Here is a 230,686-nt window from a genome sequence, read left to right on the forward strand (position 1 = left end):
TTCCCCGGTCCCGCCTGGAGATGCTGGAGGGCCACGGGCACTGGGTCAACCGGCAGTCGCCCGAGCGGGTCAACGCGCTGGTGCGCGACTTCCTCACCGGGCCGGGGGTCTGACCGGACCGGGGCCTGACCGGGCCGGAAACCTGACCGGACCGGCCGCGCCAACGCCCGTTCCGCGCGGTACGCCTGCCAGCCCGCGTACTCCCGGCCCCGGGGCGGCGGCGCGGGCGCCCGAAACGCCCCCGCCGCCGGACCCCGCCGGGGCCCGCCGGAGCGCCGTGTCCGGCTACGGGGCGGCCGGGCCCCCGGCGGACGACGCGGTGGTGGGAGCGCGCCGGGGAAGGCCCGCTCCCCGGACGTCACCCGCGGACGGCGGCCGCGACGATGTCCTCGACCTGGCCCACGATCGCCGCGCGGTTCCGCTCGAACTCGGGGTCGGTGACGCCGTCACCGGGACCGAAGTCCAGGACCGGGGTGTGCACGTGACCGGCGGGGATGTCCAGGCCGGTGGCGTCGCGCAGCAGGGTGTTGCGGTAGGCGATCTCGTTGGAGAGGTAGTCGCCCCCGCCTCCGGCCCGCGCCTCGGAGCCGGGGGTGGGCCCGTCCACGCGCACCACCGGTTCGGTCCCGCCCTCGGGGATCTCGGTCACCGTGGTGTTGTCGACCACGGGGAACGGCGCGCCGCTGGTCTCCTCGACGATCGCGGGGTGGTCGAGGGAGGAGTCCGACCACTGCGGCTGCGGGGTGACGGTGGGGACGCCGTCGGGGACGGGGACCATCTCCTCCGTGCCGACCGACTCGTTGTCCGCGGCGCCACCGCGCCAGGCGCCGTTGTGGGCTTCGAGGTCGAACTGGCCCGGTCGGCCCTGGCTGACGGTGATGACCGTGTCGGCCGGCCGGTCGCCGGTGTAGTGCGGCAGGAGGGCCTCCTCGACCATGCCGTCGGTGAAGTCGCGCCAGCGCACCGGGAAGAGCATGGTCTCCACGACCGCGACCCCGGCTTCGGTCTCGATCACGGCCCCGTCCAGGGCGAGGGCGGCCGCGCCGGAGGGGTTGGCCTGGCGGATGTCGTTGTCGAGGCGGAAGGGGTCGAACCCGGTCACGACGACGTGGAGGGCCTCGGGCTCCCCGGGGACCTCGGCGAAGTCGGTGTCGTCGTGGCCGCGGGAGCGGCGGTCCATGTCGGCCACGAGCCCGGCGCGGTCGGCCTCGCTCAGCTCGAAGTCCGGCTGCCAGCGGTTGAGGGCCGAGGTCATGGCGAGCCGGGCCCAGTAGACCGGGCGGTCGTCCCCGGCGCTCAGGCTCCCCTGGACCCTCGCGTCGCCCTGGACCCGGTCCACCGCCTCGCGCCAGAGCGCGTCGCCGTGGCGTTCGACAACAGCGCCCGCCTCCTCCAGGCCGGACGCCGCGCACAGTTCCCGCGTGAAGCGGTCCACGGTCATGACGAACCCGGATCTGCGCAGGATCTCCTGCGGGACCTCCTCGGTGACCCGAGCCTCCTCGACGGTGGCGCCGTCCCGGCTGAGGCAGCCGGTCACCCGCTCGGCCTGGGCCGGGGCGCCCAGGGCGAGGACGGGGGCCGCGATGAGCGCCGACGCCGCGATACGGGGGATGGTCTGGTGGATGCGCACGCTGGCTTCACTCCGTAGTTCGATGTGTTCGACGAGAGGGGGGAAGTAGGAGGTTCCCTGTTTCACAGGAGTCACACCGCTCCCACACCTCGAACAGGACCCGTCGGCGTCGCCTGCTGCGTCCGTGCGCGGGTCGGGGCAGGTCGGAGCGGTCGGGCCGGGGCACGCGCGGGGCGCCGGTCCGGGCGGCTGGAACGCCCGTTCACGCCCACGGTCAGCGGGGCGGGCCGGGGCATGGCGGCGGCCCGACGTCCGCGGAGCGGACGAAGGAGCGGGCTACTCCAGGAGCAGGTCCGTCGCCTTCTTCTGCCGGGAGTAGGAGAGCGCCGTTGCCAGCTCGTCCATGGCCAGCCGGACCCGCTCCAGCACCGCCGGATCGCGGAACTCACCACGGGAGTCCACCCGGCCGGGAGCCCCGGAGACCGTGACCGAGTCGACCAGGACGCTCCCCATCAGGGTCAGCGTGGGAATCAGCGCGAGGTGGCCGCGCATACCGCCCGCCTGTCCCGGTGAGGCGCTCATGAGGAGGGTCGGCTTGCCCGTGAGCCCTCCTGAGCCGACCAGCCAGTCCATGGCGTTCTTGGCGGCTCCGGAGGGGCCGTGCGCGTACTCGGGGGTCGCGATGATCACGCCTTCGGCCCGGTCGGCGCAGGACCGGAACCTCGTGACGACCTCCGGCAGGTCATCGTCGTCGTCCAGGTCGGGGTTGAACAGGGGGAGGCGTCCGGCCAGGTCACCGCCGACCACGGAGACGTCGGGGTTGCTGCGGCCCGCCAGGCGCAGCAGTGCTGCGTTGTGGGAGTTCCGGCGCAGGCTGCCGCAGATACCCAGTACCGACCACATCATCGCTCCCCGGATCCGAAGTCCTCAGCACCGTACCCCCCGAAGCCCCGGCGTGTTCGCGGAAGCCACCGCGAACGGCGGACCGCAGATCCGGTCCTCCCCCGCCGTCCCGGGCCGGTCGCGCGTCTCAGCCGTGCGGTGCCGTGGCGCGGATACCGGCGAGGACCACGGCGACGATGCGCTCGGCGTCCGCGCGGGTGAACGCGCGCAGGCCGCGGTTGAGGATGAGGTGCACCGGGCCGGAGATCATCTCGCCGAGGAAGGCGCTGTCGACCGGGGGCAGCTCACCCCGTTCGACCGCGGTGTCCACCCGGCGCCGCATGACGGCCACGCGCTGGTCGAGGATCCTGGACAGCGCCTGCCGGACGGTGGGGCTCTGGTGGGCGGGCTGGATGGCCTGTTCGAGCGTCCGGCCGAAAGGCGTCTCCAGGCCGCCGGCGAGGCCCATCAGGAAGTCCGCCAGGTCCCGGTGGAGGTCACCGGTGTCGGCGACCGACGCGAGGTTCTCGGCGTAGCTCAGCATGGCGTCGACGACCAGCTCCTCGCGGTCGGGCCAGTTGCGGTAGACGCTGGTCTTGTGCACACCGGCGCGCTCGGCGACCTCCTCGTAGCGAAAGCCCACGACGCCGTCGCGCGCGACGAGCTCGGCGGTCGCGGTGAGTACCCGCGCCCGCACCCGCGCGTTGCGGCCGCCGGGGCGCCGTGCGGGCGACCGGTCAGCGGTCCCGTCGGCCATCTCCACGCCCACCTCCCGTTCTCTGCTCGGGTGCCGATTGTGGCCAGGCGCGGCATTGCGGTGCAAGCCGACCGCCGGTAGGCTCCCTTAAAGCAACAAATAGTTGCTTTAGTTGTCAGGTGCCGCGACCGCGACCCTTGCGCCGACCGCGCTGCCGCGCACCCCTCCCCTGCTCCGGAGCGCCGCCACCGATCCGACCGGCACGTCCGCCCAGACCCACCTGGAGCACACCCCGTGAACATCCTCGTCTCCGGAGCCGGTATCGCCGGCCTCGCCGCCGCGCGTGAACTCGGCACCCGCGGCCACGACGTCACCGTCGTCGAGTACGACCGCCGCCTCCGCCTCGCGGGCACACCCATCGACATCCGCGGTGACGCGGTCCGGACCGTGGAGAGGATGGGTCTGCTCGCCGAGATCCAGGAGCGGCGGCTGCGGATGACCGAGTCCACCTGGTTCGTCGACGGCGACGGCGAACCGGTGGGCCGCATCCCCATCGCCCAGATCAGCGACTCCGACGACGACATCGAGATCCTCCGCGAAGACCTCGTGCGCGTCCTCGCCGACGCGCTCCCGGGCACCGCGGCGATCCGTTTCGGCGACTCGATCGCGGCGCTGACCGACGGCGGCGACGGTGTCGGAGTGCGCTTCGCCTCCGGCCGCACCGGGCGGTACGACCTCGTACTCGGTGCCGACGGCCAGCACTCCGCGGTGCGCAGGCTGGTGTTCGGGCCCGAGGAGGACTACCTCCGCCACCTCGGTGTCTACATCGCGCTCGCCGCCCTGCCCGGCGGGGCCCGGTCCGAGGGCGTCAACTCGATACACAACGTCCCCGGTCGGATGGCGGGCACCTTCTGGTACAAGGACAGGGCCGTCGCGGTCTTCCAGTTCCGCTCGGAACCGCTCGACTACGACCGCCACGACCTGGACGCCCAGAAGAAGATCGTCGTCGACGCCTTCGCCGGGCACCGGTCGTGGAGGATCCCGGAACTGCTCGACGCGGTCCGCGCCGACCCCGGCTTCTTCTTCGACTCCGCGAGCCAGATCCACCTGCCCTCCTGGCACCGCGGCCGCGTCGCCCTCGTCGGCGACGCCGGGTACAGCCCGGCCTTCCTCTCCGGCCGGGGCACCTCACTCGCGCTCACCGGCGCGCACATCCTCGCCGAGGAACTCGACCGGTGCGGCGGCGACCACACCGCCGCGTTCGAGCGGTACGAGGTCCGGCAGCGCCCCTACGTCACCTTCGCCCAGGCCAGCGTCGACCGCGGCCGCGACCGCGTACTGCCGACCAGCTGGGCCGCCATCGCCGCCCGCGACGAGGCCCTGCGGGCGGCGGACACCGGCACGCGCTGAACCCCGACGCGAGGAGTTCTCGACCCCTGACGCGCCGGAGAGGCGCGCTGGAGAGGATAGATGTGAAGGACACGCCGGAAGAGTCCGCTGCCGACACCCCGGAGCACCGATGGAGCGGGCGACTCGTGCTCTGGGTCGCCGTTCTCATCCTCGCCAACGTCCTGGCCGACGTGGCCATCGCCTCCCCCCTGCTGGTCCTGCCCCAACTGCTGGAGCACTTCGACACCGACCAGGCCGCGTGGCTGAACGCGAGCGCGATGCTGGCCGGGGCCATCTGGTCGCCGCTGCTCGCGAAGAGCTCCGACGTCTTCGGCAAGCGGCGGCTGCTCGTCGTCACGCTGGTGACCGCGTGCGCGGGCGCGCTGGTCTGCCTCGCCGCCCCCAACGTCTGGATCTTCCTGGTGGGGCGCTTCCTCCAGGGGGCCGCCCTGGCCGCGATCTTCATCACGGTGGCCCTCACACGCCAGATCTGCGCCCCGCGGGTGGCCATGCCCGTGATCGGGCTCGTGACGTCGGGCTCGGCGATCGTCGGGATCGTCGAACCGTTCCTGATGGTGCCGGTCATCGACCTGTTCGGCTACCGCAGCGTGTTCGTCGTGGCGGCGCTGCTCGCCGCGGTGGCCGCGCTCTGCGTGCGTTCCCTCATCCCGGAGTCGCCGGTCCGCGGCACCGGCCGGATCGACGTGGGCGGGGCGCTCCTGCTGGGCGGCGGCCTCGGCTCCGTGCTCGCCTACGTCAGCCTCGGCGGAGACGCCGGGTGGCTGTCCGCGGGCATGGTCGTGCTGCTGGCGGCCGGTGTCGCCGCGTTGGCCGGTTGGGCGGTCCTGGCCCTGCGGGTCACCGAACCCATCATCGACATCCGGGCCCTCAGCCGACCGGTCCTGCTGACGCTGCTGGCCCTGGTCCTGGCCGCGGGCTCCTTCCGGAGCATGCTCCAACTGACGAGCATCGTCGCCCAGGTGCCCCCCGAGCTGGGGCTCGGCTACGGGTTGGGTGACGGAGGGGCGGTGGCGGTCCTGCTCGCCGCGCCCTCGCTCGGCATCATGGTCGGCGGCACCCTCGCCGGATGGGTCGCGGGACGGTTCGGTGCCGCACGGCCCCTCCTCGCCGCCATCGCCGTCGGTGCGGCGGCGACCCTCATGATGCTGGTCGGCGTGTCGGTCCTGCCGCTGGCGATCGCCTGCGGGGTCCTGGTCGGCATGGCCGCCGGCGCGATCTCGACCTCCGGCTACAACCTGGCGACCAGCCTGGTACCGCCGGAACGGCAGGGCACGATCTCCGGCCTGGTGTCGGTCGTGTTCGCCCTCGGCTCGGTCGTCTTCAGCTTCGCCGGAGGCGAACTCCTCAAGGCCACACACGTCCCCGGGGCCGTGGCCGACGGCGCCCCGGTGAGCACGGCGACCGGCGTGTACCTCTACGTCCTGACGGCCGGAGTGCTCTTCGTCCTCGCCGCGGTGCCCGCGGGCATGGTGGTGCGCGGCGGGCGCGCGGCGCCCGCGCCGGTCACGGCCGGGGCGCCGTCGTAGTGTTCGGGCGCCCTGCCCGGCCCCCGGGTGGCCGGGGACCGGGCGGGGCCGGGCAGGGCCGTACCGGTGCGGGCGGGCCGACTCGCCGCCCCCACAGGGGCCCGACCGTCCCGGGTCGTGGCACGGGAGCGGCTGTCAGCCGAGGCCGTCGGGAACGATGCCGAGTTTTTCCGCGATGCGGGCGAGGGCCTTCAGGTCGGTCGTGTTGAGCGGGTCGAGGACGGTGCTGCGCACGGAGCGCAGGTGCGTGGGCGCCGCCGAGCGCACGAGGTCGAGGCCGACGTCGGTGAGTTCGGCGAGGGTGTAGCGGCCGTCGTCCGGGTCGGGCGTCCGTACGACCCAGCCGCGCTGTTCACAGCGTTTGACGACGTTGGACAGACGGGAGAGCGAACCACTGGCGAGAAAGGCGAGCTCCCCCATCCGCAGCCTGCGCCCCGGGGCCTCGGAGAGGTGGCTGAGCGCGAGGTACTCGAACAGGGTGAGGCCGTTCTCCTGCCGCAGCGGTGACTCCAGCTTGCCGGGCAGCAGCAGGACGAGGGAGACCAGGCCCGTCCACGCCGCCTTCTCCTGCTCGTCGAGCCATCGCGGTTCCTCGTCGCCCCCGTACTCGTGTGTGCCGCTCACGGACTCTCCCGTGCCGCTCATGGACCCCCGCCCTTCCAGCGAATCCGCCATCACTTGACGCTTGAAGTCATTACTTGCTACTGTCACTTTACGCTTGAAGTCATCGAGGGGGAAATCCGCCCCCGTGAAAAGGAAGAGGGAGCACCATGAGCACCGTCACCTTCGGCATCGCTCCGGGCTACGGCGAGAAGCTGCACGCGGCCCTCGGCTACAGCGGGGCCGTCCGCGTCGGCGACCGGGTCGAGATCTCCGGCCAGGCCGGGGTGGACGACGACCTGGCCGTCCCCGACTCACTGGAGGAGGAGATCATCCGGGCCTTCGACAACGTGGAGGGCACCCTCGCCACGGTCGGCGCGACCTGGAAGGACGTCATCCACGTCAACTCGTACCACAAGGTCGCGCCGGGAGACGAGGTCATCGGCGACGACCACAACAGGGTCATGGCCGAACAGTTCCGCCGCCGCCTCGGCGGCCGTGCGCCGATCTGGACCGAGACCGGCGTCACCGTCCTCGGCCTCGCCGCGATGCGCGTGGAGATCCGCGTCACCGCCATCGTCGGCTCCGGGGACTGAACCACCACTGTTCCGTGGCGGTTTCATCGCAGGCCGGCGGGGCACGGACCAGCTCCGGCACGTACCGGCTGCGGTGGTGACGACCAGGTGAGTGGTCTGGGTGGCCTTCCGGCCGCTCGGGAAGCAGGACCGCGAATCGGCCCCAGAGCGGCTCGGCCAGCCATGATGGAAGCACGGGCACAGGCCTCCTCGGTGATCACGGAGTGCCGGCGACTCCATGATCGACGGGACCCGTGCCCGCTCGGCTGCCCGCCTTCCCGACCACTCGAGAACACGCGCGCCGGCAACGGCTGAAGAGCTCCCTTCACCGGGCCTCTGCGCGCGGATGGCGAGAACTCGGGCGCTCAGATGCTGTTGGCGATGCGCTCGTGGTCCCGTTCGCCCTCGCGGGTCTGGATACCAGCGGCGAGCAGCTTGTGGGCGAGCTCGGTGACCTCATCGCCGAACGCAGCGGCCAGGCCCTCGTTCTCAACGGCGTAGGCCGCACGCGGAATCGGCCGCGCGACCGCGTCGACCGCGGCCTTCGTCATGGGGATCACCTCCGCCCGGAGGCCGGCGATCCGTCGGGCGAGGGTGTCCACGAAGGGATCGAGTTCCGCGGCGGGCAGGGCACGGTTGATCAGGCCGTACCGTTCCGCGAGTTCCGCGCCCACGAGCTCGGCGCCGAGGATGAGCTCCAGCGCGCGGGCCCTTCCCGCCAGTCGCGTCATGTTCACCGTGCCACCGCCTCCGGGGAGGATCCCCATCAAGGACTCCGGCTGCCCCTGACCCGACTTGCCGATCGCCGCGAACCGCATGTCCAGGTACATGAAGAACTCGTTGCCCGCGCCGCGCGCGAAGCCCGCGAGTTTGCCGATGGTGACCTGCGGCAGCGAGCGGACCTCCTCGCTCATCGCCTGGAGGATGTTCAGGCCTTCCGGGACGGTCGAGCCCGGTGCGGCGGCGACCGCGGCGCGAGTGGCCGCAGGCAGCGCGTCAGGGTCGGTGAGGTAGGCCATGTCACCGTGCGCGACGAAGAACTCCGGGTCAGCGCTCTCGAAGACGATGACGCGGACGTCGGCGTCATCCCGCACACGCGCGACGAACGCCCGGAGTGACGACAGGAGGACCGCGTCCATCAGGTTGAGCGGCGGGTGATCGATTCTCACCGTCGCGACCCCGTCCAAGACGTCGATCGTCAGGGCGGGAAGGTCCTCGTAGCTCATGAGGTGGCTCCATGTACGCGTGTAAGGGACGGGCTGCGACCAGGCCGCCAGTGGGGGACCGCGTCGCGAGTCCCAGTGTCGAGGATGACACTGGGTGTCAGACTAGAAACCTGGAATCAAAGAAGCAAGCGAGTGTGTCGGAGTACACTCGTCCCCATGAGCGCAGCGCCAAGCGGTACCCGTGAGATCAGCCGCCACGCGGTGCGAGCAGAGCTGGCTCGCGTCGCGTTCAACCGCTTCTGCCTCACCGGCTTCGACCAGGTCACCTTCACCGACCTCGCCGAAGCCGCCGGGGTGTCGCGGAGCACCTTCCTGCGCTACTTCGGCACCAAGGAGGACGTGGTCCTGTTCGTCTTCGACCCTGTCGGCGGCGTCATCGCCGACGCACTCGATGCCGAACGGGCCGACCAGAACGACTGGAGCAGGTTGCGCAACGCCCTGGAGTCAGCCGTGAGGTTCCTCGTGCGCGACGTCCGGGAGCTTGTGACGATCCTCGGCCTCATCGAGCAGACCCCGGCCCTGTGTGCGCGCCTCCGCGAGAAGCAGGCCGCATGGCGACCAGAGATCGTCGCCCGACTGCAGAAGACGACCCCCTCGGCCGACAGGTCATCGGTCGTCGCCGAAGTGCGCGTGGCGGCGGCGCTCGAAGTCCTGTGGATCGTCCTCGGACAGTGGAGCGCGAGCGACGGCCGAGAGGACCTCGGCAAACTGCTGGACACCGCGTTCGCCGCCTTCTCGGCCCCGGCACGTCGGCAGACGGACACTCCGTCGTAAAGGGCCGAAGCGGCGGCTTTCCCGGCGGTGCCGAAGCAGCCGAAAGGAGTGATCGACCCGGCGGCAGTGATCGCGTCGCCGGAGTCCAGCCCGGGCTGCGGGTGCAGGAGTGGGGTGCCGACCCGGCCGAAGCCGCCGGAGTCGTCCACGCGGTGCGTGCTCTGGGGCCGTTCCCGCCCGCGCGGGTCGCCTGCTTGGGAGAATCGGTGGCCGCGGCCCTGGCCGTCCTCGGACGCGGCGTGCGCTGGTGCCACGGCGTGATCGCCGACCCGTCCGTCCGCACGCCTGGATCGAGGCGGCGGGGCGCCCGGTGGCCGAACCCGACGGCACACCGATGGTGTCGTTCCCGGGAAGCATCCCAAGAGGTGGAGGCACGGTCGGGGCCGGAGAGCGCACATGGAGCGACCAGACGACCCCGGGCACACGAAAACCCCGGGGCGAGAACCTCGAAAATAGCCTCTGAACCGGGGTTATGTGGGCAGGCCCCAGGGGCTCGAACCCTGGACCCACGGATCGGAAGCCCGCGGGTGCGTGTGCGGAACACCCGGTACGCGGGGGGTTCGTTCCGACCCATCCGGGCAGCGGCGTCGGCGTGGGCGTGGGCGAGCATCCGCGACTTGGAGAACCAGCCCGACGGGGCCCCAGAGCATCCTGCTCCGGGGCCCCGTCGTGGTCGGGTCAGCGGCGCGGTCGGCGTGCCGCGGCACCACGGTGCCGCCGCTCCCGCGGGCCCCCGGCAGGCACGGCGACCGGTACGCCCGAGGGCTCACGCGCTCCGGTCACCCTGGTCAGCTCCGCGTCCTGGGCGTCCACCCGCGCGGTGTGCGCGTCGATCCGGGCCCGGCTCATCAGCCGGGTCATGTCGCGCCGCTGGCTGGGCAGCACGAGCGTGACCACGCTGCCCGTCTCGCCCGCGCGCGCGGTGCGCCCGCCCCGGTGCAGGTAGTCCTTGTGGTCCGTGGGCGGGTCGATGTTGACCACCAGGTCCAGCCCGTCCACGTGGATGCCGCGCGCGGCGACGTTGGTGGCGACCAGCGCGGTCACCGCGCCCCTCTTGAACTGGTCGAGGGTGCGGGTGCGCTGGGGCTGGGACCGGCCGCCGTGCAGCGGCGCGGCGAGGACCCCGTTGGCCAGCAGGTGCTCGGCCATCCGGTCCACGGCGCGCTTGGTGTCCAGGAACATGATCACCCGACCGTCGCGGGCCGCGATCCGGGTCACGACGTCCTGCTTGTCGGCGTGCGACACGTGCATGACGTGGTGCTCCATGGTGGAGACCGCGCCCTCGGACAGGTCGACCGAGTGGACCACCGGGTCGTTCAGGAACCGGCGGACCAACGTGTCGACGTTGCGGTCCAGGGTGGCCGAGAACAGCATGCGTCGACCATCGGCCGGAACCTGCTGGAGGATCGCGGTGACCTGCGGCATGAAGCCCATGTCGGTCATCTGGTCGGCCTCGTCCAGGACGGTGACGTCCACCTGGTCCAGGACGCAGTCGCCGCGCTCCATCAGGTCGCGCAGGCGGCCCGGGGTGGCCACGACCAGCTCCACGCCCTGACGCAGGGCGCGGGACTGGCGGCTGATGGGCATGCCGCCCACCACGGTCGTCGTGCGCACCCCCACCGACCGCGCGTAGGGCGCCAGCGCGTCGGCCACCTGTTGGGCCAGCTCACGGGTGGGTGCGAGCACCACGGCCAGGGGGTGCCGGGGCTCGGCCTTGCGCCCGTCGAGCTGGGCGAGCAGCGCCAGCCCGAAGGCCAGGGTCTTGCCCGAACCGGTCCGGCTGCGGCCCAGGACGTCGCGTCCGGCCAGGGAGTTCGGCAGGGTGGCCGCCTGGATCTCGGACGGGACCGTCAGCCCCTGCCGGGCCAGGGTCCGCTTCAACGGTGCGGGCATGTCCAGCGCCTCGAAGGACTCCACCGGCGGGAGCGCTGGGGTGACGGTGACCGGGAGGGCGAACTCCCCGGAAGGGCCGCCGGACCGGGGGCGCCCTGGCGTGCGGGGGCGCTGTCGGCCGTATCCCCGGGAGGGACGGCCGCGGCTGGTGTCGGTGCGGTGCGGATAACTCATGTGAGGCCTTTCGCCAGCGGCGTTCGCCGGGCGGGAGGCCTTTCGGCCTCGCAGGGGGAAACCGGAGTACGCCGGATAAGCAATGCGGGTGTCCGCGCTCACCCGGAGGACTCCGGGGCGCGGTGGACGCCGGTGCCGTTCGGTGAGCGACGGCTGGAAAACCCGGCGGAGAAAAAGGAAAAGCGGCAGGGGCCCAGCGCCCTGAGGGCGGGCCCCTGCCGCAGGAGGAGCGTCAGCTCCCCTAGACCAGGGTGATGTTCTCAGCCTGGGGACCCTTGGCCCCCGCGACGGCGTCGAACTGCACGGACTGGCCCTCGGCCAGCTCGCGGTAGCCCGTGGCCTGGATGTTCGAGTAGTGGGCGAAGACGTCGGGGCCGCCGCCGTCCTGCTCGATGAAGCCGAAGCCCTTTTCGCCGTTGAACCACTTGACCGTACCGGTCGCCATAGGGATACCTCTCGTTCGGAGTATGAAGAAAACCGCAGATGACGATTTTCCCGTCACCGCGGTGATCACCCGAAGAGATGGAGTCCATCGGGGTTCACGACTGCAACTTCTTAGAACCTACCACACAGGAATCCCCCTGTCCCGAAAAAGCGGTGTGCCGCAGGACACCGGAATGCGTAGTGCAGGGGTTAGAGGAAATGTGTTGTGACCGAAGTATTTTTTCTAGGCCGGGAAAAACTCAGATCCGGTTTTCGGGGAATCCCCGGACCACCCCGCTCGACCCGGCGCCGGGCGGCCGCCCGTGGGGCACGGGCGCTGGACCCGGGCCACGGGAACCCCGCCCGTCCCGGCGTTTCCGCGCACGCTTCCCCCCGTCCGCCGACCGTCCTCCGGTCGCTTTGCCGTCGCACGGGGCTGGGTGATGCCGCGGCCGTTGGACCACCGCGCGGGCATGGAGCCCTCGACGTCGAAGACGATGTCGCCGAACCACGCCGCCCCCGCGCGGAGTGGGCTCCTGGCCGCGCAGACGCTCGGACAGGCGGCGCCAGGCCGTCGTCCGGTGCCGCGTGTCCTCCCCCGCCACCGCAGCCCTCAACAAAAGGCCCGGACCACCACCGGTTCACGGGCGGCCGCCTCCCATGTGCCGGACCAGGGCCGACACGAAGAGGAACCGATGTCATGAGACGGCGCATCGGTGTGTCCCGTGTTCGCGAGGACCGGATTCGTGGACTCTGAGACCACATGACCGCGAAAAGGCATCGTGGGACCTCACCCGTAGCGGGCCACGGCCAGGTCCGCCCGTTTCCCCGCGATTACCACCGCGCCCCTCTTCACCCTCAGCGTCCGTCGCGATGCCGGTTCGGTCGGAGCGACGCCGCCGACCCGCGGATCGGCCTTCACGCACCGCGCACAGCTGCTTCAGTCGGTGGTGTTCGCCGCGCCGTATCTGGCCTCCATCATCAGTACGGCCTCGTCCACGACGCGTGCCATCGATGCGTCGTCAGGTGACCAGTTGACGAGCAGCATCCGGGGCCAGAAGACGTAGTTGGAGATCATCCCGAGGAACTGGGTCGCCGCCAGTTCCGTGTCGTCCAGCTTGGCCGTGCCCAGGGCGTTCTCGGTGTCGAGATAGCGGCGTACCGAGTCGAAGTAGGGCATCTTGCCGCGCTCGAAGTGGGTCTCGCCCAACTCGGGGAAGCGCGGTAGTTCGGCGATGACGATGCGGAAGAGGGCCGCCATGCCGGGCCGGGCGAGGAGGGTGACGTACCGGCGGCCGATCGCCGTCAGGCCCGCCCGCAGGTCGCCCGTCGGCGGGCGGAGGTCCGCCTCGTCCTCAACCGTCCAGGACTCCGTCACGATCGCGTCGAACAGCGCCGCCTTGGTCGGGAACTGCTTGAACAGAGTCGCCTTCGACACCCCGGCCGCCTCGGCGATCTTGGCCAGTGAGGTGCCGGCGTACCCGGCGTCGAGGAACAGCCGGGTGGCGGCCTTGATGATGGCCGCCCGCTTCTGCTCGGCGACGCGCCGGTGGTAGGGCGAGGGCTCCGTCGTCATGGGCACCACTCTACGCGAGGCGAGCCACTTGACTCACCACCCTCCATGTACGTAGCTTTGGCGAGGCGAGTCACTCGACTCACCATTGTTCCGCAGGGAGGACCGCGTCATGGGGCGCTTCGACAAGCAGACCGTTCTCGTCACCGGTGGCACTGGCGGACAGGGGGCCAGCCACGTTCGGGCCTACCACGAGGAGGGGGCGAACGTCGTCATCGCCGCGCTCTCCGAAGGGCCTGGCAGGGAGCTCGCCGCTGAACTCGGCGAGCGGGCGCTGTCCATCCGCCTGGACGTCACCGACGAGGACGCCTGGGCGGCGGCGGTCACCGAGACCGAACGCCGGTTCGGTCCGATCTCGGTCCTGGTCAACAACGCTGGCGTGCAGAACCCCGCGGTGCCGATCGAGGCCACCGAACGGCGGGTCTGGGACCGCATACTCGACGTCAACCTCACCGGCACGTTTCTCGGCACCAAGACCGTGACCCCGTCACTGCGCCGCAACGGCGGCGGAGTGATCGTCAACATCGCCTCCACGATGGCCCACACCGGCACCTCGCTCTACGCGCCGTACGTCGCCAGCAAGTGGGCGTTGCGCGGGCTCACCAGGACCGCCGCGCTGGAGCTGGGTCGAGACGGCATCCGAGTCAACTCCATCCACCCCGGCGTCATCTCCACCCCGTTGGTCAACGAACCGATCGGCGGCCAGCCGCCCATCGCCGACTTCTACTCGCCCGAGCCGTACGCCGTCCCCCGGATGGGATCCCCGGCCGACATCACCGCACTCCTCCTCTACCTGACCTCGGCCGACGCCTCGTTCGTCACGGGCTCGGAGTTCGTCGCGGACGGCGGGCTCCTGCTCGGCCCCGCCCTGCAACCCGCCACGGCGGCAGCCTGACCGGATCGCCAGCCGTCCTGGACGTCCCCGCCGCCTCACCGGCGCCACGGCGGGGCGCACACGCCCAGGACGTGGAGGAGGAGGTCCGGTGAGGTTTCTGCGGGGCCCGGTGGCATGCGGGTGACGGGGTGGGGACGTTGTTCGCGCCCGCGGTGACGGGGCGCGGCCGGGTGTTCCCCTGTTCCGGGGACACGGTGGTGGTGTCCGCGGGACCGTTCCCCGGATCACCGCCCGTCCCGGGGCGGCGTTGGGAGGCGAGCTGGGGCGTGCAGGAGCTCCCGATGGGGTTCACCGAGTTCCCCAGGGTTGCGTTCTCCCGGATGATCGTCGCTTCTGGAGCGCTGCTCGTGGTCCTCACGAACGCGCGGATCGGACCACGTCGCTCTCGCATGAACCGTATGGTCCGCCTCGTGCAGTCCGCCTCAAAGTTCGGCCGTCGTCCTGCCACCACGGCCGAAGCCGCCGAAGTCGTCCACGCGGTGCGGCGGCTCGGCCTGTTCTCGCCCGTGCGAGTCGCCTGCTTGGAAGAATCGGTGGCCGCGGCACTGGCCCTGGCCGTCCTCGGACGCGGCGTGCGCTGGTGCCACGGCGTGATCGCCGACCCCATTCGTCTGCACGCCTGGATCGAGGCGGAGGGGCACCCGGTGGCCGAGCCCGACAGCACACGGCGGTGCACGGCACTGCTGACCATCCCGACCGTGGAGGAGACCACGTGAGCGACCCCCTGATCTGGCTGCGCGGCGACAAAGCCGGAATCGGCCCGCTGCGCGCCGACCTCGTGGAGGCGTACTGGAAGTGGGAGCAGTCGATCCCCACCATCGTCGGCTACAACCGGCAGACCCCGCAGCCGTTGGAGTCCACGCGGGAGATTCTCGTGGAGGGCTACGGTCGCGCCTCGGATAGGGAGCTGCGGTTCACCGTCTACGACCTGACCGGCGAGAGTCCGTGCCCGGTTGGCCTGGCCCAGGTGTACATCGACCAGATGCGGCGCAACGGCGAGTACGTGGTGGCCCTGGGCGAGTCCCGGGGCAGGGGTGTGGGCACCGAGGCCACTCGGCTGGTGCTGGACTACGCCTTCCACGTGACCAACCTGAAGTGCGTGTACCTGACCGTCATCGAGCCCAACGCCGGGGCGATCCGCGCCTACGAGAAGGCGGGGTTCAAGCGGCAGGGGATGCGGCGCAACTCCAACCAGTGGCTGGGCGAGACCGTCAATGAGGTGCTGATGGACGCCATCCCCGAGGAGTTCGAGGGTCCCTCACTCGTCAAGGCCCAGTTCCGGATGTGAACCTCCGGTGCCCGCCGAGCACGGTGGGCACCAGAGGTCAGCCCGTGTGCAGGCCGCCGAGGAAGCGAGCCCACGCGCCCGGGGTGAAGTCCAGTGGATCCAGGTGGCGGCCTGCGGAACTCGACGCCCTGATCGAGCTGGTCAGCGTCTGGCGCAGCTAAGGAGACACGGCCCGCGCCCCCTCACCTGGGAAGACAGAACGAGGGATCATGCGTCCGCGGGTGCGGGCCGTGACCAGCGGATTTCGGGCCGACCGAGGAGACAGGGACCGGCCTGAGGGGGTTCGGACGGGCTGTTGCTCCGGTGTGCTCCGTCGAGGTGGAGGCACGGCCGAGGCTGGAGAGCACACACAGAGCAGCCAGACGGCCCCAGACGCACGAAAACCCCAAGGCGAGGACTCCGAAAATAGCCTCTGAACTGGGGTTTTGCGGGTAGGCCCCCAGGGGCTCGAACCCTGAACCCACGGATTAAAAGTCCGCGTGCGTGCGGTCAAAATGCTCCGGTATGTGACGGTTCGTTCCGACCCATCCGGGAGGCCGTGTCCCGGTGCGTGCCACTGGAGACCGCCCCGTGCCACGGTGTCCCAAAACAGCGGAGCAATCACCGAGCATTTCCTACGGTCAGCGAGGCACGGATCAAATCCGTTGGTGACTCGAAGAGGTCGAGCGAGTACCTGGGCCAAGCTCGGTCCAACCCCGATTGCCGGTGTGGTCGGACGGCGGGACAGCCGTGGGACACGACTTGCTGACCACGTACTTCGGCGCGATCTGCCGTGTCGGTGCATGGAGGTGACGCGTGCGAACCCTAGTGAAGGAGAACGGTCGGTTCAGACGGACGAGGAGCACACGCACGTGTAGACCGTATGAATCGGCACAGGACACCACCACGGCCAACGCGAGCCCGACCGTGAGCGCTGGTATCCCATCGCGGTAGCTTCAGGGCATGGACGGGACCGAGGACGACCGTGGCCGCTGGGTGGTGCACGGTGAGCGCACCCTGTACGACAACCCGTGGGTGAAGCTGGGCAAGGCCGACATCACCACACCCTCAGGCACCAGGTTCGATCACCACACCGTGACTCTGCCCTCGGCCGCGGTGATCGCGATCCTGGACCAGGCCGAGGAACACGTTCTGATGAGCTACCGGCACCGGTTCGTGCCCGACGTGTGGGGGTGGGAGCTGCCCGGGGGACTCCTGGACCCCGACGAGACGCCGGAGCGGACCGCTGTCCGGGAGGCGTTGGAGGAGACCGGGCACCGGGTGGGTTCGGTGGAGCATGTGGCCACGTTCGAGCCGATGATCGGCACGGTCCGCAGCCCCCATCACGTCTTCGTCGGACGTGACGCCGAACTGGTCGCGGACCCGACCGAGTTCGACGAGGGCGTCTATGAGTGGGTGCCCCTGACCAAGGTCCGCGGCCTGATCGCGGAGGGGCAGGTGCAGAGTTCGGGCACTCTCATCGCCCTACTCCACCTGCTCGCCTCCTGACAGCGCCCCGGGTTCCAGTAGCCGGGCCAGTCGAGCACGTTGGCGGATCGAACCGGAACGCTTGGACAACTCGGCGGCGCACCGTGCCTGGCTGCGGGCCTGAGCCAGGTCGCCGTGGGCGGCGTAGGCCATGGCCAGGTCGGTGCGCAGGCCCGCCTCAGCGCGTCCCAGTCCCAGGGACGCGATATCTTCCAACGCCCGGGTGAGGTCCTCGATCGCCTCGGGCTCACCCAGACGCGCCAGGCAGTGGCCCCGCCAGCGCAACAGGTGGGTCTGGTCCAGCATGAGGAACGGAAGCGCGGGGTCGTCCGAGTGTGGGGGAAGCAGAGCGAAGGCCCGTTCCAAGGCCCTCTGGGTCTCCACTCCCTGCCCCAGGGAGGCGTGCACTTCTCCTTCGGCGGCCCACAGCCACGAGCGCAGCAGCACGGGCAGGGAACCGTATCCGTTGGTGTGTACGGCTCTGAGTACGGTGAGTGCCTCCTGTCCCCGGTCGCTGTCCAGGAGCACGTAGATCTGTTCGGCACTCACGTGGGCCAGGACGACTGGGTCTGCGCTCTCGCGGGCCGCTGCCTTGGCGATCTCGTAGTAACGCCAGGAGGTGGCAACCTGTCCCGCGTCGAGGGCCTGCCATCCGGTCAGGGACGCTGCCTCGGCCAAGGCCCTGGCCAGACCGCGCCGCAGGGTTCCCGGGATCGAGTGGTGTAAGAGCTCGTCCATCTGCTGGACATGGGCCTGGCTCTGCGCCAGGAGGTAGTGGGCGCCCAGTTTGCGGTCGATCAGGCGCAGGTTCTGCGTCTGCTCCTCGAACAAGCGGATGAGGGCTTGGTCGATGGAGGCGATCTCCAGGCGCTCCTGCACCTGGTCATCGAGAAGTGATGAACTCAGTGCGTCCGAAAGGACGGTGGCATCACCGGCAACGGACTTCTCCGTGTTCACGAGCGGTTGTCGGGGTGCCAGCCCGAGGAGGACTCGTGAGGGGCCGGGCATGTCGAGCCCGTCGGCTATCCGCTCGATCAACCGCAGTGAACTGACCGTGCGCCTGCCGCTCAGGATCTCGCTCACCCGCCCCTGGGCGATGCCGGTCGCTGACGCGATCCGTGTCTGGCTCGCCCCGTGGGCCTGGGCCAGCCGGAGCAGGCCGGCGATGTCGCGCTCACGCAGAATCCGCTGTGTCTCCTGACGTTCCCAGGCCCATGCCGGGATGGTGATCTGTTCCCAGGAACGACCAGGCATGAATTCCCTTCGGCCGACGCGGACTCGGCCCCGATTATCTCCAAGGGGGATATCCATCAGGAATGGGAGGAGCGGTACCCGCAACGGAATCGTCGCCTGTGACGCCCCCTTCCCGCTCCATCGCGAGCGCCGTCACAGGAGCCTTTGCATGGATGTTCCCCCGACCCCCGAGCCCGTGCCGACCTACATCGGCACTGACACCACCCTGCGAGTGAAAATCCTCGACGCCTGCGGTATGACCTGCATCTTCTGCCACAACGAGGGCACCCCTGTCGTGGTCGACAACCGCAACCGCGGCCCCGGACCTTTCGCCACCTCCGGTACCTCGGGGCGGATGTCGATCTACGCAGCCATCAACGGAGCCGCCTTCCTGCCCGCCACCATCGCGCCCGATGAGGACTTCGCCCATGCCCTGCGGCAGCTACGCCAGAACATGGGGTTCGCCGAACTCCACCTCACCGGAGGAGAACCCACACTCCATCCGCGCCTGCCCGAGCTGATTCGCCTCGCCACAGCCCAGGGCTACCGGGTGTGCATGACCTCCAACGGCGAGAACGGGGCCCGGCAGATCCCCGCCTGCGCCGGGGCGGGGCTCGACCGCGTCAACTTCTCCGTCTTCGGCACCACACCCGAAGAACTCGCCCAGGTCCAGCACGCCCGCTTCCGTGACCCGGCCAGGGCAGCCGCCAAGATCGAAGCCCTGCACGCCTCCATCCAGGCCTGCGTCGACCACGGGGTCCGGGCCAGCGCCAACATCGTCGTCCTCGACCACACGCACATCGACCGCGTCCACCGGCTTCTGGACACCTACGCGCCTGAGCTGTCCGTGCGCCTGCTCAACTCCCTCGACCACGGCCAGGAGTCCATCGACGCCATCCACGAGCTCCTGGCCCAACGCGGTGCCGTCGCCGAGGCCCACCACCTCACGGCCGGGGCCTCCGGAGCGCGCACCGCTTACCGCATCGACGGCGGGCAACGCCGTATCCACGTCAAGTGGATCCGCCCGGTACGCCTGCCTACCACCTGCCAGGGGTGCCGGTTCAACAATGACACCGACTGCCAGGAAGGCTTTTACGGCCTGCGCCTGTACCGCGACCGCCACGGGCGCTACCTGGTGGGTGTGTGCCTGCAACGCATGGACCTGTGTCAGCCGATCGAGGACTTCCTTCGCTCCCCCGTCAAGGACGAGATCCTCCATTTTCGCCAGACCGACCGTGACAGGCTGGAAGCCGCCTGCCGCACCCCCGTTCCCTCTCCCACCACGACACACAACACGGAAGGAAACCCGACGCTATGAGCGTGATCGAGTACGAGGCCAAGGTCCTGGACATCGACGTCGACCAGGTGACCCAGCGCATCCTCGACAAGGGCGGCACGGACCTGGGCGAGGCGCTTCAGCGCCGCTACGTCTACGACATCGAACCCGGCGACGCCTCCCGCTGGGTACGCCTGCGCGACACCGGCAGTCAGGTCACGCTGACGGTCAAGGAGATCGACTCCGACGCCATCGGCGGCACTCGCGAGACCGAGACCGAGGTCGGCGACTTCACCACCGCCAACGCGCTGCTGGGCAAGCTCGGCTACACACCCAAGGCCTACCAGGAGAACCGCCGCCACAGCTTCACCCTGGACGGCGCCCAACTGGAGATCGACTCCTGGCCGCGCATCCCCGCCTACCTGGAGATCGAGGCCGACAGCCCCGCCGAGGTGGTGCGCGTCGCGGCCCTGCTCGGCTACGCCGAAGCGGACCTGACGGGCGAGAACACCACCAAGGTCTACGCCCGCTACGGCATCGACCTGACCACCATTCCTGACCTGCGCTTCGACACGGAGTGAGTTCACGGCTGTGGTGTGTCCTCGCTCCACACGGCGCGGGCGCACCACAGCGAGCGGGAAACGAGGTGGGCTGCGAACCCTCACGGTTTCGTATCGGGAGCTGCTACTTGCAACTGTCGGCTTGGGCCAGGGAGATGACGAAGGCTCCCCAGGCAGCCGAGGTGAAGGTGAGCTGGCCCCGCGAGCGGTTCTGGGTGTCGCGCACGTCCGCGCCAGCGGTGTGCTCTCGGACCTCGACGCACTCGTTGGTTCCACCGCTGTAACTGCTCTTGTGCCAGTCACTCATCGTCGATCACCTTCATCTCGTCGTAGATGGCCTGCAGTGTCTCCTGCGGGCCCCGGGAGGCCCCCTGCAGAGCAGTGAACACCATACGGCTCCGGCTGATATCGGCCGATCCCGAGATGATGCGACCCTCCTCCGCGGATTCCATGTACACCACCTCGGGTTCGTCCGCGGTGGTGATGATGCGCCTGGGCCCTGACGTTCCCGGATGTCGTGGAGCCCGGACCGGAAGCATCTGAACGGTGATGCGTTCACGCTCGATCTGCTGGGCCACGTACGCCAGTTGATCGCGTTGCACCTGGGGAGAACCGTAGCGGCGCCAGAGCACGCTCTGGTCGATGATCAACCAGATCACCGGAGAGGCGGCTTCAGCCATGCGCTTGGCACGGTCGCTCCTCTCCTTGGCCAGGGAGAGAACCTGCTCCTGGGAAAGCCACGGTGCCCCATACCGGATGAGCGCGTAGGAGTAGTCCTGGGTCTGGAGATAACCGGGAAACACCAGGGGCTGGTACTCGAAGAGGGCGTCAGCGGCGTGGGTGCGCTTGGTGACCTCGTGCAGCCACACCTGTCGGCCCGAGCCCGTCAGCTCCTCCCAGAACCTCTCCAACCTCCCATCGCTCTCCAGGATCTCGTCCAGGAGCTTGCGCAGCCACGGCCGTGCCGTCGCCCGGCCGTTCTCGATGTCGGAAACGTGCGAGTCACTGATCGTCGTGCCGCGCTGGCTGACCCGCCGCGCCAGTGCTTTCTGGGTGAGTTCGGTTTCCCCGCGCAGCCTGCGCAATTCGTGCCCGAAGGCCTTGAGGGCACGTTCGTCTGTGTGCATGAGGCCATGTGACCACAGAGCGACTCAGCCCATGGGGCATTCCACAGAATTCCAGAGGCCCATGGAAGATTCGGGAACTCTCCGTCCGGCCTTCCCGGGGTGAACGCCCTGACCACATCCTTTTGCTGCGCTCTCACGTACAGCGACTACGGCCACGGCGAAAGGACCCGGTGGAAATCCATGACCCCGGCTCAGACTTCTCCCTCTCTCGACCTGCCCAGGCGCATCCGCCACACCGACCCCGACACCAGCGGCCTGATCTGCGGGCCGGATCCCCACCACGTGCGGGCCGCCCGCCGGTGGGCGATGCAGGCCACCAGGACCACACCCAGCGCGGCCCACCCGCTGCTGGTGTCCCTGGCTGAGCTGCACGCCAACGCCCTGCGTCACACCGCCTCGGGCCTCCCGGGCGGTCGGGTGCGGATCGAGATCCAGCGGCGCCCGCGCCTGTTCCTGCTCCGTGTCACCGACGACGGCCCCAAACCGGGCGCGCAGGCCACCGTGCCCGTCGCGCCTGCCGCATTCGATGCAGGGGAGAGCGAAATCGTGCTGGCCGAAGGTGGATACGGCCTGGCGCTGGTGGACGCCATGGCCCTGCACTGGGACTTCTCCACAAGCGCGAGAGGGCCGTTGACGGTTCGTGCCGCTTTCGACCGTTCCGGTCGGTCCCGCCTACCGATGTGACTCGAACGCGGTGATGTTTCCCGGCGGCAGGTGTTGAAGAACCTCGCTTGTCCAAGCGAACATCGACCAGCCCAGCAGAAGCGGCACCGTTTTTCGCAGGAAAAGGGCTTTTTGTGCCCTTTATGTGGTGTGGGTGGGAAGCGCAGTTTCGGGTGACATACGACCCCGGAGCCGACGACACCGGCCCGCTCCGCACAGGAACGACAGAAGACATGGAGGCGCCCCGGCCCGGTGTTCGCACCACCAGGCCAGGGCTGAATCCCCACCTGAAGCAACCAGGAGGAGATCGTGGAGAAGCCTAGCGGTCGGCACCGCAAACCCGTCCGAGGATGGGCGCAGCAGGTGCGGTGGCTGTTCGGCGCGGTACTGGCCGCGCTGCTGTGCAGCTCAGTGGACGCGCGCCAGGAACGACGCCCACTGCCCTCACCTCGCAGCAGCAGCACACGAGAGCAGATGAGTCCCCTACCGCGTGTCAGGAACGCTGCGCCTGGATCGCGGGGGCCACAGTCGGGAAGCGCTCCGGCCCCAGCACAGCCCACACGCCCGATTTCGGGGCCGGTGCGGGTACCGCGCCCTCGCCGCCCACATCCTTCCGAGCACGGCTGGTGCGTCGATGACGACGGGGTGCGGGGAGTGCGCCCCTACCTGTTCCACCACCCGGGCGGAGTACCCGACCGCAAGGAGCGGGTCGCGGTCGTGAAGGAGCCGGGGGAGTTCGATGAGCTGGCCGCTGCGGTGAGGACCTGGCTGAACGTCCGCCGCTGAGCAACCCGCTTTCGCCTCGGGGCGGCGCCACGCACGTGGCGCCGCCCCACGCGCGTTGGTGGGGGGTGGTGCGTCCACTGAACCTGTTCTGAACCCGAAGTGAACCCCCTCCCGGGGGCTGAACCCGGGAAAAAGTTCTCCCCCCGGGTGTCGCATTCGCGCTTGCACGGTCTTCATCAGGGAGTTCAAAGCACCAGACCGCGACCGTCCCGGGAGGGCATGCGTGAGCGACTACACCAAGACACTGATCCACCTCGCGCCCCGAATCACCAGCCGCGACCGCCAGATCCTGGCCGGACTCTGGGAACACCGAGTGATGACCACCCACCACCTGCACCGCATCTACTTCCCCGACGCCGGACCACGCCGCGCCCGCTCACGCCTGCTCACCCTGTACCGCTACGGGGTCCTCAACCGCTTCCGCCGCCACGCCCACGACCGCAACGCCCCCGACCACTGGGTCCTGACCCCCACCGGCGCCGTCCTGCTCGCCCTGCACCAGGGCAAGGAACCCGACGCGCTGAAGTTCCGCGCCGACCGCGCCCTGGCCGTGGCCCACTCACCCCAGCTGGACCACATGCTGGGCCTGGCCCAGACCCGGGTCGACTTCCTGGACAGCGCCCGCCAGTGCGGCGCCCAGGTGGAGCAGTGGCTCGGTGAACGCGAGTGCGAACGCCGCTACGGCTACGACGTGCGCCCCGACGCCCAGGTGAGGTGGCACCAGGGAGGGGTTCGTCTGACGGCGTTCCTGGAGTACGACACCGGCTCCGAGTCCCTGACCCAGCTCAAGAACAAGATGCGCGGCTACAAACGCCTGACCCGCTACCGCACCCCCGCCGCGGTGGTGCTGTTCGCCCTCCACTCCACCGAGCGCGAGAAGAACACGGCACAGAAGCTGGCCGGGGACTGCACCGACCGCGTCGGGGTGTACCTGACCACCCACCAGCAACTGGCGACCCCGGGAGCGGGCGCACGGATCTGGCGATCGGCCACCCACCCCCGCATCGTCTCCCTGCACGAGATCGCTGACCTCTATCGCACGGTCGAGGAGACCGAGTGGTGAGCCCCAAAAGCGCGGTGAACCTCCGGGCCAACGGCTGGGCCGGTGACAGGGCCAATGCCTACTCCACCCGGCCATCCGTGTGGGGGTCCGGCCTTGGGTGGACCACCCCTGAGAACAGTCACAGTGCAGGTCGGCCGGGCTTTGGGGTGGTCCACCGGCCGCCCCGGCTGTCTACCCAAGGAGGTAGTCCTCTTCACGTGGGGCGGGCGGCGCCCCGTGGTGTGCGGGAACGCGAACGCCCCCGCACACCCTCAACGCCAAGCCACCACCCACCACAGCGGCCCCGTCTCCTCTGCTCTTCCTCTGCCGGAAGCTCTTGTCCCTCTGTTGCTTCTGGTCTTGCCTGTACTGCTCGGTGGTGGCGCAGCGGCGCGGTCAAGATCGCCCAGCAGGCCCAGGAGGACGGCGGCGTGCCTGCTCTTCTCACACGACCCTCGTGCGATGGCGCGGACCAGCTTCGCACCCGGTCGGGCGAGTGGAGGCGGCGCTGCGGGGGCGCGACCTCATGGACACAGTTTCGGAGCCGATGTCGCATCCGCGGTGGCGGGTGTCTTCTTCGGGGTTCATCAGGGCGAGAACACCCATCGCACGGGGCCAGGGCAGATGCCGTGCGGTGGGGTCCTGGGCGGATCGTGACCGATCACGGAAGGGCGGACATGGGGGACATGCGACGACGGGCGCCGTTGGGAAGCCGGGGGCCGTTGGTGGGCGACGTGGCGGCCCGAACCCGGGGCTCGCGCCCCACGGGCGGTGGTGGTGCGTCGGGCGCGGACGGGCCGCCTGACGGCCCCACAGGGGGCAGCGTCACCCGTACCACCGGGTGCGTCGCCGGGGCGAAGCCGATGGGACTGACAGGGGTCTCCTGTGCTCCTGAACGTGAAAACGGCATACCGCCCGAAACGGGTGGGCGAACAAATGGGGAGCGTGAAACCGCTGGGAGATTCATCGAATCCGCTTGCACTACTCGGCGAGGTCGAGCGTGGATGCATGGTGCCCCGCCACACGCGGGGCCGCGCACCGTATCCGCGCAGGTCAGAGATGGTGAGGAGGTGAACAAGGTGGACATGAGCTCTTCGCCCGTGCTGGGTGAGGTGAGCCGGTTGCCGCTGGTGCTGGACCCGGTCACCGCCGGACACCTTCTCCGGATGGGCCGCTCAACGGTCTACCGCCACCTTCAGGAGGGCACGTTCCCCGCGCCCGCCTATCGAGCGGGGCGATCGTGGTACATCCCGGCCGCGGGAGTGCTCCGCCACCTCGGGGTCGACCTCACCGCCCTGTCGGGGTGCTGTGGGTGCGGTGCGCGTCGCGACGAACACCAGGAGGCCGACGTTGGCCGCTCGTGAAGGAACCACGTTCAAACGCTGCGGATGCCGCGACCCCAGGACCAACAAGCTCCTGGGCACCACGTGCCCACTGCTGCGCCGCCGCACCGGGGCCTGGAGCTCCACCCACGGCCGGTGGGGCTACCAGGTCGAACTTCCGCCCACCATCGACGGGAAGCGACGCCAAGCCCGCCGTATCGGACTCACCAGCCAGGAGGACGCCCTGGAAGCACTCCAGCACATCCGCTCCCTGCTCGACCTCGCCGAAGACGACACCGAAACACTCCTACAGATCGCCGACGTCATCCAGGGCTCCATCAAAGCCCGCGCTCCCCTACCGAACCTGCGCGAGGTGCAGCGGCGCATCAGCGTCGGGGTGGACGTACGCACCGAGGTACCCACCCTTGAGCAGTGGCTACAGGAATGGTTGCGAGACAAGCCCGGCCTGACGGAGAACACCCGACGTTCCTACGCCGGCCACATCCGCAACCACCTCATTCCGCACTTGGGCAAGGTCCGGGTGGACAAACTCCAGTCCCGTCACGTGGAGGCGATGTTCACCGCGATCGAGGAGGCCAACACTCACATCCTGGAATGCCGCGAGGCCGACGACGCGACCGTGCGGGCCTCGGTGAAGGGCAAACGGGTGGTGTCGCTGACCACCAAGCACCGCATCCGCGCGACCTTGCGCAGCGCCCTGTCCGACGCGGTGCGCCGCCCTGACCTTCCGGTCACCGTCAACGCTGCCTCCCACGCCCGCCTGCCCACCTGTCCTCGTAAGAAGCCGCTGGTGTGGACACCGGACCGGGTGAGGCAGTGGGAGAAGGATGGCACCGTGCCCGGGGAGGTGATGATCTGGACTCCGGAGCAGACCACGCGTTTCCTGGCCCACGCCCGCAAGTACACCTGGCTGTATGCGCTGTTCCACCTGATCGCGGTCAAAGGGCTGCGGCGCGGTGAGGCGGTCGGGTTGCCCTGGGCCACCACCCGCCTGACCGACGCCGAGATCGACATCCGTACCCAGATCGTCCAACTGGGCTGGGAGACCCGCACCTGCACACCCAAGAGCGTGGCTGGGGAGCGCACCATCACCCTGGACGCCGACACCGTCCGCATCCTGCGCGTCTGGCGGCGCCACCAGTTGGAGGCCAAACTCGCCGCAGGCCCGCAGTGGAAGGACACCGGGCTGGTGTTCACCCGCCAGGACGGCACCGCCTGGCACCCGGCCCAGGCCACCGACTGGTTCGCCCGCATCGCCCACGCGGCGGGCCTGCCGCCGATCAGCCTGCACGGGCTGCGCCACGGGGCCGCGTCGATGAGCCTGGCCGCTGGGGTGGATGTCAAGGTGGTCTCGGCCGAACTCGGCCACGCCACCACCCACTTCACCCAGGACACCTACCAGACCGTGTTCCCCGACGTGGCCAAGGCCGCCGCTGAGGCCACCGCGGCCATGCTCAAACCCGCCACCAGCAGGGCGTAGACACCAGCACACCACCGGCCCCCGCTCGGGCCAGCGGCACCATCGCCCGAGCGGGGGCCTTGCTGTGTGCCGAACCAAAAAGGCGCCGTCGAAGCGAGGCGGTGTTGGTGTGCTCGGTGGTGGCTCCGCTGTCACCACCGAGCCTTCCCGGGTGGGGGTGTGGGTGTATCCGGGCGGTGGGCAGCCTCGGGTTCTGGTGGGGTGTACCAGCCACCGAGAACCCGTATGGCTACGGTAGAGTTGGCTCCGGCGACGACTAGGACCACGCTCCGAGTCGTATCGCGGGCCTCTAGCTCAATTGGCAGAGCAACGGACTTTTAATCCGTGGGTTCAGGGTTCGAGCCCCTGGGGGCCTACCCTTTCCCACCTAGGCGTTCCTTTTCTGCAAGGGACGCCCTTCGTCGTTCCCGGGGGCTTGGGAGCCCGTAGGGAGCCCGGGAGTGCGGGGAGTGCCCCTGACAGCGCGCCGACGCGGCACCACAGCGGCCGACGCTTCGGCCGCGCGCTTGTCCTTGATCGTCGCGACCGGATTGTGCCACGGCTCTCCGGCGGCGCACCGCCCGCAGGCTGATAGTTAACGTATCGTGAGTGTTAAGGAAGGGCCACTCCAGCTCACGAAGTCGCGTTTAGGAACCGCCTCTGTGGGCTGCGCGTCAAGAAGGACTAGACGTCACAGGAAGCTTTCGCTCACCACGCCGACATTGACCGCACGTAGATCAGCGGCCTCGGGCAAGACGTGCGCCCCGCCCCTCGATGCCGTCGCCAAGGCCGCCCAGGGGCTCGGCGTGCGACCCGCTGAGCTGCTCCGGGCCATCGAGTAACATCGGCATGTGACTCAACGTGTCGTGCAACGCGTGCGTTGCGTTGTGCGTTAAGCTATCTCCATGACTTCCCCTAGTGGCCCAAACTCCGTGGATGGGCTGATCGACAGCAAAGGCCTAGCGTTGAGACTCGGAGTCTCCCCTGCGACGGTTCGCTCGTGGCGCAGTCGGCGTGTCCCGTGGCTCCCGGAACCGGTTGGTCGGCTCGACGGCCTCGTCTGGCGCGAGCAAGACGTCCGCGACATCGAATCGCTCATGCCCGTGAGTCCTGGACGGCCTACGGGCTCCCGACACACGCCGCGCACGGACCGCCTGATACAGGTGACCGAGCGCCGAGCACGAGGTGCGTATTACACGCCTGGGGACGCGGCTCATTTCATGGCGAAGTGGCTCGTTCGGCACGAGGACGAGACATATCTAGAACCAAGTCTTGGCGACGGTGTGTTCATTGACGCCGTGAATGACGTGATCGCAGCAGCCAACATGAAGCGTCCTCAGTGGATCGCTGCGGAATTGGATGAGGCCACGGCAGTCGACGCCATCCGACGGGGACTGGTTACGACTGATGAGATCCGGATCGGCGATTTCCTAGAACTGCCTACGGAGCCCGTAGATGGCGTAATCGCCAACCCTCCGTACGTCCGCCTCCGACATCTGGATGATCACTCGCGGCAACAAGCACTGAATGCCGCGCGCGAGTACCTCGGCGCACCGATGGCCCCGAGCGGTAGCATCTGGATGCCATTCGTCCTCAAGATGGTCGCTTCGATCAGGCTTGGCGGCCGGCTCGCTGTTGTGCTGCCGCTCGACTTCACCTACGTGGCCTACGCGCTCCCGCTTTGGGAACATCTTGCAAATTCCTTCACGTCTCTTCGCGTCGTACGAAGCCGAAAAAGGGTTTTTACAGACATCAACCAGGACGTGCTGATCCTGCTCGCCGACGGTCGCGGCGGGACAACAGACCATGTCACTTATACCGCATACGAGACCGTGAACGACATGGTGAGCGGAAGTGACAGTTCCGGTGGCGAAGTTAGCATCCATTCGATCGTCGCGGGCCAGCGCAGCTTCCAGCGCGCGCTTCTCCCAGACGGGCTCGAGGAACTGCTCAGCGAAGGCGCCTCGGCTGGCTGGACAGTACCAGCGTCAGAACTGATGACCTTTCGGATCGGGTACGTATCTGGGAACAAAAAGTACTTTCACCCGAGCGAAGAAACCGTCGGAAAGTACCACCTTCCTGACACGAGCCTTCAACGGTCTCTGATCAATGCGCGCAAACTCCGCGGGCAGGGACTCAGGACCTCGGGAATCGACGACACCCTCGCGGATCACTTGTGGCTCCCGGGCGACGAACTGACCTCAGGCGAGAAGCGGTACGTGCGCCACGGTGAGCAGATGGAGGTCTCTAAGGGCTATAAGGCGAGCCTTCGATCACCGTGGTACCGCGTGCCTGGCGTCAATGTGCCGGACGCTATCCTCACAGTGTTCAGTGAGCAGCCGCTCGTACTCGTGAACGACGCGTCGTGGGTGACCTCGAACAGTTTCCTCTGTGCTTACGCAAGGGGGGGCATCACCGCCGAACGATTCGCAATATCCTGGTACAACCCGCTGACCCTACTGAGCATCGGGCTGGAGGTCCACTCGCTCGGCGGTGGCGTCGTCGTCATGGTCCCGAACGAAGCGTCGCGCGTCGCAGTGCTCCACCCGGACAAGGCCTTGGGAGGAGCAGATCGGATCGACAGCGCCCTCCGAAGCGGCAGCATTGCCGACGCGTACGCCGCTGGCGCGGAAAACCTGCGCAAAGTTTTTGGTGAGGACGGAGTAGGTCTGATTCAGCAAGGCATCGAAGCGCTCTCTCACTGGCGAGCTAGATGAATAGATCGAGCCAGATGTTGCGACGCTTGTAGGTATCGACCACCCGATCAACGAAAGTCTCGATAGACAGGTCGGTATCAGGGCTCGCAGTCTTGACGATGTCGTCCCGTAGAAGTGCAGGACTCTTCTTGAAGTCAACGACCATATATGCGAATTCATCGTAGATTCCGCTCACGGTCCGGTAGAGTTTGTCATCCCGGCCTGCTATCGCTCGATACATCTTCGCGTACCGTGTGTGATCGGGTACGATCACTTCGGTCCGTGCTGGCTTAGTCTTCGTCGCCTTGCGCTCTTCCACGAAACTATAGGGGTGTAGGTACGCGTAGCTATGGACTGTCATCGGGTATCGTTCTTGGAGGCTAACTGCTTCCCCGACGATGTCCTGATAGTAGGTCAGGACGTTTTTGCCCACTGAGCTCATCTGGCTGCGCACACCGACGAGCACAAGCGGCCCGCTCTGCGGGTGAACCACCGCGACATCGACATCCTTGGACTTGTGAGAGCCGAGGATCTTTGCCTCTTCGATCACCTTGATGCCCATCTTCACCGCTTCGGGGTGAAGTCTAGCTTTGAGCTGATCGGCAATGTATCCATGCAAAGTCTTGATGAAGTGCTGACCTCGAACGGCACTCACGGGGTCCGCAGCGTAGAGATTGTGCATCTTCACGAGCGTGTCAGACAGGGTCGAAGGTTGAGCAGCTGTAGCGTCTTGGGGGGCATCGAGCGAGTCATCGGTCATACGACACAGCCTACTAGGGGCTCTCGCCGGCACACAGACGAGGCAAGGCCATCCATCTACGCCAGGCACCATGAAAGTTACTTTGTGTGCTGCCAAGATAATTCTGAGGGTGCACGAGGCGTACGAAATCACTCGCCGTTCCACCGTTGCATCGTCCGTGAGACCTCGGGGCACCTCAGTTCGCGGGCAGGGCAGGTACTGGCAGTAGAGCCCACCCGCCCCACCATGCAATCAGCCAAGAGGTGGAGGCACCGGCGAGGCTGAAGAGCGCACATGGAGCGAAACCGAGATGGAATGGGCGCCCGGATTGTCCAGTGCACCGGCGCTGACCTGCGGGTTCATCGCGGGCAAGCGGTGTGATCACGCTTATTAAAAGTCCGTTGCTCTGCCAATTGAGCTAGAGGCCCGCGATACGACTCGGAGCGTGGTCCTGGCCGTCGCCGGAGCCAACTCTACCGCAGCCATACGGGCTCTGGACGGCCGGTACACCCCGCAGGGCAAGGGTTCACCCGTTGATCGGGCGGCCCCGGGCCGACGGGTTCCCTCGTCGGAACCTCACGGTGCCGCGGAGCACACCCGCGCGATGATGACGCCATGTTCACCATCGCAGAGGCCGCCCGGCGGTGAGGGCGCCTCCTAGCACGCGGCTCCGTCCTCGGCGGCGGACGCGGTGTCCAGTCCGGCCAGCGTGCCCGCGCCACCGTCCTCACCGGAGGGGGAACCGGAGTCGGCGAGCCCGCCCCAGTCCTGCGCCACCATCACCAGTTCGAGCTCCTCACCCAAACCGGCGTCCTCCTCCAGCCGGGCGTTGGCGAGCACCGAAGCCAGCTCCTCGGCGTGCGCCCGCTGGCCGGGACCGTGGTAGACCGTGGTGACGGCGGGAACGCCTGCGGCGGGGTCGCCGACGCCGGTGACGTCGAACCCGCGTTCCGCGAGGAGCGATCCGACCTGACCCGCCAGGCCGGTCACGCCCGTGCCGTTGACCACCCGCACGGACACGTCCGCGGGCTCCACGGAGGTTTCCTCCGTACCGGCGGCCCCTTCCGTCTCCGTGGCCCCCTCTCCACCGGCGTCGTCCTCCTCCCCGGGCAGCACCTCTCCTGCGGCCACCGCAGCGAAGAGCTCACTGGCTTCGGGTTCCTCGGGTGCCACCTTGTACTCGTGGGTCAGGGAGTCCACGACCGGCACCATGACCATGGTGACGCGGCTCAGGTCGACCTCGCGCATGGCGATGGCCAGTTCCGCCATCTTGTCCACCGTGAACCCGTCGTCGGTCACCATGCTGTCGGTGACCGAGTTCAGGAAGTCGTAGAGGGTGGTGGGGCTGGACAGGGTCTCACCGCTGGTGACCTTGCGCAGGATGGCGCCGATCAAGCGCTGTTGGCTCTGGATGCGCCCCATGTCGTCCTTGAACTCGGTGCTGTCGCGGGAACGGGCCAGTCCGAGCGCGTCCTCGCCGCCGAGGGTCTGTACTCCCGCGTCCAGTTCCAGGTGGGCCTTGGGATCGCTGACCGGTTCGGGAATGCACAGTTCGACGCCGCCGAGTGTGTCCACGATGTTCTCGAACCCGGCGAAGTCCACCATCACCATGTGGTCCAGACGGATGTCCGTGGTCTTCTCCACGGTGTTGCCCAGGCAGTCCAGACCGCCGTAGGTGGCGGCGTGGTTGAGCTGCTGTGGTCCGCCGGGCCATCCGGAGGAGCCGTCCACCGGTTCGCACGGGGGGATGTCCACGATCAGGTCGCGCGGCAGGTTGACCATGGTCACGGCGCCCCTGTCCACGTTGACGTTGACGACGACCAGGACGTCGGGGCGCCTGCCCCGCGACTCGTTGTCCCCGCCGAGCAGCAGGATGTTGTGGACCCCCTCCACCTGGTCGGGGCGATCACCCCAGGCGTCGGTGTCTACCTGCTCGGTCTCGATGGCCAGGGCGTCGCGGTAGCCCGCGTAGGCGGTGAGGCTGCCCGCGATGAGCAGGCCGGTCGCTCCGCACGCCACCCATTGGCCGAGGGACATCCTGCTGTTCCCGGACCTGACCGGAAACGCTCTTCTGGAAACCACGGGGGACCCGGAATTCTTTATGGACGAGGTCGGGTCCGGCCAGCGGGGCGGGAGCGCTGTGGGAGCGACGGCGCGAACCCGACGACCGGACCATACCGGAGATCTGGATGACGCGCATAAGACATGGTCAAGGGAAATTCGGCCGGTGGACTCCCCGGGCGGCCACCGCCCCAGGCGGAGCGCACGGGACCCGGATCCCTTGCGCGGAGGGGCATAAGCGAGACTGCTGAGCCCACGCCTGGCGGAGCGGGACACCGCTCCGGAGGCAGGAGAAGCGCGTCCTCCGGCTTTTCTTTCCGCTTTCCAGGGGGTCTTCGCACGGATATCCATAACCGCCCCCCGGGTTTCACTCCCCCGAAAAGGATATCCCGGTTCAGGACGGGTTCTTCGCCATCACGGGATTTCCCGAATCGGCCGCATGAGGTCCTGCGCGGATCCGACTCGGCGCGCACCGTGGCCCGGAGCCGCCGGGCCCCGCTCCGACGCGGAGTCACCGTCGCCCCCGGCTGGCGGTGTAGTCCTCCAGCAGGGCCTCCCCGCGCCCGTTTCCACCGAACATCCGGCCTTGACTGGATTCGGGACGGGGCGAAGAATGCCCGCCCGGAGCGGCGGAGGTAGTACGCCCTACGGCGGGAGATGAGACATGACGGGCAACGGTTGGGACGTCATCGTGGTGGGCGCGGGATCGGCGGGCGCGGCGCTCGCGACCCGCACGGCCGAGAAGGGCGGGCGGGTCCTCCTGCTGGAGGCCCGGCCCCGATCCACCGGGCGCCGCGGCAGCGGTGGGGGGCGGTCGACGCCGCGCTGCGCGGCTCCGCCCTGGCCGCCGGGTTCTCGTGGGCCCCCGACGTCAACGCCCCGGGTGCGACGGGGGCCTCGCCCTGTCCGATCAACTCGCGTGACGGGCGTCGGTCAACGACGCCTACCCGGAGGCGGCCAGGAAGCTGGACAACCTCACCGTCCGCGGAGACGCGCTGGTGGACCGGGTCGTCTTCGACGGAGACCGGGCCGTGGGGGTCCGGTACGTCGCCGGGGGCGGCGCGGTGGCCGAGCAGGCCGACACGGCGGTGCTCAGCGCGGGCGTCGTCCACTCCCCCGCGATCCTGATGCGCTCGGGTGCGGGCCCGGCCGACCACCTGCGCTCCCTCGGCGTCGATGTGCGCCAGGACCTCCCCGGGGGGCTGGGCATGCGGGACCACCCGAGGGCGACGCTGACGCTCCCGCTGACCGGGGAAGCGTCCGTGAAGTCCCCGCACGACCGGCACACCGACGTCTGTGTCCGCTGGACCAGCGGTACCGACTCCCCGGTCGACGACATGATGTTCATCGCCATGAACCAGAACGTGCTGGCCATGGCCTCCGCCTCCACCGACGCCGTCGAAGCGCCTCCGTCTCCGGGGCGCGGTGACATCCTCTTCCCGGCGGGCCGTTCCGGGCCGCCGGGATCAGGCCGGCGGGCAGCCCGAACCGTCGGCGCAGGGAACCTCGCCGGGCCCGGCGCCCTCCTCCGGGCGCCGCCGCTCCAGCAGGACGGTGTCGCGCCAGACCCCGTGGTGGCGGGCGACGCGCTCGCGCACGCCCACGGTGCGGTAGCCCGCCTGGTGGTGCAGGGCCAGGCTGGCGCGGTTCTCGGGGAAGACCGAGGTCTGGAGCGTCCACAGTCCGGCGGCGTCGGCCTCGGTGACCTGCCGGTACAGCAGGGCCTTGCCCACGCCCCGGCCGCGCGCGTCCTCGGCGACGTAGACCGAGGTCTCGGCCACCCCGGCGTAGACCTCGCGGGCGGAGACGGGCGAGGCGGCGGCCCAGCCGACGACGCGGCCGTCCGACTCGGCCACCCAGCTGTGCCCCGGGATCCACTTGTTCTTCAGGTCCTCGACCGCGGGGGTCTCGGTCTCGAAGGTGGCGTGGCCGCTGGCGATGCCCTGGGCGTAGATCTCCCGGACCGCCTCCAGGTCGGCGTCGGCCATGGCGCGGGTGGTGACGTCGGCGGGCAGGTCGGTGGGGCAGCACGGGCGGGCGTTGAGCATGCCCATCACCGCGTCGGCGGCGTGCGGCAGGCCGGTGCAGCAGGCGGGGTTGACGGCGACCCGGGTGGAGGTGCCCACCTTGGTGAGGGTCACGAACCCGACGTCGGCGAGCTTGCGCAGGTGGTGGGAGACGGTGGGCTGGCGGACCTCCACCATCTCGGCGAGCTGGCCCACGCTGACCGAGCCGGGGGTGGTGGCGATGGCGTGCAGGAGCCGGACACGCATGGGTTCGGCCAGGCAGGCGAACCAGGCGGCGTAGGTCTCGGCGTCAGCGGCGGGGAGGAGGCCGCCTTCGCGCTCGGGCGTCGTCACAGTCATGGCACCCATTATCGACGAAGATCTATGGTTGCGTCCATCGACTTCCATCGATAGAGTCCCGTTCCATAGACGCCAGTCAATGAAAGAGGAGGGCGTCATGGACGCACAACGTCCGGTCGTGGTGATCGGAGCCGGTCCGGTGGGACTCGCGGCCGCGGCGGAGCTGGTCGCGCGCGACCTGCCGGTCCTGGTCCTGGAGAAGGGCGATCGAGCCGGTGCCGCCGTGTCCGAATGGGGCCACGTGCGCCTGTTCTCGATGTGGCGCGACCTGGTCGGCCCGGCCGCGGAGAAGCTGCTCGCCGGCACCGGTTGGCGGCGCCCGGACGACGCGGGCTACCCCACCGGCCGCGAGTGGGTCGAGGCCTACCTCGCTCCCCTGGCCGGGGCCCTGGGCGGGCGGGTCCGCTTCGGCGCCGAGGTGACCGGCGTGAGCCGCCTGGGCCGGGACCGGGTCGTGGACGCCGGACGCGGGGAGCAGCCCTTCACCGTGCGCCTGCGCACCGACCGGGGCGAGGAGCGGATCCTGGCCCGCGCGGTGGTCGACGCCTCCGGCACCTGGGGCGCGCCCAACCCGGTGGGCGGCGACGGGCTGCCCGCGCTGGGCGAGTCGACGGCCGCCGAGCACGTCTCGTACCGCGTTCCCGACACCGCCGGCCCAGCCGGACGGGCCCGGTACGCGGGTCGGACCACGGCCGTGGTCGGCAAGGGGCACTCGGCGCTGACCGCCCTGGTCGGCCTGGCCACGCTGGCTGAGCAGGAGCCCGGCACCGAGGCGGTGTGGGTGCTGCGGCGCGGTGAGATCGGTGACGCCTTCGGCGGCGGGGCGGCCGACCAGCTGGCCGCGCGCGGCGCGCTCGGCCAGCGCGCCAAGGCCGCGGTGGAGGCCGGGCGCATCCGGGTGGTCACCGGGTTCCGTACCGCCGAGGTCCGCACGGAGCAGGACGGACGCCTCGTGCTGACCGACGAGGAGGGCCGTGAGCTGGAGCCCGTGGACGAGGTGGTCGCCCTCACCGGGTTCCGCCCCGACCTGTCCTTCCTGTCCGAGATCCGTCTGGGCTTGGACAGCGCCCTCCAGGCGCCGGTGGAGCTCGCCCCGCTCATCGACCCCAACGTGCACTCCTGCGGCACTGTCTACCCCCATGGGGCGGCCGAGCTCTCCCACCCGGAGGAGGGGTTCTTCCTGGCCGGGATGAAGTCCTACGGGCGTGCCCCGACGTTCCTGGCCCTGACCGGCTACGAGCAGGTCCGCAGCATCGCCGCCCACCTGGCCGGAGACCACGAGGCCGCCGCCCGGGTGGAGCTGGTCCTGCCCGAGACGGGGGTGTGCAGCGGCGGAGGCCTGTCCGAGGAGCCGGAGGCGGCGGCCGAGAGCGGCGGCTGCTGCGGACCCGCACCCGAGACCGCGCGGGAGTCCGCGGCGCAGGAGGGCAGCCGCGGCGGCCTGACCGTCTCGAAGGCGCCGCTGCTCTCCGTCGGCGACGACCGCACCGTGCCCGCCGAGAGAACGGCTCCGTCCGCCGGAAGCGGCTGCTGCTCCACATCGGTTCAGCAGGTCGAGCTGGGTGAGCCGGACCGGGTCTCGTGACACCTGTGTCCGGTCGGGTCTCCGGCGCGCCCGCACCCACGGTGGTCGGTGCGCGCCGGGGCCTGGCGGTCCTGTGCGTCACCGTCACCACCGGCTACGGGGTGCTGTTCTACGCCTTCCCCGTCCTGGCGCCGAGCATCACCGCCGACACCGGGTGGCCCCTGACCACGGTGACCGCGCTGTTCTCCGCTTCCCAGGTCATGGCAGGGCTGGTCGGCATCCCGGTGGGGCGCTGGCTCCAGGCCCGGGGCCCGCGCCCGGCGATGACGGCTGCTGCCCTGGCCGCGGCTCCCGCCGTGGCGGCCCTCGCCCTGGCCCCGAACCTGTGGGGCTTCGCCGCCGCCTGGCTGGTGGCCGGAGCGGCGATGGCCGGACTGTTCTACCCTCCGGCCTTCGCCGCCCTGACCCACTGGTACGGAAGGGCGAAGGTCCGGGCCCTGACCGCACTGACCCTGGCCGCCGGTCTGGCCAGCACCGTCTTCGCTCCCCTGACCGCGCTCCTGGAAGGAGTCTGGGGGTGGCGGGTCGCCTACCTGGTGCTCGCGGCCGTGCTCCTGGTCGTGGTGGTGCCCCTGCACGCCTTCGCCCTGCCGCGGGGCTGGGTCGCCGACGGCGCCGGGCAGCAGAGGGACCGAGGGCGGAGCGCGCGTGCGGTGGTGCGCGGTCGGGTGTTCTGGGCTCTGACGACGGCTCTGACCCTGGGCTCCTTCACCGTCTACGCGGTCGTGGTCAACATCGTCCCCCTGCTGGAGGAACAGGGCTTCGGCACGACGGAAGCCGCCTGGGCCCTGGGGGTGGGCGGTGTGGGGCAGGTGCTCGGCCGCCTGGTCTACGCACCCCTGGAACGGTGGACCGGCCCGGTGCTGCGCGCCGTGGCCGTGCTGGGCGCGTGTTCGGTGACCACCCTCCTCCTGGCCCTGGTGCCGGGACCCCTGGGACCGGTCCTGGCCGTCGCGGTGCTGGCGGGCATGGCGCGCGGCATCCTCACCCTCCTCCAGGCCACCGCTGTGTCCGACCGGTGGGGAACGGAGCACTACGCCACCCTGAACGGCGTCATGCACACCCCGCTCATGCTGGCCGTCGCGTTCGCTCCCTGGGCGGGTGCCGCCCTGGCCGGACCCCTGGGCGGCTATCCGGCGGCGTTCGCGGCGCTGGGAGCCCTGGCGGCGCTCGGCGCGCTGACCGCCCTGGCCACCCGCACCGGTCGGGTTCCCACCCCTTCCCGAACCTCCCCACCGGGGACGGGCCCGCACGCGTCGACAGCCCCTACCTCCGCTCCGGAGCGAAGCGCCTGCGCCAGGCCAGCGACACGTACACCAGGGCGATGAGCACGGGCACCTCGATCAGCGGGCCCACCACCCCGGCCAGGGCCTGGCCCGAGGTGACGCCGAAGGTCGCGATCGCGACCGCGATGGCCAGTTCGAAGTTGTTGCCCGCCGCCGTGAAGGCCAGCGTCGCGGTGCGGTCGTAGTCCATCCCGACCGCCTTGCCGAAGGCGAAGGTGCCGAACCACATGAGGGCGAAGTAGGCCAGCAGCGGCACCGCGATGCGCGCCACGTCCAGCGGTTGGCTGGTGATCCGGTCCCCCTGGAGGGCGAACAGCAGCACGATGGTGAACAGCAGCCCGTACAGCGCCCACGGACCGATCCGGGGCAGGAAGGCCGACTCGTAGCGCTCGCGGCCCATCCTCCGCTCGCCGATCCGGCGGGTGAGGAACCCCGCCGCGAGGGGGATCCCGAGGAAGACCACCACGTTGAGCGCGATGAGCCAGGGGGAGGCGTCCAGGCCGCCGGTGTCCAGGCCCAGCCACCCGGGCAGCAGATCCAGGTAGAACCAGCCCAGCAGGCCGAAGACCAGCACCTGGAAGACCGAGTTCAGCGCGACCAGCACGGCGGCGGCCTCGCGGTCGCCGCAGGCCAGGTCGTTCCAGATGATGACCATCGCGATGCAGCGCGCCAGGCCGACGATGATCAGGCCGGTGCGGTACTCGGGCAGGTCGGCCAGGAAGATCCAGGCCAGCGCGAACATCACCGCGGGGCCGATGAGCCAGTTGATCACCAGGGAGGAGACCAGCAGGCGGGTGTCGCGGGTGACGGTGTCCAGCCGGTCGTAGCGGACCTTGGCCAGCACCGGGTACATCATGACCAGCAGGCCGAGCGCGATGGGCAGGGAGATCCCGCCGACCTCCATGGCGGCCAGAAGGCCGTTCAGCCCCGGGACCAGGCGCCCCAGACCCAGGCCGACGGCCATGGCGAGCAGGATCCACACCGCGAGGAAGCGGTCGAGGAACGACAGTTTCGCGACGACGGACCCGCCCGTACCGCTGGTGGTCTTGTCGGTCGAGGCCATCAGCAGGGCCTCCTGTTCGCGGCGGCGCCGCTGGTACGGGCGGTGGCGGCGAGCCCGGCCAGGGCCCCGGAGAGGTCCTCGATCCGGTCCGGACACAGCCGGTAGTAGGTGAACCGGCCGCAGGGCTCGGTCTCCACCACCCCCGCCTCGCGCAGGATCCGCAGGTGGTTGGACAGGTTGGTCTGGCGCGCCCCGGTCTCCTCGACCAGGTGCGTCGTACACAGGGTCTCCCGGGCGAGCAGGGTCACGATCCGCAGCCGGAGCGGATCTCCCAGCGCCCTCATGAGGTCAGTATCGACTGATATCAGCATACGCTGATATTATCCTGTCGGTTGTCGCCGACAAGCCCGTCGGACGCCCTCCCCTTTTCCCGAGAACCCGTTTTTCCCGGGGAACGCGGTCTGCGTCCGTTCCGGCCCCCTTCCGTCCCCGCACGGACCCGAATCCCCTCCGGCCGCGCGGGGTCCGGTTCCCGGCGGCGCCCGTCCACCACCGAAACGAAGCAGAGGCGAGTGACCGTGACCAGTTCCGACAAGCCGTCCGTCCTGTTCGTGTGCGTCCACAACGCGGGCCGCTCCCAGATGGCCGCCGCCTGGCTGTCCCACCTGGCCGGGGACCGCGTGGAGGTCCGCTCCGCCGGGTCCGCGCCCGCCGACGCGCTCAACCCCGCCGTGGTCGAGGCCATGGCCGAGGTCGGCGTGGACATCACCGACCAGCACCCCAAGATCCTCACCACCGAGGCCGTCGAGGCCTCCGACGTGTGCGTGACCATGGGCTGCGGCGACACCTGCCCCGTCTTCCCCGGCAAGCGCTACCTGGACTGGACCCTGCCCGACCCCGCCGGCCAGGGCGTGGCCGCCGTCCGCCCCATCCGCGACGAGATCAAGAAGCGCGTCGAGGAACTGATCGCGGAGCTCTCCCCGGGCGCGCGGCCGTAGGGTCGTTCGGCGCCCCTGGCCGCCGCGGTCCGGAACCCCCTCGGGCGCGCGGCGGCAGGACGTGCCCGCGCCGGGCGCTCCTGGAGGGCCGCCCGACGCCCTCTCCGCAACTCCCGCCGGGCGATCACGAGGCACGTCCGCATCGCGCAATGAGGCGCGCACGTGAACTGCGCCCAACGGCGATCGGTCCGAAGGTCAAAGGCTTGACCGTGTTCCCGGGCCGCGCCCGGAGAGGTCGCCGTGTCCGCCGCCCGTGATTTCCCGCGGGGAAGGCGCATTCCACCGATCGCCCTCCCGAACCGTCCGCGGACCGGGAAACCCCCTGCGCGGTTCCCTCTCCGGCGCACGGGGCGGCCGCCGACCGGACGGCCCCGTGCTCCCTGCGCACGCGTGTTCGCACCCTCCCGGCAGCGAAGGCGGGACGGCATCGCCTCGGCCCCCGGCGATGCCACGCCGACCCGGAGACCTCAGTAAGCTTCGTGGGCCACCCCCTTTTCCCCGAGCGCGCCCCCGCCGTGCCCTGTCCACCGTCGCCGTGTCCCGCCGAGGGAGGCGACCGAAGCAGCTGGAGCAGACTCTGCCGTGTCCCTCTTCGAAGCAGTCATCCTTGGCCTCGTCCAGGGACTGACCGAGTTCCTACCGATCTCCTCCAGCGGACACCTGCGCGTGGTGTCGGCCTTCTTCGGCTGGCCCGACCCCGGCGCCGCGTTCACCGCCGTCAGCCAGATCGGCACCGAGCTGGCCGTGGTGATCTACTTCCGCCAAAGGGTCTGGGCGATCCTGTCCACGTGGACCAGGTCGCTGTTCAACCGCGAACTGCGCGGCGACATCAACGCGCGCATGGGCTGGTACGTCATCCTCGGCTCCATCCCCATCGTGGTCCTGGGCCTGCTCCTGGAGGAGCAGATCGACAGCGTCTTCCGCGACCTGCGCCTGATCGCGCTGAACCTCATCATCTTCGGCGTGATCCTCGGCATCGTCGACCGGTACTCGCGCAAGCACCGCACCCTGGAGGACCTCAACGTCTCCCGGGGCATGACCTTCGGTCTGTTCCAGGCGCTCGCCCTCGTCCCGGGCGTCTCCCGGTCGGGCGGCACCGTCACCGGCGGGATGCTGCTCGGCTTCAAGCGCGCGGACGCGGCCGAGTACGCCTTCCTGCTGGCGCTGCCCGCCGTCTTCGGCTCGGGCCTGTACAAGCTGACCGACATCGGTGAGAACGAGTACGCCGGATGGGGCGCCACCATCGTGGGAACGCTCATCGCGGGCGTCGTCGGCTTCATCGTCATCGCCTGGCTGATGCGCTTCATCTCCACGCACAGCTTCATGCCGTTCGTCTACTACCGCGTGGGCCTGGGCATCCTCATCCTGGCCCTGGTGAGCTGGGGCGCGCTCGACCCGCAGGGCGGCGCGGGCGCGCAGCCCGCCGAGAGCGAGATCGTCAGCGAGCAGGAGACTCCGGGGGAGGAGTCCGAACCCGAACCCGAACCCGAGACCGGCACCGAGGCCGACGCCGGGACCGGCCCCTCCTCCGAGACGGCCACGGAACCGTCCGAGGAGCCCTCCGAGCAGGCCGTCCCGACCGTCGATCCGGTCACCGGCTGGGAGATCGACCCCGAGGTGGGCCTGCCCCGCAACCCCCAGACCGGGCTCTACCACGACTCGGGCCTGGGCATGGACGTGGACTACGACCCGGTCACCGGCCTGGCCACCAACCCGGTGACCGGTGAGACCTACGACCCCAAGGCGGCCGGCTAGGGGTTCCCGCCCCCGAAGGCCCGGGCACACGGCGGAAGCAGGCCTCCGCGCCGGGGCCCGCCGCCCGGGGACACGGTGCTCCGGCACCCGAAGACACAGCAGGGGACCGGCGGACGTCCGCCGGTCCCCTTCGTCATCCGCCGAGGCCCTGAACGGCGGTGTCCAGCCGCCGCGCGAGGGCCTCGGTCTCCTCCGGCCCCGGACGCGCGCCGCCGCGCTCCTCCAGCAGGTCCGAGCGGCCGATCACGCGCAGCGCCCCCGCGTAGCGCGGACCGTCGAGGTCGGCCTCCTCGACGACGTCGGCCCGGCCCTCGTGGACGACCAGCACCGGGTCGCCGCTCTCCGTGCTCAGCAGCCGAGCCACGTGCTCGGCGCGGACGATCTCCACCGCCGCCTCCTCGTGCTCCTCGTGGGACGCCTGTCATCCCCGCCTGCCCCGAAACGGCCTCGGTGAACACGGAGGCCGCCCGGCGCTCCCCCGGTCGGCGCCTCCGGCGCGTCGGCCGCCCCTCCCCCGGGCGGAGCGCGGCTCGCCCGCACCCCGAGGGCGCGTGGGGCGCGGCGCCCTGCGCCGGGAGTGCGGAACCGAGCACGGGGCCGGACCCGGAACTCGGCGCGCCGCGTAAATCGCAGTCCCCGCGCATATCATCATCGGGTGAACAACGGCTGACACCGGTCCGCTGTGTGGACCCGCGCACCGCGAACTGGAGTTGTCCAACCGCGTTCTCCCGCGCAATTACCGGGATATTTCTCCCCGGAACCCGCTTCGACCAGGGGATACGTTCAGGTCCACACTCCCCGGGGACGGTGCGCGGACGCCGAGCGCGCCGGGAGGGCCTACCGAAATGGGACTTCGGTCACGAGTTCGATCCAGGAAAAACCGATGTGAAGCACAACACGGGAGCTTCCCACAAAACCGCAGGTCACAGAGCCGATACTGTCTCCGACCTGGGGCGCGCCGAGGCAGGCGCGATGCCGTTGGGGCCCATGTGCACTAAAGTTTCCTTGTTATGGGGCATTCAGTGAGAAGTCCGTCATCGGGGGACATAATCCGATCGGCCCGGGAGGGTAATCCCGAGCTCACCAGGGCGCTCTCCGCGTACCTGGGGGTCGAGCTCGCCCCCCGGGAGTTCACCCTCGCGGACGGGACCCGGGTCGGGGTCGACTGCGCCGACGACGGCCAGCCGACCGTCCTCGCCCAGTTCTCACCCCTGCACGGGCCGATGAAGTCGGCCCAGCGCAACAAGGTCATCGCGGACGCCTTCAAGCTGGCCTGGCTGCGGGACCAGCACTTCCCGGACGCACGTCCGCTCGTGGTGCTGGGCGAGCCCCTCGCCAAGCTCTTCGGGCGCGGCGCGTGGCTGCCCGTGGCCTTCGCCTCGCACCAGATCACGGTCGCCCTCGTTGACGACCGTCTCAGGATTCGGGCGCTCGATATCAGTATGTGATCAACACTTCATAACGCGTTAATCAGCAATCCCTAACGTTTGACACGTCAAGATTCCCGCGGGCCGTCGCCATGCTTGCTTCCACCCGCTCTCCATCGAAGGTCCTCGGGCACCCATGCCCGAAGACAGCCATCTGGAGGGTGTCCCATGGGCCTTCCCCATGCGGTCGTCGTCGCAAGCACTGTCGTCATGGCAAGCACTCCCGGCCCGCACACCGCCGCGTCCCCCAGCGGCTCCGCCACGCGCTCCGCGGCGCTCCCGCCGCGCCTCGCACCCCACTCCGGCCCCGTGCCGCCCGGTCCCCTCCTCGGTCGATGACGCCACACCCCTGTGACCTGCGCGCCCGTTTTCGCCCCTCCAGCACCCATTCACCGCCAGGACACGTTGTGCAATCATCCGATCACACATCCCGAGGAGAAGGTATGGCACGTCCAGCACGGCCGGAGACGGGCCCGCGGCCCGCGGCCCGGCGCACCGAACACACGTACCGAAGGCGAGACGCCGCGTGAGCGACGACCGTATCGAAGTACGCGGGCTCAGCAAGACCTACGAGGGCGGTGACCCGCACCGGCCCGCGCTCGACCGTATCGACCTGGACATCCCCCGCGGCGAGTTCGTCAGCCTCATCGGCCCCAGCGGCTGCGGCAAGTCCACCCTGCTGCGGGTGATCGCCGGCCTGGAGGGCCACGACAGCGGTGACGTCACCGTCTTCGGCTCCACGCCCAAGCGCATGTGCGAGGCCAAGGCCGTGGGCCTGGTCCCGCAGACCCCCGCCCTGCTGCCGTGGCTGAACGTGCGGCGCAACATCTCCCTGCCCTCGCGGGTCAACCGCCGGGCAGGCAGGGGCAGCGAGGACCCGGACCAGCTGCTGCGCATGGTCGGTCTGGACGACTCCGCCCGCAAGTACCCCCACGAGCTGTCCGGCGGCATGCAGCAGCGCGTGGCGATCGCCCGCGCCTTCGGACTGCGGCCCGACCTGCTCCTGATGGACGAGCCCTTCTCCGCGCTGGACGAGTTCACGCGCGAGGCGCTCCAGCTCCAACTCCTGAACATGTGGGAGCGCATGTCCACGACGGTCGTGTTCGTCACCCACTCGGTGCGCGAGGCGGTCACGCTCTCCGACCGCATCGTCGTGATGTCGGCCCGGCCCGGCCGGGTGCACGAGGTGCTGCCCGTCGACCTGCCCCGCCCCCGCGACAAGGCCGTGGTGACCGGACCGCACATGCACGACCTGGAGGACCGGGTCCGCGCGTCCCTCCAGTCCGCCTGGGAGGCCGGAGCCGCCCCCGACGACCTCGTTCCGCTGTGAGAGGAGGAGAGACCATGGCCACCAGCACACCCGTCCGGCCCCGCCCCGAGGGCGAGGCCTCCCCGAAGCGCGGTGCCGCGCGCCGGCGCCGCTTCGGCCCCAGGCTCAGCGTGTGGCTGCCCACCGCCGTGGCGGTGGTGATCGTCGGCTTCGCCTGGTCGGCGACCGCCGAGGACCAGCCCTACCTCCTGCCTCCGCTGACGGAGGTCGGGGGGATCCTGGTCGAGGACCCGCTGCTGTTCGTGCACAACGCCTGGGCCACCCTCAGCATCGCCCTGACGGGCGTGGCCTTCGGCGCGGGCACCGCGTTCGTCCTGGCCCTGCTGATGTCGGAGATCCCGCTGCTGCGGCGCGCGATCATGCCGCTCGCCGTCGTCCTGAACGTGACCCCGGTCATCGCGATCGCCCCCGCCCTGGTGGTGGCGTTCGGCTTCGGCATGACCCCCAAGGTCATCGTCACCGCGATCATCACGTTCTTCCCCGTGCTCATCAACGTGACCACGGGACTGCGGTCGGTCTCCCGGCCCGTCCTGCACGTCTTCTCCACCCTGCACGCCTCCCGCCTGGAGGTGCTGCTCCGGCTGCGTATCCCCAGCAGCCTCCCCTACACCCTCGCCGCTCTGCGGGTGGTGTTCCCCCTGTCCATCGTGGGCGCCGTGGTCGCGGAGTTCGTCGCCGCCGGATCCTCAAGCGGGCTCGGCACGATGATCCGCAACTCGGCCGCGACCGCCCGGTTGGAGTACGTCTACGCGGCCGTCGCCTGTCTGGCCGTCATGGGCGTGCTGATGCTCGCACTCATCACCGTCCTCGAACGCAGACTGCTGTTCTGGCACGAGTCCCAGCAGCGCACCACCTCCTAAGGAACCCCCAATGACCAATCCGCCCCACCGCCCCAGTCCCCGGCGCCGACGCTCCCTCGCGGCGGCCGCCGCGGCATCGGTCCTCCTCCTCACCGCCGCGTGCAGCGGAGGGGAGTCGGCCGAGGAGGACCCCCAGGTCGCCACCGTCATCGACGAGGAGCGCTGCCAGACCAACCGCGACGCCGGTACGGTCACCTACATCACCGGTTACCAGTACCAGGCCTCGGTGAGCATCCTGGAGGCCATCGCCGCGGACGCCCTCGGCTACTTCGAGGCCGTCTGCCTGGACGTGGAGATCCAGCCCGGCAGCGGTGACACCATCGGCAACTCCCAGCTCGTGTCGGCCGGCACCGCCCACTTCACCTCCCTGGGCAACGAGGCCGAGGTCCTCCAGGCCAACGACGCCGGACACGAGGTCATCGGCGTCTCCACCTACGGGCACGTCCCGATCGCCAGCCTGCTCACCGGCACCGGCATCGAGGAGCTCAAGGACCTGGAGGGCGCCACCCTCGGCCACAAGGGCATGCTCCCCGCGCCGCTGGAGGCGATGCTCGTCGCCGACGGCGTGGACATGGACTCCATCGACATCGTCGAGGTCGGCTACGACCCCAGCGTGCTGCCGCGCGACCAGGTGCAGGCGCTCACCGCGTTCCGCTCCAACGAGCCCTTCCTCCTGTCCGACATGGGCGAGGAGTACAACGAGTGGCTCCCCGAGAACTACGGGGTCGTGGGCTCGTTCGGCGTGATGGCCACCAACCCCACGTGGGCCGAGGAGAACCCGACGGTCGTCGAGGACTACCTGCGCGCGATCGCCAAGGCCTTCGAGTACTGCCAGGAGAACGGCGAGGAGTGCGTCGGCTACGCCGCCGAGCTGGCCGAGGCCGGATACGACACCGAGCACAACCTGCGGATCTGGAACTCCGAGCAGGAGCTGGTGACGGCCTCCACGCCCGACGACTCCACCCCGGGCTACATCGACCTGAGCCTGACCGAGGCCGAGGGCCAGACCCTCGTCGACAACGGCCAGCTGGAGGAGCTGCCCGACGTGGAGCCCCTGTTCGACCCCCGCTACCTGGAGGCCGTGCACGTGGCGACCGAGGTGTCCTGGCCGTCCGAGTAGGACCGGGCACAGCCCACACAGCAGGACCGCGCGGACCGGCGCCGCGCACCGAGCGCCTAGAGCGCCTGGGCGCGGCGCACAGACCGCGCTGCGCACGGGCGACCGCAGTGAGCGGCGCCCGAGAAGGAATGAGGAGCCAAGGATGGCAGCAGAAGGCGGGCCGCAGGCCGCCGAAACCGAGTACGGCATCTTCCTGCCCATCGGCAACGGGGGGTGGATCGTCTCGGAGACCGCACCGCACCCCGAGGCGACGTACGAGTACAACAAGAAGGCCGCGGTCCTCGCCGACGCCTACGGACTCGACTTCGTCATGTCCATGGGCAAGTGGCGCGGCTACGACGGCGCGACCGACCACTGGGGGCGCACCCTGGAGTCGATCACGATGATGTCGGGGCTCGCGGAGGCCACCGAGCACGTCAAGGTGTGGGCGACCGTCCACACGAACCTGTTCCACCCGGCCCTCGCCGCCAAGATGTACACCACCCTCCAGGACATCAGCGGCGGACGCGCCGGGATGAACATCGTGGTGGGCTCCTACGTGGACGAGTTCGCCCAGATGGGCCTGTGGCGCGAGGACATCGGCCACGGTGACCGCTACCGGTACACCGAGGAGTGGACCAGCGTCCTCAAGCGGCTGTGGACCGAGGACTCGGTCACCCACGACGGCGAGTTCTTCAAGCTCGACGACTGCCGCTCGCGGCCGCACCCCACTCCGTCGCCGACCCTGATCAGCGCGGGCCGCTCCGACACGGGCCTGAACTTCCAGGCGCGCCACTGCGACGGCTCGTTCCTGACCGCGGAGGACCTGCCCGGCCTGCGCGACGCCAGCCGCGACGTCAAGGAGCGCGCCCAGAAGGAGGGGCGCAGCATCAAGACGTACTCGATGCTGACCGTCGTCATGGACGACACCGACGCCGCGGCCGAGGAGCGGCGGCTGGAGTACGGGCGCGGCGCGGACATCGACGCGCTGGTCAACATGAAGCGGTCCTGGGGCCTGCCCCTGGACAAGGCCCTGTCGCTGACCTCCGAGCGGCCCGAGGACGAGGCGTTCCAGACGCCGTTCGTGACCGGGTCCCCGGAGACGGTGGCCGGACGCATCCGCGAGATCGTGGAGTACGCCGAGCTCGACGGTCTGATGCTGATCTTCCCGGACTACCACGCCGACCTCGCGGCGTTCGGTGAGAAGGTCATGCCGCTGCTGCGCCCCGCCGGGGGAACGGCCGCGGAACAGGGCTGAGGCCCTCCGCCGCGGACGCCCGCGGCGGTCGACGCGCGGTCGCTGCGGTGCGAGACGCCCCCGCTCGGGGTTTCGCACCGTGGTGACCTGGGGCCGCGGCGCCCCTCCGGACGCCGCGCCCGGCCCGGCCACGCTCCCCCCGCGACGATTGGGCTCCCCTCCGACCGGGTAGGCGCCCCCAGTGTCCTCGCAGGTCGGGCGGTTCGCCCCCGGTGACCGGGGCGGAGACGCCCGGCCCTCGCACGAGTCGGAGGGACTGACGATGAGCGTCAAGCGTGGCATCGAGGGGCTACAGGACGTCCTGGGGGAAGTGGACTTCCCGGCGGACAAGGACCGGATCGTGACGCACGCCCTGGACGCGGGCGCCGACGAGGAACTGCTCAGCGCCCTGCGGGCGATGCCGCCCGCCCAGTACAACGAGGCCAACGAGGTGCTGCGCTCGGTGCCCCTGCCCCGCTCCGAGACGGACTCGCACACCGAGTCCGCCCGCGCGCAGCTGCGCAGGGAGCACACGAAGCCCGGCATGGCCGAGTCGATGAAGGAGAGCCGCCCGGTCAACCCCATCGAGGAGGAGCTGGGCGAGAACCGCAAGTCCTGAAGCCCCGAGCCGTGGTCCCGGTGCCCTGACGGGTCCCGGGACCGTTTCGTGCGCTGGCCGTCGTCCCACCCGGGGAGGCCGCCGGGAAGGGCTGACGCACGCCCTCTCCGGACGCCCGGTGTGAGGGGGCGGCGTCGGCCGTCCCCCCTTACCGGTCTCCCCCGTCCCGGAACGGACACCCTGCCCCTGGGCTGGACATTCATCCCATCTTCCGCGAGCATGGGCGAGGCGCGCGCCCGCGCCTAGGTGTGCCGGGAAGACTGGTCGGCGAGTCCCTGTCAGTCGTACGCCCGGAAAGTTGCACATGAGCATCGACCCGATTCTGCGCTCTGAGCGCCACGGCCCGCTCTCACGGTTGGCCGACACCCTGCGCAGCGACAGCGTCGGCGGCTTTCTGCTGATCGGCGCCGCGGTCCTGGCTCTCGTCTGGATCAACTCGCCCTTCGGCGAGGTCTACGAGAACCTGCGTGCGATCACCTTCGGGCCCGAGTCGCTGCACCTGAACCTGTCCCTGGAGACCTGGGCGGCCGACGGCCTCCTGGCGGTCTTCTTCTTCGTCGTCGGCAACGAGCTCAAGCAGGAGTTCGTCCACGGGGAGCTGCGCGACCCCCGGCGGGCCATGCTGCCGATCGTCGCGGCGGTCTGCGGCATGGTCGTGCCCGCCGCCATCTACGCCGCGATCAACTTCACCTCGCCCGACACCCTCCACGGGTGGGGCATCCCGATGGCGACCGACATCGCGTTCGCCCTCGCGATCCTCGCGGTGATCGGCCGGGGGCTGCCGCCCGCGCTGCGGACCTTCCTGCTGACGCTGGCGATCGTGGACGACCTCGGCGCGATCATCGTCATCGCGGTCTTCTACACGTCCGGCATCAACTTCGTCTCCCTGCTGGCCGCCGCCGCGGGCCTGGCGGTCTTCTGGTACCTCCAGCGCGGCAAGGGGCTGGCCGCCAAGCTCAACGCGTCTGTGGTGCCCAACTGGCTGGTCTACGTGCCCCTGGCCCTGGTGATCTGGGTCCTGGTCCACGAGAGCGGCGTGCACGCGACCATCGCGGGTGTGGCCATGGGTCTGCTGATGCGCACCAACAAGCTTCCCGGTGAGCACCACGACCCGAGCCACGGCGTGGAGCAGCTGCTGCGCCCCTGGTCCGCTGGCCTGGCCCTGCCGATCTTCGCCTTCTTCTCTGCGGGCGTGGTCTTCGACGGCTTCGGCGAGGTCCTCACCGACACGGCGGCGCTGGGCATCATCGCCGGGCTCATCCTCGGCAAGGTGATCGGCATCGCGGGCGGCGCGTGGGTGACCACCAAGGTGACCAGGGCCGAGCTCAACCCCAGCCTGAAGTGGATCGACATCGTCGGCATGTCCCAGCTGGCCGGTATCGGGTTCACCGTGTCGCTGCTGATCAGCGAGCTGACGTTCGCCGACGACCCGGGGCACCTGGCCCACGCCAAGACGGGCGTGCTGGTGGCCTCCGCCGTCGCGACCCTGCTGGCCGCGGTGATCCTGGGCGCGAGGTCGAGGCACTACCGGAAGCTGGAGCGCCAGAGCACGGCGGGCGCGGACTCCGAGTAGGAACACGGCGGCGGCCCGTCTCCCCCGAGCGGGGAGGCGGGCCGCCGCCGTGTGCGGGGCCTCGCGGCAGGGTCCGCCCTCCACCGCGGGGCGGGCCGCCGCGGCGACGGAAAACGGGCGGCCCCCGGAACCACAGGGGGCCGCCCGCGACGTGTACTCCTAGAGACTGACTCCCAGGAACCAGGTCACCACGGTGTACATCGTGGCCAGGATCAGGAACAGCGCGGTGAGGTTGAGCCACACACCGCCGCGCATCATCTGGCCGATCCGCACGTGGCCGGAACCGAAGACGATCGCGTTCGGCGGTGTGGCCACCGGGAGCATGAAGGCCATCGTCGCCGCCAGGGCCACCGGGATCACCAGGGACAGGATGTCGATCTGCATGCCCACCGCGACGCCGCCGAGGATGGGCAGGAAGGTGGCCGCGGTGGCGGTGTTGCTGGTGAGCTCCGTCAGGAAGAGGACCAGTCCGGCCGCGACCAGGATCAGCACCCAGGTGGGCACGCCCTCCAGGACGGCGACCTGACCGCCGATCCAGGTGCTCAGGCCGGAGGCGGTGAACTGCCCCGAGATGGCCAGGCCGCCGCCGAAGAGGAGCAGGACGCCCCACGGCAGCTGCACGGCGGTCTCCCAGTCCAGCAGGCGGGTTCCGCGCCCGACCGGGATCAGGAACAGCAGGACCGCCACGGTCATCGCGATCCCGGCGTCGCTGACGCTGGACAGCCACGGCAGGAAGTTGTCGGCCAGGACCGGGACGAAGATCCAGGAGAGCGCCGCGAAGGCGAAGACCGCGAGCACGAGCTTCTCGCCGCGCGCCATCGGGCCCATCTCGGCGAGCTCGGAGCGGATGAGGTCCTGGGCGCCCTTCACCTTCTTGACCTGCGGCGGGAAGACCTTGATCAGCACGAACCAGGCGATGAGCAGGAAGACGGCGGCCAGCGGCAGGCCGACCAGCATCCACTCGCCGAAGCCGATGTGGATGTCGTGGGCGTCGGCGAGGTAGCCGACCATCAGCACGTTGGGCGGCGTGCCGATGATGGTGGCCACCGAGCCGATGGAGGACGAGTAGGCGATGCCGAGCATGAGCGCGGTGGCGAAGTTCGCGTCGGTCCTGCCGTCGCGGAACTGGGTGATCAGCGCGACCACCGACAGGCCCACGGGGAGCATCATCACGGCGGTGGCGGTGTTGGACACCCACATCGTGATGAACCCGGTGGCGAGCATGAAGCCGCCGACCAGCCCCGCGGTGTTGGAGCCGACCTTGGAGACGATGACCAGGGCGATCCGCTTGTGCAGGTTCCACTTCTGCATCGCCAGGGCGAGCATGAAGCCGCCCATGAACAGGAAGATGGTGTCCGACCCGTAGGACGAGGCGACGTCCCCGACGGGGGTGCCCTCCAGCAGGACGGGGAAGAGCACCAGCGGCAGCAGCGAGGCGACGGGGATCGGGATCGCCTCGGTGGCCCACCAGATGGCGATGAACGCGGTCACCGCGGCGACCGCGCGGCCGTTGGCCGACAGGACCGTCTCGCCGTCCTCGCCGTCGATGACGGGCATCGGCATGTCCGGCATGAGGAAGTAGACCAGGAGCCCGACCAGCGGGCCCGCGATCAGACCGATGACGCGCGAGGGTGGAGCACCCCTGGCAACTCTGCCGTCCTGGGTGGGGGATGCGGTGTCGGGCACGTCGACACCCTTCTCGGACGCCATGGAATCCTCCTGTTGTGGATCACCGGGAAGTGACACTGGCCTTACCGTCGGGTTTCTCCCCGATTACCCTGCATTGATACAGCGATGGTGTGCGTCTCTCCCCCGCGTGCCCAAGGTCTCATCGAAGATTTGAGATTCCTCTGACATTTCGGAACCGTGGGTCGGCGCCCTGGTACAAGCGGTGATCATGCGCGAGGGGTGGCCTGTGGGGTCCGAACCACGGCCCTCCCCTGGCCTAAGCTGCGGATATGCATGGACCGAACCGGCGCACCGCCCTGAGGGGGGCCGCGGGCGCGCTCGCCGCGGGCGCGCTGGGCGGTTGCGCGTGGCGCGAGCCCTCCCCCGCTCCGGCGTCGCTCGTCGTGGCCACGGGTCCGGCGGGGGCCGTCTACCGGGAGATCGGCGCGGAGATCGCGGCCCTGCTGGACGTCCGGCTCCCCGAGATCCGGGTGGAGACCGTCGAGACCGGCGCCTCGCACGACAACCTGCTGCTCATCGAGTCGGGCGAAGCCCATCTGGGCCTGACCAGCCTCGACGCGGTCCTGGCCGACGAGGAGGCCGACGCCGGCCCCTTCCGCGCGATCGGGCGCCTCTACGACAGCTTCCTGCACCTCATGGTCCTGGACGCCTCCCCCGTGCGCTCCCTGTCCGACCTGGAGGGCCGCCGCGTCTCGGTGGGCGCGGTCAACTCCGGCACCGAGTTCACCGTGGCGCAGGCCGTCGAGGAGACCGGGCTGGCCATGGAGGCGGTGCGCCTGGACCAGGCGGCCTCCGCCGACGCCCTGGGGCGCGGGGAGATCGACGCGATGTTCTCCCTGACCGGGCTTCCCACGCCCGCGGTCGCCGACCTGGCCCGGGCGCACGTGACGCGCCTGGTCGACCTCGGGGACGTCGCGTCCGCCATGGCCGAGGCCCACCCCGAGAGGTACTTCCCGGCCACCATCCCGGCGACCACCTACGAGGGCGTGCCCGCCTGCCCCACCCTGTCCATCCCCAACCTGCTGCTGTGCGCGGCCGACCTGTCGGACGACCTGGCCTACGTCGTCGCCGACACCGTCTACACCGGCGCCCCGCGGATCGCCGAATCCCGCCCCGAGGCGGCGCAGATCAACGTGCGCACCGGCATCTCGACCGGCGTGGTCCCCCTCCACCCCGGCGCCGCGCGCTGGTACCGGGACAACAAGCCCTCCTGAGGCCCGCCCCGCCGGGGGCTCAGTCCGCGGACGGCAGCGTGAGGGTCACGCCGAAGCCCGGCCGCTCGCCGGGCAGGCCCTCGCCCAGCGCCAGTTCCCCTCCGGCCTCGCGGACCAGGTCGGAGACGATCGCCAGCCCCATACCGGTGCCCTCGGTGTTCTGTTGGCGGGACGAGCGCCAGAAGCGGTCCAGGGCGGCGCCGCGCTCCTCCTCCGGGAGCCCCTCCCCGTCGTCGAGCACGCTGATCCGCGCGGGGTCGCCGGCCGAGCCCCGCACCTGCACCCGGGTCCCCCCGGACAGGCGCAGGGCGTTGCTCACCAGTTCGTCGAGGATGCTGCCCAGGCCCCCGGCCGGGGCGCAGACCCGCAACCCGGCGGGGACATGCACGGTCACCGTGATACCCCGGGCCTGGCCCAAGGCGCGCCAGCGCTCGACCCGGGTCTCCAGCAGCTCGGGGACGTCCACGGCCTCGGTGCCGGTGACGCTCTCCAGGCGCGTCGCGGCCAGCAGGGAGTTGAGCATCCGGTGCATGAGCGTGGTCTCGTCCACGGCCACGGCGTGCGCCTCCCGGGCCTCCTCCGAGCTGAGGTAGGGCGCGAGGTTCTCCACCGCCAGGCGCAGGCTCGCCAGGGGGTTGCGCAGCTGGTGGGAGGCGTCGGAGACGAAGGAGCGCTGACGCTCCAGGGCTCTGCGCACCACGTCGACCATCGTGTTGAAGGACTCGGTGAGGCGGCGCAGCTCCGGAGGTCCCTGCTCGGCGTCCACCCGCACGTCCAGGTCCCCCGAGGCGACGGCGGTGGTCGCGGCGTCGAGTCGGCCGATGGGGCGCAGGACCCAGCGCGACAGCGGCAGCGAGGCCGCCACCAGGAGCGCCAGGGGCACCAGGCTGAGCAGGGCGAGCCATCCCCAGGAGCCGAGGATGTCGGCGCCGAGCCGGTCGGTGGGGGCGACGACGATGACCGCCCCCGTCACCTCGCTGTCGCGGCCGATGGGCTCGGCGACCACGAGGGGGTCGGGCTCCCAGGGCCAGACGGTGGTCGGCGGGGCCGGGCGCTCCCCGGCCAGGGCGATGGTGAGGGCCTCCGGCGCGGCCAGTTCCGCGAGCACGTCGCGTTGGTGAGCCGTGCTGCCGGACCCGGCGATGATCTCTCCGTCGGGGGCCACCACGACCACCGGGATGCCGTAGAGCGCCTCGTAACGGGCCATCTCCTGGAGGAGCGCCTCCGTGCGGTCGGCCTCCAGGGCGGTGCGGGCCAGGGCGGCGAAGCGGCCCGCGTCCCCGAGGCGGTCGACGTAGACCTGCTGGGTCAGCTGCTGGGCGATGACCGCCCCCAGGGGGATGACCGCCGAGGCGACCAGGACGAACGCGGCGGGGAGCAGGATGGTGAGCAGTCTGCGGAGCACGGGTTCAGGACCGGTCGAGGAGGTAGCCGACACCGCGCACGGTGCGGATCTGCACGGCCCGGCCGAGCTTGCCCCGCAGTGAGCCGATGTGGGTGTCCAGGGTCCGGGAGGAGGTCTCCCAGGCCGTGCCCCACACCTGGTCGAGGATCTGGTCGCGGGCGACCACCGACGGGGAGCGGGAGGCCAGGAGGGCGAGCAGGTCGAACTCCTTGCGGGTCAGCTGGAGTTCGGCGCCGCCGACGCTGGCCGCGCGGGAGCCCGGGTCCACGGTGAGCTCACCGATCCTGACCTCGGGCTCCTCCTCCGCGGCCTCGGCCCGCGCGGCGCGGGTGCGGCGCAGGACCGCGTCGATGCGGGCGAGGAGTTCGGCGACGCCGAAGGGCTTGACCACGTAGTCGTCGGCACCGGCCCGCAGGCCGCGCACACGGTCGCGCTCCTCGCTGCGGGCCGTGACGGCGATGATCGCGGTCTGCGGGCGGTCGCGGAGCTTGCGGAGCAGGTCGATGCCGTCGGCGTCGGGGAGGCCGAGGTCGAGGAGGACGACGTCGGCGGGCGGGGCGCTCAGGGCCCGTTCGGCGGTGGCGACCCTCTGGACGTCGAAGGACGCCGCCCGCAGGGCGGTCACCAGTCCGCGGGCGACCCGGTCGTCGTCCTCGACCACGAGAATGCGCATGTCCAGCATGTTAGGCAGTGTTCGCCCCGGTCACGGCACACCGCAGGGGCGCTCCCCGGCACCGGACGCTGCTCCCGGCCCCGCGGGACGGGTCCGCCGCCCGCCGGCGGCGCGGCACGGAGTTCCGTGCGGGCGGGCCCGGCCGCCATTTCCGCGGTCATACGCGGTCATAACACCGAAGACGGAATTTCGTCCGCACCGGGGCACCCGCTTCCCCCGAAGCACACGGGGCGACCGCGAAGCGGACCGCCCCGGGCACAACATCCTGACCCCGTGCCGCAACGGAAACGAAAAGGGATCGGAGTCACGGGCCGCCGACACCCGCCCTTTTCCCGCACGCGCTTTTCGGCGGACCGGGGAGGGGGTAATCGCCCCTTCGCCCCGCGGCCTCTCTCCGGCCGCTGTTCCCGGGCCCTTCCCTGGAGACGACCGCTCCCGCCCCCGGGCGGATTCGAGCCCGCGAAGCCCGCGGGCACGGGCTTTGCGCGCGCTGTCCCGGGAAGGGCCCGCGGCTGCACCGCCCCGGCGGGCACAGCGCGGACCCGGCGCCCGCGAAACCGAAGTGGAACCGCTTCCCGGCATATCATTCGCGTCTTTTTTCCGAGCCATCCGGAGAACGGCCGCGCCCGGACAACATGAACACCACTCCAGTGGGCATGTACAAGTCGGCGCCTGTGACCAACCGAATACATAACTGAACCGGAGTCGGACCCGATCGCACTTTCAGAACTGCTCGGGAAACAGGAGCGACCAATGGTGGAACTGAGAGAATCGAGGCCGCCGCGTGCGTAGCGTCAACCAGCGGGGACAGAGCGGACGGGAGTGCCCGTGAGAGGGCTGGGACACGAACCCGGTCGGTGGCGGAAGTCGAGCTACAGCGGTGGCGGCAACGGCGACTGCGTCGAGGCCGTCCTGGGCGCGCCGCGGACGGTCGGCCTGCGCGACTCCACTCACCCCGACCGCGCGGCGCTCGCCCTGCCCGCGCACCAGTGGGTCGCGCTGCTCCGGCTCACCGGGCGCCGCTGAACGCCGCGGTCGGTCCGGGGAGCGCGCCCCGGACCGCGACCGGTCACATCTGGGCGAGGTAGATGTCGGCGTCCCCCCGCACTGTCCTGCGGAGGCTGAGCGTGGCGGGGTGGTCCGACCCCATCACCTCGCGGTAGCCGTCCTCCACGGCGACGAACTCGGCCTCGACGTCCTCGCCCTGGGCCCTGCGGTCCACGAGCAGGTTGCGGCGGGCCAGCAGGGCCAGCGGATGCGAGGCCCCCAGCGCCTCCTCGCAGCCGCGCAGCGCCTCCTCGTCCCGTTCCCGGGCACCGGCCACGTCGCCCATGAGGAAGTGGTCGTTGGCCAGGTTCACCAGGCAGGCCAGGGTGCTGGGGTGATGGGCGCCGAGCCGGTCCAGGAACAGCTCCAGGGAGCGCTCGTCCAACTGGCGGGCCTCGGCCGCCCTGCCCAGGCGGCGCAGGATGATCGCCCGGTTGACGTCGGCCGCGCCCACGTAGGGGTGGCGCTCGCCCAGGAGCTTGACGTAGCGCTCCCCCGTGGTCTGGGCCAGCTCCAGCGCCTCGTCGTGCTGGTTGACCGCGCTCAGGGACATGGAGTGCACCAGAGCGGCGTACATGGTCTCGTTGTCGTCCACGCCGTGCTTGACCCGGAAGCGCTGCCAGGCGCGCTCCGACAGGGCGAGCGCCTCCCGGTGGTGGCCGACGCGCCGGCGCATGACGGCCAGCGTCCGCTGGTTGCGCAGGACGCGGTTGTCGTCCTCCCCGATCAGGCCGATGGCACGCTCGACCTGGTGGGCCTGGATCTCCTCGGCCTCCCGGTAGCGGCCCTTCTCCATCAGGGCCTCGGCGTAGCCGTTGTTGGTGCCCAGGGTGCGCGGGTGGTCCGGGCCGAAGACGGCCTCCAGCCGGGCCAGCGTGTCGCGGTACTGGTCGGCGGCCGACTCCGGGTCGCCGCTGAGCAGGAGGTTGAAGGCGCGGAAGTGGGCGGTGACCAGGGTGTGCGGGTCGTCCTCGCCGAAGAGGCGCACCCGGCGGTGGTAGGCGTCGGCCGCGGCCGTCAGCGAGTCGCGGAACCGGCCCAGGAAGCGCAGGGTGCGGATGTACTCGATCTCCGCCTCCAGGGTCTCGGAGTCCCCGGGGTCCTGCGTCTCGCGCAGGGTGCCCAGGGTGGCCTCGCACAGCGCGAGGGCCTGCTCCAGGTACCCCTGCCCGCGCATCGCCGTGGAGATCTGGATCGCCATGCCCAGGGTGGAGGGGTGGTTCTCGCCCAGTTGCAGGCGCCACCACTCGTGGGCGGTCTCGCCCAGGCGGCGGGCCTCGTCGAACTCCTGGCGCAGCACGGCGACCCGGCACATCTGCACCACCAGGTTGCGCGCCCAGGGGTCGGTGCAGTTCCACAGTTCGGAGGCCCACACGTGCGGCAGCAGCTCGGTGTAGCGCTCGGAGGCGTCCACGGCCACCACCTGGAGGTCGTTGCGGCCCAGCAGCTGGTGGGCGCAGTGGCGCATCTCCTCGCGCTCCTCGTCGCTCATCGGCGCTTGGACGGCGCGCTGCACCAGCCGGTGCAGGGAGACCGTGTTGCGCTGGTGGTCGATGTGGGCGAGGCTGTTGCGCCCGATGTCGCGGATCGCCATGCCGAGCCTGGCCGGGTCCTCCAGGGCGCCGCGCAGCTCCGCGGGGCCCTCGATGCCCCGGGCGAAGTTGAACAGCGTCCGGGGGATGGGCGCCGTCGACATGAAGGAGCAGAGCTGGAGCAGCTGGAGCGCCGCCGGGTTGGTGGTGGCCAGCCGGTCCAGGGACACGTTCCAGGCGGCGGCGACGGCCACCGGGTAGGCGCTGTCCACCGGGCGCAGGAGGTCGAGCATCTCCTGGCTCTTCTCGGCGAACTGGCGCAGGTACTCCTCGGTGGCCATCCCGCTCTCGTGCAGCCACACGGCGGCCTGGTTGAGGGCCAGGGGCAGGTCGCCCAGCTCGTGCGCCAGCTGGTCGGCCTCCTCGGTGGTCAGCGACGCGGGTCCGCGCCGTTTCAGCAGCTCGATGCTCTCCGCCCGGTCGAACTCGCGGACGGAGAGGTAGGCGTCGCCGCCCCGCACCGTCCAGCTGGAGTCCCGAGAAGTGATGATCACGTGGCCCTCGCCCCCGACAGGAAGATACTGATCCAGTTCGGACCGGGCCTGCGCGTTGTCGAAGACGAGGAGCCAGCGCGGATAGTCCACGCCCTGGCGCAGTGCCTCCAGGACGTTCTCCAGGACGTGTCCGCTGCCCGCGCCCGCGCTGTCCAGCCTGAGCCTGGACGCGAGGACGGAGAAGCTCTCCCGCAGCTGGTTGCTGTGGGCCGCGGGGATCCAGCAGATGAGGTCGTAGTCGGACGCGTACCGGTACAGGTACTCCTTGGCGAGCTCGGTCTTGCCGACCCCCGACATCCCGTTGAGGGCGGTGATGACCTGGCGCCGCCCCTTCAGGAGCTGTCCCCTCAGCGCGGAGAGGAGTTCCTCCCGGCCGGTGAAGGCGCTGTTGCGGCGCGGAACCTGGACCCAGACCGCGTTGAGCGGTCGGCCACTCATGGACGATCGGGACGTACGGCCGCTGGACTGGCCGCCAGATTCTTGCATCATATCCTCATTTGACAGTTTTGTGGCCATATGAGTTTCTTTCCCCGACCGTTCAGAAAAGGGTGCTCTGCTCCGCGCCTTCCAGCCGTTGTTCCCGCCCACACGCGCAGATCCGGAAACCTTCGGTAATACTAGACCAGTGGGCGACGGCGTAGCCGCCTCATGCGTTTCTTCCGCACCGCGGGTCGCACCCGTCCCGGAGATATCGGCGTATTCCCTGATGGGTACGGCATAACGTCGGGTAAGGGCCGCGCTCTCCACCGCGGGCAGCATGGAATTCGCCCAGTGGTGGGACAGCCGCGTCCTTTTCGGGAAATCGTCCTGCCCGCCCCGCAGCATCAGGCGCAGGGCGTCGAACCAGGGGTCCACCCAGCGCAGGCGCTCCGCCGCCAGGCCCAGCACCCGGCGGATGTCGGAGACACGGCCGCCCAGTGACAGCAGGGCCCGTCGGACCCCCGGACGGAAGTCCCACCCGACCGGACCGTCCTCCTCCCCCCGGCCGCCGCCCCCGTGCACCAGCCCGCTGAAGAAGACCTCCGTCAGCTCCGAGGGCGTGGTGCGGCCGAGCACGTCCTCGCAGACCGCCTCCACCAGACGCGGGTCCAGCGGCACGGCGGCCAGGGCCACCGCCAGGTCGAACGCCTCGGGGCTGGCCAGCTGCCGGAAGCGCCGCGCCTCCCGTTCGGCGTCGAAGGCGGGTTCCCTGGCGTCCGGGGCCCCGGCCGGGTCGGGGCCCTCTCCCGCGGGGAACCGCGCGGTGTGCGCCCACAGGCGTCCGGGCCCCCTCCCCATCGCGAAGACCGCCCAGTCGCGGATCGTCCGGGGGTCCAGCGTCAGCACCGGCACGAGCACCCCCGGCTCGCGCTTGTCCTCCTCCGGGTCGGTGAGCGTGCGCTCCCGCGCGTACCGGGTGTTCGCGGCGCAGGGACCGGCTGCCCGGGGCGCGGCCAGCTCCATGGGGGCGGTGGCGATGGCACCGCGCCGCCACAGGAGGGGCTGGAGCAGGTGGAGGATCGCGACCGCGCCGCGGTCCGCGGCCGCGGCGACCCAGTCCTGGAAGCCGCGGTCGCGCCAGGCGCCGCCGAGCCCGTCGGTGAGGAACAGGACCACGTGCGCGCGGCCGCCGCCGAGGCGGCCGGGGCGTCCGTGGCCGTCGCGCAGCCTGGGGACGCCGGGGCGCGCGGAGTCGAAGTACAGGGAGACGACCTCGCGGAAGATCCCGCCGGAGCGCGCGAGCCGGACGAACTCGGCGGCCAGGCCGCGCTGGAAGGCCATGGTGACGCCGTCGTCGACGAGGAGGGTCAGGTTCACCGCCCGTTCCCGGCGCGCGCACGGCCGCGGCACCACCGGGACGCCGACGCCCTCGCGCTCGTCCTCGGACCAGTGGAGGCTGTCCAGGAGCGAGCGCGCGTAGTTGCGCGCGGTGCCCTCCTGGTCGACGCCGTCCGGCCGACCACGGGGTTCGGTGAGGTGGAAGGGCCCCAGAGCGGCGACCAGTTCCTGGCGCCGTTCCAGGACCGGCTGCACGAACCCGTGGGGCTCCGTCGGCGGCCTTCCCTCCCCCGGCTCCCGACGCGGCCACGGGGGCGTCCCCTCACAGCCGTGCGGCGGGGCCGGGGCCCGCCCACGGGACACGCGTCCGGCGGCGGAACCGCCCCCGCCGGCGGCCGTCCCGCCGCCGGGGAACCCCGGGAGCCGGACGGCCCCTGTGTCCGTGCCGGGCGCAGGGGAGGACCGCCGCCCGGTCCCCGGCGCGTCCGTCCCCGTCCCGGCCTCCCGCGGGGGCGGACCGGAACCGGCGGCCTCCCCGGGCTGCGGACCGTCAGCGGGCGGCTCCGAGAAGATCGGGCGTTCGCGGCGCGCGGCCTCGGCACGCGCCTGGAGGGCCGCCAGGTGGAGCGCGTCCGCCCACTCGGTGGGGGTGAGGCCACCAGAGGAGCCGCCCGACCGGTCGCCGGAGCCCCGGGGGCGGTCGTCCCCCGGCTGGTGCGCGGGGCTCATCCCGGGGTTTCCGTGAGGCGGTGCCAGAGCAGGTCGGAGAGGTGGCGGACCTGCTCGGGCCCCGGCTCGCCCTGTCCCATGGCGCCGACCAGGTGCACGGCGTTGAGCAGCTGGTCCACGGCGAGTCCGTGGCCGTCGGCGCTCCTGCGCAGGAACTCGGTGACCAGGGTCCGCGTGCCGGTGGGCGGGTCGCCGTCGAAGTGCCCGGCCACGGCGGCCACCAGCTCGTCCTCGTCCGGCAGCCCCATCCGGACCGGGATGCAGCGGCGCAGGAAGGCGGGCGGCAGGTCCCGGTCGTCGTTGCAGGTCACCACCGTGACGGGGAAGGCCGAGCACAGGACCTCGCCGCGTTCGACCGCCGCCGTGCGGCCGGGGTCGTCGGTGGCCACCCGGATCCTCCCGGCCACGTTGGCCAGTCGGCCCAGCTCGGGGACGGTGTAGCCGCCGTTCTCGAACAGGTCGAGCAGGTCGCCGGGCAGGTCGAAGTCGCCCAGGTCGAAGTCGTCGACCAGGAGCACGCGGGGCAGCCGGGTGGGCAGGAAGGCGGTGCCCAGGGGGCCCAGGGTGAGGTAGCGGCCGATCGACTCGGCGCTGCTGCGCAGGTGGGCGTCGGCCTCAGTGCCGTCGGCGCTCGCGTAGCGGCGGTCCCGGGCGCCCAGGGCCCGGTTGCGGGCGTTCTCCAGGTTGAGGTCGTGGATCTGGGTGAGGGGGTCGTAGGCGTACAGGCCGTCGCGCACGGTGCTGCGGCTGGTGACGGCCCAGCGCAGGACGCGGCCCAGGCCCAGCTCGCGGGAGATCTGGTGGGCGAGACTGGACTTGCCGATCCCGGGCGGGCCCACCAGCAGCAGGGGGCGGCGCAGGCAGATGGCCGCGTTGACCTTGTCCAGCAGCTGGCGGCGGTGCGGCCCCAGGGGAATGGGGAAGTTCCAGGGTCTGACGGGACCCAGGTGGCGCTCGCTCTCGGCGGCGGGGCTCTCGGCCCGCGGCCCCGGGTCGTAGAACGGGGGGTCCGCGCCGGTTTCGGCGGGGTCCGGCCCGCCGCCGTAGGTGCGCCACCGGGGAGGCGGGGGGAGCTGGGCGGCGAGGTCCAGGTGCGGGCGGGGCTGACCTGTGCCGTGGAAGATCCACCACTCCGGCGCGGAGCTGGTCGATCCGGGTTCGGCTGGTGTGGTCATGGCAGGCCCTTCGAGCCGCGCCCAAGGGGGGCTGTCGGATGCTGTGGGGGTGTCATCGGTCTGGGAGCGGGCAGAACCGGAAGGGTGTCGTGGTAGAAGACGGCGACCTCGAAGCTTTCTTCGATGTACCCGGTATCGTCCGGGGAAACGCATCCGGAACGCGATTGGTGGAGCGCCTTGGGAAGCGCTCGTATTCTTTCGGGTGGCACCATTACCTCCCGCCCCACCTTCCCCAGATTGAGCCACGGACTTGCTCCAGGGCCATTGTCGGCGGAACGCCAGATCACGACCGGAACCCCGATCATGAGCGCCGACCAGACCGACATGTGGCATTCATCCAGATGGGAGGGAACGGAGAGGGCCACGATCCTGTCGTCCTGGAGCCTTTCGACCAGGGGTTCGCGGTAGGTCCGTCCGCCCCTGCGCCTCCTCTGCCCGGCCTCGTGCGCGGTGTCCAGGTGCAGGACCTCGCACGCGCTCGCGAGCCCCTCCCAGCGGCGGGCGCAGGTACGCCGGGCCTGCGCGGTGTCGCCGCGCGCGGGGTCCACCAGCTCCTCCGCCCGGTAGACCACCTGGGCCCGCGCGCCGAGCCTGCGGTCGCCCTCACCGGCCTCCTGCCAGTGCTCGGCCTCCAGACGGCGGAGCAGGTCCAGCCGTGCGACCAGCTCGACCCGCACACCCTCGTGGTACCCCGTGCGGTGGTCCACCTCCAGCAGGGTGAGCAGGCCGCCGACGTGGGCGCCGATGCGCTCGGCCTCCATGTGCGGGGTGTGGCCGTGGCCGCAGAAGTCCGGGGCCCTGCCCCGTCTCTCGCTGAGCACCGTCCAGTACTCGACGTCGTAGCGGTCCCGGCTCCGGCCCTGGGTGACGTGCACGACGAGCCGGGCCGGCGCGCGCGTGCCGGGCGGCGCGGCCGTGCCCTCGCGCCGCCCGCCGCCCCAGAGCAGGAGCAGGTCGGCGCAGTCGCGCAGCGGGACGGCGCAGGGCAGCAGGGCGCAGAAGACCCGCAGCGGGAGTTCGGCGCCCTCGGGCACGGTCATCTCGGCCAGGTCCACGAGCCGGTCCCAGGCCGTGTGCGGCGGCGCCTCGGCCGGGGCGAGCTGGTCGGTCCGGGCGGTCTCGAAGGCCTCCGCGACCAGGTCCGGGGAGTGCTCCGCCAGCTCCCGGCGGACGAGGGCGACGTCGGCGTCGGTGGTTCCCTCGGGCAGGAGGCGGTACAGCTGCTCCCACTCCTCGGCGTGGACCAGCGGCTCCGCCGCCCGGGCCGCCGCGAGCGAGCTGCGGCCGCGCTCCTCCAGGTAGAGGATCCAGCGCACGAGGCAGCCCAGGCGCACCTGCTCCCGGCACAGGCCTACCAGGTGGCGGGCGAACTCCACCGGCGAGCCCTCCAGGCGCAGGTTGCGGCGGACCCGTGTCGGCAGCTGGTAGGCCAGCTGCTCGCGCGCGTCCGGGAGGAGGACGCACCGGAGCGCGCACAGGGCGTCGACCAGGTCCTCCACACCGCCGTCGGCCGGGAACGGCCGTCCGGCGCCCTCCGGGAGGAGTCGTCCGCCGGGAGGGAGCGGTCCGCCCTCCGATGGCGGACGCCCTCCGATCGGGGCCTGGCCCCCCGCGGTGGCCGTCGTCTCGCTCACCCGGGCGGGCTCCCCAGGAGCGGGGCCGCGGCCTCGCGGACCCGGAGCATCCCCGCGCTCCCGTCCTCCCTCGCGTCGAGGAGGGCGAGCACCTCGTCGAGGATTCCGTACTCACCGTGGGCGAGGGCGACCAGCTGCGCGGTGAAGGAGAGCAGGTCCTGGTCGGCGCGGAGCCTGCGGCGCAGGCGGGGGTCGAGCGCGACGTACAGGTCCAGGCGCAGGTCGGGCAGGAGCAGCGTGCGCAGATCGGTCATCGCCCTGGCGGTACGCGTGAGCGCCTCCCGTTCGCCGTTCGCCGCCGCGCCCGCGGCGGCCCGCTCGGTCGGCCACACCCGGGGGATCGCCTCCATCGGAATCATCCAGCCCGCCCTGCCGCTGCCGGTCGCCTCGCAGAGCAGACCGAGGAGGGCGTTCCCCCTCTCCTCTCGGACGCCGCTGCCGCTGAAGCCGGGCAGGACGGTGAACCCCGCGCGGGAGTCGACGTCGATCTGGACGTAGCCGAAGCGGCTGCCCCCGGTACCGGTGGCCCGGCCGGTCACCCACAGGCCGGTCTCGGCGCGGGGGAAGCCGAGGACGCGGACCCGGTCGCCGACGCGGTACCGGGCGGGGACGGCGGGAGGGATCGGGGCGGGCCGGTCCAGGCGCAGCACCGCCGCGTCCCAGGGCGCGGCCTCCTCCCACCACCAGCCGTCGGCGACGACCGTGGCGGCGGCCTCCCAGTCCGGGAGGCCGCGCGGGGCGTCCAGGCGTACGGCGGCGCCGGGCCCGGCGGGGACGCCGGACCCGGCGAGGGCCTCGCGGACGACGTGCGCGCAGGTGATCGCGTATCCGGATGCGACCAGTACCGCGGCGCCGTGCAGGGCCGTGCCGCCGCGGTCGGTGACGCGCAACTGCCAGTCGGGGGCGAGGGGGCGGGGGGCCAGGTGAGACACGGCGCTCCCGTTCGGCGGGCGGGGCACACGGGACGGGCCCGAACGCGCGGTCCCGCTCAGTGTTTCGGGTGCACCGAATTCTACCTGTCGTTCATGAAAATGTGTTGCCGTGAAGGAGAGCGAAAGATTTGAGTGTTTTTCGTGAGAGATAGGTGGATTTAGATAAACAAGTTAATAAAAGGGGGTTATGTGCGGTACGCGGGCCGTCCGCCTCCGGCGACGGACGGCCCGGACGCGCTGGTCAGGAGGCCGGTACCGGTTCAGGGGTCCGACGGCGGGGGCGACCCCACGGCATGAGGCGGTCCACGGAGAGGCGGCCGCCCGTGAACCCGAGGGCCAGGGCGACGGCGCCGAGGACGAGCACGAACTCGAAGCCGCCGACCAGCGGGTCGCCGACGTGGGCGAAGAAGTAGGCACCGGCCATCATGAAGGCCAGGAGGATCCCGGCCAGGGGCAGGGCGAACCCGACGATGAGGGCCAGCCCGGCGCCCACCTCGATGCTCGCCCCCAGGAGGGCGGCGAACTGCGGGAAGGGGATCCCCATGGACGCGAAGCCCTGGGCGGTGCCGTCGAGGTCGGACATCTTCGGCCAACCGTGCGCGATGAAGACGACGCCGACCACGACTCTGGCGAGCAGCGCGACGACGTCCCCCACGCGGGACATGAGCGGATTCTCGGTCATAGCGGTTCCTGTTCCTGTGAGCGGGTAACCCAGGAGGAGGTCGTGGCCTCGCACCGTTGCTTGAGACTACAACCTTTTCCTGGGAAAGCAGATGATAGTACGCATCCACCCGGACACATAGAGTGCCAATGAGGGATATTTCTCCCCCTCGGCGTCCGCCCTGGTGAGAGCCGACAACAGAACGCGGCTCAGTCCCGGCGCACCGTACCGGTCGGCCCCGTGTACCGCGGCTCCTCGCCCCCGGGGTCGAGCACGCCGAGCATGGACTCCGCGATCCCCCGCAGCTGCTTGACCTGATCGCCGGTGAGCGCGTCGAAGAGCACGCGCCGGACCTCGTGCACGTGGCCCGGCGCCGCCTCGCGCAGCACGGACGCCCCCTCCGGGGTGAGCTCGGCCAGGGTGGTGCGCCGGTCCCCCGGGCGCTTGGACCTGCGGACCAGGCCGTCCCCCTCCAGGCGGGCGACCGCGTGCGAGAGGCGGCTGGGCGAGGAGCGCAGCCTCCTGGCCAGGTCGGTCATCGTCATCACGCGTTCGGGCGCCTCGGACAGCTTCACCAGGATCTGGTAGTAGGCGTGGGACATGCCGGAGTCCTGTCTGAGCTGCCGGTCCAGCGCCCCGTCCAGCAGGTGGACGGCGGCCAGGAAGGCCCGCCACGTCTGCTGTTCGTCCTCGTCGAGCCACCGCGTCTCGGCCATCGGGCCCGTGCCCCCAGGGGTAACTTGAGAGTTCAAATGTGTTCTGGTCAAATATCCATCTTCCAGGCATAGGAGAGCGGCCGCGGCACAGCGGCCGCGGCGCGTCCCGACCCCGTGCCTCAGCCGCGGGGCGCCGCCGCCGGCGGGCGACACCGGGTGGGCCCGCCAGCCGGCCGACCGGTCCGGCGGCCCCGCCCGCCCGAGTGCGGTCCTCCGGTGTCGGCGCACTCGAAGGACGCTCCGTCCACCGTCGGCGCCACGGCGGACGGGGTCCCTCTGACCTACGGCTCCTGGGGTTTCCCGCAACGCTACTACGGAGTCACATACGCCGCCCCGGGTGCGCGCCGCCCTCGTTCGAGGCCCCCGCGGCCGCCGCCGCACGCCCGCGCGGCGCCGCGCGCGTCGGTACCGCCTGGGACACTCTCCCCCATGACGGACACACGCGATCCCGCGGACGCGCGCACGGTCGAGGAGCTGGTGGCCTCGGCGGGCGGAGCCGAGTACCTGTGCTTCTGGGGCCACCAGCCGCCCGCCTCCGGAGGCGTGTCGGCGAGCTGCCTGTCGCAGTGGTGGCCCGCCGACTTCACGGTGGAGGGGGTCGGCTACCGCACCGCGGAGCACTACATGATGGCCGCCAAGGCCCGCCTGTTCGGTGACGCCGAGGCGGAGGAGCGGATCCTCGCGGCGGGTCACCCCCGGGACGCCAAGGTGATCGGCCGCCGGGTGCGCGGCTTCGACGAGCGCGAGTGGGAGGCGGCCCGCTTCGGGATCGTGGTCGAGGGCGGCCTCGGCAAGTTCGGCCAGAACCCGGAGCCGCGCGAGTTCCTGCTCGGCACCGGCGGACGGGTGCTGGTGGAGGCCAGCCCCCGCGACCGGGTGTGGGGCATCGGACTGGGCGCCGAGAACGACGACGCGCGGGTCCCCGAGCGCTGGCGGGGCCTCAACCTGCTGGGGTTCGCCCTGATGGAGACCCGGGCCCGCCTGGCCGCGGCCCCGTAACGCCAGGTCCGTTTTCCGCCGGACCGGCGCGGGCGGAGTCGGCATGATCGAACCCATGAACGAACAGAACCTGATGGACAGGGTCGCGCTCGTCACGGGCGGGAGCCGCGGAATCGGCGCCGCCGTCGCGCTGCGGTTGGCCCGTGCGGGCGCCGCCGTCGCCCTCACCTACGAGCGCGACGAGGATGCCGCCGCCCGCGTGGTCGGCCAGATCGAGGCCATGGGGCGCAAGGCGCTGGCCGTACGCGCGGACAGCGCGGACGCCGGGGCGGTGGTCGGGGCCGTGGAGAGCGCGGTGGAGGCGTTCGGCCGCCTGGACGTGCTGGTCAACAACGCGGCCCTGTTCCCCTTCGGCCCCTACGAAGACGTCACCGTGGACCAAGTTGACCGGGTCCTGGCCGTGAACGTCCGCGCCCCCTTCCTGGCCGCCCAAGCGGCGCTGCGCCACATGGGCGAGGACGGGCGCGTCATCACCGTGGGCAGCAACGTGGCCGAGCGGACCCCCTTCGGCGGGCTCGCCCTGTACTCCATGAGCAAGTCCGCTCTGGCCGGTATGACCCGTGGCCTGGCCCGTGACCTGGGCGCGCGAGGTGTCACCGTGGTCCAGGTCAACCCCGGCCCCGTCGACACCGACGCCAACCCGGGCGACGGACCGAACGCCGACGGCATCCGGTCCCTCGTGCCGCTGGGGCGTTTCGGCCGTCCCGAGGAGGTGGCCGAGACCGTCGCCCACCTGGCCGGTCCGGGCGGCCGGTTCGTCACGGGCACGGTGGTGAGCGTGGACGGGGGGATCAGCGCCTGAACCCGGGTCGGGGCGCGCCGGAGCCGCGCGCCCCGGCCCTCGGCTCCCGTGGTCCCCCGTTGGTGCGCCAAAAAAAGACGTATCGTGCGTGGCGTGTAGTTATCAGGTGCTTTTTCCGAATCGCCTCCCGCGATCACCGTCGGATCACCCGGATTTCATCCGCCGTATCCACGGTTACGGCTCCGGTGTGCTCACGACAGGAGTAGAGTCCACAACGCGGACAGCATGGTGCTTCCGGCACCCGCACCCGTTCCCCGGAGCACTCCGGGTCTCGGCGTTCCCGCCGCCACCCGTCAGACGCTCGCGCGGCCCGACCACGTACGCCCGCCGCACGCTCCGGGAGACCGGTTCACCCACGCGCACCCGCCGGTGCCGCGCGCGGTCCGGGAACGCACCGTCCTTCTTCCATCCAGGACGAACCACACTCCAGGGACTTCCCATGGCCTATTACCGCATCCAGTTGCGCGACGGCTCCAACCACACGCTCCAGGCGGTGCGCATGCGCACCGACGCACGCAGCCTCTACCTGGAGGAGCGCACCGCCGGGGCGTGGACCGAGGTGTTCTCGAACCCGATCACGGAGGTGGAGCGCGTCCAGCGCCGCTTCACCGAGAACGACGGCACGTGGACCTGGCTGAGCGAGCGCCTGCCCGCCCCCGTCGGCGGCGTCCGCGCCTGGTGAGGCCGCACCGGGCGGCGGGCGTGGGGGGCCGGAGTCACGGCCCCCCGGCCTCCTGTCGTACTCCTCTTGGACCGGGTCCCCTCTTGCTCGGCGTTCGTTGAGCAGGGGGCGCGGGGAAAGCTGGATACCGTGGACGACGGGTCCGCGACCCCCCGCACGGGCCCCGGAGTACCCGACGGGGTGCAGGAAGTGGAGAGACCAGGATGAGCGAGACGACCCCGGCGCCGGACACCCGCGCCTCCTCCGGCTCCGAGGCGCCAGCGCCGCGGAGGCGGGTGAACCGGCGCGAGCAGATCCTGCGCACGGCGGCCGACGTGTTCGCCTCGCGGGGCTTCCACAACACCTCGCTGGCCGACATCGCGGCGACGCTCAACATCACCCCGGCGGGGGTCCTGCACCACTTCGGCTCCAAGACCGACCTGCTCACCGCGGTCCTGGAGCTGCGCGACGACACCGACCCGGCTCCGGAGGGCAGCCGGATGCTGGACCACCTGGTGGCGACCGCCGAGCGCAACGCCGAGCGGCCGGGGACCACGCAGCTGTACGCGGTGCTGTCGGCGGAGAGCGCCACCGACGAGCACCCGGCGCAGGACTGGTTCCGGGACCGCTACACGGTGTTGCGCGGGGAGATCGCGGACGCCGTGCTGGACCGGCTGGAACCGGGGCCCCGGAAGGCCGCGGACACGCCGGGGCCGGACGGGCACACCCCGGCGGAGGCCGCGGCGTCGGCGGTCATCGCCGCGATGGACGGGCTCCAGGTGCAGTGGCTGCTGGACCCGGGCGCGGTGGACATGGCCGCCGTCACCGAGCTGGTGATCGACTCCGTGGTGGCCCGGCTGTCCCGGCAGGGCTGACCGGGCGGGCGCCCGGCGCGGGCTGGTCGCCTCCCGTGGAGACCTCGGAACGCCGGAGGGGGCGCCGGGAACCGTGCGGTTCCCGGCGCCCCCTCCGGCGTTGGGCGGGCGGTTACTGCTCGCCGTGGACGGAGCCGGGGGTGCCCGAACCGTCGGTCACCTGCGGCTCGCCGGTCGCGCTCTCGGCCAGCCACTCGTCCCAGGACATCTGCCAGAAGCCCCAGCCGTTGTTCCACTCCAGCTCGCGGTCGGTGCCGGTGGTCTCCAGGACGTCGCCCATGAGGGTGTTCTCGAAGATCCAGCGGGCGTCGTCCATGCGCAGGTTCGTGCAGCCGTTGGAGGTGTTGGCGCTGCCGATGTTGCCGTTGTAGGAGGCCTCGTGCAGGAACTCGCCGCTGTCGCTGGTGCGGACCGCGTACTGCACGTCCACGTTGTAGGCGCCGGGGGTGCCCTCGGGGATGCCCACGGTGGAGGAGTCCATGGTCATCTGCTCGTAGCGCTGCATGAGCACGTGGGTGCCGGAGGTCGTGGTGTCGAAGCGGCGGCTGGCCTTGCCGTTGCTCACCTCGATGGTGCGGTCGTGCTCACCGTCGATGTTGACGACCAGCTCGTGGTCGGGCACGTGCATGGTCATGATCAGCTCGCGGCCGATCTCGAAGTCGATGCGGTGGTTCTCCACGCCGTAGACGCCCTCGGAGGCCTCGACGCCCGCGAGGTGCAGGTCGACGCTCACGGACTGGTGGGGCTCCCAGTACGCCTCGGGCCGGAACACGGCCATCGTGTCGGTCTCCCAGTTCCAGGCGCCCTGGACGCCCTGCTCGGAGATGACCTCCATGGAGTTCTCGACCTGCGCCTTGTTGGTCACCGGCAGGTCGAAGTTGATGACGATCGGCATGCCCACGCCGACGGTGTCACCGGAGACGGGCCAGTTGGAGGCCAGTTCCAGGCGCTGCCCGGCGACCGCCTCCAGGGTGGTGAACTCCTGGACGACCTCGGTCTCCTCACCGGCGTCGTTCTCGGCGGTCGCGGTGACCACGACCTCCGCGCCGGGGCGCAGGTTCCAGTCGCTGACCCACTCGGTCGCGTCACCGTTGAGGGTGCCGGTCACGGCGTAGAGGTCGGCGTCCTGCGCCTCGCCCTCGCCCTCCGCCGCGGCCTCGGTGGCGACGACCTGCTCCACCTGGACGTCCGTGATGACACCGCTCTCCGCGGTGACCCGGATGGGGGAGTTGGGCGCGACCTCCTCGGCACCGTTCTCGGGAGTGATCACCAGTTCCGCGGGATCGGCGCTGGCCGCGTCGGTACCGCCGCCCTGGGTTTCGGCCTCACCCGACGTGCAGGCCGTGGCGGCCAGCGCCAGCGCTGCCAGTCCGATACCGAAACGACGCGCCACCGCCGGAGGTGTCTTGCCCGTCACGTCTGGTTACCTCCATGTCATGCCTGAAACGCCATCCACGCAAGTAAGACGCACACCCACCGAAAAGGTTCTGAAATCTCATGCATCGGTATAGAGCGGTTATCTGGGGCGTGGGACGTGGGGGACGCCGGAACCGAAGACGATACACCCCGGGGGTACACCTCGATTCCCTACGGGTATGAGGTTACGGCCACCCATAACTCGCCTTGGACACCGGGTGGGCCCTGCACCTAGAATCTTGTCCGAACGCTCAGGTTTCTTCTCCGCAGAAACCTGGTCAAACGCCCAGTTTTCGGTCGGGAGGAACGCCGTGCCGTGGCTCTGGCTGGCCGGAGCGATCATCGCCGAGGTGATCGCCACCACCTCGCTCAAGCTCTCCGAGGGCTTCAGCCGACCGCTGCCCTCGGTCGTCGTGGTGGTCGGTTACGTCGGGGCCTTCCTCATGCTCAGCCAGTCCCTCACCCGGGGCATCAACCTCGGCGTGGCCTACGGCGTGTGGGCGGCCGTGGGCATCGCGCTGGTCGCGGTGATCGGCACACTGCTCTTCGGCGAGTCGCTCACCTGGGTCCAGATCGGCGGGATCGCGCTGATCATCGCGGGGGTCATGGCCCTGGAACTGGGCGGGCGGCACTGAACGGCCACGACACGGCGGCCGTCGGCGAGGGCATCGCCGACGGGCGCAGACGCAAGGGCGAGCGGCGCCGCCGACTGCTCCTGGACGCCACCATGCGCGTCATCGAACGCGACGGCGTGGCGGCGGTCAGCCAGCGGCGCGTGGCCGCCGAGGCCGGGGTGCCGCCCAGCACCGTCACCTACTACCACGCGACCGTCGACGACCTGCTCGTGGACACCCTGACCCGGGTCAACGACACCTACGTGGCCGCGCTGGCCGCCGTGCCCGAGGACGCGGACGCGGCCCTGCGCGCCCTCGCCGGGATGATCGCGGTGGGCTCGGGCCCCGAACGGGCCCAGGTGATGGCCGAGTGCGAACTGTTCCTGCTCGCCGCCCGCCGCCCGGCCCTGCGCCCGCAGATCGAGCGCTGGAACCGGGCCGTGGACGCCTTCCTCGCGCCCTACCTCCCCCGCCCGGAGGACCGCGCGGGCGTGGGCGCCGCCGTCGACGGCCTGTTCGTACGGGCCTGCGCCGACCCGGAGCTGACGGCCGAGGACGTGTACCGCACGCTCAGCCGCCTGGTGTCGCGCGTGCCGCGTAGCGCGCGGGAGGGGTCCCCAGAACGGCGGTGAACTCCCTGGTCAGGTGGGACTGGTCGCTGAACCCGAGTTCGGCGGCCAGGCTCCCCCAGTCGGGCGCCGCGCCCTTCCTGGCCCGCTCGGCGGCCTCGTAGAGCCGGTACCTGCGGATCACCGCCTTGGGGCTCAGGCCGACGTGGTCGGCGAAGCGGCGCTGGAGCAGCCGCACGCCCATCCCCTCGCGCCGGGCGAGCCCGGACACGTTGACCACCGAGGGGTCGGCGGCCACCCGCTCCACGACGTCGCGGGTGTCCTCAGCCGGGTGACGGTCCGCGGGGAGCAACCCGGCCAGGGCACGGTCGACCGCGGCCACGAGGTCGAGGGGACCGCAGGTCAACGCGCCGTCGAGGGCCCGGCTCCCGCCGAAGGCTCCATGCGCACCGGGAATCGCGTCGGCGCCGAGGACCCCGTCCGCACCGAGGGCCCCGAACACCTCCGACGCGGGGAGACCGGCGTCCACGATCGTGTTCATGGGCCTGCCGAGGAACGGACGGAACCCCGCGGGCCGGAACATCACCCCGAGCGCCCAGCCCTCGCCCTCCAGGCGGCGCTCGGTCACCTCGGTGGTCGGGCCGTGCACCGTCGCGGTCCCACCGGTGAACACCAGGTTCACGACGGGGTGGGCCAGGACCCGCTGGGTGTGCGGCTCGCGGCCGGTCAGGTTCCACGAGGCCAGCCAGTAGCGGTCCACGAAGCGGGCCACCCGCTCCGAGGGCGCGTGTCGGTCCAGGCGGAACCGGGTCAGCCCGGCGGCCGGGTCGAGGATGCCGCGTGCGTCCCCCTCCACCCCCACGGAGTACGGTCTCACGGCTCCAGGGTAGCCCTCCGCCTCCGAACACCCGTGCGGTTCGTCGTGTTTGTTCAAGACGGCACCCGGTCGAGGGGGCGAGGATGGCCGACACCGAGACAGACCCGAGGGGAAGACGATCATGAGCGACATCTCCGAGCGCTACGCCCGCCTGTCCGAGGACTTCGCCGGGACGGTGGCGGCCGTCCCCGCCGACCGCTGGTCGTCGGCGTCCCCCTGCGAGGGGTGGGACGCGCGCGACGTGGTCCGCCACGTCGTGGACACCCAGGGCATGTTCCTCGGCCTGGTCGGCCGCGAACTGGGCGACATCCCCTCCGTGGACGAGGACCCCCGCGCCGCCTGGGACGCCGCCCGAGCGGTGGTCCAGGCCGACCTGGACGACCCGCGGCGCGCGAACACCGAATTCGACGGGTTCTTCGGCCGCACCACCTTCGCCGAGGCGGTGGACCGGTTCCTCAGCTTCGACCTCGTGGTGCACCGCTGGGACCTGGCCCGGGCCGCCGGCCTGGACGAGCGCCTGGACCCCGGCGACGTCCGGTGGGCGCACGAGGCCACCGCCCCCTTCGGGGAGCAGCTGCGCGGGAACAACGTCTGCGGGCCCGAGCTCGCCCCGCCCGAGGGCGCCGACGCCCAGACCCGGTTCCTGGCCTTCGTCGGCCGCCGCGCCTGGTAGCGGCCCGGGGCTCCCCCGCCCCGGGGACCGGCGCGGGCCCGCCCCGGGGAGGTGGCCGGGCCGGGCCGCCCCGGGCGACCCGGCCCGGGGGCGGCACACGAGCAGGGACGGGAACCGGGCGATTCTCCCGCTGGAGCGGGACACGATCGGAACGCTCTCCTTCCGGGACCCCGCGCGGGCGGAGTAGGCGGTCAGGGGGTGCGACGCGGATCGTGTGACGCGGGGAGGCGGCGCCGTCCACTCCCCAGATGCCACCTTCGGAGCCGAAGCGGCGGAGTCCGTCCACACCTGTGGAAAACCCGGAGGGCCACGGGGGCTCCCCGCGGCCCTCCGGCCGGGTTCCCGCGCCTCACGCGCGGAGGCCGTCGAGCGCGACCGCGCCGCCCGCGCGTTGCGCGCGTCCTGTACCTCAGCCGCTGACGGCACGGCCGGGCGGCGACTCGCCGCCCGGCCGTGCCGTCAGCAGGTCAGCGGATCAGCAGGTCAGCTCCCAGGAGCACTCCAGCTCACCGCCGGGCTCGCTCGGCGCGCTCTGGGACCGGACGCTCACGGGCGTCTGGTGGCCCAGGTACTCGGCCAGCCGGACGGCGATCGCGTCCTGCACCGGCGTGGGGGCCGGGCCGCCGTAGCCGTTGTTGACGACGCTGAACGCCAGCCCGTCGCCGCCGTCCTGCCCGGCCACGTATCCGGACAGCGCGCTGATGCCCGTCATGGTGCCGGTCTTGGCGGAGACGACGCCCGCGGCCGCGGTGCCGCCCATGCGGAACCGCAGGGTCCCCCCGGTGAACGGGTCGCTCTCGCCCGCCAGCGGCAGCGAGTCCGCCCAGATCCCGTGCCAGGACGCGTCGCGCGTGCTCACGAGCAGGTCCACGACCGTGTCGGAGGTGACCAGGTTGCCCCGGGACAGGCCCGAGCCGTCGTTGAGGACGAGGTCGGAGGTGTCCACCCCCAGCCCGGCCAGGGACCGCTCGACACCGGTCAGCCCGGCGTCCCAGCTCCCCTCGCCCGCGACCTCCTGGCCGATGCTCTTGACGAGCATCTCGGCGTGGCCGTTGTTGCTGAACTTCATGAAGGGGACGAGGATCTCCGCCAGCTCGGGGGACTCGTGGTCGGCCACCAGCCGGGCGCCGTGGCGTCCCCGACCGGGCGCCTCGCCGAACTCCACGCCGCCCTCGACGGTGACGCCGTGCCGCTCCAGCGCCTGCGCGAAGAGGTGCCCGGCCAGGCCCGCGGGCTCGTCCACCGTGCGCAGGGCGGTCACGGGGGCGGCGTCGGCCGGGATCGTGCCGGTCACCGTGATGGTGTTGGTCCCCACGGGCCGGTCGACGACCACGCTGCTGGTGCCGCCCGGAGGGCCGGTCACGGCCTGGTTGTCGAGTTCGGCGTAGCCCTCGGCGGCGCCCAGGTCCACGGTGGCGGGCGCGCCCGCCGCGCCGGGGGTGACCACGACCTCGGTCACGCCGGTGTCGTAGCGCTCCCCGTGGGCGACGGTGAGGGCCGAGATCTGCGCGGAGTAGGCGTAGGGCTCGTCCTCGGGCCACCAGTCGTCCACGAGGCGCTGGGAGTCGAACCAGGTGTCGTCGGCGAGGACGTCGCCCCGCACGGTCCTGACCCCGGAGGCGGCCACCTCGGCGGCCAGCGCGTCCAGGTCCTGCTCGGACAGGGTGGGGTCGCCGCCGCCCACCAGGTACAGGTCCTCCACGGAGCGCCGCTGCCTGTGGCCCTCGGCCACGACCTCGGTGGAGAAGGTGTGGTCGGCGCCCAGGACGTCCAGGGCGGCCGCCGCGGTGAACAGCTTCATGTTGGACGCGGGCACCAGCTGCTCCCCGCTGTCGCGCGAGTACAGCACCGCGCCGGTGGCGGGGTCGGTGACGGTCACCCCGGACACCCCTCCCTCCAGGGACGGGTCCGCCAGGAGGGCGTCGATGTCCGCGCGCAGGTCCGTCAGGCGCTCCTCGGCGGCCGCCGGATCGGCGTGGGCCGGGAGCGCGCCCAGCGGCGCCGCGACGAGCACGGGGACGGCCGCGAGGGCCGCGGTCCAGGAGGCGCGTCGCCGGACCGGGGCACGGCGCCCCCCGACCGGGGGTTCACTGGAAGCGGTGGGGGTTCTCAACGGTGTGTCTCCTAGCGGTCACGGACACCAAGGGGCACCGCACCCTAACCCGCTGCGGATCCCCGGCACCAGCACCCCGGGCGCGGGTCGGACACGTGCGGGGCGCGTGGGAACACCTAAGCCCCAGGTGACACATGTGCGCCCAAATCCACTACGGACAAAATCGTCTGGTTTCGGTCTCCTTCGCGGGCGCGGCGAGGGATCGCGGCACCCGACGGCGGTGTGGGACCGGCCCCGGAGCGAACCCCCGGCACCGGGCCCCCTCCGACAGGTGCGGCGAGAACGGCGAACGGGCCGGTACCGGGGGCGCACTCCCCCGGCACCGGCCCGTCACGGCCGCCGCGCCCGGATCACCCGGGCGGCGCTCCGGTCAGAACAGTTCCCTGGCCCGCGAGTAGTGGCAGGCGTCCAGGTGGCCCGCCCCCCGGTCCATCAGTTCCGGCGGCTCCTCCACGCACTTGGCGCGCTCGCTCTCCGACAGCTCGTTCGCGAACTTCGGGCACCGGGTCCGGAACCGGCAGCCCGAGGGCGGGTCGGCGGGGCTGGGCACGTCGCCGGTCACGACGATCCGCTCCCGGGTCCGCTCCTTGACCGGGTCCGGCAGGGGGATCGCCGAGATCAGCGCCTGCGTGTACGGGTGGGAGGGCGCCCCGAACAGCTCCGCCGTCGTCCCCGTCTCCACGATCTTGCCGAGGTACATCACGGCCACCCGGTCGGCGATGTGCTTGACCACCGACAGGTCGTGCGAGACGAACAGGTACGACAGGCCCAGGTCGTCCTGGAGGTCCTCCAGCAGGTTGATCACACCCGCCTGGATGGACACGTCCAGCGCCGAGACCGGCTCGTCCAGGATGAGCACCTTGGGGTTGAGCGCCAGCGCGCGGGCGATGCCGATGCGCTGGCGCTGGCCGCCCGAGAACTCGTGCGGGTAGCGCGATCCGTGCTCGGCGTTGAGCCCCACCAGGTCCAGCAGCTCCCTGACCCGCTTCCTGGCGGTGCCGTTGCCCTGGCCGTGGATCCGCAGCGGCTCGGCGATGATGTCCGAGACCGTCATGCGCGGGTCCAGGGAGGCGAACGGGTCCTGGAAGACCAGCTGGAGGTCGCGGCGCAGAGGCCGCATCTGCCGCGGGGACAGCGTGTGCAGCGGCTGCCCCATGTAGCTGACCTCGCCCGAGGTCTGCTTGATCAGCTGGAGCATGAGGCGGGCGGTGGTGGACTTGCCGCACCCGGACTCGCCGACCAGGGCGAGGGTCTCGTGCTCGCGCAGCTCCAGGGAGACCCCGGAGACCGCCTGCACCTCGCCGATCCTGCGCCGCAGGAGGCCCTTGGAGCGGATGGGGAAGTTCTTGACCAGGTCCTTGACGGTCAGGATGGCCTCACGGGGCTCCCCGTCCGCGGGGGCGGCGGTCTCCGCGCCGATCTGGGCGCGCGCCTCCTGCGCCTGCTTCTCGGCCTCCTCGACCTCCGTGACGGTGTCGGCCTCCACCGCCGTCCCCCGGAACAGGTCGGCGGGGGCGGCGCCCCCCAGTTCCTCGCTGAAGTGGCAGGCCGCCGTGTGCGCGGAGGTGTCCGTTGCCGGCACGCGCACCCTCTCCCCGTCCCCGCCGACCGCGAGCAGGAGGGGCTCCTGTTCGCGGCACAGGTCCCGGGCCATCGGGCAGCGCGGCGAGAACGCGCACCCCGTGGGCAGGGAGAGCAGGGAGGGCGGGGTGCCCACGATGGGGGTGAGCCTCTCGTGGCGGTCCTCGTCCAGGCGGGGCAGCGACCCCAGCAGACCGAGGGCGTAGGGCATCCGCGGGCGGTAGAAGACCTCCTCCACGGGGCCCATCTCCACGAGGCGGCCGCCGTACATCACGCCGATCCTGTCGACGTGCCCGGCCACCACGCCGAGGTCGTGGGTGATCAGCACCAGGGCGGCGCCGGTCTCCTTCCGGGCCGCCTCCAGCGCCTCCAGGACCTGGGCCTGGACGGTCACGTCCAGGGCCGTGGTCGGCTCGTCGGCGATGATGACGTCCGGCTCGTTGGCCATCGCGATGGCGATCACCACGCGCTGGCGCATGCCGCCCGACAGCTCGTGCGGGTACTGCTTGATCCGCTGTTCCGGGCTGGGGATCCCCACCAGCTCCAGCAGCTCCAGCGCCCGGGCCATCGCCGCCTTCTTGCCCACCTTGCGGTGGGCCAGGACGGCCTCGGCGATCTGGTAGCCGACGGTGTAGACGGGGTTCAGCGAGGTCAGCGGGTCCTGGAAGATCATCGCGATCTTGTTGCCGCGGACCTTGCTGATCTGCGCGTCCTTGAGGCCGATGACCTCCTGGCCCAGCACCTTGGCCGAGCCCTCGACGCGGGCGTTCTTGGGCAGCAGCCCCATGATCGCCATCGAGGTCACGGACTTGCCCGATCCGGACTCGCCCACGATCCCCAGCGCCTCGCCCCGGCGCAGGACGTAGGACACCTCGCGCACGGCGGGCAGCGGCCCGTCGTCGGAGGGGAAGGTGACGCTGAGGTCGCTGACCTCCAGGACCACGTCGCCGGTTCCGGCCGGGGCGGTCCCCTCGTTGCTCATCTGGTCAGTCGTGGTCATCGCCGCACCATGGTCTGTCGTGGGTCGAGGGCGTCGCGCAGCCCGTCGCCGATGAAGTTGATCGTCAGGCAGATCACCAGCAGCAGCAGGCCCGGCGGGTAGAACAGCCAGGGCCTGGTGGAGACGGCCGTGCGCGCGTCGCTGATCATCTGGCCGAGCGAGATGTCGGGGGGCTGGATGCCGAACTGGAGGAAGGACATGCCCGCCTCCAGCAGGATCGCCACCGCGATCAGCAGCGTGGCCGCGACGATGATCGGCCCGGCCGCGTTGGGCAGCAGGTGGCGGACGATGATCCACCCGGGCGAGGCCCCCGCGGCCTTGGCCGCCTCCACGAACTCCTGCTCGCGCAGGGACAGGACCACGCTGCGCACCACGCGGGCGATCTGCGCCCACGAGAAGAAGCCGATGATGAGGGCCACCGCGTACCAGGTGGTCCCGGCGCGGGCGTTGCCCGCGATCGCGGCGACCATCACCAGCAGGGGCACGATCATGAACACGTCGGCCACGCGCATCATGAGCGCGTCGATCCGGCCGCCGTAGTAACCGGCCGTGGCGCCCCACAGGGAGCCGATGACGGTGCCCATGACCGACACCGTGAACGCCACCTTGAGCGTCTGCTGGGCGCCGCGCATGAGCTGGCCCAGGACGTCGTGCCCGGCGGTGGTGGTGCCCAGCGGGTGGTCCGCGTTGGGCGGCACGCTCGGCGGGATCTCCAGGTGGACGGTGTGGTCCCATCTCCAGAGGAGCGGACCCACGAAGGCGGCCAGGACGACGACCGCCAGGACGACCAGGCTGATCATGGCGGCCCGGTGGCGCAGGAACCGGGACAGGATCATCTGGAACTGGGTGCGTTCGGCACCTCCGACGCTCTCGGCGTCGGCGCTCCGCGGCGCCCGGGGCGCCCTCTTCTCACTCATAGCGAATCCTCGGGTCGAGCACGCCGTACAGGAGGTCGGCGATGAGGTTGGCCACGATGACCATGACACCGCTGAGCAGCAGCCACGCCATCAGCGCGTACGAGTCGTTCTTCTCGACCGCGGTGATGAAGAACTCGCCCAGGCCGCGCCACTGGAAGACCCGTTCGGTCAGGACCGCGCCGTCGATGATCCCGGCGATGCCGACGGCGACCACCGTGGTCAGCGGGATGAGGGCCGTGCGCAGCGCGTGGCGCCGGATGACGACGCGGTTGGGCAGGCCCTTGGCGCGTGCCAGACGGACGTAGTCGCTGTTGAGCACCTCGAGCATGGAGGTCCGCTGGTACCGGCTCCACGAGGCGAAGCTGGTCAGCATCAGCACGATCGTGGGCAGGGTCATGTAGGCGAAGGCGTTGGTGACGCGCCCCCAGAAGTCCTCGCCCTGTGCCTGGTAGACGCCGTCGCCGATCGTGGCGAGGACCTGGTCGCCCACGAGTTCGTTGAAGCCGACCCCGGCCTGCTGCATGATGCCCGCGAACCAGAAGACGGGCATGGACAGGGCCAGGAAGCCGACGAACGTGAGCGTGTAGTCGAGCTTGGAGTACTGGCGCATGGCGCTGACGACGCCGGCCAGGACCGCCAGGCCCAGAGCGAAGACCATGGACGCGCCCACCAGGCGCAGGGTGGTGCCCAGCCGCTCGGCGATGTTGGCGCCGATGTCGTAGCTGTTGCTCTGCGTGGAGGGGCCGAACTCGCCCTGGAGGAGTCCGATGTCCCCGTTGCCGCCGATGCCGGTGACCCAGAGCCAGTAGCGCTCGGGCATGGACCGGTCGAGGTAGAGCCGCTCCTCCTGGAGTTGGATGACCGAGGGGTCGGGGGGCGGCTGCTGCATCCTGAGCTCTGTCAGGGGATCACCGGAGACGTCGATCAGGACGAAGGTGAGCACGGACGCGAGGATCAGGATGGGTATCGCGCCCAGGACGCGCCGCACCGTGTAAACGAGCATGAGTGTGATCCTTCAGGGGTGGACGAGGACCGGCCCGGGCCCGGGAGGTTCTCCCGGGCCCGGGCCACGGGCCTTGTGCCGCGAACTACTCGGCGAGGTCCCACTCACCGATGTTGTAGGTGGCGCGGTAGCTGGACTGGAGGTTGTCCTCGACGTTGGCGAGCCTGTCGTTCACGAAGAAGTAGTTGGGCTCGGCCACGATCGGCAGGACGTAGGCGTCCGGGACCACGGCGGTCACGGCGGCGTTGGCGTGCTCGGCCGCCTCGTCCAGGTTGGCGGCCGTCGCGGTGGCCTCGGCGTGCTCGTCCACCTCGTCGTTGGCGTAGCCGCCGAAGTTGCTGGTGCTCTCGGAGTGCCAGAACTGCTCGGGGCTGGAGGCGAAGTACGGGCTGCCGCTCCAGCCGAACTGGACGATGTCGTAGTCCTGCTCGGCCAGCATCGTGCCCAGGTCGTCGGTCATCTCGATGGTGGTCTCGATGCCGATCTCGGCGAGCTGGGCCTGGATCAGCTGCACGGAGTTGTTGCGGATGACGGTGTCGGTGCTGCGCAGGCGGAACGGGCCCACCTGCTCGCCGTCGAGCATGAGGGTGTCCCCGTCGAGCTCGTAACCGGCCTCCTCCAGGATCTCGGTGGCGGCCTCGACGTCGCCGCTGCCCTGCCCGGACTCGGAGATGAGGTCCTCGAAGTACTCGCTGTCGCTGCCGAAGATGTGGTTGTTCTTCAGCTCGTACTCGGGGTATCCGGCCTCGAAGTTGCGGCTGGCGATCTGGTCGCGGTTGATCGCGGTGAACACGGCCCTGCGGAGCTCGACGTCCGAGAGCCACTCGTTCTCGGTGTTGATGTCGATGTGCTCCCAGATGTTGCCCTCGCCGATGGTGAGCGTGGCGGTCTCCATACCCTGGAGCTGGGTGATGATGTCCTCGCTGTACTGCGCGGGGTTGGCGCCGTCGATCTCGCCGTTCTGGAAGGCGGGGATGAAGGTGCCCTCGTCGGTGTTGTACGGCATGATGATGCGGTCGAGCGCGGGCTGCGTCTCACCGAACCACTCGGGGTTGGGCTCCTTGACGACCTGGTTCTCCAGGTCGCCGTCCACGATCTGGTAGGGGCCGCCGGACCACTCGGGGCGCGTCTCGTGCAGCCAGGCGTAGTACTCGCCGAGCTGCGCGGGGTCGTCGACGTCCCAGTTGTTCTCCTCCGCCAGGTGCGCCGGGTAGAAGCCGCCGCCCACGCTGTGCGCGTCGAACATGCCCATCCACTCGGGGTTGGACAGACCCTCCTTGAGGGTGAAGGTCGCGGTCTTGCCGTCGACCTCGACCTCCTCGACCATGTCGGAGCCGGTGGTGCCGCGGGAGTCGCAGGTGTCGCAGTAGCCCTCGGTGGGGGACGCCGACATCATCATGGTGACCCGCAGGTCCTCGCCGGTCATCGGCGTGCCGTCGCTCCACACCGCGTCCTCGGCGAGGGTGAAGCTGAACTGGAACGGACCCTCGTCGAGGTTGTCGTTGATGAGGGTGGGCTCCTCGGCGAGGACGTCCATGTTGTACTCGTACGTCGCGTCGGGCTGGTACTGCCCGGTGAAGGGCACGACGCCGGAGAGTGCCTGGATGACGTAGACGCTGCCTCCGGCGCTACTGATGGCTCCCCAGGCGGCGGGAAGGCTGTTGATCACCCATGTGACCTCCTTCTCCTGCTCGCCTTCGCCACCACCGCCGCCGCCGCAGGCGGTCAGCACCATCAAAGCGGAGGTGCCCGCCGCGGCGAGCGCGAGCGTCTTCCTTCGTTTGTGCATCAGTTACACCCTTGATCACTAATACGAGCCGAACCTCGGGGTTGTGTGGTTCGCACACGCCCCGCAGAACTAGGCGATTAGTCGATCAGAAGACCATTGAGCGAAATGTCTGTATAGCCCTACTGCTGGATTCGTGACCCATCCGCAACCGGTTCGCGCCCATCGCACCGAGCCGCCGACACAAAGTTCATACCCCACCCAGACGCGAGGGTCACCGCAGGTCAGAGCCCAAACCCAGGAGAACGCCCCCTCTCTCCGGATTCGGACAAGCCAGAAATACATTGCGGGCTAGTTACGCCGGCGAACAACGGTTAAGGTAAAGTAAACGACGTTTAACTACCCGGACGTCCCGAATGACTACACAGAGGAAAACGGACAAAAGTCCCCAAAGCGCACATATAATCCCGAATGCTCGCGACGGTGCTGCGTTCGCCCCCACGGCGACTCCCACAGGAAACAGAACACGACAAACATAGGATGACGTGATGTTAACCGGACACGAGCGCCACAACCTCTCAGGCAGGCGCAGACCACACCAGGAAGGTACGGAAATCCACAGCTCCGGTTGTCCGAAACCACCGTCCACGCGCCGTCGGAGCCGATAGGGTTTTGAGCGGCGATTGCCGTCATCCCACCCGCGGTGCCCACTGAGAGAGGCTTGTGCCGTGTCCGAAACAGTTCGCCTGGTCTGCCCCGTAGGCCGCAAGCACCTGGAGCTGTGGGGCGGCTACGGTCTGGTGGCTCTCGGCGCCCTGGCGATCGCGGTCGACGTCTCGCACTGGGCCAACATCACCCTCGGCGTCCTCCTGGCCCTCATGGGCGCCGCCCTGGCCGCGCACGGCCACATGATCAAGGCGCCCGTCCTGGAGGTCTCCGACGGCGAGTTCCGCTACCAGCGGGGCCGCTACATCGTGCGCGTGCCCTTCCACGACATCGGCTCCTACTACGTGCTGCCGGGCCGCATCCGCTCCCTGGGGCTGTACGACAACGCCGGGCGCCCCAAGCGCTTCCCCTCGCTCCAGAGCCGCCGCACCTCGCGCGCCTACCTTCCGCTGACCGGGATGACCAGCCCGGCCCGGGTCGAGTCGTTCATGGCGATGGCGGGCATCCCGCCGCGCGGGCGCTCCCTGACCTCCTGAGCGCGGCGGCCGCTCCCTCGGGACGCGCCCCGCCCCTCCCGAGGACCGCCCCTCCTCCCCGCCGGGGACCGAGACCCCCTCCTCCGCGCGGAGCGGCACCACGCGCGCCGACCCGCCGCGACATATCCCGACACTTCGGGCAATTACCCACCACGCCCCGTACGGACATACCGCCGCAAGGCCGTGTCCTCTACTCTCGATGGGGTGAAGCAGTCCAGAATCACCGCCATCCTGACCGTAGCGGGGATGCTCGCGGCCATGTGGGTCTTCGAGATCCTCGACAGCTTCGTGCTCCTCGGAAGGCTCGACCAGCAGTACGGTCTGCGCGCCTGGGACCTCCAGGGGCCCTGGACCGTGTTCACCGCGCCGTTCATGCACGGGAACCTGGAACACCTCATCGGCAACTCGCTGCCGTTCCTCGTGCTGGGCTCGCTCGTCGCGTTCAGCGGACTGGGGCGGTTCCTGCTCACCACGCTGATCATCATCCTGGTCAGCGGTGTGGGCGTGTGGCTGTTCAGCTCACCGTTCTCCCTCACCGTGGGCGCCAGCGGCCTGGTCTTCGGTTACTTCGGCTACACGGTCCTGCGCGGGATCGTCGAGCGCAAGACCATCGACATCGTCATCATGATCTGCGTGATCCTCTTCTACGGGACGATGATCTGGGGGGTCCTGCCCCAGTACCCCGGCGTCTCGTGGCAGGCGCACCTCTTCGGGTTCGTCGGCGGCATGCTCGCGGCCTACCTGCTGCCCAGGCGGGAGCGCCGCAGGCAGCTCGACCAGGGCTACGGAGGCGCCCAGGGCGGCTACTACGCCCCCTGACGGCGCGTCCGGGGGCCGCGTGCGTGCGGCCCCCGGGAACGCGGACGGGCCGCCCCCTCGGGGCGGCCCGTTCTCGTGTGCGCGGTACCGGAGCGCTCTCCGGGGCCGGTGCGCGTGCGGGGGAACCGCCCCGCGCCCCTAGAACTCCAGGCCCTCGGCCTCATCGCCCAGGGTGCGCTCCAGGAACTCGGGGTTCTCCGAGAGCCAGACGCGGGCGCCCGCCTCCGGGTCGTCCTTGTACCCGCCGTCCTCGGACACGGTCAGGACCTCCAGGCTGGCCAGCTCGTCGTCGCTGAGCTCGAAGCTCTCCAGCCAGCCGGTGAGCTCGGGGTACTCCTCGCCGAAACCGTCACGGCCGACGGCGTGGATGGTCTCCGCGTCGCCCATCAGGCCCTCGGGGTCCTCCAGGTCCTTCAGGTCGTACTGGGCGTAGGCCGGGTGGGGACGCCACAGGGTCACCACGATGGGCTCCTCCTCGGTGATCGCCGAGTCCAGCTCGGCGAGCATCGCGGCGGTGGAGGAGGTGACCAGCTCGAAGTCCTCGTCCAGGCCGTAGCCCGGCATGGCCTCCTCCTGGGTGACCCGGGTCAGCCCGGCGCCCGGGTCGATGCCCACGATCCGGCCGCCCAGCTCGTCGGCGTGGTCGGTCAGGTCGGGGATGCTGTTGACGTCCTCCATGTAGGAGGGCACGGTGATGGTCAGCTTGGCGTTGTCGTACCAGGCGCCGAGGTCCTCCAGCTGGTCCCCGTAGTCCTCCCAGTAGTCGGCGTGCGTCACCGGCAGCCACGTGTCGAGGAACAGGTCGACGTCGCCGTTGGCCGCGCCCTGGTACATCGGGGCGACGTCCACGTCGGTGATCGTGACGTCGTAGCCCTTCTCCTCCAGGATGGCCTGCCACATGTGCGTGACGGCGATGCCCTCCTCCCAGGCGATCAGCGCGATGTTGATCTCCTTGGCGTCCTCGCCGCCGCCCTCCTCCGGGCCGGTCAGGCTCTCACCGCCCCCGCCGCCGCAGGCGGTCAGGAGGAGCGCGGCGCTCATGCCGGCGGCGGAGAGGGCCGTCATGCGCTTACGGCTGTACATCGTGGGGTTCCTTCCCTCGGGGAATTCGGTGTGCGGGTCTGGACGGGACGGGGCGGGCACGCCGCTCAGGCGGCCGACCCGGCCGCGCGCGGGCTGTTGCGGGTGACGGCCGCGGTCAGGCGGTCGAGGAAGATCGCCAGGATGACCACGGCGATACCGGCCTCGAAACCGAGGGCGCCGTCGTTGCGGGTGATGCCCTGGTAGACCTCGCTGCCCAGGCCGCCCGCGCCGACCATGCCCGCGATGACGACCATCGACAGTCCGAGCATGATGACCTGGTTGACCCCGGCCATGATGGTGGGCAGGGCCAGCGGCAGCTGGATGCCGGTGAGGACCTTGGTCGGGGAGGCGCCGAAGGACTCGCCCGCCTCCACCAGCTCCTTGTCGATCTGGCGGATGCCCAGCTCGGTCAGGCGGACGCCGGGCGGCATCGCGAACACGATGGTGGCGACCACGCCGGGGACGGCGCCGATGGAGAAGAAGAAGATCGCCGGGATCAGGTACACGAACGCGGGCAGCGTCTGCATCAGGTCCAGGACCGGCTTGACGATCTTGCTGACCAGGTCGTTGTAGGCGGCCAGGATGCCGATCGGGATCGCGATGACCACGGCGATGGCGCTGGCCACGAGGACGAGGCCGAGCGTGTCCATGGCGTTGGTCCACTGGCCGACCGAGGCCACCAGGGTGAGGGCGATCAGGCCGAACAGGCCCATGCGCCACCCGGCCACCGAGAGCGCCAGAAGGCTCAGCAGCAGGATCATCAGCAGCGCCCCGGGCCGGGTCACCAGCATCGGGAGCACGAGCCAGCCGAGCAGGACCAGCACGAGCCAGCCGCCCGCGACGACGCCGGTGCGCACCCGGGTGCCCCTGTCGAGCACGCCCAGGACGGTGACGGCGACCAGGAAGACCAGCGAGATGCAGAAGTAGGCGTCCACGTACTGCTGGTCGAACAGGTTCATCGCCCACAGGAAGAGCTGCGGCGGCAGGCTGTTGACGATGGTGTTGCCGAGCGCGAACTGCGCGTGCAGCACGTAGAGCAGCGAGACCGCGGCGACGATCACCACCAGCGGCAGCCGCCGGCGGCGCAGCAGCGGAACGGCGATGATCACGGCGGCCACGAAGGCGAGCTGCCCGGCGGCCGGTTCGGTGAAGAAGCCGGACAGGGCGCTCACGGCCCAGCGGATGAACTCGCCGACGGCGTCGAAGAAGAGGCCGAAGGTGCTCTTGAGCCAGGCGTTGAGGGCCTCGAAGCCGTCCCCGATGGGCAGGGACGGCGGAAAGTCAACGGGTGTCACGGGGTCTCCTTCCCGCCCGCGAGCGCGGCCAGTACGGAGTTGCGGGTCACCGTGCCGAGCACGGTGCCGTCCTCGTCGACCACGCGGAGGCGGTCGGAGGCGGCCGCGCTGGCGTACAGGTCGGCGACCAGGGTGTCGGCGCCGACCTGGGGCGCCGAGGAGTCGGCCGCGGGGGCGCTCGGATCGAGCACCGACGCGGCGGTGAGCACGCGGGTGCGGTCGACGTCCTCGATGAAGCGCTCGACGTAGTCGTTGGCGGGCGCGCTGAGGATCTCCTGCGCGCTGCCGATCTGGGCGACGCGACCGTCCCGCAGCACGCAGATCCGGTCGCCGAGGCGCATGGCCTCGTTGAGGTCGTGCGTGATGAAGACGATGGTCTTGCCCAGGCTCTTCTGGAGTTCCAGGAGCTGGGTCTGCATGTCCCGCCGGATGAGCGGGTCGAGGGCGCTGAACGCCTCGTCCATGAGGATGATGTCGGTGTCGGCGGCCAGTGCCCTGGCCAGGCCCACACGCTGCTGCATGCCTCCGGAGAGCTGGTGCGGGAGCTTGTCCTCCCAGCCGCCGAGCCCCACGAGTTCGAGGGTCTCCCCCGCCCTGCGGCTGCGCTCGGCGCGGGACAGGCCCCGCAGCTCCAGGCCGTAGGCGGCGTTCTCCAGGACCGTGCGGTGCGGCAGGAGCGCGAAGTGCTGGAAGACCATGCTGATCTTCTCGCCCCGCAGCTTCAGGAGGCTCTTCCTGCTGAGCGCGGTGATGTCCACGCCGTCGACCTCGACCGTCCCCGCGGTGGGTTCCAGGAGGCCGTTGAGCATCCGGATCAGGGTGGACTTCCCCGATCCGGACAGGCCCATGACGACGAAGATCTCGCCCGGTTCGACCTCGAAGGACACGTCGATGACGGCGGCCGTCACGTCGAGGTCGGCGATGGTGTCCCGGTGGCTGCCGTCCGAGAGCCGCTCGACGGCGGCTCTGGACTGTCTGCCGAACACCTTGTACAAGTGGTCTGCGCGTACTGCTGGCACGGTCTCCTCTAGAGGGCTGTCCCGGCCGCGAGGCGTACCGGGGCAACACTCCCGCCCCATCGCCGACCCGCGGTTCTCACAGGTAGTCGGCCTGCGCGGAGCCCTCTTGCGCGCCCCCTCATCAGGGCGGAACCGCTACCTGGTTCACGTCGGGGCGCAACCTTACCGAGGTGTGTACGTACAGTTCAGGCGCTAAGTAACCACCAAATAACATGTTTAAACGTCATAAAAACCGTCCGCCGACCTGTGGCAGCGGATGCCGGAGCCCCGGAAGGCTCCTTTGTGATTTACACCACACACGGAAAAATAGTGACCTTAGTCACATACTAGTGACAGGGGGATCAAACGACAGTCCGTGTCCGTTCAGGACCGTACCGTAAACAAAACGTCCTGTCTGCCCCCGGTCCCGGCTAGACGCTCTCCGGGCTGATCGGGGTGCGGATGAAGTTCTGGTGGGACCTGGACGGCGTCGGTCCCCGCTGCCCCTGGTAACGCGATCCGTAGCCCGCGGAGCCGTAGGGGTGCTCGGCCGGGGAGGACAGGCGGAACATGCACAGCTGACCGATCTTCATGCCCGGGTAGAGCTTGATCGGCAGGGTGGCCACGTTGGACAGCTCCAGCGTGACGTGCCCGGAGAAGCCCGGGTCGATGAACCCGGCCGTGGAGTGGGTGAGCAGTCCCAGGCGCCCCAGCGAGCTCTTGCCCTCCAGGCGGCTCGCGATGTCGTCCGGGAGGCTGACGACCTCGTAGGTGGACGCGAGCACGAACTCGCCCGGGTGCAGGACGAACGCGTCCTCGCCGTCGGTCTCGACCAGCCGGGTGAGGTCCGGTTGCTCGGCCGAGGGGTCGATGTGCGGGTACTTGTGGTTCTCGAACACCCGGAAGAAGCGGTCCAGCCGGACGTCGATGCTGGAGGGTTGGACGAGGCCGGGGTCGAAGGGGTCGATCCTGACCCGCCCGGCGTCGATTTCGGACCTGATATCGCGATCGGAGAGCAGCACGGTCCGAACCTACCGCCTGGGGCAACGCAGCGTAGCGGCGCTCCCCGCCCGGGTGGCGGTCCGCGCCGAGTTGCCCACCCGCCCCGGAGTTGGGCTAGGATGGCATCCGTTGCCAGCCGGGTTCTTCCGGCGGTGCCGCGCGGATGTAGTTCAATGGTAGAACTTCAGCTTCCCAAGCTGATAACGCGGGTTCGATTCCCGTCATCCGCTCCAGACACACAGACGGCCAGGTCGTTCGGGGTTTTCCGAACACCTGGCCGAACTGCTTTCCGGGGGTTGGTCCCGACCGCCGTGCCACACACGTGCCACACGCGCGGACGCCGACCTCAGCGACGGGCACCTGTGGAGGACGGTTCCTCGCCGTCGTCCTCGGCCCGGTTCGCCCTCAGCTCCTCGGCCACCCTCTCCCCCAGCCGGTCCGCGATCTCGCGTTCGCGTTCGTCGCGCGCGTGGAGGTAGACCATCGCGGCGCGGGAACTGGAGTGCCCCATGCGCTTCATCAGCTCCCGCACGGAGGCACCGGCCTCGGCCGCGTAGGTGTTGCCCGTGTGCCGAAGGTCGTGGATGTGGACGTCCTCCAGACCCACGGCCTCGCAGGCGTCCGCCCAGTACTTCGAGAAGTTGCCCCTGCGGAGCTGGTTGCCGCGTACGCCGACGAACACGAACCCGTCCTGTCCGGGCGCCGAGTACTCGTCCAGGTGGCGGCGCAGGTCCGGAACGACCAGTTCGGGAAGGGACACCGTCCGGTGGCCCGCCCGGGACTTGGGCTTGCCCTTGTAGAGCCCTCCCACGTCCGAGACCGTCTCGCGCACCCGCACCGTCCGGGCGTCCAGGTCCAGGTGTCGGCGGCGCAGGCCCGCCAGTTCCCCCCATCGCAGACTGCCGAACGTCGCCAGCAGCACCAGAGCCCGGTACCGCGGTTTGATCGCCTCGGCCAGCTCGAAGACCTCGGCCACCGACAGCACCGGGCGTTCCTCGGTCTCCTCGAGGCCCGCGCCGTCGATCTGGCAGGGGTTCTCCCGGATCAGCCTGTCCTTGACGGCGGTGTTCAGTACCGCCCGCATGAGCCGGTACGCCTTGGGGACCTGGGCCTTCCCCCGCTTGCGCCTGAGTCGGGAGGAGCGCCAGCGGCGGATATCGGCCTCCTTGATCTCGCTCAGGAGCATGGTGCCGAACGTCGGGGCCAGGTGGAGGCGGAGCAGGTCCTCATAGGTGCGGCGGGTCTTGCGTGTCAGGTCGCGGTGCTCGATCCACTCGGCCGCGTACTCACCGAAGGGCAGGGCACCGGCCTCGGGGGCGAACCAGTCCCCCTGTGCGATCTCCGCTTCCTTGAGCGTCAGCCAGCGCTGTGCCGCCTTCTTGGTCGCGAACGTGGTCGGCGCCGGTCGCATACGGCCGTCAGGGCTGCGGTAGCGGACCTGGAAGCGCCCCGAGGACAGGGGACGGATGTTGCCGAAGGCCCGCGTCTTCCTGCCCGGCATCAGGCCGCCCCACGCATGCGCAGGCTGACCGGCTCGACGGTTCCGGCGGTGATGAACTCGTCCAGCGCCGATTCCGGGATACGCACGTGGCGACCGACCTTGACGAAGGTGATGCGCCGTTCCTCGATCAGGCGACGGGGGTAGCGCTCGGAGGTGTTGAGGCGTTCGGCCGCCTGCGCGACGGTCAGGAGACGGCCGGTCGGACGGGTCTTCTTGCTGGTCATCAGGCGGCCCTTTCCGTTGCCGAGGGGACGGGGGTTCGAGCGGCGTCGAGTTGGGCGCGGCGTTTGAGGGCTTCGCCCACCGCGCGCAGGAGGCGTTGCTCCCGTGGGGCCACGTCGGGGTCGGTGGGTTTGGCCAGTTCCCATGCGAAGGAGTCCGAGGAGATCGAGGCCAGCGCCGGGGGACGAGGGTTGTCCTTGTCGCCCTGGTCCTCGTTGGTGGGGTCGACGCCGAGGGCGTTGAGGACCCAGGCGAGCCGATCGGCCTTGTGGTCGGCGAGGGTCTTGCCGGACCACTTGCGGGAGACCAGGACGCGGCGTCCGGCGTAGCCCAGGTGTTCGCGGCGGTGGGCTTTGGAGCGGCAGAAGCCGGGGCGCAGGCCCGGTTTGGCGTCGTCGGGTTGGATGCCGTAGCGCAGCCAGTTGGAGCAGCGGGGCGAGCACGGCTCGAACCGGAGAGCGTCCAACAGGTGGTCCACGTGCTGTTCCTGTCGGGTGGTCTGAACCTGGTGGCAGTCGGCGATGTCCTTGGTCAGGTACTTGGCCAGGTAGCGCACACACCGGGACGCGTCCTCGGACCCGGCCACGACCCCTTTGGCGTCGACCTGTCGGCCGAACCGCACCACGTGAAAGGGTTCGGCGTCCGGGTCAGTGTCCAAGGCGTCCAGGGCCTCGTCCCAGGTGGGCAGGACTTCCCCGGTGGTGGGGTCGAGGTAGGTGTCGTTGTCCTCGTCCCACACAGGCAGGTGGTCACCGTCGAAGACGACGCGGTCGGCGTTGGGCCACCACACCTGGTGGTAGGTCGCGGCGGCGATCTGGCGCAGCTCGGCCCGGGGGATGGTGCCGCGTGTGGCCATGTGCAGGTGCGGGGCCAGCCGGCGTTGGGGTTCCACGGCCGCGAAGTACTGGACATCGAACCCCGCGACCCGTCTCAGGTTCTGCACGAAGCGATCCACCAGCTTGGAGAAGTGCAGGGTGTCCCGGGCGGCCCGCCGGTAGTCGTACGTGGTCGGGTCGACGGGGGTGCCGTCCGAGCGCACCCGCCCGTAGGAGTCCAGGGTCAGGGTGATGAACAGCGAGGGCCGGAACACCTTGCCCGAGGCCGGATCGGTGAAGGCCCTCCCGACCGTCTTCCTCGTCATGGGTCGCTTGGGCAGGTCGGGCACGTCCTGACGGCGCTTGGTCGAGCGCACCCGACGCGACCCCGACGAGGACGAGGAGTCGCCGGAGCGGGTCACCGAACCTCGAAGGCCGGATGCGGTGATCTCCTCGTCCAGGTCCGCGATCGCCGCATCCAGCGCCGAGAGCTGTTGGGGGTCAGCGGCCCCGGTGGCGGCGAGGTAGTCACGTTCGGCGGTGACCATCGCACGCTGTTCCACCCAACCGCGTTGTTCCTCGGACGGCGGATCAGGCTCCACCACGGGTTCGGTGGCCAGGTGCCAGCCCTCTTCACACTGGGAGCGGCGAAGGCTGCGCTTCCTCTTGGCGCAGGCCGGACACCGCGATTCCAGGGTGGACCCGCACGGAACGTCGATCACCTCAGTGGCACCGGTGGTGATGTCGGTGCGTCGAAGGGACACGGGGCGGATGCATACGCCGTGGTCGGCGGCGATCTGTTCGGCCACCTCCCGGGCCAAGGGTTGCGCGAGGCGTTCGGCTCGGGTGGACTTACCGGTAGGCGTCGGCATCAGGTCCTCACCTGAACTCGTCCGACGCGTCCTGAATGCCCACGCTCTAGGCTTTGTCCATGCTGCGCCGCATGCTGTACCCCCGGAACCTGCTGTGGGCTGTCCAATGCCTCGCGACGTTCACACTGATCGTCAACGGGCATCTCGGATGGGCGACGGCCTGCGCGGTGGTTTCCGTGGCAGCTCTGTGGACGTGGGATCTGCTTCGAGCACGCAAGAACAGCCATCAGGCCACCTCCGAACCCGAGGAGGAACCGGCCCCGTAACCCTCGGCCATGGCGGTGATGTCGGTGTCGGAGACGTAGGCGGCCCGGACGCGGACCGGGGAGGGGGAGCCTTCCAGACGGACGTAGGCCACCCCGGGAAGAGCAGGGTCGATCAGGTGGGCTTCCGCACCGCGTTCCCTCGCACCTTCGCCGAGGACCATGTCCACCTGGGACGCCTCGTCCAACCTCAGCGCGACCTTGTCCGGGAACAGGTTGCGCAGGTTCATGACCTCCTTGCGCGGGTCCTGCAACGCCGCCAAGACCGCGAAGCCGACCGAGCGGCCCTGTGAGGTCAGAGTGGCGATCGCGTTCTCCGCGCGGCGGCGCACGTCCCGGTCGGGGTGGTAGGCGGTCAAGAACGCCACCTCATCGAGCAGCACAACCACGAAGGGGTCATCGACCGTGGCCACGTGCGAGCGCTGTTTGCCCGCGTAGCGTTCGGCCCGCTCCTGCATCTGCGCTACTGCCTTTTCGAGCAGGACCACCGCGGATTCGCCCGTGTCCGCGTAGCGGGTGAACAGGTCGCGGCCGTAGGCCAGTTCCATGCGTTTGGGGTCGATCGCCCACACCTGCGCGATGCCGTCCGCCAGGGCGGGGAGCATGGCGCGGACGGTGGACCAGATCACCGAGCCCTTGCCGGCCCCGGTCACCCCGACCACGAGCACGTGGGTTCCGTGCAGGCGCAGCAGCCACGGCGAGCCGTCTTCCCGCTGTCCGACCGGAAGCGCGTCCAAGTCCGGGAGCTCAGGCACGGGCAGGGCGTCCAGGGGTTCGGCCAAGGTGTCGCGTCGGGGAAACTCCAAGGTGATGTCCCGGGGTCCGTTGACGACCACGCGGCAGGAGGGGGCGGCGAACCCGTGGGCCAGTTCGGTGACGCGGTGTTCGAAGTCGGCCGGGGAGGTTCCGGCGACCAGGGAGACGCGGACGTAGTCGGCCCAGGAGTTGCACCGCACGCGGCGGATGCGAGGCAGGTAGCGGCGTTCCTGGTAGGACTCGGCCAGCCCGGAGATCACCAACACCGGCTGCCAATGCCGCTTGTACACGAACAGGTGCCGCCACCAGGCGAGCAGGCGGAGCGTGACGCAGGCGCGGTAGGAGTCCGGCCAGGTCCGCCACCACACCAGGGACACCACGGCAGCAGCACCCCACAGGCAGGCGAGACCGGGCCAGTCCAACCACCACCAGGCCCCGGCAGAGGCTGCCAGGCAGGCGACCATGACGGGGAACCGGAACGGCAGGGTGACAAGGAAGCGGACCAGCCGCCAGATCCACGAGGCCAGCACGACAATCCCGGGAGTTTCCACGATCGGGGTCGTCCACCGCACCCCCTGCGCCGGGGTGGGCAGGGTCGGGGAGGACTGAGCGGAACCGATCTTGGGTTGGCGCATCATCGCTGGCCACCCCGCTTCTCGTTCTCGATCTGGGCCAGGAGCCGGTCACGGTCGGAGCGGGCACGGGCGGCGAAGGTCGCGGCGGTGGGGTTCTCCTCCCGGTCCGCGATCGTGGCGAACACCCGGGCCTTGAAGTCGAAGAACTCCGCACGCTCAGCGTCGGTGGCAGGCGGGGGGTTGGTCGCGTCCAGCAGCAGACGGACCAGTTCCGGGCCGCTCAACCCGGACAGGTCACGGGGGTAATCGGACATACTTGGAGACACCTCTTCTGAGATTTCGCAGTCGCAGGAGGGATTCAGGGGCGGCCGAGGTGTTGGCGCACCAGGCCGCCCCGCTTACATGGGGGTCAGGCGGCGTCCTTGGCCGCAGGAGCGCGACGACCGCCAGCGGCACCGCCGGGAGCCTTCACGCCCCGGGCGCGCAGCGAGTAGGCCACCCGGGGGCGGCGGCCGGAGTCGTCCACGTAGGGCATGACCGCCATGGACTCGAACTCGATCGGCCGGAACGGCAGCCCCGGGACCTCATCGGGCAGGGTCGGGCACACCTCAGCGGCGACCTTGACCTTCACGCTCTTGGCCTTGCCCCGTGCCTCGGGGTCGGCGTCGATCACGTCCACCGCCCACAGCGGAAACCCCGAGTCCTTGTCGAGCTGGGGACGCTTGGTCTCGAAGTCAGTGATCGCCTCCACCCCCAGCGCGAACGCACCGTGGGGGAACACCGTCCCGAACGCGACGGGCAACGCACCCTGAATAGCCATAGTGCAGTCCTCTTCTCGTTGTTCGTCCTGTTCACGACCCTCGGCACGACCGACAAGCGATCTCCTAAGCCGAGAATCGATACATGTATAGCATGTATCGAAACTAGCGACCAGCGGTAGCCGCACGCTCCTGTTCGTCGTTGACGTGTCCGCCGCCGCTCTCGGGTGGCGGCGAGGGTTCCACCATCCCTGGCAGGGGCGGGACGGGATCACTACATGGCTGGACGTGTTCAGGACGTCTCGATAATGTGAGCGCGTCCCCAGACATCCAGCGAACCCCCGAGGTACATGCCGAACGAGAGGTTGCGAGCCGCGCTGCTCCAGCGCGGGGCCACCCCGGCCGATCTGGCCGAGGAGATCGGCGTGGACGCCAAGAGCGTGGAGCGCTGGATCACCCAGGGGCGCACCCCCTACCGCCGTCACCGCTTCGCGGCAGCGGCCTATCTCGGCGTGGAGGAGACCTACCTCTGGCCCAAGGCCCTGTCCCCCGAGCAGAGCCAGGCCGCCTCGCAGAGCGAGATCGTGGAGATCTACCCGCATCGGTGGAGCGTGCCGACCGAGTTGTGGCGCCGCGTTTTCGAGAGTGCGCAGCAGGAGATCTCGATCCTGGTCTTCAGCGGGTTCTTCCTGGCCGATGACCCGAGCATGATCAAGCTGCTGGCGGACAAGGCCAAGGCCGGGGTCCGCGTGCGTGTGCTGTTGGGGGACCCCGACAGCGAGGCGGTTGCCCAGCGCGGCCGGGACGAGGGCTTGAACGAGCTGTTCGCCGCGAAGATCCGCAACGTCATCGTGCTGTACCGGTCGTTGCGCCAGGTGCCGGGAGTGGAGTTCCGTCTCCACGGGACGACGCTGTACAACTCGATCTACCGCGCCGATGACCAGTTGATCGTGAACACGCACGTGTACGGCGCGATGGCCTCGGAGGCCCCCGTCTTCCACCTGCGCAAGATCCCGGGCGGGACCCTGGTCGGCACCTACCTGGAGAGCTACGAGAGGGTATGGGCACAAGCATCCCCTCTTGAGTGACCCAGGAACCCCGATCATGTTCGAGATGTTCACCGACCCCGCGAAGTACGTGGTCGTGCACGCCCAGGAAGAAGCAACCAGGTTCAATCACAAGCGCATCGGCCCTGAGCACATCATGCTCGGGCTGCTGGGGGAAGGCGAAGGTGTCGCCGCTCGCGCTTTGCAGGGGTTGGGGGTCGGCTATGAGGCGGCTTTGGCCGAAGCTCTCAAGGTCACCAAGCCGAGGAAGTGGGGCTCAAGCGGATACGTGCCCTTCTCCTCCGAGACCCGCAAAGCCTTGGAGCAGTCCCTCTACGCGGCTCTGCGGTTCCAGCACAACTTCCTCGACACCGAGCACCTGCTTCTCGGACTGATGCACAAGGATCGGGGAACGGTCCCCACCATGCTGCGAGGTCTCGGCGTGCCCCCCGAGTCAGTGCGTGAGCAGGTCGAGAAGATCATGTCCGGTCTGGACAGACACATCCGGGAGTAGACGCATGGGCAAGCGGATTGACTACTACGACGACCCCGAGGCCCCGGCCGCGAACAGCCTCGTCCCGTCGGTGAACGTGTTCGTGGTCAACCACCGCGACGAAGTGTTGATGATCCGCCGCACCGACAACGACAACTGGGCCGTGCCCGGGGGCGCGGTGGACCTGGGCGAGTCCGTCCCCCAGGCCGCGGTTCGCGAGACGCTGGAAGAGACCGGCGTGACGTGCGAGATCACCGGGGTCGTGGGCATCTACAGCGACCCGAAGCACATCATCTACTACACCAGCGACGGCGAGGCCCGGCAGGAGTTCTCGTTGGTGTTCACCGCCAGGCCGCTGGCGGGTGAGCCAACCCCGAGCGACGAGTCCAAGGAAGTCGTCTGGGTGTCCAAGTCCGAGTTGGCCGGATACCGGATGGATCGGTCCATGCGCATGCGCGTGGACCAGTTCCTCAGCGGAGGCCCCACCCACATCGGGTGAGCGGTCAGCAGACCTCGGCCAGGCGGCGTTCCACGGCCCGCACCGAGGCCGTCAGCAGCGGCGAGGAACGGGTGATGGAGCGGTGGACCAGGTCCTCGGGGGCGTAGCGCTCCAGGATCTCCGACAGCCGTCGTTCCACGGGCAGGTGTGTCCCGTCCGGGCCGGTGGTCATGTCCGAGTAGGTGAGCGCGTCCAGCAGGTCGTCCGGCGGGGCGTCGAACTCGTCCTTGAGCGGAGCGAGCAGGCCCCGTTCCTCGGCTTCCACCACGGCGCAGGAGTGGTAGGCCACCAGGGAGACCAGGGCTTCGTCAGCCTTCTGGGCCTCGCGCAGGTACCGGGCTCCGTCGAGGGGGTGGAAGCCCGTGGTCGCCAGGTCCGGGGAGTACCCGATGTCGTGCAGCCAGGCGGAGGCTTCCACCAGATCGGCATGTGCGCCGAGCACGCCTCGGAGGGACCGCGCCTGTTCGGCTACCCCCTGGGAGTGCGCCCAGCGTCGGGGAAGCGGCTGTTCGAGCAGTTCTCGCGCGAGATCCCGCGCCCAGTGAACATGTCCCACATGTACCAGGCTAACCCGCGGTCGTTTCGGCCCCTTTGACGAACCGGCCCTTGCCGTGGACGGCGACGACGAGCCCCGTCCCCTCCAGCTCCGAGAGGGCCTGACGGGCCGTCCCGCGCGACACCGAGTACTGGCGGACCAACGCGGCCTCACTAGGCAGGGCGTCACCGGGAGCGAGGTCCCCGCTGGTGATGCGCTCCCGCAGCTCGGCGGCGATGCGGCGGTACTGAGCAGGAGGTGTTCCGTCCGCAGGTGCGCTCTCGCGCTCCTCGGTGGTGCACACAACACGGCCGGTCCCCGGAAGAGCCTTGACCAGTCGCTCGGCTTCCAGTTCGGCCAGGGCGCGGCGCACGGTGGTACGGGAGACGTTGAACTCCTGACGCAAGGCTGCCTCGGAGGGGAGCGCGTCACCCGGGGTGAGGTTCCCCGCAGTGATCCGCGAACGCAGGGCCTCCGCGATCTGGTGGTACGTCCCCCATGGGGTGCGCGGACTCAAGCGGGTTCCTCCGAAGCGAGCTGGCGAGTCGAACGACGAGTTTTGAAAGGTTGTAAAACTCAGTATGGATTGAGAAACGTATGGACGCCCGTCGGTGCCGACCCGACCCGAAGGCCTTCCCCCTTCGATCGGCACCAGACGGACGCCCCAACCGCAGAGCCGCAGAACCGGCCTACGGTCGGCCTTTACCCCTGCGGTTAGCCAGTTTCGGCACGTGACTCGGTTGCGCGGAGGCGCTCGCTAGACAGCTCGGAGTTGCCGATCCCCGGAGGCGGATACTCCAACTGGTGGACGAAGACCTCCACGTCCTCCTCGATCAGCGTTGGTGCGTGCGTGATCTGCTGTCGAGTGGCGGTAGCAATCCACAGGCCCCCATGGCGGCGGATCGACCACTGCTGCGCGTAGTGGCGTTGCAGAACACGGAGGAGCGTGTTCGGGACATCCCCGGTACTCATGCGGCGTCAGCCTCCAACCGGGAGATCTCCAGGAGCAATTCCAGACCGAGCTGGGACCGGTCGGGCAGCTCCACCGGACGATGCCTCGTGCCGTCCACGACGTAGGGACGGACCAGTCTCGCCAGCGGCGCAACAGGATGCGCCGGAGGTGGCGGAGTGAATGGGAGTCTCGCGCACGGCGAAGGCTTGGCGGCCCGGAGCCGTGTGGGTCCGCGTGTCCGAAGGTGTGGGATCAGGTTCCGCATGGTCACCCCTGATGGGTTCGGGTGAGACTCACGGCGAGACGGCGGGAAGCGCCGGAGTCCTCTTACATGCGGAAACGATGCTCTGCGTGAGCGGACATGTGTACCACGTATCGGACAACTTGAGGGACGTCTAGGGACGTCTTCTGTTATCGTCGGTTCCCCGCACCCCGGAGGGCACCGACGTGAACGCTGCACTGCGCAAGGCACTGGCCGCGTCCCGACTCACCGAGATCGACGTGGCTGCACACCTCGGCGTAGACCCCAAGACCGTTCGCCGCTGGCTCTCCGGCCAGCGGCCCTACCCCCGCCACCGCTGGGCACTGGCTGATCTCCTCCAGACCGAGGAAGACGCCCTCTGGCCTCCAAAAAGCCAGGAAGACGAAGCACACGCACCCGAGTCAGAGCACGTCCAACGTGTCTACGCACACCGCTGGCAGATACCCCGGGAAACGTGGTGGGATCTGTTCAACGAAGCAGAACAGGAGATCGGCATCCTGGTCTACAGCGGCCTGTTCATCGCCGACGACACGGGCATGTTGGAACTTCTGGGAGCACGCGCACGAGACGGGGTGAACGTCCGCATCCTCTTGGGGGACCCCGATTCTCAACCAGTGAAACGACGCGGGCAAGAGGAAAGGATCGGGGAAGCACTCGCCGCTAGAGCGAGCAATGCACTTCTGCTCTTCCGCACACTACTGAGAACAGATGAGGCGGAAATACGCATACATTCCACCACGCTCTACAATTCCATCTACCTCACAGAGAAGCGGGTGCTCGCCAACCATCACATCTACGGTCTTCCAGCTTCCCAGTCTCCGGTTTTCGAAATAGACAGCAGAATAAATTCCAGTTTTGCTGACGTCTACCTTCGAAGCTTTAATCTGATCTGGAAACAAGCGAAAACCATCTAGTCAAGATTCTCAAAGACAGGCCTCGGAGCAATCACCGACGTTCGCTTCTCGTTTATGTGCAACCATGGCGGAGCCGCAACAGAAAGCAGTTTGTGCTCGACTCCGATCAGGTTCTGCTGAGCTGCTTCATTTAGTGCATGTTCAATCTCCAAAACGCTTGCAGTAGGGTACTTTTCCAGCTGCAATTGAAGTCGCTGGCCTTTTGCCGTGGGCTTTAGATAGTATTCGGGCCTCTCATGCTTTCCCAATGTATAGATGGCCGCAGCAACAGACCAGTAGGCGTCATTAAAGAGACCCATGAAGCCGTTTGGATCCGGAAAAGCAACGATCCACATTCCATTCTTCTGATCGAATCGAACCCCCGGCTGAAGATTCGGAGCCTCCGGAACTATTCCAATTCTCAACCCCTTGCCCGGCTCGAGGAGTTTGTAGTTGCTTTTAATAGTCGTGGCTGCATACCGATAAGATTCGTCACTACCCAAGAAAAGATCCGTTTTCCAAACCTGCTTAATCCTATCCGAAAGACGCTCCTCCGCACTTTTTCCCTTAGCCGCCACCCTAACCCAAGGGCCAAACGCAAACGGCCTCCCACTTCCGTCTGGAAGAAGAACTGCCTCGTCTCCGGCCCCTTCCACTACGGCATCTAGAAAACCCAAGTACTTTGCCCTCTCATACCCAAAAAGCAAAGAGGAAGGGGAAGAATCTCTCTTGAAGACACGGGGAGAAGTTCGAGAAAGCGCATGCGAAAGCATCTCGCAAGTCCGGGGCTCTTGTCCAACAATAGCTTCATGCACGGCCCATTCAAATCCATCACCGCGCATCCCCTTGTCACGGTTTAGTCGAGCAACCTTGGCAAGCTGCCTCATCGTGACATCTTTGCGGTCGCAATTTAGATCCAGCAAGTCATCATTCGTCAACTGGTCCAACTGCGCCCTGAGGATAGATCGCGATACCGCATAAAGAGCTCTCCCATATTCATCGACTGGCTCTTTTTGCGCCAGGAATGTGACAGAGCTTCCCGATCTCTTATTTTTCGCGTTCATAAATTCCCTCCTGGGTTCGATGCCGAGTTAAGCTGTATGAGATCAAGGCGACGGCGCAAGCGCCGTCGCAGCGGCCTCCGGCCGCTGCTCGGGCTGCGGGCTGCCGCCCGGTCCCGAGCGCGGCCGACGACCGTACTACTTGGCATCATGACGCGGCCCGACGACGAACGGTTGCCGTTCAGTCGAAATCGGTTGATGACGTGCGCAGATCCCGAGGCACCCGGTAGCGGAATGCGACCGTCATGAGTGACGGTCACCAGCGCTACCGGGCACCTCGGCCCGATTCCGTGGTTGCTGCATGCGGTACATCCCGACTAGAGCTACGTGCCTCAGGTCAGGAGCTCCAGCCGGATAGTTTCCCCTACGAGCCGCCGCACCCGATGACCACTGCCTCAGCCCGCTGCCAAGGCCCCCAACCTCCTCGGGTCAGGTCGTTGACGTGCTCCTGAAGACGGCTGCCATCCCGGAGGAGGGCATCGCACTTAGGACAGAAACTGGGTCCATTCCCACTCCCCACGGGCCTGCCACCGCCCGGAGTGCACCGCAGCTTCGCGGGGACCGGCCGTTCGATCTGCACACACAAGTCAATGACCTGACGGGCGCCTCGGCAGTCCAGCCTGACCTTCACATACCTCGGGGACATAGTCCCTCCTCTTCCGAGCGCGGGCCGAAGCAACGCAGCTGCGACTCGTAGACCACTGCTCAGTACTTCTGGCACAGGGTCAACCGCTCTGTTCAGGACCGTACAGAACAGGTGTGACAATCTGTGCCTCGTTCACACAACAGGAGCAGATCTGTGCCACACACGTGCCACACGGGGCGGTCAACGGCGGGGAACCACGGGGAATCGCGGGGAGACGGGCCGCGTCAGCGCAGGCAGGAGAGTTGCGAGGTCAGCCCCCAGGAGCGTTCTCGGCTTCCCAAGCTGATAACGCGGGTTCGATTCCCGTCATCCGCTCCACGCAGCAGAAGGCCAGGTAGATCGGTGGAAACCGAACACCTGGCCTAACGCGTTTCTGGGGGTCCGTACAGGCCGCGTGCCCGCTACGTGCCCGATGCCCGGACCGCAGCACCCGCAGAGGGTGAGCTTTCGCCGTGGCTCGCACGGGTCCGGCGCAGCTCCTCGGCGGCCCTCTCCCCCAGCCGGTCCGCCAACTCCTGAGCGCGTTCGTCGCGCGCGTGGAGGTAGACCATCGCTGCCCGGGGACTGGAGTCACCGGAGCGAGCGACCAAAGCACCCTGTTCGAGCACCTCCCGTGGCGGCGGTTGCGCGAGACGTTCGTCCCGGTTGGTCTTGACGGTAGGCGTCGGCATCAGCCCACCCCCACAACCGCGGAGCGGGAGACCCCCACCCCATGCAGTCCGAACGACCGTCACTGCGGCCCCTGGTAGGGCTGATCGTCGTGTTCGCGTCACACGTCGTCCTGGTGGTGACGCCACCGTCCTTCGGCGGCAGACCGTACGGGATGACCGTCGCGTGGGCGATCATCGTGGTGTTCGCGGCCATGGTGTACCGGAAGCTGTGGGCCCGGTACCGCGCCGGTCAGGAGCGTTCTCCGTCCGAGGAGGAACTCGGGCCGTAGGCCCCCTACCCCGGAGTGGGTACGATGCCCTCCCAATCGTAGGAGGCAACGCGTATGGCACTGGTCCGCAAGGGTTCCCGCCGCATCACCGTGGACGGCACCGGCTACCGGTGGCGCGTACGGCGTCGGCCGACCTACGCACAGGCCCTCTGCGAGTCGCCCATGACCTTCGCCGTGGAACTGGCGGAGGAGCCGGGGCAGACCCTCGTGGTCGCCACCCGGCACCCGCACCCGGGATCCTGGCTGTCAGACGCCCCTCCCGTCCCCGTGACCCCGGGCGTCGTCTCCACCGCTATCCGAAACGCTCTCGCGCGGGGGTGGTCCCCGGCCTCCCCTGGATCGGCCCACCACGTGAAGCTCTAGGACCCGAACACCGCACCCGGCGCGGGCCCCGTCCAAAGGCGGCCCCTGCCGCGCGAAGCGGTTTCGCGCTGCAGGGGCCGTTTTCGGGTTCCGGGCACGCCCGCTCTCACGCCGGTGACGCGGCCCCGGACGGCGACGCGGCCGTGACGGCCGAACGCCGCCACGCCAGCGCCACCAGCCCGGCGGCCACACCCACGCACACGACCTGCCCCACCAGGCCGAAGGTGCTGTACCCGTGCACCCCGAACTGGATCATGAACCCCGCCCAGCAGTAGGTCGCCACGGCGCCCGCGACGGCGGCCAGGGGGTGGCGGACCGTCCAGCCCTCGCGGCCCGATCTGACGAGGAGCACCGCGCCCGCGGTGAGCGCCAGGACGGACATCACCGCGAGCGTGACCGCGGCGGGGACCAGCCCGTTCTCCTGGATGAGGATGAAGCCGCTGCCGCACACCAGTGCCACGGCCGCCAGGGCGAGGGGGTGGGGCACGCGGCCGTCCCGCGCGCGACCGGGTCGCAGGAGCAGTCCGCACACCACGCAGACCGCTACCAGGGCCAGCACCACGGCGACCTGCGCGGGAGAGGCGAAGAACCGGTAGGTGTAGTAGTTGCCGAACCCGAGCAGCGTGCCGCCCAGGAGGTAGACCACGACCACGGCCGCGGTGCCCGGCACCCGTAGCCAGGGCTCGCTGGCACGGGCGGGGAAGAGGAGTTCGACCAGCGCGATCGGCACCAGGATGCTCCACACGCTGTGGATGCCGACGACGTAGAACGACCACACCGGGCTGGTGCCGAGCGTGGGCATCCAGCCGTACTCCAGCAGCCCCAGCCCGAGGTACTCGCGGTTGAAGAGGGTGCCCAGCACGATGCCCTCCTCGATGAGGCCGTAGCCGACGGCCAGGGCCAGCATGGTGGGGTAGCCGCGCCCCAGTCGGCGGGCCACCTCGCGGATGAGCAGGGCGCCACCGCCGTACAGCAGGACGAGCGGGAGCAGCATGAAGGCCCACGTGGAGGGCTCGGGTGTGATGTTGCCCAGGAGGTACTCACCGACGAACGGGGAGAGCACCAGCAGGGTGAGGGGCGGGATCAGGCGCATGACGGCCTTTCACGTCGGTGAACAGGGCGGATGCCACCGAAGTTAGGAACCGGCAGCCGCCGCATCCAGTGCCGCGGGACCGATCGCGACGAACGGACCGCCCGGCGGGGCCGTTTCACGACGAAAGTCGCACCGGGCTCGACGCCTCAGCCGAACCACCGTGCGGCCATCAGGGCGAGCTGGGTGCGGTTGCCGCAGTCGAAGCGGCGCATCATCCGGGACACATGCCCCTTGATGGTGGCCTCGCTCAGATAGAGCTCACGGGCGATCCGCGCGTTGGAGGCGCCCGTGGTCAGCAGGCGCGCGATCTGGCCCTCGCGCTCCGACAGGGTCGGCGTCTCGGCCCTGTCGGGTTCGGGTGCCCGCTGTTCCCCCTCCGCTCCGGCGGGCGCCACGTCGATGCGCACGGTCAGCCGGGGTCCGGAGGCGGCGTCGGGCGCGTTGAGTCCCTGTAGTGCGACCGTGCGCAGGTCGCGTGCCTGTGCCGCGGTGGTCTCGTCGCGCGCGGCGGTCAACATGCCCTCCGCCCGCAGCGCCACCAGGAGGAGCGCCCGCCGTGCGTCCCCCGTGTCGCCCCCGGTGGGGGCCGGCGGGACGGCGGGGCGCGACAGCCTGTCCCGGCGCGCCTCGTCGAGCCGCTGGACGGTGGCCACCAGGGCGCCGCCCAGGACCGGAACGGACGAGGCGAGCAGGCTCGGCACCAGGGGGGCTCCGCCCCGCGCGGTGACGAACGCCGACACGGCCGCGGCCGCTGACAACAGCACCACACCGGTGGCCAGCTCGGTCATGCTCCGGGCCCGCCGCACCAGGTCGAGGGTGCCGAAGGCGAGCGCCAGGACGGCCCAGGGGACCGCGCCCAGCCGCAGCAGTTCGCGCAGGGTGGGTTCGAGGGCGATGCCCAGGGTCACGACCGCGACCACGCCGGGCATCACCGCGGAACGGCCGCCGAGCCGCCAGCCCAGCGCGGTGGCGCCCAGCTGCACGAGGGTCGAGGCCAGGACGACGGTGGCGGCGTGGGGCGCGATCAGCAGGCCCGCCGCCCCGCCGAGCAGGGCGGCGGCGGCCAGCACGAGGGCGGGCAGGCCGGTTTCCCATCGGCTAGGGGCGGTCACGGGTCCGATACTAGGGCGGGTCCGCGGCGGAACGCGGGGCCGTCCCCGCCTCCGCCGGGCGACGCCCCGGCAGCGCGACGCGGCGCGTCAAGGGGCCGTCCCCCGTCCCCGGCCCCCACCGCGCGGCGTTCCGCGAGCGCGAACGGGTCGGCGCCTCGGACGCGGCCTGCCCCGACCGCGCCCGAGGCGCCGGCCCCCGACGGTCCCCGCGCGGGACGCGTCCCGCGGCCGTCAGTCCTCGGCGCGCACGTCCACGGCCTCGCCCGCGGCGTCGAGGATGACGTCGTACTCCTGGCCGTCGGCGCCGCGCACCTCGGCCTCCCAGCCGTCCCAGCCGTCCTCGTCCTGGCGCTCGACGTCCACGGTGGTCGCGCCCTCGCCGACGGCGGCGGCGGCGTTGGCGGAGACCGTCTCGCGGTCGGCCGCGGCCTGCTCACCGGTGCTCTGCCAGGGGGCGGGGGCCCCGTCGGTGTCGCGGAAGGCCGTGCCGTTGACGGTGAACACGTCGGCGTCGTCGCGGTCCTCGCCCTCGTCGTCATCGTCGTCCTCGTAGCGCACGCCCAGGGTGACCTCGGTGCCCTCCAGGCCGCGCAGCTCGTCCAGGAGCGGCTCGACGGTGCCGTTGCCGTCGAAGTCCTCCAGTTCGGGGTTGGTCAGCAGCCACTCCTCCGGGCCGAAGTCGACCTCGACCCCGGACACGGACCAGTCGTCGACGTCGTCCCCGGCGCGCAGCTCGCCCACGAGCTGCTCCAGCCCGTCGACGGTCCGGGTCGAGGGCCCGCTCCGCTGGGACTGCTCGTTCCCGTCCGTCTCGGAGTCGGCCCCGGCGGTGACGCCGGTGAGCGCGATCGGGGCCACCTGCCGCTCGGGGTCGCCGGCGACCAGGTAGCCGACCGTGCCCACGGCCAGCAGCCCGGCGGCCGCGGCGGAGGAGAGGATGATGATGGTCTTGGTCTGCATCGAGGATCCCTTGCTCACATGCTCGAAGGTCTGTGTACCACCCAGCATGCGGCGGCGCGATGATGGCGGCATGAGGTCCACATGAGGGTCTTCTTCATGTTGCGCTCAGGGACGGTTCAGCGGCCTCCGCCACGGTGGGAGGCGGCACGGGGAAACGGGGAGGGGCACGGCCTTGGCGATTCTGGTGGTGGAGGACGAGGAGGGGATCGTCTCCTTCGTGCGGCGCGGGCTGGAGACGGCCGGATACCAGGTGCTCACCGCGGCCGACGGGATCGACGGGCTGACGATGGCCCTGTCGTCGGACGTCGACCTCGTCGTGCTGGACCTGGGGCTGCCGGGGATTCCGGGTGAGGAGGTGCTGCGGCGGCTGCGCGCGCGCCGCCCCTCGGTGCCGGTGATCGTGCTCACCGCCAAGGACGCCGTGAGCGACCGGGTCGCCAACCTCGACGCCGGGGCCGACGACTACATGGTCAAGCCGTTCAGCGTGAGCGAGCTGCTGGCCCGCGTGCGGGCCCGGCTGCGCGGCGGCGGCCAGGAACGCGGCGACGTGCTGGCCGCGGGCGGTGTGGTGCTCGACCTCGGGGCGCGCACCGCCTCGGTGGAGGGTCGCACCGTCAACCTGTCGGCGCGTGAGTTCGCGCTGCTGGAGGTGCTCATCCGCCATCCGACGCAGGTCTTCTCCCGGCCCCAGCTGCTGGACCGGGTCTGGGGCTACGACTTCGACGGCGCCTCCAACGTGGTGGAGGTCTACGTCAGCCAGCTGCGCCGCAAGCTCGGCGGCGAGCGCATCCAGACGGTCCGCGGCGCCGGGTACCGGCTCGGGGACGGCGCACGGTGAGCCTCACCGGCCGGGTGGTCCTGCGGTCGCTGCTGGTCATGGCCCTGGTCATCGGCGGCGTCGCCCTGCTCACCTACGAACTGGTGCGGGTGTCGGGCCTGGCCGACATCGACCACCTGCTGCGCCAGGAGTCGGCGCTGGTCGGCGACGCCCTCGACGGGCGGCTGCCCGCCGCCGCCGGGCTCGACGGCGTGGTCTCGGGCCCGGAGGCCGAGCGCGCCGCCCGCCAGGCGCTCGCCGTACGCCCCAGCGGAGCCCGCCACGTGACGCTGGTGACCGTCAACGACGTGCGGTTGCAGAGCACCGGGGGCCCCTCGCGCGTCGCGGGCCTCATGCGCGGCGGCGACGCCCCCGAGCCCGAACCCGGGACCCTGCGCACGCTCGACACCGACGCGGGCCCGCTCCGGGTGCTCGACACCCGGGTCGTGGACGACGCCGGTGACACCCTGGCCGTCGTCACCGTCGCCGCTCCGCTCGACTCCACCCGGGACGCGGCGGCCACCGTCCTGCTGTGGGCCGGTCTCGCCGGGGCGATCGGCGTGGTCGGCGGAGGGGTCGTGCTGTGGCTGGTCGTGCGGCGCACCCTGGGCCCCGTGCGGGAGGTGTCCGACGCCGCCAAGGCGATCTCGCCGGCCGACCTTGCCACCCGCGTCCCGGTGCCCGCCACCCGCGACGAGATCGCCGAACTGGCCACCGAGATCAACCAGATGCTGACCCGCATCGAGCAGGCCGACAGCAACCGGCGCCGGTACCTGGCCGCGATCTCCCACGAGGTGCGCACCCCCCTCTCCGTCGCCGAGGGGCACCTGGAACTGCTGGGCACCGCGGAGGCGGCGGTGGTGCGCGCCGAACTCGACCGCCTGCGCCGCGTGCTGGAGGACCTCATGGCGGTGGCCCGCGGCGGTGACGAGATGGACGTCCGCGTCGAGGCCGTGTTCCTGCCCGACCTGTTCCACGACGTGCGGGCCCGGCTCGACGCCCTGCCGCACGCCGACGCCGTCACCCTGGAGGAGCCGCCGCCGGACGTCCTGCTCGGCGACCAGTCACGCCTGGAGCAGTGCCTGGCCAACCTCACCGCCAACGCCGTCGACCACAACCCGCCCGGCACCCGCGCCACCGTGACCGCCCGCGGAGGCGAGGACACGATCACCCTCACCGTGGCCGACGACGGCCCGGGGATCAGCGCCGAGGTGCTCCCCCACGTGTTCGAACCGTTCGTCACCACGCGCACCACCGGGTCGGGGCGCACCTCGGGGCTCGGCCTGTCGGTCGTGCGCTCCCTGGTCGAGGCCCAGGGCGGTGGGGTGGGCATCGACAGCGGCCCCTCCGGCACCGTCGTCACGATCACCCTCCCGCGTGCCACGCCCTGACCGGTCTCGCACGGGGCCGGGACCGCGCGTCCGGCGACCCGGGGCGCGTTCGCCGTCCACACGGGCCCTCGGGTGGAATTCCCCTTCGCCGCGAACCCTTCACCGCGAGGGGCGAAAACAGGAAATCCCCCGGAAAGGAAGAGCGCTTTCCGGCGCGGACGCCCCCTCCGCTCCGGCGCGCGGGTCCCACTGGCGCACACCCCGTGGGGAGGCCGTAATCCCCACCTTCCGTGATAGTCTCGTAATATCGCCGCAACGCCCCTCACCTGCGCGTACGCCCGTCACGGGCACCTGACCCGACCGTGGCCAAGTTTTGGGCGGGCCTTGGGGGGCAGTGCGATATGGCAGGAGGTGCTCCGATGGAGACCGGAATAATTGTCATCATCGCCTTAGTGGTGGTGGTCGTCATCGCCGGAGGAATCGCGATCGCCGCGCGGTCCTCGATCCTTCCGGCCCGGCGCACCGCCCGGCTGAAGAAGCGTTTCGGCGCCGAGTACGACCGCGCCGTGGAGGTCCACGGCAACAGGACGGCCGCCGAAAACAACCTGTCCGAGAGGCTTCGCCGCCGCGACAACATGAGGCTCCGCGAGCTGAGCGACCAGCAGCGCGTGGCGCACACCGAGACGTGGGCCGCGGTGCAGCAGGAGTTCGTCGACGACCCCGTCCGCGCCGTCCGCGACGCCCGCGGACTGGTGGAGGCCATCATGGCGGACCGGGGCTACCCCGGCCCCGCGTCCGCGGCCGACAGTGAAGCGGCCTTCGACCAGCGCCTGGACGACCTGTCGGTGGACCACTCCGCCGCGGTCACCGGGTTCCGCCGCGCGCACGCCACCGGGCGCCCCGCCGAGGCGGGGCAGAGCGGCACCGAGCACCTGCGCGAGGAACTGGTGTCCTACCGCGATCTGGTGGAGTCCCTGCTGGGCGGCCTGCCGACGGCCGACGGCACGACGAACCGGAGCCCGGGCGCGGGGCGGACCGCTGTCGACCACACCGCTCCGGCCGCGGGCACGGAGCGCACCGCTGCGGAGCGGCCGCGCCGGGAGAGGGGACCGGAGGCGGGTCTGTGACCGGCCCCGGCGGCTTCGCCGCGAGGAACCGACGACACGAGGAGGCGGACATGGTGGAACGCGTACCCGGCCCCGGCACGAGCCGGGAGACCGAATCGGACCAGTACCGGGCGCGGACGCCCGGAACCGGGACCGGCCCCCGTACCGCGGAGCCGGTGACCGTCGACGCTGAGGTGAACGATCCCGGACGCGGGACCGGCCCCGCCGGACACGCCAGGCCTGGCGGACGCGGAACCGCGCCGGGCCGGGCGCCGGAGCAGCCGGGCGCCGGAGCGGACCGCCCGGACGCGGCGGACGGGCCCCGGGCGCGGGGCGCGAAGCTGGAACGCGTCCGGGAGCGCTGGAACGCGACGCAGGGCAAGTTCGTCGACGACCCCCACGGCGCCGTGCGCGAGGCCGACGCGCTGGCGGCGGAGGTCGCCGACGCCGTGGTCGCGGAGATCGAGGAGCGCCGCTCCGCGCTGCGCTCCGCGTGGAACGAGGGAGAGGGCACGGACACCGAGTCGCTCCGGGTGGCCCTGCGCGACTACCGCTCCTTCGTGGAGCACCTGGTCAACACCAACACCTGACGGCGTGCGGACGCCGCGAGCCGTTCCGGGAGGGGCCGCCCACCGCCGAGCGCGGGGGCGGCCCCTCCCGTCGCGCGTCCGCCACTCGCCCCCCTCGACGGGGACCCGTGCGCGGGCCCGCGTCCCCCGGCCGGAGCCCGGGCGGACCCCACCGGAAGCGGTCAGCGGCGGTCGGCTCATCCGGCGACGAGCTTGTCGACCGCCGCCTCGGCCTCGGCGAACAGCCTCCGGTAGTGGCGCTCCCTGGCCTCACCGGACAGGCCCTGGGCCTCGCTGTCGAACAGCGCGGCCGTGTGGACGTCGAAGACCCCGCAGTACTCCGAGATCCCCCGGCGCAGGGGTCCGTCGAGCATGTCGAGTACCAGGTCCGCGTTCTGCTCCCCCTCGGCCAGCCCCGCCAGGCCCAGCCACAGCATCCGCTTCCCCGCCATGGGGGACCTGCTGCGGCCGTACGTGAGGCCGTAGTTCCACACGCGGTCGATCCAGCCCTTGAGCAGGGCCGGCAGCCCGAACCACCACACGGGGAAGACGGGGACGATGAGTTCGGCGGCGTGGACGCGGAGGATGTGGGCGTGCACCTCGTCGGAGTAGACCTTGTCCCGGTTGCCGTAGTCGGGTTCGTCGGCCTCGCTGTTGCGGGGGTCGAACCCCTCGGCGTGCAGGTCGAGCAGGTCGACGCGGTACCCGGACGCCTCCAGGCGCGCCGCGGCACGTGCGGCCACGGCGGCGGTCAGGGAGTCCGGGCGGTGGTGGGCGACCACGACCAGCGCGGTGCGTGCGGTCGGCGTGAGGGGCTCGGAGGTCTCGGCGGCTGCGAAGGGCTCTCGGTTCATGGATCCAGTACAGACCAGCGGACGTGGACGTTCCATAACCGAAAAGCTGCGTTTCTTTGGCGTTCGTCTACACTCGCTCCCATGGACCCTTTGAGCGACATGCTCAGCGGCATCCGCTCCGCTGGAGCCTCCGTCAGCCAGGCCTCGCTGGAACCGCCCTGGACGATCCGCTTCACCGGCGGCGCGCCGCTGACCATGCTGACGGTGATCAGCGGCGGCGGTTCGGTGGTCATGTCCGACGGGACGGCCCTGGCGATCAGCGCGGGCGACACCGCGCTCGTGCGCGGCCCCGACCCCTTCCACCTCGCGGACAGCCCCGCCTCGCCGCGCCGTCCCCACCGGGACCAGGAGATCGACTGCCTCGACCCGGCCCCGGGGTGCGGGCCGGTCAGTGCTCACGCGGTCGGCCTTCCCCGGTTTGACGGCCTCCGGGACGGCGGCCCCGGCGGCGGACTCCCCGCCGGGCTCCCGAACGGCGGGACCCGGGACGGCGGCCTCGCCGACGGGGCTCCCGAGGGCGCCACCACCCTCCTCGTCGCCGCCTACCGGGCCACCCGGAGCCGCCACGAGCGGCTGCTGCGCACCCTGCCGCGCACGCTGGTCCTCACCGAGGACGCCGAGAGCGTCTTCTGGCTCGAAGCGGCGAGGGACGCCCTGTCCCGGCGGCACCTCCCGGGCGGCCAGGCCCTGGTCGACCGCGTCGTGGACATGGGGCTGGTGTGCAGCCTGGCCTGCTGGTTCGAGCAGGAGGGCGCCGACGCCCCCGCCTGGTACCGGGGGGCCGTGGACCCGGTGACCGGGCCCGCTCTGGAGGCCGTCCACCGGCGTCCGCACGAGCCCTGGACGGTGGGCGCGCTGGCCGCCCGGGCGGGCGTGTCGCGCGCGCTGTTCGCCAAGCGCTTCACCGAGGTCGTGGGCCAGTCGCCCCTGGGCTACCTGACCGAGTGGCGGATGTACACCGCCGAGGAGCTGCTGGCGGACCCCGACCTGAGCGTGGCGAAGGTGGCCGGGGCCGTGGGCTACGCCGACCCCTCCTCGTTCAGCACGGCCTTCAAACGGCTGAGGGGGCTGAGCCCGCGCGAGTTCCGCCTGCGGAACCTGCTGACCGGGACCGGCACCGCCCCTGGAACCGGCGCCGGGTCCAGCCCCTGATCCGGGCCCGGGCCGGAACCCGCTTCCGGTTCCGATCCGGAATCCGGACCGGCCCCGAGGACCCCGTCCGCCCCGGACGCCGCACCGGTCCCGGGACCACCCACGAACCGGGAAGCACACCCGAGCCAGGAGCCGCACCCGGCCCGGGGGCGCGACCGCTCCCCGGGCCGGACGGCCTCAGCCCCAGACGACGGGGAGCGCGGCCCGACCGCTCGCCACGATGGACGGGGCCTGCTCCACCTCCGCCCCCTCGGCCAGGCGCAGGTCCGGGAAGCGCGTGAAGAGCGCCTCCAGCGCGGTCACGCCCTCCAGCCGGGCCAGCCCCGCGCCCAGGCAGAAGTGCGGACCATGCGAGAAGGCCAGGTGCCCCCGCTGCTCCCTCCGCAGGTCGAAGGCGTGCGCGTCCTCGCCGTGGCGCCCGGGGTCGCGCCCCGCCGCGCCGAAGCCCATGAGCAGAGCCTCCCCCGCGGGCACGCGCGTGCCCGCCAGGGTGACGTCCTCGGCCGTGTAGCGCAGCGGCAGGTACTGGATGCTGGCGTCCCAGCGCAGGGTCTCCTCGACCGCGTCGGCCCAGGAGGCGCCGCCGGACCGCACCAGCTCCAGCTGGTCCCGGTGGGTGAGCAGCGCGTGCACGGCGTTGGTGATGAGGTTCATCGTGGTCTCGTAGCCCGCGCCGATCATGAGGATCAGCGTCCACACCAGTTCGGTGTGGGAGAGCCGCTCGTCGCCCTCGGCCCGCGCCTGGAGCAGCGCGCTGGTGAGGTCGTCGCCCGGCTCGCGGGACTTGCGCTCGGCCAGCTCCGCCAGGAAGGCCTGCATGTCGGCGTTGGTCTGTGCCGCCACCTCCGGGGTGGTGGTCGCGTCGAAGACCCGGTGCATCAGGGTGTGCAGGGTGCCGCGGTGCTCCGCCCCGACCCCGAAGAGCTCGGAGATGACCGTCATGGGCAGCGGCAGCGACAGCGCCGCCTTGAGGTCCACCGGTCCCGGCCCGGCGGCCGCGAGGCCGTCGAGCAGTTCGGCGGTGATCTCGGTGATCCTCGGGCGCAGCTCCTCCACCCGGCGCGGGGTGAACGCCTGCGAGACCAGGGTCCGCAGGCGCCGGTGGCGGTCGCCGTCCGCGGTGAGCATGTTGTCCGGGGCCACCCAGGAGATCAGCGGCCAGTCCATGGGGATCTCGCCCTGCGCCCACGCCCGCCAGTGCCGCGCCTCCTTGCGCACGCCGGGATGGGCGAGGGCCTCCATGATGACGTCGTGGCCGGTCAGCGCCCGAACAACCACGCCACCAGTGATCTCAACCTCGACGACGGGGCCGCGGTCGCGGAGTCCGGCTGTCTGTCGGTGGAGGTCGTAGGGGTGGAGGACGGGGATGTCTGCTGCCATGGCGGTGTTCCCTTCGGGGAGTCGGGCGGAAATTCCACGGGGAGTTCGGCCAGGGCCCGCGCGAACGGGGAGACGCGCCAGCGCGGGGCCGGATCGGTCACGCGCAGGCCGCGCAGGCGCCTGGTGAGGACCTCCACGCCGACCTGGGCCATGGCCTGGGCGAACCCGTGGGCCGGGCAGCGGTGCGGGCCGACCCCGAAGGCCAGGTGGGCGCGGGTGACGTGCTCGATGTCGGGTCCGTTCTCGGCCATCGCGCTGTGGGCCGCGGCGTAGCCGAGGAGGATGGGCTCGCCCTTGCGGATGACCCGCCCGCCGCTGATCTCGACGTCGCGCACCGGGTAGAGGACCGGGTAGTTGGTGATGGGCGGCTCGCGCCACAGGACCTGCTCGACCACCTCGTCGATCCCGACGAGGGCGCCGTTGAGGGCCCGGCTCACCTCGGGGTCGGTGAGGATCGTGTGCGTGGCGGCCGTGATGAGGTTGGCGGTCGGCTCGGCGCCGGCGCCGATGGTCACGACGAGCTGGTGCAGCATCTCCTCGTCGGTGAGCCCCGCCCGGTGCTGGAGCAGCCAGGTGGTGATGTCCTCGCCCGGCGACGCGTGCTTGTGCGAGATGGCGTCGGACAGGGCGCGCTCGTACTCGGCGTTGGCGCGCACGACGTCGTTGCCGTCCCACAGGTCCACGAGCGAGGTCAGGACGCGCTCGCCGATGTCGCGCGAGAAGCCGAACAGGTCGCAGAGCACCAGCAGCGGCAGCAGGCGGGCGTACTCGGACACCAGCTCCGCGCTGCCGCGTTCGACGAAGGCGTCGATGAGGCTGTCGGCGTGGCGGCGGGTGCTCTCGCCGACACGGCTCTCGGGCACTCGGCCCAGGGAGTCGACCACCGACCGCTTGAGGCGGGCGTGGGCGTCGTCGTCGGCGAAGAGCAGGTTGGGGCGGTAGGCCATCATCGCGGCCACGGGGGCGTCGTCGGGGACGCGCCCCTCGGACCAGTCGAGCCAGAGCCGGGAGTCGCGCCGGAAGGTGCGGCTGTCCCTGCACCAGGCCGTGATGAGGGCGTAGTCGGCGACCACCCAGGCGCTGATCCCTGGGGAGATCTCGGCGGGGAAGACGGAGCCGTGTTCCTCGGCCATCCGCGCGTAGACGTCGTGCGGGCCGGCGTGGAACTCGGGGGCGTGGAGTTCGGCGTAGGGGCAGCGGGAAGCCAACGTTTTCCTGTTCTACAGGGGGGTTCGAGAGCCGCGCCAGTCTAGTACCGCGACATGTCCGTTGTTCCTTCCGTCCCATCCGTTCCACCCCCGCGGAACGGAGGTGGCGCCCGCCCTCCTCCCGGAGTCCCGGAGGTGCCCGGTCAGCGGCGCGAGTTGTAGCATCGTGGCCGGATTCCTCCCCCCTCCAACCCGCTCCTCCGGTCCCGGCGAAGGCCGCGCGGCGGGGCTTCCTCGACACACACGGGAACGGACGTTCATGGACGCTGAAGACACCCAGGTCATGACCAGGACGGGTGAGTTCACCAGCACCACCCTGAGCTGGGAGACCTCGGTCCGGGGTCGGGTCGCGGCGGCGGTCGACCGCCTCTCCGGGCCGCTGTCCGACCTGCTAGAGCGCGACGCCAACGACGGCGACACCCGCATGCTCGTCGCCGACTTCTTCAGCGTCGGCCTGAACTTCAGCAAGTACCAGGACATGACCACCCAGTACCGGACCAGCGGGGACTCGATCGACTACGCGATCGTGCTGGACGGCAAGCTGTTCGCGCCGGTGGAGGTGCGCCGGGTGGGCCAGGAGCTCGACCAGCGCAACATCCAGATGTCCCGGCGCCTGGCCGTCGAGGAGGGCGCCGAGTGGGTGATCCTCACCAACGGCCGCCTCTGGAAGGTCTACCACCTGCGTCCCGACGCGGGCGGCGGCAGCCGGCCGGTGGAGGTCATCGACGTCGACCTCACCGACGCCGACGCCTACCAGCACAACATCGACGCCCTGTTCCACATCACCCGCGAGGCCGTCGACCGCGGTCGGCTGGACACCCTGCGCGGGTGGAAGGAGGCCGTCGAGGCGGCCCCCGTCGCCGAGGTGCTGCGCAGCGACGCCGTGGTGGAGGCGGTCCGCGCGCAGCTGCGCGCCGCCACGGGCCACCTGGGGCACACGGGCGACGCCGATGAAGTGCGCCGCGCCCTGGTCGAGGGGGTCATCGCACCGGGTCTGCTCAAGGACTGACGCCGGTGGCGGGCCCGGCTCCCCCGGGGGGCCGGGCCCGCCCGCGTTCACCCCGCCCCGCTGTTCACCGGCTTCACTCCGGACTGCTTTCGCCTCCTCCGCCGCCCGCTGGTTCGCGCGTTTGCCCCCATTGACAGCTGTGATACGCGACACAACAATGGTCATACTATTGGGAGCGCTCCCAGTGCTTCCGGCCGCTTACCCCCCAGCGGAAGGACCCCCCGTTGAGTCCGGCACGAAGAAACCGCGCGGCGGCGCTCGGCGCCGCAGCCGCGCTCGGCACGAGCCTCCTCGTCGCCTCCCCCGCCCAGGCCGACGACGAACCGGTCGAGCAGATCACCAACGGCGACTTCTCCGACGGCACCACCGGCTGGTGGGCGACCGAGGGGATCGACCTCGCCGTCAGCGAGGACGGAGCCCTGTGCGTCGCGGTCCCCGGCGGCACCAGCGACCCGTGGGACCAGATCGTCGGCCAGAACGACATCCCCCTCGTGGCGGGGGAGTCCTACTCCCTCACGTTCACCGCCTCCGGCGCCGACGGCCTGCCCGTCCGCGCGCTGGTCCAGGAGCCCGTCGACCCCTGGCGCACCGAACTGGACGAGCGCCCCGTGCTCACGCCGACGGCGACCGGGTACGAGTACGTCTTCACCGCGTCGGCCGAGATGGCCGACGCCCAGCTCGCCTTCCAGATCGGCGGGGCCGAGGAGGACTGGACGTTCTGCCTGGACGACGTGTCGCTGCTCGGCGGCGCCGAACCCCCGGTCCACGAACCCGACACCGGCCCGCGCGTCCGCGTCAACCAGGTCGGCTACCTCCCGCAGGGCCCCAAGAACGCCACCGTGGTCACCGACGCCGAGGAGGCCCTGCCCTGGCGGCTGGCCGACGCCGGGGGCGCGGTCGTGGCCGAGGGCGACACCGTGCCGTACGGCCTGGACGAGTCCTCCGGGCAGAACGTGCACACCGTCGACTTCAGCGGCTTCACCGGGACGGGCGAGGGCTACACCCTGACCGCCGACGGCGAGACCAGCCACCCCTTCGGCATCACCGCCGACCCCTACGCCGCCCTGGCCACGGACGCCCTGGACTTCTACTACACCCAGCGCAGCGGTGTCGAGATCCTCGACGAACTCGCCCCCGGGTACGGGCGCGAGGCCGGGCACGCGGGCGTGGAGCCCAACCAGGGCGACACCGACGTCACCTGCCACCCCTCCGCCCCGTGCGACTACTCGCTCGACGTGTCCGGCGGCTGGTACGACGCGGGCGACCACGGCAAGTACGTGGTGAACGGCGGCATCTCCGTCCACCAGCTGATGAGCGTCTACGAGCGCGCGCACACCGCGCCCACCGGCGACCCCGCCCGGGTCGCCGACTCCACCCTGTCCGTCCCCGAGCGGGACAACGGCGTGCCCGACGTCCTGGACGAGGCCCGCTGGGAGATGGAGTTCCTGCTGTCCATGCGGGTCCCCGAGGGCGAGGAACTCGCGGGGATGGCCCACCACAAGGTCCACGACGAGCGCTGGACCGGCCTGCCCCTGCTCCCCTCCGAGGACCCCCAACCCCGCTACCTGCACCCGCCGTCGACGGCGGCCACGCTGAACCTGGCCGCGACCGCCGCCCAGTGCTCCCGCGTGTTCGCCCCCTACGACGCCGACTTCGCCGCGACCTGCTTGGAGGCGGCCGAGACCGCCTGGGACGCCGCGGTGGCCGAACCCGAGCGCTACGCGACCGTCGGCGGCGAGGGCGGCGGCGCCTACGACGACGACAACGTGGCCGACGAGTTCTACTGGGCCGCCGCGGAGCTGTACCTGGCCACCGGGCACGGGGACTACGAGGAGGCGGTGGTCTCGTCCGAGCTGCACACCGCAGACGTGTTCACCTCCGCCGGGTTCGACTGGCGCTGGACCGCCCCCCTGGGCCGCCTCCAGCTCGCCACCGTGCCGAGCGGGCTCGACGGGCGCGACGAGGTCCGCGCCTCCGTCGTGGAGGGGGCCGAGCAGTACCTGGCCGACGTCTCGGAGCACCCCTACGGGCTGGCCTACGACCCCGAGGGCGGGGTCTTCGCCTGGGGCTCCAACAACCTCGTGCTCAACAACATGGTGGTGATGGCCAGCGCCTACGACATCGGCGGTGACACGCGCTTCCGCGACGCGGTCCTGGAGGGCATGGACTACGTCCTGGGACGCAACGCCCTCAACCAGTCGTACGTGACCGGGTACGGCGAGAACGACGCGGTCAACCAGCACAGCCGCTGGTACGCCCACCAACTCGACCCGCGCCTGCCCAACCCGCCCGAGGGCACCCTGTCCGGCGGGCCCAACTCCGACACCGGCACCTGGGACCCGGTCGCCCAGTCCAACCTGGACGGGTGCGCCCCCCAGTTCTGCTACATCGACCACATCGACTCGTGGGCGACCAACGAGCTGACCATCAACTGGAACTCCACGCTGGCCTGGGTGTCCGGGTTCGTCGCCGACCAGGGCGACGCCTCCCCGCCCGCCGGGTCCTCCTGCGAGGTGGACTACGTGGTCCACGGCGAGTGGCACGACCGCTTCAACACCCAGGTGACCGTCCGCAACACGGGCGAGGAGCCCGTGAACGGCTGGGAGCTGGTGTGGTCCTTCCCCGGCGGCCAGACCGTGGAGCGCCACTGGAGCAGCGCCCTGGAGCAGGCCGGGCACGCGGTGACCGCCGTGAACGCGGACTGGAACGGGACCATCGAGCCCGGCGACGAGGTGACGTTCGGCTTCATCGGCACCCTGGCGTCCGGGGCGAACGCCGTGCCCGCGAGGTTCGCCCTCAACGGTTCGGTCTGCAGCTGACCCGTGGGCGGGGCGACGACGGCGCGCCCGCCCACGCCGTAGGACCCCCTTGGAGGACGGGGCCCCTCAGGAGAGCGTGGGGCCCCGTCCGTATGTCCGGGGAGGGGAGGTCGGTTCGGCGCCGGCGGAAGGGGCGGCGTCCTGCGGTCAGCGCTGCCAGCGCGCCTGGCAGAAGCAGTAGGCGCCGTAGAGGGCCACGCCCAGGGCCACGGCCACCAGCGCCCAGGGCCCGGCCGGGGTCTGGGAGAAGGCCCGCAGTGCGCCGTCCAGCCCGACCGCCTGGTCCTTGTCGAAGGTGATCGCGGCCTGGAGGAAGAAGACGCCGACGGCGGCCAGGACCAGGCCCTGGGTGCCGATGCCGAGCACGCCGACGGTGACGACGGCCCTGCGCCGGCGCGGCGTGAGCGCGCCGAGCGCCAGCTCCTGCGTGAAGCGGCGGGTCACCGCCTTCCAGATCTGGTACAGGCCCACGGCGATCACGCCGCAGCCCACCGCGCCGACGGCGAACCTGCCGAAGGGCAGCGCCATGACCTGTGCCGTCAGCGCCTCCGACTGACTGTCCTGGGACTGAGGCGAGCCCTGTCCCAGCAGGAAGCCCGCGATGCTGGAGGCCAGCACCGCGTAGACCACCGCGCGGGCCCCGGAGGCGATGCGCTTGGTGGCCCTCTCCAGTCCCACGGCGGCGTAGACCGCCTGCCACACGGTGAGCCCCACCAGCCCCGCCGCCGCGACCCAGAGCAGCAGCATGCCGCCGGTGTTCTGGGCGACGAGCTGGAGGGCGCCGCTGTTGCTGGCCTCCTCGCCGCCGCTGTCGCCGAAGGCGATGCGCAGGGCGAGGTAGCCGATGATGAGGTAGAGCAGGCCCGTGGCGGCGAAGCCCACGCCCGCGAGCCTGCGCAGCCAGGTGCTGTGGGCCGCCTGGCGTCCCGCGCGTCGGCCCGCCGCCCGGGCGTCCTTCGCGGAGCGCCGCGCCTTACCTGGCAAGTCTGAGGAGGACATGTCCGGCCCGTGCCCGCGAGGAGTGCGCGAAAACGGATGTTTACCGTTAATACTCCCTTTTGTGCTGTTCAGCGACGTGGAATCCCTCCGGGACGCCCGTGCGGGACGACGGGTTGGCTCGCGGCGTTCCGGGCGCGCCGACACGAACGCGGAACGCCGGGACCCGGGAGAGACAGCGCGGAACAGCGCGGACCGGCCCGGGACGGCACGGACGCGGGGGCACGCCTGGAACGCCGGATCCCGCCCGGGCGCGCGGGCACGCACACCGGTGGGCGGGGCGGACGCAGCGCCTACTCCAGCGGCACCCGCAGGATCCTGTCGCCTCCCCCGGTCGGTTCCCCGACCCCGTCGAGGTTGCTGGTGGCCAGCCACAGCGCGTCGCCGCCGGGGGCGGTCACCACCGTGCGCAGGCGGCCGTACTCCCCCTGGTAGTGGTCCACGGGCTCGCCCACGCCGCCGTCACCGGCGAGCGGCACCTCCCACAGGCGTTCGCCGCGCAGCGCCGCGACCCACAGGGAACCGCCCGCGACCGCCGCGCCGCTGGGCGAGGCCTCCGCGGGCCTCCACGTCAGCAGGGGGTCGACGTACTCGTCGCCTCCCCCGGCGCCCTCCACCTCGGGCCAGCCGTAGTTGCCGCCCGGTTCGATCAGGTTGACCTCGTCGAACTCGTTCTGCCCGAACTCGGTGGCGTACAGGTTCCCCTCGTCGTCCCACGCCAGTCCCTGGACGTTGCGGTGGCCGTAGCTGTAGACCGGGTTGCCGAAGGGGTTGTCCGGCGCCGGGTCCCCGTCGGCGGTGATCCGCAGGATCTTGCCGCCCAGCGAGCCGGTGTCCTGGGACAGGCCCCGCTGGCCCGCGTCCCCGGTGCCGACGTACAGCAGGCCGTCGGGGCCGAACTCGATCCGGCCGCCGTTGTGGTACGAGGCGGAGGGGATGCCGTCGAGGACGACCCCGGTGTCCCCGAAGCCTCCGCCGTCGGGGTCGTACTCCAGTCGGATGATCCGGTTGTCGGAGGCCGCGGTGTGGTAGGCGTACACGTACGGTTCCCCGGGGAAGTCCGGGTCCACGGCCAGCCCCAGCAGACCGCCCTCACCGTTCGGCGCGGCCCCCTCGACGGTGCCGACGTCGGTGACCGAGCCGTCGGGGGACACGCGGACGACCTCCGCCGAGTCGCGCTGGGCGACCAGGGCCGAGCCGTCGGGGAGGAAGGCCAGCCCCCACGGCGCCTCCAGGCCCGCGGCGACCTCTTCGGGCCGGCCGGGGTCGGCACCGGCGCCGCCGTCACGTCCGCCCGGCTCCCGCTGGCCGTCCGTTCCGCCGGCCCCGTTCCCCTCCGCGCCGGTGGTCCCCCGGGCGCCGCACCCGGCGAGGAGGACGAGGGCGCCCAGGACGGCGGCGGTACGGAGCGCCGCGCTCGCGCGCGCTGAAGGTTCCATGCCGGTTCCCTTCCCCCCGGCACCGCCGTTGTCACCCCGCCGTAGCGCCCGGCATCCCCTCCTCGCTGTTCGCATGCCCCTCCCGCAACTCCTCGAACAGTCGCTCCAGGTCGGTGAGGAGTGCGCTGTGCACGGGCCAGCGTTCGGAGTCCCAGTCCTGGCTCATGCGCTCCCGCGCCCGGTCGATGCGCCGGAGCCCCTCCTCCAGGCAGGAGTCGAGGTCCGCGGAGACGGTGTCTCGCTCGGGTTCCCCGGCCTGGTGGACGGCGTCGAAGGCGTCCGCCGCCGCGTCCAGGAGCGGGGCGAACTCGCGGAGGAAGGCGTCGCTCGGCTCGGGGAAGCGCGACCGGCCTCCGCTGGAGGCACGGAGGGTGCGGATGAGGGACTGGAGGTGGCGCGCGGACCTGCCCAGGGCGAGGATCCAGCCGTAGTAGGCCTTCGGCGCCCTCTTCGGCGAGGGCCCGGTCAGGAGTCGCCGCGGGTTCAGGCGCGCCCGGTACTCCTGCTGGGAGACCGACTCCCGGGCGTTGCGCTCGGTGTTGTCGAACCCCTGCGCGACCCGCGTCCAGTAGCCGACGTCTCCGAGCCCCTCGCCGCCCCCGCGGAGCGCCTCGGCCATCTCCCGGCTGAGGTCGCGCAGACCGTCCGCGAAGTCGAAAACGGCGCTCTCGGCGTCGCGGAAGCGGACGGCGGGCGCGAAGACCGTGTTCGTCACGACCGCGGCCCCGGCCCCCACCAGCACCATGAGCAGCAGCGTTCCGAGGTCCACGGGGCTGCCCGCGGTACCCCCCGCGAGCGCGAACGACGCCACCACGGGTATCTGCTTGCCCTGGTCGCCGAAGACCGTGAACTGCCCCGCGACCATCGCGACGAGCACGGCCAGCGCGAAGAACCACACGTTGAGCCCGACGGTGAGCCCGGTCAGACCCGCGATCAGGGCGCCGAGGAAGACCGCGGGGACGTAGCGCAGGGACTGGAGCACCGACCCGTACACGCTGGGGCGCACCACCAGGAGGGCGGAGAAGGGGGCGAAGCCGACCTGGGCGGAGTCCACCATGAGCGCGCCCAGGGCCCAGGCTCCGGTGGAGGCGATGACGCACTTGGCGATGATGACCGCGGTCTCGCGCTCGTAGCCGCGCCGCTCGACGATCCGGCGCAGCACCTCGCGGGCGTTGGCCGCGGTGCGCCTCAACCGTTCGGCGACCACTCGGCCTCCGCCCCCCGGTCCCGTGCCGTCTGCCGCGCGAACCCCTCGACCAGGTCGGCGACCTGGTCGGGGGCGGCGGCGGTGAGCGCGTGGGGCTGTCCGGGCAGGGTCACGAGCCGTCCCCGGGGCAGTAGCCGGGCGGCCTCCCGCGCCCAGGGAGCGGGGCAGAGGGGGTCCCTGCCCCCGCGCAGGACCAGGGTCGGCTGCCCCACCCTCGGCAGGACGGTCTCGATCCGGTGCTCCCGGCTGGCCAGAAGGCTGCGGACGTCCCTGCGCACCCCCGCGTCCCAGTAGTCGGCGACGACGGAGCGGATCACCGAGAGGTCCTCGCGCACGGCGTCGCGCAGCAGGCGCGCGGCCAGTTCGGGCAGCGAGCGCGCCCCGGGGTCCGTCGTGGGCCCGGCCAGCACGAGCGACCCCACCTCGTCGGGCGCGCGCACCGCGGCCTCGGCGACCACCTGCGTTCCGAGGGAGAGCCCGAGCAGGCAGGGCCGCTCGATCCCGCGGACGCGGAGCCACGCGAGGAGGGAGTCCGCGAGTCCGGTGACCGTGGGCGCGTGGTCGGGTGCGGTGCTCGCGCCGAACCCCGGCAGGTCGACGGCCCAGGCGGGCGCCCTTCCCTCCAGGGCCCTGACCACGGGCAGCGTCTGGCGTGAGGAGATCCCCGCGCCGTGCACGCAGACCACCGGCGGTCCCTGTCCGGGTACGTGCCACCAGGCCATCGACGCGCGTCCGACCCCGTCCGTGCCCCTGCGGGCCTCCATGCCTACCCCCGAACGGCCTCCTCGGCTCCGGTCATGTGGTCGCCACAACTACCCAGGGCCCCCGCCTTCAACCCACTCCCCGTCGAGGCGTGTGGAGACGCCGCGGGGCGGTCAGGGAGGTACACGCAAGGGTGTGCGCGCGAAGGGAGCCAGGAGATGGGCAGGAAGTCGGATTCGCCTCCGAAGCACCCGTGGTTGAGGGGGGCCGTGCGGGGTGTCGCGGGTGCGATGGCCATGAGCGGTATGCGGCAGGTGGAGGTCGGCGCGGGGTTCGTGCAGCGCACACCGCCCGAGGCCGTCCTGGCGGAGGGCGTGCCCTCCCTGCTGGAGAGTGTCCCCCCGGAGCGGAGGAAGGCCGCGATCGAGCTGGCGCACTGGGGGTACGGGGCGGCGGCGGGTACCGTCTTCGCGCTGCTGCCGCGCCGGGTGAGGCGGTGGCGGCTGGCCGGTCCGGTCTTCGGGGTGGCGGTCTGGAGCGCGTACGAGCTGGCCGTCGCCCCCGCGCTCGGCCTCGCCCACGCACGCGGACACCGGCCCCGGGAGCGGTGGGCGTTCCTGTTCGACCACGTGGTCTTCGGGCTCATGGTCGGGGAGGCGCCCGAGAGCGTGGTGGCCGGAACCGGGGGCTCCGGGGACGACGCGCAGGAGGGGTGCTGCTGCGGGGGCCACGGGAGCGCCGGGGGCCGTGGGAACCACCGGGGGCACCGAGGGCGCGGGGGTCGCCGGAAGCACGGGGGACACGGGAACCACTGCGGTCACGGCGACCACGGACACCACGGGGACGACCACGACCCTGAGGTTCACGGCGACCGCGGGGAGCACGGCGGTCACGCGAAGCACGGCGACCGCGGGAAGCACGGGAGACGGGGAAAGCGCCACCGGTCCTGACGGCGGGGGGAGGGGGCGGGCGACCGGCCGGTCGCCCGCCCCCTCCCCCGCTGCGTGCTCTCCGGACTCCGGTCCGGAGTCGACGCCGACAAGGACGCGGCGGCGCTACTCCTGGGCCTTCTGGAGGCGCACGTACGCCAACTGGAGCCAGTCGGACACCGCCACGGCGCTGAACACCGCCCCGGTCCCCCGGGTCACGCCGGGCGCGAACACCAGGCCGAAGGCGTAGGCCGTGGCGATCCACTGCGCGGTGCAGAACGGGCAGGTGATCAGCTCGCCGACCGCCCGGCGGGCGCCCTGGCCGCGTACCTCCTCGGCCAGCTCGGCCGGGGCCGAGACCCCCTGGAAACGGGTGAAGAACGCCCGGAGCGGACTGGTGACCGCGTCCTTGGCCAGCATCCGGGACAGCTTGTGCGTGGTCAGCCCCATCAGCGCCAGGTCCCACGGCCCCACGCTCTCGGCCCTGCGCCTGCCCCGGAACCGGCGCGCGGCGAGCAGCCCGGCTCCCACCAGGGCCAGGTAACCCGAGGCCACGGCCGTGTACCCGAAGAGGGGCTGGTCGCTGTCGCCCCGGTAGGCCTCCGCCTCCTCCTGGATCGTCTCCTTGATGTCCCCGGTGGTGTCGTGGTCAGCCATCTGCTCCAGTCCTCCTTCGTCGTGTCGCGCCGCTCGACCTGTCGCGCACCCACGAGTGCAGCGCCTCCCCGTCCCCCGCCTGGTCGAGGTTGACCGCCGCCTCGATCAGCGCGAGGTGGGTGAAGGCCTGGGGGAAGTTGCCCAGCATGGTGCCGTCGGCGGCCATCTCCTCCGCGTGCAGGCCGAGCTCTCCCGAGCTCCCGCACAGTTCCTCGAACCTCCGCCGCGCCTCCTCGGTCCGCCCGGCGAGCACCAGGGCGGAGACCATGTCGAAGGAGCAGAGGAGGAAGGCGCCCTCCGGGGTGCCCAGTCCGTCGTCGGTCGTCTCGGGGTCGTACCTGTGGACGAGCCCGCCCTCCCCGCCCAGCTCCGCGTCCACCCGTTCCAGGGTCGCGAGCACGCGCGGGTCGGTCCCCTCCAGGAAGCCCAGGAGCGGGATCCGCAGCAGCGACCCGTCCACGTGGGACGAGCAGTAGGACTGCGTGAAGGTCCCGGCCTCCGCGTCGTAGCCCCGGTCCAGGACCTCCTGGCGCACGGCGTCCAGCTCCTCGCGCCACTTGTCCAGCGGCACGTCCCCGCCCGCCTTGCCGGACTCGGCGGCCAGCTGGATCCCGCGGTCCAGGCACACCCAGGCGTAGACCTTGGAACTCGTCCAGTGCCGCGGCCGCGACCGCACCTCCCACATGCCCTCGTCCGGCTCGCGCCAGATCCGGCACGCCGCGTCGACCACCGAGGAGAGCTGTTCGACGTCCCCGCGCCCGAGCCCGCCGGTGGCCTCCTCGTAGCACAGCGCGGCGTCGAGCACGTGCCCGTACACGTCCAGCTGGTGCTGTGAGTAGGCGTCGTTGCCGACGCGGACCGGTCTGGACCCGGCGTGTCCGGCGAGGTGGTCCAGGGTCTCCTCCTCAGGCGGCGGCTGTTCGTCGACCGCCTGCACCGGGGGGATCCAGTCGATCGGCTGGCCGCACATCCGCAGCAGGAAGCGCAGGTAGTGCCCCGCCTCCTCCGCGTGCCCGAGCCGCAGGAAGGCCAGGACGACGAGCGCGGCGTCGCGGTGCCAGACGTAGCGGTAGTCCCAGTTGCGCGGGCCTCCCGGCCACTCGGGCAGGGACGTGGTGGGCGCGGCGATCAGGGCGCCGCTCTCCTCGTGGAGCAGACCGCGCAGGGTGAGGGCGCTGCGGCGCACGTGCGTGGCGCCGACCCCGTCGTAGCCGGTCCGCCCGGACCACTCCCGCCAGGCGTCCAGGGTCTCCCTCAGCAGCGCGCGGCCCTCCCCCAGGCCGACGCGGCGCCCGCCCTCCAGGTAGTCCAGGGCGAACACGGCGGTGTCCCCCTCGGCCAGCTCCACGCGGTACTCCGGCACGCCGTCCCGTGCGAGCACGGGCCCGGGCGAACCCGACAGCATCGGTCCCGAGGCCTCGCGCAGGCCGCCGTCCACCCGTTCCCACACGGGTTCGGCACGCGCGAAGTCGGGCCTGGCGTCGAGCCGCGAACGCACGGACGTGCTCCCGGAGCGGCACTCGACGACCCGCAGGAGGAAACCCCGCCGGTACAGGCCCGCCCCGCCCTCCTCCGGCCTTCGCACCGCGAGCAGGTCGCGGACGGCCACCTCCGTGTCCGTGCCCCGCCAGAGCGTCTCCAGGACGAGCGTGTCGTCGACGTAGGCGCGTCCGGCCGGGCTCGCCCCCTCGACCTCCAGGGTCCACCCGCCTCCGCGCGGGTCCAGGATCCCCGAGACGAGGGCGGGCCCGTCGAACCGGGGAACGCACAGCCAGTCGACGGTGCCGTCGGGTGTGGTGAGCGCGGCGGTGTGGCAGTCCGAGAGGAAGCCGTGGTCGCCGATGCTCGCGGTGCCCTGTGCCATCCGCACCTCCGAGTCGTGTCGTGTTCCCGGGAACCCCTCATGTGCGACTGCCCCGGGGCGCCCCCGGCAAAACGACAGCTCAGAAGCTTGCCGCGGCACGCACATACCGGGCGGCGCTCCCGGGTAGCGGAGGGTGCGAAGGGCCGGAAGCGGCCGTGTCGACCCGTGTGGGGGTGGCCGAGGTGGCCGGGAGACCGAACGGCCGGATCGCGGTGGTCAGCGGAGCCAGCGCGGGCGTCGGAAGGGCGACCGCGCGCGAGTTCGCCCGGCGGGGGTACACCGTCGCGCTGCTCGCGCGGGGGCAGGCGGGGCTGGAGGCCGCCGCGGAGGAGGCCCGCGCCGAGGGCGTGGCCGCGCTGCCGCTGCGGGTGGACGTGAGCGACGCCGAGGCGGTGCGCGGGGCCCTGGCCCAGGTCGAGTCGGAGCTGGGACCGGTGGACGTGTGGGTGAACTGCGTGCTCGCCACGGTCATCTCGCCGTTCATGGAGGTGGAGCCGGAGGAGTACCGCCGGGTCACCGACGTCTGCTACCACGGCTACGTGTACGGCACCCGGGCCGCCCTGGAGCGCATGCTGCCCCGGGATCGGGGGGTGATCGTGCAGGTCGGGTCGGCCCTGGCCTACCGCGGCATCCCCCTACAGGCGGCGTACTGCGGTGCCAAGCACGCGATACGCGGGTTCACCGACTCCGTCCGCGCCGAGCTGATCCACCGCGGATCGGGCGTCCGGGTGACGGAGGTGCACCTGCCCGCGGTGAACACCCCGCAGTTCACCTGGACGCGCGCGCACCTGGACGGCCGCCGCCCGCGCCCCGTGGCCCCCGTGTACCAACCCGAGGTCGCGGCCCGGGCGATCGTCTGGGGTGCCGAGCACCCGAGGCGGCGCCGGTACTGGGTGGGGGTCTCGACGGTGGCCACCGTCCTGGGCCAGCGGTTCGCGCCGAGGGTGCTCGACTGGCAGCTGGGGCTCACCGGACGCAAGAGCCAGGTGCGCGACGCCCACCCGCCCGCACGCGACAACCTGTTCCGTCCCCTGGACGGCGAGCACGACTTCGGCGCGCACGGCGAGTTCGACGACGAGTCGCGCGAGTCCAGCCTGCTCCAGGAACTGAGTCAGCGGCGGAGCACCGTGGCCCTGCTGGGCGCCGCGGGGTTCGCGGTGGGGGCCGCGGGCTACGCGGTCGCACGGGGAGCGCACCGGCGGCCCTGAACAGCAACGAAGCCGAAACCGAGGGGGAAGAGCATGGCCGAGCACGATCCCGCCGTGGACGAGGCGTGGGAGGAGTTCCACGCGGTGGTGAACATGACCGGGGAGCAGCTGCGCGAGTGGCTGCTCACGAACGCCTCGGGCGAGGACGCCTTCCGCACCGAGCCGGGGCACACGGTGTCCCGGAGGGGCGAGGCGGTCGTGAACCTGCTGAACAAGCGCCGCGTGGACGTGACGGAGGCCGACGTCGAGCTGATGAGCGAGGTGACCGAGTACGTCCGCGGCCAGCTCGCGGACCCGCACCGCGAGGACGCGCGGTGGCGGCACCGGCTGATGTCGGTGGGACACGACCCGCTCAGCCCCGACTCGGCGCGCCCCGACGAGGAGGACCTCGCCGGGTAGCGGTCACCGTGAGGCCGGGGCGGGCGCGGGTGCCCGCCCCGGCGCGCGTCGGCGGCCGACCGCGAACCCGCCGGTCGGCCGCGGACGGGACCGCTCAGCGAAGGGACGGGCCGTGCGGTTCCGTTGTCCTCCTTCCGAGGGACCAGGCCGCGGCCGCCGCCAGGACGGCGAGTCCGCCCAGGGCCGGGCCCACGACGTGGAACGCGTCCGTGAACCGCTCGCCCTCCAGGCGTCCCCCGGTGAGCGAGGCCAGGAGTGCCCCGACCGCGGCGAGGGCGACCGTCTCCACGGTGATCCGGGAGGCGTTGAACACCCCGGCCGCGACACCCGTCCGCTCGGCGGGCACCGCGCCCATGGCCATTCCGTCCACGACGCCGTTGGTGAGGCCCACCCCGGCTCCGACCAGCAGGAACGGCAGGAGCAGCCGCCACGGTGTGGCGTCGGGGCCCAGAACGAGCAGCCCCGCGGCCCCGGCGGCGCACAGCAGCAGGGCGCCGACCACGACCGCGGTGTGGGGCAGCCGCGCGGCCAGTTCCGCGCCCGGGGCGGGCAGCAGCAGGGTGGGCAGCGTGAGCATCAGCAGCCACAGCCCGGCCTGACCGGCGCCCAGCCCCACCACGGCGATCAGGTACGAGGGCAGGTACACGAGCAGGGGTACGAGCACCGCCATGAACGCGGCGGCGGCCAGGGCGTGGGCGACGAACCGGCGGTTGGCCAGCAGGGCCAGGTCCACCAGGGGGTCGTCGGCCCGGCGTTCGACGAGCACGAAGGCGGCCGCCAGAACCGCGACCAGGGCCAGCCCCGCGAGCACCGTCGGCAGGCCCCGCGCGGGGCCCTCCACCAGGACGGCGATCGAGGCGAGCAGCGCCGAGGTGAACAGGACGGCGCCGAGCCGGTCCACGGGCCTGCCCGTGCCGCGCGCGGCGGGCAGCAGGGGCACGAGGAGGAGGACGAGCCCGGCCACGGCGGCAGGGGAGGCGAACGCGGCCCGCCAGCCGAGGTTCTCGACGAGCAGCCCGGCCACGGCCGGGCCGAAGGCGGTGCCAGCGCCCAGCACCGTGCCCAGCAGGCCGAAGGCCCGGGCCCGCGCGGGGCCCTCGAAGGCCGCGGCGATCATCGAGCTGCCGCCGGCGACCGCCGCCGCGGCGCCGACACCGCCCGCCGCGCGCAGCAGGTTCAGGGCGGCGACGTCCCGGACGAGCAGGCACAGCAGACCGCTGGCGCAGAACAGGGCGAGGCCGAAGGCGTAGACCCGGCGGCGGCCGACCGCGTCGGCGACCGACCCCGTGCACACGAGGAAGGCGGCGAAGCAGGCGTTGTAGGAGTTGACGACCCACTGGGCGGCGGTCAGCGAACCGCCGAGTTCGGCCTGGACGGCGGGCAGGGCCACCGAGGCGCCGGTGATGGCCAGCGGGAAGGTGAGCGTGGAGAGCAGGACGGCGAGGAGCAGTACCCCGCCGCGGTCGCGTGTGGACAAGAAGGGCTCCGTGGCACCGGAAGGCGGAGCCGGGCAGCACGCGGTGCCGCACCGGCGTGGTCGCTGATGCGGCGGGAGGACTCTGGGGTCGGCCGCCGCTAGGCGGCCACGTCATCCGATTCGGGCACGGACGGGAGCCTAGCCGGTTCCCGACGGTCCGGGCCAGCGGTTTTCCGCACCGACGAGGGGACCGGAAGGGCGCAGGCGAGGGAGCGTGGTCGCGTCGCCTGCGCCCGGACAGCCAGCCAGATCACGCGGCCGCCGGTACCCTGACCCGGATTCGCGCGGATTCTCCGCTGGAGTACGTCGGCGGGGACGGCCGACGCCGCCGATGAGGAGAAGGATCGTGTCCAATATCCATACGAACTCCCTGCGCGTCATCCCTCGGCCTGGCCGGAGGATCGGACGCAGCGAGGCCGAAGAGATCATCAGCCAGATACTCAACGAGCGCGGCTCCTACAACGTCCCGGTGACGGTTCGGCTAGCGGCCGACGGAAGCCTTCTCGACGTCCAGGCCGGATGCGGGAAGAACCCCGGCTTCTACGACTTCTGGAAGGACCATCGCTACCAGTACGCCTGCATGTGGGAGCGGTTCTTCCACGATGGCGGTTCACAGGACACCATCACGTGCTTCGGGCAGGAAGGACAGACCGAGTACAGCACGTTCTGGTACGGGTTCGACGAGGTCCGCGTTCTGGGAGCCGCCGAACACCTTCCCGACCTCGGTGTGCCGTTCGTCCACTGGAAACCGTTCGGTGACGGTGCCTGGCGTGCCGACGTCAGCGGCCGCTACCAGACCGGAAACGACCGGACCGACATCGAGAAGGCGGGACCGTGTTCGATGAAGGTCGAGTGGAACCCACCGGTCATGGACGTGGCTCCTGGCGGTCTCGCCACACCGACGACTCCCAGCCATTGGCACGCGGAAATCGTGAGGATGGAGCCAAGCGGGCTGCACGGCTTCGTGGAGCGTGGCCACCACGGCACCGCGAAGGAGTCGCGCGCGGAGTGCGTGGAACTCCTCTGGCGCGGACGGGTGGTGCACCGGACGCAGATGGAGTACGAAACCGACTTCGACGAGTACGCGTGGGAGCAACGCAGCGCCGACGACTGGGACAACTGCCTGGACCCGAACTACCTCGCGAGCATGCGGATGTACGGGCCAGAGAACATCTCACATTCTTCTCCGAGAGAATAACAACCAAGCGAGCAAGAACGAAAATGGCAATCAATCAGACACCGGAGGCATCACCGGGCTGTTAATTCCACCCCCCCAGGGGAGAAGTTCTTCAAAGTCGCAGGCAGCGATCGCAGGAAACCCAGAACTCCAGAGCGCCTTCAGAATGACAGCAACCTTCTCAATCAATCCTTCTTCCGACCCCCTTTCCTCACCATCAACACCTGCCAGCACTGGCCAGTATACGAAATCCGAACCCGCCCCCGCCCCCTCCGAGAAATCAGTGTTCCTACGAACGTCAATGACAAGGTCATCAAGGTACAAGGTGTTCCTCTCGAAGCTCCCGCCAAAGAGCATCGAGATCAACTCCTGCACGTCGGACTTGGTCGCCCCTCCGACGTATATCTCACAATACAAGTCGTCTGTCATATTTATCACGGAACCTCAATGAAAGGAGGATCGTCAAAGGGACCATTGCGCAAGATGATGGATATATCGACTTCCATTCCAAAGACTTCTTCCAACTGCCGATGCAGATCTCTAATGCCAGCCCTCCCAGAGGTTATTTTGCCTACTTCCAATGCGTGGAGCATTGTGCGCTCCTTGGCACTACCCGGGTTGGGGTTCCCCAATCGTTCCCGCAGCAGGCCGTGAAAAACTGAGGCATCGACCCGGACAGCAATGTCGATGTCAGAGTCAGGACGCGCAGTACCTCCAGCCCGACTTCCTTGGACGACAATGTCATCACTGAGGTGACTTACTCGATCTCTGATCAGCTCCGAAGCTTCAGCGAATACTTCTGAAGATATACCCTGCGGGGGGCCGGGGTTATAGTCTGCGGAGCGGTCGTCAGGGTCACGAGTGTTCGAGGTGTCATCGCTGGAGCGCGAAGATTCGTCGCTCGTACCGTCGTCGCCCTCGTCGGAAAAGTCACCCGCGTCGCCGCCGGTACCGGTGCGGTCGTCGGGCGGCTCGTCGCCCCCGCCGCCACCGCCACCGGCGGCGGGCTCGGGACGCTCCGCCTCCGGCTCCTCGCGCGGGCCGCCCGCGCCCTCCCGCTCGTCGCTCCGGTCGCTCTCGGCATCCTCGTCACGACGCGGGGGGCGCTGTTCGGGGTCGTCCCCGGCGCGGGGCGCGTCGGTGTCGCCGCGCTGGGACTCGCCCTCCGGACGCGGCGTCGGGTCCGGGGCACCGGGCCTCTCCCGGGGTCCTCCCGGTACGGTCGTGTCCTCCTCGTCGGAACGCCGCGGCGTGTCCTCGTCGCCCGGTCGGTTCTGCGGTGTGCCGCTGTCCCGGGGCTGCGGCGCGGGCGGGCTCTGCGAGGGCCGGTCCCCGCCGCCGTCGGGCACGGGGGTGGTCGGGGTGGAGGAGGGCGGACGGTACCGGTCGGGGTCCAGCAGTGAGTTGTTCAGCAAGGTGAGCGGGTTCTCGAAGCGCTCACCGGTGGGGCGCTGGCCCTCCCCGGCACCCGGCAGCGGACTGCTGGGCCAGCCCCGCGTCCCCGGTCCGCCCCGCGACGTGAAGTTGTCCGAGCCCGTGCCCGAACCCCCGCCGGAACCCGGGCCGGAGCCGTCGAACTCCGCGTCGCCCGAACCCCCGGGGGCGTCCATGGAGCTGACCACCCCCGCCCCGGCGATGATCTTGAGAGCCTTGAGGGGCAACCCGACGGTCATCAGCGCGGCGTTGGCGCCGATGGTGGTGTTGGAGTAGGCGACGCCGTCGTCCCGCGTTGACCAGGCGGTGTGCCCCTCCCAGATCTCGGTGAGGCTGCCCCAGGCGTTGCCGGTCCACCGGTCCCACCCGGCGCCCCAGCCCTCCTGGCCGCCCTCGCCCGGCTCCCACAACCACCCGTGTTCGTCGTGGACACCGACCAGGGTGACCGTGTCCATCCACGCGTCGCTCCAGGCCGCCGTGGCGTTGTCCCAGCGGCCCCGCGGATCGAACCGCCACCCGTTGTCGGGGTGCCAGAACCCGAGCTTGGAGGTCAGCCCCACCGCCGAACCCCACAGGAAGTCGGTGGCCACCGTGTCCCACAGCGCCTGACCGGTGGGGTTGCCCCAGTCCGCCAGGGAGGGGTGGAACTCACTGCCCGCCCACGCGGTGAAGTCGTTGATGTTGCTGTTGACGCCGTCGAGACTCAGGTGGTGTTCCAGGGACATGTCGCGCTCACCGGCGTCGGTGGGCAGCCCGTAGACCAGCGCGCCGTCCCCGGCGGCCTGGTCCGGGGACACGTAGGCGGGGCCGCCGAACACCGCCGAGATCCGGGTGGCGCACGCGTTCTCTGCCTCGTTGAACGTCGACCAGGCCGTGTTGACCGCGTCCTTGATGCGGATGTTCTCGCCCAGGGCCCACTCGTCGGTCTCGTCGTCCTTGTTCAGCCACCACACCTTCTTGTCGTGGTTGGCGTTCCACAGGCTCTGGGCGTCGATCCGCAGGGTGTTGAGCGAGCCGCGCGCGGTCGCGGCCGCCTCGGCCAGGTCCTCCAGCGCGCCGGCGACGGTGGCGAGGTCGCTCTGGATGCCCTCTCCCCGGGTGACCACGGGGTCCATCGCGGCGAAGAGCGTCTCGCTCTCCGGTGCGCTGTAGTGGGCCTGGAGTCCGCCCCAGGTGGAGGACATGTCCTCGGCCCCGCCGAAGAGGTCCTCCCCGCCGGTGCGCAGGGTCTCGGCCGCGTAGTTGAGGGACCAGACGTCGGTGAGGGGGTAGGGGATGGTGTCGGGGTCGATGAGCGTGAACGGGTTGGGGTCCACGCCGTTCTGGGGCTCGGTGGGCTCGAAACTCACCAGAGGGCCTTCCGTGGGGGCGGGGTACGGGGGGCGGGGTGCCGCGTCAGAGGTCGAGGTTCTCGCCGGTGCCCGCCTGGCTCTGGGCTTCGGCGGCCATCTCCTCCTGGCCCTGGTTGTAGGCCAGCGTGGCGTCGTTGGCGCCCTGCAGGCACGACAGGGCGCGGGTGAACATGGCGTCGGTCTCGCCGGTGAAGTGCTCGAAGAACCCGGACAGGGCGGCCTCCACGGGCGGGCTCTTGGCGTTGGTCAGCGCCATCTCGATCCCGTCGGCGGTGGAGTCGATGGTGTCGGAGAACCCGCCTCCTTCGAGGCCGAGCTGGTCGCCCAGGTCACCCAGGACCAGCGAGACCCCGTAGACGTCGATGTTCCACTGGCTCATCGGTTCTCCTCTCCGGAGGTGTCAGCGGCGAACCGGTGCGCGTGGAACAGCGCCCCGGCCTCGGCCTCCGGGGCTTCGGCGGCGTGAACGCGGACCTCGGCCATGCTCTGCTCCGCGACGCGGGCCCGCAGCAGCTCCAGCGAGGCGCGCACGCCCTCGACCGCCCTGGCCCTGCGTTCCCGCACGGGCCCGGGGGAGGCCGCGTCCGGCTCCTTGAGGACCACGATCCCGTCGGCGGGCGCCGGATTTCGCGGTTCGGTGACAGCGGCGTTCCCGTCCGACTCGTCCGACGGCTCCACCAGTTCGAACTTCATCCGGTCGCTGCCCTCCCTCGTCGGCTCCGTGGTCCGCCTGGCGGACTCCAACAGCAGTATGCGCATATGCAGTGACGTTCCACGATCGGTCCCGGTTCCTCGGGAGGAACCGCCCCGGCGGTGGTCAGGCGCGGGGTCACCGGTCGGGCAGGGAGGAACACGCAGATGGGAACAGCGGCAGTGACGTGCGTCACTCCCGCTCCGGAAAAGGGCGACGGGCCTTCCTCCGGGAGGGCTCAGGCCCTCTTCGCGGGAGCCGCGGACAGGTACTCCGTCTGCCTCCGCATGAGGTCCAGGGCGCGCAGGGGCGCCTCGGCGTCCTCCACCACCGGGTACCAGACGGCCCGGGCCCCGTCCTCGCCGACGAGCGTGCCCGCGATCGGCCCCGCCTGGGCGCGGCCGACTCCGATCCGGCGCAGCCGGTCCGGCCCGACCGCGAGCCCGACCGGGACCGCGGGCCCCGCCCACGTCGGCGCGTAGGTGACATCGGCGCGCCCGGGGACGCGGCGTACGCGCAACCCGTCCAGCAGTCCCTCGGCCGCCAACGCCTCCACCAGGGCCGTGAACGCGTCGGAGGGCACGGCGTCCCCGTCCTCGAACCCGGTCACCACCGACACCCGCTCCAGGACCCTGCTCCCGCGCCGGGCCAGGTGGAGCTGTCCGGAGAAGGGACGTCCCCCGCCCAGCGGGCCCGCCAGGTACAGAATCGAGGGTTTGGATCCGCGTTCGCGCACGTGACTGGCCACCCGGTCGCGGTCCCAGGCCATGAGCGCGGGCTCGTGCGGACCCCACACCGACGGCGCGGTCCCCGCCATGTGCTCGGAGACGACCTCCGCCGCGCGGCCCGGGTCCGGGGCGAAGGGGTCGCGGTGGAGCACGGACACGTCCACCACGATCTGCGTTCCGGCGCTCTCGGCGAGGTCCGCGAGGAACCCCGGGACCGGCTCGGCGTCCGGATGCCCGGCCGCCCACGCCAGCCCGACCGGTTCGCTGTCCGCGCGGAACCCCTGCTCGTCGTCCCAGCGCACGGGCAGGCCGGTGATGCCGTCGTAGTGGCCGCCGTCCTCGCCCCGCACCACCCAGCGACCCAGCGTCCCGGCCGCGAAGGTGCGTACCGCGTAGGTCAGGCGGGCGGTGGGCGGGGTGAGCACCTGGAGCGTCCTCTCCCCGACGTGCGTGGCCACCGCGTCGCTGAGCCAGGACGAGAACGGCACCACCGCCCGGTCCTGGGCGACCAGGAGCGCCTTGGTCGCGGTGCGTTCGACCGCCGGGTGCTCCGACTCCTCCCACAGCCCGAAGTCGGCCCGCCCCGAGGTCCACACCGCCCCGCCGAGCCGCAGCGCGAGCCCGTCGGCGAACCGGTGCGCCACCTCCCGCCCCCGCTCGTCGGGGCGGGCGCGCGTCTCCACCCACCAGAAGGTCTCCGGCAGGCCGGCCACGACCTCCGGCCCCAGCAGGCACGCGACCGCGTCCGAACGCTCCACCGGCTGCCCGGGTTCGAGGGTGGCCAGCAGGTGGGCGTCCCCGTCGCGGATCTGCAGGACACGGGTGTCGCCGTGCCAGTGCAGCCGCAGCTCGGGGTCCACGCCTCGCAGGGCGTGGACGACCGCCTTCTCGTCGGGCTCGTCGGCGACCAGGGCCACCACGTCGTAGCTCAACGGCGCTCCTGAGGGGTCGGGGGGCGGGCGGGGACCGCCACGGCCCCGCCCGCCCGGATCAGGCGTCCTGGTGCTTCTCGACCCAGGACGTGAGGGGTTGCCCCTGGATGGCCGCCGCCATCAGCTCGGGGAACATGTCGGGGGTGCAGGCGAACGCGGGCACCCCCATCTCGGCGAGCGCGGACGCGTTCTGCCGATCGTAGAACGGCGCGCCCTCGTCCGACAGCGCCAGCAGCACCACCACCTGGACCCCGGCCGCCTGCATCGCGGCCACCCTCCTCAGCATCTCCGCTCGGACACCGCCCTCGTACAGGTCGCTGATCAGCACGAAGACCGAGTCGTTCGGCTTGGTGATGAGCCCCTGGCAGTAGGCGATGGCCTTGTTGATGTGCGTGCCGCCGCCCAGCTGCGTGCCGAACAGCACCTCGACCGGGTCGGTCAGCTGCTCGGTCAGGTCCACCACCGCGGTGTCGAACACGACCAGCGACGTGCGCAGGGTCTTCATCGAGGCCAGCACCGCGCCGAACACGCTCGCGTAGACCACCGAGGAGGCCATCGAACCGCTCTGGTCGATCGCCAGCACCACGTCCTTCTGCACGCCCCGGCTGCGGCGGCCGTACCCCACCAGGGTCTGCGGCACGATCGTGTTGTGCTCGGGCAGGTAGTGGGCCAGGTTGCGGCGGATGGTGGCGTTCCAGTCGATGTCGGCCACCCGGCGCGGCCGGTGGGTGCGGGACGACCGGTCGATCGCCCCCTGCACCAGGGACCGCGTCTTCTGCGCCACGCGGCGCTCCAGGTCGTCCACCACGCGGCGCACCACCGCGCGGGCGGACTCCCGGGCCTGGTCGGGCATCACCCGGTTGAGGGACAGCAGGGTTCCCACCAGGTGCACGTCCGGCTCGACGGCCTCCATCATCTCCGGCTCCAGGAGGAGCTGGTGCAGCCCCAGCCGGTCCATGGCGTCCTTCTGCATCACCTGCACCACGGTGGAGGGGAAGTACTCGCGGATGTCGCCCAGCCAGCGCGCCACGCGGGGCGCCGAACCGCCGAGCCCGGCGGAGCGCTCGGGTGTGAGTGCCCCGAGCCCTCTGCCACGACCGCGTCCGCTCTGGTTGTACAGCGCTTCCAGCGCAGCGTCCATCCCCTGGTCGGCGGCGCTGAGGCCGGAGGCGCCGACCCCGCCGGAGCACTGCGCCTCCCGGCCCAGCACGAGCCTCCAGCGGCGCTCCCGCTCGTCCACGGCGTTCATGTGCGCACCTTTCCGTCGGTGAGGATGGCCAGCGCGGTGGCCAGGGCCGGGGCCGCGCGCCGGACGTCCACGTCCACGCGGGCCGGGGCGGCCCGGTCGGCGGCGGGCGCCGTCCCGAGCCGCAGGGCGGCCGAGCCGATCTCCTGGCGCTCGGGGCCGTTGAAGGCACCGAAGGTGCGCCGCAGCAGCGGCAGCACCGCGGTGAAGCGCTCCTCGGGCAGGGAGAGCAGCCAGGTGTCGATCAGCCCGAGCAGCCGGTCGTCGTGCACCAGGATCAGCCCGCTGCCCTGGAGGAACCCCTCCAGCCAGGCCGCGGCCGAGGCGGGTTCGGCGCCCGGGGACATCGCCAGGCCGAGGCGGCGGCGCAGCTCGTCGGCGTCCACGAGCCCGGAGTCGGACAGGATCCGGTTGACCCGGCCGGCGATGCGGCCGGGCAGGGTGTCGCGCACGGCCAGGGCGGTCAGGGCCGCCGTCCAGGCCTGGGCGCCCTCCCCGCCCAGAAGGGTGGCGGCGCCCTGCGTGGCGTCGATCTGCCGGACGAACCGCTCCGCCGCGTCGTCGTCCAGGCCGTGCACGGCCGGTGCCAGCCCGACGCACACGCGCCGCAGGATCTGCTCGGCCACCGTGCTCAGGTAGGCGCTGTCGGTGCCGCGCACGTCCCCGTAGCGGGCGGAGCGGGCCAGCGGCGGCAGCGCCTCCATCAGGTGGGTGACGTCGCTGTCGGTGGCCGCGCGGTCGGTGAGCAGGGACAGCACGCGGGGCAGGGCCTCGCCCAGGTCCGCGAACAGGCACTGCTCGGTGAGGGAGGTCAGCGCGGGCAGGGCCGCGTCCTCGGCGAGGTCGGCCACCCGGGCCGTGGCCGCCGAGGCGACGGTGGTGCCCCACCGGCTGGCCTCGATCAGCGCCACGTCCATGTCGGGGTCCCAGCGCAGCCGCCACGACTCCCGGAAGGTGCCCTTCTGCCCGCCGTCGGGGGTGCGCGGAACGCCCCACTCGACACCGAGCAGCCGCAGCCGGTGCAGCAGCACGCTGCGTTCGCGCTGGCTGTCCTTGCGCAGGTCCAGGTCGAGGTCGCTGTCGAAGGGCTCGGCCTTGAGCCGCAGGCGCTTGCGGATCGCGATGAGGTCGCGCTGGAGCGGGACCATGGGCGTGGACGGGGGCACCGAGCCCATCCGCTCGCCGACGGACATCCGGCGGTGGACGAGGGCGGCCCGGGTGGGCTCGCCCTCGCACAGGACGGCCGTGAGCGCCTCGGCCACCTCGTCGAGTCCGGCGAGCGGACGCCCGCGCAGTACGGCGAGGCTCTCGGCCAGCCGCACGCCCTCGATGACGTGGGACGAGGACACCGCCAGCCCCTCCTCGCGGAGCATGCGGGCGGCGTCGGTCAGCCACCGGTGCACCGGGAGGTCGGGCGCGGTGAACAGGTGGTGGTACCAGCCGGGGGCGGCGACCCCCGCGCCGTAACCGCTGGAGGCGGCCAGGCGCCCGTGGGTCCAGGGCACCCAGGTGGCGGTGACCTTCGCCTTGGGCAGGCCCTTGAGCAGGGCGGTGTCGTCCTTGACCGAGTAGTCGGCCAGGTCGCGCAGGGCGGGGGCGTGCCAGGCGCCGCAGACCACGGCGATCCGCTCGTGGCCCTCCTTGAGGGCGGCGCGCAGGGTCTGGCGCATGTACGCCTCCCGGCGCGCGTCGCGCTCCGTCTCGGGGCCGGACTCGGCGCGGACGGCGGCCATGGCGTCGGCGATCGCCGGGAACGGGGAGGGCTCCCCGTCCCGGCGCTGCTCGATGACGTCGTCCCACCAGCGCTCGGCGTCGTCGTAGCCCGCCGCCTCGGCGAGCACCCCCAGGGGGTCCAGCCGGATCCGCTCCGGCTCGCCGACCTCGCCGCCGTCCGTCCCGTCGGCGGCCTCCGGGGTCTCGGCCCCGTCGGTCCCGCCGCTTCCTTCTGCCACACCAGCCCCGGCCGCCTCGGTGTTCCCGGGAACCTCGTCGGACTCCGGTTCCCCGGAATCCGCCTCGGCGCGGGCGCTCTCCTCCGCGGCCCGGCGCCGCTCCTCGGCCTCGGCGACGCGCTCGGCCAGGGTGTTCGCGGCGGGCAGGTCGCAAAAGCGCACCCGCACGCCGTTCTCCACCGCGTAGCGCAGCGCCTCCCACTCCGGGGAGAAGCTGGCGAAGGGCCAGAACGCCCACCCTTCACCCGCTCTCGCCTCGTCCCCCTTGGGGGTGTCGGCGAGGTAGGCCAGCAGCGCCACCGGCGGCTCCAGCTCGCCCACCAGCGAGGTGAGGGCGTCCGCCTCCGGCGGTCCCTCGATCAGCACGGCGTCGGGTTTGATCTCCTCCAGCGCCGCCCGGACGGCCCGGGCCGACCCCGGGCCGTGGTGCCGCACGCCCAGGACGTGCAGCCCGCTCGTGTCCAGTCGGGGCCGACCCATCAGGCGCCCACCTCGCGGCAGGCGCGGTAGAACTCGCCCCAGCCGTCGCGCCCGCGCGCGACGGTCTCCAGGTACTCGCGCCACACCACGCCGTCGGACACCCGGTCCTGGACGACGGCGCCCTGGATGCCCGCGGCCACGTCGGCCGGGCGCAGCTGCCCGTCGCCGAAGTGGGCGGCCAGCGCGATGCCGTTGGTGATCACCGAGATCGCCTCGGCGGTGCTCAGCGTGCCGCTGGGCGACTTGACCTTGGTGCCGTTGTCCTCGGTCACCCCCGAGCGCAGCTCGCGGAAGACGGTGACCACCCGCCGGATCTCGGTGAGGCTGGTGGGCACCTCGGGCAGGTCCAGGGCGCGGCCGAGCTGCTCCACCCGCTGGGTGACGATGCGGACCTCGTCCTCGGCGCTGTCGGGGACGGGCAGCACCACGGTGTTGAACCGGCGGCGCAGCGCGCTGGACAGGTCGTTGACGCCGCGGTCGCGGTCGTTGGCGGTGGCGATGATGTTGAAGCCGCGCTGGGCCTGCACCTCGACGCCCAGCTCGGCCACCGGCAGGGCCTTCTCCGACAGCACGGTGATGAGGCCGTCCTGCACGTCGGAGGGCATGCGGGTGAGCTCCTCGATGCGGCCGATGGAGCCGCGCGACATGGCGGTCATCACCGGGCTGGGCACGAGGGCCGCCTCGGAGGGCCCCTCAGCGAGCAGCCGGGCGTAGTTCCAGCCGTAGCGGACGGCCTCCTCGGAGGTTCCGGCCGTGCCCTGGACGAGCAGGGTGGAGTCGCCGGAGACCGCGGCGGCCAGGTGCTCGGACAGCCAGGTCTTGGCGGTGCCGGGGACGCCGATGAGCAGCAGGGCGCGGTCGGTGGCCAGGGTGGCCACGGCGACCTCCACGACGCGGCGGGCGCCGATGTACTTGGCGCTGATCTCGGTGCCGTCGGCCAGGGTGGTGCCCAGCAGGTACTGGGTGACCGCCCACGGGGAGAGCTTCCAGCCCGGGGGCCGCTGCCGGTCGTCGGCCTTGGCCAGCGCCTCCAGCTCGGCGGCGTAGGTCTGCTCCGCGTGCGGGCGCAGGGCCTGGGCGGCGTCGGTGCCGATGGCGGGGGTGGAGGTGGTCAACTGAGCTCCCTGTGCATGTCGAGTCGGAACCGGAGGGTGTCCCGGAGCCGGAGGTAGGCGTCGCCGGAGGCGTCGTTGTACGGAGGGGTCTGGTGGAGGTCGGTGAGGTGCCCGGGGGGCATGTGCACGGCCGCGGCCTCGCAGAGCAGCCGGTAGCCGTGGTAGTCCTTCTTGCGGTCCTTGGTGTGCAGGCGGGCGATGACCCGCGCGCTCAGCTCGGGGGTCCAGGGGCCGGGCGTGTCGCGGAGCTGCTCGCCCCAGCGGTTGAGGGAGGCCTTGTCGGTCAGGACGCCGTCGGCGTACGCGCAGCGCTCCTCGACCGGCAGCAGTTCCAGCAGCCTGCTCGTCTGGAAGCCCGGACCCGTGCCCCGCGAACCGAGGAACTCCAGGACGGCCCTGGCCCACTCCACGTTCCGCTGGACGACGACGGCGTTGACGAGGGCGCCCACCAGACGGGCGTTCTGCACGGCCTCCCGGTTCGCCGCCTCGAAGATCCTGGCGGGGTCGGTGCCCAGCAGCCCGGGCCACACGTCCAGCGGCGCGTGGGTGAGCAGCGCCCACAGCCGCTCGGCCCGCTCGTGCGCGTTCTCGTCGTCCTTGGAGGGCGCGGCCAGCGCCAGGTCGCGGTGGACGGCGGCGTCGCGGGTGCGGACGGGGTCCACCCACAGGGCGCCGTCCTCCCTGAGCGAGGCGTGCGCGCGGACGTGGCCGCGCAGCCGCTCGGCGTGCCCGCTCTCGGGCAGCCGGGTGAGCAGGGACAGCGCGATCCCGCGCACGTTGGCGCTGCGGTCGTCCAGCGCCCGGTCGAGGAAGTCCGCGTCCGCCGGGCCGAGCCCGGTGGCGAAGGTCTCCAGCAGGCGGCGGCGCAGGTCCGCCTTGGCCAGGTTGGTCCAGACGGCGGCCAGCAGCTCGCGGGCGCGGTCGGGGTCGGTGGCGCGCAGCGCGGCGAGCGCGCGGCGGCGCTCTCCCGGGGTGCCGCAGCCCCAGTCGCGCTCGCTGAACCGGTCGGCGTGGACCGGCTCGGCCAGCATGTAGGACCAGGCGGGGTTGAGCCCGGCCAGCCAGTGGCCGCGTGTGCCGACCGCGGCCGCGAGCGCGGGTCGCAGCTCGCTGTCGCGGGCGCCCTGGTCGAGGAGGGCGGGAACGCTGGAGTGCGCGACGCGCCGTCCCGATGCGGCCACCAGCTCCAACCACTCCGGGAGGAGCTCGGTCCGTCCCGTGAGGATGTCCTCCAGCCGGGTGGTGGCGGCCTGCCCGGGCTCGGGGCGCTCGTCCTCGGCGCCGGGCTCGACGGGCTCGACGCCGGTGACGGGGGTGTACCCGGCGGCGCGGCGGACGGCGATCAGGGCCGCCCGGTCCAGGAGGGCGACGGAGTCCTCGTCCTCGGGGGTGGGGGGCAGGTCGGGGGTGTCGGGGACGGAGCGCTTGGAGGTGCCGACCAGGGCCGTGGAGACCAGGCGGTCCCAGGAGTCCACGGCGGCGAGGGGGTCGGGGGTCACAGGGAGACCGCCTTTCCGTTCCGGTCCCACACGGTGATGGGGGTGAGTCCCGTCGCGGGCGACCACTCGGCGGCGACGGTGGAGGGGTGGCCGCCGGTGACCGCGAGGAGGCGCCAGGGCTCGGGGGAGGCCAGGGGCAGCGCGTGGCCCTCGGTGTCGACGAGGTACCACCGGCCGTCGTGGGCGGGGGTGGCGCGGTCGAGCACGACCGGCCAGGTGTCGCGCCAGGGGTCCTCGGCGAGGGAGGCGGCGAAGGCGTCGAGGGCCTGCGTGACCGTGCCGCCCTCGGGCGGGGCCGCCTCGGTCGTGGTGCCGTCGCCGACGGGGGCGACCCGGTGCCCGTCGGGGTAGAAGGCGAACTCGGCCTCCACGTCGGTGCCGGCCCGGAAGGGGGTGGTGGGCGCCTGGCCGGGTCGGGCGAAGGCCAGGTACAGGGCCACGCGCCCGGTCGCGGTGCCGCGCAGCCACAGGCGGCGCACACGCATGTCGGCTTCGAGGGTGGGGGCGTCGTGCCAGCCCAGGACCCGCCAGGTGTCGCGGACGCGCTCACCTCCGGCGAGGACGTCCTCGGCCTTGACGGTGATGCCCACCCGGGAGCGGACGGCGCCGCGGACGCGCTCGTCGAGGGCGTCGCCCGCGCGGTAGCCGTTGACCAGCAGGTGGAGGAGCCCGAGCCGTTCGAGCATCCGCTCGGGCCAGTTGTCCCCGCGCGCCGCGGAGGGCAGCCGGGAGACGAGGGAGGCCGCGCCGCCCGCCTTGGCGTCCACGAGGCGCTTGGCCATGCGGTCCCAGTGGTCGTAGCCGTGCTTGGGCACCTCGGCCAGCCCGGTGTCGACCTGGTCGCGCAGCCAGAGGCCGAGTTCGTCGACCCCGGCCCGGACCGCCTCCTCCCTCCTGCGCAGGGTCGCGGCCGCCCGTTCGGGGTCGGCGGGGGCCGCCGGGCTGTTGGCCTTCTCCTGGCGGGCGGCCCTCCCGGAGAGCCACTTGGCCACCCACTCGGGCCGCTCCTCCCGGTCGGCCACGCTGTCCTGGGTCCACAGGGCCAGCAGGCCCAGGACGTGCTTGCAGGGAATCTTGCGGCTGGGGCAGCTGCACTTGTAGGCGGTCCCGCCCGCGCCGTCCAGGTGGACGGCGGCCAGGTAGGGCTTGGAACCGCTGCCCTTGCACTCGCCCCAGACGGCGGAGGTGCCGCCGGAGGGGGCGGCGACCGCTCCGCGCTCGGGCCAGGACGACTCCTTGGCCACCTTCAGGGCGGCCTTGCGGGAGGAGGCGTCCGGAGCCAGAGCCCATACGTCGTCGGTACTCCATCGATCGCTCACACAGAGAACACTACGGACTCCCTATGACAAAAAGCGGCCTTTTCGAACCTTCTTGCGAACGCCCGTGGAACTGTCGCATCCCCGTGGCAGACTCCGGCCGCGGAGCGGCTCCGCCCGGCGCGCGACCCCGGGTCCCGGCGCTCGGAAGCCTCAGAAAAAGTGCGCCTTAATACCATTTATCACTAATACGTGAGCGCCCTTTCTCCGCCGTGTTGAAAAAAGAGCGCGGCCCCTTCTACAATGAGCGATCCCGCTTCTCCCCTCCGTCACCGCACCGGCACACCATCTCCCCGAAGAGAGAGGGACTCGGTTCGTTGACGACCACACGGCTGTACGGCACCACACCCGCCACCGGACGCGACGGCCTCTGGGCCGCGCTGCGCGAACGCCACGGACCCGTGGCCCCGGTCGAACTGGAGACCGGCGTACGGGCCTGGCTTCTGCTGGGCTACCACGAGAACCTCGCCGTGTTACAGAACCAGCACCTCTTCTCGCGCGACACCCGCCGCTGGCGCGAGGTGGTCGAGGGGCGCGTCGACCTCGCCTGCGCCCGGCCCGCGCTGTCCTGGCGCCCCAACGCCCTGTACGCCGACGGGGCCGAGCACACCCGGCTGCGCTCGGCCATCGCGGACAGCCTGGCCAGGGTGGACATGAACGCCACCGCCCGCACGATCCGGCGGATCGCCGACGAACTCGTCGACTCCTTCGTCGCCGACGGCAGGGCCGACCTCATCTCCGAGTACGCCGACCCCCTGCCCGTGCTCGTGGTCAACAGCCTGTACGGGCTCTCCGACAGCTACGGGTACATGCTGGGCGACCTCACGTCCATCGTCTTCAGCGAGAACGCCGAACGCGCCGAGGACGCCGTCGGCCGCATCCACCAGTACTTCTCCGAACTGGTGGCCCGCAAGCGCAGGATCCCCGGCCAGGACCTGGTGTCGTGGATGCTGGAGCACCCCGCGGGGCTGAGCGACCACGAGGTCGCGCACCAGGCCGCGCTCATCAACAATTCGAGCCACCAGACCACCACACACCTCATCGGCAACACGATGCGCACCCTGTTCACCGACGAGGCGGTCCGCGCCGCCTACACGGACGCGCAGATGACCGTCCACGAACTGCTCGACCACGTGATGTGGACCGACACGCCCTTCCAGATCCTGCCCGCCCGGATCGCCCTCCAGGACATGCGCATCGGCGGAGTCGACATCCGCGCGGGCGACGCCCTGCTGATCGGCTTCGACGCCGCCCACCGCGATCCGGCCGTCCACTCCGAGCAGGCGGGGGGCAGTCGGGCCCACCTGATGTTCGGCGCCGGGCCGCACGCCTGTCCGGCCCGCGAGCTGGCCCGGCTGACCGCCACGATCGCGGTCACCACGCTCCAGGAGCGCCTGGGCGGGCTCCGGCTCGCCGTGGAGCCGGAGGACCTGCGCTGGGTCCCGTCGCCGTTCCTGCGGGGGCTGCGCGAACTCCCGGTGGTCTTCACCCCGGGCGAGCCCGTCGCCCTCGGCCCCCGGGAAGGCGCCGGAAGGGGCGGCTCCGGAGGGGACGGGCAGTCGGAGGCCGGGGCGCGCGGGGGGGAGCGGGACCACGACGACGAGGGCCACGACGACCTCCTCAGCCGTCTGCTCGCCTGGTGGCGGGGGCGGAGTTGACCCCGCCGAGGCGACAGGTCCCGCTGTCGGTGGCGCGGACGTGAGCACCGCGCCCCGCGCGGCGCTCCGTCGAGCCCGCGCGCGACCCGGGCCGCGTCCGCTGCGGGGAACCCGGACCACGAGGGCCTCCACGGGAACGCGGAGGGAGCCGTGTTCGTCCACGACTCCCTCCGCGGGTACGCCCACCCCGGACGGCACCCGTCCAGCGGGTGCCGCCGGGGGTTAAGCGGAGCCCATCGCCCGGATCGGTCCGGCCAGCTCCCGCTCGAAGAAGCCGAAGAACCCCTCCGGGTCGGGTCCGGCGTTGATCAGGCACAGGTGGTCGAACCCCGCGGAGGCGAACTCCCGCACCACCTCCAGGTGCCGGTCAGGGTCCGGCCCGTACGCGAAGACGTCGCGCATCGCGTCCCTGTCGATCAGGGCGGTGGCCGCCTCGAAGTTCACCGGGTTGGGCAGTTCGGCCTGCACCTTCCACCCGGTGAGCGCGAAGCGGAACAGCTCGCGCGCCGACTCCAGGGCGTCGCCCTCGTTGGTCGCCCACGCCAGCGGCACCTCGGCGTAGCGGGGGCCGGAGCCGCCGTTGTCCTCGTAGACCCGGTTGAGCGCCCTGCTCGGCTCGGTGCAGAACAGGCCGTCACCCGCCTCGGCGGCCAGCAGGGCGGCCTCCTCGCCGCCCGCGGCCACGACGATCGGCGGCGCCTCCTCGGGCAGGTCGAAGACCCTGGCGTCCTCCAGGGTCAGGTACCTGCCGTCGTAGGAGTGGTAGCCGCCCGACCACAGCAGGCGGATGATCTGGATCGCCTCGCGCAGCATCTCGTGGCGCCGGGTGGCGTTGGGCCACCCCTGTCCCACCACGTGCTCGTTGAGGCGCTCCCCCGACCCCAGCCCGAGCGTGAACCGCCCCTCGGACAGGATGGCCGTGGTGGCCGCGGCCTGAGCGACGATCGCCGGGTGCACCCGCAGGATCGGGCAGGTGACACCGGTGGCCAGCTCGACGCTGTCGGTGCGTTCGGCGATGGCGGCGAGCATCGACCACACGAACCCGGAGTGGCCGTGGCTGTACAGCCACGGGTGGAAGTGGTCGCTGACCTCCACGAAGTCGAACCCGGCCTGTTCGGCGCGGACCGCCTGCTCCACGATCTCGCGGGGGCCGAAACCCTCGGCGAAGAGCTTGTAGCCCACCTTCATCGCTTCTGTTCTCCCTTCGCTCCGTCTTCGCTCCGTGTCAGTCGCTCCCCCCGCCGTCAGGCGGGCACGGACGCCGTCGGGCGGTCCCAGAACCGGTGCCCGCCCAGCAGCCTCGTGAACTCGGCGACGCCGTCCTCACCCGCGTCCGGCGAGGCGACCACGCCCAGTTCCACCCGCAGGGCGTCCACGGGCCTGGTCAGCTCCTCCGGCAGCGGCGGGGCGAGCAGCTCCGTCCCCGCGCCGACCGCGGCCACCGGCTTGTGGTGCTTGTACGCCTCCAGCACGAAGTGCCGCGCGAGCCCGTCGCCCGCCAGCGTCCGTGCGGCGTCGGGACCACCGGTCACCACGACCGCGTCGTAGAGCACCGAGGAGACGGTCGGGTAGGCCCGGTCGACGGTGACGACGCCGCCCCGCGAGGTGCGGACCGCCCCGTCGGCGGCCGCGAGGAGTTCGACCACGGCACCGGCCCCGATCAGGGGCTCGCGGAACGCGTCGACGGCGGCCTCGTCCACGCCGTCCGCGACCAGGACGGCCACCTTGCGGCCGACGACGGAGCCGAACGCGGTGTTGAGCTGGCTCAGGGCGGGCGAGGAGCGGCCGTGGTTGGGCGTGGCCTCCCGCTCCGGCGGCTCGACTCCGATCCCCTCCGCGACCCGGACGGACAGCCCGTGGTCCACGTGGTTGAGGTTGGCCACCACCCGCTGGCGCACCTCCAGCTCCTCGCACTTGCCCAGCTCGAAGCGGAAGGCCTCCACCACGTGCTCGCGCTCCCAGTCGGCGAGGCTGTTGTAGAAGAGCGTGGCCTGCGAGTAGTGGTCGGCGAAGCTCTCGCTGCGGACCCGGATCTTGTCGCCCTCGACCTTCTCCGTGTAGTGGCGGTAGACGCCCTCCCCGTGCGCCAGGGCCGGGCAGCCGCCGCCCAGGCTGTTGGGGTGGTAGGAGGTCCCGCCCCGGTGCACGCGGTGCTGGGCGAAGCCGTCCCGCTGGTTGTTGCTCACCGGGGCCACCGGACGGTTGATCGGGATCTGCTGGAAGTTGGAGCCGCCGAGGCGCAGCAGCTGGGTGTCCAGGTAGGAGAAGTTGCGGGCCTGGAGCAGCGGATCGTTGGTGAAGTCGATGCCCGGGACCACGTTGGCGGTGTGGAAGGCCACCTGCTCCGTCTCCGCGAAGAAGTTGTCCGGGTTCCGGTTCAGGGTCAGCTTTCCGATCGGGCGGACCGGAACCTGCTCCTCGGGGATGATCTTGGTGGCGTCCAGCAGGTCGAAGTCGAAGGCGTGCTCGTCCTCCTCCGGCACCAGCTGCACGCCCAGCTCCCACTCGGGGTACTGGCCGCGTTCGATGGCCTCCCACAGGTCGCGCCGGTTGAAGTCGGGGTCCTTGCCCTGGACGCGCTGCGCCTCGTCCCAGACCAGCGAGTGCGTGCCGAGCAGGGGCCTCCAGTGGAACTTGACGAAGGTGCCCCGGCCCTCGGCGCTGACGAACCGGAACGTGTGGACGCCGAAGCCCTGCATCGTCCGGTAGCTGCGCGGGATCGCCCGGTCCGACATCAGCCACATCATCATGTGCGTGGTCTCGGGCTGCAGACCCACGAAGTCCCAGAGGGTGTCGTGCGCGGACTGCGCCTGGGGGATCTCGTTGTGGGGCTCGGGCTTGACCGCGTGGACGAAGTCGGGGAACTTGACGCCGTCCTGGATGAAGAAGACCGGCATGTTGTTGCCGACGAGGTCGTAGTTGCCCTCCTCGGTGTAGAACTTCACCGCGAACCCGCGCACGTCGCGCACCGTGTCGGCGGATCCGCGCGACCCGGCGACCGTGGAGAAGCGGACGAAGACCGGCGTGGTGACGTCGGGGCTGCTCAGGAAGTGGGCCGCGGTCAGCTCGGAGAGCCCCTCGTAGGGGCGGAAGTGGCCGTAGGCGCCCGCGCCGCGCGCGTGCACCACCCGTTCGGGGATCCGCTCGTGGTCGAAGTGGGTGATCTTCTCCCGGGCGTGGAAGTCCTCCAGCAGCGTGGGGCCGCGCGCCCCGGCCCGGAGCGAGTTGTCGGTGTCGCCCACCCGGACACCGGTCTCGGTGGTCAGGGGCTGGTCGGAGTCGGTCCTGACCGCGTCGAGCTGGCGGTCCTTGGCGTCGCGCCCGTCGCTTCCCCCACGTCCTTCAGTGCTCACAGCAGGCCTCCGTCGATCTGCGGGTACCACGTGTCGAGGTCTCCCCCCGGTTCCACCTGACCGACGCCCGTTCGGGGCAAACGTCGTTGACCGCCTTTTGGAGCGGCGTTCACCGCGGTGCCGTCCGGGCCGGGACGACCCGCGCCGGGCCCGAGTCAGCGGGGGCGAACGGGGTAGGGGCGGGCACGCGGAAGGACCGCCCGGGCTCGCCCGGGCGCACAGCGCGGGACGCCCCGGAGGGATTCCGGGCCGGACCCGCGGAACCGAAACGACAGGGGGAGACGACCATGTCCGAGACTTCGCCTCCGGCGCAGAGCCAGCCCCACCCCGGCCGGACCGAGCCGATGGATCCGCAGCCCAGGGACGAGATGCGCGGCTACGAGGGCCGCGGCCTGCTGAAGGGGAAGCGGGCGCTGATCACCGGGGCCGACTCCGGGATCGGCCGCGCCGTCGCCGTGGCCTTCGCCAAGGAGGGGGCCGACGTCGTCTTCGGCTACCTCAGCGAGGACGCCGACGCCCAGCACACGGTGGGGCTGGTCCAGGAGCAGGGGCGCAAGGCGGTGGGCGTACGCGGCGACCTGGCCGACGAGGCCTTCTGCGCCCACTTGGTGAACCGCGCGGTCGAGGAGCTGGGCGGGATCGACATCCTGGTCGAGCACGCCGCGACCCAGGCACCGGTGGACGACTTCACCGACCTGAGCACCGAGCAGCTGCGCCGCACGTTCGACGTCAACGTGATGGGGGTGTTCTGGACCGTCCGCGAGGCGCTGAAGCACATCCCCGAGGGCGGGTCGATCATCATCACGGGGTCCGTCAACGGCCTGCGCGGCAACAAGTCGCTGATCGACTACGCGTCGAGCAAGGCCGCGGTGATGAACCTGTCGAACTCGCTGGCGCAGACGCTCATGGACCGGGGCATCCGGGTCAACTGCGTGGCGCCCGGGCCGGTGTGGACGCCGCTCATCCCCTCCACGCTCGGGGAGAAGGGCGCGGAGGGCTTCGGCCAGCAGTCGCCCATGGGCCGGGCCGCGGATCCGGACGAGATCGCGCCCTCCTACGTCTTCTTCGCCAGCGGTCGGCTGTCGTCGTACTACACCGGCGAGACGCTGGCCCCGACCGGCGGGGAGATCCAGGCGAGCTGAGCCGGGGGAGGGGGCGGGGCCGCGCTTCCCGTCCCCTCCCGCGCCCGGCGGCGCAGGCCGGGACGCGCGGCCCTCCGCGCGGGCGGCCGGGGGAGGCGGCCGCGAGCCCGGGGAGCCGCGGGCGCCAGGATCGCCCGCCCGGCTGACCCAGTTGACCCAGTTGGCCCGGCTGGCCCGGCTGACCCAGTTGGCCCGGCCACCCTCCCCGCCCGTGCCTTCACGACGTGTACCTCCCCGACACAGCAGGAAGCCCCTCCCGGACGGAGCTCGGGAGGGGCTTCCTGGGATGGGCCGACGGCGCGTCCGACCGGGGTGGCCTCAGGAGCGCGCCTTGGCGGTGCGCCGGTCGTTCTCCTTGCGCAGCGCCTCGACCAGCTGGTCCTTGTTCATGTTCGAGCGCCCCTGGACGCCGAACTTCTTCGCCTGCTCGTAGAGGTGCTCCTTGCTGGCGTTGGCGTCCACTCCCCCGGCGGTCTTCTTGTCCTCGCCGCGTCCGCGCGCGGCCTTGGGGTTGGACGCCTGCTCGTCCGAGGGGCCCGAGCGCTGCTTGGGCACCCAGCGGTCGCCCTGTTTCTCGAACTCGTGCTTGACCGCCGCGAAGGCGACGCGGTGTGCGCGCTCGCCCTCCCCGTACTCCTCCACAGCGGAGTCGTGCGCCTTGATCCAGGTGCGCTGGGCCTTCTTCGGGGACCGCTGGAGGGTCGACGGAAGTTCGCTTGCACCGGGCATGGTCATCACTCCCTCGTCGTGCGCCTACACGGTCCGCCTGCCCGGGGAGGGAACGCCGAAACACCGCGTCCCACCGGCGCGGCGAGGGGTCGGGACGCCGGTGCCACGGGAGCCGGTGCCCCGGGGGCACCACGAGCGCACCCGGGTCACCGGGTGGCCACACGTCCCCCTCTCCCCCCGCGAGCTGGGCTCCGTCACTACTGGTGATTCTACGGATGCACGTTTACCGAAACGACACCATAGTGAACCCACGGCCGAAGGGAGCCGGCCACCCGGCCCCCTCACTCCGCCACCGAGAGGCGGGGCGGCCACCGCCGACCACTGCGGGTACCCGTGAGGTTACCTTGCGGTAATGTCGGCTTTCCCCCCACGGGAGACCCTTGGTCCGCGAACACCGCGAGGTGCGCGGATTCCCGCTGCACGAGAAAAAGGAAAAACCGTGCGAACATACCCCCTTTCCCCCGAAGAGACCGACGGCGCACAACACGGCCCCCGCTCCCGCGTGGCCCGGTTCGCCGCCCGCGCGGGTATGACCCTGGCGCTCACCGCCGGGCTGACCGGCGTCGTCGTCTCCCCGGCCCAGGCCGCCAACCCGTACGAGCGCGGCCCCGCGCCGACCGAGTCGAGCGTCACCGCCGAGGAGGGCTACTTCGACACCGACGAAGAGAGCGTGTCCTCGCTGGTGAGCGGGTTCGGCGGCGGCACGATCTACTACCCCACCGACACCCGTGAGGGAACGTTCGGCGGCGTCGTCGTCGCGCCCGGCTACACGGCGAGCCAGTCCTCGATGGCGTGGATGGGCCACCGGATCGCCTCGCAGGGCTTCGTGGTCTTCACGATCGACACCAACACCCGCTACGACCAGCCCGACAGCCGGGGACGCCAGATCGAGGCCGCCCTGGACTACCTGGTCGACGACAGCGACGTGTCCGACCGGGTGGACGGCGACCGCCTGGCCGTCATGGGCCACTCGATGGGCGGAGGCGGCTCGCTCGCGGCCGCCGAGGACCGGCCGGAGCTGCGCGCGGCGATCCCGCTGACCCCCTGGCACCTCCAGAAGGACTGGTCGGACGTCGAGGTGCCCACGATGATCATCGGCGCGGAGAACGACAGCGTCGCATCGGTCAGATCGCACTCCATCCCGTTCTACGAGAGCCTGGACAGGGACCTGGAGCGCGCCTACCTGGAACTGGAGGGGGCGAGCCACTTCGCGCCCAACCTCTCCAACACGATCATCGCCAGGTACAGCATCTCCTGGCTCAAGCGCTTCGTCGACGAGGACGAGCGCTACGAGCAGTTCCTGTGCCCGCCGCCCGACACCGGGTTCTTCTCCGACTTCTCGGACTACCGGGACTCCTGCCCGCACATCACCTGATCCCGCACCGGCGCCGCGGGGCCGCTCCGGCCCCGCGGCCTCCGGAACCGTGACACGGCGGCGGCTCGGCGAACGCTCCCCCGGGCCGCCGCCCCCGTGTGCCCGGGCAGGGGGCCGTCCTCACCGACGACCACGGACGGGGATACCGCCCGCGGGCTCCGGTCAACGCCCAAGCCGAGGGTGGTGGCGGCGTCGGCGTCGGCGGCGGCTCGGCGCCAAAGGCGGTGGGCACCTGGGGGCGCCGTTCAACGCCCTGGTTGTGGGTGGTGGCGGGAGGTAGCGTCACCAGCTGCCGCGCAGTGGCCTGGGAGGGCGACCAACGCTTGCTATTCGCACGTGGTGGGACTCTGCTGCGGTGGCACCAAAGGCGGTGGGTGTCCGGGGACTCCGCTCAACGCTCCACCCGTTGGTGGTGGCGGGAGGCGGCGGCACCAGCTGCCGCGTAGTGCCCTGGGAGGGCGACCAACGCTTGCTGTTCGCACCTGGTCGGGCTCTGCTGCGTCGGCACCAAAGGCAGCGGGACTGTCGGGCTCCGAGCAGCGGTACCGGCCCCCGTGGCGGGGGCAGGCGACGGAGGCAGCGACCACGGTGAGCGCGGGGCCCGGGCCGCTTGCCGGGTGCGGGCATACCGGGGCTCCGCGCAGCCCGGGGGTCATGTGCGCGGTGGCGGATCCGGGTCCCTGCCGGGCGGATGGTCTCCTCCCCGTCCCCGGTCCCGTCCTGGGTGGTGGTGTGTGCGGAGTTCGCGTTGGTACTTGGCCCGGTTGTGCGGCCCACACAACGGTTGCAGATTGGCCACCACCGTGCGCCCGCCCCGGGAGAAGGAGGTGACGTGGTCGGCCTGGCAGAGGGCGACCGGTACTTCGCATCCGCCCGGGTGGGCGCACGTGCTGTGCCCGTGGAAAGCGGCGGTGCGCTGGCGGGCTGAGGCCAGGCGGCGGCTGTGGCCCACGTCCAGGACCTGTCCGGTGGGCGGGGCGGTGAGCATCCGCACCACCTCAGAGTCAGCGGCCAGTTCGTGGACCAGCCCGACCGGAATCACCCGACCGTGCTCGTCCAACGCCGGAACCTCCTGACCCTGGGCGTCCAGGTAGGTTTCCACGGGCACGACGATGCGGATCTGCGCCAACGGAGCCGGAGTGTTGTCGCATCCGGTGTGGGTGGTGGCGAAGCGCAGCGCGGCGATGAGCGCGTCGTGTTCACGCTGGGACCGGGACCGGGTGTCACCCTCGCTGGGCGGGGTGGTGAAGGTGTCGATGGCCGCGCGCATGATCAACGCATCCCCGCTGCCTCCCCAAGATTGGAGTTGGTAGCTGCCCTGGAAGGTGTCATGCACGACCAAGCCACGGGCGGCGTGAGCAGCTTCGTGGTCACGGTCCAACCGGTGGGGGTCCAAGCGGTAAGCGACCTGGCGGGCCACTGACTGGAGCTGGTTGACCGACAACGCGGGCCGCTCCTGCTTGGCCGCCACCAGCGCCGCTTCGAACCCCTGCCGGTACTCCACCTGATCGGGAAAATGGTCCTCGTCCCGGGCCTGGACGGCCTTGTCGGTGGCCTTGGCGATCGCCACCGCCTCACCCAAGGCCAGAGCACCCTCCTCCACCGCTTCCAGCGTGGCGGGCAGAGTTTCCTGGTGCACGTGTTGGGCCAGACGGGCCAGGTCCTTGGCCTGGGAGGTGGGCATTTTTCCGTGGTGCACCAGCCACTTGTCCAGCGTGGAATAGCCGCTGTAGCGGGCCACCTCACCGCGCGCGTACAGGCGCGCCATCCGCGCGAGCGCCTGGTAGCGGAGCTGGTCCAACTGCGCCCACAGCGCCGCGACCTCCTCAGCCGCACGCTCGTCCGCCCCGGGCGGCACCTCGGTATTCAACGCCTGGTGGATGATCTCGCGCGCACCGGCCAGCGCGGCCACGGCCGGGGAACATTCCCCGGGGGCCGCTTTGGGCGCTGCGATCATCATCTCCATACTTCTTATTATAGGCCAGCACCCGCCCTTTCTCCACTATTCACAGCCCCGAATTAGACGCCTTTCTTCCGAGGACTTCACTTGATTGGGTGGCCACATTTAAGGCGGACTCAAAAGGTGTCCGAAAACGAGCGTCCAGAACGGGAACTCGCCGTTGGTGTCACCGCCAGCCGCCCCAACCCCAGGGGCCGGGGTCGGTGCCTGAGGGTGGAAGGCCCGCTTGTCGTTGGTGCCGACGTCGCAGAGCCCGACCACCCCTACACCCCGGGCGTTGGTCGCCCTCCGGTGGCCGCTCCCGCCTTTGGTGCGGCTGTTCGTCGGCCGCCTCTACCCCCACCCAACGCCAGCCGTTTGCCGAAGATCATTCCACTTCGCGGCAGCTGGCGCGCTTTCGTTGCCGCCAGCAACCCCCAGCAGGAATGGCGTAGGGAGGGGCCCTGAAGACGGCCCCTCCCTACCCCTCAATTCATTATCCCCGTTGGGTACGGGGCGCTTAAGGGCACACCAAAACCTCCGTGGGTGGGATCCCCCCTATTTCCAGGAAACCATCGCCACCCCACCCGCGACCAGCCCCGATGCGCGCCTGTGGAAAACGCGGCCTTACGAAGACCGCCCCACTCCTGGAGACCACCGACCCGCGGTGACCATCCACTCGCGGAGACCACAGACCCCCGGGGACCACCGCTCTCCGAACCCGTCCGAGCTCCTCCGAACCCATCCGAGTTCCTCCGAGTCCCTCCGAGTTCCTCCGGACCCATCCGAGTCCCTCCGAACCCACCCGAGCCCGTCCGAACCCATCCGGGCCCACCCGAGCTCAGTCGTGGAAGGGCAGCTCGTCCGGGCCGAGGGCCGTGAAGTCGGTCTCCTCGATGGGGCCGCCCTCGCGGTCGGTCACACGGGGCTCCTGGACCATCTCGATGCTGCCGCCCGACTCGTACCGGACGACGTAGACGCCCTGGTGGCCGCCGTGGTCGCCGTCACCGGAGGCGAAGGGGACGGGGCTGGGCCCCTGCCACTCCTGGGACTCCAGGGCGTCGACGAGCGACTGGCGGGTGAGGTCCTCGCCCGCCGACCTGAGCGCCTGGGCGAACATGACGGCCTGGGTCATGCCGAAGACGTGCGTGTTGGTGATCGTGCCGCCCTCGCCGTACTCCTCGTACACGTCGATGAAGAACTGGGCCCACTCGTCGTCCTCGTCCTCCACGCGCGGCATGTAGCTCGTGATGAGCATGCCTTCGAGGAAGGCGTCGGCGGGCACGCCCTCGGCGTCGGTGTCCTGCGTGAACTCCGCCAGCAGGCCCTGGAGGGTGGCGGTGTCGCCGCCGATGCTGGAGACCACCCACTGGGGCTCGTAGCCGATGCTGGCCGCCTCCAGCATGCCGAGCGCGACGAACGCCGGGATGCAGGAGCACACGACCACCTCGGCCCCGGTGCGCTCCAGTTCGGCGATCTGGGCGCTGAGGTCGGGCACCTCGGACTCGTAGTGCTCCCGGGCCACGACCTCGTCGCCGAGGTACTGGTCGAGCCCGGTCTGGGAGTCCTCGCCGACGTCGTCGTTCTGGAACAGGTAGCCGACGCTCTGGTCGGGGAAGTTCGCCGCGATGTACTCGCCCTGGATCTTCGCCTCCTTGGTGTAGTCGGTCTGCCAGCCGTAGGTCAGCGGGTGTTCGTCGGGGTTGTTCCACGCCAGGGCGCCCGAGGACGGGAAGACGTCGGGCACGCCCTCCTCGTTGAGGTAGTCGAGGACGCTGCTGTGCGTGGGCGTGCCCAGACCGCCCACCATCGCGAAGACCTCGTCCTCGATGACCAGCTGCCGGGTCACGTCGATCGTCCGCGCGGGGTCGTAGGCGTCGTCCTCGACCCGGTAGTCGATCTCGCGCCCGTTCACGCCGCCCTGGGCGTTGACGTACTCGAACACGGCGCGGGCGCCCTGGGAGACCGCGAGGTAGCCGGGGGCCGCGGGCCCGGTCAGGGGCTGGTGGGAGCCGATGACGACGGCGTCGTCGGTGACGCCGGTGGAGACGTTCAGGTCGACCTCGGCGCCCTCGGTGACCTCACCGGCGCCGGTGCAGGCCGTCGCCAGCATCGTCAGGGCCAGGGAGGCCGCCAGGGCGGCCCGGGTTCCGCTGCGGTTGCGCATGGGGTTCTCCTTCTCGGGGGGTGGGGGTGGAGCGGTGCCGGGCGGGCGGGCGCCCCGGCACCGACTAGCGGGGTCCGGACCCGGCGGGTCCGAGGCGTGCGGTCAGGCGCTGGAGCGCGCCGTGGACGCCCAGGGGCCAGAAGCGCAGGACGAGGATGAGGACGACGCCGAAGAACACGATCGGGAGGTTGTTCTCCGCGTCGCGGCTCAGGCCCAGGGTTCCGGCCAGGTCGGAGACCCAGACCTCCAGGTAGACGATGGCGACCGCGGCCCACAGCGCGCCCCACAGGCTGCCGATGCCGCCCAGGACGAGGGCGGCGAGCAGGGTCAGCGACAGCGCGAGGGTGAAGGTGCTGGGGGTCGCGGTGCCGAGCACGTAGGCCTGGAGTCCGCCCGCGAGGCCGCCCGCCGCCGAGGCGATGACGAACGCGACCACCTTCGTCGTGCCGACCGGGATCCCGGCCATGGCGGCCGCGGTCTCGTCGTCGCGGATGGCGCGCATGCGGCGGCCCAGGCGGCCGGTGGAGACGGTGGCCAGCACGGCCAGGCCGATCACCACGGCGGTCCACACGACCAGGGCCTTCCACTCGCTGTCGGTGACCAGGCCCTGGAGGAGGGGCGGCGCGCCCGCCGTGCGGATGTTGAGGCCGTTGCTGCCGCCGAGGAGCTCGTGGTAGCGGTGGGTCAGCCCGGGCAGGCCGACCGCGAGGATGAGGGTGGCCCCCGCCAGGTAGGGGCCGTGCAGGCGTGCCGTGGCCGCGCCGACCGCGATCCCGGCGACGGCGGAGACCCCCACGATGAGCAGCAGGTTCACCGCCAGGGGGAGCATGGGCTGGTACAGGACCAGCAGAGCCATCGTGTAGGCGCCGATCATCATGAACGCGCCGTGGCCGAGGGACACCTGGCCGCTGCCGCCGACGAGCAGTTGCAGCCCGGCGACGGCCAGCATGGTGTAGCCGACGGCGGCCACACGCAGCGCGGTGAGGTCTCCGGTGGCCAGCAGCAGCGCGGTGACGGCGGCGAGGCCGAGCGCGGCCAGGAGCAGGTGGCGCAGCGGCGCGGGCAGGGCGCGCCACCGGCCGCCGGAGGCGGCGGACGGGTTCGGGGGGTGGGGGGCGGCGGCGCGCTCCGCGCGCTGCCGGGTGGGTGAGGGCATCGCTACACCTTTCGCGCGGCCGGGCGGGACAGGATGCCGTCGGGGCGCACGCTCAGCACCGCGACGACGATGACGAGGGCGGCGAGGGTGGCCAGCTCGGGCCCGGCGTAGCCGGACACGTAGGACATACCGAGGCCGATGAGCATCCCCCCGAGGACGGCGCCGAACGGGTTGTCCAGGCCGCCGATGACGGCGGCGGTGATGCCGTAGACGAACACGACGTCGAACACGTTCGGGGAGATGAACGGCGGTCCGGCGAGCATGCCCGCCAGGGCGCCGATGAAGGAGGCGATCGCCCACCCCGCGGTGAGCATCAGGCCCACCCGCACGCCGCTGAGCCGGGCGGCCTCGGGGTGGAAGGCTGCGGCGCGCATGCGCAGGCCCAGGGGGGTGAACCGGTACAGGGCGAACAGCAGCAGCGCGACGGCCCCGACCGACACCAGGGCGAACGCGTTGGCGGGCGAGAAGCGGCCGACGTAGCTGAACGCGTAGCCGAACCCGTGCTGCTCGTTGCCCCAGACCATCCCGACCAGCCCCTGGACGACCAGGAGGAGGCCGAGGGTGACGATGATGGCGTTGAGCTGGGAGACGCGGGCGATGGGCCGGATGACGAACCGCTCGACCAGCGCGCCCGCGGCCAGGCCCGCGGTGAGCGCGGCGGCGAAGCCGAGCCAGTACGAGCCGGTGAGCTGGGTGACGGTGTAGGCCGTGTAGACCGCGACCAGGGCGAGCGCGGGCTGGGCGAAGTTCACCAGGCGGGTGGCCTGGTAGATGATCACCAGGGACAGCGCCAGCGCCGCGTAGGCCGCCCCGGACGCCAGCCCGTTGAGAGTCAGGTTGATGAAGTGGGTCATGCGGGGACTCCTCTAAAAGCCCAGGTAGGCGTGGCGCGTGCGGTCGTCGGAGAGCAGGTCGGCGGAGGCGCCCCCGACCGCGACGCGCCCCTGGTTGAGGACGAACCCGGTCTCGGTGACCGACAGCGCCCCGGCCGCGTTCTGCTCGACCAGGACGACGGTGAGCCCGGTGCGGTCGCGCAGGTCGCGCAGGAGGGTGAAGATCTGCCTGGTGACCAGGGGCGCGAGGCCCAGCGAGGGCTCGTCGAGCAGCAGCACCCGGGGCCTGGCCATGAGGGCGCGGCCGATGGCGAGCATCTGGCGCTCGCCCCCGGAGAGGGTGCTGGCGGGCCTGGCGCGCCGCTCGGCCAGGGGCGGGAAGAGCTCCAGGACCTCGCCCATGGCGGAGTCGCGGCGGCGGTCGGACCGCCACAGCCCGCCCAGGCGCAGGTTCTCCTCGACGGTGAGTTCGGCGATGACGCCGCCGCCCTCGGGGACGTGGGCGAGGCCGCGGGTGATGACCTTCTCCGCGGGCAGGCGGGTGATGTCCTCGCCGTCGAGCAGGACGCGCCCGGAGGCGGCCGGGTGGAGGCCGGTGATGGTGCGCAGCAGGGTGGTCTTGCCCGCTCCGTTGGCGCCGAGGACGGCGCACACGCCCTTGGCGGGGACGGTGAGGGACACGCGGTCCAGGGCGCGGACGGCTCCGTAGGAGGCGCTGAGCTCCTCGACGGTCAGCAGGGGAGGGGCGGTCATCGGGCGGCTCCGTTCGCGTCGCCGGGACCGGCGGCGGGGGTGTCCGTGGGGGCGGCGGCCGTGCCCCGGGCCGGGGTTCCCGTGTCCCGGCCGGGTACGTCCGCGGGGGTGCCGAGGTAGGCCTGGGTGACGAGGGGGTCGGCCTGGACCTCGGCGGGGGTGCCGGTGGAGATGACCCGGCCGAAGTTCAGCACGACGATGTGGTCGCAGACCCGCATGACCAGGTCCATGTGGTGCTCGACGAGGACGACGGCCATGTCCCGGCTGAAGCCGCGGATCCGGTCGGCGAGGGCGTCGATCTGCGCCCCGGACAGCCCGCTGGCGGGTTCGTCGAGCAGGAGGAGTTCGGGTTCGCTGACGCAGGCGCGCGCGAGGGCGACCTGCTTCTGCACGCCGTAGGGCAGGGTGGCGGGCAGCCGGTGGGCGTGCTCGGCGACCCCGAAGCGCTCCAGGGCTGCCAGGGCGCGCCCGCGCAGCTCACGTTCGTCGCGGTGGTGCCGTCCCAGCCCGGTGAGCAGTGAGAACGGGCCTCCGGTGGCGAGGCGGTCGGCCCCGGCGACGACGTTGTCCAGGACCGTCATCATCGGGAAGAGGTTGAGGCCCTGGAAGGTCCGGGCGATGCCGGCGCGGGCGAGGTGGTGGGGGCGGCGGCCGGGCGGCGGTGCGCCCTTCCAGGTGATGGTCCCGGCGGTGGGGCGCAGGACGCCGGACAGGACGTTGAACAGGGTGGTCTTGCCCGCCCCGTTGGGGCCGATGAGGCCGACGACGGACCCGGGCGCGACCCGGAGTCCTACGCCGTCGAGCGCGGTGAGGCCCCCGAAGCGCACGGTCACCCCGTCAGCGCTCAGGAGGTGCTCCGTTGCGGTCGTCGTCATGGGCTGCCTTTCTCTTCGACCGGAGGCGTACCGACCAGTTGGTATGAGGGAGGTGTCCGGCGGCGCCTCGACCGTCGGCCCGGGGTCAGTTGAACAGGCGGGCCAGGTCCACGCGGGACCTGATGTTGAGCTTGCGGAAGATGCCGCGCAGGTGGTGCTCGACCGTGCGGGGGCTGATGAACATGTGGGCGGCCACCTCGCGGTTGGTGGCCCCTTCGGCGACCAGCCGGGCGATCTGCTGCTGTTGCGCGGTCAGCTCGCTGGTGGAGACGGGGTCGGGGCCGCGTTCGGCGGTCCCGATCGCGCGCAGCTCGGCGCGGGTCTGGCGCACCCACAGCCGCGCCCCGAAGCGTTCGAAGGACTCCAGCGCGTTGTACAGGTGCTCGCGGGCCCGGCCGGGCAGGCGGGCCCGGCGCAGGTGGGCGCCGAACAGCAGCTGGGTGCGCGCGTGCTCGACGTCGTCGTCGCCGCAGGCCCGGTGCAGGGCCAGCGCGTTCTCGAAGTGGTCGCAGGCCTCGTCGCCCGAGGCCAGCAGGCCCGAGCCCCGGGCGGCCAGCGCCAGCGTGCTCGGACTGCCCACCGCCTCGGCCCAGCGCCGGTACCCGGCCAGGGAGGTGCGCGCCCACTCGGTCTCGCCCATGCGGGTCGCCGCCTCCACGAAGTGCGGGGCGGTGAGCAGCCGCATGGTGGGGTGGCCGTGCCCGGGGGCGGCGTGGACCAGGGCGCGCAGCCGGAAGAACGCCTCCGCGGCGTTGCCCCGGGACAGCTCCAGGACGGCCAGCGCCCACGCCGACAGGGCGGCGGCCAGGCCGAGGCTGTTCTCCCCCGCCTGGGCGGCGACCGCGCGCGCCCGGATGCGGCAGGTGTCCACGTCGCCCTGGATGGCGGCGATCATCGCCAGGGACGCCAGGTGCTGGGTGGCCCACACGGTCTGGCCGGTCTCGCGGGAGACCCGCAGGCCGTTCAGGGCGGTCCCTGCGGCCGAGGGGAAGCGCCCGCTCCAGAACTCGGAGAAGACCAGGAAGCCCAGCGCGGCGGGCAGGGTGGCCCGTTCGCCCCGCAGGCGGCCGACCTCGACGGCGCGCGAGGTCACCGAGCGCACGAACGGCGCGTCGCCCAGGCGCAGGCCGCTGATGCCCGCCCAGACCAGCTCGGAGGGCTTGGCGATCGCGGCCAGTCCGGTGGCCTCGCGCAGCAGCGGGGTGGAGCCGGGGTAGTCGCCGCGGAAGGAGACCGCGCACCCCTCCAGGAAGGAGGCGACCATGCGCATCGGCGCCGGGTCGTCCGGGCGGACCAGGGGCAGGGCCAGTTCGGCGGCCCGGCCGTGGCGGGCGGCGTCCCCGGCCAGGGAGGCGGCGTCGGCCGAGCGCACGAGGGCGCGCAGGGCCAGGAAGCGGTCGTGGGGGATGAGTTCGCGGCCGACGGTGAGCAGGCGTTCGGCGACGTCCATGGCGTTCTCGCCGCGCATGGCGATCTGGGCGTCGATGAGGTCGGAGGTCGCCCGCCGCCGGTCCGTCACCGCCAGGGGCCGCGCCCGCGCGAGCAGCCGGGTGGCGCGCGCCGAGCTCCCGGCCATGTAGGCCTCGTAGGAGGCCGTGTTCAGTCGGCAGGCGCGCTCGTCGGGGTCGGGGCACAGGTCGGCCGCGCGCTCGTAGGCGTGGGAGGCGGCGAGGCGGCCCTCGACCCGCTTGACGCGCCGGGCGGCGGCGGTCGCGGCTTCGGCGAGCCCGGCGTCGGGCGCGTCGGCCCCCGAGGCGGTGTGGCGGACGAACTCCGCGGGCGAGAGTTCGGGGTCGCAGGCGCGGGCCAGGGCCCGGTGCGCGGCGCGCAGCCGCCCGGCGGGGGCGTCCTGGGCGATGGCCTCGCGTGTCAGGGGGTCGGCGAAGACGACGGTGTCGCCCTCCACCCGCACCAGGCCGCGCTCCTCCGCCGGTTCGAGGTCGGTGACGGTCGGTCCGGGGCCGCTGGCGCTCGGTCCGGCCTCCTCGCAGGCCTCCAGCAGCCGGTGGACGCGGGGCCCGTCGCCGAGGGCGGCGAGCAGCAGCAGACAGCGGGTCCGCTCGGGGAGATCGCGGTAGGGGGCGAGGAAGCCGGCGCGCAGGCGGCCGGGCAGGCGCGGCGGCTCGGGGAGGGGTTCCTCGCCCAGGAGCTGGGCCCGGGACAGCCCCCGCAGGTGACCGAGGACGGCGGCGGGGTTGCCGTGGGCGGCGCGGACCAGGGCGGCGCGCACGGCGGAGGCCGGGGTGACCGGGGCCCTGTCGGTGAGGATGTCGTGGACCGCCCGCTCCTCCAGCGGTGCGAGCGGGAGTTCGGTGACACCGGGGACGAGGGCGTCGGGAGGGGGTTCGGCGTCGGCCTCGGGCACGCGGGCCCCGGCGGGCTTGCCTCGGCCCTCGCGCGCGGTGAGGACGGCGGCGACGGGGGTTCCGGCGAGGCGCCGTGCGACGAAGGCCAGGGCGTCCAGCGAGGGCGCGTCGAGCCGGTCGGCGTCGTCCACGCACAGCAGGAGGGGGCGGTCGGCCGCGGCGCGGGAGAGCAGTTCGACCAGGCCGGTGTAGAGGGCGAGCCGGTCGGCGTCGGCGACCGCTCCCCGGGTCAGGGCGTCGCGGAGCAGGCCGCGCCGGAGCTCGGGAAGGCGCTCGGTCTCCTCCGCGAGGGGGCGGAGGAGGCGCTGGAGCCCGGCCAGGGGCAGGTCCGCCTCGTCGGCGACCCCGTCCGCGCGGAGCACGGTGAAACCACCCGCGGACCCGCGCAGGTGCTCCAGGAGCGCCGTCTTGCCGCGCCCGGGGCCTCCGGAGAGGAGCAGGGAGGCGCCCCGGCGGGACCGAGCGTCGTCCAGGGCGTCGGAGAGGGCCCGCTGCTCCGTGTCGCGACCCCGGAGGCGGGTGACGGGGGGTTGTGTGTTCCTGCCAGCCACGTGCACACATTCGCACAGCGGGCCCCCGACGCGGCAGGTGCGGGCGACCACACTGGTCGTTTCACCGATGCTCACCCGGAGTCGCACGCGACGTGCGTGACGGGCCTGGGTTGGGGTACTCGCGGTACCCACGGGACGGGTGCGCGGGCAGGGTATCGCGGTGCCCACCTGGGCTTCCGTGGCCGAGAAAAGTGACGGGGCTCACCCTCCCGAGGGGGCCCGGCGCCGCCCCTGCTCCCACGCGGGCCGGGAGCAGGGTTATCAAGCCGTAACGTGCGCACAACGGCACACCCGCGATACCGGCAAACGGGACAAAAGATCACATGGATAGCTTTTTATCTTCTTCAGGACACTGTCGCGACCGCCCCCGACGGGGATATCCAGTCCGGGACGCCCCGTGAGGGAGCGCCCCTACGGCAGGGAGGGACCGACGCCCATGGAGAACCGCTCCACGGCAGCACACGACACGCGGCGGCCGGTGTCCGCCGGCACCCGCACCGGCAACCGCACCGTGCCCCCGACCTTCGGCGTCGAGGAGGAGTTCTTCGTCGTCGACCCCGGCACCCGCCTCATCCTGTCGCGGGCGCCCGAGGTGCTCGCCAACACCCGCGTCCTGGGCGACCACCTGTGCGGTGAGTTCTCCCGCGCGCAGGTGGAGGCCAACAGCCCGGTGTGCGACGACGCGGGCGAGGCCCTGCGCTTCCTGCGCGCGGCGCGCGGGGAACTGGACCGCGCCGCGGGCGCGGCCGGGCTCGCCATCGTCGCCTCCGGCACCGCCGTCCTGGGCGATCCGGCTTCGGTGAGGACCAGCGAGGGGCGCCGCTACGCCGACATCACCGCGCACTTCGGCGCGCTGCGCGAGTCGCACGTGGTGTGCGGCTGCCACGTGCACGTGGGCGTCCCCGACCGGGAGACCGCCGTGGCCGTGGGCAATCACCTGCGCCGGTGGCTGCCGTTCCTGGTGGCGCTGTCGGCGAACTCACCGTTCCACGCCGGACGCGACACCGGCTACTCCAGCTGGCGCACGGTCGCCTGGAACCGGCTGCCCTCGGCCGGACCTCCCCCCTTCCTGCGCTCCCTCGCCGAGCACGAGCAGGCGGTGCGGGCGCTCTCCGACTCCGGGGCGATCCTGGACCGGCGGATGGTCTACTGGGACGTCCGCCTCTCCGACCACCTGCCCACGCTGGAGATCCGGGTGAGCGACGTGGCCGCCACCGCCGAGGAGGCGCTGCTGCTGGCCCTGCTGGTCCGCGGCCTGACCAGTCGTGCGCTCGCCGACGTGCTCTACGGGGTCCCCGCGCCCGCCATCCCCGACCAGGCGCTGCGGGCCGCCGTGTGGCGGGCCGCCCGGGACGGGCTGGAGGGCGTGGTGCCGGACCCGCTGACCGGTGAGGCGCTGCCCGGGCACGCGGCCGCCGAACGGCTGCTGCACGCCGCGCTGCCCGGCCTGCTGGCCAACGGCGACGCCGACCTGGCCTCCTCGCTGCTCGACCGGGTGCGCGCGGCCGGGAGCGGGGCCGCCCGCCAGCGCGCGGTGTACGCCCGGCGGGGCAGGCTCGCCGACGTGGTGGACCACCTCGTGGTCCAGACGAGGGAGGGCCTCGCCTGAGGCGGGCGGCCGCCGTTGTCCACAGGGGCTACCGCCCGCCCCGGATCCGCGGTTTCCTGGATACGGGGGGTCCCCAGGGCCCTCCCACGTCGTGCTGCCCGCGTCCGGCCCCAGGCTCCGGCAGCCGCTCCCGGAGGCCGCCCGGAGCGCCCGGAGGCGGCCGGGGCTACCGCCGGGCCAGCTCCTCCGCGCTGCCGTCCCCGCCCGCAACCTCGGCCATGGTGGGCGGGTTCGCCCCCTCCCGGGTCACCGTGACCGCGGCGACCGACACCGCGAACCCCAGCAGGTCCTCCAGGTCCGCCTTGTCCAGTCCGGCGAGGCGGGCCCGCGGGTCCTCCCCCAGCCGGTCGTGGCGGTCCAGCCAGTTCAGCAGGGCGCCCATGAAGGAGTCGCCCGCGCCCACGGTGTCGGCAACCTCGGTCCTGGGCGCGGCCACCGCCACCTCCTCGCCCCGGCAGACCGCCAGGGCCCCGTCGGCGCCCATGGTCACCACCACCAGCACCGGGCCCAGCGCGGCGACGGCGTGGGCCGCCCGGACCGGGGACAGGTCCGGGTACAGGAACGCCAGGTCCTCGTCGCTCGCCTTCACCAGGTGCGCCTGCGCGGCGTGGCGCAGGGCCAGCGCCCGCGCGGTGACGGGGTCGCCGATGACGTCGTGGCGGATGTTGGGGTCCAGGGTGAGCGTCACCCGCCCGCGCCCGTGCTCGCGGCGCAGCATCGCCTCGATCAGGGTGGCTCCGGGCTCGCGGAACAGCGCTATCGACGCGGCGTGCAGCGCGCGGACCCCCGGTTCCAGCTCCTCGGGCAGCTCCCCCGTCCGCCAGCGCCAGTCGGCGGCGTCGTCCATGCGGAAGTCGTAGCGGGCCGACCCGTCCCGGCCGAGCGTGGCCAGGGCCAGCGCCGTCGGCTCCCGGGCCGGGAGCAGTCCCGCCGGGTCCAGCCCTTCCCCGAGCAGGCGCTCGCGGATCAGCTCGCCGAAGCCGTCCGCGCCGATCCGCGCGAGCAGCCGGGTGGGCGTGCCCAGCCGGGCCGCCGCCACCGCCGTGTTGGCCGGGCCGCCGCCGGGCGCCGCCTTGAGCACGTCGGGGCCGTGGGACGTGGGCAGCAGGTCCATGACGTTCTCGCCCACCACGACGAGGCGGGGTGAGGTTCCGGCCCCCGCGGCCCCTCCGGCCGGGGCGCCCTGCGCGTCCCCTGTGTTGTCGGCGGTCACGCGTTTCCTCCGGAGTCGTGGTCGGTGCCGGGCAGGAGGGCGGCCGCGATGGAGGCCGACAGCCCGATCTGGGGCAGGAGTGCCGCCTGGTAGGCGTGGTAGACGTCCGGCTTGCCCGGCCACACGCTCGCGGCCGGGCGGTTGTCCGGGTCCAGCTCGTGGTGCCAGCTGCCGCGCTCGCGGTCCACGTGGTACCGGTCGGCGTAGGCCCACCAGCGTTCGTGCAGGTCGGCGTAGGAGGCCACGCCGGTGTGCTCCCCCAGCGCCCAGGCGGCCATGGCGGCCTCGGCCACCACCCAGTGCATGCGCTCGCGCACGACCGGCCGGTCCTGCCAGTCGAGGGTGTAGACGAACCCCTCGGCGCCGTCGACGGCCCAGCCGCGCCGGACGGCGTGGTCGAACAGCGCCTCGGCGTCGGTGCGCAGCCAGGCGGGGACGGGGTCGCCCGCACGGCTGAGCGCGACCTCCAGGTGGACCAGCAGGCGCGCCCATTCGAGCAGGTGGCCGGTGGTGCTCCCGAAGGGCCGGAAGGGGTGGTCGGGCTGGTCCCGGTTGTAGTCCGGGACGGGCTTCCAGTCGGAGGTGAAGTGCTCGGGCAGGCGCCAGTCGTGCTCGGCGGCCACACCGTGGACCAGGCGCTCGGCGATGGAGAGCGCGCGGCGGGCCCACACGGCGTCGCCGGTGGCGTCGGCCGCGGCCAGGAAGGCCTCCACGGCGTGCATGTTGCTGTTGGCGCCCCGGTAGTCCTCGGTGGCGGTCCACCCGCTGTCCCAGCTCTCGCGCAGGGCGCCCGCGGACTCCTCCCAGAAGCGCTCCTCGACGACCCGCAGCGCGTCGTCGAGCAGCTCACGCGCTCCCGGACGACCGGCGAGGGTGGCGCTGGAGGCGGCCAGGACCACGAACGCGTGCTCGTAGGCCGACTTGCGCGGCAGCTCGTGGGAGCGCTCCCGGGAAGTGTTCCCCCCGGTGTCGTCCGGCACCCGGTCGAACCAGCCGCCGTCCCGGGCGTCGCGCAGGGGGCCCGTCGCCAGGGCCGCCACGCCGTGGTCGGCCAGCCGTCCGGCGTCGGCCTCCCCCCGCAGGTGGGCCAGGGAGAACACGTGCGTCATCCGCGCGGTGATCCAGGCGGCGGCGGGCCGGTCCCGCTCCACACGCCCGTCCGCGTCGAGCCAGCCGAAGCCGTCGGACACGGCGGATCCGGCGGCGAAGCCGTACAGCCGCCGCTCCTCCTCGCGCAGCCACTCGGGCAGGCCCGGGGCCGGTCGTGTCGATGGTGTCAATCCACTGCCTCCTCAAGGCGTCGGTGAGCGGGTCCACGGTATCCCGCGAACGCGACACCGCGGTAGACCGGGGAGCCCGGTCAACAGAACACACCATCGCTCCCGGGACAGAACATTCCGGACACGCGACTCCGGAGGGGATGCCGAAAACCGGGTGCGTCGCCCCACCCCCTTCTGCCAGAGTCGCCCCGGCGCCGCCCGGACCCGCGGCGGGGCCGCTTCCCCGTCCGCCCACGGCAGAAGGCAGACCCGTCATGACCCGTTCCGGCCCCTCCCCCGAACACCCCGACCGGGACGCCCTGTCCCGCGACCCCCTGCCCCTGCGCGGCAGGACCGCCCTGGTCACCGGCGCGAGCAGGCGCGGCGGCATCGGCTACGCCGTCGCCCGCCGCCTCGCCGCGTACGGCGCCTCGGTGATGGTCCACCACCACCAGCCGCACGACGCGGAGCTGCCCTGGGGCAGCGACGACCTCACCGCCGTGCTCGACGGCGTGCGCGAGGTGCTCGGCGACCCCGCCGCCCGCGTGGCCGACGTCGGCGCGGACATGGCCGCCCCCGACGCGCCCCGGCGGGTGGTGGAGGCGACCGTGGCCGAGTTCGGGCACCTGGACGTCCTGGTGGCCAACCACGCGCGCAACGGCGGCGACGCGACGCTGGCCGAGGTGACCCTGGAGATGCTCGACGGGCACTGGGCGGTCGACGCCCGCGCGCCGATCCTGCTCGCCCAGGCCTTCGCGGCGCGGCACGACGGGCGCCCCGGCGGCCGGGTGCTGTTCATGACCTCCGGGCAGATCCGCGGGGCGATGCCCGGCGAGGTGGCGTACGCGTCGGCCAAGGCGGTCCTGGCCCAGATCACCCCGACCGTCGCCGCCGAACTGGGTCCGCGCGGCATCACCGTGAACGCCGTCGACCCCGGCCCGGTGCAGACCGGTTACATCGACGAGGACCTCATGCGCCGCGTCCTGCCCGGCTTCCCGGCCGGGCGGGTGGGCCTGCCCGACGACCCGGCCAGGCTGCTGGCCTGGCTGACCACCGACGAGGCCTCGTGGGTGACCGGCCAGGTGATCAGCACCGACGGCGGTTTCAGCTGCTAGGGGTCCGGGCTCAGTCCCGGGGACCGGGTTTGGCCACCCGCCCGGCCGCGTTGCGCGCGGCGGCCTTGGCGCTCCCCAGGTCGGCGGCGCGGCAGGTCCACCGGACGTGCTCGGCGGCCGTGACCGGGTCGTCGGCCATGGGGATGTGCCCGCTGCCGATCAGTGAGACCATGCGCGCGTTGGGCACCCGGTGGTGGGCGTGCGCGGCGCTGGACGGCAGCAGCGTCCGGTCGCGGTCGCCCCAGGCGATGGTGACCGGGCACTCGATCGGCCGCGCCGTGAAGACGTACTCGGCGATGCGCGGCACGAGCCGGATGTAGGGCGAGCCGTGCTGGAGGCCCCGGACGCTGAACCGGGTCGCCTTGGCCGCGGGCGAGGAGGGGTCGCCGCGCAGCGCGATCCGCGCGGCCGTCCTGGCCGGGGCGGTGTTGGCCAGGCGCTCCTTGACCGGCATCGGGACGCGCGCGGCCAGGCGGGAGAGCGCGCCGACCCCGCGTATCGCGCACCGGGCGATCCTGTCGGAGAACCCCGCCGGGGAGAACACCGTCACCGACGCGGCCAGGCCCCGGACACCCAGTTCGAGGGCGATCGACCCGCCGAGCGAGTTGCCCGCCAGGTGCGGGCGCTCCAGCCCGTGCAGGCGGCAGAACGCCTCGATGTCGTCGGTCAGGGTGAGGACGTCGTAGGGCTCGTCGGGGCCGGGCCCCGGTGAGGCGCCGAACCCCGGCAGGTCCACGCAGATGACGCGGTAGTCCGCGGAGAGCCGCCGCATCACGGCGGTCCAGCTCTGGCGGCGGTCCCCGAGTCCGTGGAGGAGGACCAGGGGGCGGCCGCTCCCCCGTTCTTCGAAGGCGATACGTGTCGGGTCCATGTCCTTCGGTCTACCCGATACGGGGACCGCTAGCGCCCCGGGCTCGCGGGCACCGGGGCGGGCGCCGCGAACGGGGGCGCCCCGGCCCGGGCACGAGGCGGTCAGCTCCTCCGGGGAGCCCGCGTCAGCACCACGCCCGACAGCACCGCGAGCAGTCCGAGCACCGGACCCATGCCGAGCCCCAGACCGGACACCGTCAGCAGCAGCATCCCGCCGCCGACCAGCGCCGCGGCGGCCAGGACGCGGACCATGCCCGGGGAGCCGCTCAGCGCCTTCGGCGGGTTCTCGAACCGCACCGCCCAGTGCGCCAGCGGCACGATCAGGGGCACCAGGACCACCAGCCCCAGCACGCCCCACAGCACCCACAGGCCCGTCAGCGGCTCGGGGGTGTCGATCCCCAGCCCGAACACCAGCACGCCCGCCACCACGCTGAGCGGCAGCATGTGCCACAGGTAGACCGTCATCAGCTGCGGGCAGATCCGGTCCAGCAGACGCGCCGGGCCCGGGCGCTCCGACCAGGCGCTGATCCGCTCGCGCAGCAGCACCGCGACGCCGATCTGCAGCGCGCCCATGGCGGCGAGCACCAGGGTGGGCGGGGACACGTTGGAGGACTCCGTGGCGAACACGCCCGTCATGTTGAGCGAGTAGGGGCCGAACGTCGTCAGGGCCAGCGCGGCGGCCGCGCCGCCCGCCACCATCCCCGCGGCGTAGCGCAGGCGGATCGCCCCCGTCGCGTAGCGGAACCCCAGCTGGTGCACGCCCAGCCACACGAAGGCCACGTTGAGGTAGCCGACCCAGTCCGCGCCGGTGGAGAAGCGGGTCAGGTCCACGGCCGCGGCGGCGGCCAGCAGGGCGATCGGGACCCACCAGCCGAAGAGCTCCTGGGCCCGGAACAGCAGCGGGGTGGACACGACCACCAGCACGTACACGGCGAGGAACCACAGCACCATGCCCGCGGCCTCGGCGCCCACGAGGACCGCCTGGGCCGGTGCGCCGCCCAGGACCAGCAGGTGGGAGGCGACGATCCACAGGGCCGCCAGCGGCACCACCGGCCAGGCGAGTCTGCGCAGTCTGCGCGCGAACCAGTCCGAGGCGGACATGCCCCGGCCCGAGGCCGAGCGCCAGCTGATCAGGTTGGCCGCGCCCCCGACGAAGAAGATCAGCGGCATGACCTGGACGACCCACGTGAGCACGAAGCCGCCCTCGGTGGACAGGACGCTGCCCGCCTCGAGGGACCCGGGCTCGTGGACGAGGACCGGCAGCCACCAGTGCTGCATGACCACCAGGGCCATCACGAACAGCCGGATGACGTCCAGGAACCTGTCCCGGCCCGCCCCGGGCCGCGGTGTCCGCGGAGAGGGCAGGAGGACGGTACTGGAGGCGTACGCCGACGACGTGCCTCCGCCTTCGTTCTCGACGGTCACGGTCATCGGTCGCTCCTTGGTCTACCCCGTACGCGTGTGCGTCCCCGGACGCGGTGGTGCGCGGGGGGCCGTGTGGCCGGGATCAGGGGGTGGCGACGCGTTCTCGAACGCGCCCGGTGGCGTGGCCGCGTCAGCTCAACTGTCGGCGACGCGTGGTAAACGAGAGTAGGTCCGGCCGGGTGGTGGCCGCGATGGATCTGGCGCCCCTCTCCGAGGGGCGGTTGGCCCGACCATGGAAGGTGGTGCCTGCACCACCGCGCGTCAGCGCACGGCGGATCGGGGACCGTTCTCCCCCGGCGGAGGGCGCGGACGCGCCGAACGTGCTCCGGGAAGTCCGAGAGAGTTCCCGCACACGGTACCCCGCGAGACGGCGTGCACGAAACCCTTGGGGAAGGTCCGTGTGCGGAGACGGAACAGCTGTCCGGAGCGGTCGGGCCGTGCGGCACCGGCGTGGAGGCCCCGGGCAGGAGCGGAAACGGCGGCTGGGGCGTCAGCGGAGCCGACACCCTGAGCGGAGGCGGGACCGGCGCCCCGGGCGGGCCCGCTCCGGCGCTGTGACCGAGCGGTCCGCCCGCCCGGCCGCGTACGCCGTGGTCCTGTACCCGCAGCGGGTCCGGAGCGTCGAACCCCGCTGCGGGTACAGGACCACCGCGGGTCAGAGCCCCTCGCGTCACACGGGCGGCATCTCCGGTCGCGGTGTCAGGGAGCGGTGGGCAGCGCGCGCTTGTGGGCGGTGACGCGGTACCGGTCGACCAGCGCGGTCTCCACGTGCCCGGGCACCGGCAGGCCCTCCAGAAAGTCGTCGATCTGGTCGTAGGTCAGGCCCAGCGCCTCCTCGTCCGGCTTCTGCGGGGAGAGCGTCTCCAGGTCGGCGGTGGGCACCTTGCGCACCAGGTCCTCCGGAGCGCCCAGCTCGGCGGCGACCGCGCGCACCCGGCGCTTGGTCAGCCCGGTCAGCGGCACGAGGTCCGCGCCGCCGTCGCCGTACTTGGTGAAGAAGCCGGTGACCGCCTCGGCCGCGTGGTCGGTGCCGACCACCAGTCCGCGCAGGCCGCCCGCGACCGCGTACTGGGCGATCATCCGCTGCCGCGCCTTGACGTTGCCGAGGACGAAGTCCGCCGAGGACTCGCTGGCGTAGGTCATCCCGGCGGCGGCCAGGGAGTCGGCCATGGCGTCGCTGGCGGGCCCGACGTCCACGGTGAGGCAGCGCTCGGGGGCCGTGAACCCGACGGAGCGGGCCGCGTCCTCCTCGTCCTTCTGCTCGCCGTAGGGCAGGCGCATGGCGACGTACTCGCACTCGTGGCCGTTCTCGCGGGCCCGGTCCACCGCCAGGCGGCACAGGCGTCCGGCGGTGAGCGAGTCCACGCCGCCGCTGATGCCCAGGACCAGCGCGGTGGAGCCGGTGCTGATCAGCCGCTCGGCGAGGAAGGCCACACGGCGTTCGATCTCGACGCGCGCGTCGAAGTGCTCGGGCACTGCGAGGTCGCGGATGATCTCGCGACGGGCCTGGCTCAGCTCGGTGTCGGTCACTGCGGTCCCCCGTGGGTGTGGTGCGTGTGCCCGCCGATTATCGCCTGTCCCGCGTCCGGGGACGAGCCCGGGGAGCGTCCGGGACCGGAGGCGGCGGTGGAGGGGCGCGGCCCCGGGGCCGGGGGGAGGGAGCGCGGGGCGGGCGGAGGAGGGGTGCGCGGGGGCGGGGCTCGGGGCGGTCTCAGGCGTCCGTGCGCAGGCGGCGGGCGAAGCGCTCGTAGTCGACGACCACGCCGTCGCCGTCCACCGACAGCCGGTACTCGCCGTGCAGGGGGTCGCGGTAGGTGTAGCGCTCCAGGCCGTCCTCGGCGGGGTGGCGGGTGTAGCGCTGCCTGACCCGGCGCACCCGCAGGGAGGGGATGTCGATCCAGACCACCGCGATGTCGCGGTACTCGCCCGGGCGCAGGCCGAGGCGGCGGATGGGCAGGGTGTTGGTGAGCGGGGTGGCGGCGACGTCCACGTCCAGGCAGCCCACCAGTCCGGGCAGGGGGGCGCCGTCGGGCCCGGTCCAGTGGCCTCCCTGGGCGTCGAGCGTGACCGACTCCAGGCCCTGGGAGGAGAGGACCTCGGCGTACACCCGCCGGGTCGTCCACGCCAGGTCGGCGCGGACGCTGAAGCGGGTGAGGAACCGCTCCTCGCCCACGACGACGGTCTCCCCGGCCTCCAGGCGGTAGCCGTCGGGCTCGGGGAGGAGCGCGCCCAGCCCGAGCCCCTCGGGGACGTCGGTCCGGGCCCACACGGCCGGGTGTTCCGTCAGTGACGACATGTCACCGTTCTACCGTTCCGGGGTCGGGCGCGCCAGGGCGGCCCCGGGGCCCGCACCGCGGACGCGGCGGGGGCGGGGAGGCCGGGGCGGTCACCGCCCCGGCCGTCGCCGGTACGGCCGCCGGTCAGACCCGTGCGGCCTCTCCCGGGGCGGAGCCGGTCCCGCGGATCTCCGCCTCGACCCGGTCGAAGTCGCTCTCCATCTGCGGGGTGACCCTGGCCAGGCCGTTGAAGACGAGGATGGCGGCGACGCTGAGGACCACGGCCGGGACCATGGCGTACAGGCCGGTGCCGAAGAAGTTGGCGTCGAGGATGTCCCACACGATCGCGGTGGTGCCGCCCGCGATCATGCCCGCGAGCGCGCCGGACCAGCTCATGCGCTTCCAGAACACGGAGAGCACCAGGATCGGGCCGAAGCCCGCGCCGAACCCGGCCCAGGCGTAGCCGACCAGGTCCATCACCGACTGGTCGCCCCACAGGGCGATGGCCGCGGCGCCCAGTGCGACGGCGACCACGGTGACGCGGCTGATCCACAGCAGCCTCCCGGGGGCGGCGTCGCGGTCCACGAAGGCCCGGTAGCCGTCCTCGGTGAGGGCGGACGCGGCGACCAGCAGCTGGGAGTCGGCGGTGCTCATGACGGCGGCGAGGATGGCGGCGAGCAGCAGTCCGGCGACCAGCGGGTGGGTCAGGGCCTCGATCAGGAGCGGGAAGACCTGCTCGGAGTTCTCCAGCGGGGTGTCGAAGTAGGCGATGCCGATGAAGCCGACCAGCACGGCCAGGGCCATGGCGGTGACCGCCCAGGCGACGCTGATGGTGGCGGCCTTGGGAATGTCGCGGACCGAGCGGATGCCCATGTAGCGGGACAGGATGTGCGGCTGGCCGAAGTAGCCGAAGCCCCAGGCCAGGCCGGAGACGATGACCACCCAGCCGAGGGTGTCGGTGCTCACCCACTGGCCGAGCTCGGCGTCCAGGGCGGTGCCGCCGACGGCCGACAGCAGCCCGTCGCTCTTGTCGGACACGCCCTCGGCCAGCCCGGCGAAGCCGCCGAGCGCGGTGACCGCCATGGCGGGGACGACCAGCAGGGCGATCCACATCATCGCGGCCTGGACCACGTCGGTCAGTGATACGGCGAGGAAGCCGCCGAGCACGGTGTAGAGCACCACGATGCCCACCCCGATGGCGACGGCAGGACCCGGGCTCAGGCCGAAGACCTGGTCGAACAGGGCGGCCATGGCGACGAGCCCGGAGGCGACGTAGAAGAAGTAGAAGACGATGATGAGCACCGCCGAGACCCCGCGCAGCAGCCGGGTGGGGTCGTTGAAGCGGTTCTCCAGGAAGGAGGAGAGGGTGAGGGAGTCGGAGTCGCCCCCCGAGCGGGCGTCGGTCACGCGCTCGGTGTACACGCGCAGGCGGGGCGCGAGGAGGATCCAGCTCCCGGCGAAGCCGCAGGCCAGGCCGACCGCGATCCAGGCCTCGCCCAGACCGGAGACGTAGATGGCGCCGGGCAGGCCGAGCAGCAGCCACCCGCTGAAGTCGCTGGCGTTGGCGCTCAAGCCCGCCACCCAGCTGTTGAGCTGTCTGCCGCCGAGCACGAAGTCCGACTGCGAGACGGTGCGCTTGTAGGCCCACAGGCCGATGGCCACCATGGCGGCGAGGTACACGCCGAAGGTCGCGACGGACCAGAGCATGGACTCGTCCAAGACCCTGCCCTCCCTTCTCCTGAGCGCGCGGGCACGAGCCTTACGCGCTGTTCATGGATATTGCGGGGGATCATTGCCCCGTGTCCGGCAAGTCACAACACCCGTGCGTGGAACAACACCGCTTTGAGACCTCGGCGAGTCCTCCGCCGAGAGCCGCCGCCCGCAGGACCGCGCCCGGGTGCTGGTGTTCGTCGGATCGCGCAGAGGCGGACGGCCCTCCCGCTCCGGACCCTTGGTGACGCGCGTCACGAACGCCTCGGGTGCCGGAGCCCGTGCGCCCCGGTCCCCACGCGGAGGTCCACGATTCCCTTCCGTCACACGGAACACTCGCGGAACTCTGTTCCCGGCACTCCGGCGCCTTCTGGTTCACCGCTGCCCGAGGGGGAACTGTTCCGGGCAAAGTGGATGTCAGAGAGGTCCCCGAACGTGGCCACCCCCCATACCCCGCGCGGCCTACAGCCCAACGAGCCGTCATGGCAGATGCGGGTGCTCGACCAGTACGGCACCGTGGGCGGCGCCGTGCTCCTGTCCCCCGGCCTCCTGGTCACGTGCGCGCACGTCGTCAACGCCGCGCTCGGCCTCCACGGGGAGAAGGAGGAGCACCCGGGCCCGCTCGCCACCGTGCGCCTGCGGTCCTTCGACGACCGGGTGTGGGAGGCCTCCGTCGACACCCGGCTGTGGTCGGCGGGCCCCGACAGCCGCGACCTGGCCGTGCTGCGGCTGCGGGACGCGGGCCCCGACACCTCCTTCCCCGTGCTGCGGGAGTGCGCGAGCCTGGAGCCGCAGCAGCCCCTGTACACGGCGGGCTATCCCGAGGGGATGCGTTCCCTCCAGGCCCCGCTCGTCTGCCAGGGGCCCGGCGGGCCCACCGGGGTCACCCACCAGGTCGAGACCCCCACCTCGCAGCCGGTGCGGATCACCGGCGGGTTCAGCGGCTGCGCCGTGCGCACCGGGACGGGTGAGCTGGTGGGGATCATGCAGAAGACCCACCACTACGTCTGGAACGACCCCGACCGGCCCTCCGGTATCGCGTTTATCCTCCCGGTGGAGGAGCTCGTCGGCGAGCGCGACGACGGCGAGGTCGTCTCCGCGCAGCGCCTGGCCGACGAGTCCCTGTGCGGCAGGGAGGCCTACGACAGGCTGCACGACCTGCTGGACTCGGTCCCCCTGGACGCGGTCCCGCCGGAGGACCTGCTGAGCCCCGCCGAGGCGCGCAAGGCCAGGCGGCACGGCGCGGGCACGACCGCCTGGCGGGTCCTCACCGCGCTGTGGGACCTGGTCCCGCCCGTCGGCGAGCCGCCTCCCCGGGTCGCCTGGGTGCACCACGTCTACCAGGAGATCCGGCACCAGCGGCCGCTCCCGCCCGCGGTGTGGTCCTGGATCCGGCAGGAGGCCGGGCCGATGGGGCGCGACTGGGAGGAGGCCCTGACCCGTGACCGGGACCGGCGGCTGCTCCGGCGCAGGGAGCCGGACGCGCCCGCGGCGCCCTCCGGCCACCACGACGAGCGTCCGCCCGACACGGTGGTGCTCTTCGAGCTGGAGCCGGTGACCGGCGGCTACCGGCTCTCGCACCGGATCGCCCACCGGGGCGAGAGGGAGGATCCGCTGCCCCAGGGCACGAGGCTGGTCGGCGAACCGCAGATCTGCGACGAGATCGCCGACCTCATGGGAGAGGCCACCATGCAGAGGCTGGTCACGCCCAACGAGGAGTCGCTGCGGCTGCGCGTCCTGCTGCCCAGGGACCTGCTGCACCTGAACCCGGGCCGGGCCAGCCCCCACCGCGACCTGCTGGAGTACGCGCCGCCGCTGTGCACCATGTACGAGATCGTCTACCACGTCCGCGAGCGGGTGCGGTTACCGCACTACCTGGGGGTTCCCCCCGACCGGTGGCGCCTGCGCTGCGAACGGCAGACGGCCAGCCCCCTGGTGGAGGACCGCAACGTGCTCGCCTCCTGGAAACAGGAGGTGAGCGAGGTGGCGATCGCCCTCTCCGACCAGAACGTGACCGTGTGCGTCACCGACTCCGACAACAGCGACGTGGAGCACGTCTACGACTCCGCCCTCTACTGGGGAATTCCCACCATCATCAGGGGGCCCAGAAAGGCGGTGACCGCCTTCCTTGAGGAACTCCTGGACCGGGAACCCGATTCGCGCGTGCGCATCTCCGGACTCGCCCGCCACCTGCGTGACAGCGCGAGAAGGAGTTCGCAGGCCAGGGAGATCGCGATCATTCATGACATCTTCGGCGACGCCCTCCTCCAGGAGGCGCCCAGGGAGCCCGCGGGCCCTGAGAGACCGGGCGTCTGAGGGATCATGGAAGGGGTTCCCGACCGGACGGCCCGCTGCGCGCCGAACGTCCGCCCACCCGGGACGCCACGATTTCCGGCGTTCCCCAGGAGAGAAAATTCCGGGAGGAGAAAACCGCTGGCAGCGGACCTATCGGCACCGAGGCGGCGCCTTTCTTGGCTAGGATCGTTCTGGTCGGGCGGCTACGCCGGGGAAAAACTTACCGGTGCCCCCGGGGGGACGCGGTTCACCGAACCGGATTCAAAGTCCACTATGAGGACGAAAACGACATGGATGAACTGTCGCACAGGTATCGCAACGTACTCGACAACCTGACAGGCGGGCCGTCCCGCCTGGCCGTCCTCGTCGACTCCTCCCCCCTGATGGGCCTGCACACGGCCGACGTCGCGGCGCTGACCGGGGAGGCCGGGCGGGCGGGGGCCACGGTCGTCCGCTTCCACCCCGGCCACGCCGTGCACGCGCCGCAGCTCGGCGGCGCCGAGGCGGTCGTCCTCGTCACCGACACCCTGGACCGGGGCTGGCGCCAGCCGAGGCTGCGCGCCTGGATCGCCGAACTCGCCGCCCGGCTCCCCACCGCCGTCCTGCACCTCCTGGACCGCTCCGTGTGGCCGGAGGGCCCGCTCACGCCGCGGCCGATGCGCATGACGGCCCCGGCCCCCGCCTCCCCCGCCTCGTGGGCCTTCGCGCGCGCCCCGGACGAGGCCACCGCCCCCGGCCTCCCCGCGGACGCGGCGGTGCTGCCGGTTCTGGAGTGCGGGCCGGAGGCCCTCGCGGAGTGGGCCTCGGTGGCGGACGGCCGGCCGGGCGTGTGGGAGGCCGACGTGTGCGTCCTCCCGCCCGGCGGCGCGCGCCCGCCCAGCGCCGTCCCCTGGGAACCCGACCCGGTGTCGCGCTTCCTGTCCCACGCCTCGCGCGGGGCCCGCGAGCTCGCGGTGCGCCTCACCCAGGCGCCCGTCAACCTCCCCGTCGCGGAGCTGATCCAGCGCAACATCCCCCACGCGCCCCGCGACGGGCGCCTCGCCGTCACCGAGATCGCCGAGGTCTTCGGCGGCGAGCTGATGGACCCGACGCTGCCGCCCGGCGACCTGCACGACCCGGCCGCCACCGCCCTGGAGTTCCTGCCCGGGGTCCGCAGGGACCTGCTCGGCAGGTTCGGCGACCTCAGCGTCATGCGGTCGGTGTACTACTCGCTGGGCATCGAGTTCAAGGACTCCGCACGGATCTACCAGTGGCTGGCCCGGATCGAGACCGGAGCCCCCCTCGTGCCCTCGCTCGACGGGGAGGAGGGCCTGGCCGTGGCCGTGCTCCCCGCGCTGTCCGAGATGCCCGGCGAGTACCGCCGCTTCGCCGAGCACCTGCGCGCCGCGCTGGAGGGGGGCTCCGCCCCCGCGGTCCCGGGCGGCGCCGCCGACCTCTCCGCCACCGACCGCAGCACGCCCGCCGCCCCCCGAGAGGAACCGAGTCCGACCGTGACCGACACCCACGCCTCCGAGACCGAATCCGTCCCCTCGGAGCCCACCGCCCCGCGCTCCCGGATGCGCCAGTCCCGGACCCGGCCCCTGGCCAAGCTCCGCGGCGTGCCTCCGCACAACCTCAACTTCACGGGGCGCGAGAAGATCCTCGAACGCGTCCACGGTCTGCTGGAGGAGTCCTCGGGCGGGATCTACCTGCTGTCGGGCGGGGGCGGCATCGGCAAGACCCAGATCGCCACCGAGTACGCGCACCGGTACCGGGACAGCTACGACCTGATCTGGTGGGTCCCCGCCAACAGCCCCGCCGACATCCAGCAGTCCTACATGCACCTGGCCCGGCACCTGGGCCTGGCCGAGGACGGCGGCAACCTGGAGAAGACCGCCCAGCGCGTCCGGGACGTGCTGGAGAGCGACCCCGGGGTGGGGCGCTGGCTCCTCATCCTGGACGACGTCTCCAACCTGGACCAGCTGGGCGGGGGCGAGCTTCCGACCGACGGCCCCGGCGACATCATCATCACCTCCCGCGACCAGAGCTGGATCCCCAGCGGGCGCAGCGAGGGCTCGGTCGTGCCGAGCCTGACCCCGCAGGAGAGCGTCGCGCTGCTCCGCAAGGTCTGCCCCCAGGGGCTGGAGGACGACGGGGACGCCCTCCGGATCGCCGAGCGCCTGGAACACCTGCCCCTGGCGCTGGCCCAGGTCGGCGCCTACCTGCGCGACTCCCTGATGAGCGTCGAGGACTTCCTCCAGCTGATCCAGGACAAGTTCGACGACCTGGTCACGCACGTGGAGTCGGAGGACCTGTACCCCCTGCCGCTGGCCGCCGCCTGGAACATGCAGCTCGACGACCTGCGGCGCGGCACCGGGGGCGACCGCGCGCTCAAGCGGATGGTCCGCGAGTTCGTCCAGCTGTGCTCGTTCTTCGGCCCCCGCCCGCTGGCGCGCACCCTCTTCCACCGGGCCCGGGGCCTGAGCGCCAACCCCGAGCTGGCGCAGATCCTGGGCAACGAGATGGCCCTGTCCCGGGTGCTGCGCTACGTGAGCAGGCACAGCCTCGCCGAGTTCGACCGGTCCAAGCACACCTTCCAGATGCACGTCACCTTCCAGACCGTCGTGCAGAGCACGCTCGGCGACGAGGAGCGGGTGCGCTACCGGGACCTGGCCCACCGCCTGCTGGCGCAGAGCGACCCCCTCGGCCCCGAGCTGCCGCAGAACTGGCCCGAGTACCAGCTGCTGCTGACCCACGTGACCGCCTCCGAGGCGTGGCGCAGCCACGACCCGCAGGTCCGCGGCCTCGTCCACAACGTGATCGTGTACCTGGTGGAGACGGGCAACGACGACGCGACGCTGGAGCTGGCGGACCGCGCCATCGAGGCCTGGTACGACGACATCCCGCAGCGGTTCCAGGTCCAGCTGCTGCGCGCCAGGGTCCTGCGCCTGCGGGGCGACAACGAGGTCGCCCTCGCCGAGGCGGAGCGGATGTACGCCGAGCAGTCGGAGCTGGAGGGCCCCGAGAGCGAGGAGGCCCTGGAGGCGCGGCGGGCCCGGGCCATCGCGCTGAGCAACCTCGGCCACTACGACGAGGCCCTGGCCATGTTCGAGGAGATCCACCGGACCAGGACCGCGCTGTTCACCGAGGACGACGAGAACACCCTGGTCATCGCGCACGACATCGGGGACTGCCTGCGCCGTCTGGGCCGCTTCCAGGACGCCCTGGACCTAGACCGCCGCACCCTCGAACAGCGCAAGTACCTGTTCGGGTCGAACGGCATCCCGACCCTGCGCTCCCGGCTGTCGGTCGGGCTCGGCCTCATGGCCCTCGGACACCTGGAGGAGGCCCGGGAGGCCCTGGAGGACTGCCAGCGGCGCTTCGAGGCCACCGAGGCGGACGCCAGCGCGCACACCTCGGAGATCCCGATCTTCCTCTCCGTGGTCAACCGCAGGCTCGGCGCCCACGGGACGGCCCTGGAACTGTCCCAGCGGGCGGTCGACACCAACACCTCGCGCCACCGGCCGCACTCCCGGGTGACGCTGCACGTCAACAGCATCCACATGGTGAACCTGGCCTTCGCCGAGCGGGTGGCCGAGGCCAAGAGCCTGGCCGACGACCTCCTGGAGCACATGGACGCCGTGTACTCCGGCCGCCACCTCTTCCCGTGGGCCTCACGGGCCAACGCGGCGATCGTGCTGCGGCTGGCGGGCGAGTACGAGCGGGCGTACGCGCTCGACGTCGAGGCCCGGCGGGAGATCCTGCGGCTCTTCCCGGACGCGCGGATCACCGTCGCCGCGGTCGAGGTGAACCTGGGCAGCGACCTGTTCGCCCTGGGGCGGCTCAAGGAGGCCCGGGCGCAGGACGCGGCCAGTGCGGAGCTGTGCCGGGAGGTCCTCGGCGAGCACAACCCCTTCCTGACCACCGCCCGGCGCAACCTGCTGATCAGCCGCCGGGCGCTGGGCGAGGACGTCCGGGAGGAGTGGGAGGCCCTGCGCGACCACTACACCGCCCGGTTCGGCCCGGACCACCGGTTCGTGACCACGATGGCGGAGTACGCCCGGCTGGACACCGACATCGTCCCGGTCCGGGCCTGAGGACGGAGGCCGCCGCGCGGCACCCCGGACCGCTCTCCGGGGTGCCGGGACGTGCCCGGGCACGGGACCCGTCAGGACCTCGGAGTGCGCCCCGGGGGGAGGCGGAGAATCCCTTTCCCGTGTCCGGGCCGGGAGGGAAAGGGGAGTCGGGGAACGGCGCCGCCTTCGCGGTCCCGGAAATATCCGCGACCGGTTTCCGGGGTTCTCAGGGCAGGGACGCCAGCAGCGACAGCCACTCGTCGGCGCCGAACCGCAGCGTGTGCCCGTCCGGATGGTGGGAGTCGCGGAACAGGATCCGGCCCGGGTCCCCCAGGGAGGCCTCGCAGCACGCACCCCTGTCCGGGGACATCGACGACTTGCGCCACCCGGTACCGTCGCGTCCGTCGCGCCAGCGGGCACGCGCGTCGTTTCGCCCGGTCATAACTGGTTCGCCCCACCGTTTCCTCCGCACGGACGGCAGCGGAATCTCGTCTTTTGCGGACACTTCCCAGTATTTTACTTTCCGGGCTCTCCCACAGGAATAGCTTTACCCCTCGCCAAGGAACGTATGAGGTCAAAGTGAACAAAGTGATCGACTTCGTCACCGACGACGGCACCGTGGTCAGTATCGAGTCCGTGCCCGCCCGGCGGGAGGGGGCCGCCAACGTCTCCAGGAGGTCCGAGGAGGCCACCGGCGACAGGCGGCTCGACGACGTCCTGCTGCGGATCCGCAAGGTCGCCGAGGCGGTGTCCGGGCAGTTGCGGGAACTGTCCTCCTCCTCGCTCGCCCCCTCCGAGACCGAGGTGGAGTTCGGGGTGAGCGTGACCGCCGAGGCCGGGGCCGTGGTCGTCAAGGGGAGCGCGGAGGCCACCTTCAACGTCAGGATGACCTGGTCGGACAAGGGCTGAGCGCACACGGCGGTGGCCCGGGTCGCGCGCCACGACCCGGGCCACCGCCGGTGGGGAGGAAGCCCTCCCGCTCCTCTGGTCCCGGTCAGGGGACCCGGGATCCCCCTAGTCCCAGTCCAGGCCGCCGCCGGTCTGGTACTCGATGACGCGGGTCTCGAAGAAGTTCTTCTCCTTCTGGAGGTCCATCATCTCGCTCATCCACGGGAACGGGTTCTCCGTCTCACCGAAGATGGGCGCCAGGCCGATCTGCTCGGCGCGGCGGTCGGTGATGAAGTGCATGTACTTCTCGCACAGCTCCGCGTTGAGGCCGAGCACGCCGCGCGGCATGGTCTCGCGGCCGTAGGCCACCTCCAGCTCGCAGGCCTCGGTGAGCATCTGCCGGACCTCGGCCTGGAACTCCTCGCTCCACAGGTGCGGGTTCTCGATCTTGATCTGGTTGATCACGTCGATGCCGAAGTTCAGGTGGATCGACTCGTCGCGCAGGATGTACTGGTACTGCTCGGCGATGCCGACCATCTTGTTGCGGCGGCCCAGCGACAGGATCTGCGCGAAGCCGGTGTAGAACCACATGCCCTCGAAGATCACGTAGAAGGCCACGAGGTCGCGCAGGAAGGCCTGGTCGGCCTCCGGGGTGCCCGTGCGGAACTCGGGGTTCTCCAGGTTCTGCGTGTACTTGAGCGCCCAGGCGTCCTTGGCGGTGATCGAGGGGACCTCGCGGTACATGTTGAAGAGCTCGCCCTCGTCCAGGCCGAGGCTCTCGCAGATGTACTGGAAGGTGTGGGTGTGCACCGCCTCCTCGAAGGCCTGGCGCAGCAGGTACTGGCGGCACTCGGGGTTGGTGAGCTGCCGGTACACGGCCAGCACGATGTTGTTGGCCACCAGCGACTCGGCGGTGGCGAAGAAGCCGAGGTTGCGCTTGAGCATGAGGCGCTCGTCCTCGGTCAGCCCGTCCCTGGACTTCCACAGCGCGATGTCGGCCTGCATGGCGACCTCGGTGGGCATCCAGTGGTTGTTGCAGCCCGCGAGGTACTTCTCCCACGCCCATGTGTACTTGAGGGGGAGCAGCTGGTTGACGTCGGCGCGGGCGTTGATCATCGCCTTGTCGTCGACGTTGACGCGCTCGGCGTCGCGCTCGATCTCACCGAGGCCGCTGGTGGCGCTCGCGCTGTTCTCCGAAACTGCGGTCATGCTGGGGTTTTTTCCGTTCTCCGGACGTGCCGGAAGAGTCGTGGCTGGGTGAAGGGGAAGGACGCCTCCGCGGCCCGTGGCCCGCCGGAGGGCGGGGGCGGCGTGACGCCGCCCCCGCCCTCCGACCGCCGCACGGGGGTGCGCGGCCGCCGGTGCTACTGGCAGGCCTCGCACTCGGGGTCGTCGATCGAGCAGGCCTGGCCGTCGATGATCTCGAACTCGTCCTCGTCGGCCGCGCCGCCGGTGACGGGCTGCGGGTTCGGGGACGGGCTGGGCGCGGGGCTCGGCGCCGGGGCCGGGCTCGGCGCGGGCGAGGCGACCGGCGCGACCGGGGCCGCGGGGGTCGCGGCGACCGCGTTGAGGCGGCCGTCGGTGCCCTTGAGCGTGCTCTTCTCCACGTGGGTGGCGCTCTGCGAACGCAGGTAGTAGGTGGTCTTGAGACCGGAGCGCCACGCGCGGCGGTACAGCGAGTCCAGCTTCCTGCCGCTGGGGGCCGCCATGTACAGGTTCAGCGACTGGGCCTGGTCGATCCACTTCTGGCGGCGCGAACCGGCGTCCACCAGCCACTCGGGGTCGACCTCGAACGCGGTGGCGTAGAGGGCCTTGAGGTCGGCCGGGACGCGGTCGATGGCGCCGAGGCTGCCGTCGTGCATCTTCAGCGCGGAGACCATGTCGTCGTCCCACAGGCCGCGGGCCTTGAGGTCGCGCACCAGGTAGGGGTTGACCACGGTGAAGTCGCCGGACATGTTCGACTTGACGTACAGGTTGCGGTAGACCGGCTCGATCGACTGGCTCACGCCGGTGATGTTGGCGATGGTCGCGGTCGGGGCGATGGCCATGACGTTGGAGTTGCGCATGCCCGTGGTCTTGACGCGCTCGCGCAGCGAGTCCCAGTCCAGGGTCTCGCCCCGGTCCATGTCCAGGTCGCCGTCGCGCGACTCGGCCAGCAGGCGCAGCGAGTCGATCGGCAGCACGCCCCGGCTCCACAGGGAGCCCTCGAAGCTCTCGTAGGAGCCGCGCTCGGCGGCCAGCTCCATGGAGGCCTCGATGGCGTAGTAGCTGATCAGCTCCATGCTCTCGTCGGCGAAGGAGACCGCGCCGTCGGAGGCGAACGGCGTGCGCAGCTTGAACAGCGCGTCCTGGAAGCCCATGAGGCCCAGGCCCACGGGGCGGTGGCGCATGTTCGCGCGGCGCGCCTCGGGGATCGTGTAGAAGTTCACGTCGATGACGTTGTCGAGCATGCGCACGGCGGTGCGGACGGTGCGGCGCAGGCGCTCGGCGTCCAGGCCGTCCGGGCCCGTGTGCTGGGCCAGGTTGACCGAGCCCAGGTTGCAGACCGCGACCTCGTCGGCGCTGGTGTTCAGCGTGATCTCGGTGCACAGGTTGGAGGAGTGCACCACGCCGACGTGCTGCTGCGGCGAGCGCAGGTTGGACGGGTCCTTGAAGGTGATCCACGGGTGCCCGGTCTCGAACAGCATGGTCAGCATGCGCCGCCACAGGTCGACGGCCGGGAGGGTCTTGGAGACCTTGATCCGCCCCGCCGCGGCCTCGGCCTCGTAGTGGGTGTAGGCCTCGGCGAACTCGGCGCCGTACTTGTCGTGCAGGTCGGGGACCTCGTCCGGCGAGAACAGGGTCCAGCTGCCGCCCTGCTCCACGCGCTGCATGAACAGGTCCGGAACCCAGTTCGCGGTGTTCATGTCGTGGGTGCGGCGGCGCTCGTCACCGGTGTTCTTGCGGAGGTCGAGGAACTCCTCGATGTCGATGTGCCAGGTCTCCAGGTAGGCGCACACCGCGCCCTTGCGCTTGCCGCCCTGGTTGACCGCGACGGCGGTGTCGTTGGCGATCTTCAGGAACGGCACGACGCCCTGGCTCTTGCCGTTGGTGCCGCGGATGTGCGAGCCCAGGCCGCGCACCGGGGTCCAGTCGTTGCCGAGGCCGCCGGAGTACTTGGACAGCATCGCGTTGTTGCTGATGCCGTGGAAGATGGCCTGGAGGTCGTCGCCCACGGTGGTGAGGAAGCAGGAGGACAGCTGCGCCCGCACGGTGCCCGAGTTGAACAGGGTGGGCGTGGAGGCCATGAAGTCGAACGAGGACAGCAGCTCGTAGAACTCGATGGCGCGGGCCTCGCGGTCGTCCTCGTTGAGGGCCAGACCCATGGCCACCCGCATGAAGAACGCCTGCGGCAGCTCGTAGCGCACCTCGTCGCTGTGCAGGAAGTAGCGGTCGTAGAGGGTCTGGATGCCCAGGAAGGTGAACTGCTCGTCGCGCTCGGGGCGCAGCGCGGCGCCCAGGCGGGCCAGGTCGAACTTGGCCAGCGCCGGGTCGAGCTGGCCGAGGTCGATGCCGCGGCCGACGTAGGCGGCGAGGTAGGCGGCGTAGCGCTCGCCCATCTCGGACTGGCCGGCGGCGTCGGGGGCGCCGCTGATGAAGGTGAGGGCCTCGCGGCGCAGCTTGTCCAGCAGCAGGCGGGCGGCCACGTAGGAGTAGTCCGGGTCGACCTCCACGAAGCTGCGGGCGGCCATGACCAGGGCGAGTTCCACCTCGGCGTCGGAGATGCCGGGGTAGAAGCCGCGCCGGGCCTCGGTGAGGACCTTCTCCGCCGAAACGCCGGTGAGCCGCGCACAGGCCTCGGCTACGACGTGCTCGATCCGGTCGACGGCGGCGGGGGGGTTGCCGTCCTTGCTGGACCGAACGGATGCGGGCACGGCCTCGACGTCAAGGGTCATACAGCGGCTCCAACCTCGATAGAAGAGTCCCGGCGGGGAGGGGACGAGAAGCGAGGGTCGCGCGGCGCTCCCGGCGGACCGGCGCACTGGGTGCGCGCGGTCGTCCGGCCGGCGGGCCGCGGCGGCTCGTTCTCGAAGCCCCGTCGTCGGCACACACTCAGGTGTGCGTCACCGGTGGCGGGTGGGCGGGGACCACGGCACCGGGGTTCCGCGGGGGTTCCCGGTACCTGTGACGGCCTCTTCTTCCACTCACCGCTGCGGGGACGGCCCGGCTCGTACCGGGTCCCCTCTGCCTCACCCCGAGGGGTGAACCACCAGCGGGAGAGATACTACATCTAGGGGATGGTGCGTTGGAACACCGCAAGATGATGGCGTGTCACCGATTTCTCAGGTTCTTCGACGATTGTCGAACACACCCTGGGGGCGTGGTATGAGGGGCTCCGGGAGGCCCGTCGGCGCGAGGGCTGAGCGCCCCGCCGGGGCGGCCCTGAGGCGGCCCGACACAGCCTAGGTCGTCGCCGGGGCCGCCCGCACCCGACCCTGCCCGCGCCGCCGCCCCAGTCGGCCCGCAACGCCCGCGCACGGGGACCGCACGGCTTCGCGGAACCTGGCGTACCCGGTCCTGCGGCCGCGGCCTCGGGGCGTCGCGGAAAAGCACTCCGGGCGGGGTCGGCCCGGGCGTGTCGCGGCCCCCGGGAGGGAAACGTCGGAAACCTCACTCACCGGGGTCGGCGCGGACGGCGGAGGCGGACGAACGCGGCGCGGCCCTCACCCGGCGTCGAGCCGCCGGTCCAGGGCGTCCTCGTCCAGGCCCAGGTCGACGCGGACGCGGAACCGGATCCGTAGCAGCTCCAGCAGCAGGTCGTGGACGTAGGGCGAGGCGTCCAGGCCGAGGAAGCGGTGCGCGCCGACCGTGGCCCACCGCTCGGCGCCCTCCAGGTCGTCGTGCGCGTACAGCGCCTCGGCGACGTGGATGTAGGTCTGGAGCCCCGGGGGTTCCTCGCTCTCCAGGCGTTCGAGGTGGGTGTAGGCCGACCCGACCTCGTTCAGTTGCAGCAGCGCACCGGCGCTGAGGGCGCGCGCGTCGATCACCGTGGGGCCGCCGTCGTCGATCGCCCTCTGGTAGGCCGAGCAGGCGCGCTCGAACTCCTGGGCGATCTCCCACTGCTCCCCCGCGCGCACGAACAGCTCCGCGCGGGAGATCTCGCTTCCGGCGTCGACCCGGTTGGCCAGGTCCATGAGCTGGGCGGCGACCCGTCCGTGCTCACCGGACCGGACGGCGTGGAATTCCAATCGGTCGAGTTCTGCCGTCGTCACGTGGGTCAACCGCATCGCCCTCATCACCTACTCGCACTCCCCGCGCAAGGATCTCAGGGCCTGGCACGCTCCAGTGCCTGCCAGAACCCCTGGCGCAGTCCGTCCCGGACCTCGTCACGCAACAGGTGGTCGATCGGCAGCGAGGAACCCTGGAGCAGACGCGCCTCCAGGTCGGAGGGCATCCGGGGTCTGCGGGCGAGGACGGCCTCGACCCACAGGGCGGGCGCCTCGCGGGCGATCGACTCCGCGAAGTCGTTCCCTTCTTTGCGCGCAACATGCACCGCTTCGTCAACGGTATGCGTGGCGGGACGCGTCTGCTGGGGATATCCAGGACTGGGACGCGGTTCCCGGTAGTCGCCGGCGGCGAACCGGCTGTCTTGTTCGGGACCAGTAGGCTGCGGTCCCCCGTAGGAGGGGGCCGCCCCACCGCGTTGGGCGGTGTCAGTTTCCGTACTGGTCCCATAGGTAGGGTTTGCGTCGTTCGCACCCCCGAAGCCGGGGTTGTCCCCCGGGCCGAACCTGGGGTCCTGGGGTGGCGCGCTCCTCTGCGGTGGCGCGTGCCCCGGTTGGCCGTGTCCCGGCTGCCCGCCGTGCTGGCCCGGCTGACCGTGCTGGCCCGGCTGCAGGGACTGCCCCTCCTGCGAGAAGGAGCGCTGCGGCCCGGTCCCGCCGGAGAAGGACTGCTGTGGCCCGGTCCCGCCGGAGAAGGACTGCTGCGGCCCCGTCATGTGCTGCTGCGGGGGCGGTGCCTGTCTCGCCGGAAGTCCGTAGCCCGTCTGGTCGGCCCCGCGCAGCGACTGGTGCCCCCCGGTGACGGGGTAGCCCCCCTGGCCGCCCGGCGCCGGGTGCCCCCCGGTCATCGAGCCGCCCGGATAGGCGCCGTTGCCGCCCACGTTCGGCGGGACCTGGCCGCCGGAGGGGAAGCCGTTGGCGTCGATCGGGCCGGACTGCTGGTTGTCCGTGTTCGGCCCGGCCAGGTGGTCCCCGCCGCCGCGCTGCTGGGCGAGGGACCTGCGCATGGCGCGCAGCTGGTCCATGGCGCTGCCCTGGGGGGCGGGCTGCCCGCCGGTTCCGGCGAACATCGCCTCCAGCCCCACGGCGGAGGAGGAGGCCGCCTCCACCCGGTTGCCGCCGGGCTGCGCCGTCGCGACGGGCTGCCTCGGGGTCTCGGGCGCCGAGCGGGCGCGGCCGTTGGAGAACGGCGTGGTGGTCTTGGCCGCGGTCTCCTGGGCGCCGCCGCCGCTGGAGAGCAGGTTGACGTGCGGGCGCAGGTGGCCCGCGCCGATCTCGATGAGGTCGTCGCACTCGCGGCGCAGGGCCCGGGAGATGGTCCAGTTGCCCTCGACGGAGACGTGCACGACCGTGACGCGCACGCCCATGTCCTGTACGTCGGCCACGACCGGCGCCATGTCCTCGTCCCCGCTGACCAGGACGGCGTCGCACAGGACCCCGGTACGGGCCAGCGTGGTGAGGTCGCGCTGGACGTAGCTCTCGACGCCCTCGCGGCGGCCGGGCCTTATCCGCGCGCCGCGGAACTTGATGCCGGGGATGTCGGCGATGCCGTCCTGCTCCTGGGTCCGCCGGTCGTCGGCGACCGCCTCGTACCAGTAGCAGCGCAGGAGCGGCAGACCGGTGCGGTCCCGCGCGACCTCGTTGAGGAACTGGACGAGACCGGTGTAGTCCCAGGAGACGGAGTCCCGGTTGCGGGTTCCGTGCACTGCCATCGCGCCGTCCGCGAGAAGGTACCCCGCGTCAACGAACAACGCGCAGCGGTCCACTGGCACCGACCCCCTTCCCTGTTGTCTCTGGGCCATGTCCATGACCGGGCCACAGCCTAGCCAAGTCTGTCTGGTTTTGCGTGCCCCTTCTGAACACACAGAGTTATTGCCTTGCTACACACCGGCGGTTTTCCGGAGGGGTCCCTGGCTCCGGAGCGGCCGGACAGGCCCGGACGGGGCGGGTGGGAGCCCCTGCCTCAACTGCGCATGGGGGCCGTCAGGACCACTGCCCCCACCATCACGGCGTCCTGTTCGGTCAGGATTCGGATGTCCGTTTCTCGGCCAAGTACTGAGTCGAATCGGACCACGTCGGTGCCGAACGCGAGCGGGTCGCCGACCGCGCCGCGGGCCGAGCCGGTGAACGCGTTGTCCGCCCGCCCGTGGCCGCCGACCGGCTCCGCCGCCGCGCCGTCCACGGTCACCCGGTCCCCGGCCAGGTCGGGGTCGCCCTCCCAGGCCACCACGTCGATCCGGGCGGGTACGGCGGCGGGCAGCAGGCCCGACACCGCGAAGGGGCCGCCTCCGCCGCCGTGGAAGGAGACCCGGGTGTCGTCGAGGACCATCACCTGGTTGCGGGTGCCCACTCGGGGGTCCTCCAGCACGACCACGAGGCTCCAGCCCGCGTAGTGGCCGCGGCCCTCGCGCACGGGGGCGTCGCCGACCCACCACTGGCCGCCGCCCTGGGCCCGCACCAGGTCCGTGACCTCGGCGAACGCCTGGTAGGCGGGGTAGCCGGGCAGCTCGGCGACACGGTTGTGCGTGGCCTCGACGGTGCGGTAGTCCGTCATGCCCGGGCCCCTGACCCGTACGGAGGGGGCGTCGGGGGTCCCGGTCCCGGAGAAGTAGAGCCCCGCCCAGCGCACCCCGCCGCCCTCGGGGAGTTCCCAGGTCGCGGAACTGGAGGAGGTGGTGGAGGGGTCGTCGTCGGCGTCCAGCGGGACCATCGTCCAGTGGTCGTTGTCCAGGCGCGGCCCCTGGCGCAGCCTGGCCCGGGCGCAGGGGCCGTCCTGGGTTTCGGGGGCGCCGTGGAACCCAAAGTCGTCCTGCGCCCCAGCAGCGCCGTGGGACTCGGGGCCGTCCTGCGCCCGGGGAGCGTTCTGTGCGTCGGAGGCGCCGTGGGACCCGGAGGCGTCGTGGGGCACCGTCACCGGGCCGTGGCCGCCGTGCCGCGCCACGCCTTCGGCGAACGGTCCGCGCGCCGTTTCCGTGGGCACATTGTTGTCCGGCGCACCCACCGTCCCGTCAGGAGTCCCTTCGCCCTCTTCCTGACCAGGGACCACATCCTCCTCCGTGGTCGCCTCGGCTTCCGGCGGCTGCGGTCTCGGGGACACGGGGGCGTCCGGAGGGGGAGAGGACTCCGTGCGCGGCTCGGTCCCGGGACCCGGCGGACGCGGGTCGGGGACGTCCGGGGCGTACGGCCAGTCCCACCACGGCCACGGCCAGCGGCCGCCCGGCTCCGGTTCGACGCAGGTCATCAGGGCGTTGCCGACGCTCTCGGCGCGTACCCGGCCCGCGGTGGCGTAGCGGGCCGTGACGCCCTCCGCGCTCACGCCCCGCTCCCCCGTCGCCTCGGCGGTCACGCCCGCGGCGGACACCGACACCGTCGCCGGAACCCCGGCCTCGGCGTCCGGGGCCACGCGCACGTCGATGAACTGGGTGCCGTCCTCCCCCGCCGCCATCCCCGGGTGGGCGCAGCGGCCGCCCCCGCTGCCCGCGGAGCAGCTCCAGTCGCCGTGCCCCGCCGCCGTGGGAAGCGCGTTGCCCGCACCGCCGGAGGAGACCATCTCCACGCCCGGCGGCAGGGTGAGCCGGGCGACGACCTCCTCGGCCGCGCCGCCGCCGATGTTGCGCACGTCCAGGACCATGATCCCCTCGCTGCCCGGGAGCAGGGAGCCGACCGGGTCGATCCCCGCGGCGAACCGCGGCCCGGGCTCCTGCGCCACCTCCTCCTCCGGCACGTCGGCGGGCGGCACCGCCGGGACCGGCGCGGCGGGCTCGGTCCGCTCGTCCGCGTCGGGGCGCGGCCGGTCGCTGGCCGGAGGAGAGGGCCGCGGCGCGTCCGGAACGGGCTCGGCCGCGTCCGGAGCGGACGGCGCCGGAGGCCGCTCCCACGGGGCCGCCGCCGGGGGCGGCTGCTGTTCGGGAAGCGGCTCCGGAGCGCTGGTCAGGGCCAGGGCGACCGCGACCGCCACACCGGCCGCCGCCGTGCCTCCGGCCGCCGCCTGCTGCTGGCGGCGCGACATCCTCCCCCACCAGGCTCCCCCGGCGCTTCCGGCGGGGGTGGCGGAGAGGTAGCCCGCCGCCCCCGCGCCCGCCACCAGCGGCAGGACGACCCCGCGCAGGCCGACGTTGACGTCGGTCAGCTCGGCGTAGACCGCGCGGCAGTCGGCGCAGCCGTCCATGTGCCGGTCGACCTTGGCGGTGTCGCGCCTGGACAGCCCCTCCCTGACGTGGGCGCCGAGCAGGCCGAGGGTCGGGCGGCAGGCCTCCGCGGCGTTCCCGCCCGCCAGGTGCATCTGGAGGTAGGCCTGCCGCAGGCCCTCCCGCGCCCGGTAGGCGAGGGCGGCGACGCCGTTCGGCTTCATGCCGAGCACGTCCGCGACCTCGGCCGGTTTGGCCCCCTCGATCTCGGTGTGCCAGAGCACCGACTGCCAGCGCTCGGGGAGCGAGAGGAAGGCCCGGGCGATGAGGGAGCGCTCCAGCCCTTCGAGCGCGGGGTCGACGAAGGGCTGGCCGGGGACGAGGCTCTCCATGTCGTCGGTGACGACCTGGCGCCTCTCCCCGCGTCCCCGGTCGTAGGCGGCGTTGCGGACGGCGGTGAGCAGGTAGGGGCGGAAGGAGTCCTGCGGACCCCCTCCTCGCTGGATGACGCTGAGCACGCGGGTGAACGCCTCGGCGGCGGCGTCCTCCACCTCCGCCTCGCCGCGCAGCAGTTGCCGGGCCAGTCCGCGCGCCGCCGCGGCATGGCGCTCGTAGAGGGTGGCGTAGGCGCCGGTGTCGCCGTCCCGCACCCACTGGATCAACTCACCGTCACCGACCAGAGTCTCTGTGTGATCGTCGGGGACGTCGTTCACCCGGCGTCCTTTCTGGGGAGTGTGCGCCGCGGTCCGGGGAGGAGCCCCGGTCCGGCGCTGGAGGACACGTGCTCGAAAAATATCCCGCATTCGCGTCACAGCCGCCACCGATCTCCGTAATCAGGGGTGAGGGAGGACGGAACGCGCCGAGCGGACGCGGACCCGCCTCCGCGACAGGACCGACTGACGGGAGCGGCGCCATGGGAGATGCCGAGGTGAGGACCGGGACGCGGGACCGTACCGCCCGTGCCCGGGAACTGCGTGCGCCGTGGGGTCGGCGGAGCCGGGAGGCCGGGTGGGACCCGCCTGAGAGCTGGTGGACGCCCGCCGTGGACGCGGTGTGCGGGGCCTTCGCGGCGGGGGACGACCTGGCCGGCCCCTGCGGGCTCCTGGGCGGGGCGCGGGCGCGTTCGGGGGTGGGGATCGGGCAGAGCCTGGACGACCTGTCGGCGTTCACGTCGGTGGCGGGGTGGCGGAGCCCGCCGCCGGTCCTGGTCCGGGCGCTGGCCGAGGGGTGGGCGGACGCGGGGCGCGGGTGGCAGACCTGCCAGGATCCGCTGACCGGCCTGGCCACCGCGGAGTACCTGCGGACCCGGCTCGGTGAGCTGTACCGGCACACCGGCGGCGGGGCGCCGCCCGCCTCGGGGCACCGGCTCGTGGTCGTGGCGCTGGACCCGGGGATCGACCCGTGGCGGCGCACCGCGCGGTTGATCGTGCTCGGCCACGAGCTGCGCGGGTTCTTCACGCGCGGGGAGTCGGTGTGCCTGCTGGCCCGGGGGCGGATCGCGGTGGTGGCCCCCGAGTCCGCGGACCTGGACCGCGAACTGGACGCGCTGCGCCGGGGGACCTGCTGGGAGCACGGGGCGGCCGTGTGGACGGTGCCCCTGCCCGCCAGCCACGGGGAGGCGCTGTCCCTGGTCGGGGGGCTGGAGGACAGGAGATGACCTGAGGACGCCGTCCCAGCGCCGCGAGGCCCCGGCCCGAGCGGCCCGGCGCGGGACGGCAGAGCCGACCGGACCGGCACTTCGCCGAGGGGACGGACCCGGACGGTCGGCGCCCGCCGGACCGGGTTGTCCGGGTTCTCTGGCCCGCGGAAGGGCGGCCCGTGGACCGGACCGGCGGATGGGGGGTGCCGTACGGCGTCCCCGGAGGCGCGTCCGCAAGGGGAGGCGGGCGCGCCTCCCCTGCTGTCACCCGACCACGGGTTCAACCCAGGTTGAGGCGTCCTCCGGTCACCGCGAAGACGGCCCGGCGCCAGGGGGAGGCCGGAACGCTCTTCACCGCGGCGATCCTCTGCTCGTATCCGCCCTGGACCGGGGTGCGCCCGCCGCCCACGGCGTCGATCCAGGACTCGATCCCCCGTGCCGGGGGGTCCTGCGCGGGGACCTCCGTGGGCGGGGGGTTCGCGGCCGGGGCGTACGGGGTCGGCGGGTCCGGGCGGTCCCCGGGGCTCGGGACGCCCTGATCGGGTTCCGACCGCCCCACACCCGCGTAGGGCGCGGCCGGAATGTCCGCGAACCCGGTGGGCTCCAGTGGCCGGTCACCGTAGGCGGGGTAGGGAGCGTCCTGCTCCGGCTCCCGGGCTCCGGGAGGAGCGGACTCCCGCCCGGCGCCCGGCGAGGAACGCTCCGCGGCCGCCGCGGAACCGGCTCCTCCAGCGGTGTCGGAGGAGTCGGCCGGGTCCGCCTCCACGGGCGGCGGAGCCTGGACGCGCACGGTGTCCGTGTCGGGGCGCACGGGTTCGGCGGCCTGGGGGGAGGGGCCGGTCTCCTCCGGGCCGCCGGGTTCCGCGGCCTCCGGCTCGGGTGCGAACGGGGAGACGCCCTGGTACAGCGGGGAGCCGTGTTCCTGTGCGGCCTCGGGGGCGACCGGGGCCGGTGAGGTCTCCGAGGCCGTTGAGGACTCCGATGAGTCCGGTTCCTCCCCGGTCCGCGGGGCCTCCCGGCCCTCCTCCCGCGTCTTGCGGGCGCGACGGTCGGCGCCCGTGACCAGGAAGACGTCCGTCTCCTCCGCGTCCGGGTCCGGTGAGTCCTCCTCGCCTCCGGGGTTGACGGTCACGGGGTCCGCCGGGCGCGGCGGGCCGACCCGCCGGGGCTCGCGGGTCGCGCCGGGAGGTACCGGCGGGCGCGACGCCTCGGAGGCGGAGGCCGTACCGAACCAGGCGCGGGCGGGCGGGACCTCCTCGCGGGGCCGGGAGGCCGAAGGCGTGCCCTCGTGCGGCGGTGTTTCCTGTCCGCCCTGCGGTCTCCGGCCGCCCGGCCGTTCCCGCTCGCCGGGCGGCTCCCGGTCGCGCGGCGGCTCCGGCCGCGGGGCGGGCGACGGGTTCGCGGGAGGCGCCGGTGGCGCGGCGGGAGGAGCGGCCGACGCGCTCCGGTCCGCGAGCACGGCCGGGTCCGGCTGCGGCTGCCATGGCGCCTGCTGCTCCGGAGGCTGCGTCCGCCGCGGGGGCCGCGGCCACGATGCCCGCTGTTCCGGCGGGCTCTGTGCGGGGCCGGGCCCGTACTGCTGGGGTCGCTGAGGCTGTTGGGGTTGCTCGGGAGGCGCCGGAGGCTGCTGGGTCGGCGGCGCGGGCATGGGCGTCCCCGACAGGAAGGCCTCGGCTACCGAGTCCTGCGCGAAGGTGCGCGGCGTCGCCGTTCCACCGGGCGGGGTGGGGGGCCGTTGCGGACCCGAGTGGCCCGCCCAGGGCGCGTTGGGGCCGGTGGGCTCATACGGCCTCGGCGGCTCGACGGCGTAGGGCGTCGGAGGAAGCGCTCCCTGTGCCGGGTAGCCCGGCGCACCGCCGGGCGGGGTGCCCTGGCCGTGTCCGGGCGCGTCGGAGAACCAGCCGTCGGACGGGGCCGGCTGGGGGCCGCTGGGCCCACCCTGCTGGCCATACGCGTACTGGGGACCGCTCGGGAAGCCCTGGCCGGCGGCAGGCTGCTGAGGCCCGCTGGGAGCGCCTTGCGGACCACGGGGGTACTGCCCGCCCGGGGAGGCCTGCGGACCGCTCGGCGCCGCGCCTCCACCCGGAGAACCCTGGCCGGCGGCGGGCCGCTGCGGACCGCTCGGCGCGGCGTTGGCGCCCCCCTGCTGGCCGTACGGGTGCGTCGTTCCCCGACCCGGGTACGGCGTGTGCGGGAAGGGCCGATGTCCGCCGGACGGCGCGCCCCGCCCCGGTTCCGGCCACCGTGCGGTGTCCTGACCGGCGGCGGGCTCCGGTCCGCTCGGTGCGGCGCCCCCTCCCGGGAAGCCCTGACCGGCGGCGGGCCGCCGCGGCCCGCTCGGCGCCGCGCCACTCCCCCACTGCCCGGCGTCGTGGCCGCCGGACGGCGCGGGCTGGCCGTGCACCGGCCCGGGGTACCGTCCCGGTTCCCCCCGCGGCGCCTGCCGCCGACCTCCCCGGGCGGGATCCCCGTGCACGGGAGCCCCCGGTCGCCAGCCGGTCGGGTTACCGGCGTCCGGCGGCGCGTCCGGGCTCCCCCGGCCGTCGTGCTCCTCCCGGGCCTCCTGCTCCCCGGGAGGGGTCCCCCGCTCCGGTTCGGGTCGCTGCTCCACGGCTACTCCCCTCCTTCGACGCGGGTCCGGACCGGCCCGGCGCCGTCCACCGAACGGTCCAGCGCCTCGGCGGCCACCAGCTGAACGGTCCGGTGGGTGGCCTCACCGATGAACCCGGGGCGCACGACCGTGCCCTGGGCCAGGTGCCGGTCGTGCGGCAGGACGATGACGCCCGCGCCGCTCTCGGCGATGATCCCGGTCGTGCGGGCCGCGTCGAACCCCGGGTCCTCACGCCGCCGCTCGTCGAAGACGACCACCACGGTCCGCCGTACCTCGTCCTGTCTGCCGTCCGCGATCAGCAGGTCCAGCTCGCGCCCGACCCGGATCGCGGCCTCCCGGGTCGCGCGGACCACGCGCACCCGTGCGTGGGCGGCCTCGCCGACGGCCTCCACGAACGCGCCGCCCGACTCCCCGGCCACGAGGGTCACCCCGAAGAACCGCGAGATCGGCAGCAGCCCGGACATGTAGGCCCCGGCCCCGCCCGGGGCGGCCCGCACCGTCCACAGGCGCTCGTTGGCCTCGCCGAGGCTGGCGCGCACCGACTCGAAACCGGTGGGGTCCACCCCGTCCAGGTCGCCGGGCTCGTCCAGGCCCAGCCGCCCGGCCAGCGACGGCGCCCGGCCGGTGGCGTCCACGGCCAGCACCCGGTCGTGGCGGAAGTGCGCCAGCGAGCGGGCGACCAGCGCGGTCACCACCGACGCGTCGGCGCCCGACCCCAGGTCGTCCACGACGATCCGGCGCCCGGTCGAGGTGGGGCGCTGCAACCGCCTCCCCAGCTCGATGGTGTCGGCCACCTCGTCCGCCGACCGGAACGGGCGCAGCGCTGCCCGGCCGACGCGGCGCACCCAGCGGTCGCCGCGCACCGGCCGTGTCCCGGAGGCGGCCGCAGCGGCTCCGGCCGGGGAGGCCCCGCCCGGGGCCCGCGTCTGTGAGGCGTTCATCGTCCCCCCGCTCAGAAGGTCGTGAGGAGGCGCTGGAAGGTGCCGAACGCGCCGATCGCCAGGGGCACCAGCACGACGACGGCGACCGCCTCGAACCTGCTGGTGACACCGCGCAGCCGCGCCCGCACGTGCTCGGGCTGCTCGATCGACAGCACCACCGCGGGGACGGCCGACACCGCGACCGCGATCCCCAGCGCGGGCCACACCCCCCAGGGCACGGCCTCGGCCCAGGAGAGGAGGAAGGCCACCAGCACCACGAGACTCGCGGCGATGAGCACCGACTTCTGCGCGACCAGCGGGAACAGCCGGGCCCGGCTGGCCACCACCAGGGCCAGCACCACCGACAACCCCGCCGTCCACCAGTCGAAGTGGGTGGCCAGGCCGATCCCCGCCGTGGCCGCGGACACCGCCACCGCGATCGTGGCGATCACCAGGCTCCGGTGGGCTCCCGCCACCGAGGTGAGCACGTCGCTCCGGGTGACCGCGTCCCCGGAGCTGCGCCGGTCGTCCAGGACCGCCAGTCCGGAGAACGTCAGCGCCAGGCGGAGCAGCAGGCTCAGCAGCACCACACAGGCCACCGCCATGATGACGGCGATCTGGTAGGCGGGCAGGCCCAGCGCCGCGCCCACCGACCACACGACCGCCAGGGCGAGTCCGACCCCGCCGCCGGTCAGGCCGCCCCGGCCCAGGCCCGACGTGAGCCCGAGCAGCAGGACCAGTCCCGCGACCAGGGCGGCGCCGCCGCCCCAGCGGGCCCACTCGGGCCAGCCCAGCTGGTCGCAGGCCAGCCACAGGACCAGTCCGCCGACCGCGGCGCCGCTGATCGCCAGCGCCGTGCCCAGGGGCTCCCGCCAGGTCGGGCCGATCGACGCGCCCACCGCCACCAGCACGGCGGCGACCACGGCCAGTCCGACGAGGCCGCCGTTGCCGGAGAAGTACCCCTGCACGATCCAGGCCGCGCCCACGGCGAGGGCCACCAGGGAGACGGTGGCGGTCCAGCGGGCCGCCACCGGGTTCCAGCGCCCCTGGTGGTCGTCCAGGGCCATCGAGACCGCCTCGGGGACCTCGTGCACCACCGGGGCGGGCACCGGTTCCTCCGCCCGGACCAGCCGCAGCACCGCGCCGTCGGTGATCTGCCGTTCCGCGAGCGTGGTGTCGCCCTCCAGGACGATCCCGGAGGCGGTCACCAGGTGCCGCAGCTTGGCGGGGTTCTCCACCTGGTCGCCGAGGAGGTCGAGCACCTCGGGCATGAGGGCGCCCACGGGCTCGCTCGCGGGCAGGACGGCGTCGACCCTGCGCTCCTCGCCGACGAGGGTCACGCGGCTCCAAGCGGTCATTGCCTTCCCATCCTCGCTCCTGCGTCACCGGTGGCCCTGGCCACCGCTCTCGGGTCCGGGGTCCGGGCCCCGGAATTCGGTCGTGCCCTCCAGCCGGACGGTGTGGAGGCTTGCGGCGGCGCCCTAGTCGGGCACGTCGTTGACGGCGACGCGCTCCAGGTAGCCGTTGCCGATGAGCCAGCGGATCGTCGGAACGGTGGGGACCTCGGTGAACCCGGCCGTGTCGAGGGTGAAGCGGACGCCGCCGCCGGGGTGCCCCCCGTTCGCGGGGGCGCTGGTCGCGCTCACCTGGAAGGGGTGGATGACCCGGTAGCGGTGGTAGAGGTCCTCGCCGTCGGGACCGGTGCGGGCGTGGTCGGGCAGACCGCGCTCCCCGAAGGCGGTCCCGTCGGGGAACAGGTAGCGGCCGCTCTCCTGGCCGAAGGCGTCCACGACGTCACCGACCGCGAGTCCGTGCAGGTAGGAGCCGCCGCTGCGCTCCTGAAGGCTCTCGCGCACCGTGGTGACCAGCTCCGCCGTGGCCTCGGCGGTCTGCCGCTCCTCGGCCTGGGTGAGGACGGTCGGCTCGGGCTCGGTGGTGGCCAGTTCCTGGTAGAGCCAGCGGGCCGCCTCGTCCTCGGTGGTGAACTCGGGTCCGGGGCGGCCCTGGTCGAAGTCCATGACGGCGGCGGACAGGTAGCCCTCCGCGTCCTGGCTGAGCAGGTAGTAGCTGTCGAGGGTCCCGGGCTCGGGACGGGGGTCGCCCGGGAGCACGTACAGGCTCTCGGGGACCCCGGCGGCGTCCAGCTCCCCGCGCAGGTCGTCGAGCGTGACCTGAGCGCCGACCCAGTCGCCCGGAATGGGCGGGACGGCGTTGTTGGCCGGCCCCGACGCCTGCTGTTCCTGCTCCACCCGCTGGGTGCTGAGCTGGTTGCTGACGAAGGACCAGCCGACGGTGCCGCCGCAGATGACCGCGGCGAGGCAGGCGCTGATCGCCACCTTGCCGAAGTTCTCGTCCAGGCGGCGCCTGGTGCGCTGGCCGCCGAAGAGCACCGCCTCGCGCAGGCGCTGTCGGCGCACGGCGACGGACTCCAGCAGCTGACTGTCGTAGTCGCGTGCCAACCGTGCTCCTCACTGCCTCTCGTGCGGGTCCCGTACCTGGAGTGCGGTCAGATGTTCATGACCGCGCTGTTGGCGCGGCTGAGGGTCTCCTGGGCGGTGGAGTCGTTGGTGGACAGCGTCTCGCGCACGAGCCGGATGATCTCGCGGACCTCGTTACCGGCGTTGTGCCACTTGAGCTCCTTGGCGCTGTACTCCTCGGACACGCCGGTGGCCTCGAACTCGGCCATGGCCTGGCTGACGTCGGTGTCGTGCTCGCCGATCAGGGTCTCGAGGCGGTTGGTGATCGACTGGATGTTGCCCTGGACCTCCTGGGAGGCACCGAGGTCGTAGGCGTTGTTGCTCATGGATGCTCCTTACCGGGGGGTCGGGGGGTCAGCGGAACTTGGCGGCGTCGAAGTTGGCCGAGCCCATGCTCTGGTTCGCGTCGTCGGCCATGGTCTGGTCACCGGTGACGAACGCGGTGTTCATGCCGGTCTGGCCCTCCTGGATGGAGCCGAGGCCCGCGCGCAGGTCCGCGGTGATGCCGTCGGCCCTGAGCTTGAAGGAGTCGAACGCGGCCTTGCCCGCGCCGTCGAACTTGCCGGACAGGGGCTCGGCGGCCTGGACGAGTTGCTGGATGAGGCTGCTCAGCTCGTCACCGGTGGTGCCGGTGCTCTGGGACAGGGTGGTCAGGGTGTTGTCGCCGATCTGCCAACGTGACAACTTTTCACCTGCTTTCCTCGGGGGTCCTCGCGAGGCTGTTCGCCTCCCGTGGGGGAGGACGCACGCGGAGTGCCCGTGGTTCGGAAGAAGATCCGCGACCGGGCAACGGACTGGATCCCCCCATAGGGGAGGATCTGCATCATACAAGTGGCCTCCGACGCAGGCCCAGGGACGATCCGCGCCCGAGTCCGCGACGCTGTTCAACGTCCTGAACCCGCTCACCGGGGACGCGGACGAGGTGTCGTCGGCGCTCTCCAGCGCCTCCGACGCGCTGATCGACTTCGCCGAGAAGGCGCGTGACATCGAGGACCGCTGGTACACGCTGCGCAGCGACTCCTACGCCTTCCTCCAGAGCATCGGCCGCGGACGGGACGAGGGCAGCGGCGTGCTCTGGTGGAAGGAGGAGAGCCCCAAGGCCGCCGAGCACAACCCCTGCTCGACCGGGCCGCCGCGCTCAAGCACGGACCCGACGCCTCCGCGCTTCGTGACTTCCAGTCCGACAACCGGTTCACAAACAGGAAGCACGTCAAAATCGCCCTTTCTGTCCGAATTGCACCTCCCTGATCCCGGAGGTGCGGAACCCCACCGCCGGGCGTAGGACAGAGGAGGCCCAAGGAATGGAAAGCGACATCGAATACGATGACTGAGCCAAAAAAGGTGGACAAGGTGTTCCACGAGCGGCTCCGTCCCCTGCCGAACCCGGAAACGCGTGGCCGAGCCACCCTTCCGGGCACGGCCCCGCGTGGAAGGACGACGATCCGTTCCCTGACGGAGAGACGTCTTCCGGGACCGCTGCCCCGGCCTCCGGAGGGTCCGCGGTTCACGCCGGGTCCGGCGGAACCGCCGTCCCCTCCGAAACCGGGCGGGGGCGCCCCGCCCGGGAAGACGCAGGATCCCGTGCCACGGCGCGCCGCTCCGCGGGGTGCCCCCACCCGCCCGGGAAGACGGGGCCCGGGGGCGAACCCCGCGGACGCCCCCGGGATCCCACCCTCCCAGTACCGCCCTCCCCCGGAGTGTTGAGGAGACCCCTTGAGCCACGACGCGGTCGCCCTTCTGTCCAGCCCTCCCGACCGGCGCGCCCTGACCAAGGCCCTGGTCGCCGCCGGACCCGACCTCCGGGTGCGGTTCGCGGCCGACGGCGCCGTGGTCGAACTGCTCGACTCCGGGGGCCGCCTGGTCGCCGCCATGCAGGCGGCCCAGCGCCTGGCCCTGTCCGCCGAGGCGGAACGGCTCCTGGCCGACGGCATGGTCGACGACCTGCCCGCCCAGCCCTACTGGGTGGAGGCGCGCGGCGCCGAAATCGCGGACACCGACACCGCCGGGGCCGTCGGCCGCTTCGTCCGCGACCTCGCGGACCGGCTCGGCGGCGTCGTGTGGGAGCCCGAGCCGCGGCTCTCCCGCGGCGACGCCTTCCTGGACGGCTCCACCGACCACCCCGCCGTCACCGCCCGAACCGACAGGGCCGTGGTCGTGGTGCAGGACCGCCCCCTGGTCCCCATGTCCCCCTGGCTCGTGGACACCGTCGCCGTCCACGGGCGCGAGGGCCTGCGCCTCCAGGTCGTCACCCCCTCCACCAGCCGCCTCACCCACGCACTGCACTCGGTGCTGGCCAACCCCACCGCCCGCTGGGTGGTCCAGGCCCCCGACGGCGCCTACTACGACGGGTTCTCCGGGGTGCCCCTGGTCTGGGACGAACGGGAGGCCTTCGTCCTGGACCGGAGCGCCCGGGCCGAGGACGGACCGCACGAGGCGTTCCGCGCCCGGGCGGAGGAGGCGGAGGGGACCGGCTCCCACCTGCTCGTCGAACTGAAGGCGGAGCACCCCGCCGACAACGGCCTGGTGCTGGGCGAGGCCGCCGAGCTGCTCGCCGAGCGCCTGGGCGGCCGCGCCCCCGCGCTCTGGGGCACCAGCGAACCCCTCCCCCAGGAGTGGAACCGGGCGGCGCTGACCCGGCTGTGCCGCGAACGCGCGCCCGGACAGACCTGGTTCGTGTTCACCGGACCTCCCGAGGGCGTGCGCGAGGAGGGCGTGCTCCCCTTCTGCGGCACCCAGCGGGTGATGCGCACCGCGCACGGGGTGCGTGAGAGCGTCTCGTTCGCGGTGGCCCGGCCCGCGGGCGAGGAGCACGACCTGGACGCGTTGTCGTCGGTGGTCCGCACACTCACCGAACGCGACGTGCTGCGGACCATGACGGTGCGGCGCGCGGCCGGGCGGCCGGACCTGACCCACGAGCCCCGCTGGCGCGGCCTCCCCCTGCCGGTCGGCCTGGCCGTGGGGGTGGAGGGCGTCTCCTCGATCGGCACCGACCGGGCGCTGTCCGCTCCGGTGCGCGGGGTGCCGTTCGGCCCGCCGCTCACGCCCTCGGTCTGGTACCGGGTCGGGGACGGCACCGAGCCGGACGGCTGGCAGCGCTTCCGCGAGCTCATGGACCACCTGCACCCCGACGGGGCCCGCGCGGGCTGACCTGCGGCCGCGGCCGGGCGCCGACCGGGGCCGCCCGTACGCGAAAAGCCCCTCCGACACCGTCTTCGATAGGATTTTTCCGCCCCCGCGCAGCCCCCGCGCCCTCGTCTTCCCATCCCTGCGCCGAGAGGAAAGCCGATGAGCCTTCGCGTCGTGCACCGGCCGACACGAACCGTCCATCCCACTCCGGTGCAGGAACCGCACGAGGTGGAGGCCCCGCCGACCCTGCCCGACGGCAACGCCCAGGGCAACCCGCTGATGACCATCCTGCCGATGGTCGGCATGCTGGCGTCGATGACCATCATGATGGTCATGCGCAACCCGGCCTTCATCGCGCTGGGCGGCGTCCTCCTCGTGGTGGCCCTCCTCGCCGCCGTGGTCATGCTCTTCTCCCGGCGCGGCCAGGTCGCCCGGCAGCGCCGCAACCAGCGCGAGCTGTACCTGCAGTACCTGGAGGAACTGCGCGAGGAGCTCACCGCCTGGGAGCAGGGCACCCGCGCCCACGCCCGGCTGCTCGACCCGCCGCCCGAGGCCCTGTACGACGTCATCCGCGACCCCACCCGGCTCTGGGAGCGCCGCCGCAGGCACCGCGACTTCCTGCGGGTGCGGGTGGGCACCGGCCTGACCGAGGGCCGCCCCCTGCGGCTCGCCGAGCAGGGCACCGCCCTCATGCCCACCGACCCGTTCATGCTCTCCGAGGCGCAGGCCGCCATCCGGCGGTTCGCCTCGGTCCCCGAGATGCCGCTGACCCTGCCCCTGGACATGGCCGGGAACGTCAGCGTGATCGGCGAGCGCGAGGACGTGATGCGCGTGGTGCGCGCCCTCGCCGCCCAGTTCGGCGCCTTCCACGCCCCCGAGGACGCCGGGTTGGCGGTGTCCTACCCCGCGGACAGGGCCGAGGACTGGTCCTGGCTGCCGTGGCTGCCCCAGGTCCTGGACCCGCAGCGCCGCGAGGGCGGCGCGGCCGTCCGCCTGATCGCCCCGGACCCGGTCAAGCTGGGGGGCCTGCTCGCGGACGAGCTGCGCTCGCGCACCGACTTCGCCTCCGAGGTCCGCCGGGGCATGGGCAAGCGCGAGGCGTACCGGATGCTGCGCAGGCTCCTGGTCGTCCACGACACCCACGGCGACGTGGCCGCCGAGCTGGTCCGGCCCGACCACGCCGTGGACCCCGTCGACCTGGGCGTGACCGTGCTGCACCTGGTGTCCCGCCAGATCGACGAGCCCAGCGACGTGAACGTGCGCGTCACGGTCACCGGCGACCAGGTCCGCGTCGAGGAGCTGCGCGGCGCCGACCCCGTGGTCACCACCGGCACCGTGGACGACGTCTCCGACGCCACCCTCACCGGTCTGGCCCGCATGCTGGCCCCGCTGCGCCTGTCCCCGGAGTCGATCGAGGAGACGGCCCAGGAGGGCGGCAGCGTCGACTTCCCCGCGATGATGGGCGTCCAGGACCCCGGTTCCATGGACGTGCCGCGCCTGTGGGCGCCGCGCAGCGAGCGGGCGTTCCTGCGCGTGCCCATCGGTGTGGACGACATGGGCCAGCCCGTGGTGCTGGACCTCAAGGAGTCCGCGCAGCTGGGCATGGGACCGCACGGCCTGTGCGTGGGCGCCACCGGTTCGGGCAAGAGCGAGATGCTGCGCACCCTCGTGCTGGCGCTGGCCGCCTCGCACCCGCCCGAGCGGGTGAGCATGGTCCTGGTCGACTACAAGGGCGGCGCCACGTTCGCCCCGTTCGAGGACATGCCGCACGTGGCCGGGGTGATCACCAACCTGGAGGACGACGCCGCGCTGATCGAGCGCGTGTACGCGAGCCTGTCCGGCGAGGTGCAGCGCCGTCAGCAGGTGCTGCGCGACGCCGGGAACGTGTCCAACATCGGCGACTACACCTACAAGCGCGAGCACGACCCGAGCCTGCCGCCGCTGCCGCACCTGCTGGTGATCATCGACGAGTTCGGCGAGCTGCTCACCGCACGCCCCGACTTCATCGAGCTGTTCCTGTCCATCGGCCGCATCGGGCGCAGCATCGGCGTGCACCTGCTGCTGTCCAGCCAGCGCATCGAGGGCGGCAAGCTGCGCGGCCTGGACACCTACCTGTCCTACCGGCTGGGCCTGCGCACCTTCTCCGAGGAGGAGAGCCGCACCGTCCTCAACACCCCCGACGCCTTCCACCTGCCCTCCCTGCCCGGGTTCGGCTACCTGAAGGTGGACACCAGCGTCTACCAGCGCTTCAAGGCGGGGTACGTCTCCGGCGCCTACCGCGGCCCGGTGGCGGAGGAGGAGCCCGCCGAGGGCGCCCCGTCGGTGCGCCGCTACACCGCCTACAACGCCGACGCGGCGCCGGCGGAGGCCGCGGCCTCCGGGTCCTCCGGCGAGGACGTGCCCATGCCCTCCCGCACGGTGGGCCCGACCCTGCTGGACGTGATGGTCGGCCAGTTCGGCAGGCACGGCGAGCGGACCCGGGAGATCTGGCTGCCGCCCCTGCCGTCCGCGACCACGCTGGACGCGGTGGCGGGCGAGCCGGAGGAGAGCGACCGCGGGCTGCGGCTGCCCGGCGAGCACGAGGCGATGCGCGTGCCGCTCGGCCTGCTGGACGACGCCACCAAGCAGTGGCAGGGCGTGTGGAAGCTCGACCTGACCGCGTCCGGCGGCCACGCCGCGATCATCGGCGGCCCGCAGAGCGGCAAGACCACCCTGCTGCGCACGCTGGTGCTGTCGCTGGCGCTCACGCACACCCCCGCCCAGGCGGCCGTGTACTGCCTGGACCTCATGGGCGGCGGCATGCAGTCCCTGGCGGCGCTGCCGCACGTGGGCGGCGTGGCGGTGCGCACCGACGCCGAGCGGGTGCGCCGCACGGTGGAGGAGGTCCAGGGCATGCTCGAACACCGCCAGACGGTGTTCCGCGAGCGCGGGATCGACTCGGTCGCCCAGCTGCGCCGGATGCACGCGCGCGGTGAGGTCCCCGAGCTGGCCAGCGCCGACGTGGTGTTCGTCGTGGACGGTTTCGGCGCGCTGCGCAAGGACTTCGAGGACATCGACCCGATCGTGACCGAACTGCTCCAGCGCGGCGGCGGGTTCGGCGTCCACGTGGTGGCCGGGATGCTGCGCTGGAACGACGTGCGCATCGCCGCCCAGTCCAACTTCGGGCAGAAGGTGGAGCTGCACCTCAACGACGCCTCGGACTCCACGATCGACCGCAAGCTCTCGGAGACGATCAGCGCCAGGACCCCCGGTCGGGTGCTGACCGACGGCGAGCTGTTCGGCCAGGCGGCGCTGCCCCGGTTCGACGGGGTGGCCGACGACGACAACCTGGGCGAGGTCGTGGAGAAGGCCGTGCGCGCGGTGGACCGGGCCTGGCGGGGCACGCGTGCGCCCCAGGTGCGGATCCTGCCGCACCGGCTGTCCGCCCGGACCCTGCCCACGGCGGAGTCCGAACCCAAGGCGGTGCCGATCGGCGTGGACGAGCGCGCCCTGGAACCGGTGCTGCTCGACCTGTTCGAGCGTGACCAGAACCTGCTCGTCATGGGCGACGGGGAGTGCGGCAAGACCAACCTGCTGCGGCTGGTCGCCGAGGGCCTCGTGGCGCGCTACTCCTCCGACGAGGTGGTGTTCGCGGTGATGGACCCGCGCCGGACCCTGCGGGGCGTGGTGCCCGAGGAGTACATGGGCGGGTACGCGAGCAACCCCCGCGTGTGCGCGGGGCTGGCGGGCGGCGTGGCCAAGGAGGTCGAGGGCCGCCTGCCCGAGGACGGGGACGTGGACTCCCTGGAACCGGGCTCGTTCAAGGGCCCGCGCATCGTGGTGCTCGCCGACGACTACGACGTGCTCACCACGGCGGGCCAGAAGCCGCTGGCGCCGTTCGTCCCGTTCGTGCCCAACGGCCGCGACATCGGCCTGCACTTCGTGGTGGCGCGCCGGGTGGCCGGTGCGGGGCGCGGGATGTACGACCCGCTGGTGCAGGCCATGCGCGAGATCGGCACGAGCGCCCTGGTGATGTCCGGCGACCGGAGCGAGGGCCAGATCCTGCCCCGGGTCTACGCGGCCAGCCAGCCCCCCGGGCGCGGCAAGTGGGTGACCCGCGGCGGTTCGTCGCGGCTGGTGCAGACCGCGCTGCGCGAGCCGCACGAGGAGCGGCCGTGAGGGCACCGGCCGCTGTCGGGGGACGGGAGTAGAGTGCGGGTGCGCTTCGGAGGACCGCGGACAGCCGGTGTCCGCCCGAACCGCGCCCGTGTCCACGGCATCGGACAGGACACGCGCCACGGTCCCCCGCTCCGTGGCGCCCCGACGCCCCCCCGAAAGCACCTGACGACATTCGGCAGGAGAACCATGCAGCCCCCGCGTCAGCCCGCCGGTGGACAGCCGGAGCACGGCTCCCCGTACGCGGGGTACGACGTCCAGCCCGCCTACCAGGCCCCCTACGCCCCGTCCGGGTACCAGGCCCCGCCCGCGCCCGCGTATGCGGCGCCGCAGCAGCCCTCCATGTACCCCCCGCCCCACCAGACGCCTTACGCGCACGGGCATCAGGGCTACTACCCACCGCCGCAGAACTGGCTTCCGCCGGCCCTCGCCGACCCGGGGCACTGGAACCCGCGCAACCCCGAGGTCGGCCGCGCCGAGATGGGGGTGCGGTTCGCGGCCCGGCTTCTCGACACCATCGCCTTCGGTGCCCTCTGGTTCGTCATGATGCTGCTGGGGACCTTCGTCAGCACGGCGATAGGCGGCGGTGACATGGAGGGCGGCCCCGGAGAGACCGCCTTCATGGTGGCCTACATCTTCAACTTCTTCCTGTTGCCCATCGTGTTGGAGTGGCTCCAGGTCCGCCTGTGGGGACGGTCGGTCGGCAAGATGCTCCTGGGCCTGTGGGTGGTGCGGTCCGACGGCAGCGGAAGGGTCGGAGCCGGTCGCGCGCTCGTCCGGGCGCTGCTCTACGCGCCCGGGCACACCAACCTGGTCAACTGGCTCCTGCCCTGGTCGATCACCAACGTCCTGTGGCCCCTGCGTGACAAGAGGACCCGCAAGTGCCTCCACGACAAGGCGGCGGGCACGGTGGTCGTCCAGGTCTGCCGCTAGGTTCCGTCCGGACCGCACGCTCACGCGAGGACCGGGGCCGGAGCGGGACGCGGTGTACCCCGCCGCGCGCACGCACTGCGTGGTGCCGCGGCTCCGGAAGGAGCAGCAGGGCGAACGGCCCGAAAACGCCCTTGGACCCGGTCTTGCCCGCTGGTACCTTCGCTCGATGACGCGATTCGCGGGATCCCTCATCGGCGCGGGTTTCGGCCTCGCCTTCGTCCTGGCCAACTCCGGGCCGCCGCTCGATCCCACCGTCGCCCTCGTGCTGCGGGTGTTCGCGGTCGCGGCGCTCGTCGGGGTGGTCGTGCTGGCGGTGGTCACGGGCCGCGGGTCCGGTCCCGCCTCGGAGCCCGGGCCCGGCCCCGAGGGGCCGCGGATGCGGTTCGACGCCTTCTACGGCGTGGTCGTGCTGCTGGAGGCGGTCCTGCTCTTCGGCGGCATCCAGGTGCTGCGCGCCCTGGACGCGCCCGTGCAGGCCAACGTCGCCTGGATCGCCCTCGCCGTCGGTCTGCACTTCCTCCCGCTGGCCCGGCACTGGCGGACCCGCTCGCTCCTGGCCGTCGCCGTCTACATGTCGGTGCTCGGCGCCGCGGGACTGGCGATGGCCCTCACCGGGCACCCCGACTGGGTGCCCCTCGTCAGCGGCGTGGTCACCGGGCTGGGCATGCTGACCGGGCTCCTGGTCGGCCTGCTGGTCCCCCTCGTGACCGAGCGCGGGTCCGGCTCGGCCGCCGCCGACACCGCGCCGACCCCCTCGCCGTAGACGCGGGGCCGACGCCCCCGCGCCCGGTGCTACCCCGCCTCGGACCCGTCCAGCCCGAAGAACGGCAAACACGGCTCCAGGCCCGTCACGGTGACCGGCACCGTGCGGTGCTCCGCCCAGTCCGACCTGGTCAGCCGGTAGTGGTTCTTCACCACCCGCTCCCCCCTGACCTCGATCAGGTCGAACCCGTTCCCGCGGTACCCCAGGCGTTCGCAGACCCTCTCCGAGGCGGTGTTGTCCTCGAACACCGACGACACCGCCGCCACGGCGCCCAGCCCCTCGAAGGCCAGGTGCAGCACGGCGGCGCGCATCTCGGTGCCGATCCCCCTGCCCTGGTGGGCCCTTCCGAGCCACGACCCTGTGCTCACCTGGCGCGTGACCGCGAAGTCGCGCGCCCGCATGTCCTGGACGCCCACCACGGCGCCCTCGTGGACCACGGCGAGGTTGAGTCCCCAGTCCCGCGGCTTCCAGGAGGCGAGGGTCCCCAGGTTGTGCTGCACGACCCCGAGGGCGAGCTCGTTCGGCGGCTGGTCGGTCCACGGTACGACGAAGGGCATGGTGTCCGGGTCGTGGACGCCCTCCACCGCGACCTCGGCCAGCTGGCCGAGGTCGTCGAGGGACGGGAGCCGCAGTTCGAGGCGGGGTGTGGTCAGCCGCAGGCCCAGAGGCGGGAAGTGGTCGGTGATCATGCGCCGATTCTCCGCAGCCCGACCTGCGGTGTCACCCGGTTTTCCCGGCGCCGCGCCGTGCCCGGCCCGCCACCGTACGCCCTGCTCATGACACCGCCCGGGAGGCGCCGGCCGCCCCGGGGGCCGAAGCACCGACCAGCCCGGGCGAAGCGGCGTCTCAGGAGCCGCCGCGCAGCTCCACCAGCAGCGCGGCCAGGGCCTCGGACGCCTCCTCCGGGGCCGCCTCGCGCACACTCCAACCGCGCAGCCGCGCCAGGCGGGCCGCGTGGCGCAGGCCCGGGTCGGTGAGCAGGTAGCCGCACGGCGCGTCCGGCCAGTCGGGAACCGTCGGCAGCGGCTCGGTCCGGTAGCCGGCGGGCTCCCCGGGAGGGATCGCCGTGTCCGGGAGCGCGCCCTCGGGGCTCTGCGTCCTCGCGACGTCCGCGCGGGTGGGGCTGCCCGGCTGGGGCAGGAACGCGTCGACCAGCACGTAGCCGAACACCGGCCGGTGCGCCGCCCGCTGGGCCGCGCCCACGGCGCCCAGCAGCGGTCCGGCACCGCCCTCGGCGACGAGCGCGGTCGGCGCGTCGGGCGCGACCAGGCGGTTGACCTCCAGGCTGGCGCGGGCGACGTAGCGGGCCGCGTGCGGCGGGTGCTCGTCGCCGCCCACCTCGGGGCGGACGGCGGTGATGCCGTACCCGGCCAGCCGGTCGGCCAGGCCGGGCAGCCGCGTGGGTTCGCCGAGGGTCGGGGGGAGCAGGACGGCGATCACGCGGAGGTGCCTCCCCGGGTCTCGTCGCGCACCCACTCCAGGTAGGCGGGGCTGCCGCCGGTGACGGGCACGGCGACGACCTCGGGAACGTCGTAGGGGTGGACCTCGCCGATGTGCGCGGTGAGCTCGTCCAGCCGGTCGGCGGCGGTCTTGACCACCACCGTCCACTCCTCGTCGGCCTGGACCCGACCCTCCCAGCGGTAGAAGCTGGTGATGGGTCCGCCCACCTGCGCACAGGCCACCAGCCGGTGCTCGACCACCGACCGCGCCAGCCGTTCGGCGCCCTCCCTGCTGTCGACGGTGGTCTCCACCCGGACCGTGTCCCCGGACTGCGGCATGGCCGTCCCTCCCACCGGGGGCGATGCGGTGCGCCCGCGTCCCGTCCGGTGTTCTAGGCTCACTGATCATGAGCGAACGTGATGAACTCCTGCGTCAGATCAACGATAAGGCGGTCGTGCGCGGCAAGGTGACCCTGTCCTCGGGCATGGAGGCCGACTACTACGTCGACCTGCGCCGGGTGACCCTGGACGGGAAGGCCGCACCGCTGGTCGGCTCGGTCATGTTGGACAACGTCGCGGACCTGGAGTTCGACGCGGTCGGCGGCCTGACGCTGGGCGCGGACCCGGTGGCCACCGCGATGCTGCACGCCGCGCACGCGCGCGGGCGCACGCTGGACGCCTTCGTGGTGCGCAAGGCGGGCAAGGCGCACGGCCTCCAGAAGCGGATCGAGGGGGCCGACGTGCGCGGGCGGCGCGTGCTCGCCCTGGAGGACACCTCCACCACCGGCGGCTCGGTGCTGACGGCCGTGGAGGCGCTGCGCGAGGCGGGCGCCGAGGTGGTGGCGGTCGCGCTGATCCTGGACCGGGGCGCGCGCGAGCGGGTGACCGAGGAGGGTCTGGAGTACCGGGCGGTGTACGGGGTCTCCGACCTGGACGTCTAGCAGGTGCGGCCACGGGGCGCCTCGGGGCGTTCCGGCGGCCGTGCCCGGGGGCGGGTGCGCCGCTGGGGATCGGTGTCCCGGGCGGTCTCAGCCGTCCTGCGGGTCGATCGTGAAGCTGAAGCCGGGTTCGCGGTCGGAGATGTCGCGCTCGTCGCCGTCGACGAAGACCTCGACGGCGGCGGGGTCGCCGATGGTGACCTCCAGGCCCTCGGCGGCGGTCGCGTAGTTGACCGACTGGCCCTGGCTCATGTTCTGGTCCATCAGCACGTCGCCGCCGGGGATGCGGACGAAGACGTCGCTGGACTCGCCGACGACGCGGACGTACAGGACGCCCATGTTGCTCGGCTCCGTGCTCTCGCCCGCCGTCTCCGAGGCGTTGGCGCTCACGCTGGTGCCGGGGAGGGAGCGGTACAGGAAGAAACCGCCCAGGGCCAGGAGCGTCACCAGGAGCACGACGGCTCCGACGATGGCCATCACCTGGCCAACGCCGCGAGGATCATTCCTATGCCTTCCCACGGCGTTGAATGTAGCGCGTATCACGGCAAAAAGCGACAGCAGTCGCCTGGAAGGCCCCCGCCTCCCATAATTCCGTCACAACGGGGATGAAGGGGTCACTCTCCGTCGTCCCGGGCGCGCGGAGTCCGGGCGCCGACCCCCGCCAGCTGCGGCTACACCGACAACCCCGGGCAATTTGGTCTAGACCTTTTCAAGGGCTCCGGGTATTCGGGATACTTGGGTGACACCTGGTGGACACGCACGGACGCACGGCCCGAGGGCCGCCGCCCCCCGACGTCCGTCTCCACCGGGGCAACGCACGTGGGGTGCCGTCGGCGTGATACCGGCGGCCGCTCGCTCCAGGCCGAATCCAGGGAGAGTCAAGCATGCCCATCGCCAGCCCCGAGGTCTACACCGAGATGCTGAGCCGCGCGAAGTCCGAGGGCTTCGCCTACCCGGCCATCAACGTGACCTCCAGCCAGACGCTGCACGCCGCCCTGCGCGGCTTCGCCGAGGCCGAAAGCGACGGCATCGTCCAGATTTCCACCGGTGGCGCGGAGTTCCTGTCCGGCGCCACGGTCAAGGACATGGTCACCGGCTCGGTCGCCTTCGCCGAGTTCGCCCGCGTCGTGGCCGAGAAGTACTCGGTGAACATCGCCCTCCACACCGACCACTGCCCCAAGAACAAGCTCGACGGCTTCGTCCGCCCGCTGCTGGAGATCTCCAAGGAGCGCGTGGCCAAGGGCCAGGAGCCGCTGTTCCAGTCCCACATGTGGGACGGCTCGGCGGTCGAGCTGGAGGAGAACCTCCAGATCGCCGAGGAGCTGCTGGCCGCCTCGAAGGCCGCCCGGACGATCCTGGAGATCGAGGTGGGCGTCGTCGGCGGCGAGGAGGACGGCATCGTCGGCGAGATCAACGAGAAGCTCTACACCACCCCGAACGACGCCCTGCGCACCGCCGAGGTGCTGGGCCTGGGCGAGAAGGGCTACTACCTGACGGCCCTGACCTTCGGCAACGTGCACGGCTCCTACAAGCCGGGCTTCGTCAAGCTGCGCCCGGAGGTGCTCAAGAAGGCCCAGGAGGCCGTGGCCGAGAAGTACGGCCGGGCCAAGGCGTTCGACTTCGTCTTCCACGGCGGCTCCGGCTCCACCATGGAGGAGATCCACGAGGCCATCGAGTACGGCGTGGTGAAGATGAACGTCGACACCGACACGCAGTACGCCTACACCCGCCCCGTGGTCGACCACATCATGAAGAACTACGACGGTGTGCTGAAGATCGACGGCGAGATCGGCGACAAGAAGGCCTACGACCCCCGCGCCTACGGCAAGGCGGCCGAGGCCGGCATGGCCGCCCGCGTGGTGGAGGCCGCCCAGCACCTGAAGTCCGCGGGCAACAAGATGAAGTAGTCGCGGCCCGCCACCGGTTCGGTGGTCCGCGCGCGGTGCCCGGCGGCCGAGGCCGCCGGGCACCGCGTTTTCCGGGGCCCGTGCGCGGGGCCGGACACCGCGCTCCCCGGGAGAGCGCGTTCTCCCGACCTCCCTCGCTTCGCACAGCGAACCACCCCGAAATACCCGAAAAAGCGTTTTCCAGTTATCCGCATTCCCGTTTCGCGAAGGGGCGCTCGGGAATCATCCTGAACGCGCACAACCCCCTCCCAGCGGAATGAGGAAAAGCGAAGGACGGAAACAGCGCCGCCCGAGTCATCGCGGCCGGAGTGCTGGCCGCGGGAACCGTACTCGTCGGGGCTCGCACGGCCGCAGCGGCGTAGGCGGGGAGCGGGGTCGCGGCGGCCCCGTCCTCGTCGGCGTGCGTGCTCGGCGCCAGCGCGCCCACCACATCCGGGAACTCCGTCCACGGCCCCGGTTCGCGCACCGGATGCCGCGGCACGGTGACCCCCGCCGTCCAGGTCCGCGCCCCCGTCTGGCCCGACAAGGGGGCGGCCGGGGCCGGGCGCGGCGGTTTCGGAAACGGCGGTCCGCGCGCCGGCGGGACCCGCGACGGCAATGGCGCCTATTCCACCGGAGCCCGCGGTTCCAGCGGCGACGAACCATCCTCCGGCCGGGTCGTTCGATGCTGACCGGAACACGCGGATCCCGCGCTTCCCGGCGCGGTGTCCGTGCACGGTGCGGCCCCGGGGCGCACGCGGTGACGCGGGGTGGCACGCCGCGCGTCCACCGGCGCGCGGAGGCGGCGGAACGGCGGGAGCGCCGCGGAGGTGACGCGGGACCCTCCGGCGGACCCGGCCGTCCGGTGGCAGGATGGGGCCATGAACCTGCACCAGAACCTGCTCAACGAGCCGCCCGAGACGCGCCTGGCCGACAACCCCGAGGCCCGCGAGGCCCTCGCCTCCGCCGACGACCCCACACCGGTCGCCGGGCGCTTCCCGGAGTACTCGGCCGCGTGGGCGCGGCTGGCCGAGCTGGCCCTGGCCGACGGCCAGCCGGTGACCGCCTACGCCTACGCCCGGACCGGCTACCACCGGGGCCTGGACCAGCTGCGCCGCTCGGGGTGGAAGGGCCACGGCCCGATCCCCTGGGAGCACGAGCCCAACCAGGGCTTCCTGCGGGCGCTGCACGCCCTGGGCAGGGCTTCGGCGGAGATCGGCGACACCGACGAGGCCGAGCGCTGCGCCACCTTCCTGCGCGAGTCCAGCGCCGAGGCCGACAAGGCGCTCAACGGCTGACACGCCCGTCTGCCGGTCGTCGGGCCGTCCGGGATCCGGACGGCCCGTCCACCGTCTGGGAGATCCTGGGGCCGACGGGGCCCGTGTGTCGCACGTGCCCCAGTGCCCCACTTAACCCGGATGCCCTGGTCGTGTACCCTCAATACGCAACGGCCCCTGTCGCAGCCTTGCGCCAGGGGTTTTCCGTGTTCGGGGCCGGAAAGCCCCGGGTCAGGTGTCGAGCGAAGAGGTAGAGACCAATGCCGGCGATCACGCTCGTGGGTGCCCAGTGGGGCGACGAGGGCAAGGGCAAGGCGACCGACCTTGTCGGCGACCGCGTGGACTACGTGGTGCGCTACCAGGGCGGGAACAACGCCGGGCACACCGTGGTCATCGGCGACCAGAAGTACGCCCTGCACCTGCTGCCCTCGGGCATCCTGTCCCCGAACGTGGTGCCGGTCATCGCCAACGGCGTCGTCATCGACCCGGGCGTGCTGCTGGAGGAGCTGCGCGGCCTCAACGAGCGCGGCGTGGACACGTCCCGCCTGCTCATCTCGGCGAACGCGCACCTGATCATGCCCTACCACCGGGCGCTGGACAAGGTCAGCGAGCGCTTCCTCGGCAAGGGCAAGATCGGCACCACCGGGCGCGGCATCGGCCCGACCTACGCCGACAAGGTCTCCCGCCAGGGCGTGCGCGTCCAGGACATGTTCGACCCCAAGATCCTGCGCAAGAAGATCGAGCTGGCCCTGCACGACAAGAACCAGCTTCTCACCAAGGTGTACAACCGGCGCGGCCTGGAGGCCGAGCCGATCATCGAGGAGTACCTGGGCTACGCCGAGCAGCTGCGCCCCTACGTCGCCGACACCTCCCTGATCCTCAACAAGGCGCTCGACGAGGGCAAGACGGTGTACCTGGAGGGCTCGCAGGGCACCCTGCTGGACATCGACCACGGCACCTACCCGTTCGTGACGTCCTCCTCCCCCACCTCGGGCGGCGCGGCGGCCGGGTCCGGCATCGGCCCCACCCGCATCACCAAGGTCGTGGGCATCCTCAAGGCCTACACCACCCGCGTGGGCTCGGGTCCCTTCCCCACCGAGCTGCTCGACGAGCAGGGCGAGTGGCTGCGCACCCAGGGCGGCGAGTACGGCGTCACCACCGGCCGCAACCGCCGCTGCGGCTGGTTCGACGCGCCCATCGCGCGCTACGCCACGCGGATCAACGGCGTCACGGACTTCTTCCTCACCAAGCTCGACGTGCTCACCGGCCTGGAGCGCATCCCCGTGTGCGTGGCCTACGAGGTCGACGGGGTCCGCCACGACGAGATCCCGATGACCCAGACCGACTTCCACCACGCGAAGCCCGTCTACGAGTACCTCGACGGCTGGTCCGAGGACATCACCGGTGTCCGGACGTTCGACGAACTTCCCAAGAACGCGCAGGCCTACGTGCGTACCCTTGAGGAGATGGCGGGGGCCCCGATCTCCGCCATCGGTGTCGGACCCGGCCGCGACGAGACGCTCCAGCTGCGCTCCCTGGTCTGACCCCCCGTCTGTCCGCCTTCAACACGAAGAGGCCCCCAGTAGTGAAAGCCCTCGTTCTCGGCGGCGGAGGCCGCGAGCACGCTCTGGTCCGCGCCCTGTCCCTGGACCCGGGTGTCACCAGCATCCACAGCGCCCCGGGCAACCCCGGCATATCGGAGCTGGCCGAGAACCACGTGCTCAACGTGACCGACGGCCTGGCCGTCACCGAGCTGGCCGCGCGCATCCGCGCCGAGCTGGTCGTCATCGGACCGGAGGCCCCGCTGGTCTCCGGTGTGGCGGACGCCCTGCGCGACCGGGGCATCCCGGTGTTCGGCCCCGACCAGGAGGCCGCCCGCCTGGAGGGCTCCAAGGCCTTCGCCAAGGAGGTCATGGAGGCCGCCGGGGTGCCCACCGCCAAGGCGCGGGTGTGCAGGACCGCCAGCCAGGTGTCCGAGGCGCTCGACGAGTTCGGCACGCCCTACGTGGTCAAGAACGACGGCCTGGCCGCGGGCAAGGGCGTCGTGGTGACCGAGGACCGCGCCCTCGCCGAGCAGCACGCCCGGGAGTGCGGCCGCGTGGTCATCGAGGAGTTCCTCGACGGCCCCGAGGTGTCCCTCTTCGTGCTGAGCGACGGGCTGCACGCCCTGCCGCTGCTGCCCGCCCAGGACTTCAAGCGCGCCTACGACGGCGACCAGGGCCCCAACACGGGCGGCATGGGCGCGTACGCGCCGCTGCCGTGGGCCCCGGCGGGTCTGGTGGACGAGGTCATGGAGTCGGTCGTGCGGCCGACCCTGGTGGAGATGAACCGGCGCGGCAAGCGCTACCAGGGCCTGCTGTACGTGGGACTGGCGCTCACGTCGCGGGGTCCGCGCGTGGTGGAGTTCAACGCCCGGTTCGGCGACCCGGAGACCCAGGTGGTCCTGGACCGGCTGGCCACCCCGATCGGCGCCGTCCTCCAGGCCACCGACACCGGCGGCCTGGGGAGCATCGGCTCCCTCCAGTGGAAGTCGGGCGCCGCGGTCACCGTGGTGGTCGCCGCCGAGAACTACCCGGGCGACCCGGTCAAGGGCGACGTCATCGGCGGCCTGGACCAGGCCAACGCGCTGGAGGGCGCGTACGTGCTGCACGCGGGCACCGACTGGGGTGGCTCGGGCGGCGTCAAGTCGAGCGGAGGCCGGGTGCTCAACGTGGTCGGCACCGGGATCGACCTGCGCCAGGCGCGCGAGCGGGCCTACGAGGCCGTGGCGCGCATCGAGCTGCGCGGCTCGTTCCACCGCACCGACATCGCCGAGCGCGCCGCGGCCGAACTGTAGCGGGGTGCGGGCACGCCTGCGGGCGGGCGTGCCCAGGGCATCCCGATGGGGAGGGGGTTCGAGGCCCCCTTTCCAAGTCCATCACGGACCGGGGCACGTTCCACAGCCCCTTCCCGAACCTGTGGACAACCCGCCCGGCGCCGCTCGGCCGCCGGTGCGTAGGAGAGGGGAAGCCATGAGCGGTTTCGTCGTCAGGCCCGAACCCGTCCGGGTCGAGGGGCTCACCCACCTGCACACCGGCAAGGTGCGCGAACTGTACGCCGCGGCCGACGGGTCGCTGGTGATGGTCGCCAGCGACCGCGTGTCGGCCTACGACTGGGTGCTGCCCACCGAGATCCCCGGCAAGGGGCGGCTGCTCACCCAGCTGTCCCTGTGGTGGTTCGATCAGTTGGGCGGCCTGGTGCCCAACCACGTCGTGTCCGACGTCCTTCCGGAGGGAGCCCCCGCCGACTGGGCGGGGAGGACCCTGGTGTGCCGCAGGCTGGACATGGTGCCGGTGGAGTGCGTGGCGCGCGGCTACCTGACCGGTTCCGGCCTGGAGGAGTACCGGGCGGACGGCACCGTGTGCGGGATCGCGCTGCCCGACGGGCTGGTCGACGGCTCCGAGCTGCCCGAGCCGATCTTCACCCCGGCGACCAAGGCCGAGGTGGGCGACCACGACGAGAACGTCTCCTTCGAGGCCGTCGCCGCCGCGCACGGGGCCGGGCTCGCCGCCGAGCTGCGCGACCTCACCCTGCGCGTGTACGGGCGCGGCCGGGAGCTGGCGCGGGAGCGCGGCATCATCCTCGCCGACACCAAGTTCGAGTACGGGCGCGACGCGTCGGGGGAGCTGGTGCTGGCCGACGAGGTGTTCACCCCCGACTCCTCCCGCTACTGGCCCGCCGACACGTGGGCGCCGGGCGGGCCGCAGACCTCCTTCGACAAGCAGGTCCTGCGGGACTGGCTGCGCTCGCCGGAGTCCGGGTGGGGCCGCGCCTCGGAGACGCCGCCGCCGGAACTGCCCGAACACGTGGTGCAGCGCACTCTTGACCGTTACGTGGAGATCTACGAGCGTCTGACCGGGACGAAGCCCGCTCTGTGAGGCACCGCGCTGGAGTGATTCGACGCACGCGACCGCCGATTCGCGTCCAGGAGCACGTATGGTGGTGACGTTGTGCGGGTCACCGGAGGCGGGCGAACAACCATACGCACGGCATCCCCGGTCTTTCCCGTTGGCGGAATACCTCTTTGGCCGTTTGGCGGGACTCCATCCCCCGATCTGCGGGTATACCACGTCCTGGACCGGTACATGCGAACGGGTGCTATAGAGTTCTCGCGAACACCGGTTCACTGGCCGCGCAGGTCACACGCATGATGTCGCAACGTTCCAGGGGAAACCCGCGTCTCATACGCACACAGGCGAAGCCCGACGAGGGTGACCTTTTTTCCACATCTGCCTCACAAAGGAGCACATGAGCATGGGCCAGGAGGTTCGTTACCGCGTCCGCGGCGGACGCCCCCTCAGTGGAACGGCGTTCATCCAAGGCGCGAAGAACGCCGTCCTGCCGATGATCGGGGCCGCCCTCCTCGCGGCCAGGGGCCGTACGGTGCTGCGGAATGTTCCGGTCATTGAGGACGTCTACCGAGCTCTGGAGCTCGCCGAGCACGTGGGTGCCAAGGTCGAGTTCCACGAGGCCGAGCGCACCGTCGTCATCGACGCGTCCAACCTCAACGACCCCGAGCGGGCCGTCCTGCCCGCCGAGATCGCGGCCCGTTTCCGCGGCTCCGTGCTCTTCGTTCCGGCGCTGATGCACCGCACCGGCCGCGCCCGCATCGAGGGCGTCGGCGGATGCAACCTGGGCAGCCGCAACCTGGACTTCCACTACCGGGGCTTCGCGCGCCTGGGCGCCGAGGTCACCGAGGACCCCGAGCGCAACCACATCAACGTCGAGGCCAGCAACCTCCGCGGCGGCCGCCTGTACCTGGACACTCCGTCCCACACGGGCACCGAGAACCTCATCATGGCCGCGGTCCTGGCCCCGGGCACCACCGTGATCGAGCACGCGGCCCTGGAGCCCGAGGTCATCGACGTCATCGACTTCCTGAGCGCCATGGGCGCCAAGATCAGCGGCGGCGGCACGGGCTTCATCACCGTCGAGGGTGTCAAGGAACTCACCGCGGTCGAGCACACCATCATGTCCGACCGCATCGACGCGGGCGTGTTCGCGATGACCGTCGCCGCCACCGGCGGTGAGGCCAGCCTCGTGGGCGCCCAGCTGGACCACCTGGGCGTGGCCCGCTGGAAGATGGAGCAGATGGGCGTGGGCTTCTCCCAGGAGGGCGCCGTCCTGCACGTCCACCGGGACCCGTCGGTGCCGCTGCGGCCGATCAACGCCGTGACCTCGCCGTTCCCGGGCTTCGCCACCGACCTCCAGTCCCCGCTGATGGCCCTGGCCACCCTGGCCGAGGGTGAGAGCTACATCCACGAGGCCATCTACGACGGCCGGTTCGCCCTGGCCGACGAGCTCACCAAGATGGGCGCCAAGATCGAGGTGGAGGGCACCCGCGCGATCGTGCACGGCACCACCAACCTGCGCGGCACCGAGGTCATCGCCCACGACCTGCGCACCGGCGCGGCCCTGGTCCTCGCCGGACTGGTCGCCGAAGGTGAGACAATCGTGGCGCCCGGCTATCTGGTGGACCGCGGTCACGCTCAGTTCGCGACCCGGCTCGCTGCGCTAGGCGCTGACGTGGAGCGCGTCGTCGTCTCGTAGGGAGCCGAAAGCGCAGTTCAAGCCGGGGTGGGAGCCCGTCTCCCACCCGGGCTTTCGGCGTTGATATGGAAAACGATCTTCTTTGGCCCCGCACAATGGGTACGATCTCGGCAATCATGCCGTGACAGAGATCGGGTCGGGAAACCAGTGGGCGCACATAGTGAAGAGCGTGGAATGGTAGCGGGGAGCAACCCGAGGTGAGTGCCCAGCGTACTGGCGATTTGACGATCGGCGTCATAGGACCCCATGAGGTGGTCGAACGGGTCATGCTCATGGGTCCGGGGTCCACGGGACCCCTCAACGCCAGACTCATCGCCGCCGCGTACCGAGATGAGCAAGAGGCGACGGACAAGGTCGTCAGGCTGGGTTCGGCGATCGACGCGTACCTGTTCGCCAGCCCTGTCCCCTACGAGTTCGCGCGCAAGGCCGGTGTGCTGACGATGCCCGCCACCTTCGTGCCTCTCGGCGGGGCGAGCCTGCACGAGGCCCTGCTCCGGGCGACCCTGGACGAGCGCTACGACCCGACCAGAGCCAGTCTGGACGTGCTCAGCCGCGCCGACGTGGTGGAGGCCTACTCCGAGGTCGACCTGCCCGTGGACGGGATCCACGTGCACGAGGAGCTCACCAACACCGCGCAGCTCACGTCCTTCCACGAGGGGCTGTGGCGCCGCAAGGCCACCAAGATGGCCATCACCTGCGTGCGCGGGGTCGCCGAGCGCCTGGAGGCCATCGGCGTGCCGGTGGTCCGGCTGCGGCCCACCAACGCGGGCGTGCGCAGCGCCCTGCAGACCGCCGGTCTGCTGGGGGCGCACCACCGCCTGGAGGAGGCCCAGCTGGGCGTCGTGGTGGTGGACGTGCCCACCCTGCGGGACTCGACGCGGCGTTCGACGCCCCGGTACTGGCGGGAGGAGCTGCGGCTGTCGCTGCACCGTCTGCTGCTCCAGGAGGCCCACCGAATCAACGCCACTGCGCACCGGTTGGACGACCATTCGTTCATGGTGACGGCGACTCGCGGGTCGCTCGTGACCGCGACCGAGGGTTTCCGGCAGCCGCCGTTCGTGGAGCGGATCAAGGCGGAGCTGGGGATCGCGATCGAGGTCGGCATCGGCATGGGGCGGACCACCCAGGACGCCGAGGCCCACGCCCGGGCCGCGCTGAACCGCGCCCAGGCGTCGCGGCAGAGCTTCGCGGTGGACCGCGAGGGCCGTTCCCTGGTGCCCGCCCAGCGCGCACCCGCGCGGCAGTCCTCCGAACCGCTGCGGACCAAGGGACGCGAGACGCTGATTCGGCTCTCGGAGAAGATCGCCGAGGAGGACGGACCGCTGGTGGTCGACGCGGAGAACGCCGGGCGGATGCTCGGCGTCACCTCCCGGACCGCGCGTCGGCTGCTGCGGACCCTCGTGGAGGAGGGGCTGGCGTGGCCGCTGCCGCCCAACCGGACCCTCCAGCCGGGCCGCCCCCGCCAGCTGTACCGGCTGATCGTGGAGAAGCTCGACAAGGACGCCGCGGGCAAGTAGCCGTCGGCCTGCGCGGAGCCGCACGAGCGCCTGTGAGAGGCGTGGAAGCGCCGGACGGGGGCGCTCCCGACCAGGGGGCGCCCCCGTCCGTGTGCGCGGCTGTGTGGCCGTGTGAGCCGTGTGTGAGCGTGCGCGGGTCGGCGGGCGGCGGTTCGGCGTGAGCGGGGCGGCCGGTTCGGCGTCCCCTGGAGGCCGCTCCAGCGTCCGTGGGCGAGCGGGTCCGAGCGGCGAAGGTCGGCTGGGCATGCGCGGGTCTGTGCGCGCCAGCCGTGAGACCGGTTCGGCGTTGCGCGGGTCGGCATGGGTGAGTAGCGGAGGCCGGTTCGGCGTGCGCGGGGCGAGCGGCGGGGATCGGGCGGGCGGTGGTGCGCGGTTGTCCACAGGCTGTGGAAGCCGGTTGTCCGCAGGAGGGGCGCGCTGGGATCCTGGAACACGGGGGCGACGCACGGCGGCCACGGCGGACCGCAGCGCCCCCGAATCCAGGCTGCCCCCACCCCGCCTGTCTCCACCAGCCACCGTCCACAGGCTGTGGATAATTCCGGTGACCCGCGACCGCCCGCCTGACAGGCTTGCGCGCATGGACGACCACGACGGCGGCGGCAGCGCTCCCGACAGCGGCAGCGGTAACGGCAGCGGCGACACCGAGACCGGACGCGAACGCCTCCTCCTCATCGGCGGCGGCTCGGGCACCGGCAAGACCACGGTCGGCTGGGAGGTCTCCGTCATCCTCCAGCGGCGCGGAATCGCCCACTGCGTCCTGGAGGGCGACTACATGGACCAGGTGCACCCGGCCCCGCCCGGCGACCCCCACCGGGGCGGGATCACCGAACGCAACGTCGCGGCGGTCTGGGCCAACTACGCGGCGCTCGGCCACCACCGCCTCGTCTACACCAACACCGTCAGCGTGCTGGAGGAGGACATGCTCCGCCGCGCCATGGGCGGCGGGGACATCGGGGTGACCCGGATCCTGCTCACCGCGAGCGAGGCCACCGTGCGCGCACGCCTGGCGGTGCGCGAGACCGGCTCACAGCTGCTCCCCCACGTCGAACGCAGTCTGAGGGCGGCCGTGCGCCTGGACGCCGAGGCGCCTGCGGGGACCGTGCGCGTGGCGACGGACGGCCGCACCGTCGAGGAGGTCGCCGCCCGGGTCGTGGCCGCCACCGGCTAGTGAACCCCCGGCCCGCGGCGGCCGACCGCACGGGCCGCCGGCACCCTCGGGCCGGAGGCCGCACAGCTCCGAGCCGCCCGCGGGCCGAGCGCCTCGCGGACCCCGCCGACCGTCCCCCGGGCCGCGTCCGGGAAGACGCGCGGCCTCGTCCACAGCCTGTGGACAACCTTCGGCCGCGCGGAGCCACGGCCCGAAGTCCTACACCGGGGTCTCCCGGACTCCCGCGCCGGACCGTTCCGCGCACCACCGCGCGGTGTCCCGCAGTGAGGGGCGGCCCCGCGCGGTGTCGAGCAGTCGGACGGCCTCGGCGAGCCGCCGCTCACAGCGCACCGACGCCACGTCCCCCAGACCGGGCAGCACGTCGCGCACCAGCACGGTCTCCGCCTCCTCCCACGACCGGGCGCGGGCCAGCGCCCACAGCCGACTCACCGAGGCGTGGAACAGGAACCGTCCGCTCCCGCCCGTCCCCGCGGCCCGTCCTCCCGCCCCGATCAGCTCCGCCACCCGGTCGAAGGACTCGACGGCCGCGCCCCACGCCCCGGTGTCGGCGCCGACCATGCCCCGGTGCCAGGCGATCTCCGTCTCGGTCAGCCACCACGTCCACGCCGGATCGCCCCGGCGCGGCCCCTCAAGGTAGCGGCTGAGGGTCTCCCCGATCAGCTTCCGCGCCCGGGTCCGCTCGCCCTCCTGCGCTGCGGCACGCGCCAGCCTCAGGGTGAACAGGGTGCGCACACTTCCCACTGGTCCCGCCGCCAACGCCGCCTCGCACACCCGCCGGGCCTCGGTCGGCCGCCACAGGTGGACGTCCTGCATCGCCAACTGGCTGAGCGCGAAGTACTCCATGGAGCGGTCGCCCGCCCCGCCCGCCGCGTCCAGCGCCGCCGAGGTCATCCGCCGGGACAGGCGCTGGCGCTCGGCGTCGAAGGCCACCCAACCGGTGACCTGGTGCAGTTCGGCGGTCGCGGCGAGCACGTCGGCCGAGTCGGGAAAACGCGTGCGGGCCGCCCCTCGGGCGCGGGCGGCGGCGCGCGCCGCGGCGTCCACGGTGTCGCGGGCGCCGTACCGGGTGTCCAGGGCGACGACGCGCGCGCTGACCGCGCGGACCGCTTCGGCGACCCGATCCGGCGACGCCCGGAGTTTCAGCGCCTCCGAAAGCCCGAGCGCCTCGGGAGCCACAGGAGTCACCAGCCGGTCCCCCGCTCCGTGAACGGCGCGGGGAACCGGCACGGCCGGGCTAACGGCGCTTGCCGTAGGAGGTGGCCACGGCCAGGAACGCGTCGTTCTCCTCGGGGGTGCCCAGGCTCACCCGGGCGCCCTCCCCCGCGAACGGGCGCACGGAGACGCCCTCACGCGCGCACGCCTCGGCGAAGTCGAGCGTGTCCTCGTCCACCCGCAGCCACACGAAGTTGGCCTCGGTCGGCGGAACCGTCCACCCTGACGCGATGAGCGCGTCGCGCACCCGCCCGCGCTCCTCGACGGTGGCGTCCACACGCTCCAGCAGCTCCCCCTCGGCGGCCAGGGAGGCGATCCCGGCGGCCTGGGCGAGGTGGTTCACCGCGAACGGGACGAGGGTCTTGCGGACCGCTGCGGTCACCGGGGGGTGTCCCACGAGGAAGCCCAGGCGTACGGCGGCGAGCCCGTAGGCCTTGGAGAAGGTGCGCAGCACGGCGACGTTGGGCCGGTCGCGGTACAGGGAGACGCCGTCGGGCACCCGCGGGTCGCGCACGTACTCGCGGTAGGCCTCGTCCAGGACCACCAGGACGCTCTCAGGGATCCGGTCCAGGAAGGCGACCAGCTCCTCCTCGCGCACGGTGGTGCCGGTGGGGTTGTTGGGGTTGCACACGAGCACCATGCGGGTGTTCTCGGTGACCGCGTCGGCGATCGCGTCGAGGTCGTGCGTCTCGTCCCGGAGCGGGACCCGCACCGAGGTGACCCCCGCCAGTTCGGCGAGCAGCGGGTAGGCCTCGAAGGAGCGCCAGGCGTAGACGACCTCGGCGCCGGGCTCGCCGACGGCTTCGAGCAGCTGCTGGAGCAGGCCCACCGAGCCGGCGCCCAGGGCGAGGTGCTCCTCGGGGACGTCGAGGCGGCTGGCGAGCGCGGAGGTGAGCTCGGCGGCGCCCGGGTCCGGGTAGCGGTTGAGTTCGGCCGCGGCCGCGGCGATGGCCTCACGCACCGACGGGAGCGGCCCGTAGGGGCTCTCGTTGGAGGACAGCTTGACCGAACGCCCGTCGGGACCGACGACCTTCCTGCCCGGCTTGTAGGGCGGGATGCTCTCCAGCACCGACCGCAGATATGGCGATTTCGACTCCGACACCGTTGTCCTTCCTCAATACTTTGTGCTAACCCCGCGACACGCTCAGCGACATCGCGTCCGGGTCGGTCACCGCTCCCAGCGGAAATATCGCACAAACGAGGAGATATCACCATGCACTTGCGTCCTTGCCCCCCGAACCCGGCACGGATCGACGCTGGTCAGCTCTCCGGACCGCGCGAGAGGCGAGGACTCATCCGGTCATTGGCCCTTCCCGTGGCCGTGCCCGTCGCGGTCCTGCTGAGCGCGTGCGGTGGCGGCGCCGCCGAACAGCCCGCCGACCCCGGCGCCGAGGCCGCGGAGGCACTGCACGAGGCGCAGCCCCTGCACGTCCGCGACGCCACCTTCGTGTCCGGGAGCAGCGAGCGCGGCACCTACTCCGAGCTTGCCACAGTGCGCTACAGCGAGCAGGTGCGGGCCGCCGCCGAACTCGACAAGCCCGAGTGCCTGGACGCCGCCAACCAGTGGGCCGCCCTGGACGGGGTGCGCGACTCCCCCGCCTCCGTGGCGGCCTACGAGTGGCCCGAGGGCGCGGTCACGCACATGCTGGTGCGGTTGGACGAGGCCACGGCCGCGGAGGCGCTGTCCGCCACGCCGCCGCGGAGCTGCGACGAGTACACCGCCACCTACGAGGACGGCACCTCGTCCGAGTACAGCGTCAGAGACCTGGAGGAGGTGCCGCGGATCGGTGACGAGTCGCGGGCCTTCGCCGTCGAAGTGGAGTCCGGGGAGGACACGAGTCGCATGGTCAGCCTCATGTACCGCAACGGCGACCTCGTCGGCAGCACGTCCGTCCTCGGAGACGGTGGGCTGGAGGAGTACGAGACGATGCTCGTGGAGTTCAGCGAGGCCGCCGTGGAGCGGCAGCGGCAGATGCTCGGGCCGGGGGCCGACCGCTGACCCCCGCACCGGTCCCCGGTCCGGCTCCCGACCCGGATCCAGGCCGGGGCCACGTCCGGACCGGGTGCGCGGCGGCACCGCCGACGAACCCCGCAGACCGGGGCCCGTCGGCGTGCCCTCATCCTGCCGGGGTCGGTTCGCGCCCGCCCCGGTCCGTCCCGTCGGCGCCCTGCTCCGCCGTGTCCCGGCCGACCTCCTCGCGCCCGCTCGGACCGCGCTGTCCCGGAACGCGTTCGCCCCGGAGGTCGCCCTCCCGAACGCCTTCGTCCCGGACGCTCTCGTCGGATCCGCCCGCGACGAGGTCCCACACGGCGGAGCGTTCCCGGGCGGTCCGAAGGCTCAGCTCGGCCCTGGCCTCGTCGTGCCGCCATGCGTCCCGCCTGGCCGCCTCCCCCGGGTGGAGGAGCTTGCGCGGCGGTCCGGTCAGCTCGATGCGGGTGACCGCGCCGAAGGAGGCCACCACCGCTCCGCTCTCGCGGTCGACCAGGGCCGCGCGCACTGCGGTGCCGCGCCTGCCCCCGGCCCTGACCGCGTACACCACGTCCACCCGGCGGCCGTGCCGTACGCCGTCGTAGCGCAGGAACCTCCAGCAGCCCTGGCGCCACACGTCCTCGGGTTCGGTCCCGAGCATCACCGGTTCGTTGACGCGCCACACGTCGCTGCGGCGCAGGGTCCGCACGGTGCGGCGCAGCGGAACCTCGCGCAGCGCGCAGGGCTCCTCGTGCAGGGTGCGCGCGGCCGAGGTGCGCAGTTCGGGGCTCAGCAGGGCCAGGAGCAGCAGTTCGGCGCCCAGGACCCCGGCGTGCACCGGGGTCGGCGAGGCGACCACCTCCCAACCCGCGGGTTCCAGGCCGAGCGTGGCCAGCGCGGCGGCCGACAGCAGTCCGGCCCGGGCCAGCGTCCGCCAGCCGATCGGCGCCTGGCTCAGCCCGCCGAAGCAGCCGCAGCCCGCCTCGGGGTCGCGTCTGCGGATCACCACCAGGACCACGACCGAGACGGCGAACACGGCCGCGGTCAGCGCCCGCACCGCCTCGCCCAGCAGGCCGGTCAGTCCGAGCAGGCCGAGCGCCAGCGCGGCCTCCAGCAGGCCGGTGCCGACCGTGGACGCCCGGCGCAGCCGCTCGGGTGCCAGGACGGCCAGGCCCGTGGCGGCCGCCCGTCTGGTGGTCTTGGCGACGGCTCCGACCAGGAGCAGCACCGCCAGGAGCGGTAGCTGCACCTCGCGGGCCGCCTCGACGATCTCCGGGAGCATCGGTCATCCCTCCCCGTCGTGGACGGTGACGGTCGCGTTGAAGCAGCCGTCCTCCAGCCGCCCGCCGAGGGCGACGAAGCCGGTCATGGTGAGGGAGGCCAGCCGTCCCGCGCTCTGGCCGCCGCAGGAGGAGCACAGGTCGCACAGCCAGCTGTCGGCCGCGGCGCAGTCGACCACGGGAAGCGCCGCGGCCTCGTGCGTGCAGTCGTTGCGCAGGCTCAGGGTCGCCCCGGTGGACAGCAGCGGAAGCGGAACGCAGGAGGTGCGCCGGTCGCAGGGCCCGTCGTGGCCGACGGGGTCGAGCGCCGGATAGGCGATCCCGTCGACGTGGGCGCGCGGGTCCACGTGGGAGGAGCGGCCCCACGCCGGGTCGTACCAGGTGGCGACGCCGCTCAGCGTGGTGGGGCGCCGACGCGTGGGCGGCCGGTGCGGTGTGGCGCCCAGCGGGTAGGGCGGCTGGGTCGTGGCGGGGCGCACGGCCCGTACGACCCCCTCCCACCAGACGCCGACGGCGTCGAAGACGTAGCCGGGTTCCAGCCGAGGGTGGCGGACGGAGATCCGGCCCGAGGCGCGGTAGGGCAGGACGACGGTCTGGCGCGGTCGCCCGTGCCCGGGGTCGATCTCCAGGGTGTCGCCGTCGCGGCTGACGATGACGCCGGTGGCGCGGGCGGCCTGGGCCCACACGCGTGCGGCGATGGGGTGGCCGCCGGGTACGCGCAGCACCACGGCGTCGTCACCGGGGCGGAGTTCACCCGGGCCGACCTCCCCGCCCCGCCAGAACACGGTGGAGCGGTCGTACATGAAGTGCTCCTCGCCGCCCGGCACGGCCAGGCAGAGGATGCGGGCGTTGGCGCTGACGACCACGCCGCGCGCGACGCGGTGCCCGAGCGGCGTGGGTTCGGGTGCGCTCGCGGCGCCGAGCACCGCGGCTGTGAACCTTCTGCGGTCCCGTCCGATCTCGGTGGTCACTGACATCTCGACTGAGCCCCCTCACCAGTACGACTCGTCGCTTCGTCCCCGTTGTCCAGACATGTTCTCGGTGCCGCGGCCCCTAACGACGCGTGGGGCACCCCATGGAACCAGAGAGCGGATTCCGCGCACACCGGGCTTCGTACATCGGGCTTCGTACATCGGGCGACTCGGGATCGCCCCACCACAGCCTGTCGTTACAAAGCTACGCATAGAACCCATAAATCTAGAAAGATTCATAAACACCCACAAGATCCCCCAAAGCACAGGGGTTCCCGTTCGGTCGGCCTCTCTTTCCTCCGCCAGCGGGACCGGTCTGCGCGGCGAGGTCCGGCGAGCGGAACCGGCTCGTGCCACGGGCTTGTCGGCCCTCGGCGCCGCGACTCGCCGGGACCGGCGTTCGGACACGGAGGAAGGCCGGTCACCTGCGGTTTTCCGGCTGGCCGTTTATCGGCGCGTGGGACACACGTGCCTGGATGTTTGCGTTGGCTGTGTGAGAGTTAGAAGGGAGAAACACGACGAAAGCCCACGCAGCGCCCGTGAAGGTCGGTGGTCGGCGTGACAGGGACGACCCGGACGCCCCGGTACGACGAGTTCAGCCACTACGTGGCCGAACGCGGACCGGTCCTGCTCCGGATGGCCCGGTCTCTGACGGGCAGCCACGCCGACGCCGAGGACCTGCTCCAGGCGGCACTGGTCAAGACCTTCCTCGCCTGGGACCGGATCACCAACCCGAAGGCGCGCGACGGGTACGTGCGCAGGGCCATGGTGAACACGCAGATCTCCGAGTGGCGGCGCAACCGGCTGGACGTCTACCCGACCGACGAGATCCCCGAGCAGCGCGTGGACGACCCCACCTGGCGCAGCGACCTGGCCGACGTGGTGGAGCGCGCCATCGACCGCCTGCCCGACCGGCAGCGGACCACGGTGGTGCTGCGCTACTACGACGACCTCACCGAGGCGCAGATCGCCGAGCGGATGGGGGTGACGCTCGGCACGGTGAAGAGCACGCTGTCCCGCGCCGTGGACAAGCTGCGCATGGACGCCGACCTCATCATCGAGCGCACCGTCGGCTGACCCCGTGGACCCGCCCGGCCCCGAACCGCATCAGCAGGCGGCGCCCTTCCCGGCACCGCCTCCACCGGTCGCGGGGGCACGGCGGGGCCTTCGTTTTGCGCAACCGTCCGTGGTGTCTGTAGGCTTGTCCCAGCCAGGAGGATTCGCCTAGTCAGGTCTATGGCGCCGCACTGCTAATGCGGTTTGGGTTTACGCCCATCCGGGGTTCAAATCCCCGATCCTCCGCGCTCCGACCTGGGGCTTCTCACATCGCGAGAGCGAGAGAGGCCCCAGGTCTTTTTCGTGCCCGGGGACGCTCGGTGCAGGGCCCGGGCCGACCGCGCACGCCGACCACCGCCCCGGCCGCCGGACCGCGCGGGCGAGCTGAGGCCACGGGGCGCCACCGAAGGCACGCGGTGGCATCCAGGGCTCCAGAGGCCCGGTCCGGGCCGGGCCCGGGCGTCAGCTCACCAAGCGGTGGTGTCCTACGCCACAGTCGGCGTGAACACGCTTTCCACCACCGCGTGCGACGGCTCCCGCGACTCCGGACAGCCGGTCACGCGGCGAGGAACCACACCGGTGAAGGAAAAAGGGAAAGTGACGCATGTACGAAAAGAGCCCCGAAGTCTACATTCTCCGAGGGCTTTTTCCTCTCGCGTCCTCGACCGGCTGCACTTCCATCGTCACTGGGACTCGCCGATGCGCTGGTTGGTCTGACGGGTGGAACTGAATTTCAACACGGAGTAGTCGTCGACCCTGGTGTCACCGGCCTTGGTGAACCTCACAGGGTGACCTTTGTGCCATTGCCTCTCAAAACTGCCGAAACCGGTGAGAACGAGGCGGTTTCCCTGACTGACCACGTCCAGGAGTTCTGCCATGGCTGCATCGTAGACCTGGGAGACGACCCTCTTCGGAAGCCCGGCACGGCGCGCCACCGACGCGATGTACATGCGCTTGGTCACGCGTTCCGAGCCTGTGGGTTTCTGGGGCGCCGCCATGTCCGGTCCTCCGTGCTGATCAGGGCATCATGCCGCGTTTTTACTCGTATACGAGTCTATCCAGCCCCTGTTGGAGGGTCAAAACATCGCTCGGCGAGCCTGCGGGGTTCTCAGCCGAACTGGGGGTCGTCGTCGAGGAACTCCGTCTTCTCCTCCTGGATGACCACCTTGCGCCTCGGTCGCGTCGTGCGCGCGTCGTCCCGTCCCGCGTTCTGGGCCGCCTGCATCCGTGACGCGGCCGCCTGCCGCGCCAGGTTCAGCCCCGAATCGGCCGCCTCCTTGGCATAGTGCTCGACACCGCCCCTTTCCTTGATGCGCTTTTCCGCCGTAGCGTTCATTTCGTCCCAGCGCTTGCGGTCCTCGGGCTCGATGCCGAAAAGGCTTTCCCAGTTGACATTGTCCATCGTGTTCTCCTCCTGTGTCGTCTCTTCTGTTCCCTCGGCGGGGCGGCTCCTCAGCCACCGAACTCAGGTCCGCCGTCCCGCCCCGGATCCGCCGCAGGCGAAATCGTGGCATGGGGGGATATCCGCCCTGGCGGCGCGGCACTGGTCTCCTGCTTTCCCCGCAGTCCCTGCCCCTTCCACACGAGAACGTCCTGGTTCGCCGCCGAGGTGTCCCCGGAACCGGTGAACAGGGCTACGGCCCCTGCCCGCCGGCTCTTCCCGTCCGGCCCCGGACCCCGCCGCCCCTCCCCCGGCTCGTCGTCGACGAGCTCGGCGTCAACGACGACGACCTCCTCCGGGCCCGCGGCGTGCTCCGGTTCGGCCCAGACCCGCGCGCCCCGCTGCTCGCGGTGGCGGTCCGCCTGCTCACCGAAGTCGTCGTACTCCGCGATCAGGTCGCGCATCCGCTGCTCCCACTCGGGCCCCAGGCTCCGGCGCCACCGCGTCATCAACTCCGGGTGGGTGCGGTCCAGGGCTTGCAGGGACTCGACGAACCCGCCCGTGTAGGCCAGCTTCTGTTCCTGGTCACTGAGCCCGTCGTCGCGCATGGACGCGAACATCGTCCGGGACCGGTTGAGCCGAGCGCGTGCCGCGGGGCCCTCAGCGAGTTCGGCCGATCCGGGGTGCTCACGAGTGGCGGAGCCGATGACGTACTGCTCCAGAACCTCGCTGAACCCGGCCGGGCTGTTCGCGGAGGTGAGTTCGCCGTACATGGTCCGGGCCACCGCGGCACGGTGCTCGTCGGCGCCCATCGGCTCGCGCAGCGCGAAGGTCCCGCCGGTGATCACATCGCCGTTGCCGGTGTCGACGTAGTCACCGGTCCAGGCCGTCACCGCCTGGGTGGTGCCGGGCGGGACGACCGTCCGCGGCTCGGTCCTGCCGAACCGGCCGTGGGCCAGTTCGGAGAACACCGCCGCCTGCTCGGGGTCGCGTTCGACGAGCTGACCGACGACGATGCGCATGTTGCGCGCCACCGCCCCGCGGTCCAGGCCGTCGTCGTCGACGCAGCCGTAGAGCGCGCTGAGGGCGCTCTCGTAGTTCTGCCTGACCAGTTCCCGGTCAGCGCCGGGTCTGCGCATCTCGTCGTAGGCGTTCTGGGCGATGCCCACGTGCGTCAGTGCCGCGCTGTGCTCGGTGAACAGGTCGCGGCCACCGCGTTCCATCCGTTCGATGCGCTCCAGGCGCCTGCGGTGGCGCCAGCCGGACGGGCCTCGCATGCCCTCGCGACCCTGGCCGGTCCTGTCGAGGTGCTGGGCTTCCTTCTCCCGGGACCTCTCGCCCTGGGCGAGGGTCTTCGCCTCGCGCCGGGCCCGCGTGTCCAGCCGGTCACCGATGGCGGCGCCCATCTGCACGGCGTAGTCCCCCACGTGGGCGCGGAAGTTGGGCGAGAGCAGCCACATCGCCGTACCCATGCCCACGGTGCGGAGCACGTTCTCCGCGCTGAATCCGCGCTGGAGCGGCTCCAGGCACTGGAGCACCATCGCCGAGGCGTAGGCCTGGTGAAGGTCGCTGAGCTTCTGGCGCCGGGCGGGCTCGGACTGCCCCGGCGCGGTGATACGCGATGCGCGCAGATGGCCGATGAACCGAACCTGCGCACGTTGCGTCTGGAGCTTGAGCCGGGCTCGTGGATCGCCGTCGGGCCCGGCCGCGTCGCGCCTGGTCCGCCGGTTCTCGCGGGCCCGTTCGCGCTCGTACCGTCCGCGCTCGCCCTGAGCGGTGTCGGCCTCGCGCTCCTCACGGCCCTGACGTGGCCGCCGGGCCCTCTCCCCGCCGGGGCGGGCACCGGCGTCCCGCACCCGCGCGCCGGCGGTCTCGTCCGGGTCCGGGTACCTTTCGGCGCCCAACACCCTCTTCTTCCCCGTCGCCACGACCTCTCCTGTCTCGCCTCAGGCCAGCGACGGTTCATCGTCGCGTGGTGTGACCCGATCCTGCTCGGAATGCGCCCGACGTGGTTGCGGTACCCGCCGACTTCTCTCGTCTATCAGTCGTTTCGCTACCCCGTACTGTACCCCGGCACCGGGCTGCGCACTCGGACTCACCGCTGTCGGAACGGATGCGCCGCAGACCGCCCGGGGACCGGCCGCGGGCCTGCTGGTCACGGGTGTGCCGACGGCGTGCGTCCGCCGAACGCCCGGGCTGCCGCGAAGGCCGGGGAGTCCGCCAGGACCCCCGGCCCCCGTCAGCGGGCCTCCCGGCTACCCCTCGTCGCGCATCACGTCGGCCATCGCCCGGTCGAACTCACCGCGCGCCAGGCCCAACCAGCTCTCCTGCTCGGCGAGGAACTCGTAGAAGGCTCCGTGCACGCGGAACCCGTGCAGGTCGGCCAGTTGCTCGGGGTCCTCGGCGAACACCCGCTCCGCCTCGTTCCCGCTGGCCTGCTGGAGCCGTCGCATCGCCTCGGACTCGTCCTGGCGGGAGATGTAGGCGCGCGAGCCGTCGGCGCTGCGCAGCGAGCCGTCCGCGCCCACCGAGAAGTGGGCGCTGTCCTGTTCGAGTGCGGGGCGCACCGTCTTGTACGCCTCGATGACGTGCGTGTCCAACGGACCGTCCAGCGCTCCCGCGTGAGGCCGCGCGGGGTCGGAGGAGAAGTGGACCAGCATGTCGCGGCTGACCAGCCTGTCGGCGTAGCGCATCTGACGGAACTCGTCCATCCTCGCCTGCTGGTTGACGACCGCCTGCTGGGTGGCCACGTCGTACTCCCAGGGCATGTCCAGGTCGATGGCGCCCTCCAGGTCTTCGAGGTCGACCTCGTCGGAACCACCCAGGTCGTGCTCCTCTGCGTAGGTCTCGCCGCGTGCGGCGTCGACCAACTCCATGACCTCGTTGGCGTAGGTGTCGGGGTCCAGTCGCGCGACGTCCACCTCGGTGAGGTCGTGCGCCACCTTGTACTTCTCTCGGCACTCGACGGTCAGCTCGGCCTGCTGCATGCGCTTGGCCAGCATCGCCTCGAAGTCGGGCTGGTTCATGCGCACGTCGAAGTCCATCGCGCTGGACAGCGTCGGGATGGTCTGGAGCGTGTAGTCGTGTCCGGGGTGCGCGATCGTGTCCTTGAACATGCGCCACGACATCGGCAGGATCGTCTCGTTGCGGTTCCACACCGGCGGGTCGCCCGCCCGGAAGACGATCGAGTTGCGCTCGGAGATGAAGGCCATGTCGTTGTAGGAGATGACCGGCTCCTCCTTGGTCGACATGGTGTAGGAGACCTTGCCCTCCACGCTCATGCCCTTGACCAGTTGCCCCTTGTCCTGGGTCACGGTCTTGGAGTCCATGTAGGTGGTGTGGCGCTTGCCGGACATCTTCTCCAACGTGTCGAGCATCGAGTCGTCGGTGCTCTTGAGGAAGACGATGTTGGAGGTGTTGCCCTGCACGATCTTGTCCACCGACTCGCCGTAGACGTCGCGCAGCTGCTGGAGGGTCTGGAGGATGAGCGTGAACTGCTGCTCCTGACCCAGCCCGATCGAGAGCATCGTCTCGAAACCGGAGATGCCGTGTCCCTCCGACTGGAGGTTGCCCAGCTCGTCGAGCATGAACCGGGTCTTGTACAGGGGTTTCTGGTTCTCCTTGGTCATGTACGACTTGTCGAAGTTCAGGTCGACCAGCTGTTTGACCAGGATGAGGATGAGCTTGGCGTACTTCATCAGGTGCGGCGGAGTCACCAGGAACACCGTCTTGGGCTGCTCCGAATAGCGCACCATCGTCTGCGTGATCGCCTTGGCCTGACTCATCTCCTTCTTGGGCAGGTCTCCCGTGATGTTGGTCAGCCGCATCTGCGGATAGGTGGTGTGCCCGGGCGCGAACGAGCCGTCGTCCTGTTTCCTCAGCTCCAGCAGGATGCCGTTGCGGATGATCTTCTCACCGGTCACCGGGTCGGTGACGTAGAACCGGCCGTTGAGTGAGGTCTGGTAGTCCTTGGTGAACTTGAAGTGGAAGGTGCGGATGAGCATGCCGGTCTGCGGGTTCAGCAACCGCAACCGGATGTAGGCGACGTTGCCGGAGAACTTGCCCTTGAAGTAGTAGCGGGCCCAGCCCTCTCGGGAGACGATGTCCTCGTGCTCGAAGTCCCCGCCGAACGCCTGTGTGAACCCGGCGTCGGCGTAGGCGTCCCACTTGGCCTGGGCCCCGATCAGATGGTCCCGCTTGAGGTAGTTCACGGCGAAGCGCACGCCCATGCGACGCGGGAAGCTCAGGCCCCCCAGGTCGGTGTTCTGGCTGGGGGTACCCGAGGTGAGCGTGGAGATCGTCGGGTCGGTGAAGAAGCTCATCGCCGTGATCGCGATACCGTAGACGCTCGCCAGCATCTTCTCGGCCGCGCCCATCGCCCGCAGCGCGTTGTCGGCGTTACCGACCAGGGTGCGCATCGAGTTGGTGGGCAGCGCCTTGGTGGCGTTGAAGAACAAGGTGAGCATGTCCAGCTCCTTCTTGTCCTCCCACAGGAACGTCCTGCCCTCGGCCTCCTTGAGGGCGGTCTCGGCCTCCTCCTCGCGGAACGTGCCGTCCTCCAGGCTCCCGAACTCGCCCCTGCGGACCCTCTCCTCGACCAGGTCCACCGGGTTCTTCACCTTCTTGGCCGAGAGCTGCACGAACAGCTGGTAGCAGTTGTACAGCGTGACCTTG

The 230,686-nt window shown here is 71.7% G+C and carries 190 protein-coding genes, 3 tRNA genes and 5 pseudogenes (2 of these 198 only partly in view); 86 read left to right on the forward strand and 112 right to left on the reverse strand.

Annotated elements, in window-relative coordinates:
- Window positions 1-113, forward strand: the final stretch of a protein-coding gene (locus EV372_RS08455) for an alpha/beta fold hydrolase (RefSeq protein ID WP_130395549.1). The gene continues 760 nt to the left of window position 1, outside the view; only the last 113 of its 873 coding nucleotides appear in the window; its start codon lies beyond the left edge, outside the window; the stop codon is at window positions 111-113.
- A gap of 245 nt (window positions 114-358) precedes the next feature.
- On the opposite strand, the gene EV372_RS08460 is transcribed toward EV372_RS08455, so the two are convergent.
- The 3 genes from EV372_RS08460 to EV372_RS08470 all read right to left on the reverse strand — a co-directional run bounded on the left by EV372_RS08460 (window position 359) and on the right by EV372_RS08470 (window position 3,209).
- Window positions 359-1,630, reverse strand: coding sequence for a pyroglutamyl peptidase (locus EV372_RS08460; protein ID WP_130398821.1), 1,272 nt, complete (start codon window positions 1,628-1,630; stop codon window positions 359-361).
- Between the two features lie 276 nt (window positions 1,631-1,906).
- The gene (locus tag EV372_RS08465; RefSeq protein WP_130395550.1) at window positions 1,907-2,473 is read right to left on the reverse strand and encodes an NAD(P)H-dependent oxidoreductase; all 567 of its coding nucleotides are present in this window, start codon (window positions 2,471-2,473) and stop codon (window positions 1,907-1,909) included.
- Between the two features lie 127 nt (window positions 2,474-2,600).
- On the reverse strand, window positions 2,601-3,209 hold the full coding sequence (locus tag EV372_RS08470) for a TetR/AcrR family transcriptional regulator (RefSeq protein WP_130395551.1): 609 nt from the start codon (window positions 3,207-3,209) through the stop codon (window positions 2,601-2,603).
- Between the two features lie 234 nt (window positions 3,210-3,443).
- On the opposite strand from EV372_RS08470, the gene EV372_RS08475 reads away from it, so the two are divergent.
- On the forward strand, window positions 3,444-4,559 hold the full coding sequence (locus EV372_RS08475; RefSeq protein WP_130395552.1) for an FAD-dependent monooxygenase: 1,116 nt from the start codon (window positions 3,444-3,446) through the stop codon (window positions 4,557-4,559).
- A 125-nt stretch (window positions 4,560-4,684) separates the two neighbouring features.
- Window positions 4,685-6,085 (forward strand): MFS transporter, encoded by a 1,401-nt coding sequence (locus EV372_RS08480; protein WP_253795386.1) that lies wholly within the window; start codon window positions 4,685-4,687, stop codon window positions 6,083-6,085.
- Window positions 6,086-6,220: 135 nt separating this feature from the next.
- Here the strand turns inward: EV372_RS08480 and EV372_RS08485 are convergent, their stop codons facing one another.
- Window positions 6,221-6,709: a MarR family winged helix-turn-helix transcriptional regulator gene (locus EV372_RS08485; RefSeq protein ID WP_253795388.1), complete on the reverse strand. Its 489-nt coding sequence runs from the start codon at window positions 6,707-6,709 to the stop codon at window positions 6,221-6,223.
- 146 nt (window positions 6,710-6,855) lie between these two features.
- Here EV372_RS08485 and EV372_RS08490 point away from each other — a divergent pair, with 146 nt between their 5' ends.
- On the forward strand, window positions 6,856-7,281 hold the full coding sequence (locus EV372_RS08490) for a Rid family hydrolase (RefSeq protein WP_130395555.1): 426 nt from the start codon (window positions 6,856-6,858) through the stop codon (window positions 7,279-7,281).
- 76 nt (window positions 7,282-7,357) lie between these two features.
- Here EV372_RS08490 and EV372_RS29365 read toward each other — a convergent pair.
- Together EV372_RS29365 and EV372_RS08500 are read right to left on the reverse strand one after the other, a co-directional pair.
- Window positions 7,358-7,462 (reverse strand): annotated as a pseudogene (locus tag EV372_RS29365) (IS5/IS1182 family transposase); the annotation flags it as partial.
- A 163-nt stretch (window positions 7,463-7,625) separates the two neighbouring features.
- A complete protein-coding gene (locus EV372_RS08500) occupies window positions 7,626-8,486 on the reverse strand; it encodes an enoyl-CoA hydratase/isomerase family protein (protein ID WP_130395556.1) in 861 nt (286 codons plus the stop codon).
- Window positions 8,487-8,642: 156 nt separating this feature from the next.
- Between EV372_RS08500 and EV372_RS08505 the strand changes: the two genes are divergently transcribed.
- Window positions 8,643-9,260, forward strand: coding sequence for a TetR/AcrR family transcriptional regulator (locus tag EV372_RS08505; RefSeq protein ID WP_130395557.1), 618 nt, complete (start codon window positions 8,643-8,645; stop codon window positions 9,258-9,260).
- A 678-nt stretch (window positions 9,261-9,938) separates the two neighbouring features.
- On the opposite strand, the gene EV372_RS08510 is transcribed toward EV372_RS08505, so the two are convergent.
- From EV372_RS08510 to EV372_RS08520, 3 genes are all read right to left on the reverse strand, one after another.
- Complete coding sequence (locus EV372_RS08510; RefSeq protein ID WP_130395558.1) at window positions 9,939-11,327, reverse strand: DEAD/DEAH box helicase; 1,389 nt, start codon at window positions 11,325-11,327, stop codon at window positions 9,939-9,941.
- Between the two features lie 241 nt (window positions 11,328-11,568).
- Window positions 11,569-11,772 carry a cold-shock protein gene (locus EV372_RS08515; protein ID WP_047868081.1) on the reverse strand — a complete coding sequence of 68 codons (204 nt, stop codon included), beginning with the start codon at window positions 11,770-11,772 and terminating at the stop codon, window positions 11,569-11,571.
- 918 nt (window positions 11,773-12,690) lie between these two features.
- Window positions 12,691-13,326, reverse strand: coding sequence for a TetR/AcrR family transcriptional regulator (locus EV372_RS08520; protein WP_130395559.1), 636 nt, complete (start codon window positions 13,324-13,326; stop codon window positions 12,691-12,693).
- A gap of 109 nt (window positions 13,327-13,435) precedes the next feature.
- On the opposite strand from EV372_RS08520, the gene EV372_RS08525 reads away from it, so the two are divergent.
- The 4 genes from EV372_RS08525 (at window position 13,436) to EV372_RS08545 (ending at window position 16,994) form a co-directional block, all read left to right on the forward strand.
- Window positions 13,436-14,218 (forward strand): SDR family NAD(P)-dependent oxidoreductase, encoded by a 783-nt coding sequence (locus tag EV372_RS08525; RefSeq protein WP_130395560.1) that lies wholly within the window; start codon window positions 13,436-13,438, stop codon window positions 14,216-14,218.
- Between the two features lie 320 nt (window positions 14,219-14,538).
- Window positions 14,539-14,934 carry a lasso peptide biosynthesis B2 protein gene (locus EV372_RS08530; RefSeq protein ID WP_486484145.1) on the forward strand — a complete coding sequence of 132 codons (396 nt, stop codon included), beginning with the start codon at window positions 14,539-14,541 and terminating at the stop codon, window positions 14,932-14,934.
- The gene (locus EV372_RS08535; RefSeq protein WP_130395562.1) at window positions 14,931-15,506 is read left to right on the forward strand and encodes a GNAT family N-acetyltransferase; all 576 of its coding nucleotides are present in this window, start codon (window positions 14,931-14,933) and stop codon (window positions 15,504-15,506) included. The genes EV372_RS08530 and EV372_RS08535 overlap by 4 nt, the downstream gene beginning before the upstream one ends.
- 942 nt (window positions 15,507-16,448) lie before the next feature.
- The gene (locus tag EV372_RS08545; protein ID WP_130395563.1) at window positions 16,449-16,994 is read left to right on the forward strand and encodes an NUDIX hydrolase; all 546 of its coding nucleotides are present in this window, start codon (window positions 16,449-16,451) and stop codon (window positions 16,992-16,994) included.
- Here the strand turns inward: EV372_RS08545 and EV372_RS08550 are convergent.
- Window positions 16,971-18,284, reverse strand: a complete 1,314-nt coding sequence (locus EV372_RS08550) for an NsdA family TPR-like regulatory protein (protein WP_486484112.1) — start codon at window positions 18,282-18,284, stop codon at window positions 16,971-16,973. The genes EV372_RS08545 and EV372_RS08550 overlap by 24 nt on opposite strands.
- A gap of 91 nt (window positions 18,285-18,375) precedes the next feature.
- Here EV372_RS08550 and EV372_RS08555 point away from each other — a divergent pair, with 91 nt between their 5' ends.
- Window positions 18,376-19,524: a radical SAM protein gene (locus EV372_RS08555; RefSeq protein WP_130395565.1), complete on the forward strand. Its 1,149-nt coding sequence runs from the start codon at window positions 18,376-18,378 to the stop codon at window positions 19,522-19,524.
- Complete coding sequence (locus EV372_RS08560) at window positions 19,521-20,063, forward strand: class IV adenylate cyclase (RefSeq protein ID WP_130395566.1); 543 nt, start codon at window positions 19,521-19,523, stop codon at window positions 20,061-20,063. Before EV372_RS08555 ends, EV372_RS08560 begins: the two co-directional genes overlap by 4 nt.
- A gap of 103 nt (window positions 20,064-20,166) precedes the next feature.
- Here EV372_RS08560 and EV372_RS08565 read toward each other — a convergent pair whose 3' ends face one another.
- Entirely contained in the window at window positions 20,167-20,349 is a 183-nt protein-coding gene (locus tag EV372_RS08565) for a DUF397 domain-containing protein (protein WP_130395567.1), read from the reverse strand.
- Window positions 20,342-21,169, reverse strand: coding sequence for a helix-turn-helix domain-containing protein (locus EV372_RS08570; RefSeq protein WP_130395568.1), 828 nt, complete (start codon window positions 21,167-21,169; stop codon window positions 20,342-20,344). The genes EV372_RS08565 and EV372_RS08570 overlap by 8 nt, the downstream gene beginning before the upstream one ends.
- Window positions 21,170-21,349: 180 nt before the next feature.
- Between EV372_RS08570 and EV372_RS08575 the strand changes: the two genes are divergently transcribed.
- The 7 genes from EV372_RS08575 (at window position 21,350) to EV372_RS08605 (ending at window position 29,179) form a co-directional block, all read left to right on the forward strand.
- Window positions 21,350-21,853, forward strand: coding sequence for an ATP-binding protein (locus tag EV372_RS08575; protein ID WP_130395569.1), 504 nt, complete (start codon window positions 21,350-21,352; stop codon window positions 21,851-21,853).
- 633 nt (window positions 21,854-22,486) lie between these two features.
- On the forward strand, window positions 22,487-22,618 hold the full coding sequence (locus tag EV372_RS29370) for a hypothetical protein (protein WP_275102189.1): 132 nt from the start codon (window positions 22,487-22,489) through the stop codon (window positions 22,616-22,618).
- Window positions 22,619-22,841: 223 nt separating this feature from the next.
- Entirely contained in the window at window positions 22,842-23,681 is an 840-nt protein-coding gene (locus EV372_RS08585) for a replication-relaxation family protein (protein WP_130395571.1), read from the forward strand.
- A 1,064-nt stretch (window positions 23,682-24,745) separates the two neighbouring features.
- Window positions 24,746-25,024 (forward strand): helix-turn-helix transcriptional regulator, encoded by a 279-nt coding sequence (locus tag EV372_RS08590; protein ID WP_130398822.1) that lies wholly within the window; start codon window positions 24,746-24,748, stop codon window positions 25,022-25,024.
- Window positions 25,011-26,483: a tyrosine-type recombinase/integrase gene (locus EV372_RS08595; RefSeq protein ID WP_130395572.1), complete on the forward strand. Its 1,473-nt coding sequence runs from the start codon at window positions 25,011-25,013 to the stop codon at window positions 26,481-26,483. Before EV372_RS08590 ends, EV372_RS08595 begins: the two co-directional genes overlap by 14 nt.
- Window positions 26,484-26,766: 283 nt before the next feature.
- A tRNA-Lys gene (locus EV372_RS08600) sits at window positions 26,767-26,839 on the forward strand.
- A 720-nt stretch (window positions 26,840-27,559) separates the two neighbouring features.
- Entirely contained in the window at window positions 27,560-29,179 is a 1,620-nt protein-coding gene (locus EV372_RS08605) for an N-6 DNA methylase (RefSeq protein WP_275101776.1), read from the forward strand.
- On the opposite strand, the gene EV372_RS08610 is transcribed toward EV372_RS08605, so the two are convergent.
- Together EV372_RS08610 and EV372_RS08615 are read right to left on the reverse strand one after the other, a co-directional pair.
- Entirely contained in the window at window positions 29,172-29,918 is a 747-nt protein-coding gene (locus EV372_RS08610; RefSeq protein ID WP_130395574.1) for a hypothetical protein, read from the reverse strand. The genes EV372_RS08605 and EV372_RS08610 overlap by 8 nt on opposite strands.
- A 636-nt stretch (window positions 29,919-30,554) precedes the next feature.
- The gene (locus EV372_RS08615; RefSeq protein WP_130395575.1) at window positions 30,555-31,934 is read right to left on the reverse strand and encodes an LCP family protein; all 1,380 of its coding nucleotides are present in this window, start codon (window positions 31,932-31,934) and stop codon (window positions 30,555-30,557) included.
- A gap of 688 nt (window positions 31,935-32,622) precedes the next feature.
- On the opposite strand from EV372_RS08615, the pseudogene EV372_RS29375 reads away from it, so the two are divergent.
- Window positions 32,623-32,697: pseudogene (locus tag EV372_RS29375) on the forward strand (hypothetical protein); the annotation flags it as partial.
- A 226-nt stretch (window positions 32,698-32,923) separates the two neighbouring features.
- A pseudogene (locus tag EV372_RS29380) lies at window positions 32,924-33,094 on the forward strand (GMC family oxidoreductase N-terminal domain-containing protein); the annotation flags it as partial.
- Between the two features lie 330 nt (window positions 33,095-33,424).
- Here EV372_RS29380 and EV372_RS08625 read toward each other — a convergent pair.
- Entirely contained in the window at window positions 33,425-34,333 is a 909-nt protein-coding gene (locus tag EV372_RS08625) for a helix-turn-helix domain-containing GNAT family N-acetyltransferase (protein WP_130395577.1), read from the reverse strand.
- An 88-nt stretch (window positions 34,334-34,421) separates the two neighbouring features.
- Between EV372_RS08625 and EV372_RS08630 the strand changes: the two genes are divergently transcribed.
- Together EV372_RS08630 and EV372_RS08635 are read left to right on the forward strand one after the other, a co-directional pair.
- Window positions 34,422-35,909: an NAD(P)-binding domain-containing protein gene (locus EV372_RS08630; protein ID WP_130395578.1), complete on the forward strand. Its 1,488-nt coding sequence runs from the start codon at window positions 34,422-34,424 to the stop codon at window positions 35,907-35,909.
- Window positions 35,906-37,237, forward strand: coding sequence for an MFS transporter (locus EV372_RS08635; protein WP_486484113.1), 1,332 nt, complete (start codon window positions 35,906-35,908; stop codon window positions 37,235-37,237). The genes EV372_RS08630 and EV372_RS08635 overlap by 4 nt, the downstream gene beginning before the upstream one ends.
- Here EV372_RS08635 and arsB read toward each other — a convergent pair.
- A complete protein-coding gene (gene arsB, locus EV372_RS08640) occupies window positions 37,176-38,258 on the reverse strand; it encodes an ACR3 family arsenite efflux transporter (protein ID WP_130395579.1) in 1,083 nt (360 codons plus the stop codon). The two genes, EV372_RS08635 and arsB, sit on opposite strands and share 62 nt — an antisense overlap.
- Window positions 38,258-38,542, reverse strand: coding sequence for an ArsR/SmtB family transcription factor (locus tag EV372_RS08645; RefSeq protein WP_019607642.1), 285 nt, complete (start codon window positions 38,540-38,542; stop codon window positions 38,258-38,260). Before EV372_RS08645 ends, arsB begins: the two co-directional genes overlap by 1 nt.
- A 234-nt stretch (window positions 38,543-38,776) precedes the next feature.
- On the opposite strand from EV372_RS08645, the gene EV372_RS08650 reads away from it, so the two are divergent.
- Window positions 38,777-39,196, forward strand: a complete 420-nt coding sequence (locus tag EV372_RS08650) for an arsenate reductase ArsC (protein WP_130395580.1) — start codon at window positions 38,777-38,779, stop codon at window positions 39,194-39,196.
- A 582-nt stretch (window positions 39,197-39,778) separates the two neighbouring features.
- Window positions 39,779-40,951, forward strand: a complete 1,173-nt coding sequence (locus EV372_RS08655) for an undecaprenyl-diphosphate phosphatase (protein WP_130395581.1) — start codon at window positions 39,779-39,781, stop codon at window positions 40,949-40,951.
- 133 nt (window positions 40,952-41,084) lie between these two features.
- Here the strand turns inward: EV372_RS08655 and EV372_RS08660 are convergent, their stop codons facing one another.
- Window positions 41,085-41,339 carry a hypothetical protein gene (locus EV372_RS08660; RefSeq protein ID WP_130395582.1) on the reverse strand — a complete coding sequence of 85 codons (255 nt, stop codon included), beginning with the start codon at window positions 41,337-41,339 and terminating at the stop codon, window positions 41,085-41,087.
- Window positions 41,340-41,973: 634 nt separating this feature from the next.
- Between EV372_RS08660 and EV372_RS08665 the strand changes: the two genes are divergently transcribed.
- From EV372_RS08665 to nhaA, 7 genes are all read left to right on the forward strand, one after another.
- The gene (locus EV372_RS08665; RefSeq protein ID WP_253795414.1) at window positions 41,974-42,399 is read left to right on the forward strand and encodes a hypothetical protein; all 426 of its coding nucleotides are present in this window, start codon (window positions 41,974-41,976) and stop codon (window positions 42,397-42,399) included.
- A gap of 505 nt (window positions 42,400-42,904) precedes the next feature.
- Entirely contained in the window at window positions 42,905-43,708 is an 804-nt protein-coding gene (locus EV372_RS08670; protein ID WP_130395584.1) for an ABC transporter ATP-binding protein, read from the forward strand.
- 14 nt (window positions 43,709-43,722) lie between these two features.
- The gene (locus EV372_RS08675) at window positions 43,723-44,568 is read left to right on the forward strand and encodes an ABC transporter permease (RefSeq protein ID WP_130395585.1); all 846 of its coding nucleotides are present in this window, start codon (window positions 43,723-43,725) and stop codon (window positions 44,566-44,568) included.
- 10 nt (window positions 44,569-44,578) lie between these two features.
- Window positions 44,579-45,688 (forward strand): ABC transporter substrate-binding protein, encoded by a 1,110-nt coding sequence (locus EV372_RS08680; RefSeq protein WP_130395586.1) that lies wholly within the window; start codon window positions 44,579-44,581, stop codon window positions 45,686-45,688.
- A 142-nt stretch (window positions 45,689-45,830) separates the two neighbouring features.
- Window positions 45,831-46,925, forward strand: a complete 1,095-nt coding sequence (locus EV372_RS08685; RefSeq protein ID WP_130395587.1) for an LLM class flavin-dependent oxidoreductase — start codon at window positions 45,831-45,833, stop codon at window positions 46,923-46,925.
- A 262-nt stretch (window positions 46,926-47,187) separates the two neighbouring features.
- Complete coding sequence (locus EV372_RS08690) at window positions 47,188-47,523, forward strand: DUF2795 domain-containing protein (protein WP_013155502.1); 336 nt, start codon at window positions 47,188-47,190, stop codon at window positions 47,521-47,523.
- A 304-nt stretch (window positions 47,524-47,827) separates the two neighbouring features.
- Window positions 47,828-49,096 (forward strand): Na+/H+ antiporter NhaA, encoded by a 1,269-nt coding sequence (gene nhaA / locus EV372_RS08695; protein ID WP_130395588.1) that lies wholly within the window; start codon window positions 47,828-47,830, stop codon window positions 49,094-49,096.
- A 159-nt stretch (window positions 49,097-49,255) separates the two neighbouring features.
- Here the strand turns inward: nhaA and EV372_RS08700 are convergent, their stop codons facing one another.
- Window positions 49,256-50,806, reverse strand: coding sequence for a DASS family sodium-coupled anion symporter (locus tag EV372_RS08700; protein WP_130395589.1), 1,551 nt, complete (start codon window positions 50,804-50,806; stop codon window positions 49,256-49,258).
- Between the two features lie 248 nt (window positions 50,807-51,054).
- Between EV372_RS08700 and EV372_RS08705 the strand changes: the two genes are divergently transcribed.
- Window positions 51,055-51,999, forward strand: coding sequence for a TAXI family TRAP transporter solute-binding subunit (locus EV372_RS08705; protein WP_130395590.1), 945 nt, complete (start codon window positions 51,055-51,057; stop codon window positions 51,997-51,999).
- A 19-nt stretch (window positions 52,000-52,018) separates the two neighbouring features.
- On the opposite strand, the gene EV372_RS08710 is transcribed toward EV372_RS08705, so the two are convergent.
- Together EV372_RS08710 and EV372_RS08715 are read right to left on the reverse strand one after the other, a co-directional pair.
- Complete coding sequence (locus EV372_RS08710) at window positions 52,019-53,404, reverse strand: sensor histidine kinase (RefSeq protein WP_130395591.1); 1,386 nt, start codon at window positions 53,402-53,404, stop codon at window positions 52,019-52,021.
- A gap of 4 nt (window positions 53,405-53,408) precedes the next feature.
- On the reverse strand, window positions 53,409-54,086 hold the full coding sequence (locus EV372_RS08715) for a response regulator transcription factor (RefSeq protein WP_130395592.1): 678 nt from the start codon (window positions 54,084-54,086) through the stop codon (window positions 53,409-53,411).
- 819 nt (window positions 54,087-54,905) lie between these two features.
- Here EV372_RS08715 and EV372_RS08720 point away from each other — a divergent pair.
- Window positions 54,906-55,103 carry a DUF397 domain-containing protein gene (locus EV372_RS08720; RefSeq protein WP_130395593.1) on the forward strand — a complete coding sequence of 66 codons (198 nt, stop codon included), beginning with the start codon at window positions 54,906-54,908 and terminating at the stop codon, window positions 55,101-55,103.
- 43 nt (window positions 55,104-55,146) lie between these two features.
- On the opposite strand, the gene fxsT (EV372_RS08725) is transcribed toward EV372_RS08720, so the two are convergent.
- The 6 genes from fxsT (EV372_RS08725) to EV372_RS08750 form a co-directional block, all read right to left on the reverse strand.
- A complete protein-coding gene (gene fxsT, locus EV372_RS08725) occupies window positions 55,147-59,697 on the reverse strand; it encodes an FxSxx-COOH system tetratricopeptide repeat protein (RefSeq protein ID WP_130395594.1) in 4,551 nt (1,516 codons plus the stop codon).
- Complete coding sequence (locus EV372_RS08730) at window positions 59,694-60,872, reverse strand: AAA family ATPase (protein WP_130395595.1); 1,179 nt, start codon at window positions 60,870-60,872, stop codon at window positions 59,694-59,696. Before EV372_RS08730 ends, fxsT (EV372_RS08725) begins: the two co-directional genes overlap by 4 nt.
- Window positions 60,869-62,506 (reverse strand): hypothetical protein, encoded by a 1,638-nt coding sequence (locus EV372_RS08735; protein ID WP_130395596.1) that lies wholly within the window; start codon window positions 62,504-62,506, stop codon window positions 60,869-60,871. Before EV372_RS08735 ends, EV372_RS08730 begins: the two co-directional genes overlap by 4 nt.
- Window positions 62,503-63,438 carry a S1 family peptidase gene (locus EV372_RS08740; protein ID WP_130395597.1) on the reverse strand — a complete coding sequence of 312 codons (936 nt, stop codon included), beginning with the start codon at window positions 63,436-63,438 and terminating at the stop codon, window positions 62,503-62,505. The genes EV372_RS08735 and EV372_RS08740 overlap by 4 nt, the downstream gene beginning before the upstream one ends.
- Window positions 63,439-63,679: 241 nt before the next feature.
- Window positions 63,680-64,120: a DoxX family protein gene (locus EV372_RS08745; protein ID WP_013155515.1), complete on the reverse strand. Its 441-nt coding sequence runs from the start codon at window positions 64,118-64,120 to the stop codon at window positions 63,680-63,682.
- A gap of 188 nt (window positions 64,121-64,308) precedes the next feature.
- Complete coding sequence (locus EV372_RS08750; protein WP_130395598.1) at window positions 64,309-64,815, reverse strand: MarR family transcriptional regulator; 507 nt, start codon at window positions 64,813-64,815, stop codon at window positions 64,309-64,311.
- Between the two features lie 429 nt (window positions 64,816-65,244).
- Between EV372_RS08750 and ybiA the strand changes: the two genes are divergently transcribed.
- The 4 genes from ybiA (at window position 65,245) to EV372_RS08770 (ending at window position 68,152) form a co-directional block, all read left to right on the forward strand.
- Window positions 65,245-65,814, forward strand: a complete 570-nt coding sequence (gene ybiA / locus EV372_RS08755) for a riboflavin biosynthesis intermediates N-glycosidase (protein WP_130395599.1) — start codon at window positions 65,245-65,247, stop codon at window positions 65,812-65,814.
- 55 nt (window positions 65,815-65,869) lie between these two features.
- Window positions 65,870-66,616, forward strand: a complete 747-nt coding sequence (locus tag EV372_RS08760; RefSeq protein ID WP_197044381.1) for an SDR family NAD(P)-dependent oxidoreductase — start codon at window positions 65,870-65,872, stop codon at window positions 66,614-66,616.
- Between the two features lie 439 nt (window positions 66,617-67,055).
- Window positions 67,056-67,298 carry a hypothetical protein gene (locus EV372_RS08765; RefSeq protein WP_013155518.1) on the forward strand — a complete coding sequence of 81 codons (243 nt, stop codon included), beginning with the start codon at window positions 67,056-67,058 and terminating at the stop codon, window positions 67,296-67,298.
- A gap of 203 nt (window positions 67,299-67,501) precedes the next feature.
- On the forward strand, window positions 67,502-68,152 hold the full coding sequence (locus tag EV372_RS08770; RefSeq protein ID WP_130395601.1) for a TetR/AcrR family transcriptional regulator: 651 nt from the start codon (window positions 67,502-67,504) through the stop codon (window positions 68,150-68,152).
- 112 nt (window positions 68,153-68,264) lie between these two features.
- Here the strand turns inward: EV372_RS08770 and EV372_RS08775 are convergent, their stop codons facing one another.
- Complete coding sequence (locus EV372_RS08775) at window positions 68,265-69,569, reverse strand: Ig-like domain-containing protein (RefSeq protein WP_130395602.1); 1,305 nt, start codon at window positions 69,567-69,569, stop codon at window positions 68,265-68,267.
- A 310-nt stretch (window positions 69,570-69,879) separates the two neighbouring features.
- Between EV372_RS08775 and EV372_RS08780 the strand changes: the two genes are divergently transcribed.
- A complete protein-coding gene (locus EV372_RS08780) occupies window positions 69,880-70,203 on the forward strand; it encodes a DMT family transporter (RefSeq protein ID WP_013155521.1) in 324 nt (107 codons plus the stop codon).
- A gap of 32 nt (window positions 70,204-70,235) precedes the next feature.
- Window positions 70,236-70,814: a TetR/AcrR family transcriptional regulator gene (locus EV372_RS08785; RefSeq protein WP_308210368.1), complete on the forward strand. Its 579-nt coding sequence runs from the start codon at window positions 70,236-70,238 to the stop codon at window positions 70,812-70,814.
- Here EV372_RS08785 and EV372_RS08790 read toward each other — a convergent pair.
- Complete coding sequence (locus tag EV372_RS08790; protein WP_486484114.1) at window positions 70,753-71,628, reverse strand: DUF6597 domain-containing transcriptional factor; 876 nt, start codon at window positions 71,626-71,628, stop codon at window positions 70,753-70,755. The genes EV372_RS08785 and EV372_RS08790 overlap by 62 nt on opposite strands.
- 121 nt (window positions 71,629-71,749) lie before the next feature.
- Here EV372_RS08790 and EV372_RS08795 point away from each other — a divergent pair, with 121 nt between their 5' ends.
- Window positions 71,750-72,301 (forward strand): TIGR03086 family metal-binding protein, encoded by a 552-nt coding sequence (locus EV372_RS08795; protein WP_130395604.1) that lies wholly within the window; start codon window positions 71,750-71,752, stop codon window positions 72,299-72,301.
- Window positions 72,302-72,776: 475 nt separating this feature from the next.
- Here EV372_RS08795 and dacB read toward each other — a convergent pair whose 3' ends face one another.
- The 5 genes from dacB to EV372_RS08820 all read right to left on the reverse strand — a co-directional run bounded on the left by dacB (window position 72,777) and on the right by EV372_RS08820 (window position 80,704).
- Window positions 72,777-74,414: a D-alanyl-D-alanine carboxypeptidase gene (gene dacB / locus EV372_RS08800; RefSeq protein ID WP_486484115.1), complete on the reverse strand. Its 1,638-nt coding sequence runs from the start codon at window positions 74,412-74,414 to the stop codon at window positions 72,777-72,779.
- A gap of 370 nt (window positions 74,415-74,784) precedes the next feature.
- A complete protein-coding gene (locus EV372_RS08805) occupies window positions 74,785-76,995 on the reverse strand; it encodes an ABC transporter ATP-binding protein (RefSeq protein ID WP_130395605.1) in 2,211 nt (736 codons plus the stop codon).
- Window positions 76,992-77,912, reverse strand: a complete 921-nt coding sequence (locus EV372_RS08810; RefSeq protein WP_130395606.1) for an ABC transporter permease — start codon at window positions 77,910-77,912, stop codon at window positions 76,992-76,994. Before EV372_RS08810 ends, EV372_RS08805 begins: the two co-directional genes overlap by 4 nt.
- Window positions 77,905-78,915 (reverse strand): ABC transporter permease, encoded by a 1,011-nt coding sequence (locus EV372_RS08815; RefSeq protein ID WP_130395607.1) that lies wholly within the window; start codon window positions 78,913-78,915, stop codon window positions 77,905-77,907. Before EV372_RS08815 ends, EV372_RS08810 begins: the two co-directional genes overlap by 8 nt.
- An 85-nt stretch (window positions 78,916-79,000) precedes the next feature.
- Entirely contained in the window at window positions 79,001-80,704 is a 1,704-nt protein-coding gene (locus EV372_RS08820; protein ID WP_130395608.1) for an ABC transporter family substrate-binding protein, read from the reverse strand.
- A 665-nt stretch (window positions 80,705-81,369) separates the two neighbouring features.
- Here EV372_RS08820 and EV372_RS08825 point away from each other — a divergent pair.
- Together EV372_RS08825 and EV372_RS08830 are read left to right on the forward strand one after the other, a co-directional pair.
- The gene (locus EV372_RS08825) at window positions 81,370-81,843 is read left to right on the forward strand and encodes a hypothetical protein (RefSeq protein ID WP_165435971.1); all 474 of its coding nucleotides are present in this window, start codon (window positions 81,370-81,372) and stop codon (window positions 81,841-81,843) included.
- A gap of 204 nt (window positions 81,844-82,047) precedes the next feature.
- Window positions 82,048-82,662 (forward strand): rhomboid family intramembrane serine protease, encoded by a 615-nt coding sequence (locus EV372_RS08830; RefSeq protein ID WP_130395609.1) that lies wholly within the window; start codon window positions 82,048-82,050, stop codon window positions 82,660-82,662.
- Between the two features lie 138 nt (window positions 82,663-82,800).
- Here the strand turns inward: EV372_RS08830 and EV372_RS08835 are convergent, their stop codons facing one another.
- The 4 genes from EV372_RS08835 to dcd all read right to left on the reverse strand — a co-directional run bounded on the left by EV372_RS08835 (window position 82,801) and on the right by dcd (window position 87,060).
- Window positions 82,801-83,745 (reverse strand): glycine betaine ABC transporter substrate-binding protein, encoded by a 945-nt coding sequence (locus EV372_RS08835; RefSeq protein ID WP_130395610.1) that lies wholly within the window; start codon window positions 83,743-83,745, stop codon window positions 82,801-82,803.
- A gap of 65 nt (window positions 83,746-83,810) precedes the next feature.
- On the reverse strand, window positions 83,811-85,040 hold the full coding sequence (locus tag EV372_RS08840; RefSeq protein ID WP_130395611.1) for an ABC transporter permease: 1,230 nt from the start codon (window positions 85,038-85,040) through the stop codon (window positions 83,811-83,813).
- Complete coding sequence (locus tag EV372_RS08845) at window positions 85,037-86,035, reverse strand: betaine/proline/choline family ABC transporter ATP-binding protein (protein ID WP_130398826.1); 999 nt, start codon at window positions 86,033-86,035, stop codon at window positions 85,037-85,039. The genes EV372_RS08840 and EV372_RS08845 overlap by 4 nt, the downstream gene beginning before the upstream one ends.
- A 434-nt stretch (window positions 86,036-86,469) precedes the next feature.
- Window positions 86,470-87,060, reverse strand: coding sequence for a dCTP deaminase (dcd, locus tag EV372_RS08850; protein WP_013155535.1), 591 nt, complete (start codon window positions 87,058-87,060; stop codon window positions 86,470-86,472).
- A 139-nt stretch (window positions 87,061-87,199) separates the two neighbouring features.
- Here dcd and EV372_RS08855 point away from each other — a divergent pair.
- Window positions 87,200-87,273, forward strand: a tRNA-Gly gene (locus EV372_RS08855).
- A 113-nt stretch (window positions 87,274-87,386) separates the two neighbouring features.
- On the opposite strand, the gene EV372_RS08860 is transcribed toward EV372_RS08855, so the two are convergent.
- From EV372_RS08860 to EV372_RS08885, 6 genes are all read right to left on the reverse strand, one after another.
- The gene (locus tag EV372_RS08860) at window positions 87,387-88,541 is read right to left on the reverse strand and encodes a site-specific integrase (RefSeq protein WP_130395612.1); all 1,155 of its coding nucleotides are present in this window, start codon (window positions 88,539-88,541) and stop codon (window positions 87,387-87,389) included.
- Window positions 88,541-88,765 carry a helix-turn-helix domain-containing protein gene (locus tag EV372_RS08865; RefSeq protein WP_130395613.1) on the reverse strand — a complete coding sequence of 75 codons (225 nt, stop codon included), beginning with the start codon at window positions 88,763-88,765 and terminating at the stop codon, window positions 88,541-88,543. The genes EV372_RS08860 and EV372_RS08865 overlap by 1 nt, the downstream gene beginning before the upstream one ends.
- Window positions 88,765-90,450 (reverse strand): replication initiator, encoded by a 1,686-nt coding sequence (locus EV372_RS08870; protein ID WP_130395614.1) that lies wholly within the window; start codon window positions 90,448-90,450, stop codon window positions 88,765-88,767. Before EV372_RS08870 ends, EV372_RS08865 begins: the two co-directional genes overlap by 1 nt.
- 226 nt (window positions 90,451-90,676) lie before the next feature.
- Window positions 90,677-92,107 carry an FtsK/SpoIIIE domain-containing protein gene (locus tag EV372_RS08875; RefSeq protein WP_130395615.1) on the reverse strand — a complete coding sequence of 477 codons (1,431 nt, stop codon included), beginning with the start codon at window positions 92,105-92,107 and terminating at the stop codon, window positions 90,677-90,679.
- The gene (locus EV372_RS08880) at window positions 92,104-92,358 is read right to left on the reverse strand and encodes a hypothetical protein (protein WP_130395616.1); all 255 of its coding nucleotides are present in this window, start codon (window positions 92,356-92,358) and stop codon (window positions 92,104-92,106) included. Before EV372_RS08880 ends, EV372_RS08875 begins: the two co-directional genes overlap by 4 nt.
- Window positions 92,359-92,453: 95 nt before the next feature.
- Window positions 92,454-92,864 (reverse strand): plasmid replication, integration and excision activator, encoded by a 411-nt coding sequence (locus EV372_RS08885; protein WP_130395617.1) that lies wholly within the window; start codon window positions 92,862-92,864, stop codon window positions 92,454-92,456.
- Between the two features lie 288 nt (window positions 92,865-93,152).
- Between EV372_RS08885 and EV372_RS08890 the strand changes: the two genes are divergently transcribed.
- From EV372_RS08890 to EV372_RS08900, 3 genes are read left to right on the forward strand one after another with little or no spacing between them, the layout of a single operon-like run.
- The gene (locus EV372_RS08890) at window positions 93,153-93,890 is read left to right on the forward strand and encodes a DUF5919 domain-containing protein (protein ID WP_130395618.1); all 738 of its coding nucleotides are present in this window, start codon (window positions 93,153-93,155) and stop codon (window positions 93,888-93,890) included.
- A gap of 16 nt (window positions 93,891-93,906) precedes the next feature.
- Window positions 93,907-94,362, forward strand: a complete 456-nt coding sequence (locus EV372_RS08895) for a Clp protease N-terminal domain-containing protein (RefSeq protein ID WP_130395619.1) — start codon at window positions 93,907-93,909, stop codon at window positions 94,360-94,362.
- A gap of 4 nt (window positions 94,363-94,366) precedes the next feature.
- A complete protein-coding gene (locus tag EV372_RS08900) occupies window positions 94,367-94,840 on the forward strand; it encodes an NUDIX hydrolase (protein WP_130395620.1) in 474 nt (157 codons plus the stop codon).
- Window positions 94,841-94,844: 4 nt separating this feature from the next.
- On the opposite strand, the gene EV372_RS08905 is transcribed toward EV372_RS08900, so the two are convergent.
- Window positions 94,845-95,357 carry an HD domain-containing protein gene (locus EV372_RS08905; RefSeq protein ID WP_130398827.1) on the reverse strand — a complete coding sequence of 171 codons (513 nt, stop codon included), beginning with the start codon at window positions 95,355-95,357 and terminating at the stop codon, window positions 94,845-94,847.
- A 49-nt stretch (window positions 95,358-95,406) separates the two neighbouring features.
- A complete protein-coding gene (locus EV372_RS08910; RefSeq protein ID WP_130395621.1) occupies window positions 95,407-95,892 on the reverse strand; it encodes a GntR family transcriptional regulator in 486 nt (161 codons plus the stop codon).
- Window positions 95,893-96,774: 882 nt separating this feature from the next.
- Between EV372_RS08910 and EV372_RS08925 the strand changes: the two genes are divergently transcribed.
- A complete protein-coding gene (locus EV372_RS08925) occupies window positions 96,775-97,503 on the forward strand; it encodes an XRE family transcriptional regulator (protein WP_486484116.1) in 729 nt (242 codons plus the stop codon).
- Here the strand turns inward: EV372_RS08925 and EV372_RS08930 are convergent.
- Both EV372_RS08930 and EV372_RS29385 read right to left on the reverse strand, forming a co-directional pair.
- Complete coding sequence (locus tag EV372_RS08930) at window positions 97,500-98,369, reverse strand: hypothetical protein (protein WP_130395624.1); 870 nt, start codon at window positions 98,367-98,369, stop codon at window positions 97,500-97,502. The genes EV372_RS08925 and EV372_RS08930 overlap by 4 nt on opposite strands.
- Window positions 98,370-99,590: 1,221 nt before the next feature.
- Window positions 99,591-99,779 (reverse strand): annotated as a pseudogene (locus tag EV372_RS29385) (site-specific integrase); the annotation flags it as partial.
- A gap of 122 nt (window positions 99,780-99,901) precedes the next feature.
- Here EV372_RS29385 and EV372_RS08940 point away from each other — a divergent pair.
- Both EV372_RS08940 and EV372_RS08945 read left to right on the forward strand, forming a co-directional pair.
- Window positions 99,902-100,129, forward strand: coding sequence for a hypothetical protein (locus EV372_RS08940; RefSeq protein ID WP_130395625.1), 228 nt, complete (start codon window positions 99,902-99,904; stop codon window positions 100,127-100,129).
- A gap of 54 nt (window positions 100,130-100,183) precedes the next feature.
- Entirely contained in the window at window positions 100,184-100,492 is a 309-nt protein-coding gene (locus EV372_RS08945) for a hypothetical protein (RefSeq protein ID WP_130395626.1), read from the forward strand.
- Window positions 100,493-100,598: 106 nt separating this feature from the next.
- Here the strand turns inward: EV372_RS08945 and EV372_RS08950 are convergent, their stop codons facing one another.
- From EV372_RS08950 to EV372_RS08960, 3 genes are all read right to left on the reverse strand, one after another.
- Entirely contained in the window at window positions 100,599-101,585 is a 987-nt protein-coding gene (locus tag EV372_RS08950) for a hypothetical protein (RefSeq protein ID WP_130395627.1), read from the reverse strand.
- A 146-nt stretch (window positions 101,586-101,731) separates the two neighbouring features.
- Window positions 101,732-102,697 (reverse strand): LuxR C-terminal-related transcriptional regulator, encoded by a 966-nt coding sequence (locus tag EV372_RS08955; RefSeq protein WP_130395628.1) that lies wholly within the window; start codon window positions 102,695-102,697, stop codon window positions 101,732-101,734.
- 231 nt (window positions 102,698-102,928) lie between these two features.
- Window positions 102,929-103,657 carry a hypothetical protein gene (locus tag EV372_RS08960; RefSeq protein ID WP_130395629.1) on the reverse strand — a complete coding sequence of 243 codons (729 nt, stop codon included), beginning with the start codon at window positions 103,655-103,657 and terminating at the stop codon, window positions 102,929-102,931.
- Between the two features lie 172 nt (window positions 103,658-103,829).
- On the opposite strand from EV372_RS08960, the gene EV372_RS08965 reads away from it, so the two are divergent.
- The 4 genes from EV372_RS08965 (at window position 103,830) to EV372_RS08980 (ending at window position 107,501) form a co-directional block, all read left to right on the forward strand.
- Complete coding sequence (locus EV372_RS08965) at window positions 103,830-104,495, forward strand: response regulator transcription factor (RefSeq protein WP_130395630.1); 666 nt, start codon at window positions 103,830-103,832, stop codon at window positions 104,493-104,495.
- Window positions 104,492-105,865, forward strand: a complete 1,374-nt coding sequence (locus EV372_RS08970) for a sensor histidine kinase (protein ID WP_130395631.1) — start codon at window positions 104,492-104,494, stop codon at window positions 105,863-105,865. Before EV372_RS08965 ends, EV372_RS08970 begins: the two co-directional genes overlap by 4 nt.
- Window positions 105,866-106,224: 359 nt before the next feature.
- Window positions 106,225-106,932: a hypothetical protein gene (locus tag EV372_RS08975; RefSeq protein ID WP_130398829.1), complete on the forward strand. Its 708-nt coding sequence runs from the start codon at window positions 106,225-106,227 to the stop codon at window positions 106,930-106,932.
- A 50-nt stretch (window positions 106,933-106,982) separates the two neighbouring features.
- The gene (locus tag EV372_RS08980; protein WP_130395632.1) at window positions 106,983-107,501 is read left to right on the forward strand and encodes a hypothetical protein; all 519 of its coding nucleotides are present in this window, start codon (window positions 106,983-106,985) and stop codon (window positions 107,499-107,501) included.
- Window positions 107,502-107,677: 176 nt separating this feature from the next.
- Here the strand turns inward: EV372_RS08980 and EV372_RS08985 are convergent, their stop codons facing one another.
- Window positions 107,678-108,334 (reverse strand): NAD(P)H oxidoreductase, encoded by a 657-nt coding sequence (locus tag EV372_RS08985; RefSeq protein WP_130395633.1) that lies wholly within the window; start codon window positions 108,332-108,334, stop codon window positions 107,678-107,680.
- 81 nt (window positions 108,335-108,415) lie between these two features.
- Here EV372_RS08985 and EV372_RS08990 point away from each other — a divergent pair, with 81 nt between their 5' ends.
- Entirely contained in the window at window positions 108,416-109,486 is a 1,071-nt protein-coding gene (locus tag EV372_RS08990; RefSeq protein WP_165435973.1) for an AraC family transcriptional regulator, read from the forward strand.
- Window positions 109,487-109,663: 177 nt separating this feature from the next.
- Here EV372_RS08990 and EV372_RS08995 read toward each other — a convergent pair whose 3' ends face one another.
- The gene (locus EV372_RS08995; protein ID WP_019611179.1) at window positions 109,664-110,764 is read right to left on the reverse strand and encodes a cytochrome P450 family protein; all 1,101 of its coding nucleotides are present in this window, start codon (window positions 110,762-110,764) and stop codon (window positions 109,664-109,666) included.
- On the reverse strand, window positions 110,746-112,074 hold the full coding sequence (locus EV372_RS09000) for a cytochrome P450 family protein (protein ID WP_130395634.1): 1,329 nt from the start codon (window positions 112,072-112,074) through the stop codon (window positions 110,746-110,748). Before EV372_RS09000 ends, EV372_RS08995 begins: the two co-directional genes overlap by 19 nt.
- A 259-nt stretch (window positions 112,075-112,333) precedes the next feature.
- Here EV372_RS09000 and EV372_RS09005 point away from each other — a divergent pair, with 259 nt between their 5' ends.
- Both EV372_RS09005 and EV372_RS09010 read left to right on the forward strand, forming a co-directional pair.
- Window positions 112,334-113,083: a hypothetical protein gene (locus EV372_RS09005; RefSeq protein WP_130395635.1), complete on the forward strand. Its 750-nt coding sequence runs from the start codon at window positions 112,334-112,336 to the stop codon at window positions 113,081-113,083.
- A 224-nt stretch (window positions 113,084-113,307) separates the two neighbouring features.
- Window positions 113,308-115,902, forward strand: a complete 2,595-nt coding sequence (locus tag EV372_RS09010; RefSeq protein ID WP_130395636.1) for a glycoside hydrolase family 9 protein — start codon at window positions 113,308-113,310, stop codon at window positions 115,900-115,902.
- 147 nt (window positions 115,903-116,049) lie between these two features.
- On the opposite strand, the gene EV372_RS09015 is transcribed toward EV372_RS09010, so the two are convergent.
- The 4 genes from EV372_RS09015 to EV372_RS09030 form a co-directional block, all read right to left on the reverse strand.
- Window positions 116,050-116,886, reverse strand: coding sequence for a DUF1206 domain-containing protein (locus EV372_RS09015; protein ID WP_486484117.1), 837 nt, complete (start codon window positions 116,884-116,886; stop codon window positions 116,050-116,052).
- A gap of 305 nt (window positions 116,887-117,191) precedes the next feature.
- Entirely contained in the window at window positions 117,192-118,337 is a 1,146-nt protein-coding gene (locus EV372_RS09020; protein ID WP_130395637.1) for a PQQ-dependent sugar dehydrogenase, read from the reverse strand.
- A gap of 31 nt (window positions 118,338-118,368) precedes the next feature.
- Entirely contained in the window at window positions 118,369-119,544 is a 1,176-nt protein-coding gene (locus tag EV372_RS09025; protein WP_130395638.1) for an aromatic acid exporter family protein, read from the reverse strand.
- Window positions 119,526-120,308: an alpha/beta fold hydrolase gene (locus EV372_RS09030; RefSeq protein WP_130395639.1), complete on the reverse strand. Its 783-nt coding sequence runs from the start codon at window positions 120,306-120,308 to the stop codon at window positions 119,526-119,528. The genes EV372_RS09025 and EV372_RS09030 overlap by 19 nt, the downstream gene beginning before the upstream one ends.
- Window positions 120,309-120,542: 234 nt before the next feature.
- Between EV372_RS09030 and EV372_RS29390 the strand changes: the two genes are divergently transcribed.
- The gene (locus EV372_RS29390; protein ID WP_486484118.1) at window positions 120,543-121,196 is read left to right on the forward strand and encodes a hypothetical protein; all 654 of its coding nucleotides are present in this window, start codon (window positions 120,543-120,545) and stop codon (window positions 121,194-121,196) included.
- Window positions 121,197-121,301: 105 nt separating this feature from the next.
- Here the strand turns inward: EV372_RS29390 and EV372_RS09040 are convergent, their stop codons facing one another.
- Together EV372_RS09040 and EV372_RS09045 are read right to left on the reverse strand one after the other, a co-directional pair.
- Window positions 121,302-121,832 carry a DUF1360 domain-containing protein gene (locus tag EV372_RS09040; RefSeq protein ID WP_130395640.1) on the reverse strand — a complete coding sequence of 177 codons (531 nt, stop codon included), beginning with the start codon at window positions 121,830-121,832 and terminating at the stop codon, window positions 121,302-121,304.
- Window positions 121,825-123,696, reverse strand: a complete 1,872-nt coding sequence (locus EV372_RS09045) for a glycoside hydrolase family 15 protein (RefSeq protein ID WP_130395641.1) — start codon at window positions 123,694-123,696, stop codon at window positions 121,825-121,827. The genes EV372_RS09040 and EV372_RS09045 overlap by 8 nt, the downstream gene beginning before the upstream one ends.
- A gap of 155 nt (window positions 123,697-123,851) precedes the next feature.
- Between EV372_RS09045 and EV372_RS09050 the strand changes: the two genes are divergently transcribed.
- Together EV372_RS09050 and EV372_RS09055 are read left to right on the forward strand one after the other, a co-directional pair.
- Window positions 123,852-124,904: an SDR family oxidoreductase gene (locus EV372_RS09050; RefSeq protein ID WP_130395642.1), complete on the forward strand. Its 1,053-nt coding sequence runs from the start codon at window positions 123,852-123,854 to the stop codon at window positions 124,902-124,904.
- Window positions 124,905-124,937: 33 nt separating this feature from the next.
- On the forward strand, window positions 124,938-125,303 hold the full coding sequence (locus EV372_RS09055) for a DUF3140 domain-containing protein (RefSeq protein ID WP_130395643.1): 366 nt from the start codon (window positions 124,938-124,940) through the stop codon (window positions 125,301-125,303).
- A 94-nt stretch (window positions 125,304-125,397) separates the two neighbouring features.
- Here EV372_RS09055 and EV372_RS09060 read toward each other — a convergent pair whose 3' ends face one another.
- Window positions 125,398-126,780, reverse strand: a complete 1,383-nt coding sequence (locus tag EV372_RS09060) for an MFS transporter (protein WP_130395644.1) — start codon at window positions 126,778-126,780, stop codon at window positions 125,398-125,400.
- Window positions 126,781-127,126: 346 nt separating this feature from the next.
- Here EV372_RS09060 and EV372_RS09065 point away from each other — a divergent pair, with 346 nt between their 5' ends.
- Window positions 127,127-127,978, forward strand: a complete 852-nt coding sequence (locus tag EV372_RS09065; RefSeq protein WP_130395645.1) for a hypothetical protein — start codon at window positions 127,127-127,129, stop codon at window positions 127,976-127,978.
- Window positions 127,979-128,008: 30 nt separating this feature from the next.
- Here EV372_RS09065 and EV372_RS09070 read toward each other — a convergent pair whose 3' ends face one another.
- From EV372_RS09070 to EV372_RS09115, 10 genes are all read right to left on the reverse strand, one after another.
- The gene (locus tag EV372_RS09070) at window positions 128,009-128,386 is read right to left on the reverse strand and encodes a hypothetical protein (RefSeq protein ID WP_130395646.1); all 378 of its coding nucleotides are present in this window, start codon (window positions 128,384-128,386) and stop codon (window positions 128,009-128,011) included.
- Between the two features lie 5 nt (window positions 128,387-128,391).
- The gene (locus EV372_RS09075) at window positions 128,392-130,740 is read right to left on the reverse strand and encodes a nucleotidyltransferase domain-containing protein (RefSeq protein ID WP_130395647.1); all 2,349 of its coding nucleotides are present in this window, start codon (window positions 130,738-130,740) and stop codon (window positions 128,392-128,394) included.
- A 46-nt stretch (window positions 130,741-130,786) separates the two neighbouring features.
- Window positions 130,787-131,122: a DUF6507 family protein gene (locus EV372_RS09080; RefSeq protein WP_130395648.1), complete on the reverse strand. Its 336-nt coding sequence runs from the start codon at window positions 131,120-131,122 to the stop codon at window positions 130,787-130,789.
- Window positions 131,119-131,502 carry a cell envelope biogenesis protein TolA gene (locus EV372_RS09085; protein WP_130395649.1) on the reverse strand — a complete coding sequence of 128 codons (384 nt, stop codon included), beginning with the start codon at window positions 131,500-131,502 and terminating at the stop codon, window positions 131,119-131,121. The genes EV372_RS09080 and EV372_RS09085 overlap by 4 nt, the downstream gene beginning before the upstream one ends.
- 170 nt (window positions 131,503-131,672) lie before the next feature.
- On the reverse strand, window positions 131,673-133,094 hold the full coding sequence (locus tag EV372_RS09090; RefSeq protein ID WP_130395650.1) for a DUF6177 family protein: 1,422 nt from the start codon (window positions 133,092-133,094) through the stop codon (window positions 131,673-131,675).
- Between the two features lie 58 nt (window positions 133,095-133,152).
- Entirely contained in the window at window positions 133,153-134,343 is a 1,191-nt protein-coding gene (locus EV372_RS09095; RefSeq protein WP_130395651.1) for a VWA domain-containing protein, read from the reverse strand.
- A complete protein-coding gene (locus EV372_RS09100; protein WP_130395652.1) occupies window positions 134,340-136,772 on the reverse strand; it encodes a DUF5682 family protein in 2,433 nt (810 codons plus the stop codon). Before EV372_RS09100 ends, EV372_RS09095 begins: the two co-directional genes overlap by 4 nt.
- A complete protein-coding gene (locus EV372_RS09105; RefSeq protein WP_130395653.1) occupies window positions 136,772-137,887 on the reverse strand; it encodes an ATP-binding protein in 1,116 nt (371 codons plus the stop codon). Before EV372_RS09105 ends, EV372_RS09100 begins: the two co-directional genes overlap by 1 nt.
- Window positions 137,884-139,386, reverse strand: coding sequence for a DUF5691 domain-containing protein (locus EV372_RS09110; protein ID WP_130395654.1), 1,503 nt, complete (start codon window positions 139,384-139,386; stop codon window positions 137,884-137,886). The genes EV372_RS09105 and EV372_RS09110 overlap by 4 nt, the downstream gene beginning before the upstream one ends.
- Window positions 139,383-140,630 (reverse strand): SWIM zinc finger family protein, encoded by a 1,248-nt coding sequence (locus EV372_RS09115; protein WP_130398832.1) that lies wholly within the window; start codon window positions 140,628-140,630, stop codon window positions 139,383-139,385. Before EV372_RS09115 ends, EV372_RS09110 begins: the two co-directional genes overlap by 4 nt.
- Window positions 140,631-141,019: 389 nt before the next feature.
- Here EV372_RS09115 and EV372_RS09120 point away from each other — a divergent pair, with 389 nt between their 5' ends.
- On the forward strand, window positions 141,020-142,360 hold the full coding sequence (locus tag EV372_RS09120; RefSeq protein ID WP_130395655.1) for a cytochrome P450 family protein: 1,341 nt from the start codon (window positions 141,020-141,022) through the stop codon (window positions 142,358-142,360).
- A 222-nt stretch (window positions 142,361-142,582) separates the two neighbouring features.
- Here EV372_RS09120 and EV372_RS09125 read toward each other — a convergent pair whose 3' ends face one another.
- Together EV372_RS09125 and EV372_RS09130 are read right to left on the reverse strand one after the other, a co-directional pair.
- The gene (locus tag EV372_RS09125) at window positions 142,583-143,548 is read right to left on the reverse strand and encodes a TIGR03557 family F420-dependent LLM class oxidoreductase (protein ID WP_130395656.1); all 966 of its coding nucleotides are present in this window, start codon (window positions 143,546-143,548) and stop codon (window positions 142,583-142,585) included.
- Between the two features lie 56 nt (window positions 143,549-143,604).
- Complete coding sequence (locus EV372_RS09130) at window positions 143,605-145,713, reverse strand: catalase (protein ID WP_130395657.1); 2,109 nt, start codon at window positions 145,711-145,713, stop codon at window positions 143,605-143,607.
- Between the two features lie 287 nt (window positions 145,714-146,000).
- Between EV372_RS09130 and EV372_RS09135 the strand changes: the two genes are divergently transcribed.
- Complete coding sequence (locus tag EV372_RS09135) at window positions 146,001-146,855, forward strand: SDR family oxidoreductase (RefSeq protein WP_130395658.1); 855 nt, start codon at window positions 146,001-146,003, stop codon at window positions 146,853-146,855.
- Window positions 146,856-147,173: 318 nt separating this feature from the next.
- On the opposite strand, the gene EV372_RS09140 is transcribed toward EV372_RS09135, so the two are convergent.
- Window positions 147,174-147,584, reverse strand: coding sequence for a ChaB family protein (locus EV372_RS09140; protein ID WP_197044385.1), 411 nt, complete (start codon window positions 147,582-147,584; stop codon window positions 147,174-147,176).
- Window positions 147,585-148,023: 439 nt separating this feature from the next.
- On the opposite strand from EV372_RS09140, the gene EV372_RS09145 reads away from it, so the two are divergent.
- On the forward strand, window positions 148,024-148,959 hold the full coding sequence (locus EV372_RS09145) for a poly(ethylene terephthalate) hydrolase family protein (RefSeq protein WP_130395660.1): 936 nt from the start codon (window positions 148,024-148,026) through the stop codon (window positions 148,957-148,959).
- Window positions 148,960-149,611: 652 nt separating this feature from the next.
- Here EV372_RS09145 and EV372_RS09150 read toward each other — a convergent pair.
- The 7 genes from EV372_RS09150 to EV372_RS09180 all read right to left on the reverse strand — a co-directional run bounded on the left by EV372_RS09150 (window position 149,612) and on the right by EV372_RS09180 (window position 159,650).
- A complete protein-coding gene (locus EV372_RS09150) occupies window positions 149,612-150,916 on the reverse strand; it encodes an HNH endonuclease signature motif containing protein (RefSeq protein WP_130398833.1) in 1,305 nt (434 codons plus the stop codon).
- Window positions 150,917-151,739: 823 nt separating this feature from the next.
- Window positions 151,740-153,065 carry an ABC transporter substrate-binding protein gene (locus tag EV372_RS09155; protein ID WP_130395661.1) on the reverse strand — a complete coding sequence of 442 codons (1,326 nt, stop codon included), beginning with the start codon at window positions 153,063-153,065 and terminating at the stop codon, window positions 151,740-151,742.
- A 64-nt stretch (window positions 153,066-153,129) separates the two neighbouring features.
- Window positions 153,130-154,221, reverse strand: coding sequence for a branched-chain amino acid ABC transporter permease (locus EV372_RS09160; RefSeq protein WP_130395662.1), 1,092 nt, complete (start codon window positions 154,219-154,221; stop codon window positions 153,130-153,132).
- A gap of 2 nt (window positions 154,222-154,223) precedes the next feature.
- Window positions 154,224-155,075, reverse strand: coding sequence for a branched-chain amino acid ABC transporter permease (locus EV372_RS09165; protein ID WP_130395663.1), 852 nt, complete (start codon window positions 155,073-155,075; stop codon window positions 154,224-154,226).
- 12 nt (window positions 155,076-155,087) lie between these two features.
- Complete coding sequence (locus tag EV372_RS09170; RefSeq protein ID WP_130395664.1) at window positions 155,088-155,807, reverse strand: ABC transporter ATP-binding protein; 720 nt, start codon at window positions 155,805-155,807, stop codon at window positions 155,088-155,090.
- Window positions 155,804-156,682, reverse strand: a complete 879-nt coding sequence (locus EV372_RS09175) for an ABC transporter ATP-binding protein (protein WP_130395665.1) — start codon at window positions 156,680-156,682, stop codon at window positions 155,804-155,806. The genes EV372_RS09170 and EV372_RS09175 overlap by 4 nt, the downstream gene beginning before the upstream one ends.
- Before the next feature lie 85 nt (window positions 156,683-156,767).
- Window positions 156,768-159,650, reverse strand: coding sequence for a helix-turn-helix transcriptional regulator (locus EV372_RS09180; protein ID WP_130398834.1), 2,883 nt, complete (start codon window positions 159,648-159,650; stop codon window positions 156,768-156,770).
- A 385-nt stretch (window positions 159,651-160,035) separates the two neighbouring features.
- Between EV372_RS09180 and EV372_RS09185 the strand changes: the two genes are divergently transcribed.
- On the forward strand, window positions 160,036-161,208 hold the full coding sequence (locus EV372_RS09185; protein WP_130395666.1) for a carboxylate-amine ligase: 1,173 nt from the start codon (window positions 160,036-160,038) through the stop codon (window positions 161,206-161,208).
- A gap of 166 nt (window positions 161,209-161,374) precedes the next feature.
- On the opposite strand, the gene EV372_RS09190 is transcribed toward EV372_RS09185, so the two are convergent.
- Both EV372_RS09190 and EV372_RS09195 read right to left on the reverse strand, forming a co-directional pair.
- Complete coding sequence (locus tag EV372_RS09190; protein ID WP_130395667.1) at window positions 161,375-162,421, reverse strand: carbohydrate kinase family protein; 1,047 nt, start codon at window positions 162,419-162,421, stop codon at window positions 161,375-161,377.
- Window positions 162,418-163,701: an AGE family epimerase/isomerase gene (locus EV372_RS09195; protein ID WP_130395668.1), complete on the reverse strand. Its 1,284-nt coding sequence runs from the start codon at window positions 163,699-163,701 to the stop codon at window positions 162,418-162,420. The genes EV372_RS09190 and EV372_RS09195 overlap by 4 nt, the downstream gene beginning before the upstream one ends.
- Window positions 163,702-163,955: 254 nt before the next feature.
- Here EV372_RS09195 and EV372_RS09200 point away from each other — a divergent pair, with 254 nt between their 5' ends.
- Window positions 163,956-164,795 (forward strand): SDR family oxidoreductase, encoded by an 840-nt coding sequence (locus tag EV372_RS09200; protein WP_130395669.1) that lies wholly within the window; start codon window positions 163,956-163,958, stop codon window positions 164,793-164,795.
- Between the two features lie 10 nt (window positions 164,796-164,805).
- Here the strand turns inward: EV372_RS09200 and EV372_RS09205 are convergent, their stop codons facing one another.
- The 5 genes from EV372_RS09205 to putP all read right to left on the reverse strand — a co-directional run bounded on the left by EV372_RS09205 (window position 164,806) and on the right by putP (window position 171,073).
- On the reverse strand, window positions 164,806-165,666 hold the full coding sequence (locus EV372_RS09205) for an alpha/beta fold hydrolase (RefSeq protein ID WP_130395670.1): 861 nt from the start codon (window positions 165,664-165,666) through the stop codon (window positions 164,806-164,808).
- Between the two features lie 101 nt (window positions 165,667-165,767).
- On the reverse strand, window positions 165,768-167,096 hold the full coding sequence (locus EV372_RS09210) for an acyltransferase family protein (RefSeq protein ID WP_130395671.1): 1,329 nt from the start codon (window positions 167,094-167,096) through the stop codon (window positions 165,768-165,770).
- Window positions 167,097-167,789: 693 nt separating this feature from the next.
- Window positions 167,790-168,620 carry an ammonia-dependent NAD(+) synthetase gene (nadE, locus tag EV372_RS09215; protein ID WP_130395672.1) on the reverse strand — a complete coding sequence of 277 codons (831 nt, stop codon included), beginning with the start codon at window positions 168,618-168,620 and terminating at the stop codon, window positions 167,790-167,792.
- 181 nt (window positions 168,621-168,801) lie between these two features.
- Window positions 168,802-169,386, reverse strand: coding sequence for a putative glycolipid-binding domain-containing protein (locus EV372_RS09220; RefSeq protein WP_130395673.1), 585 nt, complete (start codon window positions 169,384-169,386; stop codon window positions 168,802-168,804).
- A gap of 124 nt (window positions 169,387-169,510) precedes the next feature.
- A complete protein-coding gene (gene putP, locus EV372_RS09225) occupies window positions 169,511-171,073 on the reverse strand; it encodes a sodium/proline symporter PutP (RefSeq protein ID WP_130398835.1) in 1,563 nt (520 codons plus the stop codon).
- A 438-nt stretch (window positions 171,074-171,511) separates the two neighbouring features.
- Between putP and EV372_RS09230 the strand changes: the two genes are divergently transcribed.
- Both EV372_RS09230 and fxsT (EV372_RS09235) read left to right on the forward strand, forming a co-directional pair.
- On the forward strand, window positions 171,512-173,392 hold the full coding sequence (locus EV372_RS09230) for a S1 family peptidase (RefSeq protein WP_486484119.1): 1,881 nt from the start codon (window positions 171,512-171,514) through the stop codon (window positions 173,390-173,392).
- Between the two features lie 269 nt (window positions 173,393-173,661).
- Window positions 173,662-177,447 (forward strand): FxSxx-COOH system tetratricopeptide repeat protein, encoded by a 3,786-nt coding sequence (gene fxsT, locus EV372_RS09235; RefSeq protein ID WP_130395674.1) that lies wholly within the window; start codon window positions 173,662-173,664, stop codon window positions 177,445-177,447.
- 205 nt (window positions 177,448-177,652) lie between these two features.
- Here the strand turns inward: fxsT (EV372_RS09235) and EV372_RS09240 are convergent, their stop codons facing one another.
- On the reverse strand, window positions 177,653-177,868 hold the full coding sequence (locus EV372_RS09240; RefSeq protein WP_130395675.1) for a DUF397 domain-containing protein: 216 nt from the start codon (window positions 177,866-177,868) through the stop codon (window positions 177,653-177,655).
- 146 nt (window positions 177,869-178,014) lie between these two features.
- On the opposite strand from EV372_RS09240, the gene EV372_RS09245 reads away from it, so the two are divergent.
- Window positions 178,015-178,335 (forward strand): CU044_2847 family protein, encoded by a 321-nt coding sequence (locus EV372_RS09245; protein WP_019608803.1) that lies wholly within the window; start codon window positions 178,015-178,017, stop codon window positions 178,333-178,335.
- A 105-nt stretch (window positions 178,336-178,440) separates the two neighbouring features.
- Here EV372_RS09245 and EV372_RS09250 read toward each other — a convergent pair whose 3' ends face one another.
- From EV372_RS09250 to EV372_RS09270, 5 genes are all read right to left on the reverse strand, one after another.
- A complete protein-coding gene (locus tag EV372_RS09250; protein WP_013155602.1) occupies window positions 178,441-179,523 on the reverse strand; it encodes a ribonucleotide-diphosphate reductase subunit beta in 1,083 nt (360 codons plus the stop codon).
- Window positions 179,524-179,678: 155 nt separating this feature from the next.
- Window positions 179,679-182,249, reverse strand: a complete 2,571-nt coding sequence (locus tag EV372_RS09255; protein ID WP_130395676.1) for a ribonucleoside-diphosphate reductase subunit alpha — start codon at window positions 182,247-182,249, stop codon at window positions 179,679-179,681.
- Window positions 182,250-183,017: 768 nt separating this feature from the next.
- Complete coding sequence (locus EV372_RS09260) at window positions 183,018-183,590, reverse strand: tetratricopeptide repeat protein (RefSeq protein ID WP_130398837.1); 573 nt, start codon at window positions 183,588-183,590, stop codon at window positions 183,018-183,020.
- Between the two features lie 29 nt (window positions 183,591-183,619).
- Window positions 183,620-185,344, reverse strand: coding sequence for an NYN domain-containing protein (locus tag EV372_RS09265; protein ID WP_130398838.1), 1,725 nt, complete (start codon window positions 185,342-185,344; stop codon window positions 183,620-183,622).
- 197 nt (window positions 185,345-185,541) lie between these two features.
- Window positions 185,542-188,418: a sigma-70 family RNA polymerase sigma factor gene (locus EV372_RS09270; RefSeq protein ID WP_130395677.1), complete on the reverse strand. Its 2,877-nt coding sequence runs from the start codon at window positions 188,416-188,418 to the stop codon at window positions 185,542-185,544.
- Between the two features lie 200 nt (window positions 188,419-188,618).
- Between EV372_RS09270 and EV372_RS09275 the strand changes: the two genes are divergently transcribed.
- The gene (locus EV372_RS09275; RefSeq protein ID WP_130395678.1) at window positions 188,619-189,362 is read left to right on the forward strand and encodes a hypothetical protein; all 744 of its coding nucleotides are present in this window, start codon (window positions 188,619-188,621) and stop codon (window positions 189,360-189,362) included.
- A 262-nt stretch (window positions 189,363-189,624) separates the two neighbouring features.
- On the opposite strand, the gene EV372_RS29010 is transcribed toward EV372_RS09275, so the two are convergent.
- The 6 genes from EV372_RS29010 to EV372_RS09305 form a co-directional block, all read right to left on the reverse strand.
- The gene (locus tag EV372_RS29010) at window positions 189,625-190,476 is read right to left on the reverse strand and encodes a hypothetical protein (RefSeq protein WP_156095258.1); all 852 of its coding nucleotides are present in this window, start codon (window positions 190,474-190,476) and stop codon (window positions 189,625-189,627) included.
- A gap of 1,481 nt (window positions 190,477-191,957) precedes the next feature.
- Window positions 191,958-192,896, reverse strand: a complete 939-nt coding sequence (locus tag EV372_RS09285) for an ATPase (protein WP_130395679.1) — start codon at window positions 192,894-192,896, stop codon at window positions 191,958-191,960.
- Between the two features lie 11 nt (window positions 192,897-192,907).
- On the reverse strand, window positions 192,908-194,233 hold the full coding sequence (gene eccD, locus EV372_RS09290) for a type VII secretion integral membrane protein EccD (RefSeq protein WP_165435974.1): 1,326 nt from the start codon (window positions 194,231-194,233) through the stop codon (window positions 192,908-192,910).
- A 123-nt stretch (window positions 194,234-194,356) separates the two neighbouring features.
- Window positions 194,357-195,334, reverse strand: a complete 978-nt coding sequence (locus EV372_RS09295) for a TNT domain-containing protein (protein WP_130395680.1) — start codon at window positions 195,332-195,334, stop codon at window positions 194,357-194,359.
- A gap of 47 nt (window positions 195,335-195,381) precedes the next feature.
- Window positions 195,382-195,678 (reverse strand): pore-forming ESAT-6 family protein, encoded by a 297-nt coding sequence (locus EV372_RS09300; RefSeq protein ID WP_013155612.1) that lies wholly within the window; start codon window positions 195,676-195,678, stop codon window positions 195,382-195,384.
- Between the two features lie 28 nt (window positions 195,679-195,706).
- On the reverse strand, window positions 195,707-196,036 hold the full coding sequence (locus EV372_RS09305; RefSeq protein ID WP_130395681.1) for a hypothetical protein: 330 nt from the start codon (window positions 196,034-196,036) through the stop codon (window positions 195,707-195,709).
- Window positions 196,037-196,274: 238 nt separating this feature from the next.
- On the opposite strand from EV372_RS09305, the gene EV372_RS09310 reads away from it, so the two are divergent.
- The 5 genes from EV372_RS09310 (at window position 196,275) to EV372_RS09330 (ending at window position 204,329) form a co-directional block, all read left to right on the forward strand.
- On the forward strand, window positions 196,275-196,634 hold the full coding sequence (locus EV372_RS09310; RefSeq protein WP_130395682.1) for a hypothetical protein: 360 nt from the start codon (window positions 196,275-196,277) through the stop codon (window positions 196,632-196,634).
- Between the two features lie 431 nt (window positions 196,635-197,065).
- Entirely contained in the window at window positions 197,066-198,499 is a 1,434-nt protein-coding gene (locus EV372_RS09315; RefSeq protein ID WP_130395683.1) for a DUF6177 family protein, read from the forward strand.
- Between the two features lie 138 nt (window positions 198,500-198,637).
- Window positions 198,638-202,636 (forward strand): type VII secretion protein EccCa, encoded by a 3,999-nt coding sequence (eccCa, locus tag EV372_RS09320; protein ID WP_130395684.1) that lies wholly within the window; start codon window positions 198,638-198,640, stop codon window positions 202,634-202,636.
- Between the two features lie 186 nt (window positions 202,637-202,822).
- Complete coding sequence (locus tag EV372_RS09325) at window positions 202,823-203,566, forward strand: RDD family protein (RefSeq protein WP_130395685.1); 744 nt, start codon at window positions 202,823-202,825, stop codon at window positions 203,564-203,566.
- A 166-nt stretch (window positions 203,567-203,732) separates the two neighbouring features.
- Window positions 203,733-204,329 carry a hypothetical protein gene (locus EV372_RS09330; RefSeq protein ID WP_130395686.1) on the forward strand — a complete coding sequence of 199 codons (597 nt, stop codon included), beginning with the start codon at window positions 203,733-203,735 and terminating at the stop codon, window positions 204,327-204,329.
- Between the two features lie 29 nt (window positions 204,330-204,358).
- On the opposite strand, the gene EV372_RS09335 is transcribed toward EV372_RS09330, so the two are convergent.
- The 3 genes from EV372_RS09335 to cutA all read right to left on the reverse strand — a co-directional run bounded on the left by EV372_RS09335 (window position 204,359) and on the right by cutA (window position 206,107).
- Window positions 204,359-205,018 (reverse strand): GNAT family N-acetyltransferase, encoded by a 660-nt coding sequence (locus tag EV372_RS09335; protein WP_130395687.1) that lies wholly within the window; start codon window positions 205,016-205,018, stop codon window positions 204,359-204,361.
- A 157-nt stretch (window positions 205,019-205,175) separates the two neighbouring features.
- Complete coding sequence (locus EV372_RS09340) at window positions 205,176-205,769, reverse strand: hypothetical protein (protein WP_130395688.1); 594 nt, start codon at window positions 205,767-205,769, stop codon at window positions 205,176-205,178.
- On the reverse strand, window positions 205,766-206,107 hold the full coding sequence (cutA, locus tag EV372_RS09345) for a divalent-cation tolerance protein CutA (RefSeq protein ID WP_130395689.1): 342 nt from the start codon (window positions 206,105-206,107) through the stop codon (window positions 205,766-205,768). The genes EV372_RS09340 and cutA overlap by 4 nt, the downstream gene beginning before the upstream one ends.
- Window positions 206,108-206,175: 68 nt before the next feature.
- On the opposite strand from cutA, the gene pyrE reads away from it, so the two are divergent.
- A complete protein-coding gene (gene pyrE / locus EV372_RS09350) occupies window positions 206,176-206,709 on the forward strand; it encodes an orotate phosphoribosyltransferase (RefSeq protein WP_013155624.1) in 534 nt (177 codons plus the stop codon).
- Between the two features lie 87 nt (window positions 206,710-206,796).
- Here the strand turns inward: pyrE and EV372_RS09355 are convergent, their stop codons facing one another.
- Entirely contained in the window at window positions 206,797-207,183 is a 387-nt protein-coding gene (locus EV372_RS09355; protein WP_130395690.1) for a RodZ domain-containing protein, read from the reverse strand.
- A gap of 407 nt (window positions 207,184-207,590) precedes the next feature.
- Here EV372_RS09355 and fbaA point away from each other — a divergent pair, with 407 nt between their 5' ends.
- The 8 genes from fbaA to EV372_RS09395 all read left to right on the forward strand — a co-directional run bounded on the left by fbaA (window position 207,591) and on the right by EV372_RS09395 (window position 218,143).
- Entirely contained in the window at window positions 207,591-208,613 is a 1,023-nt protein-coding gene (gene fbaA, locus EV372_RS09360) for a class II fructose-bisphosphate aldolase (protein WP_130395691.1), read from the forward strand.
- 860 nt (window positions 208,614-209,473) lie between these two features.
- Window positions 209,474-209,890 carry a DUF3151 domain-containing protein gene (locus EV372_RS09365; RefSeq protein ID WP_013155627.1) on the forward strand — a complete coding sequence of 139 codons (417 nt, stop codon included), beginning with the start codon at window positions 209,474-209,476 and terminating at the stop codon, window positions 209,888-209,890.
- A 239-nt stretch (window positions 209,891-210,129) separates the two neighbouring features.
- Window positions 210,130-211,413: an adenylosuccinate synthase gene (locus tag EV372_RS09370; RefSeq protein ID WP_013155628.1), complete on the forward strand. Its 1,284-nt coding sequence runs from the start codon at window positions 210,130-210,132 to the stop codon at window positions 211,411-211,413.
- A gap of 41 nt (window positions 211,414-211,454) precedes the next feature.
- The gene (gene purD, locus EV372_RS09375; protein WP_130395692.1) at window positions 211,455-212,705 is read left to right on the forward strand and encodes a phosphoribosylamine--glycine ligase; all 1,251 of its coding nucleotides are present in this window, start codon (window positions 211,455-211,457) and stop codon (window positions 212,703-212,705) included.
- Window positions 212,706-212,880: 175 nt separating this feature from the next.
- On the forward strand, window positions 212,881-213,786 hold the full coding sequence (locus EV372_RS09380; RefSeq protein ID WP_130395693.1) for a phosphoribosylaminoimidazolesuccinocarboxamide synthase: 906 nt from the start codon (window positions 212,881-212,883) through the stop codon (window positions 213,784-213,786).
- Window positions 213,787-214,162: 376 nt separating this feature from the next.
- On the forward strand, window positions 214,163-215,458 hold the full coding sequence (murA, locus tag EV372_RS09385) for a UDP-N-acetylglucosamine 1-carboxyvinyltransferase (protein WP_130398840.1): 1,296 nt from the start codon (window positions 214,163-214,165) through the stop codon (window positions 215,456-215,458).
- Between the two features lie 251 nt (window positions 215,459-215,709).
- Entirely contained in the window at window positions 215,710-216,975 is a 1,266-nt protein-coding gene (locus EV372_RS09390; RefSeq protein WP_013155632.1) for a hypothetical protein, read from the forward strand.
- Between the two features lie 577 nt (window positions 216,976-217,552).
- On the forward strand, window positions 217,553-218,143 hold the full coding sequence (locus EV372_RS09395; protein WP_130395694.1) for a hypothetical protein: 591 nt from the start codon (window positions 217,553-217,555) through the stop codon (window positions 218,141-218,143).
- A 198-nt stretch (window positions 218,144-218,341) separates the two neighbouring features.
- On the opposite strand, the pseudogene EV372_RS09400 reads toward EV372_RS09395, so the two are convergent.
- Together EV372_RS09400 and hisC are read right to left on the reverse strand one after the other, a co-directional pair.
- Window positions 218,342-219,382 (reverse strand): annotated as a pseudogene (locus tag EV372_RS09400) (NsdA family TPR-like regulatory protein); the annotation flags it as partial.
- On the reverse strand, window positions 219,378-220,457 hold the full coding sequence (gene hisC / locus EV372_RS09405; RefSeq protein ID WP_197044387.1) for a histidinol-phosphate transaminase: 1,080 nt from the start codon (window positions 220,455-220,457) through the stop codon (window positions 219,378-219,380). The pseudogene EV372_RS09400 and the gene hisC, both read right to left, overlap by 5 nt.
- Window positions 220,458-220,670: 213 nt before the next feature.
- Between hisC and EV372_RS09410 the strand changes: the two genes are divergently transcribed.
- Window positions 220,671-221,354 carry a hypothetical protein gene (locus tag EV372_RS09410; RefSeq protein WP_130398843.1) on the forward strand — a complete coding sequence of 228 codons (684 nt, stop codon included), beginning with the start codon at window positions 220,671-220,673 and terminating at the stop codon, window positions 221,352-221,354.
- Window positions 221,355-221,472: 118 nt separating this feature from the next.
- Here EV372_RS09410 and EV372_RS09415 read toward each other — a convergent pair whose 3' ends face one another.
- Together EV372_RS09415 and EV372_RS09420 are read right to left on the reverse strand one after the other, a co-directional pair.
- On the reverse strand, window positions 221,473-222,606 hold the full coding sequence (locus EV372_RS09415; protein WP_130395695.1) for a MauE/DoxX family redox-associated membrane protein: 1,134 nt from the start codon (window positions 222,604-222,606) through the stop codon (window positions 221,473-221,475).
- Window positions 222,607-222,609: 3 nt separating this feature from the next.
- Entirely contained in the window at window positions 222,610-223,581 is a 972-nt protein-coding gene (locus EV372_RS09420; protein WP_130395696.1) for a hypothetical protein, read from the reverse strand.
- Between the two features lie 543 nt (window positions 223,582-224,124).
- On the opposite strand from EV372_RS09420, the gene EV372_RS09425 reads away from it, so the two are divergent.
- Together EV372_RS09425 and EV372_RS09430 are read left to right on the forward strand one after the other, a co-directional pair.
- A complete protein-coding gene (locus tag EV372_RS09425; RefSeq protein ID WP_130395697.1) occupies window positions 224,125-224,652 on the forward strand; it encodes a SigE family RNA polymerase sigma factor in 528 nt (175 codons plus the stop codon).
- A gap of 136 nt (window positions 224,653-224,788) precedes the next feature.
- Window positions 224,789-224,877: transfer RNA gene (locus EV372_RS09430), tRNA-Ser, on the forward strand.
- 437 nt (window positions 224,878-225,314) lie between these two features.
- Here the strand turns inward: EV372_RS09430 and EV372_RS09435 are convergent.
- The 4 genes from EV372_RS09435 to EV372_RS09450 all read right to left on the reverse strand — a co-directional run.
- A complete protein-coding gene (locus EV372_RS09435; protein WP_197044389.1) occupies window positions 225,315-225,593 on the reverse strand; it encodes an HU family DNA-binding protein in 279 nt (92 codons plus the stop codon).
- A gap of 146 nt (window positions 225,594-225,739) precedes the next feature.
- The gene (locus EV372_RS09440; RefSeq protein ID WP_130395699.1) at window positions 225,740-226,033 is read right to left on the reverse strand and encodes a hypothetical protein; all 294 of its coding nucleotides are present in this window, start codon (window positions 226,031-226,033) and stop codon (window positions 225,740-225,742) included.
- A gap of 50 nt (window positions 226,034-226,083) precedes the next feature.
- Window positions 226,084-227,916, reverse strand: coding sequence for a hypothetical protein (locus EV372_RS09445; RefSeq protein WP_130395700.1), 1,833 nt, complete (start codon window positions 227,914-227,916; stop codon window positions 226,084-226,086).
- A 351-nt stretch (window positions 227,917-228,267) separates the two neighbouring features.
- Window positions 228,268-230,686: the 3' portion of a type IV secretory system conjugative DNA transfer family protein gene (locus tag EV372_RS09450; RefSeq protein WP_130395701.1), read on the reverse strand. 1,583 nt of this gene lie beyond the right edge of the window; only the last 2,419 of its 4,002 coding nucleotides appear in the window; its start codon lies beyond the right edge, outside the window; its stop codon occupies window positions 228,268-228,270.

It is taken from the genome of Nocardiopsis sp. CNZ308 (genome assembly GCF_004217075.1).

What these genes read in the sequence shown, in the direction of transcription:
- EV372_RS08465 (WP_130395550.1), bottom strand. Translation starts at nt 2,473, where the DNA reads ATGTGGTCGGTACTGGGTATCTGCGGCAGCCTGCGCCGGAACTCCCAC.
- EV372_RS08470 (WP_130395551.1), bottom strand. Translation starts at nt 3,209, where the DNA reads ATGGCCGACGGGACCGCTGACCGGTCGCCCGCACGGCGCCCCGGCGGC.
- EV372_RS08490 (WP_130395555.1), top strand. Translation starts at nt 6,856, where the DNA reads ATGAGCACCGTCACCTTCGGCATCGCTCCGGGCTACGGCGAGAAGCTG.
- EV372_RS08500 (WP_130395556.1), bottom strand. Translation starts at nt 8,486, where the DNA reads ATGAGCTACGAGGACCTTCCCGCCCTGACGATCGACGTCTTGGACGGG.
- EV372_RS08505 (WP_130395557.1), top strand. Translation starts at nt 8,643, where the DNA reads ATGAGCGCAGCGCCAAGCGGTACCCGTGAGATCAGCCGCCACGCGGTG.
- EV372_RS08510 (WP_130395558.1), bottom strand. Translation starts at nt 11,327, where the DNA reads ATGAGTTATCCGCACCGCACCGACACCAGCCGCGGCCGTCCCTCCCGG.
- EV372_RS08515 (WP_047868081.1), bottom strand. Translation starts at nt 11,772, where the DNA reads ATGGCGACCGGTACGGTCAAGTGGTTCAACGGCGAAAAGGGCTTCGGC.
- EV372_RS08520 (WP_130395559.1), bottom strand. Translation starts at nt 13,326, where the DNA reads ATGACGACGGAGCCCTCGCCCTACCACCGGCGCGTCGCCGAGCAGAAG.
- EV372_RS08525 (WP_130395560.1), top strand. Translation starts at nt 13,436, where the DNA reads ATGGGGCGCTTCGACAAGCAGACCGTTCTCGTCACCGGTGGCACTGGC.
- EV372_RS08530 (WP_486484145.1), top strand. Translation starts at nt 14,539, where the DNA reads ATGATCGTCGCTTCTGGAGCGCTGCTCGTGGTCCTCACGAACGCGCGG.
- EV372_RS08545 (WP_130395563.1), top strand. Translation starts at nt 16,449, where the DNA reads ATGGACGGGACCGAGGACGACCGTGGCCGCTGGGTGGTGCACGGTGAG.
- EV372_RS08550 (WP_486484112.1), bottom strand. Translation starts at nt 18,284, where the DNA reads ATGGATATCCCCCTTGGAGATAATCGGGGCCGAGTCCGCGTCGGCCGA.
- EV372_RS08555 (WP_130395565.1), top strand. Translation starts at nt 18,376, where the DNA reads ATGGATGTTCCCCCGACCCCCGAGCCCGTGCCGACCTACATCGGCACT.
- EV372_RS08560 (WP_130395566.1), top strand. Translation starts at nt 19,521, where the DNA reads ATGAGCGTGATCGAGTACGAGGCCAAGGTCCTGGACATCGACGTCGAC.
- EV372_RS08565 (WP_130395567.1), bottom strand. Translation starts at nt 20,349, where the DNA reads ATGAGTGACTGGCACAAGAGCAGTTACAGCGGTGGAACCAACGAGTGC.
- EV372_RS08570 (WP_130395568.1), bottom strand. Translation starts at nt 21,169, where the DNA reads ATGCACACAGACGAACGTGCCCTCAAGGCCTTCGGGCACGAATTGCGC.
- EV372_RS08575 (WP_130395569.1), top strand. Translation starts at nt 21,350, where the DNA reads ATGACCCCGGCTCAGACTTCTCCCTCTCTCGACCTGCCCAGGCGCATC.
- EV372_RS08590 (WP_130398822.1), top strand. Translation starts at nt 24,746, where the DNA reads ATGAGCTCTTCGCCCGTGCTGGGTGAGGTGAGCCGGTTGCCGCTGGTG.
- EV372_RS08605 (WP_275101776.1), top strand. Translation starts at nt 27,560, where the DNA reads ATGCCCGTGAGTCCTGGACGGCCTACGGGCTCCCGACACACGCCGCGC.
- EV372_RS08610 (WP_130395574.1), bottom strand. Translation starts at nt 29,918, where the DNA reads ATGACCGATGACTCGCTCGATGCCCCCCAAGACGCTACAGCTGCTCAA.
- EV372_RS08615 (WP_130395575.1), bottom strand. Translation starts at nt 31,934, where the DNA reads ATGTCCCTCGGCCAATGGGTGGCGTGCGGAGCGACCGGCCTGCTCATC.
- EV372_RS08625 (WP_130395577.1), bottom strand. Translation starts at nt 34,333, where the DNA reads ATGGGTGCCATGACTGTGACGACGCCCGAGCGCGAAGGCGGCCTCCTC.
- EV372_RS08630 (WP_130395578.1), top strand. Translation starts at nt 34,422, where the DNA reads ATGGACGCACAACGTCCGGTCGTGGTGATCGGAGCCGGTCCGGTGGGA.
- arsB (WP_130395579.1), bottom strand. Translation starts at nt 38,258, where the DNA reads ATGGCCTCGACCGACAAGACCACCAGCGGTACGGGCGGGTCCGTCGTC.
- EV372_RS08645 (WP_019607642.1), bottom strand. Translation starts at nt 38,542, where the DNA reads ATGAGGGCGCTGGGAGATCCGCTCCGGCTGCGGATCGTGACCCTGCTC.
- EV372_RS08675 (WP_130395585.1), top strand. Translation starts at nt 43,723, where the DNA reads ATGGCCACCAGCACACCCGTCCGGCCCCGCCCCGAGGGCGAGGCCTCC.
- EV372_RS08680 (WP_130395586.1), top strand. Translation starts at nt 44,579, where the DNA reads ATGACCAATCCGCCCCACCGCCCCAGTCCCCGGCGCCGACGCTCCCTC.
- EV372_RS08685 (WP_130395587.1), top strand. Translation starts at nt 45,831, where the DNA reads ATGGCAGCAGAAGGCGGGCCGCAGGCCGCCGAAACCGAGTACGGCATC.
- EV372_RS08690 (WP_013155502.1), top strand. Translation starts at nt 47,188, where the DNA reads ATGAGCGTCAAGCGTGGCATCGAGGGGCTACAGGACGTCCTGGGGGAA.
- nhaA (WP_130395588.1), top strand. Translation starts at nt 47,828, where the DNA reads ATGAGCATCGACCCGATTCTGCGCTCTGAGCGCCACGGCCCGCTCTCA.
- EV372_RS08700 (WP_130395589.1), bottom strand. Translation starts at nt 50,806, where the DNA reads ATGGCGTCCGAGAAGGGTGTCGACGTGCCCGACACCGCATCCCCCACC.
- EV372_RS08705 (WP_130395590.1), top strand. Translation starts at nt 51,055, where the DNA reads ATGCATGGACCGAACCGGCGCACCGCCCTGAGGGGGGCCGCGGGCGCG.
- EV372_RS08715 (WP_130395592.1), bottom strand. Translation starts at nt 54,086, where the DNA reads ATGCTGGACATGCGCATTCTCGTGGTCGAGGACGACGACCGGGTCGCC.
- fxsT (WP_130395594.1), bottom strand. Translation starts at nt 59,697, where the DNA reads ATGAGCCCCGCGCACCAGCCGGGGGACGACCGCCCCCGGGGCTCCGGC.
- EV372_RS08730 (WP_130395595.1), bottom strand. Translation starts at nt 60,872, where the DNA reads ATGACCACACCAGCCGAACCCGGATCGACCAGCTCCGCGCCGGAGTGG.
- EV372_RS08745 (WP_013155515.1), bottom strand. Translation starts at nt 64,120, where the DNA reads ATGACCGAGAATCCGCTCATGTCCCGCGTGGGGGACGTCGTCGCGCTG.
- EV372_RS08750 (WP_130395598.1), bottom strand. Translation starts at nt 64,815, where the DNA reads ATGGCCGAGACGCGGTGGCTCGACGAGGACGAACAGCAGACGTGGCGG.
- ybiA (WP_130395599.1), top strand. Translation starts at nt 65,245, where the DNA reads ATGACGGACACACGCGATCCCGCGGACGCGCGCACGGTCGAGGAGCTG.
- EV372_RS08760 (WP_197044381.1), top strand. Translation starts at nt 65,870, where the DNA reads ATGAACGAACAGAACCTGATGGACAGGGTCGCGCTCGTCACGGGCGGG.
- EV372_RS08765 (WP_013155518.1), top strand. Translation starts at nt 67,056, where the DNA reads ATGGCCTATTACCGCATCCAGTTGCGCGACGGCTCCAACCACACGCTC.
- EV372_RS08770 (WP_130395601.1), top strand. Translation starts at nt 67,502, where the DNA reads ATGAGCGAGACGACCCCGGCGCCGGACACCCGCGCCTCCTCCGGCTCC.
- EV372_RS08795 (WP_130395604.1), top strand. Translation starts at nt 71,750, where the DNA reads ATGAGCGACATCTCCGAGCGCTACGCCCGCCTGTCCGAGGACTTCGCC.
- EV372_RS08805 (WP_130395605.1), bottom strand. Translation starts at nt 76,995, where the DNA reads ATGACCACGACTGACCAGATGAGCAACGAGGGGACCGCCCCGGCCGGA.
- EV372_RS08810 (WP_130395606.1), bottom strand. Translation starts at nt 77,912, where the DNA reads ATGAGTGAGAAGAGGGCGCCCCGGGCGCCGCGGAGCGCCGACGCCGAG.
- EV372_RS08815 (WP_130395607.1), bottom strand. Translation starts at nt 78,915, where the DNA reads ATGCTCGTTTACACGGTGCGGCGCGTCCTGGGCGCGATACCCATCCTG.
- EV372_RS08820 (WP_130395608.1), bottom strand. Translation starts at nt 80,704, where the DNA reads ATGCACAAACGAAGGAAGACGCTCGCGCTCGCCGCGGCGGGCACCTCC.
- EV372_RS08835 (WP_130395610.1), bottom strand. Translation starts at nt 83,745, where the DNA reads ATGTACAGCCGTAAGCGCATGACGGCCCTCTCCGCCGCCGGCATGAGC.
- EV372_RS08860 (WP_130395612.1), bottom strand. Translation starts at nt 88,541, where the DNA reads ATGCCGGGCAGGAAGACGCGGGCCTTCGGCAACATCCGTCCCCTGTCC.
- EV372_RS08865 (WP_130395613.1), bottom strand. Translation starts at nt 88,765, where the DNA reads ATGACCAGCAAGAAGACCCGTCCGACCGGCCGTCTCCTGACCGTCGCG.
- EV372_RS08870 (WP_130395614.1), bottom strand. Translation starts at nt 90,450, where the DNA reads ATGCCGACGCCTACCGGTAAGTCCACCCGAGCCGAACGCCTCGCGCAA.
- EV372_RS08875 (WP_130395615.1), bottom strand. Translation starts at nt 92,107, where the DNA reads ATGATGCGCCAACCCAAGATCGGTTCCGCTCAGTCCTCCCCGACCCTG.
- EV372_RS08880 (WP_130395616.1), bottom strand. Translation starts at nt 92,358, where the DNA reads ATGTCCGATTACCCCCGTGACCTGTCCGGGTTGAGCGGCCCGGAACTG.
- EV372_RS08885 (WP_130395617.1), bottom strand. Translation starts at nt 92,864, where the DNA reads ATGGCTATTCAGGGTGCGTTGCCCGTCGCGTTCGGGACGGTGTTCCCC.
- EV372_RS08890 (WP_130395618.1), top strand. Translation starts at nt 93,153, where the DNA reads ATGCCGAACGAGAGGTTGCGAGCCGCGCTGCTCCAGCGCGGGGCCACC.
- EV372_RS08895 (WP_130395619.1), top strand. Translation starts at nt 93,907, where the DNA reads ATGTTCGAGATGTTCACCGACCCCGCGAAGTACGTGGTCGTGCACGCC.
- EV372_RS08900 (WP_130395620.1), top strand. Translation starts at nt 94,367, where the DNA reads ATGGGCAAGCGGATTGACTACTACGACGACCCCGAGGCCCCGGCCGCG.
- EV372_RS08930 (WP_130395624.1), bottom strand. Translation starts at nt 98,369, where the DNA reads ATGAGGCAGCTTGCCAAGGTTGCTCGACTAAACCGTGACAAGGGGATG.
- EV372_RS08940 (WP_130395625.1), top strand. Translation starts at nt 99,902, where the DNA reads ATGCAGTCCGAACGACCGTCACTGCGGCCCCTGGTAGGGCTGATCGTC.
- EV372_RS08945 (WP_130395626.1), top strand. Translation starts at nt 100,184, where the DNA reads ATGGCACTGGTCCGCAAGGGTTCCCGCCGCATCACCGTGGACGGCACC.
- EV372_RS08950 (WP_130395627.1), bottom strand. Translation starts at nt 101,585, where the DNA reads ATGCGCCTGATCCCGCCCCTCACCCTGCTGGTGCTCTCCCCGTTCGTC.
- EV372_RS08960 (WP_130395629.1), bottom strand. Translation starts at nt 103,657, where the DNA reads ATGCAGACCAAGACCATCATCATCCTCTCCTCCGCCGCGGCCGCCGGG.
- EV372_RS08975 (WP_130398829.1), top strand. Translation starts at nt 106,225, where the DNA reads ATGGAGACCGGAATAATTGTCATCATCGCCTTAGTGGTGGTGGTCGTC.
- EV372_RS08980 (WP_130395632.1), top strand. Translation starts at nt 106,983, where the DNA reads ATGGTGGAACGCGTACCCGGCCCCGGCACGAGCCGGGAGACCGAATCG.
- EV372_RS08985 (WP_130395633.1), bottom strand. Translation starts at nt 108,334, where the DNA reads ATGAACCGAGAGCCCTTCGCAGCCGCCGAGACCTCCGAGCCCCTCACG.
- EV372_RS08990 (WP_165435973.1), top strand. Translation starts at nt 108,416, where the DNA reads ATGGACCCTTTGAGCGACATGCTCAGCGGCATCCGCTCCGCTGGAGCC.
- EV372_RS09005 (WP_130395635.1), top strand. Translation starts at nt 112,334, where the DNA reads ATGGACGCTGAAGACACCCAGGTCATGACCAGGACGGGTGAGTTCACC.
- EV372_RS09020 (WP_130395637.1), bottom strand. Translation starts at nt 118,337, where the DNA reads ATGGAACCTTCAGCGCGCGCGAGCGCGGCGCTCCGTACCGCCGCCGTC.
- EV372_RS09030 (WP_130395639.1), bottom strand. Translation starts at nt 120,308, where the DNA reads ATGGAGGCCCGCAGGGGCACGGACGGGGTCGGACGCGCGTCGATGGCC.
- EV372_RS29390 (WP_486484118.1), top strand. Translation starts at nt 120,543, where the DNA reads ATGAGCGGTATGCGGCAGGTGGAGGTCGGCGCGGGGTTCGTGCAGCGC.
- EV372_RS09040 (WP_130395640.1), bottom strand. Translation starts at nt 121,832, where the DNA reads ATGGCTGACCACGACACCACCGGGGACATCAAGGAGACGATCCAGGAG.
- EV372_RS09045 (WP_130395641.1), bottom strand. Translation starts at nt 123,696, where the DNA reads ATGGCACAGGGCACCGCGAGCATCGGCGACCACGGCTTCCTCTCGGAC.
- EV372_RS09055 (WP_130395643.1), top strand. Translation starts at nt 124,938, where the DNA reads ATGGCCGAGCACGATCCCGCCGTGGACGAGGCGTGGGAGGAGTTCCAC.
- EV372_RS09070 (WP_130395646.1), bottom strand. Translation starts at nt 128,386, where the DNA reads ATGACAGACGACTTGTATTGTGAGATATACGTCGGAGGGGCGACCAAG.
- EV372_RS09080 (WP_130395648.1), bottom strand. Translation starts at nt 131,122, where the DNA reads ATGAGCCAGTGGAACATCGACGTCTACGGGGTCTCGCTGGTCCTGGGT.
- EV372_RS09085 (WP_130395649.1), bottom strand. Translation starts at nt 131,502, where the DNA reads ATGCGCATACTGCTGTTGGAGTCCGCCAGGCGGACCACGGAGCCGACG.
- EV372_RS09095 (WP_130395651.1), bottom strand. Translation starts at nt 134,343, where the DNA reads ATGAACGCCGTGGACGAGCGGGAGCGCCGCTGGAGGCTCGTGCTGGGC.
- EV372_RS09100 (WP_130395652.1), bottom strand. Translation starts at nt 136,772, where the DNA reads ATGGGTCGGCCCCGACTGGACACGAGCGGGCTGCACGTCCTGGGCGTG.
- EV372_RS09125 (WP_130395656.1), bottom strand. Translation starts at nt 143,548, where the DNA reads ATGAAGGTGGGCTACAAGCTCTTCGCCGAGGGTTTCGGCCCCCGCGAG.
- EV372_RS09135 (WP_130395658.1), top strand. Translation starts at nt 146,001, where the DNA reads ATGTCCGAGACTTCGCCTCCGGCGCAGAGCCAGCCCCACCCCGGCCGG.
- EV372_RS09140 (WP_197044385.1), bottom strand. Translation starts at nt 147,584, where the DNA reads ATGCCCGGTGCAAGCGAACTTCCGTCGACCCTCCAGCGGTCCCCGAAG.
- EV372_RS09150 (WP_130398833.1), bottom strand. Translation starts at nt 150,916, where the DNA reads ATGATCGCAGCGCCCAAAGCGGCCCCCGGGGAATGTTCCCCGGCCGTG.
- EV372_RS09155 (WP_130395661.1), bottom strand. Translation starts at nt 153,065, where the DNA reads ATGCGCAACCGCAGCGGAACCCGGGCCGCCCTGGCGGCCTCCCTGGCC.
- EV372_RS09160 (WP_130395662.1), bottom strand. Translation starts at nt 154,221, where the DNA reads ATGCCCTCACCCACCCGGCAGCGCGCGGAGCGCGCCGCCGCCCCCCAC.
- EV372_RS09165 (WP_130395663.1), bottom strand. Translation starts at nt 155,075, where the DNA reads ATGACCCACTTCATCAACCTGACTCTCAACGGGCTGGCGTCCGGGGCG.
- EV372_RS09170 (WP_130395664.1), bottom strand. Translation starts at nt 155,807, where the DNA reads ATGACCGCCCCTCCCCTGCTGACCGTCGAGGAGCTCAGCGCCTCCTAC.
- EV372_RS09175 (WP_130395665.1), bottom strand. Translation starts at nt 156,682, where the DNA reads ATGACGACGACCGCAACGGAGCACCTCCTGAGCGCTGACGGGGTGACC.
- EV372_RS09185 (WP_130395666.1), top strand. Translation starts at nt 160,036, where the DNA reads ATGGAGAACCGCTCCACGGCAGCACACGACACGCGGCGGCCGGTGTCC.
- EV372_RS09200 (WP_130395669.1), top strand. Translation starts at nt 163,956, where the DNA reads ATGACCCGTTCCGGCCCCTCCCCCGAACACCCCGACCGGGACGCCCTG.
- EV372_RS09205 (WP_130395670.1), bottom strand. Translation starts at nt 165,666, where the DNA reads ATGGACCCGACACGTATCGCCTTCGAAGAACGGGGGAGCGGCCGCCCC.
- EV372_RS09210 (WP_130395671.1), bottom strand. Translation starts at nt 167,096, where the DNA reads ATGACCGTGACCGTCGAGAACGAAGGCGGAGGCACGTCGTCGGCGTAC.
- EV372_RS09220 (WP_130395673.1), bottom strand. Translation starts at nt 169,386, where the DNA reads ATGTCGTCACTGACGGAACACCCGGCCGTGTGGGCCCGGACCGACGTC.
- putP (WP_130398835.1), bottom strand. Translation starts at nt 171,073, where the DNA reads ATGCTCTGGTCCGTCGCGACCTTCGGCGTGTACCTCGCCGCCATGGTG.
- fxsT (WP_130395674.1), top strand. Translation starts at nt 173,662, where the DNA reads ATGGATGAACTGTCGCACAGGTATCGCAACGTACTCGACAACCTGACA.
- EV372_RS09240 (WP_130395675.1), bottom strand. Translation starts at nt 177,868, where the DNA reads ATGACCGGGCGAAACGACGCGCGTGCCCGCTGGCGCGACGGACGCGAC.
- EV372_RS09250 (WP_013155602.1), bottom strand. Translation starts at nt 179,523, where the DNA reads ATGACCGCAGTTTCGGAGAACAGCGCGAGCGCCACCAGCGGCCTCGGT.
- EV372_RS09255 (WP_130395676.1), bottom strand. Translation starts at nt 182,249, where the DNA reads ATGACCCTTGACGTCGAGGCCGTGCCCGCATCCGTTCGGTCCAGCAAG.
- EV372_RS09260 (WP_130398837.1), bottom strand. Translation starts at nt 183,590, where the DNA reads ATGAGGGCGATGCGGTTGACCCACGTGACGACGGCAGAACTCGACCGA.
- EV372_RS09275 (WP_130395678.1), top strand. Translation starts at nt 188,619, where the DNA reads ATGGGAGATGCCGAGGTGAGGACCGGGACGCGGGACCGTACCGCCCGT.
- EV372_RS09285 (WP_130395679.1), bottom strand. Translation starts at nt 192,896, where the DNA reads ATGAACGCCTCACAGACGCGGGCCCCGGGCGGGGCCTCCCCGGCCGGA.
- eccD (WP_165435974.1), bottom strand. Translation starts at nt 194,233, where the DNA reads ATGACCGCTTGGAGCCGCGTGACCCTCGTCGGCGAGGAGCGCAGGGTC.
- EV372_RS09300 (WP_013155612.1), bottom strand. Translation starts at nt 195,678, where the DNA reads ATGAGCAACAACGCCTACGACCTCGGTGCCTCCCAGGAGGTCCAGGGC.
- eccCa (WP_130395684.1), top strand. Translation starts at nt 198,638, where the DNA reads ATGAGCCTTCGCGTCGTGCACCGGCCGACACGAACCGTCCATCCCACT.
- EV372_RS09325 (WP_130395685.1), top strand. Translation starts at nt 202,823, where the DNA reads ATGCAGCCCCCGCGTCAGCCCGCCGGTGGACAGCCGGAGCACGGCTCC.
- EV372_RS09330 (WP_130395686.1), top strand. Translation starts at nt 203,733, where the DNA reads ATGACGCGATTCGCGGGATCCCTCATCGGCGCGGGTTTCGGCCTCGCC.
- EV372_RS09335 (WP_130395687.1), bottom strand. Translation starts at nt 205,018, where the DNA reads ATGATCACCGACCACTTCCCGCCTCTGGGCCTGCGGCTGACCACACCC.
- cutA (WP_130395689.1), bottom strand. Translation starts at nt 206,107, where the DNA reads ATGCCGCAGTCCGGGGACACGGTCCGGGTGGAGACCACCGTCGACAGC.
- pyrE (WP_013155624.1), top strand. Translation starts at nt 206,176, where the DNA reads ATGAGCGAACGTGATGAACTCCTGCGTCAGATCAACGATAAGGCGGTC.
- EV372_RS09355 (WP_130395690.1), bottom strand. Translation starts at nt 207,183, where the DNA reads ATGGCCATCGTCGGAGCCGTCGTGCTCCTGGTGACGCTCCTGGCCCTG.
- fbaA (WP_130395691.1), top strand. Translation starts at nt 207,591, where the DNA reads ATGCCCATCGCCAGCCCCGAGGTCTACACCGAGATGCTGAGCCGCGCG.
- EV372_RS09365 (WP_013155627.1), top strand. Translation starts at nt 209,474, where the DNA reads ATGAACCTGCACCAGAACCTGCTCAACGAGCCGCCCGAGACGCGCCTG.
- EV372_RS09370 (WP_013155628.1), top strand. Translation starts at nt 210,130, where the DNA reads ATGCCGGCGATCACGCTCGTGGGTGCCCAGTGGGGCGACGAGGGCAAG.
- EV372_RS09380 (WP_130395693.1), top strand. Translation starts at nt 212,881, where the DNA reads ATGAGCGGTTTCGTCGTCAGGCCCGAACCCGTCCGGGTCGAGGGGCTC.
- murA (WP_130398840.1), top strand. Translation starts at nt 214,163, where the DNA reads ATGGGCCAGGAGGTTCGTTACCGCGTCCGCGGCGGACGCCCCCTCAGT.
- EV372_RS09395 (WP_130395694.1), top strand. Translation starts at nt 217,553, where the DNA reads ATGGACGACCACGACGGCGGCGGCAGCGCTCCCGACAGCGGCAGCGGT.
- EV372_RS09415 (WP_130395695.1), bottom strand. Translation starts at nt 222,606, where the DNA reads ATGCTCCCGGAGATCGTCGAGGCGGCCCGCGAGGTGCAGCTACCGCTC.
- EV372_RS09420 (WP_130395696.1), bottom strand. Translation starts at nt 223,581, where the DNA reads ATGTCAGTGACCACCGAGATCGGACGGGACCGCAGAAGGTTCACAGCC.
- EV372_RS09440 (WP_130395699.1), bottom strand. Translation starts at nt 226,033, where the DNA reads ATGGACAATGTCAACTGGGAAAGCCTTTTCGGCATCGAGCCCGAGGAC.